The 230,686-nt window shown below is 40.0% G+C and carries 233 protein-coding genes, 2 tRNA genes and 3 pseudogenes; 107 read left to right on the forward strand and 131 right to left on the reverse strand.

Annotated features, from left to right (window positions below; all coding sequences use genetic code 11):
* Nucleotides 1-338 precede the first annotated feature (338 nt).
* Nucleotides 339-581, reverse strand: coding sequence for a hypothetical protein (locus tag E0H87_RS01295; protein ID WP_131321676.1), 243 nt, complete (start codon nt 579-581; stop codon nt 339-341).
* A 302-nt stretch (nt 582-883) separates the two neighbouring features.
* Between E0H87_RS01295 and E0H87_RS01300 the strand changes: the two genes are divergently transcribed.
* Nucleotides 884-1,075 (forward strand): hypothetical protein, encoded by a 192-nt coding sequence (locus E0H87_RS01300; RefSeq protein WP_171458324.1) that lies wholly within the window; start codon nt 884-886, stop codon nt 1,073-1,075.
* Here the strand turns inward: E0H87_RS01300 and E0H87_RS01305 are convergent.
* Both E0H87_RS01305 and E0H87_RS01310 read right to left on the reverse strand, forming a co-directional pair.
* The gene (locus E0H87_RS01305) at nt 1,059-1,691 is read right to left on the reverse strand and encodes a LysE family transporter (RefSeq protein ID WP_131321678.1); all 633 of its coding nucleotides are present in this window, start codon (nt 1,689-1,691) and stop codon (nt 1,059-1,061) included. The two genes, E0H87_RS01300 and E0H87_RS01305, sit on opposite strands and share 17 nt — an antisense overlap.
* A gap of 140 nt (nt 1,692-1,831) precedes the next feature.
* Nucleotides 1,832-2,410: an FxsA family protein gene (locus tag E0H87_RS01310; protein WP_131321680.1), complete on the reverse strand. Its 579-nt coding sequence runs from the start codon at nt 2,408-2,410 to the stop codon at nt 1,832-1,834.
* Between the two features lie 355 nt (nt 2,411-2,765).
* On the opposite strand from E0H87_RS01310, the gene E0H87_RS01315 reads away from it, so the two are divergent.
* Nucleotides 2,766-4,859: a TonB-dependent siderophore receptor gene (locus E0H87_RS01315; protein ID WP_131321682.1), complete on the forward strand. Its 2,094-nt coding sequence runs from the start codon at nt 2,766-2,768 to the stop codon at nt 4,857-4,859.
* A gap of 236 nt (nt 4,860-5,095) precedes the next feature.
* Nucleotides 5,096-5,641: a crossover junction endodeoxyribonuclease RuvC gene (ruvC, locus tag E0H87_RS01320; protein WP_131321690.1), complete on the forward strand. Its 546-nt coding sequence runs from the start codon at nt 5,096-5,098 to the stop codon at nt 5,639-5,641.
* 17 nt (nt 5,642-5,658) lie between these two features.
* Here the strand turns inward: ruvC and E0H87_RS01325 are convergent, their stop codons facing one another.
* Together E0H87_RS01325 and E0H87_RS01330 are read right to left on the reverse strand one after the other, a co-directional pair.
* Nucleotides 5,659-5,937, reverse strand: coding sequence for an acylphosphatase (locus E0H87_RS01325; protein WP_131321692.1), 279 nt, complete (start codon nt 5,935-5,937; stop codon nt 5,659-5,661).
* 1 nt (nt 5,938) lies between these two features.
* Nucleotides 5,939-7,429, reverse strand: coding sequence for an NAD(P)H-hydrate dehydratase (locus E0H87_RS01330; RefSeq protein WP_131321694.1), 1,491 nt, complete (start codon nt 7,427-7,429; stop codon nt 5,939-5,941).
* 21 nt (nt 7,430-7,450) lie between these two features.
* Between E0H87_RS01330 and queG the strand changes: the two genes are divergently transcribed.
* On the forward strand, nt 7,451-8,551 hold the full coding sequence (gene queG / locus E0H87_RS01335; protein ID WP_131321696.1) for a tRNA epoxyqueuosine(34) reductase QueG: 1,101 nt from the start codon (nt 7,451-7,453) through the stop codon (nt 8,549-8,551).
* Between the two features lie 299 nt (nt 8,552-8,850).
* Complete coding sequence (bioB, locus tag E0H87_RS01340) at nt 8,851-9,840, forward strand: biotin synthase BioB (protein WP_131321698.1); 990 nt, start codon at nt 8,851-8,853, stop codon at nt 9,838-9,840.
* Nucleotides 9,841-9,948: 108 nt separating this feature from the next.
* On the opposite strand, the gene E0H87_RS01345 is transcribed toward bioB, so the two are convergent.
* From E0H87_RS01345 to E0H87_RS01370, 6 genes are all read right to left on the reverse strand, one after another.
* Nucleotides 9,949-10,173: a hypothetical protein gene (locus E0H87_RS01345; protein ID WP_131321700.1), complete on the reverse strand. Its 225-nt coding sequence runs from the start codon at nt 10,171-10,173 to the stop codon at nt 9,949-9,951.
* 450 nt (nt 10,174-10,623) lie between these two features.
* Nucleotides 10,624-11,325: a VIT family protein gene (locus tag E0H87_RS01350; RefSeq protein WP_131321702.1), complete on the reverse strand. Its 702-nt coding sequence runs from the start codon at nt 11,323-11,325 to the stop codon at nt 10,624-10,626.
* A 198-nt stretch (nt 11,326-11,523) separates the two neighbouring features.
* The gene (locus E0H87_RS01355; protein ID WP_131321704.1) at nt 11,524-12,984 is read right to left on the reverse strand and encodes an OmpA family protein; all 1,461 of its coding nucleotides are present in this window, start codon (nt 12,982-12,984) and stop codon (nt 11,524-11,526) included.
* Between the two features lie 160 nt (nt 12,985-13,144).
* Nucleotides 13,145-14,380 (reverse strand): dihydroorotase, encoded by a 1,236-nt coding sequence (locus E0H87_RS01360; RefSeq protein WP_131321706.1) that lies wholly within the window; start codon nt 14,378-14,380, stop codon nt 13,145-13,147.
* A 9-nt stretch (nt 14,381-14,389) separates the two neighbouring features.
* On the reverse strand, nt 14,390-15,406 hold the full coding sequence (locus E0H87_RS01365; protein WP_131321708.1) for an aspartate carbamoyltransferase catalytic subunit: 1,017 nt from the start codon (nt 15,404-15,406) through the stop codon (nt 14,390-14,392).
* Between the two features lie 249 nt (nt 15,407-15,655).
* Nucleotides 15,656-16,018, reverse strand: a complete 363-nt coding sequence (locus E0H87_RS01370) for a hypothetical protein (protein ID WP_205677734.1) — start codon at nt 16,016-16,018, stop codon at nt 15,656-15,658.
* A 250-nt stretch (nt 16,019-16,268) separates the two neighbouring features.
* Here E0H87_RS01370 and rlmKL point away from each other — a divergent pair, with 250 nt between their 5' ends.
* Nucleotides 16,269-18,473, forward strand: coding sequence for a bifunctional 23S rRNA (guanine(2069)-N(7))-methyltransferase RlmK/23S rRNA (guanine(2445)-N(2))-methyltransferase RlmL (gene rlmKL / locus E0H87_RS01375; protein ID WP_131321712.1), 2,205 nt, complete (start codon nt 16,269-16,271; stop codon nt 18,471-18,473).
* Nucleotides 18,474-18,527: 54 nt separating this feature from the next.
* On the opposite strand, the gene E0H87_RS01380 is transcribed toward rlmKL, so the two are convergent.
* Entirely contained in the window at nt 18,528-19,811 is a 1,284-nt protein-coding gene (locus E0H87_RS01380) for a dicarboxylate/amino acid:cation symporter (protein ID WP_131321714.1), read from the reverse strand.
* 528 nt (nt 19,812-20,339) lie between these two features.
* On the opposite strand from E0H87_RS01380, the gene E0H87_RS01385 reads away from it, so the two are divergent.
* Nucleotides 20,340-21,242 carry a TauD/TfdA family dioxygenase gene (locus tag E0H87_RS01385; RefSeq protein WP_131321716.1) on the forward strand — a complete coding sequence of 301 codons (903 nt, stop codon included), beginning with the start codon at nt 20,340-20,342 and terminating at the stop codon, nt 21,240-21,242.
* An 11-nt stretch (nt 21,243-21,253) separates the two neighbouring features.
* Nucleotides 21,254-22,159 (forward strand): AEC family transporter, encoded by a 906-nt coding sequence (locus E0H87_RS01390; protein WP_131321718.1) that lies wholly within the window; start codon nt 21,254-21,256, stop codon nt 22,157-22,159.
* A 208-nt stretch (nt 22,160-22,367) separates the two neighbouring features.
* Here the strand turns inward: E0H87_RS01390 and E0H87_RS01395 are convergent, their stop codons facing one another.
* The 3 genes from E0H87_RS01395 to E0H87_RS01405 all read right to left on the reverse strand — a co-directional run bounded on the left by E0H87_RS01395 (nt 22,368) and on the right by E0H87_RS01405 (nt 27,177).
* On the reverse strand, nt 22,368-23,657 hold the full coding sequence (locus E0H87_RS01395; protein WP_131321720.1) for a DUF945 family protein: 1,290 nt from the start codon (nt 23,655-23,657) through the stop codon (nt 22,368-22,370).
* A gap of 209 nt (nt 23,658-23,866) precedes the next feature.
* Nucleotides 23,867-26,446, reverse strand: a complete 2,580-nt coding sequence (gene clpB, locus E0H87_RS01400; RefSeq protein WP_131321722.1) for an ATP-dependent chaperone ClpB — start codon at nt 26,444-26,446, stop codon at nt 23,867-23,869.
* 308 nt (nt 26,447-26,754) lie between these two features.
* Entirely contained in the window at nt 26,755-27,177 is a 423-nt protein-coding gene (locus E0H87_RS01405) for an OsmC family protein (protein ID WP_044738505.1), read from the reverse strand.
* Between the two features lie 148 nt (nt 27,178-27,325).
* Here E0H87_RS01405 and crp point away from each other — a divergent pair, with 148 nt between their 5' ends.
* Together crp and E0H87_RS01415 are read left to right on the forward strand one after the other, a co-directional pair.
* Nucleotides 27,326-28,033, forward strand: a complete 708-nt coding sequence (gene crp, locus E0H87_RS01410; protein WP_044738506.1) for a cAMP-activated global transcriptional regulator CRP — start codon at nt 27,326-27,328, stop codon at nt 28,031-28,033.
* Between the two features lie 157 nt (nt 28,034-28,190).
* Entirely contained in the window at nt 28,191-29,240 is a 1,050-nt protein-coding gene (locus E0H87_RS01415; protein ID WP_131321724.1) for an NADP(H)-dependent aldo-keto reductase, read from the forward strand.
* Nucleotides 29,241-29,424: 184 nt separating this feature from the next.
* On the opposite strand, the gene E0H87_RS01420 is transcribed toward E0H87_RS01415, so the two are convergent.
* The 5 genes from E0H87_RS01420 to E0H87_RS01440 all read right to left on the reverse strand — a co-directional run bounded on the left by E0H87_RS01420 (nt 29,425) and on the right by E0H87_RS01440 (nt 34,010).
* The gene (locus E0H87_RS01420) at nt 29,425-30,201 is read right to left on the reverse strand and encodes a M48 family metallopeptidase (protein ID WP_131321726.1); all 777 of its coding nucleotides are present in this window, start codon (nt 30,199-30,201) and stop codon (nt 29,425-29,427) included.
* Nucleotides 30,202-30,313: 112 nt separating this feature from the next.
* Nucleotides 30,314-30,622: a hypothetical protein gene (locus E0H87_RS01425; RefSeq protein ID WP_131321728.1), complete on the reverse strand. Its 309-nt coding sequence runs from the start codon at nt 30,620-30,622 to the stop codon at nt 30,314-30,316.
* A gap of 166 nt (nt 30,623-30,788) precedes the next feature.
* On the reverse strand, nt 30,789-32,108 hold the full coding sequence (locus tag E0H87_RS01430) for an adenylosuccinate synthase (protein WP_131321730.1): 1,320 nt from the start codon (nt 32,106-32,108) through the stop codon (nt 30,789-30,791).
* A gap of 69 nt (nt 32,109-32,177) precedes the next feature.
* Nucleotides 32,178-33,344: an ATP phosphoribosyltransferase regulatory subunit gene (locus E0H87_RS01435; RefSeq protein WP_131321732.1), complete on the reverse strand. Its 1,167-nt coding sequence runs from the start codon at nt 33,342-33,344 to the stop codon at nt 32,178-32,180.
* 213 nt (nt 33,345-33,557) lie between these two features.
* Nucleotides 33,558-34,010: an Lrp/AsnC family transcriptional regulator gene (locus E0H87_RS01440; protein WP_016166574.1), complete on the reverse strand. Its 453-nt coding sequence runs from the start codon at nt 34,008-34,010 to the stop codon at nt 33,558-33,560.
* Between the two features lie 141 nt (nt 34,011-34,151).
* On the opposite strand from E0H87_RS01440, the gene E0H87_RS01445 reads away from it, so the two are divergent.
* Entirely contained in the window at nt 34,152-34,904 is a 753-nt protein-coding gene (locus E0H87_RS01445) for an AzlC family ABC transporter permease (protein WP_131321735.1), read from the forward strand.
* Complete coding sequence (locus E0H87_RS01450) at nt 34,901-35,200, forward strand: AzlD family protein (RefSeq protein WP_131321737.1); 300 nt, start codon at nt 34,901-34,903, stop codon at nt 35,198-35,200. Before E0H87_RS01445 ends, E0H87_RS01450 begins: the two co-directional genes overlap by 4 nt.
* A 17-nt stretch (nt 35,201-35,217) precedes the next feature.
* On the opposite strand, the gene E0H87_RS01455 is transcribed toward E0H87_RS01450, so the two are convergent.
* Nucleotides 35,218-35,529 (reverse strand): hypothetical protein, encoded by a 312-nt coding sequence (locus E0H87_RS01455; RefSeq protein WP_131322485.1) that lies wholly within the window; start codon nt 35,527-35,529, stop codon nt 35,218-35,220.
* A gap of 261 nt (nt 35,530-35,790) precedes the next feature.
* Between E0H87_RS01455 and E0H87_RS01460 the strand changes: the two genes are divergently transcribed.
* Nucleotides 35,791-36,309, forward strand: coding sequence for a hypothetical protein (locus E0H87_RS01460; RefSeq protein WP_131321739.1), 519 nt, complete (start codon nt 35,791-35,793; stop codon nt 36,307-36,309).
* 46 nt (nt 36,310-36,355) lie between these two features.
* Here the strand turns inward: E0H87_RS01460 and E0H87_RS01465 are convergent, their stop codons facing one another.
* Entirely contained in the window at nt 36,356-37,378 is a 1,023-nt protein-coding gene (locus tag E0H87_RS01465; RefSeq protein ID WP_131321741.1) for a type I glyceraldehyde-3-phosphate dehydrogenase, read from the reverse strand.
* Nucleotides 37,379-37,769: 391 nt separating this feature from the next.
* Between E0H87_RS01465 and alaS the strand changes: the two genes are divergently transcribed.
* From alaS to csrA, 3 genes are all read left to right on the forward strand, one after another.
* Nucleotides 37,770-40,463 carry an alanine--tRNA ligase gene (alaS, locus tag E0H87_RS01470; protein WP_171458325.1) on the forward strand — a complete coding sequence of 898 codons (2,694 nt, stop codon included), beginning with the start codon at nt 37,770-37,772 and terminating at the stop codon, nt 40,461-40,463.
* 65 nt (nt 40,464-40,528) lie between these two features.
* Nucleotides 40,529-41,809 carry an aspartate kinase gene (locus E0H87_RS01475; RefSeq protein WP_131321743.1) on the forward strand — a complete coding sequence of 427 codons (1,281 nt, stop codon included), beginning with the start codon at nt 40,529-40,531 and terminating at the stop codon, nt 41,807-41,809.
* A 242-nt stretch (nt 41,810-42,051) separates the two neighbouring features.
* A complete protein-coding gene (csrA, locus tag E0H87_RS01480; protein WP_016166582.1) occupies nt 42,052-42,306 on the forward strand; it encodes a carbon storage regulator CsrA in 255 nt (84 codons plus the stop codon).
* Nucleotides 42,307-42,361: 55 nt separating this feature from the next.
* Here csrA and rnhB read toward each other — a convergent pair whose 3' ends face one another.
* From rnhB to E0H87_RS01495, 3 genes are all read right to left on the reverse strand, one after another.
* Entirely contained in the window at nt 42,362-42,934 is a 573-nt protein-coding gene (rnhB, locus tag E0H87_RS01485) for a ribonuclease HII (RefSeq protein WP_131321745.1), read from the reverse strand.
* A gap of 68 nt (nt 42,935-43,002) precedes the next feature.
* A complete protein-coding gene (locus E0H87_RS01490) occupies nt 43,003-43,368 on the reverse strand; it encodes a hypothetical protein (RefSeq protein WP_227547291.1) in 366 nt (121 codons plus the stop codon).
* 122 nt (nt 43,369-43,490) lie between these two features.
* Nucleotides 43,491-43,868 (reverse strand): hypothetical protein, encoded by a 378-nt coding sequence (locus tag E0H87_RS01495; protein WP_131321747.1) that lies wholly within the window; start codon nt 43,866-43,868, stop codon nt 43,491-43,493.
* Nucleotides 43,869-44,098: 230 nt separating this feature from the next.
* On the opposite strand from E0H87_RS01495, the gene E0H87_RS01500 reads away from it, so the two are divergent.
* Entirely contained in the window at nt 44,099-44,653 is a 555-nt protein-coding gene (locus E0H87_RS01500) for a cytochrome b (RefSeq protein ID WP_131321749.1), read from the forward strand.
* A gap of 64 nt (nt 44,654-44,717) precedes the next feature.
* On the opposite strand, the gene E0H87_RS01505 is transcribed toward E0H87_RS01500, so the two are convergent.
* From E0H87_RS01505 to E0H87_RS16090, 3 genes and pseudogenes are all read right to left on the reverse strand, one after another.
* Nucleotides 44,718-45,716: an adenosine deaminase gene (locus E0H87_RS01505; RefSeq protein WP_131321751.1), complete on the reverse strand. Its 999-nt coding sequence runs from the start codon at nt 45,714-45,716 to the stop codon at nt 44,718-44,720.
* 63 nt (nt 45,717-45,779) lie between these two features.
* Nucleotides 45,780-47,102, reverse strand: a complete 1,323-nt coding sequence (locus E0H87_RS01510; protein WP_131321753.1) for an NCS2 family permease — start codon at nt 47,100-47,102, stop codon at nt 45,780-45,782.
* A 930-nt stretch (nt 47,103-48,032) separates the two neighbouring features.
* Nucleotides 48,033-48,296 (reverse strand): annotated as a pseudogene (locus E0H87_RS16090) (hypothetical protein); the annotation flags it as partial.
* 265 nt (nt 48,297-48,561) lie between these two features.
* Here E0H87_RS16090 and E0H87_RS01520 point away from each other — a divergent pair.
* Both E0H87_RS01520 and E0H87_RS01525 read left to right on the forward strand, forming a co-directional pair.
* Nucleotides 48,562-49,272 (forward strand): transglutaminase-like domain-containing protein, encoded by a 711-nt coding sequence (locus tag E0H87_RS01520; protein WP_131321755.1) that lies wholly within the window; start codon nt 48,562-48,564, stop codon nt 49,270-49,272.
* 132 nt (nt 49,273-49,404) lie between these two features.
* Nucleotides 49,405-49,737, forward strand: coding sequence for an integrase (locus E0H87_RS01525; protein WP_227547292.1), 333 nt, complete (start codon nt 49,405-49,407; stop codon nt 49,735-49,737).
* Between the two features lie 1,546 nt (nt 49,738-51,283).
* On the opposite strand, the gene E0H87_RS01535 is transcribed toward E0H87_RS01525, so the two are convergent.
* From E0H87_RS01535 to E0H87_RS16230, 3 genes are read right to left on the reverse strand one after another with little or no spacing between them, the layout of a single operon-like run.
* Nucleotides 51,284-51,499, reverse strand: coding sequence for a hypothetical protein (locus tag E0H87_RS01535; RefSeq protein ID WP_131321759.1), 216 nt, complete (start codon nt 51,497-51,499; stop codon nt 51,284-51,286).
* On the reverse strand, nt 51,496-52,302 hold the full coding sequence (locus E0H87_RS01540) for a Rha family transcriptional regulator (RefSeq protein WP_131321761.1): 807 nt from the start codon (nt 52,300-52,302) through the stop codon (nt 51,496-51,498). Before E0H87_RS01540 ends, E0H87_RS01535 begins: the two co-directional genes overlap by 4 nt.
* Nucleotides 52,299-52,430: a hypothetical protein gene (locus tag E0H87_RS16230; RefSeq protein ID WP_264757379.1), complete on the reverse strand. Its 132-nt coding sequence runs from the start codon at nt 52,428-52,430 to the stop codon at nt 52,299-52,301. Before E0H87_RS16230 ends, E0H87_RS01540 begins: the two co-directional genes overlap by 4 nt.
* Before the next feature lie 306 nt (nt 52,431-52,736).
* Between E0H87_RS16230 and E0H87_RS01545 the strand changes: the two genes are divergently transcribed.
* Nucleotides 52,737-53,834, forward strand: coding sequence for a hypothetical protein (locus tag E0H87_RS01545; RefSeq protein WP_131321763.1), 1,098 nt, complete (start codon nt 52,737-52,739; stop codon nt 53,832-53,834).
* A gap of 79 nt (nt 53,835-53,913) precedes the next feature.
* Here the strand turns inward: E0H87_RS01545 and E0H87_RS01550 are convergent, their stop codons facing one another.
* From E0H87_RS01550 to E0H87_RS01575, 6 genes are all read right to left on the reverse strand, one after another.
* On the reverse strand, nt 53,914-54,915 hold the full coding sequence (locus tag E0H87_RS01550) for an RloB family protein (protein ID WP_165493924.1): 1,002 nt from the start codon (nt 54,913-54,915) through the stop codon (nt 53,914-53,916).
* 5 nt (nt 54,916-54,920) lie between these two features.
* On the reverse strand, nt 54,921-56,240 hold the full coding sequence (locus tag E0H87_RS01555; protein ID WP_131321767.1) for an AAA family ATPase: 1,320 nt from the start codon (nt 56,238-56,240) through the stop codon (nt 54,921-54,923).
* Between the two features lie 355 nt (nt 56,241-56,595).
* On the reverse strand, nt 56,596-57,624 hold the full coding sequence (locus E0H87_RS01560; protein WP_131321769.1) for a phage portal protein: 1,029 nt from the start codon (nt 57,622-57,624) through the stop codon (nt 56,596-56,598).
* Nucleotides 57,624-59,408: a terminase large subunit domain-containing protein gene (locus tag E0H87_RS01565; protein WP_131321771.1), complete on the reverse strand. Its 1,785-nt coding sequence runs from the start codon at nt 59,406-59,408 to the stop codon at nt 57,624-57,626. Before E0H87_RS01565 ends, E0H87_RS01560 begins: the two co-directional genes overlap by 1 nt.
* A 210-nt stretch (nt 59,409-59,618) precedes the next feature.
* Nucleotides 59,619-59,798 (reverse strand): hypothetical protein, encoded by a 180-nt coding sequence (locus E0H87_RS01570; protein WP_131321773.1) that lies wholly within the window; start codon nt 59,796-59,798, stop codon nt 59,619-59,621.
* Nucleotides 59,799-60,035: 237 nt separating this feature from the next.
* A complete protein-coding gene (locus E0H87_RS01575) occupies nt 60,036-60,275 on the reverse strand; it encodes a hypothetical protein (RefSeq protein ID WP_131321775.1) in 240 nt (79 codons plus the stop codon).
* 369 nt (nt 60,276-60,644) lie between these two features.
* Here E0H87_RS01575 and E0H87_RS01580 point away from each other — a divergent pair, with 369 nt between their 5' ends.
* The 26 genes from E0H87_RS01580 (at nt 60,645) to E0H87_RS16025 (ending at nt 80,045) form a co-directional block, all read left to right on the forward strand.
* Nucleotides 60,645-61,466, forward strand: coding sequence for a GPO family capsid scaffolding protein (locus E0H87_RS01580; protein WP_131321777.1), 822 nt, complete (start codon nt 60,645-60,647; stop codon nt 61,464-61,466).
* A gap of 17 nt (nt 61,467-61,483) precedes the next feature.
* Nucleotides 61,484-62,494, forward strand: coding sequence for a phage major capsid protein, P2 family (locus E0H87_RS01585; protein ID WP_131321779.1), 1,011 nt, complete (start codon nt 61,484-61,486; stop codon nt 62,492-62,494).
* A 7-nt stretch (nt 62,495-62,501) separates the two neighbouring features.
* Nucleotides 62,502-63,185, forward strand: a complete 684-nt coding sequence (gene gpM, locus E0H87_RS01590) for a phage terminase small subunit (protein WP_131321781.1) — start codon at nt 62,502-62,504, stop codon at nt 63,183-63,185.
* Nucleotides 63,186-63,280: 95 nt separating this feature from the next.
* Nucleotides 63,281-63,733 carry a head completion/stabilization protein gene (locus E0H87_RS01595; RefSeq protein WP_131321783.1) on the forward strand — a complete coding sequence of 151 codons (453 nt, stop codon included), beginning with the start codon at nt 63,281-63,283 and terminating at the stop codon, nt 63,731-63,733.
* Nucleotides 63,730-63,939, forward strand: a complete 210-nt coding sequence (locus tag E0H87_RS01600) for a tail protein X (RefSeq protein WP_131321785.1) — start codon at nt 63,730-63,732, stop codon at nt 63,937-63,939. The genes E0H87_RS01595 and E0H87_RS01600 overlap by 4 nt, the downstream gene beginning before the upstream one ends.
* 2 nt (nt 63,940-63,941) lie before the next feature.
* Complete coding sequence (locus E0H87_RS01605; RefSeq protein ID WP_044738534.1) at nt 63,942-64,301, forward strand: putative holin; 360 nt, start codon at nt 63,942-63,944, stop codon at nt 64,299-64,301.
* Complete coding sequence (locus E0H87_RS01610; protein WP_131321787.1) at nt 64,298-64,570, forward strand: phage holin family protein; 273 nt, start codon at nt 64,298-64,300, stop codon at nt 64,568-64,570. The genes E0H87_RS01605 and E0H87_RS01610 overlap by 4 nt, the downstream gene beginning before the upstream one ends.
* Nucleotides 64,567-65,421, forward strand: a complete 855-nt coding sequence (locus tag E0H87_RS01615; protein ID WP_131321789.1) for an N-acetylmuramidase domain-containing protein — start codon at nt 64,567-64,569, stop codon at nt 65,419-65,421. The genes E0H87_RS01610 and E0H87_RS01615 overlap by 4 nt, the downstream gene beginning before the upstream one ends.
* Complete coding sequence (locus E0H87_RS01620; RefSeq protein WP_131321791.1) at nt 65,418-65,948, forward strand: phage tail protein; 531 nt, start codon at nt 65,418-65,420, stop codon at nt 65,946-65,948. The genes E0H87_RS01615 and E0H87_RS01620 overlap by 4 nt, the downstream gene beginning before the upstream one ends.
* Nucleotides 65,949-65,956: 8 nt before the next feature.
* Nucleotides 65,957-66,397, forward strand: a complete 441-nt coding sequence (locus E0H87_RS01625; RefSeq protein WP_131321793.1) for a phage virion morphogenesis protein — start codon at nt 65,957-65,959, stop codon at nt 66,395-66,397.
* A 94-nt stretch (nt 66,398-66,491) separates the two neighbouring features.
* Nucleotides 66,492-67,121 (forward strand): phage baseplate assembly protein V, encoded by a 630-nt coding sequence (locus E0H87_RS01630; RefSeq protein ID WP_131321795.1) that lies wholly within the window; start codon nt 66,492-66,494, stop codon nt 67,119-67,121.
* Nucleotides 67,118-67,462, forward strand: a complete 345-nt coding sequence (locus E0H87_RS01635) for a GPW/gp25 family protein (RefSeq protein ID WP_044738540.1) — start codon at nt 67,118-67,120, stop codon at nt 67,460-67,462. The genes E0H87_RS01630 and E0H87_RS01635 overlap by 4 nt, the downstream gene beginning before the upstream one ends.
* Nucleotides 67,459-68,364 (forward strand): baseplate J/gp47 family protein, encoded by a 906-nt coding sequence (locus E0H87_RS01640; RefSeq protein WP_131321797.1) that lies wholly within the window; start codon nt 67,459-67,461, stop codon nt 68,362-68,364. Before E0H87_RS01635 ends, E0H87_RS01640 begins: the two co-directional genes overlap by 4 nt.
* Nucleotides 68,361-68,891, forward strand: coding sequence for a phage tail protein I (locus tag E0H87_RS01645; RefSeq protein ID WP_131321799.1), 531 nt, complete (start codon nt 68,361-68,363; stop codon nt 68,889-68,891). Before E0H87_RS01640 ends, E0H87_RS01645 begins: the two co-directional genes overlap by 4 nt.
* 3 nt (nt 68,892-68,894) lie before the next feature.
* Nucleotides 68,895-71,780 (forward strand): phage tail protein, encoded by a 2,886-nt coding sequence (locus E0H87_RS01650; protein ID WP_131321801.1) that lies wholly within the window; start codon nt 68,895-68,897, stop codon nt 71,778-71,780.
* Complete coding sequence (locus E0H87_RS01655; RefSeq protein WP_131321803.1) at nt 71,780-72,193, forward strand: hypothetical protein; 414 nt, start codon at nt 71,780-71,782, stop codon at nt 72,191-72,193. The genes E0H87_RS01650 and E0H87_RS01655 overlap by 1 nt, the downstream gene beginning before the upstream one ends.
* Nucleotides 72,194-72,296: 103 nt before the next feature.
* Complete coding sequence (locus tag E0H87_RS01660; RefSeq protein ID WP_131321805.1) at nt 72,297-73,472, forward strand: phage tail sheath protein; 1,176 nt, start codon at nt 72,297-72,299, stop codon at nt 73,470-73,472.
* Nucleotides 73,473-73,509: 37 nt separating this feature from the next.
* Entirely contained in the window at nt 73,510-74,025 is a 516-nt protein-coding gene (locus E0H87_RS01665) for a phage major tail tube protein (RefSeq protein WP_044738546.1), read from the forward strand.
* Between the two features lie 62 nt (nt 74,026-74,087).
* The gene (locus E0H87_RS01670; RefSeq protein ID WP_131321807.1) at nt 74,088-74,426 is read left to right on the forward strand and encodes a phage tail assembly protein; all 339 of its coding nucleotides are present in this window, start codon (nt 74,088-74,090) and stop codon (nt 74,424-74,426) included.
* 26 nt (nt 74,427-74,452) lie between these two features.
* Nucleotides 74,453-74,560, forward strand: a complete 108-nt coding sequence (locus E0H87_RS01675; RefSeq protein ID WP_264757380.1) for a GpE family phage tail protein — start codon at nt 74,453-74,455, stop codon at nt 74,558-74,560.
* A gap of 15 nt (nt 74,561-74,575) precedes the next feature.
* Nucleotides 74,576-77,527 (forward strand): phage tail tape measure protein, encoded by a 2,952-nt coding sequence (locus E0H87_RS01680; RefSeq protein WP_227547293.1) that lies wholly within the window; start codon nt 74,576-74,578, stop codon nt 77,525-77,527.
* A 5-nt stretch (nt 77,528-77,532) separates the two neighbouring features.
* Complete coding sequence (locus E0H87_RS01685; protein ID WP_131321809.1) at nt 77,533-77,973, forward strand: phage tail protein; 441 nt, start codon at nt 77,533-77,535, stop codon at nt 77,971-77,973.
* A complete protein-coding gene (locus E0H87_RS01690) occupies nt 77,970-79,277 on the forward strand; it encodes a contractile injection system protein, VgrG/Pvc8 family (RefSeq protein ID WP_131321811.1) in 1,308 nt (435 codons plus the stop codon). Before E0H87_RS01685 ends, E0H87_RS01690 begins: the two co-directional genes overlap by 4 nt.
* Before the next feature lie 141 nt (nt 79,278-79,418).
* Nucleotides 79,419-79,694, forward strand: a complete 276-nt coding sequence (locus E0H87_RS01695) for an ogr/Delta-like zinc finger family protein (protein WP_044738551.1) — start codon at nt 79,419-79,421, stop codon at nt 79,692-79,694.
* Complete coding sequence (locus E0H87_RS01700) at nt 79,687-79,887, forward strand: TraR/DksA C4-type zinc finger protein (RefSeq protein WP_131321813.1); 201 nt, start codon at nt 79,687-79,689, stop codon at nt 79,885-79,887. Before E0H87_RS01695 ends, E0H87_RS01700 begins: the two co-directional genes overlap by 8 nt.
* A complete protein-coding gene (locus E0H87_RS16025) occupies nt 79,884-80,045 on the forward strand; it encodes a hypothetical protein (protein ID WP_165493925.1) in 162 nt (53 codons plus the stop codon). The genes E0H87_RS01700 and E0H87_RS16025 overlap by 4 nt, the downstream gene beginning before the upstream one ends.
* 490 nt (nt 80,046-80,535) lie before the next feature.
* On the opposite strand, the gene E0H87_RS01705 is transcribed toward E0H87_RS16025, so the two are convergent.
* From E0H87_RS01705 to E0H87_RS01725, 5 genes are all read right to left on the reverse strand, one after another.
* Nucleotides 80,536-81,405 (reverse strand): BRCT domain-containing protein, encoded by an 870-nt coding sequence (locus E0H87_RS01705; protein WP_131321815.1) that lies wholly within the window; start codon nt 81,403-81,405, stop codon nt 80,536-80,538.
* 117 nt (nt 81,406-81,522) lie between these two features.
* Nucleotides 81,523-81,843 (reverse strand): hypothetical protein, encoded by a 321-nt coding sequence (locus E0H87_RS01710; RefSeq protein ID WP_131321817.1) that lies wholly within the window; start codon nt 81,841-81,843, stop codon nt 81,523-81,525.
* A gap of 42 nt (nt 81,844-81,885) precedes the next feature.
* Entirely contained in the window at nt 81,886-82,629 is a 744-nt protein-coding gene (locus E0H87_RS01715; RefSeq protein WP_131321819.1) for a hypothetical protein, read from the reverse strand.
* Between the two features lies 1 nt (nt 82,630).
* On the reverse strand, nt 82,631-83,617 hold the full coding sequence (locus tag E0H87_RS01720; protein ID WP_131321821.1) for a hypothetical protein: 987 nt from the start codon (nt 83,615-83,617) through the stop codon (nt 82,631-82,633).
* 59 nt (nt 83,618-83,676) lie between these two features.
* Nucleotides 83,677-84,735: a hypothetical protein gene (locus tag E0H87_RS01725; protein ID WP_131321823.1), complete on the reverse strand. Its 1,059-nt coding sequence runs from the start codon at nt 84,733-84,735 to the stop codon at nt 83,677-83,679.
* A gap of 513 nt (nt 84,736-85,248) precedes the next feature.
* On the opposite strand from E0H87_RS01725, the gene E0H87_RS01735 reads away from it, so the two are divergent.
* A complete protein-coding gene (locus tag E0H87_RS01735) occupies nt 85,249-86,073 on the forward strand; it encodes a Rha family transcriptional regulator (protein WP_131321827.1) in 825 nt (274 codons plus the stop codon).
* A gap of 107 nt (nt 86,074-86,180) precedes the next feature.
* Entirely contained in the window at nt 86,181-86,396 is a 216-nt protein-coding gene (locus E0H87_RS01740) for a hypothetical protein (protein WP_131321829.1), read from the forward strand.
* 14 nt (nt 86,397-86,410) lie between these two features.
* On the opposite strand, the gene E0H87_RS01745 is transcribed toward E0H87_RS01740, so the two are convergent.
* Nucleotides 86,411-87,469: a PspA/IM30 family protein gene (locus tag E0H87_RS01745; protein WP_131321831.1), complete on the reverse strand. Its 1,059-nt coding sequence runs from the start codon at nt 87,467-87,469 to the stop codon at nt 86,411-86,413.
* A gap of 30 nt (nt 87,470-87,499) precedes the next feature.
* Nucleotides 87,500-87,841 (reverse strand): helix-turn-helix domain-containing protein, encoded by a 342-nt coding sequence (locus tag E0H87_RS01750; RefSeq protein WP_044738560.1) that lies wholly within the window; start codon nt 87,839-87,841, stop codon nt 87,500-87,502.
* Nucleotides 87,842-87,933: 92 nt separating this feature from the next.
* Here E0H87_RS01750 and E0H87_RS01755 point away from each other — a divergent pair, with 92 nt between their 5' ends.
* From E0H87_RS01755 to E0H87_RS01765, 3 genes are all read left to right on the forward strand, one after another.
* Nucleotides 87,934-88,125 carry a hypothetical protein gene (locus tag E0H87_RS01755; protein WP_044738561.1) on the forward strand — a complete coding sequence of 64 codons (192 nt, stop codon included), beginning with the start codon at nt 87,934-87,936 and terminating at the stop codon, nt 88,123-88,125.
* Nucleotides 88,126-88,218: 93 nt separating this feature from the next.
* Nucleotides 88,219-90,939 (forward strand): toprim domain-containing protein, encoded by a 2,721-nt coding sequence (locus E0H87_RS01760; protein ID WP_131321832.1) that lies wholly within the window; start codon nt 88,219-88,221, stop codon nt 90,937-90,939.
* Between the two features lie 69 nt (nt 90,940-91,008).
* Entirely contained in the window at nt 91,009-91,287 is a 279-nt protein-coding gene (locus E0H87_RS01765; RefSeq protein WP_044738563.1) for an HTH domain-containing protein, read from the forward strand.
* Nucleotides 91,288-91,320: 33 nt separating this feature from the next.
* Here E0H87_RS01765 and E0H87_RS01770 read toward each other — a convergent pair whose 3' ends face one another.
* The 8 genes from E0H87_RS01770 to efp form a co-directional block, all read right to left on the reverse strand.
* The gene (locus E0H87_RS01770; protein WP_131321834.1) at nt 91,321-92,346 is read right to left on the reverse strand and encodes a tyrosine-type recombinase/integrase; all 1,026 of its coding nucleotides are present in this window, start codon (nt 92,344-92,346) and stop codon (nt 91,321-91,323) included.
* Nucleotides 92,347-92,490: 144 nt separating this feature from the next.
* A tRNA-Val gene (locus E0H87_RS01775) sits at nt 92,491-92,567 on the reverse strand.
* 28 nt (nt 92,568-92,595) lie between these two features.
* Nucleotides 92,596-94,626: a transglutaminaseTgpA domain-containing protein gene (locus tag E0H87_RS01780; RefSeq protein ID WP_131321836.1), complete on the reverse strand. Its 2,031-nt coding sequence runs from the start codon at nt 94,624-94,626 to the stop codon at nt 92,596-92,598.
* 3 nt (nt 94,627-94,629) lie between these two features.
* Nucleotides 94,630-95,535 (reverse strand): DUF58 domain-containing protein, encoded by a 906-nt coding sequence (locus tag E0H87_RS01785; RefSeq protein ID WP_227547304.1) that lies wholly within the window; start codon nt 95,533-95,535, stop codon nt 94,630-94,632.
* Between the two features lie 20 nt (nt 95,536-95,555).
* Entirely contained in the window at nt 95,556-96,515 is a 960-nt protein-coding gene (locus tag E0H87_RS01790; protein ID WP_131321840.1) for an AAA family ATPase, read from the reverse strand.
* Between the two features lie 88 nt (nt 96,516-96,603).
* On the reverse strand, nt 96,604-96,906 hold the full coding sequence (locus tag E0H87_RS01795) for a YbdD/YjiX family protein (protein ID WP_131321842.1): 303 nt from the start codon (nt 96,904-96,906) through the stop codon (nt 96,604-96,606).
* A gap of 46 nt (nt 96,907-96,952) precedes the next feature.
* Nucleotides 96,953-99,052 carry a carbon starvation CstA family protein gene (locus E0H87_RS01800; RefSeq protein WP_131321844.1) on the reverse strand — a complete coding sequence of 700 codons (2,100 nt, stop codon included), beginning with the start codon at nt 99,050-99,052 and terminating at the stop codon, nt 96,953-96,955.
* A gap of 167 nt (nt 99,053-99,219) precedes the next feature.
* Complete coding sequence (gene efp / locus E0H87_RS01805; RefSeq protein WP_116759278.1) at nt 99,220-99,789, reverse strand: elongation factor P; 570 nt, start codon at nt 99,787-99,789, stop codon at nt 99,220-99,222.
* A 90-nt stretch (nt 99,790-99,879) separates the two neighbouring features.
* Here efp and epmB point away from each other — a divergent pair, with 90 nt between their 5' ends.
* The 3 genes from epmB to E0H87_RS01820 are packed head-to-tail and all read left to right on the forward strand — an operon-like array spanning nt 99,880 to nt 104,755.
* Entirely contained in the window at nt 99,880-100,896 is a 1,017-nt protein-coding gene (epmB, locus tag E0H87_RS01810) for an EF-P beta-lysylation protein EpmB (protein ID WP_131321846.1), read from the forward strand.
* 14 nt (nt 100,897-100,910) lie between these two features.
* Nucleotides 100,911-102,656 (forward strand): GTPase, encoded by a 1,746-nt coding sequence (locus E0H87_RS01815; protein ID WP_131321848.1) that lies wholly within the window; start codon nt 100,911-100,913, stop codon nt 102,654-102,656.
* Nucleotides 102,638-104,755, forward strand: coding sequence for an EAL domain-containing protein (locus E0H87_RS01820; protein WP_131321850.1), 2,118 nt, complete (start codon nt 102,638-102,640; stop codon nt 104,753-104,755). The genes E0H87_RS01815 and E0H87_RS01820 overlap by 19 nt, the downstream gene beginning before the upstream one ends.
* A gap of 81 nt (nt 104,756-104,836) precedes the next feature.
* Here the strand turns inward: E0H87_RS01820 and rpmE are convergent, their stop codons facing one another.
* The 4 genes from rpmE to E0H87_RS01840 form a co-directional block, all read right to left on the reverse strand.
* Nucleotides 104,837-105,064, reverse strand: coding sequence for a 50S ribosomal protein L31 (gene rpmE, locus E0H87_RS01825; protein WP_116759274.1), 228 nt, complete (start codon nt 105,062-105,064; stop codon nt 104,837-104,839).
* Nucleotides 105,065-105,261: 197 nt separating this feature from the next.
* Nucleotides 105,262-106,248 (reverse strand): bile acid:sodium symporter family protein, encoded by a 987-nt coding sequence (locus E0H87_RS01830; protein ID WP_165493926.1) that lies wholly within the window; start codon nt 106,246-106,248, stop codon nt 105,262-105,264.
* A 159-nt stretch (nt 106,249-106,407) separates the two neighbouring features.
* The gene (gene gloA, locus E0H87_RS01835) at nt 106,408-106,809 is read right to left on the reverse strand and encodes a lactoylglutathione lyase (protein WP_131321852.1); all 402 of its coding nucleotides are present in this window, start codon (nt 106,807-106,809) and stop codon (nt 106,408-106,410) included.
* 1 nt (nt 106,810) lies between these two features.
* Nucleotides 106,811-108,970: an AmpG family muropeptide MFS transporter gene (locus tag E0H87_RS01840; protein ID WP_131321854.1), complete on the reverse strand. Its 2,160-nt coding sequence runs from the start codon at nt 108,968-108,970 to the stop codon at nt 106,811-106,813.
* A gap of 182 nt (nt 108,971-109,152) precedes the next feature.
* Here E0H87_RS01840 and E0H87_RS01845 point away from each other — a divergent pair, with 182 nt between their 5' ends.
* The 3 genes from E0H87_RS01845 (at nt 109,153) to E0H87_RS01855 (ending at nt 113,873) form a co-directional block, all read left to right on the forward strand.
* Complete coding sequence (locus E0H87_RS01845) at nt 109,153-111,801, forward strand: Lon protease family protein (protein WP_131321856.1); 2,649 nt, start codon at nt 109,153-109,155, stop codon at nt 111,799-111,801.
* 241 nt (nt 111,802-112,042) lie between these two features.
* The gene (locus E0H87_RS01850; protein WP_131321858.1) at nt 112,043-113,002 is read left to right on the forward strand and encodes a hypothetical protein; all 960 of its coding nucleotides are present in this window, start codon (nt 112,043-112,045) and stop codon (nt 113,000-113,002) included.
* A gap of 4 nt (nt 113,003-113,006) precedes the next feature.
* Nucleotides 113,007-113,873, forward strand: coding sequence for a histone deacetylase (locus E0H87_RS01855; RefSeq protein ID WP_131321860.1), 867 nt, complete (start codon nt 113,007-113,009; stop codon nt 113,871-113,873).
* Nucleotides 113,874-113,932: 59 nt separating this feature from the next.
* On the opposite strand, the gene E0H87_RS01860 is transcribed toward E0H87_RS01855, so the two are convergent.
* The 3 genes from E0H87_RS01860 to E0H87_RS01870 all read right to left on the reverse strand — a co-directional run bounded on the left by E0H87_RS01860 (nt 113,933) and on the right by E0H87_RS01870 (nt 116,124).
* The gene (locus E0H87_RS01860; protein ID WP_131321862.1) at nt 113,933-114,289 is read right to left on the reverse strand and encodes a roadblock/LC7 domain-containing protein; all 357 of its coding nucleotides are present in this window, start codon (nt 114,287-114,289) and stop codon (nt 113,933-113,935) included.
* Nucleotides 114,290-114,349: 60 nt separating this feature from the next.
* The gene (locus E0H87_RS01865) at nt 114,350-115,336 is read right to left on the reverse strand and encodes a hypothetical protein (protein WP_131321864.1); all 987 of its coding nucleotides are present in this window, start codon (nt 115,334-115,336) and stop codon (nt 114,350-114,352) included.
* A 245-nt stretch (nt 115,337-115,581) separates the two neighbouring features.
* The gene (locus E0H87_RS01870; RefSeq protein WP_131321866.1) at nt 115,582-116,124 is read right to left on the reverse strand and encodes a GTP-binding protein; all 543 of its coding nucleotides are present in this window, start codon (nt 116,122-116,124) and stop codon (nt 115,582-115,584) included.
* 523 nt (nt 116,125-116,647) lie between these two features.
* Between E0H87_RS01870 and E0H87_RS01875 the strand changes: the two genes are divergently transcribed.
* Both E0H87_RS01875 and E0H87_RS01880 read left to right on the forward strand, forming a co-directional pair.
* Nucleotides 116,648-116,992, forward strand: a complete 345-nt coding sequence (locus tag E0H87_RS01875) for a hypothetical protein (protein ID WP_131321868.1) — start codon at nt 116,648-116,650, stop codon at nt 116,990-116,992.
* 213 nt (nt 116,993-117,205) lie between these two features.
* Nucleotides 117,206-118,252 (forward strand): NAD(P)H-dependent flavin oxidoreductase, encoded by a 1,047-nt coding sequence (locus tag E0H87_RS01880; protein WP_131321870.1) that lies wholly within the window; start codon nt 117,206-117,208, stop codon nt 118,250-118,252.
* Between the two features lie 41 nt (nt 118,253-118,293).
* Here the strand turns inward: E0H87_RS01880 and dusB are convergent, their stop codons facing one another.
* Nucleotides 118,294-119,337, reverse strand: a complete 1,044-nt coding sequence (gene dusB, locus E0H87_RS01885; protein ID WP_131321872.1) for a tRNA dihydrouridine synthase DusB — start codon at nt 119,335-119,337, stop codon at nt 118,294-118,296.
* 764 nt (nt 119,338-120,101) lie between these two features.
* On the reverse strand, nt 120,102-121,079 hold the full coding sequence (locus tag E0H87_RS01890) for a tyrosine-protein phosphatase (RefSeq protein ID WP_131321874.1): 978 nt from the start codon (nt 121,077-121,079) through the stop codon (nt 120,102-120,104).
* 829 nt (nt 121,080-121,908) lie between these two features.
* Here E0H87_RS01890 and E0H87_RS01895 point away from each other — a divergent pair.
* Nucleotides 121,909-122,418: a cytochrome b gene (locus tag E0H87_RS01895; RefSeq protein ID WP_165493927.1), complete on the forward strand. Its 510-nt coding sequence runs from the start codon at nt 121,909-121,911 to the stop codon at nt 122,416-122,418.
* Between the two features lie 401 nt (nt 122,419-122,819).
* On the opposite strand, the gene E0H87_RS01900 is transcribed toward E0H87_RS01895, so the two are convergent.
* The 19 genes from E0H87_RS01900 to E0H87_RS01990 all read right to left on the reverse strand — a co-directional run bounded on the left by E0H87_RS01900 (nt 122,820) and on the right by E0H87_RS01990 (nt 139,524).
* Nucleotides 122,820-123,254: an excinuclease gene (locus E0H87_RS01900; RefSeq protein ID WP_131321878.1), complete on the reverse strand. Its 435-nt coding sequence runs from the start codon at nt 123,252-123,254 to the stop codon at nt 122,820-122,822.
* Nucleotides 123,255-123,272: 18 nt separating this feature from the next.
* A complete protein-coding gene (locus E0H87_RS01905) occupies nt 123,273-124,493 on the reverse strand; it encodes a beta-ketoacyl-ACP synthase (RefSeq protein WP_131321880.1) in 1,221 nt (406 codons plus the stop codon).
* Nucleotides 124,493-125,218, reverse strand: a complete 726-nt coding sequence (locus E0H87_RS01910) for a 3-ketoacyl-ACP reductase FabG2 (RefSeq protein WP_131321882.1) — start codon at nt 125,216-125,218, stop codon at nt 124,493-124,495. The genes E0H87_RS01905 and E0H87_RS01910 overlap by 1 nt, the downstream gene beginning before the upstream one ends.
* Complete coding sequence (locus E0H87_RS01915) at nt 125,215-125,652, reverse strand: 3-hydroxylacyl-ACP dehydratase (protein ID WP_131321884.1); 438 nt, start codon at nt 125,650-125,652, stop codon at nt 125,215-125,217. Before E0H87_RS01915 ends, E0H87_RS01910 begins: the two co-directional genes overlap by 4 nt.
* Nucleotides 125,649-126,845 carry a beta-ketoacyl-[acyl-carrier-protein] synthase family protein gene (locus E0H87_RS01920; protein WP_131321886.1) on the reverse strand — a complete coding sequence of 399 codons (1,197 nt, stop codon included), beginning with the start codon at nt 126,843-126,845 and terminating at the stop codon, nt 125,649-125,651. The genes E0H87_RS01915 and E0H87_RS01920 overlap by 4 nt, the downstream gene beginning before the upstream one ends.
* The gene (locus E0H87_RS01925; protein ID WP_131321888.1) at nt 126,838-127,395 is read right to left on the reverse strand and encodes a DUF3261 domain-containing protein; all 558 of its coding nucleotides are present in this window, start codon (nt 127,393-127,395) and stop codon (nt 126,838-126,840) included. The genes E0H87_RS01920 and E0H87_RS01925 overlap by 8 nt, the downstream gene beginning before the upstream one ends.
* On the reverse strand, nt 127,385-128,686 hold the full coding sequence (locus E0H87_RS01930; RefSeq protein ID WP_131321889.1) for an NAD(P)/FAD-dependent oxidoreductase: 1,302 nt from the start codon (nt 128,684-128,686) through the stop codon (nt 127,385-127,387). Before E0H87_RS01930 ends, E0H87_RS01925 begins: the two co-directional genes overlap by 11 nt.
* A gap of 18 nt (nt 128,687-128,704) precedes the next feature.
* Nucleotides 128,705-131,029, reverse strand: a complete 2,325-nt coding sequence (locus tag E0H87_RS01935) for an MMPL family transporter (protein WP_131321890.1) — start codon at nt 131,027-131,029, stop codon at nt 128,705-128,707.
* Nucleotides 131,004-131,591, reverse strand: coding sequence for an outer membrane lipoprotein carrier protein LolA (locus E0H87_RS01940; protein WP_227547305.1), 588 nt, complete (start codon nt 131,589-131,591; stop codon nt 131,004-131,006). The genes E0H87_RS01935 and E0H87_RS01940 overlap by 26 nt, the downstream gene beginning before the upstream one ends.
* Before the next feature lie 61 nt (nt 131,592-131,652).
* Nucleotides 131,653-132,072: an acyl-CoA thioesterase gene (locus tag E0H87_RS01945; protein WP_131321894.1), complete on the reverse strand. Its 420-nt coding sequence runs from the start codon at nt 132,070-132,072 to the stop codon at nt 131,653-131,655.
* Between the two features lie 9 nt (nt 132,073-132,081).
* Nucleotides 132,082-133,614 carry an HAL/PAL/TAL family ammonia-lyase gene (locus tag E0H87_RS01950; protein ID WP_131321896.1) on the reverse strand — a complete coding sequence of 511 codons (1,533 nt, stop codon included), beginning with the start codon at nt 133,612-133,614 and terminating at the stop codon, nt 132,082-132,084.
* A 5-nt stretch (nt 133,615-133,619) separates the two neighbouring features.
* On the reverse strand, nt 133,620-134,534 hold the full coding sequence (locus tag E0H87_RS01955) for an acyltransferase (RefSeq protein WP_131321898.1): 915 nt from the start codon (nt 134,532-134,534) through the stop codon (nt 133,620-133,622).
* Between the two features lie 17 nt (nt 134,535-134,551).
* On the reverse strand, nt 134,552-135,286 hold the full coding sequence (locus E0H87_RS01960) for a glycosyltransferase family 2 protein (RefSeq protein ID WP_131321900.1): 735 nt from the start codon (nt 135,284-135,286) through the stop codon (nt 134,552-134,554).
* A 13-nt stretch (nt 135,287-135,299) separates the two neighbouring features.
* Complete coding sequence (locus tag E0H87_RS01965; protein WP_131321902.1) at nt 135,300-136,964, reverse strand: AMP-binding protein; 1,665 nt, start codon at nt 136,962-136,964, stop codon at nt 135,300-135,302.
* A 77-nt stretch (nt 136,965-137,041) separates the two neighbouring features.
* On the reverse strand, nt 137,042-137,596 hold the full coding sequence (locus E0H87_RS01970; RefSeq protein ID WP_131321904.1) for a septation protein IspZ: 555 nt from the start codon (nt 137,594-137,596) through the stop codon (nt 137,042-137,044).
* The gene (locus E0H87_RS01975; protein ID WP_016166723.1) at nt 137,593-137,841 is read right to left on the reverse strand and encodes an acyl carrier protein; all 249 of its coding nucleotides are present in this window, start codon (nt 137,839-137,841) and stop codon (nt 137,593-137,595) included. Before E0H87_RS01975 ends, E0H87_RS01970 begins: the two co-directional genes overlap by 4 nt.
* A gap of 9 nt (nt 137,842-137,850) precedes the next feature.
* Nucleotides 137,851-138,111: a phosphopantetheine-binding protein gene (locus tag E0H87_RS01980; RefSeq protein ID WP_131321906.1), complete on the reverse strand. Its 261-nt coding sequence runs from the start codon at nt 138,109-138,111 to the stop codon at nt 137,851-137,853.
* A complete protein-coding gene (locus E0H87_RS01985) occupies nt 138,104-138,907 on the reverse strand; it encodes a lysophospholipid acyltransferase family protein (RefSeq protein WP_131321908.1) in 804 nt (267 codons plus the stop codon). The genes E0H87_RS01980 and E0H87_RS01985 overlap by 8 nt, the downstream gene beginning before the upstream one ends.
* The gene (locus E0H87_RS01990; RefSeq protein WP_131321910.1) at nt 138,901-139,524 is read right to left on the reverse strand and encodes a beta-ketoacyl synthase chain length factor; all 624 of its coding nucleotides are present in this window, start codon (nt 139,522-139,524) and stop codon (nt 138,901-138,903) included. Before E0H87_RS01990 ends, E0H87_RS01985 begins: the two co-directional genes overlap by 7 nt.
* Nucleotides 139,525-139,821: 297 nt before the next feature.
* Between E0H87_RS01990 and E0H87_RS01995 the strand changes: the two genes are divergently transcribed.
* Both E0H87_RS01995 and E0H87_RS02000 read left to right on the forward strand, forming a co-directional pair.
* A complete protein-coding gene (locus tag E0H87_RS01995; RefSeq protein WP_131321912.1) occupies nt 139,822-141,036 on the forward strand; it encodes a DUF1615 family protein in 1,215 nt (404 codons plus the stop codon).
* On the forward strand, nt 141,003-141,650 hold the full coding sequence (locus E0H87_RS02000) for an HAD family hydrolase (RefSeq protein WP_131321914.1): 648 nt from the start codon (nt 141,003-141,005) through the stop codon (nt 141,648-141,650). The genes E0H87_RS01995 and E0H87_RS02000 overlap by 34 nt, the downstream gene beginning before the upstream one ends.
* A 79-nt stretch (nt 141,651-141,729) precedes the next feature.
* On the opposite strand, the gene grxD is transcribed toward E0H87_RS02000, so the two are convergent.
* Complete coding sequence (gene grxD, locus E0H87_RS02005) at nt 141,730-142,071, reverse strand: Grx4 family monothiol glutaredoxin (protein WP_131321916.1); 342 nt, start codon at nt 142,069-142,071, stop codon at nt 141,730-141,732.
* A 238-nt stretch (nt 142,072-142,309) separates the two neighbouring features.
* Here grxD and E0H87_RS02010 point away from each other — a divergent pair, with 238 nt between their 5' ends.
* The gene (locus E0H87_RS02010; protein ID WP_131321918.1) at nt 142,310-143,521 is read left to right on the forward strand and encodes an aspartate aminotransferase family protein; all 1,212 of its coding nucleotides are present in this window, start codon (nt 142,310-142,312) and stop codon (nt 143,519-143,521) included.
* A gap of 74 nt (nt 143,522-143,595) precedes the next feature.
* Here the strand turns inward: E0H87_RS02010 and E0H87_RS02015 are convergent, their stop codons facing one another.
* From E0H87_RS02015 to surE, 3 genes are all read right to left on the reverse strand, one after another.
* Entirely contained in the window at nt 143,596-144,525 is a 930-nt protein-coding gene (locus E0H87_RS02015; protein WP_131321920.1) for a LysR family transcriptional regulator, read from the reverse strand.
* 95 nt (nt 144,526-144,620) lie between these two features.
* Nucleotides 144,621-145,430 carry a peptidoglycan DD-metalloendopeptidase family protein gene (locus E0H87_RS02020; protein ID WP_131321922.1) on the reverse strand — a complete coding sequence of 270 codons (810 nt, stop codon included), beginning with the start codon at nt 145,428-145,430 and terminating at the stop codon, nt 144,621-144,623.
* Between the two features lie 124 nt (nt 145,431-145,554).
* The gene (surE, locus tag E0H87_RS02025) at nt 145,555-146,322 is read right to left on the reverse strand and encodes a 5'/3'-nucleotidase SurE (protein ID WP_044740268.1); all 768 of its coding nucleotides are present in this window, start codon (nt 146,320-146,322) and stop codon (nt 145,555-145,557) included.
* 104 nt (nt 146,323-146,426) lie between these two features.
* Between surE and E0H87_RS02030 the strand changes: the two genes are divergently transcribed.
* The 4 genes from E0H87_RS02030 to E0H87_RS02045 all read left to right on the forward strand — a co-directional run bounded on the left by E0H87_RS02030 (nt 146,427) and on the right by E0H87_RS02045 (nt 149,270).
* Entirely contained in the window at nt 146,427-146,801 is a 375-nt protein-coding gene (locus tag E0H87_RS02030) for an MCR_0457 family protein (RefSeq protein WP_131321924.1), read from the forward strand.
* Between the two features lie 178 nt (nt 146,802-146,979).
* Nucleotides 146,980-147,363: an MCR_0457 family protein gene (locus E0H87_RS02035; protein ID WP_131321926.1), complete on the forward strand. Its 384-nt coding sequence runs from the start codon at nt 146,980-146,982 to the stop codon at nt 147,361-147,363.
* A gap of 118 nt (nt 147,364-147,481) precedes the next feature.
* On the forward strand, nt 147,482-148,630 hold the full coding sequence (gene dacC, locus E0H87_RS02040) for a D-alanyl-D-alanine carboxypeptidase PBP5/6 (protein WP_131321928.1): 1,149 nt from the start codon (nt 147,482-147,484) through the stop codon (nt 148,628-148,630).
* 100 nt (nt 148,631-148,730) lie between these two features.
* A complete protein-coding gene (locus E0H87_RS02045; RefSeq protein WP_131322490.1) occupies nt 148,731-149,270 on the forward strand; it encodes a gamma carbonic anhydrase family protein in 540 nt (179 codons plus the stop codon).
* A gap of 80 nt (nt 149,271-149,350) precedes the next feature.
* On the opposite strand, the pseudogene E0H87_RS02050 reads toward E0H87_RS02045, so the two are convergent.
* Both E0H87_RS02050 and E0H87_RS02055 read right to left on the reverse strand, forming a co-directional pair.
* Nucleotides 149,351-150,220: pseudogene (locus E0H87_RS02050) on the reverse strand (IS982 family transposase).
* 138 nt (nt 150,221-150,358) lie between these two features.
* Nucleotides 150,359-150,895: a cysteine hydrolase family protein gene (locus tag E0H87_RS02055; RefSeq protein ID WP_131321930.1), complete on the reverse strand. Its 537-nt coding sequence runs from the start codon at nt 150,893-150,895 to the stop codon at nt 150,359-150,361.
* 454 nt (nt 150,896-151,349) lie between these two features.
* Between E0H87_RS02055 and E0H87_RS02060 the strand changes: the two genes are divergently transcribed.
* The 5 genes from E0H87_RS02060 (at nt 151,350) to E0H87_RS02080 (ending at nt 155,878) form a co-directional block, all read left to right on the forward strand.
* Complete coding sequence (locus E0H87_RS02060) at nt 151,350-151,835, forward strand: NUDIX hydrolase (RefSeq protein WP_131321932.1); 486 nt, start codon at nt 151,350-151,352, stop codon at nt 151,833-151,835.
* Between the two features lie 4 nt (nt 151,836-151,839).
* Complete coding sequence (gene mnmA, locus E0H87_RS02065) at nt 151,840-152,976, forward strand: tRNA 2-thiouridine(34) synthase MnmA (protein WP_131321934.1); 1,137 nt, start codon at nt 151,840-151,842, stop codon at nt 152,974-152,976.
* 14 nt (nt 152,977-152,990) lie between these two features.
* The gene (hflD, locus tag E0H87_RS02070; RefSeq protein ID WP_131321936.1) at nt 152,991-153,722 is read left to right on the forward strand and encodes a high frequency lysogenization protein HflD; all 732 of its coding nucleotides are present in this window, start codon (nt 152,991-152,993) and stop codon (nt 153,720-153,722) included.
* Between the two features lie 57 nt (nt 153,723-153,779).
* Complete coding sequence (gene purB, locus E0H87_RS02075; protein ID WP_131321938.1) at nt 153,780-155,168, forward strand: adenylosuccinate lyase; 1,389 nt, start codon at nt 153,780-153,782, stop codon at nt 155,166-155,168.
* Between the two features lie 74 nt (nt 155,169-155,242).
* Nucleotides 155,243-155,878: a DUF2238 domain-containing protein gene (locus E0H87_RS02080; protein WP_131321940.1), complete on the forward strand. Its 636-nt coding sequence runs from the start codon at nt 155,243-155,245 to the stop codon at nt 155,876-155,878.
* Between the two features lie 62 nt (nt 155,879-155,940).
* Here E0H87_RS02080 and E0H87_RS02085 read toward each other — a convergent pair whose 3' ends face one another.
* From E0H87_RS02085 to E0H87_RS02120, 8 genes are all read right to left on the reverse strand, one after another.
* On the reverse strand, nt 155,941-156,357 hold the full coding sequence (locus tag E0H87_RS02085) for a hypothetical protein (protein ID WP_131321942.1): 417 nt from the start codon (nt 156,355-156,357) through the stop codon (nt 155,941-155,943).
* A 108-nt stretch (nt 156,358-156,465) separates the two neighbouring features.
* A complete protein-coding gene (sohB, locus tag E0H87_RS02090; protein ID WP_131321944.1) occupies nt 156,466-157,428 on the reverse strand; it encodes a protease SohB in 963 nt (320 codons plus the stop codon).
* 197 nt (nt 157,429-157,625) lie between these two features.
* A complete protein-coding gene (gene pstB / locus E0H87_RS02095; RefSeq protein ID WP_131321946.1) occupies nt 157,626-158,537 on the reverse strand; it encodes a phosphate ABC transporter ATP-binding protein PstB in 912 nt (303 codons plus the stop codon).
* A 13-nt stretch (nt 158,538-158,550) separates the two neighbouring features.
* Complete coding sequence (gene pstA / locus E0H87_RS02100; RefSeq protein WP_131321948.1) at nt 158,551-159,942, reverse strand: phosphate ABC transporter permease PstA; 1,392 nt, start codon at nt 159,940-159,942, stop codon at nt 158,551-158,553.
* Nucleotides 159,939-161,318 carry a phosphate ABC transporter permease subunit PstC gene (gene pstC, locus E0H87_RS02105; RefSeq protein ID WP_131321950.1) on the reverse strand — a complete coding sequence of 460 codons (1,380 nt, stop codon included), beginning with the start codon at nt 161,316-161,318 and terminating at the stop codon, nt 159,939-159,941. The genes pstA and pstC overlap by 4 nt, the downstream gene beginning before the upstream one ends.
* A gap of 99 nt (nt 161,319-161,417) precedes the next feature.
* Nucleotides 161,418-162,443 (reverse strand): substrate-binding domain-containing protein, encoded by a 1,026-nt coding sequence (locus tag E0H87_RS02110; RefSeq protein ID WP_131321952.1) that lies wholly within the window; start codon nt 162,441-162,443, stop codon nt 161,418-161,420.
* 466 nt (nt 162,444-162,909) lie between these two features.
* Nucleotides 162,910-164,292 (reverse strand): amino acid permease, encoded by a 1,383-nt coding sequence (locus E0H87_RS02115; RefSeq protein ID WP_131321954.1) that lies wholly within the window; start codon nt 164,290-164,292, stop codon nt 162,910-162,912.
* Between the two features lie 133 nt (nt 164,293-164,425).
* Nucleotides 164,426-166,150 (reverse strand): alpha-keto acid decarboxylase family protein, encoded by a 1,725-nt coding sequence (locus E0H87_RS02120; RefSeq protein WP_131321956.1) that lies wholly within the window; start codon nt 166,148-166,150, stop codon nt 164,426-164,428.
* 134 nt (nt 166,151-166,284) lie between these two features.
* Between E0H87_RS02120 and E0H87_RS02125 the strand changes: the two genes are divergently transcribed.
* Nucleotides 166,285-166,776: an Lrp/AsnC family transcriptional regulator gene (locus E0H87_RS02125; protein WP_131321958.1), complete on the forward strand. Its 492-nt coding sequence runs from the start codon at nt 166,285-166,287 to the stop codon at nt 166,774-166,776.
* A 75-nt stretch (nt 166,777-166,851) separates the two neighbouring features.
* Here the strand turns inward: E0H87_RS02125 and E0H87_RS02130 are convergent, their stop codons facing one another.
* Both E0H87_RS02130 and E0H87_RS02135 read right to left on the reverse strand, forming a co-directional pair.
* Nucleotides 166,852-168,384, reverse strand: a complete 1,533-nt coding sequence (locus E0H87_RS02130) for a pyridoxal phosphate-dependent decarboxylase family protein (protein WP_131321960.1) — start codon at nt 168,382-168,384, stop codon at nt 166,852-166,854.
* Complete coding sequence (locus E0H87_RS02135; RefSeq protein ID WP_131321962.1) at nt 168,384-169,760, reverse strand: diaminobutyrate--2-oxoglutarate transaminase; 1,377 nt, start codon at nt 169,758-169,760, stop codon at nt 168,384-168,386. Before E0H87_RS02135 ends, E0H87_RS02130 begins: the two co-directional genes overlap by 1 nt.
* Before the next feature lie 470 nt (nt 169,761-170,230).
* Here E0H87_RS02135 and E0H87_RS02140 point away from each other — a divergent pair, with 470 nt between their 5' ends.
* The 3 genes and pseudogenes from E0H87_RS02140 to E0H87_RS02145 all read left to right on the forward strand — a co-directional run bounded on the left by E0H87_RS02140 (nt 170,231) and on the right by E0H87_RS02145 (nt 171,783).
* Nucleotides 170,231-170,935, forward strand: a complete 705-nt coding sequence (locus tag E0H87_RS02140; protein ID WP_131321964.1) for an SIMPL domain-containing protein — start codon at nt 170,231-170,233, stop codon at nt 170,933-170,935.
* A gap of 15 nt (nt 170,936-170,950) precedes the next feature.
* Nucleotides 170,951-171,058, forward strand: a pseudogene (locus E0H87_RS16325) (hypothetical protein); the annotation flags it as partial.
* Between the two features lie 128 nt (nt 171,059-171,186).
* Nucleotides 171,187-171,783 carry a phosphatase PAP2 family protein gene (locus E0H87_RS02145; RefSeq protein WP_131321966.1) on the forward strand — a complete coding sequence of 199 codons (597 nt, stop codon included), beginning with the start codon at nt 171,187-171,189 and terminating at the stop codon, nt 171,781-171,783.
* 56 nt (nt 171,784-171,839) lie between these two features.
* On the opposite strand, the gene proB is transcribed toward E0H87_RS02145, so the two are convergent.
* The 9 genes from proB to uvrB form a co-directional block, all read right to left on the reverse strand.
* Nucleotides 171,840-172,973, reverse strand: coding sequence for a glutamate 5-kinase (gene proB / locus E0H87_RS02150; RefSeq protein WP_131321968.1), 1,134 nt, complete (start codon nt 172,971-172,973; stop codon nt 171,840-171,842).
* A gap of 33 nt (nt 172,974-173,006) precedes the next feature.
* Entirely contained in the window at nt 173,007-174,227 is a 1,221-nt protein-coding gene (cgtA, locus tag E0H87_RS02155; RefSeq protein ID WP_131321970.1) for an Obg family GTPase CgtA, read from the reverse strand.
* A gap of 263 nt (nt 174,228-174,490) precedes the next feature.
* Entirely contained in the window at nt 174,491-174,865 is a 375-nt protein-coding gene (locus E0H87_RS02160; RefSeq protein WP_131321972.1) for a winged helix-turn-helix transcriptional regulator, read from the reverse strand.
* A gap of 166 nt (nt 174,866-175,031) precedes the next feature.
* Complete coding sequence (locus E0H87_RS02165; protein WP_131321974.1) at nt 175,032-175,706, reverse strand: hypothetical protein; 675 nt, start codon at nt 175,704-175,706, stop codon at nt 175,032-175,034.
* Nucleotides 175,707-175,717: 11 nt separating this feature from the next.
* Nucleotides 175,718-176,437, reverse strand: a complete 720-nt coding sequence (locus E0H87_RS02170; RefSeq protein WP_131321976.1) for an MFS transporter — start codon at nt 176,435-176,437, stop codon at nt 175,718-175,720.
* A gap of 297 nt (nt 176,438-176,734) precedes the next feature.
* Nucleotides 176,735-178,192, reverse strand: a complete 1,458-nt coding sequence (locus E0H87_RS02175; protein ID WP_131321978.1) for a glyceraldehyde-3-phosphate dehydrogenase — start codon at nt 178,190-178,192, stop codon at nt 176,735-176,737.
* Between the two features lie 276 nt (nt 178,193-178,468).
* Nucleotides 178,469-179,398 (reverse strand): EamA family transporter RarD, encoded by a 930-nt coding sequence (gene rarD, locus E0H87_RS02180; protein ID WP_131321982.1) that lies wholly within the window; start codon nt 179,396-179,398, stop codon nt 178,469-178,471.
* 141 nt (nt 179,399-179,539) lie between these two features.
* Entirely contained in the window at nt 179,540-180,136 is a 597-nt protein-coding gene (locus tag E0H87_RS02185) for a lipocalin family protein (protein ID WP_131321986.1), read from the reverse strand.
* Nucleotides 180,137-180,259: 123 nt separating this feature from the next.
* Nucleotides 180,260-182,305, reverse strand: coding sequence for an excinuclease ABC subunit UvrB (uvrB, locus tag E0H87_RS02190; protein WP_131322491.1), 2,046 nt, complete (start codon nt 182,303-182,305; stop codon nt 180,260-180,262).
* 221 nt (nt 182,306-182,526) lie between these two features.
* Between uvrB and E0H87_RS02195 the strand changes: the two genes are divergently transcribed.
* Together E0H87_RS02195 and E0H87_RS02200 are read left to right on the forward strand one after the other, a co-directional pair.
* Nucleotides 182,527-183,318, forward strand: coding sequence for a hypothetical protein (locus tag E0H87_RS02195; protein WP_131321988.1), 792 nt, complete (start codon nt 182,527-182,529; stop codon nt 183,316-183,318).
* Between the two features lie 180 nt (nt 183,319-183,498).
* Complete coding sequence (locus E0H87_RS02200) at nt 183,499-184,941, forward strand: sensor domain-containing diguanylate cyclase (RefSeq protein WP_131321991.1); 1,443 nt, start codon at nt 183,499-183,501, stop codon at nt 184,939-184,941.
* Between the two features lie 39 nt (nt 184,942-184,980).
* Here the strand turns inward: E0H87_RS02200 and E0H87_RS02205 are convergent, their stop codons facing one another.
* The gene (locus tag E0H87_RS02205; RefSeq protein WP_131321993.1) at nt 184,981-185,163 is read right to left on the reverse strand and encodes a hypothetical protein; all 183 of its coding nucleotides are present in this window, start codon (nt 185,161-185,163) and stop codon (nt 184,981-184,983) included.
* 206 nt (nt 185,164-185,369) lie between these two features.
* On the opposite strand from E0H87_RS02205, the gene E0H87_RS02210 reads away from it, so the two are divergent.
* Entirely contained in the window at nt 185,370-186,605 is a 1,236-nt protein-coding gene (locus E0H87_RS02210) for a pyridoxal phosphate-dependent aminotransferase (RefSeq protein ID WP_131321995.1), read from the forward strand.
* 84 nt (nt 186,606-186,689) lie between these two features.
* Here E0H87_RS02210 and E0H87_RS02215 read toward each other — a convergent pair whose 3' ends face one another.
* Nucleotides 186,690-187,097: a GFA family protein gene (locus tag E0H87_RS02215; RefSeq protein WP_131322492.1), complete on the reverse strand. Its 408-nt coding sequence runs from the start codon at nt 187,095-187,097 to the stop codon at nt 186,690-186,692.
* A 215-nt stretch (nt 187,098-187,312) separates the two neighbouring features.
* Between E0H87_RS02215 and E0H87_RS02220 the strand changes: the two genes are divergently transcribed.
* A complete protein-coding gene (locus E0H87_RS02220) occupies nt 187,313-187,558 on the forward strand; it encodes a hypothetical protein (RefSeq protein WP_131321997.1) in 246 nt (81 codons plus the stop codon).
* 100 nt (nt 187,559-187,658) lie between these two features.
* Nucleotides 187,659-188,093, forward strand: a complete 435-nt coding sequence (locus E0H87_RS02225) for a PaaI family thioesterase (RefSeq protein WP_131321999.1) — start codon at nt 187,659-187,661, stop codon at nt 188,091-188,093.
* A gap of 48 nt (nt 188,094-188,141) precedes the next feature.
* Here the strand turns inward: E0H87_RS02225 and E0H87_RS02230 are convergent, their stop codons facing one another.
* Nucleotides 188,142-188,588, reverse strand: coding sequence for a hypothetical protein (locus tag E0H87_RS02230; RefSeq protein ID WP_131322001.1), 447 nt, complete (start codon nt 188,586-188,588; stop codon nt 188,142-188,144).
* Nucleotides 188,589-188,835: 247 nt separating this feature from the next.
* On the opposite strand from E0H87_RS02230, the gene E0H87_RS02235 reads away from it, so the two are divergent.
* The 3 genes from E0H87_RS02235 to E0H87_RS02245 all read left to right on the forward strand — a co-directional run bounded on the left by E0H87_RS02235 (nt 188,836) and on the right by E0H87_RS02245 (nt 190,063).
* Nucleotides 188,836-188,911 (forward strand) — tRNA-Asn (locus tag E0H87_RS02235).
* Between the two features lie 94 nt (nt 188,912-189,005).
* Nucleotides 189,006-189,233 carry a hypothetical protein gene (locus E0H87_RS02240; protein ID WP_131322003.1) on the forward strand — a complete coding sequence of 76 codons (228 nt, stop codon included), beginning with the start codon at nt 189,006-189,008 and terminating at the stop codon, nt 189,231-189,233.
* Nucleotides 189,194-190,063, forward strand: coding sequence for a hypothetical protein (locus E0H87_RS02245; RefSeq protein ID WP_131322005.1), 870 nt, complete (start codon nt 189,194-189,196; stop codon nt 190,061-190,063). The genes E0H87_RS02240 and E0H87_RS02245 overlap by 40 nt, the downstream gene beginning before the upstream one ends.
* A 41-nt stretch (nt 190,064-190,104) precedes the next feature.
* Here E0H87_RS02245 and E0H87_RS02250 read toward each other — a convergent pair whose 3' ends face one another.
* The 11 genes from E0H87_RS02250 to E0H87_RS02300 form a co-directional block, all read right to left on the reverse strand.
* Entirely contained in the window at nt 190,105-190,761 is a 657-nt protein-coding gene (locus tag E0H87_RS02250) for a tRNA-(ms[2]io[6]A)-hydroxylase (RefSeq protein WP_131322006.1), read from the reverse strand.
* 22 nt (nt 190,762-190,783) lie between these two features.
* A complete protein-coding gene (pdxJ, locus tag E0H87_RS02255; protein WP_131322007.1) occupies nt 190,784-191,509 on the reverse strand; it encodes a pyridoxine 5'-phosphate synthase in 726 nt (241 codons plus the stop codon).
* A gap of 13 nt (nt 191,510-191,522) precedes the next feature.
* Complete coding sequence (gene recO / locus E0H87_RS02260; protein WP_131322008.1) at nt 191,523-192,233, reverse strand: DNA repair protein RecO; 711 nt, start codon at nt 192,231-192,233, stop codon at nt 191,523-191,525.
* 10 nt (nt 192,234-192,243) lie between these two features.
* Nucleotides 192,244-192,441 carry an NF038104 family lipoprotein gene (locus E0H87_RS02265; RefSeq protein ID WP_131322009.1) on the reverse strand — a complete coding sequence of 66 codons (198 nt, stop codon included), beginning with the start codon at nt 192,439-192,441 and terminating at the stop codon, nt 192,244-192,246.
* 34 nt (nt 192,442-192,475) lie between these two features.
* Complete coding sequence (era, locus tag E0H87_RS02270; RefSeq protein ID WP_131322010.1) at nt 192,476-193,504, reverse strand: GTPase Era; 1,029 nt, start codon at nt 193,502-193,504, stop codon at nt 192,476-192,478.
* Between the two features lie 6 nt (nt 193,505-193,510).
* Nucleotides 193,511-194,203 carry a ribonuclease III gene (rnc, locus tag E0H87_RS02275; RefSeq protein WP_131322011.1) on the reverse strand — a complete coding sequence of 231 codons (693 nt, stop codon included), beginning with the start codon at nt 194,201-194,203 and terminating at the stop codon, nt 193,511-193,513.
* A complete protein-coding gene (locus E0H87_RS02280; RefSeq protein WP_131322012.1) occupies nt 194,175-194,549 on the reverse strand; it encodes a DUF4845 domain-containing protein in 375 nt (124 codons plus the stop codon). Before E0H87_RS02280 ends, rnc begins: the two co-directional genes overlap by 29 nt.
* A 23-nt stretch (nt 194,550-194,572) precedes the next feature.
* The gene (lepB, locus tag E0H87_RS02285; protein WP_131322013.1) at nt 194,573-195,400 is read right to left on the reverse strand and encodes a signal peptidase I; all 828 of its coding nucleotides are present in this window, start codon (nt 195,398-195,400) and stop codon (nt 194,573-194,575) included.
* Between the two features lie 21 nt (nt 195,401-195,421).
* Nucleotides 195,422-197,239, reverse strand: a complete 1,818-nt coding sequence (gene lepA / locus E0H87_RS02290) for a translation elongation factor 4 (protein WP_131322015.1) — start codon at nt 197,237-197,239, stop codon at nt 195,422-195,424.
* A gap of 172 nt (nt 197,240-197,411) precedes the next feature.
* Nucleotides 197,412-197,864, reverse strand: a complete 453-nt coding sequence (locus E0H87_RS02295) for an acyl-CoA thioesterase (protein WP_131322017.1) — start codon at nt 197,862-197,864, stop codon at nt 197,412-197,414.
* Between the two features lie 165 nt (nt 197,865-198,029).
* Nucleotides 198,030-199,409 carry a Do family serine endopeptidase gene (locus E0H87_RS02300; RefSeq protein WP_131322019.1) on the reverse strand — a complete coding sequence of 460 codons (1,380 nt, stop codon included), beginning with the start codon at nt 199,407-199,409 and terminating at the stop codon, nt 198,030-198,032.
* A 229-nt stretch (nt 199,410-199,638) separates the two neighbouring features.
* Between E0H87_RS02300 and nadB the strand changes: the two genes are divergently transcribed.
* Nucleotides 199,639-201,279 (forward strand): L-aspartate oxidase, encoded by a 1,641-nt coding sequence (nadB, locus tag E0H87_RS02305; RefSeq protein WP_165493928.1) that lies wholly within the window; start codon nt 199,639-199,641, stop codon nt 201,277-201,279.
* Between the two features lie 86 nt (nt 201,280-201,365).
* On the opposite strand, the gene E0H87_RS02310 is transcribed toward nadB, so the two are convergent.
* From E0H87_RS02310 to pabC, 4 genes are all read right to left on the reverse strand, one after another.
* Nucleotides 201,366-201,791, reverse strand: a complete 426-nt coding sequence (locus tag E0H87_RS02310) for a PaaI family thioesterase (protein ID WP_131322493.1) — start codon at nt 201,789-201,791, stop codon at nt 201,366-201,368.
* Nucleotides 201,792-201,880: 89 nt separating this feature from the next.
* A complete protein-coding gene (gene tmk, locus E0H87_RS02315; RefSeq protein ID WP_131322023.1) occupies nt 201,881-202,480 on the reverse strand; it encodes a dTMP kinase in 600 nt (199 codons plus the stop codon).
* A gap of 3 nt (nt 202,481-202,483) precedes the next feature.
* Nucleotides 202,484-203,548, reverse strand: coding sequence for an endolytic transglycosylase MltG (mltG, locus tag E0H87_RS02320; protein WP_131322025.1), 1,065 nt, complete (start codon nt 203,546-203,548; stop codon nt 202,484-202,486).
* Between the two features lie 7 nt (nt 203,549-203,555).
* Nucleotides 203,556-204,368, reverse strand: a complete 813-nt coding sequence (gene pabC / locus E0H87_RS02325; RefSeq protein ID WP_131322027.1) for an aminodeoxychorismate lyase — start codon at nt 204,366-204,368, stop codon at nt 203,556-203,558.
* Nucleotides 204,369-204,529: 161 nt separating this feature from the next.
* Here pabC and E0H87_RS02330 point away from each other — a divergent pair, with 161 nt between their 5' ends.
* From E0H87_RS02330 to E0H87_RS02360, 7 genes are all read left to right on the forward strand, one after another.
* The gene (locus E0H87_RS02330; RefSeq protein ID WP_131322029.1) at nt 204,530-205,537 is read left to right on the forward strand and encodes a sulfate ABC transporter substrate-binding protein; all 1,008 of its coding nucleotides are present in this window, start codon (nt 204,530-204,532) and stop codon (nt 205,535-205,537) included.
* Nucleotides 205,538-205,567: 30 nt separating this feature from the next.
* Nucleotides 205,568-206,173: an alpha/beta hydrolase gene (locus E0H87_RS02335; protein ID WP_131322031.1), complete on the forward strand. Its 606-nt coding sequence runs from the start codon at nt 205,568-205,570 to the stop codon at nt 206,171-206,173.
* A 75-nt stretch (nt 206,174-206,248) separates the two neighbouring features.
* Nucleotides 206,249-207,082, forward strand: a complete 834-nt coding sequence (cysT, locus tag E0H87_RS02340; protein WP_131322033.1) for a sulfate ABC transporter permease subunit CysT — start codon at nt 206,249-206,251, stop codon at nt 207,080-207,082.
* Nucleotides 207,079-207,969 carry a sulfate ABC transporter permease subunit CysW gene (gene cysW, locus E0H87_RS02345; RefSeq protein ID WP_131322035.1) on the forward strand — a complete coding sequence of 297 codons (891 nt, stop codon included), beginning with the start codon at nt 207,079-207,081 and terminating at the stop codon, nt 207,967-207,969. The genes cysT and cysW overlap by 4 nt, the downstream gene beginning before the upstream one ends.
* Nucleotides 207,970-207,983: 14 nt before the next feature.
* Complete coding sequence (locus E0H87_RS02350; RefSeq protein WP_131322037.1) at nt 207,984-209,045, forward strand: sulfate/molybdate ABC transporter ATP-binding protein; 1,062 nt, start codon at nt 207,984-207,986, stop codon at nt 209,043-209,045.
* A gap of 50 nt (nt 209,046-209,095) precedes the next feature.
* Nucleotides 209,096-210,019 (forward strand): CysB family HTH-type transcriptional regulator, encoded by a 924-nt coding sequence (locus E0H87_RS02355; protein WP_131322039.1) that lies wholly within the window; start codon nt 209,096-209,098, stop codon nt 210,017-210,019.
* Between the two features lie 192 nt (nt 210,020-210,211).
* Nucleotides 210,212-211,420 (forward strand): OmpP1/FadL family transporter, encoded by a 1,209-nt coding sequence (locus E0H87_RS02360; protein WP_131322041.1) that lies wholly within the window; start codon nt 210,212-210,214, stop codon nt 211,418-211,420.
* A gap of 64 nt (nt 211,421-211,484) precedes the next feature.
* Here E0H87_RS02360 and carO read toward each other — a convergent pair whose 3' ends face one another.
* On the reverse strand, nt 211,485-212,210 hold the full coding sequence (carO, locus tag E0H87_RS02365) for an ornithine uptake porin CarO (RefSeq protein WP_131322044.1): 726 nt from the start codon (nt 212,208-212,210) through the stop codon (nt 211,485-211,487).
* A 291-nt stretch (nt 212,211-212,501) separates the two neighbouring features.
* Between carO and dapD the strand changes: the two genes are divergently transcribed.
* The 6 genes from dapD to E0H87_RS02395 all read left to right on the forward strand — a co-directional run bounded on the left by dapD (nt 212,502) and on the right by E0H87_RS02395 (nt 216,486).
* Complete coding sequence (dapD, locus tag E0H87_RS02370) at nt 212,502-213,323, forward strand: 2,3,4,5-tetrahydropyridine-2,6-dicarboxylate N-succinyltransferase (protein WP_131322046.1); 822 nt, start codon at nt 212,502-212,504, stop codon at nt 213,321-213,323.
* 82 nt (nt 213,324-213,405) lie between these two features.
* Nucleotides 213,406-214,116: a 7-carboxy-7-deazaguanine synthase QueE gene (gene queE / locus E0H87_RS02375; protein WP_131322048.1), complete on the forward strand. Its 711-nt coding sequence runs from the start codon at nt 213,406-213,408 to the stop codon at nt 214,114-214,116.
* Between the two features lie 41 nt (nt 214,117-214,157).
* Nucleotides 214,158-214,826, forward strand: coding sequence for a 7-cyano-7-deazaguanine synthase QueC (gene queC / locus E0H87_RS02380; protein WP_116759179.1), 669 nt, complete (start codon nt 214,158-214,160; stop codon nt 214,824-214,826).
* A gap of 16 nt (nt 214,827-214,842) precedes the next feature.
* Complete coding sequence (locus tag E0H87_RS02385; protein WP_131322050.1) at nt 214,843-215,253, forward strand: hypothetical protein; 411 nt, start codon at nt 214,843-214,845, stop codon at nt 215,251-215,253.
* 72 nt (nt 215,254-215,325) lie between these two features.
* Nucleotides 215,326-216,024: a diphthine--ammonia ligase gene (locus tag E0H87_RS02390; RefSeq protein ID WP_131322052.1), complete on the forward strand. Its 699-nt coding sequence runs from the start codon at nt 215,326-215,328 to the stop codon at nt 216,022-216,024.
* Nucleotides 216,025-216,027: 3 nt separating this feature from the next.
* Entirely contained in the window at nt 216,028-216,486 is a 459-nt protein-coding gene (locus E0H87_RS02395) for a peroxiredoxin (RefSeq protein ID WP_131322054.1), read from the forward strand.
* 55 nt (nt 216,487-216,541) lie between these two features.
* Here E0H87_RS02395 and E0H87_RS02400 read toward each other — a convergent pair whose 3' ends face one another.
* Nucleotides 216,542-217,147, reverse strand: coding sequence for a LysE/ArgO family amino acid transporter (locus E0H87_RS02400; protein ID WP_131322056.1), 606 nt, complete (start codon nt 217,145-217,147; stop codon nt 216,542-216,544).
* 138 nt (nt 217,148-217,285) lie between these two features.
* On the opposite strand from E0H87_RS02400, the gene E0H87_RS02405 reads away from it, so the two are divergent.
* Nucleotides 217,286-218,197 carry a LysR family transcriptional regulator ArgP gene (locus E0H87_RS02405; protein ID WP_131322058.1) on the forward strand — a complete coding sequence of 304 codons (912 nt, stop codon included), beginning with the start codon at nt 217,286-217,288 and terminating at the stop codon, nt 218,195-218,197.
* Between the two features lie 39 nt (nt 218,198-218,236).
* On the opposite strand, the gene E0H87_RS02410 is transcribed toward E0H87_RS02405, so the two are convergent.
* Both E0H87_RS02410 and E0H87_RS02415 read right to left on the reverse strand, forming a co-directional pair.
* Complete coding sequence (locus tag E0H87_RS02410; protein ID WP_413773104.1) at nt 218,237-218,758, reverse strand: YceI family protein; 522 nt, start codon at nt 218,756-218,758, stop codon at nt 218,237-218,239.
* Between the two features lie 107 nt (nt 218,759-218,865).
* Entirely contained in the window at nt 218,866-219,435 is a 570-nt protein-coding gene (locus E0H87_RS02415; RefSeq protein ID WP_131322062.1) for a nicotinate-nicotinamide nucleotide adenylyltransferase, read from the reverse strand.
* Between the two features lie 104 nt (nt 219,436-219,539).
* Here E0H87_RS02415 and E0H87_RS02420 point away from each other — a divergent pair, with 104 nt between their 5' ends.
* Together E0H87_RS02420 and E0H87_RS02425 are read left to right on the forward strand one after the other, a co-directional pair.
* A complete protein-coding gene (locus tag E0H87_RS02420) occupies nt 219,540-220,340 on the forward strand; it encodes an enoyl-CoA hydratase-related protein (protein ID WP_131322064.1) in 801 nt (266 codons plus the stop codon).
* Between the two features lie 114 nt (nt 220,341-220,454).
* Nucleotides 220,455-221,237 carry a nitroreductase family protein gene (locus E0H87_RS02425; RefSeq protein ID WP_131322066.1) on the forward strand — a complete coding sequence of 261 codons (783 nt, stop codon included), beginning with the start codon at nt 220,455-220,457 and terminating at the stop codon, nt 221,235-221,237.
* Between the two features lie 288 nt (nt 221,238-221,525).
* Here E0H87_RS02425 and E0H87_RS02430 read toward each other — a convergent pair whose 3' ends face one another.
* Nucleotides 221,526-221,837 carry an NGG1p interacting factor NIF3 gene (locus E0H87_RS02430; protein WP_131322068.1) on the reverse strand — a complete coding sequence of 104 codons (312 nt, stop codon included), beginning with the start codon at nt 221,835-221,837 and terminating at the stop codon, nt 221,526-221,528.
* Between the two features lie 270 nt (nt 221,838-222,107).
* Here E0H87_RS02430 and E0H87_RS02435 point away from each other — a divergent pair, with 270 nt between their 5' ends.
* The 4 genes from E0H87_RS02435 to E0H87_RS02450 all read left to right on the forward strand — a co-directional run bounded on the left by E0H87_RS02435 (nt 222,108) and on the right by E0H87_RS02450 (nt 225,178).
* The gene (locus E0H87_RS02435; protein WP_131322070.1) at nt 222,108-222,452 is read left to right on the forward strand and encodes a hypothetical protein; all 345 of its coding nucleotides are present in this window, start codon (nt 222,108-222,110) and stop codon (nt 222,450-222,452) included.
* A gap of 1 nt (nt 222,453) precedes the next feature.
* Nucleotides 222,454-224,244, forward strand: coding sequence for a PepSY-associated TM helix domain-containing protein (locus tag E0H87_RS02440; RefSeq protein ID WP_131322072.1), 1,791 nt, complete (start codon nt 222,454-222,456; stop codon nt 224,242-224,244).
* Entirely contained in the window at nt 224,241-224,579 is a 339-nt protein-coding gene (locus tag E0H87_RS02445) for a DUF3325 domain-containing protein (protein ID WP_131322074.1), read from the forward strand. Before E0H87_RS02440 ends, E0H87_RS02445 begins: the two co-directional genes overlap by 4 nt.
* Before the next feature lie 86 nt (nt 224,580-224,665).
* Complete coding sequence (locus E0H87_RS02450) at nt 224,666-225,178, forward strand: tetratricopeptide repeat protein (RefSeq protein WP_131322076.1); 513 nt, start codon at nt 224,666-224,668, stop codon at nt 225,176-225,178.
* A 61-nt stretch (nt 225,179-225,239) separates the two neighbouring features.
* Here E0H87_RS02450 and E0H87_RS02455 read toward each other — a convergent pair whose 3' ends face one another.
* The 3 genes from E0H87_RS02455 to E0H87_RS02465 all read right to left on the reverse strand — a co-directional run bounded on the left by E0H87_RS02455 (nt 225,240) and on the right by E0H87_RS02465 (nt 227,995).
* Nucleotides 225,240-226,196, reverse strand: coding sequence for a DUF4424 family protein (locus E0H87_RS02455; protein WP_131322078.1), 957 nt, complete (start codon nt 226,194-226,196; stop codon nt 225,240-225,242).
* A 169-nt stretch (nt 226,197-226,365) separates the two neighbouring features.
* On the reverse strand, nt 226,366-226,905 hold the full coding sequence (locus E0H87_RS02460) for a cysteine peptidase family C39 domain-containing protein (RefSeq protein ID WP_131322494.1): 540 nt from the start codon (nt 226,903-226,905) through the stop codon (nt 226,366-226,368).
* A 52-nt stretch (nt 226,906-226,957) separates the two neighbouring features.
* Nucleotides 226,958-227,995: a DUF4917 family protein gene (locus E0H87_RS02465; RefSeq protein ID WP_227547295.1), complete on the reverse strand. Its 1,038-nt coding sequence runs from the start codon at nt 227,993-227,995 to the stop codon at nt 226,958-226,960.
* A 229-nt stretch (nt 227,996-228,224) separates the two neighbouring features.
* On the opposite strand from E0H87_RS02465, the gene ahcY reads away from it, so the two are divergent.
* A complete protein-coding gene (gene ahcY / locus E0H87_RS02470; RefSeq protein WP_087526897.1) occupies nt 228,225-229,607 on the forward strand; it encodes an adenosylhomocysteinase in 1,383 nt (460 codons plus the stop codon).
* A 205-nt stretch (nt 229,608-229,812) separates the two neighbouring features.
* Entirely contained in the window at nt 229,813-230,649 is an 837-nt protein-coding gene (gene metF / locus E0H87_RS02475; RefSeq protein ID WP_131322080.1) for a methylenetetrahydrofolate reductase [NAD(P)H], read from the forward strand.
* Nucleotides 230,650-230,686 lie beyond the last annotated feature (37 nt).

A 230,686-nucleotide genomic window follows, 5' to 3' on the forward strand; every position in this document is an offset into this window, starting at 1 on the left:
CATTTCTACTCGGCTTTGTTAAACCAAGCACGGCGTCAATTTTCTTAACATTAGACTTTTTCGGCAGAAATAACAAAAACATTCGCCTGACATGCAAACCTATTTATCAAGAGACAGGATTTATTTGGAAAATTTAAACAGAAAATAAAGGCCCTTAAAAAACTGACAGGTTCTATTTTTTAACTATAAATAAACTTCCACCAACCAATTCACCATGCATTCCGCACGTTAAAAAAAAGTTTCGCTGTCATCAATATTCGCAGCAAAAATTTTCAGGTGAATATTGATCTTTCAAGAATCGATCATGCACCACTTTAAAATAATAAGTCCTGAATGCCTCAGGACTTATTATTACTTAAATGCAAAGTTTCAAATAAGGTTGGCTGCACAGGTGCTTCGACTTGATTATGAAGATAAACTTGTGCGACTTTAAAGACAATCACAACCGCTAAACACGTCGCTATACAAAAAATCCAGAAACCAAATGGACTTCGAATATTATGTGAGCCGCAATTCGGACATTCTTTAACATCCGAGTCGACCACTAAATCACAGCAAGCACAATGGTATTGGTACAGCATAGGTATACTCCTATTTGACTGTAGTGATTGTTTTATTTTCACACTCCCAAGTACATGGCAATGTAAGCTTTCTTCATGTTATGTGAGTATTTGTAAATGCACAAGTCAAGGTCACAAAGAAAAGTCGACTGAACCGTTCAAAATTAATCAATGTACCACTAGCCTACTGTTTTGATTTTTCTTTTATAAAAATTATGATTTAGATGAATATGTAACGAGGTTTGCATTTCATAAAATTCAACTCCTTCCATAATTCAAGTACTATATCCATTCGAATTCAGTTTTTTATGTGGATTTTAGCAATGGTACAATTGATTAAAAAAGGTGGTCTACGTGAGCGTGCAAACCGTAGCCGAAAATTTCAAGGCTCAGAGAATACTGAGACCACACTCAAACCCAATAGTTATGCAGACACTAGCAAAAATGCTGAAAGCCTAAACTCAACTTCGGCACCCATTCAAGCGACCAATACTCAATCTAAAACATCTGAATAGCGTCATACCAAAGCCAAATGGCAAATACCAGAAATAAAGCCCCTGATAGAATATCAATAGAGTGCCCTGCGCGTTGATACAAGGCTTTAATTTTTGGCGTAGACATGATGAACATAAATAAACTAAACACCAAAAACGTTTGCAGTGGAATGATGAATGCCAATTGCGATTTTAAATTGGCATTTGCAGACGACCCGAGCGCTAAGGAAAAAACACTACTAAAATAAATCAAGGTCTTTGGGTTAGACAAATTCGTGAATAACCCCAACAGAAAATACTTTTGCTGACCATTTTGCAGAGTTAAAGTCCCTTCTAATTGAGGACTTTGTGCAGAAGTGAGTCCCTCCTTCAACATTCCCCAACCCATGCGAGCCAAGAAGAATCCCCCAATGAGCATCAAAATTTGCTGAATCCAAGGGAATTGTTCAACCAATACGGTAAAGCCCAATAAGGTTAATACCACCCAAACGACAATCCCTGCCGATATCCCTAGAATAATTTTTAAGGTATTTAAACGTGTTGTAGACGCTGAGCTTTTTGCAATCAATAAAACATCAGGTCCAGGGGTTAATTGTGCGACAAAATGTAAAGCGCAGATGGTCAACAATAGAGACATATTTTTATAAAGCGATCAATTTTTCAGTAGATGAATTATAACGCTTGTTTAAATTTTTACTGCATTAATCACGTATTAAGAATAAAAAAACCGAAGTACTTTTAGTCACTTCGGTTTAGATCTAACGATAATCGGCTTGATTATTTATTTACATCTTTCATTTCAATTTTCTTGGCTTCAGGTGTTACTTCACGTGCTTCACCATCAATAACACTTGAATCTCGGTATTGACTACCACCTTGCTGATTTTGCATGTCTTGCATCTGACGCATTAAATCTGCAAATGGGTTCTGCCCTTGAGCATCGCCAGCACCATTCATATCGCCCATCATGCCACCCATCATTTTATTCATCATGGCTTGTTGGCGCTTCATCATGGTTTTCATAAATGCAGCTTGCAACGCTTTTTGAACAGCAGGAATTAACAATAGAACGGCAAATACATCACTGATTAAACCTGGAATCAGCAATAAAAAACCAGCAAAGATTTTAGGCAAATTGCCTGTAAATGCTGGGTCTGAACTTACCTGACCTGATTGCATTTGTTGCATCTGCGGCATAATCCCCGCCGAATATTTACGGATAATATTTAATCCAATAAAGAAGGCAGCCACAAACCAGAAAAACACGTACCACATACTACCAACGAGGTCACCCACGCCAATCCAGACGAATACTTCTAGAATTAAGCCAGCAAGTACAATCAGAAATAATTTCATGAAAATTAATCAAATCTCTAAAATAATAAAAATGACCATATTCTATAGCTGTCACAGTGTTCAGCATTTTTCTATGGTTAAGAATATCTATAAGGGCAGTTTTTTATTTTTAAAGTCTTTGGTTAAAAATTTGTACAAACTATTCAAGTCTGATGCTTCTTTGGACGCTGTTCTTAACATCCAATTGTTTAAACGCATCTTAAAATTGCATGTATCTCAATCAGTTCAAATTAAATTGGAAAAATCATAAGAATTACTCATTTTTGTTATTTGTATTTCAAATAGAAATTACGCTAGCATTCTAAGCATAAAAATATAGAATGTTATAACATTACATTAAATTCATTAATTACTTATGAAACAACCATTTCATCTCTTTTATTCTAGCCTTAGCTTATCTCTCTTCGCACCATTCTGTTGGGCTGAAAGTACACCGGAAGTCCTTAAAACCATACAATTACAGGCCGAAACGTTAAAAGAAAGTTCTAGGCAAACCACGGCATTAACTAAATTTTCACACGATATCCTCGATATCCCTTTTAGTCGTAGCCTACTGTCCAAAGACTTTATCCAACAGCAAGATGTACAACGTATAGACGATGCACTGGCTCAGGTCAGTGGTGTATATCATCAAACCAACTACGGAGGTGGTTTTTGGGACAACTATTCATTTCGAGGTTTTAGTACCGACCCCAATATCGGTGCTCAAATGATTAGAAATGGTCTCAGCGTCAATCGTGGACTCAGTGCCCCCCGGGATATGGTCAATATCGAATCACTTGACTTTTTAAAGGGTCCTGCGGCCGCACTCTATGGTCGTGGTGAAACAGGTGGGCTTTTGAATATCAACACCAAGCAGCCCAAATGGGAATCTCAAAGTGAAATTAACCTACGCGCCAATAGCCTAGAAAAATATCGTGCGAGCTTTGAGCATACAGGCCCCATCAATAATGACATTGCCTATCGATTTGCGATTGCACATGAAGATAATCAAAGCTTCCGTGACTATGTATCCAGTGAACGTTGGTTTTTTTCACCTCAATTAAGCTGGAAAATTTCTGATCAAACTCAATTCAATTTTGATAGCGAGTTTACGCAACAGAGAGGAACTTTCGACCGTGGAATCAGCAGTTATCAAAAACAATTTGTCATGAAACCTGAAACCTTTTCAGGCGAACTCAAGGATGGTCAGCATCTTCAAAAGGACAATTTTTACCAGCTTCGTCTCTCACATCAATATAATGACGCATGGAAAATCAATAATGCCTTGAGCTTTAAAGATGCTCAATTAAGAGGTTTTTCTAGTGAGCCGCGTAAAATTCAAAGTGATGGTCAAACCCTAGAACGACAACGTCGTTATCGTGACAATAAAAGTGATGATGCACTTTTTCAAACGGAATTACTGGGCATCATTCAACAAGATTGGGCCAGACACGAAGTTCTAGTTAGCGGTGAAATTGGCCACTTGAATTATCGCCAACTTCAATTGCGGCGTAATCATAGTACGAGTGTCCCCAATACGATCGATATCTATAACCCCGTGTATGGACAATATCTTCCTGAACTTCCGTTGTTCATTAATACTGAAGAACAACAGAGCTATTTTGCTCTGAATCTTCAAGATCAAGTTTTTCTAAATGATCAATGGAGCGTCCTACTTGGCGCACGCTTTGACCATATCACGCAAGATTTTCAAAATAAACTGATTGATAGCTCGAGTAAAAGAGACCTACAACAAACTAGCCCACGATTAGGGGTAAATTATCGGCTGAATGATGATTGGTCATGGTATGCAAATTATGGGCATTCTTTTGCACTGAACAGTGGTATAGACCGTCATAACCAAGTTTTTAGTCCAGAAAAAGGCGTAAGTTACGAGCTTGGGAGCAAATATCAAATCAACCCTCAAAGTCTGCTTAGCCTCGCCTTATTTAAAATGAAAAAAGAAAATGTCTTAACCACCGATCCCACAGACGCAAATTATCAAGTTGCGGCAGGTGAAGTCTCTAGTCAAGGCATTGAACTTGATCTAGAAATACAGCCCAATGATCAACTCTCTGTACGTACCAATTATAGCTATACCGATGCAAAAGTTGAAAAAGACCAAACCCTTATAAAAGGTTCCAGATTAAGTAATGTGCCAAAGCACAGTGGCTCAATCAATGGAAATTACGAATGGTCGTTGGCAAACGCCAGTAAAATGGGCATCGGTGCGACCACAATATATGTCGGAGACCGTAGTGGGCATAGCAGTGATAATGGATTTACGCTACCTGCATACACTTTAGTCAATTTACATGCCTATTACGCGCCATCAGAGCAACTCCACTATCAATTCAATATCAATAATTTATTGGACGAAACCTATTATGTTGCAAGTTATAGTGAGCTTTGGATTCAACCCGGTGATCCATTAAATGCTTCGCTTGCATTGCAGTGGAAATTTTAAACTTCTCCAAAAACCCGTTAATTGTAAAATTTTCGGGTTTTCCCTTAGGATGATCACGCTCTTAACGATCACTCAAAATCATCATCAACAAATACGCCTGTGAAAATTTAGTCGAATTGCTAAACAACACCTTGATTAAAACGAAATAACTGTTCTTTCATGTCTATAAAATCATATACTTCACAAATCGATTGCAATCTCTGCATCATTTTTTCAGATCTTACCAAGTTTTTACTATGTCATTAATTATTGGGATTGACCCAGGTTCACGCCTTACAGGCTATGGAATTATAGAAAAAGACGGTCAAAAATTACGCTTTGTCGATGCGGGCACCATCCGTACTGAAAGCAAAGACATGCCAGAACGCCTAAAACGTATTTTTGCGGGTGTTGAACGGATTGTGAAATTTCATGGTCCAACTGAAGCAGCAGTTGAACAAGTATTTATGGCTCAAAACCCTGATTCCGCATTAAAATTAGGACAAGCTCGTGGTGCAGCCATTGCTGCGCTTGTCAATTTAGATTTACAAGTTGCTGAATATACCGCACGTCAAATTAAACAGTCGGTGGTTGGCTATGGTGCTGCGGATAAAGAACAAGTACAAATGATGGTGGTCAAACTCCTGAATTTAAGTGTGACCCCACAAGCCGATGCTGCCGATGCACTGGCAGCTGCCATCTGTCATGCACATGCTTCAGGCAGCATGAGTAAATTGGCTGTACTGAATGCTTTAGGAGGCATGGCTCGTGGGCGAAGTCGCTCAAGTAGCCGACGTCGTTAATTATTCAACAATTTGGTTTATTCACGAATAATCTGGAAGTCCGTCACGTCGAGAGCTTGTGAAACCTCACAACTTCTCACCTGCTGCACTTCTGCATGAGCTGGCCCTAAATAAGCCAGTTCGATCACGCGAGATAGATTTTCCGCCTCGGTAATCACCAAAGCCTCTACTTCACCTGTAGCTAGATTTTTGACATAGCCTTTTAATGTTAGCGTTAGGGCTTGTTGTTGAAACCATCGACGATAGCCTACTCCCTGAACCTGTCCTGAAATGATGAGCCGAAATGCTTTTTGCATCTTAATCTCCATTCACAACAGAATAAATTGCTCGTCCCATATCATATGCCTGTAAACCACGCATCCCTGATTCAGCCAATACATCACCAGCTTGAGCATGCAAACTCACAATTTGATGTAAGGCAATTTGATCATGAAATTGAGCTTTTAAACTCGCCACCATCCCCGCGAGCACATCCCCCATACCGCCAGTTCCCATGCCCGCATTACCCTGAGTACAAATATACAATTTATCTTCCAAGACCAAACTACCCGAACCTTTCAACACCCATTGTCCAGCAAAGGTCTCGCGTAATCGATGAATCGCGGCAATACGATCGTGTTCTATGTTCGCTGCTGTACAACCCAACAACGTTGCAGCTTCTCCTGAATGCGGCGTTGCATAGATATGATCATTCAACTTTTGCTTTTCTTTCGCTAAAAACCAAAGTCCATCTGCATCCAACACGACTTCTAAATGTGTACTTTGATTGAGTAGTTGGAACCATTGCTGAAAAATCTGTGCGGCCCATTCATCTCGACCAAGCCCCATGCCAAAACAAACCGCATCGACATGGCTTAATAACTGTTGAATTGCTTCAGAATCTAAAGCATTAATATCGCGTAGCATCATATTTGGAGCACGCGCCAAAATTGATGAATGATGCTTGACATGACAGACCACACTGACTTTACCCGCCCCTGCATGAAAAGCGGCTTCTGCCGCCATAATGACTGCTCCCCCCATATCAGCATGACCACCCACTACCAGTACGTGACCATAACTACCTTTATGTCCGAAGGCTTGTCGTTGCGGTAAAGTAATATTCTTAGGCGATAACTGAGCAATTGGATGTAATTTTTCATCTGAGGGAATAAGGCTAACTAAATGTAACTGACCGACAAATTGTTTGCCTTGCCCTGTAAATAAGCCTGCTTTATAGCCCAGTAAAGTAAAGGTTTGATCGGCTTGAATGGCACAAGGTAAAGCCTGACCCGTATTCGCCTGCAAGCCACTCGGAATATCAACCGCAATTTTTAATCCAGTTTGCGCATTAAATAAGTGAATAATCCTTTGCCAATCTCCACCCAACTCACGGTTTAAGCCAATGCCAAATAAAGCATCTACATGACATTCAAAATATTCTAATTGTTGTTGTGCCTTAGACTCTGCAAATCCTGTTTCGATCGCTATAAAAGACACATTCTGCGACTGAGCAAATAAATATGCCTGATGTAAATCGGGTGATGGTCCACGTTCTGTGGTTAAAACGGTAACCTGAAAACCTGCCTGTTTTAAATAGCCTGCAATAAAATAACCATCTCCCGCATTATTGCCTTGCCCACACCACACCGCTATTTTTTTAATCTGCTTTTGTTCAAATTGTGGTAATAACTGCTGCACAATTGTCCAAGCGGCTTGCTGCATTAAACCTAATGATGAATTTTTCTGAGCAAACCAACGTTGCTCCCATGCTTGAATTTCGCTGCTATGGTAAACTGAACGTTGCATGATTTCCCCTATTATTGGTTTATGGCTTCGACCTCTTCTCCCTCAAACATCTCACTGCAACAGCTTGATCTTCAAGAGCTAAAAACATGGATCAAAGCTCAGGCTTTAGACTTGGGTTTTGCTGATTGTGTCATTGCCAAACCAGATGCTCAAGCAGAATTAGAACGTTTTAAAGAATATTTAAAGCGTGGTTATCATGCAGATATGACTTATCTTGAGGAAAATTTAGATAAGCGTGCTGACCCCACCCTACTGGTTCCAGGCACACGTAGCATTATTTGTGTACGGATGAACTATTTGGTCGAAACCCCCAAACCACGTTATGTTCCCAATGAGCCGAATGCCGCCATTATTGCGCGTTATGCACGTGGACGGGACTATCATAAAATTATGCGCGGTCGTCTTAAAACATTAGCGACTCGCATTCGAGAACGTGCGGGTGATTTCGAATCTCGTCCTTTTGCAGATTCCGCACCGATCTTTGAAAAGTCTTTGGCGGAAAATGCAGGGATGGGTTGGACAGGCAAACATACTTTACTCATTCATAAAAAATCAGGTTCATTTTTTGTTTTAGGTGAATTGTTTACTTCCCTTGATTTACCTTTTGATGGGCCAACCACGAAACATTGTGGCTCCTGTACTGCTTGTATTGATATCTGCCCGACACAAGCCATTGTCGAACCCTATATGCTCGATGCACGAAAATGTATTGCTTATTTGACCATTGAATATAAAGGCGTTATTCCAGAAGAACTCAGACGTGGAATCGGCAATCGGGTTTTTGGCTGCGATGACTGTCAACTGATTTGCCCTTGGAACAGCTTTGCACAAAAAGCCAGTATCGAAGATTTTAATCCACGCCATGATCTAGATCGGGTCACTTTATTAGATTTATGGCACTGGGATGAAGCAACTTTTTTAAGCAGTACCGAAGGCAGCCCAATACGGCGCACAGGCTATCAAAGCTTTATGCGTAATATTGCGATTGGTCTAGGAAATGCACCATTTTCTAGCTTAATTCTGCAAACTTTGCACGAAACGCGTCACTTGCATGATGATATTGTGCAAGTCCATATTGATTGGGCCATTCAAGAACAATTGATTAAATCACAATCAGTTTAAAATCATGAATCTGTTGTAAATATTGGAACATTGTATTTACAGTTCTTTGCAAAGTTATTGTTTTATAAAAAGGATAGCTACGTGTTTGGCACAAAATTTATTGGATCAAACAAAAACTTTGCATGGAATATTCAGTAAAAATAGCCGACTTTGTGACTAAATCTTGTATCTAATCATTCATTACATCGACCCATTTTAATCGTCAGATACTATAAGTTTTGGTTTTTTTTGCCTTTGGTTTTGGCACGAAATCTGTATGATAAAAGCCAATAAAGAATACAGATGATGGACTTCCTAGAATGACTGTACGTAATGATTGGACGCGTGAAGAAATTCAAGCTTTATACGAACAACCTTTTTTAGACTTGGTCTTCCAAGCACAAAAAGTTCATCGTGAGCATTTCGATGCCAACACCATTCAAGTCAGCACTTTATTATCAATTAAAACAGGTAAATGCCCTGAAGATTGCAAATACTGCTCTCAATCTGCTCGTTATGATTCAAAACTAGAAGCAGAAAAGCGTATTGCAGTAGAAAAGGTGATTAGCGAAGCGAAAGAAGCATTAGAGTCAGGTTCTTCTCGCTTCTGTATGGGTGCAGCGTGGCGTAACCCGCATGAGCGTGATATGCCTTATGTGCTTGAAATGGTTCGTGAAGTAAAAGCTTTAGGTTTAGAAACTTGCATGACTTTAGGCATGTTAAACCAGTCTCAGGCTGAACGTTTAAAAGATGCTGGACTCGATTACTACAATCACAACCTTGATACTTCGCGTGAGTATTATTCAAATATCATCAGTACCCGCACTTTCGATGATCGTTTAAATACGCTTGAATATGTACGTGGCGCAGGCATGAAAGTGTGTAGCGGTGGTATTGTTGGTTTGGGTGAAGACACTGCTGATCGTATTGGTCTATTACTTGAACTTGCGACTTTGCCTATTCAGCCAGAATCTGTGCCTATTAACATGTTGGTTCCAATTGAAGGCACACCTTTAGCAGATGTTGAAAAACTTGATGTGACTGAATGGATTCGTACCATTGCTGTTGCACGTATCATTATGCCAGAAAGCTATATTCGTCTTTCTGCCGGTCGTGAATCTTTATCTGATTCAGACCAAGCCTTGGCATTTATGGCTGGTGCAAACTCACTGTTCTCGGGTGAAAAATTACTGACTACACCAAATGCAGGTGAAGGTCGCGACAAACAATTATTTAATAAATTAGGCTTAGTTGCTGAAAAAGCAAAACCGACTGTTTCTGAACTTTCAGTCGATGCAATGGCAGGCTAATAGAACTTCTAGTTCTTAAGCTCAATAAAAAAGCCAGTTCTATGAATTGGCTTTTTTATTTGAATTTGATTTAAGATTTTTATATTCACTGAATCAATGATCAGCAGCTTAACCTGCAAAATTATGCGCGGTAATCAGAATGCCATATTGTGCAGTTAGATAATCACCCTTTCGAATAATATCAGCACCATTCGCATGATAAACAGTTAACTGCTCACTCATAGCATTATATTCAAAGCGTTCATAACAATCTTGATGATGACATAGCCATGTGAGTGTATCTACCAACTGCTCATCGACAATATAACTTTCTTTGTGAAAATCTTTAGACATGTTTGGTCGAAAAATAAGGTTAATGCCGTGCATTGTATCGGGATTTAATAAAATTAGAGAAATAATACAAAAAAATTATCTAAAAATTCACTGCTCCAGAATGTACAAAATCCGAAATGATAGACTCACTTCGGATTTAGTTAGAATAATTCCACGACTAAGAAGTCTTATTCTCACCACATTTTCGACATTCCAGATGTTCACCTATTTCCTCCATTTGCTCATATTCATAAATGTGGAAACAAAGTAACTTTCTGAGTAATTGAAACATTTTAAACTCCTTGTTTAATTTTTTTGTCTCGTGCTTGTTTCGATCCTGAAACATCAATGTATCCAAACCATCTGATACATTGCATTATAATTATCACATTTTTATCGAATGGCAAATAATTAACACGAGCTTCAACTGCATTTCGTCGGAAAGTAAATTCACATCATAGACTTTAGTCGTTACGCGACATTCACATTAAACAATGAGCCGATGGCACTGGTAATCAGCATGGCAAAGCATCCCCAAAACAAGACTCTTAAAGCCCCTTTCCAGATGGATGATCCTGCGGTATAGCTGGCTAATGCACCCAAGCCCACTAAAGCTAAAATAGACACAATCACAATAACATTGGCTAAATAATGTTGTGGTGCCAGAAGCACAGCCAACAAAGGAATCGCTGCCCCAACCGAAAATGATGAAGCCGAAGATAAAGCAGCTTGCACTGGTTTTGCTGCCGTCATTTCAATAATGCCAATTTCATCGCGGGCATGTGCTGCCAAAGAATCGTGTGCGGTTAACTGAATCGCCACCTCATGGGCTAATTTTTCATCTAAACCACGATGGATATAAATTTGGGTTAGTTCTCTTAATTCTTGTTCTGGATTATTTTCTAATTCACGTTTCTCTAATGCTAAGTCAGCTTCTTCAATATCAGCTTGTGACTTGACCGAAATGTATTCCCCCGCAGCCATTGATATCGCCCCTGAAATCAAGCCTGCTAAACAAGTAATCAGAATGGTCTGCTGCCCTGCTCCACTTGCTACCACCCCAATAACCAGACTGGTGACAGAAATAATGCCATCATTCGCTCCCAAAACTGCTGCACGTAACCAACCTGTTTTCTCTAAATTATGCTTTTCTAAATGTATAGATCTTCTCATCAACGCTCTCGTCTTGATTTTTTATTCATACTGCATAAATCCATATATTAGACCAATATCCTTAATCTTCACTTAACCCCAATATTCGGTTTACAAAACTTTTTTGAACCTACTTTTCTAGTGAGCACTATGTACTTAAAATTAAGCGCATAACCATCAACGGGACTATGCGCCCTCTATTCAAATTAGATTCTTGTCTTAATAACTCCCAGTACTCACGCCTTGCTCGTTCACTTGACGTGCTTTACCCGTTTCAGTATTCAGCACAGTAAATTCAATTCTACGATTTTTAAACTGTCCCTCTGGCGTACTATTGTCTGCAATCGGTTTTTCAGCCCCTATGCCCACAGCCTGTAACTTAGCAGGGTCAACACCTTGTTGAATTAAATACTTCATAACCGCTTGTGCGCGTTTCACTGAAAGTTCTTTATTGTCTTGTGCGGTACCTACATTATCGGTATGCCCCTCTATCACCAAATTGACTTGTGGTGCACGTCTAATTAACGCTGCTGCTTGATCCAAAATAGATTTATTAATTTCAGGAATTTCGCTGGAATAAGGTTCAAAATTGATGATTTGTAAATTCAGTGCCGTGGCAACATCTAAGGCACGAATATGCTCTGGTTTTAAGCTCGCCAACGCTTTTTCTGCATTGCTGACACTGCTGCCCACAGCCTGATTTACATCTAAAGGTTGCTGCGTCACAATTTGCATATTTTTAACTAGCGGTTGGATTTTCTGGGCAAGCTCGGTTGCAACTGTATTACTTTGAGCTTGAATCGACAATTGGTTGCCCATCCAAGTAATCGAAACATTCGGTATACCTTTTATAATTTTCAACACACTCGGAATTGCATCCTGATCAATCAAGTTTTTGTGAAATTGAGCATTATCATCAACTCCACATCCCACAGGATGAGTAAAAATCTGTTTCACTTCCGTTTGCAAAATATCAATATATGACTTGTCAGAGGTTAAGATTTGACAGGTGACCAGCATCCCATCCTGTCCAGTGGTTAACTGGAATTTAGCAGGTTTACTGGCAATACTCGTATTCTCTACCATCGAGTTCGGTTGTTCATTGCGGCTACACATTTTAAAAAGTAAGGCACAGATCAACCCTAATACGACAATAAATAAAACTGGTACCCACCAGCGATTTTGCTTTTTGGCTCCTATGTAAGAAGTACTGGTTGGACTTTGATGTATGGTTTGACCAACCAATGTATTCACACCCAATGCTGCAAGTAAGGGTTTAGCCCATAAAGGTAAAGCCACTGCAATATCTGTACTATGATTAAGTAAAAAATGCTCTATGGCGTGCTGGTTATTCGAACCCGCCTGTGTCTCTAAAACCCCCAAAGTCGGTGCAATTGCATTATTCAAAGTTTCTTCAATTTCTGAAGGTGGTGCTGTCGCACCAATTGCCTCGATAAACTTTTCTTTCAGTGATTGATGTGTCGCAAAAATGTCACTTAATCTGGGATTTAAATGATTCTGTAACGCTGTAATATAATCTGGTTTTTCTTTTAATAAACTGAGTAAAATTGGATAAAAATTATCTAATGCATGCTTCTTTTCCAGTAAATGCTCCACCTCGGATTGTAAAACAATGGGTGTGACCTGTTGCTGTAATAATTCAATAATATTTGTCAGCATTTCCTGCCCTCTTATTTTCTTTTGTTGTTTTATTAAGTTAGTTTATATGTTCAATTTTTATACAATGTAAATTATTGTATTTGCATCCGCACTTTCACTCCAGCTCAAATTTCATGCATAAAAAAGCCAGCGATTGCTGGCTTTTTATTACACTCAAAAATTAAGCATGAAAAGTTTGCAGAACTTTACCTGTTAAAGTTTGATTAATTAATGGCGTATTTTTACCTTGTGAAAGAATGCTTTCTTTGGTTAAGGTCCACTCCAACTCAGGATCAACCAACACCCATCCAGCTTCTTGTGCCCAACGCTCTTGCATACTTGCAACTTTGGCTGGTGCTAAAGTCACTTTCTCCACCCATTCTAAAGGTGTAAATAAACCTTCTTTCACCAATTGCACCCCTAAAGATACATAGGTGTCGAATGCGGTAAAACCGGGCTCAGTTTCTGCAAATGGCGCCATTTTAGCCGAGCTGCTTAATGGTTCATGATGAGTACAAATTGCATCAATCACACCATCTTTTACAGCTTGGCGTAAACGCTCTTGGTCTTTTTCAGAACGTAGTGGCGGACGCACGTGCGCTAACGCATTAAAACCATCAATCAAGCGATCCGTTAAGTGCAATTGATGCATAGCCACATCAGCCGTAACGGGTAACCCTTTTTCTTTGGCAATCTTGATTAATTCAACCGACGCACCACATGACAGCAAACTAAAGTGTGCATTTACACCTGTCGCTTCAATCATGAGTAAATATTTAGCAATCGCTACCGTTTCAGCCAAAGCTGGAATCATTGGCAAACCTTGACGCGACGCAATAAAACCTTCGTGTACACAACCATCTTTAGCAATTTGTGGTTCTTCTGCATAGAACACAACGGTCAAACCAAGACCTGCTGCGTATTCTAAGGTACGAATGACCACATCATCATTGGCAAAAGATGCATTGGCATTTGAAACAGCGGTACAACCACCTTTTTTCAAAGCTGCCATGTTCGCAGGTTGTTGCCCTTTTAAACCTTGGGTTTGTGCACCAATCACCTGAAGGTAAATACCTCCATCTAACATGGCTTTTTCAACTAAACCATGAATTAAAGCCCCATTGTCTTGCACAATTGGCTTTGAATCTGGTGGCGTAAACACATGCAGAATACCATTCTCACGTGCTGCACGACCTTCCGACTTTAAGGTACCATGTTGTTGCTGACCTGGCTCACGTAAACGTGCGCACAAATCTACCATGGTTGGCATAAGCCATTTGCCTTGCCCATCCAAAGTTGTTTCAACCTGTTCAGAAGCAGCCACCAATTTACCCTGCTCTAAATAAACAGTTTGCACCAAATCGGTTTGCTGAATTGGGTCTAAGACACGGACATTTTCAATTTTTACAATACTCATGACTTTCTCTTATCCCGCAATTGCTTCTAATAAACCTTGTTCTTGCAACTGACCTTGCATTGAAAGTGCCAAGACAGCCATACGCACCGCAATACCATTCGTGACCTGATTTAAAATCACTGATTGCGGACCATCTGCAATACTAGAATCGATTTCTACACCACGGTTCATCGGACCTGGATGCATCACGATACAATCAGGTTTGGCTAAAGCTAAACGCTCTTTATTCAAGCCAAACATTTTGTAAAACTCAGCCTGTGAAGACAATGCTGGCGAATCAATCCGTTCATTTTGAATGCGAAGAGTAATAATCACATCGCAGTCTGTAACTCCTTCATCCATTTTGTTAAATAGACGAACGCCTGCACCATATTCTTCAAAACCATATGGTAATAATGTATTCGGAGCAATCACGCGGATATCTTTACAACCCAAAGTTTGTAACGCGGCGACATCTGAACGTGCCACACGTGAATGTTTAATATCGCCAATAATCGCGACACTCATATCTTCAAATGGCTTTTTAGTTTCACGGCGAATGGTCAACATGTCCAACATGGCTTGTGTAGGATGCGCGTGACGCCCGTCACCTGCATTGATAATTGCAACATGCGGACAAACAGTATTGGCAATAAAATGTGCAGCGCCTGAAGATGAATGACGAACCACAAAAATGTCCGCCGCCATTGCCTCCAAATTCCAAAGCGTATCGCGCAAAGTTTCACCTTTAGACGTACTTGAACGGGCAATATCAATATTTAGGACATTGGCTGATAAACGCTTCGCTGCTGCTTCAAATGTGGTACGGGTACGCGTTGAATTTTCAAAAAACAGGTTCATTACCGTACGACCTTCAAGCAGGTTGTTGGTAATCAGCTGATTTTGGTCATTAAAAAAGGACTGCGCAGTGTCCAATATTTTAGTGAGCGTGGCTTTCGATAGCCCTTCGATGGTCAGGAAATGTTTTAAATTTCCATCTTTATTGAGTTGAATCTGACTCGGAGTATGCAATGCTGCCAAGTGCATGAGAGATTCCTTATACGTTAAGTTAACGTATTATACAGAGATTCCCCTCATTTGGCAGTTGAAGTTTTCATCACTCAAAGAGAATTACTCAAATTTTTAAAATGAATTCCCTATTTCCTATGCGTTATTTCAATAAGATAATTTAAACAAAATTTAGCGCTGTAAATGAGTACACCAATCATCACACATTGAGCATTGTAAGATGATTGGCTTGAATTACCTGACCAGCAATTTATTTTGCGACATGATTTAACGTAATGCACCAATATAGTGATGATGAACCTGAGCACGATAAATCTCTTCCTCGGTCACTTCTTCTTCATGATAATGCGTATTCTCAGGTACTTTCTCAACGACAACTTCTGGTTCAATTGCCTCAATTTCAGTATCCAAATCCATAAAACTGCGTAAACGCTCAGCTTGGCGTACCAATTCTGCATCGCCCGTCGCCAATGCCAAATCAACCACATGTCTTGCGTAGACCTTATTTTCTGCAAGATACATGGCATCAACGACGCGCCCAGAAACACGACGTAATCGTGTATAAATCAAAGTTGCAGCAGAAAAAGCCTCAGGATGAGCAACAAATCCATGATTAGACATCTCTTTCAATCCCCCAGTTTTATTTAATTTAATACGAATAATTCATTCATAGCAGATTTAAGGAATGAAGTTCTGCTTCATTCACATTGCTATTGATGCTCTTGGATTAGCAAAATACATACCACTTTTTGAGAACCAAGTCGTTAAAAGTGTATTTTTTTATGATCTGATTATGCAAACGAGCAATTTAAAAAGCTTTCAAAGCCAAAATCAGTTAAACTTTGCAAAGTATTTTTTAAAATCTTGGTCTATCTAATTTATGAATAGCTCTTCACGTTTAAGCAACTATTGGGTCACATGTGCAGATGGGCTAGAAACCTTACTCCAAGAAGAATTAGAAGGTTTAGGCATTGCACAAATTGAACGCTTTCCAGGGCGTTTAATTTTTAAAGGCACATTAGAACAAGCCTATCGTATTTGCATGTGGTCACGTTTGGCTTCACGTGTTCTACTCCCTATTCATACCCATGAACTCGAACGCAGCCATGATGCACGTGACGTTGCTGAAGAACTGTATGAAGGTGCAATCAGCTTTGACTGGTCACTCATTTTTGCACCACAAAGTACGTTTGCCATTCGTTTACACATTGAACGTGAAATTATGGTGAATTCACAATTCGCAACTTTACGTGTTAAAGATGGTGTTGTGGATTCATTTATGGAAGCTGTTGGGCGCCGACCAAGCATTGATACCAAGCAACCTGAAATTACCCTTTATGTCCTTGCGGGCAAAACTGAACATACCTATTGCTTAGACTTATCAGGTGATTCTTTACATAAACGTGGTTATCGTCGTTATATGACAGATGCCCCGATTAAAGAAAACTTGGCTGCTGCAATTTTGCAAAAAGCGAAATTACAACAACTTAATCCAGACAACATTTTAGACCCGATGTGTGGTTCAGGTACCTTCATTATTGAATCATTAATGTTGTTAACTGACCGTGCTCCTGGTTTAGTGCGCCGTTTTGGTTTTAATGGCTGGAATGGTCATAACCACGAGTTATGGATGTCGATTAAGACAGAAGCAGCAGAACGTCATCAGCAGGCAATGGCACAACCTCTACCTCAGTTTTATGCCTTTGATGCAGACTGGGAAGCGGTTAAAGCAACCAAGCAAAATATTATCGCGGCTGGCTTTGAAAGCTTGTTGGATAAAATTCAAATTGAAGAACGCACACTTTCTGACTGGCCAGATTTTGAAGTTGGCAACAAAACTGCCTTTATTGTCACCAACCCACCTTATGGTGAGCGTTTAGGGGATAAAGCTTCGAACCGTGCTTTATATTTAGGCTTGTCGGCATTATTCCAAAAACACTTCCCAAATCAAACCGCAGCAGTGATTGCAGCAGCAGTAGAACAAGCTGACGTGATGGCATTTAGCGACCCGCAAACCATGCGTTTGATGAATGGTAAATTACCAATTTATGTTCGCTTAGGCAAAATCAAACCTGCAACTGTAGTCAAACCATTCCTTGAAACTTGGCAACCGCTACAATTCGAACCAATTGAAGGTGCCGAAGATTTTGCCAACCGTTTGCAGAAAAATATGCAAGCCTTAAAGAAATGGGCTGTGAAAGACGGCGTATTCTGCTTGCGTTTGTATGATGCCGATTTACCCGACTTTAACCTTGCAGTCGATTTATATGGTGATCGTTTGCATGTACAAGAATATGCACCACCGAAAACCATCGATCCTGAAAAAGCTAAAAAACGTTTTAACTTAGGTTTAGCTGCAATTCGTGCAGTTACAGGTTTAAATCGAGATGCGATTTTTATTAAAACCCGTGCACGTCAAGAAGGTAAAAATCAGTACACCAAACAAAGTACCGCTTCAAAACGCTTTATTGTGCAAGAAGGTCAAGCAAAAATTCTAGTCAATATGACGGACTATTTAGATACAGGGTTATTCCTCGATCACCGTCAAATGCGTTTACGTATTGCGAAAGAAGCTCGTGGTAAGCATTTCCTTAACCTGTACAGCTATACATCAACTGCCAGCCTTCATGCGGCTTTAGGTGGCGCTGCAAGTACCACCAGTGTGGATTTGTCAAATACTTACCTAAACTGGTCAAAAGAAAACTTCGTATTAAATGGCTTAACTGTCGATCATGCCGATGAACAACATCAGTTCTTTGCTAGTGACTGTTTTGAATGGCTTAAAGAGGGTCATGAGCAATATGATCTTATTTTTATCGACCCACCAACCTTCTCGAATTCTAAAAAATTCCACGGTACTTTTGATGTGCAACGTGACCATTTATCACTACTTAAACGTGCGATGAACCGTCTAACTACTGAAGGGACTTTATACTTCTCAAACAACTACCGCGGTTTTGAAATGGATGAAGAAATTTTGGCATTCTTTGATGTCGAAGAAATTACCAGTGAAACCATTGGACCAGATTTCAAACGTAACCAAAAAATCCACCGTGCTTGGAAAATTAGCCATCCCAAAAATTAATCCCGACATTAAAAAAGACCGCTAATGCGGTCTTTTTTTGATTAGAAGTTCATACTAAAACTTTTCGTTCTGTGGCGCATCTACAGCAATCAGGCTTGGAACTTCTTCTTCATCCAACTGCGTTGTCTTCGCAATAACAGCTGTTGCTACACTATTACCAATAATATTGGTCGCTGTACGCCCCATATCAAGGAAGTGATCAACTGCAAGGATAAGTAATAGCCCTGCCTCTGGAAGTTTAAACATTGACAATGTCGCAGCAATAACAACCAGTGAAGCACGAGAAACGCCAGCAATGCCCTTACTGGTGATCATTAGCGTTAAAAGCATTAATAATTGTTGAGAAAGGCTAAGGTCGATGTTGTATGCATGTGCAATAAATAAGACCGCAAATGTCATGTAGATCATCGAACCATCAAGGTTGAACGAATAACCCAACGGTAAAACAAAGCTGGTAATACGCTTAGGAACACCAAACTTTTCTAAAGATTCCATCAGTTTTGGATATGCTGACTCACTACTCGCTGTAGCAAAGCCTAGAACAACAGGCTCACGGATTGTTTTTAACAATCTGAACACATCCTTTTTCAAAAAGATAAATCCAGCCGAGATAATAACTGCCCAAAGGATAAATAAGCTGGCATAAAACTCAGCCATGAACGAGCCATAATCAAGAATAATCTTTGGTCCTTTTACCGTAATTGCTCCTGCGACAGCAGCAAAAACAGCAATTGGGGCAAACGTCATTACGTAGTCCGTGATCTTGAACATCACTAGGCTTAATTCATCAATCATCTTGCCAATAATCGAGCCATTTTTTTGGAGATGACTGACGTAAGCTAAAGCTGAACCGAAAAATATAGAAAAGATAAGAATCTGAAGAATCTCATTATTCGCCATCGCTTCAGCAAAGCTTTTTGGGAATATATGAGTAATAAAAGTTTGCAAACTCAGGTTTGTAGCACTAACCCCTACATCGACTGGAGCCGTCGGAATCGGTAGATTCATTCCAACGCCTGTTTGGAAAAAGTTAGCGAGTCCTAAACCCAATAAAAGAGAGATGAAAGATGCACCAATAAACCAACTCATTGCCTTTAAGGTGATTTTACCTAAAGCGGAAGATTTACCCATTGAGATAATGCCTGAAACGATTGTTGCAAACACCAATGGGGCGATAATCATTTTAATTAATCTTAAAAATATATCAGTTAAAATTTTAAAATATGACGCAATATTTTCTGCTTGAACAGGTGTTAAATAATAATGGAAGATGCAACCAATAACTATGCCTAGAACCATGGCAATAAGGATAAACTTCAATAGTTTTTTTTGATTCATATCAAATTTCCTTTTTAAACCCAAAGTATCATTAACTCAAACTATTGAATAATAATGATTTTAAATAATTCCAAGTAAATCAAATCCAATTTGATATAGGAATATTGAATGGAATTTAAACAGAAAATAAATTAAATAATAATGAAAAAAAGTATAAATCCATGCAAATTATGCATAGCAAATCACAATGTATTAAATAAAATGCCAATGACTTAATTGATTAATAAAACTTAAATATTGCGTGCAAACTATTGATTCATTCATGTTATCTGTAGTGATTTTACTACTTGGTAAAATATCCCACTTCATTGAGTAGTTTTTTGATTTCTATTTATTTTACTTATATATATGAATTAAAAAATTAAATTTTCTCCCTTTTAAATCATTAGGACTTAAATCCACAAACACTTTAAAGCTCGTAATTAAATATAGATGAGTTTAAGAAATGATTCTCTCGCTTCTGCTCTAAATTTTAAAATAGTAAATATCTGAAACTTTATAATAAATAAGTTATGTAATAGGAACATCATGCGAATTAAGATCAATAAACATTGTGCTAATTCTTGGAAAGATGAGTTAAAAGCATTACCAAAATCCAATGAGTACCTTACATCTGCAATGATCGAACATAGTGCGAATTTGGCAAAAAAATATCTTAACTTAAGAGACATTCATTTAAATGAACTTCGTGCAGGTGGTGGTGTCATTGAATTTTCAAATCTGCCTATTGACGATCAATTATGCTCTCCACCAACTAGTGCTGCACGACCCTATACCAAAGAATATATTTCAGAACTGGTTCTTTTGGGTGTGACAAAGGCTTGTGGTTTGACCCCCTTTACCTTCAAAGAAGAAAAACAAGCTGCTTTAGTACATGAAATTATCCCACTTGATGGTGCCCACCATAAAAGCCTTTCAAGTCAAGGCATGGCAGAATTTGATTTTCATACTGATGGAGCCTATTTATCGAGAAATATTAGACCGCATTCTTTGTCGTTAATGTGCCGAATGGATGAGAAACAGACCACGACCAATTTGGTAAAAATTTCTGATGTAATCAATAAATTAAGCCTTAAATCAAAAAATGTGTTGGTTGAATCAAGGTTCGTTCATACAGCACCTAAAACCTTTAAAGTACAAAATAAGAGAATAAGGAATTCAATTTTTGACTTAGTGGATGGGCATTATGAAATTAAAGCAGCTTTACATAACGTCAATGCAACGGATGAAGAAAGCGAATGTGCTTTATTTGAATTAAAAGCTGCGGTCTCAGATTGCCAATTTCAAAAGTCTTTGAATGCTGGGGATCTGATCATTTTTAATAACCTGCGCTGCTTACATAGGCATTGTAAAATTACAGGGATGCGACGGTTACAGGGATGTTATGGCACATACACATCCCCATTAGCCACAGTTTCAGACATTGAATAGGTGGTTATCAGATGATTTTTGAAGTTGTACTAAGGGTTTTTTTGCTCATCGCAATTTCTATTGTTGGCTGGGGTGTGGGTAAAAAATTTAAACTAGACTCTAAAGATATTTCAACCTTGCTGGTTTATGTTATTTCCCCTTTTGTAATCTTTTATTCAATTGTGGAATCCCCTGCAAATTGGACCTATCTTAAATTTTCTTTGGGTGCATTTTTGTTGGCATCCTTCATGGCTGCTGTGGGTTTACTCTTTGCAAGGTGCTTTTGGAAAGACAGTCGAGTAAATCTATTTGGCTTTGCGGCAGGTACTGGGAACACTGGTTATTTTGCATTACCACTGGTACTTGCAATCTTTGATAAGACACAAATAGCCATCGCTATTTTTATCATCATAGGGATTAACCTATACGAGTTTACAGTGGGTTATTTCATTACAGCTAAAGGCTCATTGGACATTAAGGAAAGTATTTTAAAAGTCATTAAAATGCCTATTCTTTATGCAGCGTGTTTAGGCATGATGTTTAAATATCTCGATATTCAATTCGATGAAGTATCCCTTTCATTCTTGGCCAATTTTAAAGGTGCGTATAGCGTTTTAGGAATGATGACCATCGGTATTACAATCGCAAAATTTTCAAAAATTGAGGTAGATTGGCTTTTCTCAGCATTGGCTCTGACATGGAAACATTTTATTTATCCTGTCGTTGGTATTTTGATTTTCATGTTTATCATTCCTGTAGATAAACAAATACTGCAAATTGTGGCGCTCATGGTTGCTACACCTATGGCTGGTAATGTCGTCGTTATTTCTAATACATTGGGACTCCATCCCGAAAAAGCAGCTACATCAGTGATGTTGAGTACAATGTTGGCTTTAATCACAGTACCAATCGCCTTGTATTTTGTGATGAATTTCTAAACCAAATCCACGTCTTCATCTAGTGTAGCGGGAGGCTTAAACTTCTGATTGAGTCATCGTCAATGAACTGACTGGTATTTCTCATTCAGAAATTTACTCGTTCTCAAAAATTTACTGCTGATTAATGTCTCTATGTAAAAACAAACTCTATCTAACTTAATACAGACCAAAGTTAGATAGAGTGTTCGTTCCAAAATCTGGTATCAAATTATTCCGTTAAGAATTTCTTCTCGCCATATTTATATTCCATCACCATTTTCATCACATCACCATCTCGTTTCAATTGCCCCGATTGCTGCATGCTGCTGAGCATCGTTTCAATATCTTGATCCGACATTGACTGGCCTCCCTTACCTGGAATGCTATTCATGATTGAAGCGACCATGTTCTTATCAAATTGCACATCTGCCTTATATTCAACCAGACTCGGCACCATGGCAACCATGCCTTTTAAGGTCTTTTGATGACTTGGCATAAAACGACCTACTAGGTTGGCTTTGGCTTCACCAGTCCCAATCTTGATTTGATTATCACTAGAATCAAACTTAAAACCTTCATTAATGACTGCAAGTAAAGCTGGTTCCAAATCTTGTAATAATTTCTCTTGGGCTAAACAGCTATTCTCACTCTTTTCAATAATGTCGAACAACGCTTGAAGTTTGGCACGGTTTACATCCTGTACGTTAAAGTTAAACTTCACATTTTGCATGACAGGTGAAAATGTCATTTTCATTTCACCAACTTGAACTGCCATTTTTGTATTTAAAACTCGATCTGTAAGATCACTTTCCGCTTCAATTCGATAATTTTTTAATTCAGCACTTATTGGGTTATTCAAACCACGATCTGCCATTTTCAGCAAATCCATTTGAACCGTGGTTTTCCCTGCTTCCAAATAATTACCATTCAAACCCTGATTGGTTTCAATTTTCAAACCTGTCATTTGGAAGTGAGTTTCTGCATCCATCACTGTTAAATTAGGAATATCTAATTTCAAATCCTGCATTTGCAATTGATCATTCACAGGCCTCGCATGATATTCCAAAGTGACTGGATCTAAACGCGTTTGTATTTTAGCTTCGTTTCGCACAATCACGGGAGTCGTCAGGGTTGATTTCATTGTCCCTAACCAATTCACATGCGTTTTGAGCTTTAACGGTTGATTCACTAAAGATTTCAAAGCACTATCTGCTTGTACAACTTTAACATCTGACTGAATTTGGTAACCATTCCAACTACGTTGAATTTGATCTCGCCCTGTGAGTTTAATCACTTCTTTCGGCTTACATGGATCAATAATCAACTCAGCTGTCCAGTCGGCACTGCCTTGCAAAGCCCCCATCTGGAAGTTTTGATAGTTCAAGCTTAGATTTTTACTTGGTTGTTTCGCTTCTTGCTGATAGTAAGTTTGCAAGCTTTTATCTGCATATAAATTTCCACCCACCGCTAATGTAGCAACTGCAACGATGCCACCAACACCCCATTTTATTTTCGACATGAATATATCTCATATTGTGTGTTTCTTATGTTCACGCAGTATAATCAAAAACATCATATAAAGATAATTATTTTACATATAAGGGACTTACAAGTGATTACCATCACATTATTATGCATTGAATTGTCACTTTATGACTCAAAATATCAGACCAAAACCAATCTTGTGACATAAAAAAACCAGCCGAAGCTGGTTTTTTATACTTAAAATTAACTTAGTTTCAATTTATCAAATAGCAAATGCCCATGATCCGATTTAACTAAAATAGTATCTCCAGCTTGAAACTCTCCAGCCAGAATTTTCTGGGCCAGTGGATTTTCAATCTGTTGCTGAATAGCACGTTTCAATGGACGCGCACCGTATATTGGATCAAAACCTGCATCAATCAATAAGTCGAAAGCGGTATCTTCAACAGATAAACTCAAGTCACGTTCAGCTAAACGACTGCGTAAACGATCTAACTGAATATCCGCAATGCCTCGAATTTGTGATTTCTTCAATGAATGGAAAATCACAACTTCATCAATACGGTTAATGAACTCTGGACGGAAGTGTTGAGATACTGCACCCATCACCACTGCACGTACTTCATCTTCCGTAGCCTTCTCACCCAATTCACGGACATCTTGTGAACCAAGGTTAGAGGTCATCACAATCACCGTATTCTTAAAGTCGACCACGCGACCTTGTGAATCTGTCAGACGACCATCATCCAATACCTGTAGCAAGATATTGAATACGTCTGGATGCGCTTTCTCAACCTCATCAAACAGCACTACGCTATATGGTTTACGGCGTACGGCTTCAGTCAACACACCACCTTCTTCGTAGCCCACATAACCTGGAGGGGCACCAACCAAACGACTGACCGAATGTTTTTCCATGAACTCACTCATATCAATACGAATCATGGCGTCATCACTGTCAAACAAGAAGTTTGCCAATGCCTTGGTCAGTTCAGTTTTACCCACACCTGTTGGCCCTAGGAACAAGAACGAACCACTTGGACGGTTTGGATCAGACAACCCGGCTCTCGAACGGCGAACAGCATTCGACACTGCTACAACCGCTTCATTTTGCCCTACTACGCGGTTATGTAAGAACTCTTCCATCTGTAACAGTTTTTCACGTTCACCTTGTAACATTTTAGCAACTGGAATTCCCGTTGCAGCACTCACTACTTCGGCAATCTCATTGTCTGTAACTTTGTTACGTAGCAGTTTTGGTGCTTCGTTTTCTTCAGCGACCTCATTACGCTCTAATTGCTTTTGTAGCTCAGGAATCACCCCATATTGCAGACGTCCAGCCTCAGCCAAATCACCTTCACGCTGCGCTTTTTCTAAAGCAATACGCGCCTGATCCAACTTGATTTGAATATCTTTGTTGCCTTCCACCAAAGCTTTATCGGCACGCCAGATTTCTTCAAGATCGTTATATTCTTTCTCTACCGTTGCAATCTGCTCTTCAAGATGTTTGATCTCGCCTTTCGCACCTGCATCCTCATCTTTCTTCACGGCTTCAAGCTGCATCTTTAACTGAATGAGACGACGGTCAAGTTTATCCAATGCCTCTGGCTTAGAGTCCAGCTCCATTTTAATGCGAGATGCTGCCTCATCTATCAAGTCAATCGCTTTATCTGGCAATTGACGGTCTGTGATATAGCGATGCGACATTTTGGCAGCAGCAATAATAGCCGAGTCCAAAATTTGTACGCCGTGATGCGTTGCATATTTCTCTTTTAAACCACGTAAAATTGCAATGGTATCTTCCACACTTGGTTCATCCACCAAGACTTTCTGGAAACGACGTTCTAGCGCAGCATCTTTTTCAATGTACTGGCGATATTCATCCAGTGTTGTCGCACCAACACAGCGTAATTCACCACGTGCCAAAGCAGGTTTCAACATATTCCCTGCATCCATTGCCCCATCACCTTTCCCTGCCCCTACAAGAGTATGCAGTTCGTCAATAAACAGGATAATGTCACCTTCGTGTTTGGCTAAATCTTTCAGAACAGCTTTTAAACGCTCCTCAAACTCACCACGATATTTCGCACCCGCAAGTAAAGAGCCTAAATCTAAAGACAAGACACGCTTACCTTTCAAACTTTCAGGTACTTCACCATTGACGATACGCTGCGCCAAACCTTCCACAATCGCTGTTTTACCTACCCCCGGCTCACCAATCAATACAGGGTTATTTTTGGTACGACGAGACAACACCTGAATCGTACGACGAATTTCATCATCACGCCCAATAACAGGGTCAAGTTTGCCTGCTAAAGCACGCTCTGTCAGGTCTACGGTGTATTTATTCAATGAGTCTCGTTGATCTTCATGATTATTACTCATGACCTTTTCATCCCCTCGAATTTTATGAACCACTTTACGTAAGCTATCACTGGTTACACCTACGCTATTTAATAAAGACTTGGTTGCACCAACTTCAGCAAGACTAAGCAGCACCCAATCAGTCGATAGAAACTCATCACCCGCTTTTTGAGCATAACTATCTGCCAAATTCAGTGCTTTGACTGCTTCTGGACTGAGGTTTATCTCACCAGTTGGGTTTGTTAACGTAGGAGCATCTTTCAGTGCTTGCTGCAATTTCGTTTGCAATTCACGCAGATTTGCACCTGCCTGTTGCAACAGACTGGCATTCGAAGCTTCTTCCAATAAAGTCGACAGCACATGAATCCCTTCAATGGAGGTATGATCTTTCCCCATTGCTAAGGATTGAGCATCAGAAAGGGCTTGCTGTAGGCGGTTTGTAAATTTTTCAAAACGCATTCTTGTTATTCCTCACAACAATTTTTTAACTTGTAAGATATATGGGAACTTATTTTTAGATTTCAAATTAATTTTCACATATTTTTCAATATCTTAAATTAAAAAATACAATGGATCTTAGTTATAATATTGGTCTGACTATTTTTATTTTCAAGAGTGTTGATGTAATTTTTCTCTATCAGAGCGATTCACTCGTTAAAAACCACATTCAAAGATTGTTTTATTGCCATACTCATATGGAGGCTAGCAGCTTTTAAATGCAAATTGAGGAATAAAAAAAAGCTGGTGAATCACCAGCTTTTCCACATTTATACAGCTTCTATAATTTCAAAATCGTGGGTGATTTCCACACCACCATCAGACAGCATTTTACTTGCTGAACAGTACTTTTCTGCAGAGAGTTCTACAGCCTTCGCAACCTGTTTTTCCTTCACTGCAGTACCCGTTACCACGAAGTGCAAGTGGATTTTGGTAAATACTGCAGGGATGCTATCGGCACGTTCTGCCTTAAGCTGACATACAACATTTGTCACATCTTGACGAGATTTTTTCAAAATTGTCACAATATCGAAGGAAGCACACCCACCAAGTCCCATTAATATAAGCTCCATGGGACGTGGTCCACGGTTTTCACCACCATACTCTGGGGATCCATCCATCACCACACTATGGCCACTTTCTGATTTCGCTTCAAAAGCAACATTCTCTAGCCAATGTACACTTGTTTGCATTGCAACTACCTAAAAAAAGCTATAAATTTACCGTGTACCTGTACACTAACATAATTTGAGTTGATAAGGAATTTCACCTCTTCAGTGTGACAAGTTCATTTTAGGTCTTGTGCGATCTATTATTTATCCATTTTCGGAAACCAAAAGCATGACTTCAAACTTTTCACAGCTGAGCACTGATGCGCTATCGCCAGGTCAATTACCTGAATCAGTCAAAGCATTATTAAAACGAGCATATATAAACCGTTACCCTAAACGTACAACTATTGTTGATGCGGGAACGGAATCGAAATCACTTTATTTGATTTTAAAAGGGTCAGTATCTATTATTTTACGTGAAGACGATGAGCGTGAAATTGTAGTCGCATATTTAAATCCGGGCGACTTCTTTGGGGAAATGGGGCTATTCGAATCAAATCCACAACGTACTGCTGAAGTGCGTACACGTGATGTTTGTGAAATTGCTGAAATTACCTATGAAAACTTTCATGAATTAAGTAAACAATACCCAGATTTGAGCTATGCAGTATTTGCTCAATTGGTTCGTCGCTTAAAAAACACCACACGTAAAGTCACTGACCTTGCCTTCATTGATGTTTCTGGTCGTATTGCGCGCTGCTTGATTGATCTTTCAGGACAGCCAGAAGCCATGATTTTACCAAATGGTCGCCAAATCCGTATTACACGTCAAGAAATTGGTCGTATTGTAGGTTGTTCACGCGAAATGGTGGGTCGTGTACTTAAAACCCTCGAAGATCAAGGCATGATTCAAACTGACGGTAAAGCAATTCTTATTTTTGATGTGTCTTTAGAACAGCCAAACACTGATGATGACTATGAAGATGATGAAGAGTAATTCTTCTAATTATCTTAGAAAAGCAAATCGAATGATTTGCTTTTTTTATGCTAACTAATTCAATTTTTTCACAAAACAATATACAAGTATTCATTAACAAACTTGCCTGTTTACGTTAGCCTGAAGAAATTGTTCAGCTCTTATTCAGGATCGTTTTATGCAATTCAAACCTTTAGGCGATAGCGGTATTCTTGTTCCAGAAATTTGTTTAGGCACCATGACCTTTGGTGAACAAAACACACAGCAAGAAGCCTTTCTACAGCTGAATTATGCTCTAGAGCATGGACTCAACTTCTGGGATACCGCAGAAATGTATCCTGTGCCACCAAAACCTGAAACACAAGGTCGCACGGAAACCATTATTGGGAATTGGCTTGCACAACATGGCGGTCGTGATCAATTATTGATTGCCTCTAAAATTGCGGGTCCTTCACAAGGAGGAAGCCATATTCGTGATGGACAAACTCGTTTTACTGCAAATGAAATTGCTTCTGCGTTGGATGACTCACTCAAACGCTTACAAACAGACTACATTGATCTATATCAACTGCACTGGCCGCAGCGCAACACCAATTTCTTTGGAAAATTGGGTTATGGCAATGCAGAAGCCTTAGACGAAAAGCCTGTGACAGCCCTCGCTGAGACTTTAATAGCACTTGCCAAGGAAGTTGAGAAAGGACGTATTCGCCACATTGGACTGTCTAATGAAACCCCTTGGGGAACCATGAAGTTTTTGCATCTTGCAGAACAGCTAGGACTTGAAAAAATCGTCAGTGTGCAAAACCCCTATAATTTACTGAATCGTAGTTATGAAATTGGGATGGCTGAAATTGCAAAATACGAAGGTGTAGGATTACTCGCTTATTCCCCACTGGCGTTTGGTTATCTGACAGGGAAATTCCGTCATGGTGCCCGCCCTGCCAATGCTCGTATTAGCTTATTTTCACGCTTTAGCCGTTATAGCAATCCAGAAAGTGAATGGGCAACGGAACAATATGCACTGCTTGCAGAACAACATGGCTTAAGCCTAACACAAATGGCACTTGCTTATATTAAGCAACAGTTTTTTGTGACCAGTACCATTATTGGTGCTACCAATCTAGATCAACTCAAAGAAAATATCGCCGCCTTTGAACTCGATCTATCTCCTGAAGTGATTCAAGGCATTGAAGCAATTCATCGCCAACAGCCTAACCCAGCACCCTAAGCAGCACAAAACACGATCCAATTTGTTTTGGATGATAAGACTTTAATATACCTATGCACGGTATAGTTAAATTCCGACCTTACAATTCAGGTGTATCTACCACAAATGCCCCCCGATTTTAATGTTGTCACACCAAAATCAAAAAAGGATGCCGAAGCATCCTTTTTTTCACGCAAAAAAACGATTAACGTTTGTTGTATACCGCTTGCGCTGCTGGTAGATTTTTACGCATTGCCTCAATACGCTGGCTATTCGATGGGTGAGTTGATAAGAAAGCTGAACCACCCGCGCCATCAAGCTTGTTCATTTTTTCCCAAAGCGTAATTGCAGCTTGAGGGTTATAGCCTGCCTTTGCCATCAACATCAATCCGCCTTGGTCAGCACGGCTTTCTAGGCTCCGTGAGTATGGCAAGCCCACACCAACTTGTGTCCCCAACTGTGCAGCCGCAGCACCCAATTGACCCACATTGTCACCGGCGTAACCCAAACCAATATTCAGCGCCAAATCAGTTAAAGCTTGCGCACCGATTTTGTTTTTTGCATGTTCTTCCAAGGCATGAATCATTTCATGTCCCATCACCGCGGCAATTTCAGCATCGGTCAGGTTAAGTTTGTTTACAATACCCGTGTAGAACACGACCTTACCACCTGGAGCAACATAGGCATTGACTTGGTCAGATTTTAATACTGCCAATTGCCAATCAAATTTAGTGCCTGTTTGGTTCATTTGGTCAGCATAAGGTTTCAAACGCGTGAATACAGCATAAATTCGTTTATACGTTGAAGAAGATGTATCAAGCGTATTGTTACCACGAGCTTCCTGAACAGTTTTATTAAAGCCTTGGGTTGCAGCAACATTTAAAGATGCCGTATCTGCACCCGCCATGTCAGCGACTGTTGTGCAACCAGAAAGTGTAACAGCTCCTGCCACACACAAACTCAACATCAGCTTGTTCTTCATTCTTTTAATCTCCACCATTCTTGGATCACGTCAATATATGCGCATTATAAGCAATCAGTGTGGAGCTTTGAATGAATAACAACTTCATAAACATAGTATTTATGTAATTGACTTAATGCATAAACTGGTAACTTAACCAATAAATTAAACACACCACATTCAATACCAAATAAACCTGCCCTACAGGTTTAATTTTTTCTGCCAATTTCTCATCATTGCGTTTAAACCATAAATAGGCATTTTGAATCAGAACAATGGGCACCAAAACACAAGCAATAATCACAGACAATCCAATTAAGGCATTATAAATCACATTTGGATCGGCGGTTTGCCCTTCAATAATCATCATCGCGATAGTTGGCGCACCGCCCATAGCAAAAATTAAAGAATATAAAATAGTATTTGAAATATTTTTGTGCATCCTGCCTAAATCCAGATTTACTGTTAAGTTATTGTATCAAGGCTATTTTGAAAAAGCGCACAAGCAAATGCAACTTTAGTCTGGATTTCAAAACCGTAAAATTTTGCAGGGTAGATGCACAAGAAAAAGCCCCGCATAAGCGAGGCTTTTTAATATGAACTATCGATTAAGCATCAAATGGATGACGTAATACGATGGTTTCTGCACGATCCGGACCCGTTGAAATAATATCAATTGGACACTCGATTAACTGCTCAATGCGCTTAATGTAGTTAATCGCATTTTGTGGAAGCTGTTCTACAGTAGTCGCGCCAACTGTTGATTCAGTCCAACCCGGCATCGTTTCATAGATTGGTTTTAAGTTTTCGTATGCAAGCGCATCCGAAGAACCTACACAACCTGAATCTGTGTTTTCATAACCCACACAGATTTTCACTTCTTCTAAACCATCTAATACATCAAGTTTAGTTAAGCAAATGCCTGAAAGTGAGTTTACATCTACAGAACGACGAAGAATTTCTGCATCGAACCAACCACAACGGCGTTGACGGCCTGTAGAAGCACCAAATTCATGGCCTACAGTACCTAAGTGACGACCAATTGCATCACCAGTATCTGTCGCAGCATCGTAATGCAACTCAGTTGGGAATGGACCAGCACCTACACGTGTTGTGTACGCTTTAGTAATACCCAATACATAATCTAAATGTAATGGGCCCAAACCTGAACCAGAGCTTACGCCACCAGCTGTCGTGTTTGAAGAAGTTACAAATGGGTATGTACCATGATCAACGTCAAGTAATGAACCTTGAGCGCCTTCAAACATAATGTTGTCACCATTTTTACGGTAGTTGTGCAACTCTGTAGTTACATCAACCACTAACGGAGCAACAACTTCACGCCATTGATCGCAAAGCGCAATCACATCTTCCAACTTAACTGCTTCAACACCGTAGTATTGAGTTAATTGGAAGTTATGATAATCCAACACTTCAGCCAATTGAGCTTTTAATGCTTCACCGCCACGCACCAAGTCTGCGACACGTACTGCACGGCGCGCAACTTTGTCTTCATACGCTGGACCAATACCACGGCCCGTTGTACCAATTTTTGCATTGCCACGCTTTTTCTCACGTGCTTGGTCAAGTGCAATATGGTTTGGAAGAATTAATGGACAGTTTGGAGAAATACGCAAACGCTCTTTAACAGGTACGCCTTGCTCTTCAAGAATGGTCATCTCTTTGATTAAAGCTTCTGGTGAAAGCACAACACCGTTACCAATTAAGCACAATACGTTTTCACGTAAAATACCAGATGGAATGAGGTGTAATACAGTTTTCTTACCACCAACCACGAGAGTATGACCTGCGTTATGTCCGCCTTGATAACGAACTACCGCAGCCGCTTGATCTGTGAGCAGGTCGACGATCTTACCTTTACCTTCGTCGCCCCATTGGGTACCAAGTACCACAACATTTTTGCCCATAATAGCCTCATTACATCATGCTGTTAAAATTAAAACTCCAAGTAGTGACATGAACACTACTCGCAGTGGTTAAATTGGTTTAACTTGCCACTCACCAGCAACATCAACCAATTGATGTGTTGCATTTGGAATAGAGTTTAAATCATCATTACCCAATAACTGAATTACACTTAAGCCTTGTGCTCTTACAGATGCAATTGCTTGCTGTAAATCAGCGTTCGTGCCCTTAGGCGCAACAACCACAGAGATTGCATTAAACTGCCCTGCACTGAGTGCATATAAGTCACAACTAAAACCTGTTGCAGGACGCGCACGACCAAAATGTTCACCAATGCCATCATAACGGCCACCTTGTGCCAAAGAGGCAGCTCGGTTTGGTGCATACACGGCATACATTAAACCTGTGTGGTAGTGATATGAGCGTAACTCTACAACATCAACGCCAATCAGTAGATTTGGCCAACGTGCCTGAATTGCCGACTGCGTGGTTTTTAATTCATCCAAAGCATGTTTGAATGCTGTGTCTGCTAAAATTTCTGCACTAAGATGAGTTTGTAATGCATCAAGATCACTTGCATAGCGACCTAATGCATAAAAATCTGCACCGAAGTTTAAATCTTGAGTAAATTCCGCCAACTCAGGCAGTGCTTTACGTTGATAAAGGTCAGACAGTTCATGCTCAGTGTTTTTATTTAAACCCGCACGCTTCACTAAGCTACGGAATAAACCCACATGCCCTAAATCCAGATGGATGCCTTCCACCAAGCCTGCTTTTTCGATCAGACCCAGCATTACATCGACCATTTCAACATCAGCGTCAATGCTGTCTGAACCAAACAATTCAGCACCCAATTGTAATGGCGCACGTGTGGTGTTAAAGCCTTGCGGCTTAGTATGTAACACAGTGCCCGCATAACAATAACGAGCCACACCTTCTACAGGATGAACGTGTGCATCTATACGCGCCACCTGTGGCGTCATATCCGCACGCACCCCAAGTAAACGTCCTGATAATTGGTCGATTACTTTAAAAGTTGCAAGGTCTAAATCGTGATTTGATTCGGATAAAGAGGAAAGAGATTCTATGTATTCAATAAACGGCGTGTACACCAACTGATAACCTCGAGATGCGAGGAAATCCAAGGCGTCACGGCGCAAGTTTTCAATTACTTGCGCTTGCTCTGGTAATACATCAGCTACACCATCAGGTAATAACCATGTCTCTGAAATGGGCATGTTGTAAACCTAAATTCTTGTCAGCGCGGAAGTAATCCGCATAAAAAAATCGGGAGCACACCCGATTTCTCCTAGTTTAGCACGATAGTTCACACCATGCACTGAGATTTTTACATTTAATCCCATTACCCTGCACAATTTGATCCTGACCAAATAATGCACTAAGTTAACGATTGTTATCAAAAAATTAAGCTTTTGTCCGTGCCATTACATTTACAACGGTAGTTCAGTCGTCTGCTTAATGCTCTGGAGTGGAATTTCAGTTTTCACATTTTGAATCCCTGTAATTTTATTTAAATGCTGAATTTGAAATTTACGATACGCATCTAAATCAGACACCACGATTCTTAAGAAGAAATCACAATCACCCGCCATCAATTGGCATTCTACTATTTCAGGAATTTCTCGGACAGAATCAATAAAATGATTAACGGTTTTCGCATCTTGCCCCTTTAGCCAAATGCGCGCAAATACGGTCAAACCCAAATTGACTTTTTGAGGATTCACCAAAGCCACATACTTTTCAATAATCCCCGCATCTTCAAGTTGTTTTACCCTGCGCAGACACGGCGAAGCCGAAAGCCCTACTCGCTGTGCAAGCTCATTATTCGCCAATTTTCCATCTTGCTGCAATGTTTGTAAGATTCTTCTATCAATTTTATCCATATCGCCCCCTTAGCATTAAACACTCTTTATCTTAATTTCAGCGCAATTTTATGCTCAATTTTTAATAAATACTGCTTAATTTGGCGTCAAATATCACAACAATATTCTTAAAATAGTTGACCACTTTGTGAGGTTCCGTCCATGTCCACTTTAAAAAGCAGCTCATCTCCCTCCTTGATTTTGAACAATCAAGACCAAGCTGAATTTTTTCGTGGCATTAAAACAACGCTTCCCATGCTGCTTGGTTTTGTTCCTTTGGCATTAGTACTCGGAACCCAAGCCGCTCAAAAGGGTTTTTCCATTGTAGAAGTATCCTTCTTAACGGGTTTAAATTTTGCGGGTGGCTCGGAATTTGCCATTCTGGAAATGTGGACCAATCCACCACAATTCCTACTACTGATGTTCATTACCTTTTTAATCAATAGCCGACATTTGCTTATGGGAGCAAGCCTCGTCCCTTATTTAAAACATTTACCTGACCGTCAAGTTTACCCTGCACTTTTTTTCCTTTGTGATGAAAGCTGGGCCTTAGGATTATCTAATGCACAAAAAAGGATTCACCAAGTTGGGCTAAGGCATGCATTTAATATGCCTTACTATGCAGGGGTATGTTTAGCGCTATATGTGATGTGGGTATCAGTCACGACCCTAGGTGCTGTACTTGGCCCAGTTCTGGGCGATATTCATCCTTATGGTTTTGATATGGCATTCCCAGCCATCATTTTGGTACTACTGCGTGGAATGTGGACAGGATTTGCTGCCGCACGACCATGGTTAGTCAGTTTAATGGTTGCCGCAATTGCCTATTTGTATTTACCTGCGGGTTGGCATGTGCCTTTAGGTGCAATCAGTGGCATCGCATCTGCATTTTTCTTGATAGGAGAAGACGAATGATTCATAGCAGTACATTTATTGCGATTCTCTTGGTTGCTTTCACCACGTATTTAACCCGTTTATTGGGCTATGCCTTATTAAAAAATAAAACCTTGTCGGCTAAACACAAAAAGATTTTAGAAGTTGTACCGGGCTGTGTCCTGATTTCCGTTATTGCACCTTATTTTGTCAAAGATAACCCTGCCGACTTAATTGCAATCGCAATTACGTTACTAGCAGCATCTCGGCTACCACTACTTTCGACCGTGGTCATCAGTATGTTAAGCGCAGCATTATTACGCCAAATTTTAATTTAAAATTTGGCGTAATCCACTCAGAATGGTCGGTCTGTTTGCCCAACTGACTTGCTTAATAAACTGACCAATTCAGCATTTTGCAATTCCAATTGATGCGTTCTTTTTACTGTTTTATCAATGACTTCTTGTTGCACATGCATTTTTTTAGCAAGGTCTTGCATAATTTCGAGTGTTTTCTTTAAATTTTCTTCAAGGTGTACCACCTTCTGCTCCAGATGTTGCTGATACTCCGTATCACCTGTGCTCTCACCTTGCTGTTTAAATTGAAACCACACCAGAAAAATAACTGCAACTGCCAATAACAGGATAAATCCCCAGATTAACATCATCATATGTTTCTCATTGTCATTATGTCTTTCTTTTATAATATGCCAAGATGGCTCTAATTTTTATAAAAAATAAAAGATAAACTCGATATTTTTCAATCGCTCACTCATCATGCCTGTTATTTGCATCAACTGAAACGACCAAATCCAAGTTTATGATATTTTGATACATGTTTTCTGTTTCAGAAATACACATCAACCGATATATTCAATTCGCTAACAATTATTCAACTTTAGAAAAAACTGTTTATTGAGATCATCACTATGGAATTACATAGCAATCTTTACTATCACCATCCTGATAGCGCCATCATGGATCAACTCGATCATTTGTTTCAACAACATCAAGGTAACCCTGTTACTTTTTTGCAATTGGCTAGCACAATCAATGCTGAATATGGCGCCGAACTTGCACAAGATCTTATCGATCAAGTGGATCAAGTCGAATATGACCTTGCGCCAGAAACAGTCTATCGACTTGCAGGATTTAGTATTCTGCACTTTGTCCATGGTTCAGAGGGCGATGACCTTATGGAAGCCATCCTGTTTTTCTTAAAAGCCCTAGTTCCTACGTTACATATACAAGCATGGGGTTGTGGCGATGATGACCCTTGGGAATTCTGGTTTAAATTTGAAGGTGATGAGCTCGTTCGTGAGGATGATGAACCATTTAATGATCCAGATGAAGATCTCAACATCAAAGCTGAAATCTACACTTGGTGGCATCAAGATATGCCTAAAGAAATTCAAGAAGGCTTTTTGAACGAGACTGAAGAAGAATAACAGTTCAAGCACCTTATTTGCAGAACGAAATAAGGTGCTTGATTACTTATACAAAAGATTCACATAAATCCAGTAAACGGTTGGCATAACCCCATTCATTATCATACCAAGCAAATACTTTCGCCTGATGCCCCACCACCATGGTCTGACTTAAGTCCACAATCAGTGAATAAGGTGAATGGTTAAAATCACTAGAGACTAACGCTTCATCGGTCACTTGCATGATTTCAGCATAGTCACTTTCTGCTGCACCAATCAACACTTCGTTTAGTCTGTGTACGGTAACTGGCGATTGCGACACAAAGCTCAAATCAATTGCAGCAACATTAATGGTTGGAACACGAATGGAATAACCATCAATGCGGTTTTCCATTTTCGGCATCACTTGCTTTAATGCTCCTAATGCCGAAGATGTCGTTGGAATAATATTTTGCCCAGATGCACGGGCACGACGTAAATCTCGATGTGCATGATCTAAAACCGATTGATCAGCGGTTACCGCATGAATTTCAGTCATAAGCGCTGTTTGAATACCAAAAGCATCATCAATAATTTTGACTAACGGAACCAATGCTTGCGTCGTACAAGACACACTTGAAATAATTTGATCTGAAGCTTTCACTTCATGATGGTTCACGCCATAAACAATTGCTGCATCGACTGTATCAAAAGGCGCAGCACCAATAATCACACGCTTTGTCCCTGCATGAATATGGCGTGTGGCTGCTTCACGTGAACGGAATAAACCCGTACATTCCAATACCACGTCGACATTTAACTGTTGCCACGGCAACTGAGCAGGTTCAGCCTCACACAAAACTCGAACTTTTAGGCTGGCAAGCCCCGCATGAATATGCAAATAGATTTGCTCATTTTCATGTTCAAGCTCGACTTTACCCTTAAAGCGACCATGCGTCGTGTCGTACTTAAACAAATGCATTAAGGTTTCAACATCGGCAATATCATTAATTGCCACAATCTCAAAATGGAAATCTTTAGGATTTTCGAACCAAGCCCGTAAAACGTTACGACCAATTCGACCAAATCCGTTAATCGCCACCTTTTGCATGACTTTTCCTTTGTATGAAACCTTAATTTAAGCTGCCTGTATGTTAATGGATTTTGCACTTTAGCCAAGATGTTTTCTTGCAAATCCAGCATAAAATTAAAAAAATGATGGTCCTGATGAAAAAACTTCAGCCAAATTCAACCTGAACAGTGCCTTCTACTGTATTGACTTGAATTTAGAAAATTTTATTTACGTAAAATAAATACAGACTAAAGGATGACTTACAATTCCATAGTTTTGTCATTAATTCATAGTAAAGTGATTGTGCATGGGGCTTTTTCCGTTATAATTTGGCGTTTTAAAAAATTAAGCCTGTATTTTATAGAATGTGCTAAAACCACCTATAAACAATACATTTAGCCAAATTCAAGATTTATGGAGTGACTTGGTTGTGAGTACTCGTTTTATGACATCCGCTGAAATTCGCGAAGCTTTTTTAAGCTATTTTGAATCGCAAGGGCATACACGTGTCGCGTCGAGTTCTCTAGTTCCCGCCAACGACCCAACTTTGTTGTTTACCAACGCGGGTATGAACCAATTTAAAGATTGCTTCTTAGGCTTAGAAAAACGTGATTATATCCGTGCCGTATCTTCACAAAAATGTGTCCGCGCAGGTGGTAAACATAACGACTTAGATAATGTCGGTTATACCGCACGTCACCATACTTTCTTTGAAATGTTAGGTAACTTCTCATTTGGCGACTACTTCAAACGTGATGCGATCAAATTTGCATGGGATTTTCTAACAGGTGAAGCTTGGTTAGCACTTCCTAAAGACAAACTCTATGCCACGGTTTACCACACTGACGACGAAGCATTTGACATCTGGAACAAAGAAATTGGTTTAGATGCTTCTCGCATTATTCGTATTGGCGACAACAAAGGTGGTCAATACGCATCAGACAACTTCTGGGCAATGGGCGATACAGGTCCTTGTGGTCCTTGTTCTGAAATCTTCTTTGACCATGGCGACCATATTTGGGGTGGCTTACCGGGCACACCTGAAGAAGATGGCGACCGTTTCATTGAAATTTGGAACAACGTATTCATGCAGTTTAACCGCACTGCGGATGGCGTGCTTCACCCTCTTCCAGCGCCTTCTGTTGATACAGGTATGGGCTTGGAACGCATTTCTGCTGTTTTACAACACGTAAATTCAAACTACGAAATCGACTTATTCCAACACTTACTCAAAGCTGCAGCAGAAATTATTGGTTTAGATACCTCTGCGCTTGAAGCTGAAGCCACTGAAAAAGGTACGCCTGTTCAGTACCCTGCTTCACTTAAAGTGGTTGCTGACCATGCACGTTCTTGCTGCTTCTTGATTGCAGACGGTGTAAACCCTTCTAACGAAGGTCGTGGTTATGTACTGCGTCGTATTATCCGTCGTGCAGTACGTCATGGTAATAAATTGGGTGCAACAGGTTCATTCTTCCACAAAATGTTGCAACCTTTAATTGAAGTAATGGGTGCTGCATATCCAGAACTTGAAGCGCAGAAAACGCGTATTGAAGCGCAATTACTGAAAGAAGAAGAACAATTTGCAAAAACTTTAGAGCAAGGTTTGAAATTGCTTGAAGGTGAATTAGCGCAACTGAAAGGTTCTGTAATTCCTGGTGAAGTGGTCTTCAAACTTTACGACACTTATGGCTTCCCTACTGACTTAACAGCTGACATTGCACGTGAACGTGATTTAACCATTGACGAAGCTGGCTTTGAAGTTGAAATGACAGCACAACGTCAACGTGCACGTGATGCAGGTAAATTCGCTATTGACTACAACAGCGTTGTAAAAGTTGAAGGTGAAACTCAGTTTGACGGTTACGACGCAACGGTTGGCGAAGGTCAAATTATCGCAATTTATAAAGATGGCGAGCAAGTTGATGAAGTGGTTGAAGGTGACGAAGCCCTCATCGTACTAAACCAAACCCCGTTCTATGCAGAAAGTGGCGGTCAAATTGGTGACACAGGTATTTTCAAAAATGACACAGGTATTTTTGAAGTCCAAGACACCAAGAAATCGGGTGGCGCTTTTGTACACCAAGGGATCGTGACTGTAGGTAGCATTAAGGTTACTCAAAATGTTGAGGCAACAGTCAAAGCAGACATCCGCGCTGCAACTGCACGCAACCACTCTGCAACTCACCTTTTGCATGCTGCGTTACGTCAAATTTTAGGTGAGCACGTACAACAAAAAGGCTCATTGGTTGCATCAGACATCTTACGTTTTGACTTTGCCAACGATCAACCTGTTTCATTTGAACAACTTCAAGAAATTGAGCGTTTGGTCAATGCTGAAGTGATTGCAAACAGCGCTGTCACTACTGAACTTCTCGACATTGAATCTGCAAAAGCCAAAGGCGCGATGATGTTGTTTGGTGAGAAATATGGCGATGAAGTTCGTGTTCTTTCAATGGGTTCAATTATTGAAGAGAAGAACTTCTCAATCGAGCTGTGCGGTGGTATTCATGTTAAACGTACAGGCGACATCGGCTTATTTAAAATCACTTCTGAAGGTGGTGTAGCTGCGGGTGTACGTCGTATTGAAGCAGTGACAGGTACTAAAGCTTTAGACGTTGTACAAAAAGCTGAAGCAGACATTGTGCATATCAATGGATTATTAAAAGCACAGAAAGATCAAACTGTAGAGAAAGTTGAAGCGATTGTTGAAACTTCATCCGCATTGCAAAAACAGATTGAACAACTCAATCAGAAATTAGCAAGCTTACAAGCCGCTGAACTTTTAAGCCAAGTTCAAACGCTTGCAGGTCGCACAACTTTAATCACAACTGTTCAAGGCATGGATGCAAAAGCACTTCGCAACCTACATGACGGTGTGAAATCAAAATTAGAAAATGCAGTAATCGTTCTTGCAGGTGTAGAGGGTGACAAGGTTAGCTTGATTGCATCTGTAGCAAAAGAATTTACTGCTTCTATAAAGGCGGGTGACATCATCAAACACTTGGCAAATGAGCTTGGTGGTAAAGGTGGTGGTAAACCTGACTTGGCACAAGGTGGCGCGCCACTAAACGAGAAGTTTGCACCAGTGATGGCAGATTTAACTGCTTGGCTTGAAGCAAAATAAAACTTCACCTTTTGTGTAACTGACCCTGATTGGCACTTCAGGGTCATGGCTTATATGGAACAACTATGGCATTAATCGTTCAAAAATATGGCGGTACTTCTATGGGTACCCCCGAGCGCATTTTAAATGTTGCTCGTCGTGTGAAGCGCTGGCATGACCACGGCCACAAGGTAGTGGTTGTAGTATCAGCAATGAGTGGTGAAACAAACCGCTTATTAGCTCTCGCGAAAGCCATTACGGACACCCCTGACCCACGCGAACTTGACCAAATGGTTTCAACGGGTGAACAGGTAACGATTTCCATGTTAGCGATGGCGCTCAATTCAATTGGCGTTGAAGCTAAGTCACTCACGGGTCGCCAAGTTGGTATTAAAACGGACAGCGCGTTTACCAAAGCACGTATTGAATCGATTGATACCGACGTAATGACTGAGCATTTAGATGCAGGTCGTGTCATTGTCGTTGCTGGTTTCCAAGGCTTTGATGCCAATGGTAATACCACAACTTTAGGCCGTGGTGGCTCAGATACTTCTGGGGTAGCACTGGCTGCTGCACTCAAAGCAGATGAATGCCAAATCTATACCGATGTAGATGGTGTTTATACTACTGACCCACGCGTTGCACCGAAAGCGAAAAAAGTTGACCGTATCTCTTTTGAAGAAATGCTAGAAATGGCATCTTTAGGCTCAAAAGTTTTACAAATTCGCTCTGTTGAATTCGCAGGTAAATATCAAGTTCCACTGCGCGTATTATCAAGCTTTGATAATGATGATGATGGTGCATTTGATGAAGATTTCAAACAAAACGTAGGCACACTAATTACGACTGAGGCAGAAGACGATATGGAACAACCAATCATTGCAGGTATTGCATTTAACCGCGACGAAGCAAAACTCACTATCTTGGGTGTTCCTGATGAACCAGGAATTGCATCTAAAATCTTATCGCCGATCAGCAATGCCAATATCGAAGTGGATATGATTATCCAAAACGTAGAAGAAGACGGTACTACAGATTTTACTTTTACTGTAAATCGTACTGACTTAGCAAAAGCAAAAGCAATTTTAGAGCAAACAGCGAGCAGCATTGAAGGATGCGAAGTTGTTACTCGTGATGATATCGTTAAAGTTTCAATCGTTGGTGTAGGCATGCGTTCGCATGCGGGTGTTGCGAGTAAAATGTTCACAGCATTGGCAGATGAAAGCATTAATATTTTAATGATTTCAACTTCAGAAATTAAAATTTCTGTACTGATTGAAGAAAATTATTTAGAGCTTGCTGTTCGTTGTTTACACACAGCATTTGGCTTAGACCGCGAACATGGTGAATCAAGCGCACGCGCTTAAAAGATAATTGTCTTTTGTAAGACAATTTCTTTAAAATCCCATAAAAAAACAGAGCCACTATAGTTTTTTCTATAGTGGCTCTGTTATATTAGCCCAGAGGCGTTTTAGTAAATTTCAACAGAATTCTATAAATATCTACCTATTTGTCTTTATAACTTCTGTTAAAATTTTCTTTATAACCAAGGTTGTGTTTTTTTAACTTTTTAATCAATGCAGGTTTAGCATTTTGCAAGGAGATAAACATGCTGATTCTGACCCGACGTGTCGGAGAAACATTAATGATTGGAGATCAAGTCAGTGTTACTGTACTTGGCGTTAAAGGCAATCAAGTTCGTATTGGCGTAAATGCTCCAAAAGAAGTATCAGTTCATCGCGAAGAAATTTATCAACGCATTCAACATGAACGTGCGATGCACGAACACCTTCAACATCTCGATCAAGATTATCAGCCTTCTTTTGAAGAAGATAATTACTCCCAGAATAACTTTAATCGTTAAAATTAAACGTTATCTCCTAAAGCGGCTTTTCTAAGCCGCTTTAAATTTTTCTGGCTTAGTCAAATTGTGCTAATGCGTTTTTTACTGGAGCATAACTACGACGATGTTCCGCAATAACCCCATGTGTCGCAATTGCTTCAAAATGTGCTTTGGTTGGATAGCCTTTATGCTTAGCAAAACCGTACTGCGGATATTGCGCATCTAAAGTCACCATATCGCGATCACGTGTAACTTTGGCTAAGATACTGGCCGCAGAAATTTCTGCATGTAATGCATCCCCTCCAACTACAGCTTCACAACTCATACTCAAGCCTTGCAGAATTTTATTTCCATCGACCAAAACATGCCCGGGTTGTATCTGTAATGCTTCTACCGCACGACGCATGGCCAAAAGTGAAGCCTGCAAAATATTGATTTGGTCAATTTCTTCATGGCTTGCTTCCGCAATTGCCCATGCCAATGCTTTTTCTTGAATCTCTACAAACAGTTTTTCGCGCTTTTTCTCGGTAAGTTTCTTGGAATCATTAAGACCCTCTATCGGATTATTCGGGTCAAGAATGACCGCCGCAGCCACAACCGAACCAACCAGAGGGCCACGCCCTGCTTCATCTACACCCGCTACTTGCATGTCTTACTCTCAAAAAAAATGACTGAATCACCAGCCATTTCTCAAATTTAACTTAATTTCAATTCTGCTTAGTGTAACATTTCAGGGATACACGTTGCTGTTGTTTTTGCGGTTGCTAATGCAGTATAAGTTGCCTTTGCCTTCGGATCTATAACAGCCAAAGCCAGTTGTTCTTTAGAGAGTACTTTAGGCGAATTGTCACTTACACAGTTACATACCTCATGTTTTTTCTTTTTCTTTTGGTCTTCAGATAAAAGCTTACTACTTAAAATCCACGTTGGGTTATTTTCGATTTCATTCATACATTTCTGGTTCGATGCCATTCGAATAATAGAAACACCGTCAGATTGTGAACCCGATAAGGGTGATGAGGTACATGCAGATAACATTAATGTTCCAGCTAAACACATCAAGAGCTTATTTTTTTTCATCATTATTCAACCTTAATTTGGAGTGAATCAGTGTCGGTTATTTATTGTTCTGACCAATATAAAATAAAATAAGAAAAAGCACAAAAAGTATTGAAAAAAAGCTAGGGAACTCCTAGCTTTTCAAATTATTTATTTACCGCTTCGTTCACACAACTTTGAATGGTTTTAGTCACCACATTGCTCACTATCGTCGCGCGTGCCGCAGGATCTAGAGCAGCAGTTGCTAAATCTACAGTTGTCACATTTTGTGGTGCTTTTTCGCTAACACAGCCACAAATATCTGTTTGAATATTTTGCTTTTGTTCAGCAGTCATAAGCTGTGTAGACTTTTTCCAAGCAGGGGTATTATTTAATTCTGTCACACATTTTGAATTAATTGCAATTTTGATTGCTGCCATACCCACCTGCTGGGTTGTGGTTGCAGTGGTTGTTGCTGTTTCCGTACTCACACAAGCTGTCAGCACTAAAATAATAGGTGCCAATGCGGCTAATCCTTTTTTCACAATATCACCTTGATGATCAATTTAAAGTAGCGCTATTGTGCCGTAACACCCGTAAATATAAAGCCCTGATTTGACAGTTCATCAATTGTTTGTGCAATTTACCAACAAGAAACTCAGCCAATAAAATCAGCGTTGCAACAAATATACGCATCGTTGCAGAATCTAGGTTTTTTTATATTTTAAATTTCATTAAGATCAACAGAATTATTCAACCTATTTATTCATACTTTATGAAAAATACAACACCCTATTACACGCGTACCGCGCAGGTTTTACACTGGATCATGGCAATTATTTTTATTGTCGCTTGGATCATTGGTTTTTATAGTGGAAACTTTTTAAGCTATGAAACTGATGGAAGCTTTAAAGGTGACATCATCACACTACATAAAAATATTGCCACAACCATTATCTTTTTGGTCATGATCCGTATTTTTTGGCGTTATACACATCCAGCTCCCTCACTACCTGATAGCATGTCGCCAACAATGAAAGTATTGGCGCATCTTGGGCATTTGGCTTTATATCTGATGTTACTTGCCTTACCAATCACAGGATGTTTATTCAGTTGGAGCGCAGGACACCCTGCCCCTGTCCTTTATCTCTTTAATCTACCAACACTGATTGAAGAGAATTATGATGTACTTGAGATTGTAAAACCACTACACATCTATCTATCTTGGGCTGCAGGTTTATTAGTTGTAGGTCATATTGCGGCTGCATTAAAGCACCACTTTATTGATAAAGATAGCGTGCTCACGAGCATGACCCGTCAACCGAAATAAAACCTATAAATTCTTTATCCAAAAAAACCGCATCATTTTGTGCGGTTTTTTATATTTTCACGAATTACAAACTTTGAATTTCTGCAATCCATTTTTGCTTTTCAGCATCGCTAATGAATGATGCTTCAAAGGAATTTTGAGCCAACTTTTTCAACTCATCATTTGATAAAGATAATGCTTCAGTAATCGCAATAAAATTGTCATTCATATAACCACCAAAATAAGATGGATCATCTGAATTTACCGTGACATGCACGCCCTGTTGTAATAAACGACGGATATTGTGCTGTGCCATATCATCAACCACGCATAACTTTAAATTACTGAGTGGACAAACAGTTAACGGCATTTTTTCAGTAATTAAGCGTTGCATTAAAGCTGGATCTTCTTCAGAACGTACACCATGATCAATGCGGTTCACTTTAAGTAAGTCTAAAGCTTCCCACACGTATTCTGCTGGACCTTCTTCACCCGCATGAGCAACCACCAAGAAACCTGCTTCACGCGCTTGCGCAAAAACACGTTCAAATTTTGAAGGCGGATGTCCAACTTCACTTGAATCAAGACCAACACCAATAATTTGATCTTTAAATGGTATCGCTTGAGCCAATGTTTCAAAAGCAGCTTCTTCACTTAAATGGCGTAAGAAACACATGATTAAACGTGAACTAATGCCGTATTTTGCTTGAGCATCATCACAAGCGCGCTGTAACCCATTGATGACCGTTTCAAAAGCTACACCACGATCTGTATGTGTTTGCGGATCAAAGAACATTTCTGTATGCATGACACGATCTTCATGACATTTTTCAAAATATGCCCAAGCCAAATCATAGAAATCCTGCTCATGCACCAAGACATTCGCACCCGCATAATAGATATCGAGGAAAGATTGCAGGTTATGAAAATTATACGCTTGTTTGACTTCTTCGACTGACTTGTAAGGAATTTCAATCTGATTACGTTGTGCAATTGCAAACATCAGTTCAGGCTCAAAAGTCCCTTCAATATGGACATGTAATTCCGCTTTTGGCAAAGCACGGATGAGCTCAAGTTGATTCATACCTTATCCTCAAAAAGAAAAAAGGGTGTAAACAAGTTTACACCCTTAAAATTGGTGTGGATATTAACCACCAAAAAATGCAAATTTAATTGCCCAAAGCACTGCAACAATCCAAACCATATAAGGAACAGTTGAAGCTTTGCCAGTACATAATTTAATTAACGCATAGCTAATAAAGCCCATCGCGATACCATCTGCAATAGAATAAGCAAATGGCATAAATACGATGGTTAAGAATGCTGGTACAGCCTCAGTAATATCATCCCATTCAATATGAGTAATACCCTGAATCATCAACACACCCACAAATAACAATGCAGGAGCTGTTGCAAAACTAGGCACAGATTGCGCCAAAGGTGCTAAGAATAAACACAAGATAAATAAAACACCAACTACAACTGCAGTAAGACCTGTACGACCACCCGCTGCAACACCTGCTGAAGATTCAATATATGGCGTTGTTGATGATGTACCTAATGCAGCACCCGCAACAATAGCGGTTGAGTCTGCAAAGAGTGCTTTTTTCAAACGAGGTAATTTACCATCTTGCAGCAAACCTGCGCGATGCGCGACGCCCACCAAAGTACCTGTCGAGTCAAATAAGTCCACCAAGAAGAAGACAAAAATGACGCCCACTAAACTCGCGGTAAATAAACCTTCAAAGTCCATCTGTAAGAATGTTGGTGCAATTGAAGGAATTTGCCCTACAACACCTTTGAATTCGCTTAGACCCATCATGGTAGAAATTGCAGTAAGTGTCAAAATACTGATGATAATCGCACCACGTACTTTAAAATGATGTAATACCACAATCATTAAGAAGCCAAACAACGTCAACAGTACTGTGGGTTGCTTAAGATCACCCAAGCCAACAAGTGTTGCTGGATTATCAACAATAATGCCTGAGTTCTTTAAAGCGATAAGTGCTAGGAATAAGCCAATACCACCGCCAATTGCAAGCTTAAGCGACATTGGGATTGCATTCACAATCGCTTCGCGGATTTTAAACATGCTAATAGCAATAAAGATTAAACCCGAAACAAATACTGCTGCCAAAGCGGTTTGCCAAGGTACCCCCATACCCATGCACACCGAATAAGTGAAATAAGCATTCAAGCCCATTCCTGGTGCTAAAGCAATTGGATAATTCGCAATAATCCCCATCACTAAACAGCCAATCGCTGCAGCGAGACATGTTGCGACAAAGACAGCTCCATGATCCATCCCTGTTTCGGATAAAATCATTGGGTTAACAATAATGATGTAGCACATCGTTAAAAATGTGGTTACACCTGCAAGAACTTCAGTACGAAAAGTCGTCTTGTTTTCACTCAGTTTAAATAAGCGTTCAAGTACATTTTCTGAAGATGGATTAGGAGTCGTCATGACCTAGCCCCTGTAAAAAAACATTATGCCAAAATTCCGAATTGGGCCAAAAATTAAACTTTTTGCCATTTGATTCTCGAAATTTAAAGCAATGGGTATGCCAAATATCTGATGCTTTTTTCTAAGCTAAACAAGGAAGCTATTGTTTCGAAACAAAAAACATCCTCAATCAAGTAAACGAAAAAAGCTGCATATATTATGCAGCCTTCAAACTCATACTATAAAAATCAATAGCTTAAATAAAAAACATAAACATTTCTTTAAATTCGGCGTGGATTATAACATATTGATTTTCACGTTGTTTCTAGAATTTATGCACGACATAGACTACGCCCAAAAAATTACTATGTAAGTAAATTTAAATCTTTAATTACAAAAATGAATTCATGCCGCTATTGATCTTTTTTTATCAAAATATTTTTTGACTGAGCATCCACTTCAATTTTCTGTAGTGAACTGTGCGCTTCATTTACCAAACGATCAATTTTCTGCTTTTGCCTGATCTCAGATTCGTGATACACACTCAAACCCAAGATACAGATCATCAATAGAAACATTGGTAGAAGTAACTTTTTCATTATAATAAAGTACAATTTTTAATTATTGGTAAAATATACACCATAATTTTTTCTAGTTCACTTTGTTTAAGGAAATAGGAATTATTTGATAAAAATCTAATTTTTGAATTACTTGATCGTCTATTTGTGGAGTTTCCTGCATCTGCCTACATAATTTATTGAGCAATCAATGTCTCTAATTCCTTAACCGTAACAGGTTGATTGCCTACAGCAAAAATGTTCACTTGAGCAAAATGAGCATTACTTATAAATTTATAGTTAGAGATACCTGACCAACTCAAACTCTTAAACGATACAGGACATTATTATAAATCCGACAAATATCTGTGGTTATTATGCCCACAGTATCTCTGGAAAATTTAAACCACAATTTAAATATTTTTAATAGCTTATTGTCTTTAGAGCAGTGAGTGAATCGTTTAAGATCGTGTTAGATTGACCAAAAGATGCGGGTAAATCACACCATAGATATCCAGTTCTAATTCTATAAAACTTCTTAGATTATGTTTGAGATAAAAACCGAAATTGTGGAAATAGATTTCAACTTTAACCAGTCAGCATTGGTTGATGCATAGCGAAAAGTAGATTTGGCTTGGTAGTTGAATTTTACGTTTATGCTATTTTTGGGACAGTAAATACCAACAGATCCTAATGACAAAAAACGGTAGATAATAGTAAATATTTCAGGATTATTTCAATCAATACAAATACTTAAAAATTTCAGTATACTCGTGTAGAACCTTGAAAATTTTTAGGTCTTAAATAGCTTCATATTTAAACATATCTAAATCATCAATAAATATTTTCTAACTTAATCTTGACTCTAGTCTTACTCCATAGTTTTTAATCCAATCACTGACTTCAGATTAAGAATATAAATTATGAAACAATATCTTAAAGAAACATCGTTACTAGATTATAACCATCAATTAATCAAAAATTTAATTCAAGAAAAAGAATGGTCTAAATTGGACAATGTTGAAAAAGTGAAACAAATTTATCACTTTGTTAGAGATGAGATTCAATTTGGCTATAATTCAAGTGACTCAATTCCAGCATCAGCTGTTTTAGAGGATGGCTATGGTCAATGCAACACCAAAGCAACTTTATTAATGGCTTTATTAAGAGCAGTCGGTGTTCCAACCCGATTACATGGTTTCACGATCAATAAAAGCTTACAAAAAGGGGCTATTGATGGCATTTGGTACAAGCTATCTCCACAAAATATTCTGCATAGTTGGGTGGAAGTTTATGTAAATGAGAACTGGTTTATTTTAGAAGGGGTAATTCTAGATAAACTATACTTAACAAATCTCCAAAAAATGTATAAAAGCACCTCAAACACTTTTTGTGGATTTGGGGTCTTTACAGAAAATTTTGATAATCCTCCAATAGACTGGAATTTAAATAATACCTATATTCAGGATAAAGGAATTAATCAAGATTTTGGACTATTTGATAGCCCAGATGTTTTTTATAGTCAGCATCAGCAACAACTTGGTTTTATTCAAGGAATAATGTTCAAAAATATAGTCAGACAATTAATGAATAAGAATGTTGATAAGATTAGAAATGCCAAGATTGCTGAGTAGCTGAATTGGATTTGTATATATAGATAGTTGACTCGATAAAATTATGGTTATTGGAAAGTTAGTATTACTCTTATAGGGGTGACTCATAGACCTGAGCTATAAGAAGTTGTGTTGCTGTGTATAGAGCATTCTATGAAGCTGCGCTGCCCTTACCTCATTGCAACTCGACCAGAGCACTTTAACGAGCAAATCCGTAATGCGAAACTGCATCCGTTTGCAGTAACGGAAGATCACATTACCAAGCAGTTTAAAAAGTATCGGGACTTGTCTGGTGCGTATGATCATTTGGAACCCAACCAACGACCATCGCTGCATGACTTACGTGCTTTGGGTATTTATAACATTACACAGAAGTATGGGAAGAAGTATGCTCAAGCACTGGCGGGACACGCAAATGTGAAGATGACCGACCACTATTTAGAAGGACATGAAGCGCTAAAACCTGAGCGGATTAGCTATCGTTAGTCATACCAAAGCTGATGCTTTCATTACATGGATCATCAGCTTTTGATTTCATATATTCGCCAGAATGCTAAATGGATGAATCAAAATTCCTTATGAGAATCAGTATAATGGCAATATTTATTGAATAAAAAGAGAATTAAGTTCATGAAATATTCAAAAGAAAGAATAGTAAAAGGCCTCTTACTTGCTCCTATACCATTACTTTTTTGGCACTTCTTTTTTAAATTTATGAAATATAAAATTGAATATAGCTTAGATTCAACTTTCTTTTTTCATCTTTTCCTCGGCTTAGTAGGTTACATTGTTCTTTATTCAACTTATTGCATTTTGATAGTACCTTTCAGCTTTATACTTTCTATTCTTTTAAATCATTATAATTTTCTCAATTTATTAAGTATCTGTATTAGCTCTTTAATTATTACTACGGCATTAAACCTTTTTCTGGGATGGGGTTTTACAGAAGAACATTCAGGAGAAATACCTCAAGAATGGTGGAAAATATATACCGATATATTTTTCCTTATTACTGTCATATTCATTGACCTATGTTATTGGTTGTTTTTGATTATTTTTAAAGAAAAAAATGTCCAGATGAAGTAAGAATAGATGTCCAAATAGTTATTTATTTAACTACTGTTAGTAATCGTTTTTAAATTTAAATGGGCAAGTTATTAACAGTAGGAAAATATTTCATACCTCGAAAACTTAAAGCCCACTTTTGAAGTGGGCTTTAAGTTGCTGAATTAACAGCTATATTTGGTAGGCATATCCAGACTCGAACTGGAGACCTCTACGATGTCAAATTCAGCGCATCTTATTCAAAAATAATGGCTTATATCAGGCTGGGGAAAATTTGGGGAATTTTCGCGATATATAGACAATGAAATAAAGTCCCATAAATGATGATTGATCATTTAAAATACAATTTTAGGCAAATCTTAGAATAATTCTTAACTTTTGGGTATGGTTCAAAAGCTGTAACTAGAGTAACGATTTTTAAAAGTAGTACTTAATATATTGAAATAAATATAAATATTACCTTTAGAGATACTGTAACGATTGCGTGACGATTCTGTAACGAGTTACGGTGTTTTACTGTAACCCTCGGTTTCAAAATATATTATTTATTATCAATAGTTTACTTAATTTTAAAGGTTGGGGGTTTCGCTAAGTTACTCACCTTGAGTAACCGCGTAAGTTATTGTTTATACATTAATAAAATCGTGAATTTAGCGTTTTTTGGACGGGGTTACAGAATTCGGGAAAGTCATTTTGACCCGTAAATTGCCCTACTTTTCCCTTGCTGTCTTATGGTCAATTTTTCTTGGGTGCAGGGTTTTGCAGATTTGTCGGGATTTTTGCAGAACTACCCTTTCCTCTGTTTTTTCTATGCCAAGCCCAGTCTATATAAGGCGTTGGGGAGAACTTTTTGTCCCGAAATTTTAAAGTGATTCCGAGACAAAAAGCCCATAGGTGACGTGGGGGGTCAACCGCCCGCGTGAATCCTGAATGTGCAGGTGGCTGCACATTCGTAGGATGGTTTTGTTTATGGTTTTACTGCGAGTTGCTGTTGGATCTCGTGGACTTGGAGGTGAAGGCTGCACATGATGGCATTGAACTCGTCACTTGGTATGCCATCGTCATAGTGCATGCGGGACATGGCAGAGATGAAAAGCTCTAGCTTTTCTATGGAGTCACCTACAGTTTCCAGTAGGTCTTCTAAGTCTGCTGGTGGGTTGCCTGCTTTAAGATGTGGAATCATGCTGCACCTCCCAACTGTACTGCGGCTTGCTTGAACACTATGCAGCGATGGGTTTTGTCATCTATCACGCTACGCACGGCATGACCGTGTTGTATGTAGTGCGGGTATGGATAGGTACTGGCTGCTAGTTCTTGTATGAGTGCTTTGCTGTCTGGCAATCCATGAATGGCTGCGCAGACTTGCGGCAGGTTCAGTGCAATGTGGTTTGGCTTGTGGCTATGGTTGAGTAAGTGCAAGCCGTACTGGTGGATGGCTTCCCAAAAATGTTGCAGGACTGCATTGTTCCGTGCGATCACTGGGACGACTGCATGTATAGACAGTGTGGTTTTGTGCAGTCGGTTGCTGAACCATGTGACTTCGACTTGGTCGAGTATGCCTTCTGCATTAGTCATGAGTTTGTTTACGGTAAGTTCTGGACTGCCTGAGTTTAGGCGTACTTTTGTGCCGACTTGTATGCCCTGCTGCTCGATGAGTTGTTGGTTTTGGAGTAGCGTTGCCATAGCATTAAAGGCATTGATGAATGCGATTTTGATTTGTGCGGCTTTCTCTCCAGTAAAGCCCATGACCAAGAACATCCAACCGTCTTTGCTCATTTCGTACATAGGACGAGATTCGCCTTTCGCATCAATATATTCAACCAGCCCAAAATTGGGCTCGTTAAATTCTTTTGGACAATCTAAGGATTCAATAGCTCGTAAAACATGAGTGTGCCTTTTACCAAATGCATCGGCAACTTTGAGGCTATCGGTTTTGATTTGTTGGTCTTGAATGAAGACAGCTTGGCTGAGGTCGAGTGCATTCATTTTGCACCGCCTTTCACCCAATGGATGATGCGTGATTTAAAACTTAGTTTTTGTGCAAAGTCTGGAGAAGTTAGACGCTTAATACAGATTTTGTCTAGACGAGTTTGTGCCTGAAAATTATTTCTCATGACGAAATTCCTAATTATTCTTTAGGTTTTCATCACACTACGACGCCAATCATAGGGTGATGGGTTGCACGGAGTTGGCGTACCGATGATCTAATCAATCCGGCGCAACCGAAGTTGCCACCGTACAACCCACCATAACAAATCTTACGCTAAAAATTAGGCATAAGAAGTACAGGCGTAAAAAAACCGCTTACGCGGGTTCACGCGATTAGATCAATAACGAGACGCCAATCTCGACCACCATGTGGGTGGTCTTTTTAGAGTAGCTTAGATACTATTGCTGGGTCAAGTGGGGACAAGCGTATAATGAAAACTTTCTTAGCGATATTAACAATTCTTAATTTTATATTTATCATTGATCTTATATTCTTTAATTCATATTGTATAAAAAAAGTACGTTATTTAAAAAAATTCATTCCGAATATAATCAAAAAATTAATAGATAGTTTCAAAGATTTAGTTTATAGAAAGCTTTTCAATGAAGAAGAGAAAAAAGAAAAATTTAATAATGACAGGTTTAAACTTGCTAAACCTGAGCCAAGCTTAATAGAGTCTGCAGAGAACTTAAAAATCGAGATATTAAGTTATATAAATAAGAAACCGAATTTTTTATTAGAAAATTACCCGCCACATCAAACTATTTATAGTCTTAAACATAGAATCGAGAATCTCACTACAAATGAAGTCTATCTACTTGAAACTATTAAAAATGGACTAATAAAAATTAATTACGATCAAGTAGAAGACAGAGAACTTGCCACACATTATATAGAGATTATTACACTGTTGGAAAGTTACGATTCTATACATTCTAGTTATAAAAATGGAATGAAAAATTTTTATGATTCTGTTTGGCAAGAACTTAATAGTGAAATCAATAAGTTTAGAAGATTAAATGAAGTGCTAAAAAATGCAAAAACAAGTCATGTATACCAAAAATCTGAAAGACAGTCCTCACTCGCTTTTTATATATATTTAGGTTTAGCTCTTATTACAATCGTACTTACAGTTTTATTCTCAATATTTATTTTAGAACAAAAAAAATATTTTAAAACTATTTTAGAAATAGATAACTATGATTATTGGGCTTTAAAATTAACAGGTATATTCATTTCAATTACTCTAATCACTTTTCTTATCAAGCAAGCTGTACACTATCAGAAGAAAAAAGATCAAGCACAACGTATACGTTTAGAACTCGATGCGCTACCAACATATATATTTGATTTGGAGGAAAAAGATAAAAAGAATATTCGTAAGGAACTTATTCCAAAATATTTCGGAAACAATAGTGATCTAACAACATTAAATGAAATTGGTAATATTGTAACTGAACAGCTTAAAACATCATCTGATGTCGCCAAGTCATCCGCTGAAGTCATCAAGGCACTAACACCCAAATAAGTGGTAGAAATTATTTTGGAATTAAAAAAGGTGAGTCCTGACAGAAACTCACCTTTTTTTAAATGGAAACTAGCGAAATTTAAGAGTTAGCACATTTTTTTTGTTCTTCCTCATTAATTTGTTCATCTAATATTTCTTCCATTCCCAATATTAGACGGTTCTGCAACTCATTTAAATACTGTCTCATAAACTTAATTCTGAAAATATTCACTTTAGTCAACTTGTTACTATTAGAAAGTAAAGTTGCTAACTGAGGTTCATATTCTTTATTAATACTATCCAGAAAAGATTGGAGCTTTCCTAGTTTTTTCTCAAAATTATCATTGATAGGAAGATAACGTTCCACAGTAATAGAAAATTCAAAAATTGGATCTAAAACAGACTTGACCTGCAACCCAACCTCTTTAACATTTAATAGATATGAAACAAGAAAATGAGCTTCTGTAGAAGGATTATTTTCGGCTGTAGAATCAGCATCTTTTAGTGCTCTTTCCGCATGAATCATTGCCGTATCTAACAACTTCTTTCCATCAAAAATAGAATAGACTTTGTCTTTACCTTTCCCGTAGCTTCCTTCGAGTTTTTCTTTCCAATGTTGTTGTAATAAGTCATAGCAAAGATCACCTGAACTTTTCCGTTGGGTTTCAACAAATGGAGCTCGAGTATAGGTTAAATGACATAAATACCAATATTCAAATGAAGGATAAGATTTTATGGGTATAAGAATCATTTTATTTGACTTCTTATTATACTCATCTATCATTTGAAGTGCTGGATAGAAGTTAGGATGCTTATCTCTATCAACAATACAAAATGCTATATCAAAAAGCTTACTCTGATTTTTTTCTGCAACTGATTCTTCATATAGCTTTATTGCATGCTTTACTACTGATACAGGATCAGACCCACAATCACCTGTGATTTCAACATTTGTAGATGAAAGTTTTTCTTTAGACCGTAAATCTTTGAAATAAAGTGGTTCTGTTTTTTCACCTTCAGTAACAATAAGGATTAAATCAAATGGATCTCTTCTTACACCATTTCTTGCTAAATTAATATTTTTTCTTCGACTTTGTATCACTTCGATTATTCCTCAAATTCAATTACAAGATCTTCTGGGAATTTAAATTTATTGATAATTGGTTTACCACCATATCTACCAGATAAATAACTCTCTTCAATATCTTCTCTATTCTTATGAGGACTAAAATCGGTTAATGGGTAAAGTGTTGTTGATTTATCTTTATTCTTCTCACAAAACCAGATTTGATCTCTACGTAATAAATCTTTACGCAATGCTGATGTTTCATGTGTTGTTATAATTAACTGTGCATTTTTTTTATTTTCACTAGAATTAAAAATACTAATAAGGTATCGAACTAAGTCTGGATGTAAACTTTTATTCAATTCATCAATTACTAATATATATCCTTTTAATAAGGCAATAAATATTAATACAGAAAATTCAAATAATTTTTGAGTTCCATCAGATTCATCATCAAGTTCAATTCTAATACTTTTTCCATTTTCATCTGTATGAATAAAATATGCCATTAAATGATCTTCAAAATCTTCTTTGATTTTTTCTTTCAGCTCATCTGGAAATTCATCTGGAAAATTCTCGAAACTAATATTATGTTTTTTAATAACAATATCATCTACATCAATATCAGCATGTTTTAAAAAATCAATAACTAAGTTTTTCAGTATTTCATTTTCTTTACAAAAGCTAATAGCTGGTTGATTGTTTAATCTATCACTAGTAATAACTTTTAGACTCTCTGAAAACCATTCATAAATAGGTTTTAATTGTTCACTATTAAGCTGCACTGCAATTGATAAAAATAACTGATCTATTCTTGTACTTTTTTTCCAAGTATTCTTCTCACCTTTTAGAAAATTAGATTCTTTAAGCCAAACATACTCCTCTGTATCCTCATCAAAAACTCTATGAAACCATGCTTGTTCACGTTTCTTGGGATAAATACTTAACCACTCTTCTATAATTTGTTTTTTATTTGCAGAAAAACCATAATCTGCACGAACTGGTCTTAATTCTCCAGTTTCTTCATCAGGTAAATTCACTACAAAACTTACACTGAAAGTTGTAGGTTGCTCCGAAAAGACCGAATCTAATAAAAATGGTTCTACAGGAAGATTCTTATTGATTTTTTTATGAGCTGAATTTTCAACAATTGATGCCATGCACTTTAATGCTTTCAATACATTAGACTTACCTGATGCATTTGCTCCATAAATAACAGAACTTCTCAATAACATAGGTACTAATGGTGCTTCTGTTTCAAAATAATTTTCAGACATCTCATTTGAAGAGTCTTTAACTATTGAAAGCGTCTGTTCTCCCTTGATAGATCTAAAATTTTCAACAGAAAATTGTATTAACATTAATTTCAACCCTTTTATAAATCATTTTTTGGTAATTTTTACCAAAAATAGCAGTTTAATTATATTATTTCTATACTTTAAGTCTAGTTTTTTTAGCGTTTCTACACATAGAAGCTAATAACAGTCACGTTAAACTACTGATTGATCGGATTCACAATCCTAGCACGAGTAGGACCCTATCTTTTACCTGTAGACCTCAGATGCCTCCATACATTGCGATCTCACTTATCTTCCAAAACTATAAGCCAGCGCGCAAATAAATGGACTTACTGCAATCAAAAGAATTGCTGTCCCAATACAAAATCTTAAATATGGCGATAACTTTATTTCCATTTTTATTCTCCTTACGACTTCTTCATTTTTCATTTAAAAGCTTGCCTCTTACTTCAGCATAAGACTTAAACGTAATGAGCTTCTGCCCTGCCCATTCATTCACCTGATCTGCTATACGGTGCTGAAGCGGAATAATTTCCGAGTTCCAATGTACCTGCTCTGCTTCCGTAATCGACCCAAAACCACCCGTATTATTGGGAATAATGCCAAGTAACTGAGGCGGTGTACGCATAGCCGCCAAAATGTCATCCCGCGTAATGGACTTAATATGTGCAAACTCATCCTTGGCTGCCACTTCCGACACAGGTATCAACTTAATACCATCGGGCTTCCCACTCGGTGAATACAAAAACAGATTTCTAAAGTTCCCTGGTCCTTTACTGTCTTTGAGTGCCTGACGTAAATTGTTTACATCGTCTTCATTCTGCTGCGGATCGGTCAGGTACAAAATAAACCCAACATGAGAACCATTGTTATAGTATTTACGACGGAACAAAGTCGCGGATTCATTCAACCAAGCAGACTGCAAAGCCGCCAAATATTCAGGTGTGCCATACACTTCCTGATTAATATCGCACTCACGTACCTGAAAAACTGAATCTCGCTCAAAATGGTGATACTTCCAGTTTTCCGTAATCATTAAAAATTCTTTCGGGTCTTGTTTACGTCGCATGTATTTGGCTAAAGGCGTGGTTACCTGCACCACTTGGTTAGAGCGACTTTTTATGGCTTCTACATAGCCCATTCCAAACACCAAAAAGTCCATAACCAATTGTTCGAATGATTTAGAAGACATCAACTTGTTAGGCTTAAAAGCAGAAACCAACTGATTACGCTTATAAATAATGGCGGTCGACAAATAAGGCGTAGAACGGAAAGACTTTGCCAAACCCTCTAAACTCACTGGCGGTTCATAGTAAGTACCATTCCAGTACACCTGAAACATGCTCATGTAGTCATGCGTATTTAAAACAGGTTCAGGGTCACCGAAGGTAAAGGCTTGAATGCCATTGTTTTGTGCCACAACAGGCAAGTTTTGAGTCTCAGACATTAGAATATTTCCATTGCAGCAGTATTGTGGACGTTACGCCCTTCCAGTGGTTCATTGGCAAAGACATGCATACACGCCCAAGCAAGGTCGGCATGCCCGACTTCTTCCGAACGTGTGGCTTCAAAAGTGAATTGACGACCTGATCCAGTCATGGTCTTTTTAATTGCCATAAAGCTTTGTGCAACATCAGTCCAGCCTGCATCAAACTCAAAACGACCTTGATGCACCACATCCATCGCTTTCAGTACCAGCATGGTTTTAACTTCGACCGAATAGCTAAAGGTGGTCAGTGCCGGGAAGAACTGGCGTACCAGTTGGGCAACGCCTGTTCCCATGCCTGTAATGTCTAAACCAATGTAGGTCACACGGTAGTTTTCACAGATTTTTTTGATGTAAGCCGCTTGTGCCTGAAAGTCCATCCCTTTGAATTGATGACGTTCAAGTAGGCGGAATTTTGAATAATTGATAGATGGCGGTGCAATCACCACTAAACCCGCGGTGTCGCCCGATTCGGCAGGGTCATAACCGACCCATACTTCCTGATAGCCAAATGGACGAAGGGCTAATGGTTTAAAGTCTCTATCCCACAGTACCCATGAGTCCACCATGCACGGTTGCATGACTGATAGTGGAAAGACTGAATGCCCATCATCCATGAACATACACATGAGCAAGTTGGCAAAACTTTCTGCCGAATACTCAAAGCGTAATTCATCAATATCGAACAGGTCACAGCCACCGCGCTCGGCATCTAAAATAGTGACAATTTGTCGCCAAATTTTGTCTTCACAGAGTCGACCATCTTTTAAGGCTTCATGGCTGACATCAATATTCAGCCGTTTGTCTTTGGCTCTACCTTTGTTAAAGATTTCCCCTGTCCAGAAGTTATAGGCTTCGTGGCTTTTTGAAGATGGTGTGGAGAAATAGGTTTTGCGCCAACGTTTATGCATAGCCATACCAGAGGCAACTTTCTGTAAAGTCTGGAAGCCATGCACCCAAAAGTATTCATCGAAATAAAAATTGCCGTGGAAGCCCTGAGCAGTTTTGGCGTTGGTGCCTAAGAATATAAGTTCTGAAGGTGGACCTTCTTCAAAGTTCAGTACGATTGGATCGCCTTGTAAATCGAGATCAATCGACTCTGCGGCAAAAGACTTAATGTAGGATTTGAAAACGTGTGCCTGTGCTTTGGAAGCAGAAAGGAAAATCTGATTGCCCCCGCCTGTAATGGCATCGACAAAGGCTTCACGCCCGAAGTAATAGGTTGCCCCAATTTGGCGGCTTTTTAAGATATTACGTGAACGCTGATTTTTGGCTTTGAACCATGTGCGTTGGTAATCGAACAGCCCTTCTTCAAAATCTGCCTGAACCTTTTCAATCATTGCCTGAGTAATGAGATTACGCTTCGGCATTTTTTTCGGTTTGGCATTACGGTTTTGAATTTTTGGGTTAATGTCGGCTTCATTACCGCCATCGGTCAGGTATTTTTCGCGTCGTGCGTATTTGTCTTTTTGACGTTCTAACAGGTCGATTTCTTTAAAATCGCCTGGTGTTTTCTTATCTAATAAATACAAGGTACACAAACGGGCTTCGAGTGCCTGTGCTGCAATTCCTTCAGGTGCATCTTTGTCCCATTCGTCACGGGCTTTCCATGAGTGAACGGTCTTTTCATTTTCCTGTAGGTATTCCGCAATACTGCTAATACGCCAACCCATCCAGTAAAGGAACTTTGCCTTTACTCGGTTGTCGAAAGTTAGCTCGAAGCGTTCGGTGTCAAATGTATTCATGCGCCAATTAAAGCAACGCACTTTGCACAATGCTTGATTTCGCTTTTGTAGCATCCCCTCTTACAAAGAGGATTTATTTAAGAGTTTGGATAACGTTGGCAATAGCTGTAAGGATTGGAGCAAGTTGGGTAATTAAAATGCCAAGTAAAATGTAGGCAAACTGGATATACGTCCAAATACGTAATTCCTTATTTTTAGCTAGTTTTTCCATCATTGTGGAAGCCCTACATAAAATAAAACTATCGTTAAAAGTGTTTTCGTCACCATCAGGGCTATTGCGATAAAAGCGAGATTCCAGAATATTTTCACAAAACTTTCTGGTTTTAAGTTCATGGCTTCCATTGTCGCTCCTAGAAACTTAACTAAAAATTTAGTATTGTTATGACTCATATTTTTGATCCTTACTTGAACTAAGGGTTGGAAATAAAAAAGCCAAGAATTGCCGTTCTTGGCTTTTTGCTTTTGTGCTTATTATTCAGTTTTTATCGCACCGATCATTCTTTGTATTTTGTAGCATCCCCTCTTACAAAAGGATTTCTTAAAGAACATCTTGTGAAAATTCCAAAAAAAAATAATGCTCAGATAATTTTCATCATCTGAGCATTATGGACAGTTTTAATAAGTAATTTAATTCAGTTTTGAAACATAAATCTCGTAATGAGGAGGTTCATTCGTATTTGAAATTACTTCATCGACTAGGTACTTTTCAACAATTCCATCGGGCAATGAATGGTGAAGAAAATCCCCCTCTTCTACAAGTGTATTTATATCTTTACTGGTGATCAGTATTGACTCAACGATACAACTTTTTAAAACAAACTCTTCTTCCGTACCGTTTTTTATTAACTTTAAATCTATTCTATTCATCACTTTAGGTCTCCTTTAAGTGATTTATTTATTCTAAAGTAAATCATTATGATTATTAGCATTCTGATATTAGGCTGTAAAGTAGAACTGATCACAGTTTGTATATGAGATTGTTTCAATTTATTTTTAAATTTAACTATTTGGTCTATTTTTTCTTATAAAAAAACTGGGATCATTTTGTAATTCATACCTCTAGAGTGACGTGTTAATTTTTCTACATCATTTGTGTGAATTTTCCTTAATCCATTCCCTCAAATCATACTTCCTTTTTGTAGCATCCCCTCTTACAAATCCAATTTATTTACTAATGCCGTCGGACTTTTAATGATGCTCATTATTTGATGAGTAAATTCCAGAACGGTTAAACACATGACAAATAAATCTAAGTTCTTTCGTGTTGCAGTCGAAGGAGAAACTATTGATAAGCGCGTGATTGAACGCTCTTGGATTGAACAAGCTGCAAAAAATTACAACCAGTCTGTATATGGCGCTCGTATTTGGGTTGAACACTTACGTGGTGTCATGCCCGATTCTTCCTTCCGTGCTTATGGTGATGTACTTGCTGCAAAAGCCGAAGAAGTCGACATTAACGGTGAAAAGAAGCTGGCATTGTTTGCACAAATTGATGCAACTGCTGACTTAGTGGAAATGAATAAAAAGCGCCAGAAGATTTTCACCAGTATTGAAATTGATCCGAACTTCCAAGGCAAAGGCGAGGCCTATTTGGTGGGCTTGGCTGTGACCGATTCCCCTGCCTCTATCGGCACTGAAAAATTGAGCTTTTCTAGCATGGTTGCCAAGTTTGGTGAAAATGCAGAAAAAAATGCCTTCTCAATTGCTGAAGAAGCTCAAATTGAATTTGAAGATGACAGCAAAGGCTTATTTGCTGGAATGGTTCAGAAGTTCAGTGACCTGTTTTCTCCTCAAATTGAACAGCAAGGCGCAGAAGCCAAACTGAACTTTACCGAAGTCAAAAAAGTACTCGAGCAAATTGCAGAAACTTTTGGCAAACAAAGTACGGCTTTCTCAAAAATGCAGCAGGAACTCAACGAGCTGCAAACCAAGTACAGCGAACTTGAACAAAAGCACAACGCCCTTTCAGATTCATTCAATCATCAACCTGACCCAAATCATCACAAGCGACCTGAAAGCACTGGGCATTCGGGCAGTAATGCTGCTGTTGTTTATTAACACGGAATTCTTTAATCATGCGTAACGATACACGTAAAAAGTTTAATCACTACATGGGCGAAGTTGCCCGCATTAACGAAGTGGACAGTGCAGCGGTTCAGTTCACTGTTGCCCCGACACCTGCACAAAAGCTGGAAGAAAAGATTCAACTCTCTAGCGAATTTCTGGGTCGTATCAATGTCATTGAAGTGGTTGAAGCGACAGGTCAAGCCATTGGTCTTTCTGTAAATAGCACCATTGCAGGTCGTACCGATACCACAGGTGATGCCAAACGTAATCCATCCGATCCGACAGGTTTATCGGCAAATACCTATGCTTGTCAAAAAACAGACTTTGACATTGCCTTGCTCTATTCAAAAATTGATGCCTGGGCAAAGTTTGCCGACTTCCCTGAAAAATGGGCGGGTGCCTGTGCCAAAGCCATTGGTTTAGACCGCATCATGATTGGCTGGAATGGGACAAGCATTGCAGCAACCACCAACCGCAACACCAATCCATTGCTGCAAGATGTCAACGAAGGCTGGCTACATAAAATTCGTACCCGTAGCCCTGAACGCAACATGACTGAAGTTGTAGTGGGTTCAGGAAAAATCACCATTGGTTCTTCTGGTGACTATAAAAACTTGGATGCCTTGGTCAAACAGTCAGTTGATAGCTTGATAGATGAAGTTCATCAAGATGCAACTGACCTTGTGGTGATTTGTGGTCGTTCATTATTGAACGATAAAAACTTTGCCATTTTGAACCAAGACCAAGACAACCAGAACACGCTTGCAGGTCAGGTTTTGGTAGGTCAAAAACAGATTGGTGGCTTACCTGCTGTTCGCGTTCCCTTCTTCCCAGACAATGCTTTCTTGATCACTTCTCTCGATAACCTGTCTATTTACTACCAAGAAGGTGGTAAACGTCGCTTTATTCGTGAAGAACCTGAGAAAAACCGTGTTGCAGACTATCAGTCAAGCAACGAAGACTATGTGATTGAAGCCTATGAAAAAGTGGCTTTGGTTGAAAACATTGAAGTTCTGTAGGTGATCTATGAACCATGCACGTAATCACTACCTTCGCGTATTAGCAGAAAAATCTGCAAAGGCGGATGCCTTTGGAGCAACCCGCCAAGATGCTTCCGTTTACCTGCTTCAACTGGCCGAACTGAAAAACGATAAATCACTGCTTTCACACATTAAATCGGATGAAAGCCGTGCTGAAGCAAAAGCCAAATTGATTCCCAAATACCTGCCTTATGTCGAAGGTATTTTGGCTGCCAATCAAAAGGTGGAAGATGAAATTGTCACCACCATCATGCTGTGGTGTTTAGATGCTGGCATGTTTGACTTGGGCTTAAAAATTGCCGTGTTTGCTTTAGCACATGGTTTAGATATGCCTGATTCATTCAGTCGTGACACCCCAAGCATTGTGGCAGAAGAAATTGCCAATGCGGCTTTGAGCAAACTAAAAGCGGGCGATGTGTTTGATTTGAACATATTGCTTCAAGCGGAACAGCTCACTGAAAGCTATGACCTGCACGACCCAATTCGCGCCAAGTTGTATTGCGCGATTGGCAAGATTTTCTTGTCTGTAGAGAACTATGTACCTGCGATTGAGTACATGAAAAAAGCCATTGCCAAGAAAGACAATGTCGGCTGTAAGCAAGACCTTGATCGTGCTGAAAAGCTCTTGGCCAAACAATTAGAGGAACAGCAAGCTGCTGCGTCTTCTTAACCTGTGCCCCCCGCACCTGGTCGGCATGATGGGGATGACAGAACTTTTAAGTTGTTGTTCTGAACCATCATCCACCGACCACCTAGGATATGACGATGACTGGTTTTAGCTTTAATGCCCCAACCACCACACCAGATGAGCTGATTGTGAATGATAGCTTCTTTCCCAATCTGAAATTGAACCTGATCCGCGAATCCGTGCGCTTAGATGGCAGTGTTTCTAATGCTCGCCTGAAAGATGCAGCAATTGCAGCCATATTGGAAATTAATGACCAACTACGCTCACTAAAATTGAAAGCAGCAACTTTAAATGAACTTGCTACGTCCAATATCGATGGTAAACCCAACACAGAACTGTTGTATTTACGGGCAGTTCATTCAGCGATTGCCGCAGACATTAACGAAAAATATCGAAGCTATGACAGCACCAGTGATGGTCAGAAGCGGGCTGAACAATTAGCACCGACCATTGATGACCATCGACGAAACTTACGCTGGGCTATTCGGGACTTGTTGGGGACAAGTCGCTGTACTGTGGAATTGATATGAAAAAAGTGAAGTCTGTTCAGGGGGACACGATTGATCTGATCTGCTGGCGTTATTACGGTCGGACTGCTGGTGTCACAGAAACTGTATTGGAATATAACCCTACTCTGGCTGAACAAGGACCAATACTCACGCTGGGCACAGAAGTGATTTTGCCTGATATCCCTACGCAACAGCAGACAACAAAAACAATTAACTTATGGGATTAAGCATGCCTGAACCAACTGCTACAACCACCACCGCAACAGCCCTCAGTCTAAGTGCTGTTTCCATTCTACCCTTTATTAACGGTAATGCCTTGCTGGGCGCTGTATTGGGTGCTGCATTTATTGCGACTTATGAAAAAGACTTATCGGCATGGCAACGTTTACGCACCATGCTGCTTTCGACAGGTATTGGCTACTTACTTGCCCCTGAAATTACCAGTCGAACCTTTATCACCAGTGATGCCACTGCTGCCTTGATTGCATCGACCTTCTCTCTGTTCATTTTGGTGAAGGCCGTAGATTGGGTAAAGGCATCCAAACTTTCTGACATTTGGAAAACTTTTCGAGGTGGAGGTGCCTCATGATCGAACTCTTATTTCAAACCATTGCTGTTTTAGCTTATCTCTTTTCTGGTGTTCGGATTATCTGCTTTAGTCGTGAAGAAACACCTTTTCACCGTGGCTATTCTTGGCTCGCAGCATTGTTGATTGCCTCATTCCTTGGGCAGTCTGTTCACATTCTTTTCTTTAAAGATCCTGTCACCCTATGGGATGCCATCTTCGCCATATTACTTGCCATGATTGTGCTACGTAGTCGCGGTAATGTTGCCAAACTGATCTGGAGTACATCATGAAATTATTAAAGTTTGGAAGTAAAGGTTCAGCCGTTTCTGAGCTACAGAGACTCCTGATTAAACAAGGTATGAGGGGAAAAAATAACAAGTCGCTATCTGTAGATGGTGATTTTGGTGAAAGCACTGAATATGCCGTGATTCAATTTCAGAAAAAAATCGGCATAAAAGTGGATGGTATTGTTGGGAATGCAACATTGAATGCGCTCAAAGGGCTAGACCTTTCTAAACATCTAAAAGATGCAGACTTAACGGCTGGTGCAAAACGTCTAGATATCCCTGAAATTGTCATTCGCGCAATTGCCGAAGTTGAAACACTTGGTGATGGTTACTTGCCTGATGGTCGACCAAAGATTCTGTTTGAACGTCACCGTATGTATTTTTACCTCAACCAGAAATGTGGAAAAGACTTTGCTGACCAAATGATGAAGCAGTACCCCAATATCGTGAACACTCAGACTGGTGGCTATCATGGTAATGCGGCTGAATACACCCGTTTGGCTTTGGCCAAACAAATTGATGAAGACTGTGCCTTGATGTCTGCTTCTTGGGGACGTTTCCAATTGATGGGTGAAAACTGGAAAGACCTTGGCTATTCATCTGTACAAGAATTTATCAAACAGCACTATCAAAGTGAAAGCCTACAGTTTGAAGCTTTTCTACGTTTCTGCGAGTTCAAGTCAGGTACGGTCGCTGGCAAAAAGTGGACTTTACTGGAGGCATTACGCCAGGAGAACTGGGATGCTGTATTTAGTCTGTATAACGGTCGCAATTATAAAAAACTCGGCTATGACACCAAGTTTCTTCGCGTTATGAACCGCCTGGATCCTAGCTATCAGAGCAATGCAGCATGAAAAAGCCCAATAACCTTCGAGAGTATTTGGTGAGCCATCTGAAGTTTCTTCAGGATAATCCAGACAAACTCAGCATGCATATTGAAAGCGGTCGCTATCGTTCTATCCTTGCCAACGGCTACGGCATGGAAAGCATTTCACCAGTGAAGTTCATTATTCAGGACTTCACGGGGGATCCCGACTTGATTGCCTTTTTACTATTTCAATGGCTGCGGGTGAATCAGTCTGAATTGCTCGCCAATTTAGAGAAGAACAAGAATGCTGTGAAGTTTGAAGCTGAATTTCTGGACAATGACAAAGCCGATGTGATGTTTGAATTTGAGCTGACAGAACGTGTGATTATTAAAAAACAAGACAACGGCAGCTTCAATTTTTCTTATCCTGATGAACCTCAATATTCACCAGCATTGCCAGCGACCGAGTGTGAACTTGCCGATGAGCAAGGCAATATTTTAGCAACATGGACCAGTATTGACCCTTCTAATACTGTTGCACTTGAAATGCCTTTGGCAAAAAAACCTCAGTGAGTTAAACCATGCGTGAAAACTTAGATGATTTGGTTAAATACCTGACACCATTACTGAATAAACTCAGTGATGGTGAGATGTCTAAACTGAATAAAAAAGTCGGTGCAGATTTGAGACAGAGCCAACAACAACGGATTGCGGCTCAACTTAATCCCGATGGTTCTAGCTATACTCCAAGACGGTTACGAGACGGTAAACGGATCCGTCGCAAGATGTTTACTAAATTACGTGCCCAACGATATTTTAGAAACTTTTCTAATGCCGAAAAGGTCAGTGTTGGTTTTTTAAGTAATGTGGTTTTTGTGGCTCGTATTCACCAAGAAGGTTTACGTGCTCGCGTCAGCCAAAATGGTCCATCAATTACCTACCCCAAACGTGAACTGTTGGGATTCACAGCAAGCGATATTCAGTTAATTGAAGACGCTGTGATGCGACATTTAAAGACTTAACTTTGTCGCTAAAATGAAGAAGTTCTCTTTGTAGTATCCCCTCTTACAAAATGCCATTAATGCAAGACACGCAGCCTTAACGCAAAGTAGGCACATGAGTGCTGAAATCCATCGTCGCTTAGAAAATTTGATCCGTTTAGGTCGAATTAAAAGCGTTACCCCTGCTAAACCTTTTCATACAGTCACTGTCGATCTAGGCGACATCGTGACTGATGAATTACGTCTATTCAATCTGCGTGCAGGTGCAGACCTTAGCCATGACTTACCCAGTATCAATGAAGAATGTGTGGTCTTTAGCCCTACGGGTGAGCTGACGCTCGGCATTGTTTTGGTGGGTTTAAATAATGAAGCTTTTCCCACTCCGTCATTGAATCCCAACATCAAATTAAGAGTTTATGAAGATGGTGCCATGATCAGCTATGACACAGCCAACCATTCCTTACAGGCAATTCTTCCCAATGGCGGTACTGCCATTCTCACCGCAACTGGGGGCATCACCGTGAATGGTGACACCACCATCAATGGAAATCTGCAAGTGAATGGCAGCACCGCAATGACTGGCAATAACACCGTAGGCGGTAGCCAGCTCGTTCAAGGCAGCAGTCATTCTTCAGGTAACTTTAGTACCGAAGCCGATGTGAAAGCTGGAAGCATTAGCCTGAAAAATCATAAACATGGCGGGGTTCAAGCGGGTGGCTCTGATACAGGAGTATCCAAAGCATGATGTCGCGTGAAACTGGTCAAAGCCTTGATGTGATTCCCCACATCAAACAATCTATTCAGGACATTCTATTCACCCCAATTGGGAGTCGGGTTATGCGTCGTGAATATGGCTCCATGATTTTTAAACTGATTGACCAACCCTTTAATGATGCTGTCCGTCTGCAAGTCATGGCAGCCAGTGCTACAGCCATTATGACTTGGGAAGACCGAGTCAAACTGACCAGTGCCAAGTTTTCCAAAGCCGAAGATAGTCGCTTCCAGATTGACCTAGAAATGCAGCTCGTCGGTACAGATCAAACCAAGAAACTCTCTATTCCTTTAAATTACGGGTCTTCGCTATGAGTGTTGATTTTTCGCAATTGATTCAACCAGATATCATCGAAGAAATTGACTTTGAAGCTCTATATACCGAGCGTAAAGAAGCACTTATTCAGCTCTGGCCAAGCGAAGAGCAACCCTCTATTCGCCAAACACTGACACGTGAAAGTGAACCTCTGGTTAAACTGGTTCAAGAAAACTGTTATCGGGAAATGATTTTACGGAATCGGATTAATCAGGCCGCTCGTGCCCTGTTATTGGCTTATGCAACAAAAAATGATTTAGACCAACTCGGCGCTAACTTCAATGTTAAACGTCTAGTTGTTTCTCCAGCCGATAATTCCACTACACCACCAACTGAAGCTGTCATGGAATCAGACGATGCTTTCCGTGAACGGATTCAACTGGCTTTTGATACCTTATCCGTTGCAGGTCCTGAAGCTGCTTATAAAAAATTTGCGCGTGATGCCGATGGTCGTGTGGGTGATGTTTCAGTGGTTTCACCTCAACCTGCCTATGTCACTTTAACCATTTTACAAGCGGACTCTTTAACTGGAGCTGCTTCTCCAGAACTGATTCAAATTGTCACAAATGCGGTGACCGCAGAAGATGTCCGTCCTATTGGAGATCGGGTCACCGTTCAGTCGGCATCGATTGTTAACTATGCCATTAATGCCAAACTCTACATTGGTAAAGACCCAGAAGCGGCGACGCTGTTGCAACAAGCAATGGCTAATGTGACTGCCTATGCCACCAAACAAAAACGGCTCGGTCGTTCTATTCGTATATCTGCAATTTATGCAGCTTTACATATTAATGGAGTAAATCGAGTCGAGTTAATTAGTCCCCTTACCGATGTGGTATTAACGCCAGAACAAGCCTCTTATTGCACTAATATTTCAGTAACGATCGGAGGGGTTGAATGAGCCAATTACTTCCTCCGAATAGCACTCAATTTGAGCGAAATGTCACAGCAGTCACATCACAAAATAGTGCATTACCCGTAGCAATCAAAACGCTGACATCAATTGATGACGCACCAGATTCATTCCTGTCTTTCCTTGCTTGGCAATATTCAGTCGACTCATGGGATACCAGTTGGCAACCCTCTTTACAGCGTCAACTGATTAAAAAATCCTTTCGCCAACATCAAATCAAAGGTACTCGTCAGGCAGTTCGTGAAGTACTGGCACAGTTTGGCTATCAGTGCATTTTTAAAGAATGGTTTGAAGCCATACCGATGGGTACACCAGGAACTTTCACCTTAGAACTAGATCTCAATGGTCTGGAACTTACAGAAGATACCTATGCCGAAGTGAATCGACTTGTAAAAGATGCAAAGCCTGCTAGTCGGCACCTCACCAATTTAGTTATTAACGTTCAACCCATCTGTATTCCGCGAGTTGCTGTCGGCACTCATGGCGCGGAAACAGTCACAATTTATGTCGAGTAGAATATGGCAGCAACCTACAAAGGTATTTTAACCAACAACGGTAAAGCACTGATTGCAAGTGCAACCCTCAACAATAAAATCAACTATTCTCACATTGCGGTTGGCGATGGCAATGGCTCAGTGCCTACGCCTTCAGAAACGCGAACTGCATTAGTGAATGAAAAAGCTCGTATTGCTCTTAATGTCGTTGAGATCAATCCAAACAATACCAATCAAATTGTCTGTGAAGCTATCATTCCTACAACTACAGGGGGGTTTTACATACGTGAACTAGGGCTTTATGCAGGTTCAACCTTAGTGGTCAATGCAAGTTATCCGCCTACGTACAAACCATTAGCTGACGAAGGTGGTGCACGGGAAATTGCCCTTAAACTTGTTATTAATATTCAAAATGCTGAAGTTATAGCTCTTTATCTCGATGATTCATTGATATATGCAACTCGTGATTGGGTAAATAAAAACTATATTCGACGTAATGAGATAGTCGATAATCTAACGACAGATGATCCAGCAAGACCGTTATCGGCAAAACAGGGAAAAAGTTTACAAGATTATAAAGTACAGATTGGTAGTTCATTTAAAGATGCTCATTCCCGAGATGTAGACTATTATCAAGATATTTCTAGTCAACAATTCTTTACTTCATTCGATGAATTGCCATTAGGCTCTCGTTGTTTAATTCAATCATCCTTAAATCTTACGAAGGCTCCATTATTTGCAGGAGAAACTTTTATTTATGTTGAAACAAAAGCAACATATAAAAAAGATATGCCCGGTAAACTTCAGGTAGCCTATGGATATGGAAGTGGGAAGTTTGCTATAAGATCAGCACCCACTGATGGGGTTTATACAGCATGGTTTTACTATGCTGATATCAATAGTAATGTCGCTTCAGCATCAAAGCTTGTAACCGCGCGAACAGTAAGTTTTTCAGGTGGAGCAACTGGCTCATTTAATTATGATGGCTCTGGTAACTCATCATGTATTTTAACTTTGGCAAATTCAGGTGTGATTGCTGGATCTTATGCTTCAACAATTCAGATTCCGCAGATTTCAGTAAATGCTGCTGGTCAAATTACCGCAATTTCTCAACAGTCAATACGTTCAGCCTCGGTAAACCAAACCGGTATTGTGCAGCTTATAGATGATCTAGTAAGTGACGATCCAACAAAAGCTTTAACAGCAAAACAGGGTAGAAATTTACAACTTAATAAACTTGAAAAAGATGCAACTGCGGCTGCTGCAAAAAAACTTGAAGTTTCACAGTCTTCTTATAATAACGATAATGATTTTATCTCATTTTATGCAGATAAAACGGTGGGTTTTTTTGATAATGAACAAGGTAAATTCTTCCCCCAATTTTCAGTAGGATTTGTTTCCTCCATGAAAACAGGGGGAACTTTTATAATTGGTAATGATGTCACAACAGGAAAAACAAGAATTATTAGTTGTGTAGTTCGTGAAAATGGAACTATTGATTTTTTAAATAAAAAAGAGCTGGCGTATACAGATTCTGATATTTCTGGAAATGCTGCGACTTCCACTAAATTAAAAAATGCTCGTAAAATTAATACCATTGATTTTGATGGTACCCAAGACATCAGTATTGAAGCACCACTTCGATATCTGGGCAACATTTCTTCCGCAGCACAACTTGATTTGGCCTTAAGTGATGGGAAATATACAGTTTCTGAATACAGTGTAGCTGGATTATATAGCTATGGTGTTTTAGTTGTCTTAAGAAGTGGTGGCACATGTTGCCAAATTTATTACCCGCATCTAGCTTCAGGTGCTAACGGTGGAACACTAGCGATTCGTCAGAGCTGGAATGTTAATGGAAATAGCGCATCTTGGTCTGAATGGCGAGTGATTGGAACACGAGATGACTCAAAGTTGCCATTATCTGGCGGTTCGCTAACTGGAGATCTAACCGTTCCTGCTGTGATTACAGATAAAATTTGGGGCAATGAAGATGTTTCATTTGCGTCATTAAATGATGCAAAAGCACGTCGTATTCGAGTTGGCGGAATACTTGTTTCAAATGTTTGGGCTGACGCAACTAAAATCCCAGAAAATGGTATTTATGCTAAGGGTGCTATTCATACAAGTAATTCGATTTATGCAGATAATTTTTATGGATATGCTGCCCAAGCTCTATTTCATGGCATCTTTGATGGTCGATTACAGAATCCGCGTATGATCAATGGCGTGGCTTTTGATGCGAGTTTAGATATTGATATTCCTCCTGTAAGTTTTTACATCCCTGCTGAAGCAAATTTAAATAACTATCAAACAACAGGATTTTTTTATCAACCTGCTGATGCGGTTGCAAATCAAATATCCAATGTTCCTCAGCAAAATGCATTTTCGCTGAGAGTAGAAAAAAGTGCAGGGTGTTCACAATGGTTTACACCATACGATAGCAATGGAATCACTTATTATCGTCGTTTTTATGGAGGAGAATGGTCAGCATGGATCAAAATAGATCCAGCGAATGTGAGTGGAAATGCCGGTACTGCAACTAGACTTAAAACTTCACGAAACATCGCACTCTCAGGTGCAGTGTCAGGTAATGCCGATTTCGATGGCTCTGGAAATATCACAATTTCGACGACAGCAAATAATGCAATCGGTGTAAGTCAAAGTTGGCAAGATGTAAAATTAAATAGAGCGGTAAGAACAACATATACAAATACAATAGGTCGACCAATCCAGCTTTTTATTAATGCAAATTTTGATGATGGCTACATTACATTAAATGGAACTAAACATTTTATCGCTGATGCTGCTGCATGGGGTTGGATTAACTTGATTATTCCTAATGGTGATACATACATGATTGAAGGTAGTGGTGATCAAAGAATTTTAACCTGGTTGGAGTTACGTTAATGAAATACTTTAAAAACCCTACAGGTGAAGTCTATGCATTCGAAGCAGATGGTTCACAAGATGATTTAATTACTGATGAATTTGTAGCAATGACTTCAGATGAAATTGACCGCCATCTCAATCCGCAAAACTATCTCAGTGATGTAGAAAAAGAACAGCTTCGACTGGCTCAATTTCACTCCCTGACTCGTCGACAGTTTAAATTGGCATTATTGGAAAATAACCTACTCGAAACCGTCGAGCAGACTATCAATACAATTGAAGACCCAACGCTTAAGACCCGTATTCAAATTGAATACAACGAATCAGAACGGTTCGAACGTAGTAATCAATCTGTTCAATATATGCTTGGATTTCTGAATTTAACTGCTGAGCAAGTCGATGAAATGTGGTTTTATGCCTCTACTCTCTAAATTCGAATTTGTAGCATACCCTCTTACAAAACCCCACGCTTAAAACGTGGGGTTTTATATGCAAGCCTTTTGTTGAACTAGAACATCAACAAAAGGTTGCCCTATGGCATTAGATGAATATCACCACGGTGTCCGAGTTGCAGAAGTCAATAACGGTACACGTTCCATCCGAACGGTGGCTACCAGTATTATCGGCTTAATTGCAATTGCTTCAGATGCCGACGCTACGCTGTTTCCACTAAATACACCTGTGCTTGTCACCAATATCCAAAGTGTAATTGGTAAAGCTGGCGTACTTGGTACATTAAAATCTTCACTACAAGCAATTGTCGATCAGACTAACACCACCGTGGTGGTAGTCCGTGTAGATAGTGCACAAGCCGAAGCAGAACAAAGCTCGCTTGTCATTGGCACCACCACGGCATCAGGTCGATACACAGGCTTAAAAGCTTTGCTTACAGCCAAAGCAAAACTTGGTGTCACCCCTCGCCTCATTGGTGCACCAGGACTTGATACCCAAGCTGTGACCACTGCACTTGTGAGCACTGCACAAAAGCTACGCGCATTTGCTTATGCATACGCCTATGGCTGCGAAACAAAAGAAGAAGTGGTGGCTTATCGTGAATCCTTTGCTGCCCGCGAGCTTATGCTCATCTGGCCGCAGTTCATTCGCTTCAACACTGAAACATCCAAAAACGAAGCCATTTCCCCTGTGGCTTATGCGCTAGGTCTACGTGCCAAAATCGACAACCTGACAGGTTGGCACAAAGTCATTTCCAATGTTGCAGTTAATGGCGTGGTGGGTATCAGCAAAGACGTCTGGTGGGACTTACAACAAACAGGAACCGATGCCGACTACCTCAACTCAAATGGCATCACCACACTGATCCGTGAAGATGGCTTCCGCTTCTGGGGCTCACGTACCTGCGACACTGATGGTCTATTTCCATTCGAGAACTATACCCGTACCGCGCAGATTATTGCCGACACAATTGCCGAAGCACACATGTGGGCTGTCGATAAACCATTGCATCCTTCATTAGCAAGTGACCTGATAGAAGGCATTCGCGCCAAACTCAGTGACCTAACGACAAACGGCTATCTCATGGGTGGTGAGGCCTGGTATGACGAAACCAAGAACCCTGTTGAAAACCTCAAAGTAGGCAAATTCCGTCTGTCTTATGACTACGGTCCTGTTCCACCTCTCGAAGATCTAGGTTTTTACCAAATGATCACAGACGACTACCTCGCAGATTTTGGCGCACGGATCACGGCATAACGCTGTGATTTGTCCGCCCCTTATTTGAGTAAAACACATGGGACTACCAAACAAACTTAAAAACCTGAACCTGTTTAATGATGCTGAATCATTAGTGGGTGAAATCGCTGAATGTACCCTACCCACCCTAGGACGTAACTTTGAGAATTGGCGTGGTGGTGGCATGAATGCTCCAGTCGCGATCGATCAAGGTATGTCTGAAGACTCTATCGACTTTGAATGGAAAGTTGGTGGACTCAATCTGACCTCAATTCGTCAATACGGCATTACCTCTGTCTCTGGTGTCTTGCTACGCTTCGCTGGTGCTTACCAACAAGATGACACGGGTGCTGTCACTCCTGTCGAAGTGGTACTTCGCGGTCGACATGAAGAAATCAACATGGGCACACAAAAGCCTGGTGATGACACCGAACAAACCATCAAAACCAAATGGACCTATTACAAGCTCACAGTCGACGGCAAGAAAGAAATCGAAATTGATATTTTGGCGATGAAAGAATTCGTCAATGGTGTCGACCGTTTAGAAGCGCAGCGCAAAGCCTGCGGACTGTAATGCCTTACCTACTGCATCGCATCATGCAGTAGGACTCTTTTCATATTCAGGAAATTATCAACATGACCACGCAACAACAAGCTGAAAATCTCGCTGCTATTCAAAACCCAAATGAAGCCAAATACACCCTTGAAACTCCTATTCAAGTCGGTGGGCAAACCATTACCGAAGTCATCATTCGTAAACCAGGCACAGTGGCACTTGCGGGATTATCCCTACAAGACATTTACCGTTCTGATGTAAATGCCCTTTGCCAAGTCATTCCCAAATGTGTTTGGCCACAAATCCCTCGTGAAGCCATGCCACTGATTGACCCTGTCGATCTGGGACAAATTGCAGGACACATCATCTATTTTTTGATGCCGAAGTCGCAGCGTGCAGCGACCGATATCCAGTTATAGACAGCATTCCAGATGTCATCGCAAACATCGCTCTGATCTTTCATTGGTCGCCACGTGACTTCGCAGATATGAGTTTAAACGATTTATTTATGTGGCACCAAAAGGCTTTAGAGCGCAACCAAACCCACGAGTAAAGGTAACACCCACCAATGTCGACCTTAAATTTACAAGTTCTTTTTGATGCAAAAGACAGAATCACAGGACCTATGAAGGCGATTATTGGGGGTTCACATGACCTCAGCAGCGCCTTCAAACAAACCCGTACCGAACTTAAAGCCTTGCAAGATCAGCAAGGCAATATCAACCGTTATAAAGAAACCCAAACGGCATTAGAAGCTACAGCCAATAAAGCAAAAGAATACCGTAGCGAGTTAAAACAACTGCAAACTTTGCAGAAAAGTGGAAATACACTGACAGAAACTCAGCTCAACAAAATCAAGAATCTTGAACAAGGCATTCGTCGACTTAAATCCACCGAAGCCACTCAACGCAGTGAATTACAGTCACATATCCAAGCCCTACAAAAGTCAGGAATGAATGTCGATAAGCTGTCCAAAGGTGTAGATCGTTTAAGTGATGAAGAAAGTGCCCTGAAAGACAAAATTCACCAAACCACCATGGAGTTAAATAAACATCGCAATGAACTAGACAAAAATAGTGAGGCTCAAAAGCGTTTTGCCAAAACCCAAGCCATCCTGCAAAAAGGTTCAGACTTCGCCAAAAAAGGCTTAATGGTTGCAGGTGTTGCAACTGCAACCATGACCGTACCTGTCAAACTGGCGATCGACTATGAATCATCCTTGGCCGATGTCAAAAAGGTTTTTAACGGCACGGCAGCCGAGTTCAAAACCATTAACAATGAAATTGTCGAAATGTCGACACGCTTGCCCATGGCAGCCAAAGACATTGCGGCTATTGTCGCAGCAGGTGCACAGTCAGGCATTGCCAGTAAGGAATTGACCACCTTTGCTGAAACAGCCGTGAAAATGGGTGTCGCTTTCGATATTTCAGCACAAGAGTCAGGTCAATCCATGGCAGAGCTACGTACGGCCTTTCGTATGTCACAAGCTCAAGTCACCACCCTTGCCGACCAGATTAACTATCTTGGTAATAACACACCTGCCGCAGCCAAAGGCATTTTGGAAATTGTGCAACGTATTGGACCTTTAGGTGAAGTGGGTGGCTATGCTGCTTCCAGTATTGCTGCTCTTGGTGCAACTTTGCGAGGCATGGGCATTCAAGAAGAAATTGCAGCAACAGGGATTAAAAACACCATGCTGGCTTTAGTCGCGGGTGAGTCTGCAACGAAAGGACAAATCGCAGCCTATAAAGAACTTGGTCTAGATTACGGTAAAGTCGCAAAAGACATGCAGCAAGATGCTAATGGCACAACCCTCATGGTACTCAAGAAAATTGCGACCTTAGAAAAATACAAACAAGCTGCTGTACTTTCCGATCTCTTCGGCAAAGAGTCCTTAAGTGCCATCGCTCCGCTACTCACCAACATGAGTGCATTGGAAAAGAATCTTGGTTTAGTCGCTGACAAAACCCAATATGCAGGCTCTATGGAGAAAGAATATGCTGCTCGAGCAGCCACCTCTGCCAATAATATTCAGTTGCTCAAAAACAGTGTCGCTGCTTTAGGTATCGATATTGGCAATGTCTTACTTCCTCCACTGAACAGTGTCATCACCAAAGCCCGTTTATTCACCAATACCATTACAAATTGGGCAAAAGAAAACCCAATACTCGCAGCGAGCTTAACCAAGGTAGCCGTTGGAGGTGTCATCCTTCTAGGTGCAGTATCAGCATTAGCTTTAGGCGTACTCACACTGGTCGGTCCTCTGGCTATGTTAAAACTATCCATTGCCACTGTTGGCACTGGAGCTGGTATTGCAGCTACAGCACTCAAACTCATGTTGTTACCCATAAAAATGATTGGACTCGCCTTCCTAACAACGGGACGTATGCTACTTGCCAACCCAATGATTTTGGCGATCACGGCCCTTGTAGCTGTAGTAGCAGGTGCTGCCTACCTTATTTACAAAAACTGGACACCAATAACCCAAATGTTTAACCAAGTTTGGACAGGTGTAAAAAATGCTTTTAGCTCAGGCATTAATTACATCAAAGGTGTTATTCAAAGTGTAGATACCACTTTTGCAAATAACCCTTTGCTGAATCTTCTTGTTCCGATCATCGGTATTCCTCGTACCATAATTGCAAACTGGTCTGTTATCTCAGGATTTTTCAGTGATATTTGGCAACAAATTACGAGTACTGTTTCGACGGGTGTAAATACGTTATCAAACTATGTGAGTAGTGGGTTTTCAACTGTAAGTCAGATCATTTCTACAGCCTGGAATAACGTTAAAAATACAGCATCTGCCGTATGGAGTGGCATCAAAAACATTGTATCTACCGCGTGGAATGCACTTTGTACTATTTTCCTTACCGTCACCCCATTGGGTTATATCATTCGCAATTTCAATGCCATTGTGGCCTTTCTGACGAGTTTAGGTTCCCGTATGGTCGGTATTGGTAAAAATATTGTCGATGGTTTAATTAACGGGATCGTATCTGGCTTTAATCGGCTTAAAGGCGTATGGGAAAAAATTAATAACTACATGCCCGACTTTATGCGCAAGAAAATGGACATTCACTCCCCCAGCCGTGTCATGGCAGGTATGGGTGGTCATATTGTCGATGGCATTGGAGTTGGACTAAATAACCGTACTCCAGCACTGCAAACCCAGTTCAAACAAACCCTCGGCATTTTCGATACCTCCATGCCTACTGTCGGCTCAGCCATGAAACGCCCCTTTCTAGACACCGTTGGACTCACTGAAAAACCTGTGCCTGCAAAGCACCTAAATGGACAAAGTGACCGCAGCCAACAAGCCCCAAAATTCCAACGTGTTGCTGCCATTCAAAGCCCAAGAAGTATCAGCATTACCAACAGTGACAGCATTCAAATCCACATCAATACCAGTGGACAAGGACCACTGCACAATGCAGCCAATGAAGTACGTCAAGCCTTAGAGCAGCGTGATCGGCAGCGCAATGCTCAACTTCGTCGTATGTTGACCGATCGGGAGTAATACACATGATGATGGCTTTAGGTTTATTCGTATTTAAACTTTCTACCGCTGCTTATCAAGAGCTTCAACGTACAACTGCATGGCGGCACCCAAGCAATAACCGTGTCGGGAATACCCCTGCGTATCAGTTCACAGGGAAAGATGAAGAAACCATTAACTTATCTGGAGTCATCTATCCTGAAATTACGGGCTATCAAAACTCGTTGGATATGCTGCGTAATATGGGCGACACAGGCAAGCAATACATTCTGATTGAAGGCACAGGCAAAATTTACGGTCTGGTGGTCATTAAAGAAGTTCAGGAAACTCGTTCCAACTTTTTCCATAATGGCGGTACCCGAAAAATCACCTTCAGTGTTTCTCTAACCATCACAGAAGATACCACCAAAAAATTGATTGGTCCTACAGGTCAGGCATTGTTGAGTTTAGGAGGCTTATTCCTATGAGCTTCCTTCCATCAAATACACCGCCCTATTCAAACCTCAGCAACTACCCGCATGCCATTTACCGCATTACTGTAAATGACATTGATATTTCATCCACCCTTGCTTCACGGCTGATTGGACTAACCTTGCAAGACAACCGAGGCATGGTGGCCGACAGTGTTGATCTGACTTTAGATGACAGTGACCATGCGTTAGAGATTCCTTCTGTTGGTGCCGAAATGAAAGTCTGGCTCGGTTGGTCAGATACAGGTCTAGTCTATAAAGGTTCTTATCTGGTCACAGGTGGTTCACACTCTGGCGCACCCGATGTTCTTAGAATTTCGGCAGAAAGTACTGACCTTGCCGAAGCCTTTAGACAAAAGCGAGAACGTTCTTTCCATCAACAAACAGTCGGTGAAATATTCCAGGCATTGTCGTTTGAATATGGTCTAAAGGTATTGGTGCATGCCAGTTTAAGCAGCCGTTTGGTATCACACATCGACCAGAACGATTCCGATGCCAACATCATGACCCGCATAGCCGATGAACACGATGCCATTGCCACAGTCAAAAATAACACCCTGCTTCTACTGCCGATTGGTGAAGCTCAAACCAGTTCAGGATTAAGTCTGCCCGCAGTTGAATTGGTCAGAACTGATGGTGACCAGCACAGCTACGCTTACGGTCAAAGTCACGACAAAGTGGAATGTGTGAAAGCTTATTATCACAACCCTCAAAAGGGTGAAAAACTCTATGTCGTTGTTGGCAGCCATACCGACAACCCCAAAGAGATCCGCTTTATTCATCGGGATAAAAAAACCGCTGAACTAGCAGCTTTGGCAGAGTTAAAACGCTGTAAACGTGCAGAGCTTTCGCTGTCTTATACCTTGGCAAAAGGTCGACCAGATTTACTCCCGGAACAAGAGTTTTCTTTTGTGGGTTTAAAGGCACAAATTGATGAAATTGTTTGGCTCGGCAAAACCATTACCCATGATTTAAATGAGTCTTCTGGCTATACCACTCGCATAGAGCTTGAGGTGCAATTGCCCAATGCAGATGATGTGTCTGTGTTATTTGATGACACCACTAAAATTGAGCAAGAGAAAAAGGCCAAGACTAATTCAGGACAAAGAAAGGCGAAAAACTATAAGACCTATACAGGCGTGAAAACCTGGTATTCGGCAAAACCTAAACCACAGGTGTTAACCGAGGGAGATCAAAGCCAGCCCTTAATTTTGGTACGTACTTATAAATCTAAAAAAACCGCGCAAGTGGCAGTGAAACGTGAATGGGCACGTATTCAAAAAGCCAAAGGCACGGCATAAAAAAAGCTGCCAGTGGTTCACAGGCAGCTATAAAGAGGGTCTATTTAAAATAACGCTATTTAGTACATTTATCAATATAAAAGCACTATATTTAATACTTTTATTATACAATTAAAAATATAAACCTATAAAAGGTACTTCATGGCAAATACAAGAAATCAGAACACCTGTCCGCATTGCGGTTCTAAAGTCATCATCCGTCATTCTCACATTGAAAATGCTCTTTTAAAAACCCTGTACGGTCAGTGTCAAAACCTAGAGTGTGGTTGGACTGGTCGGGCGCATATGGAGTGGGCTGCCACTATTTCTCCTTCTGCTATGCCTAACCCTGAAGTCATGCTTCCCCTTGCCCCATGTGCTATTGCTAAATCAGTCGTTAGCCATGATCCACGTCAACTTCGGAGTCGTCATGGCTGACATTATTGATATCGCGCAACAACGCCAGTTAGAACAAGTTCAAATTCAACCTAAAGATTATTCAAAGCCTTCTCTTACCGAGTGTGAAGAATGTGGCAATGACATTCCACCAGAGCGTCAGAAGTATGGTGCTGTGACTTTGTGTGTGGCTTGCCAGAGTAATTTAGAACTGAAACGGAGTTTATACCGATGATTTCTTTTGCAGTGCTGTTCATTGTTTTGTTTGTGGTGGCTTTGCTGGTTTTATGGATGATGCTGGATTACCAATACATTCGTATGCAAAGCATGTTGAAACAGGAATATAGCGTAATTGAGCGTTTGACAGTAAAGGTTAAAGTCAAGGAGGTGTAAATGTGGCTTTATCCTTTTTTAATGGGGACGTTAATCGGCTGTATTTCTGTCAGTATTTTTTTCTTATATTTCATGAGTTAAATCTTGTTTTACTTAGCAAATCATATTCAAAAATAAAAAAGTTCAATTTGTAGCATCCCCTCTTACAAATTGAAGTCCGTGAAAAATGCTTCTTTCAAAAATAGACTCACCAGACAAAGCAAAACCCCAAAGATTCACAGTCTTTGAGGTTTCTGTATTCAATCCCTACAGCACTAAGGATCAAATCATGTCTGAAAGTATAGCATTAATCATCAAAAGTTTTGAGGTCATCATGGAAAAATATGGCTACTGGAAAATAAGTATTCTCATTGTAGTGTGTATGATCATCTGGCGGTGTTCGTATATTATTGCAGCACTAAGATGGTGGTGACTTTAGAATTATCTACCCCAGAATTATTCCTGCATATATAAAACTAAAAGCTCGTTTCCGAGCTTTTTCCATATAATCTTAACTTTCTAAAATTTTCACAAAATCGTCTTCAGTCAAAATTTTAATTCCAACTCCATCTTGTTGCCATTTCAGAGCCTGTTCAAATTTTCGACCATAGCTCATATGTGCCCAATGTGGATTACCTTTATTGCAAATCACCAAATAATCCACTGATTTTGTCATGTCATCTTTAAATATGCCATTTTTAGCTTCAATTGCATTTTTCCATTCAGCTTTTGTGTAACGAGTTGATGCCCCAGTCAAGCAAATCGTAAAACCTTGAATAGCAAATGCTCCATGATAGAAATCTGGGTTCTGATTTTCTTGGCTACTCGATACAGCCACTTTCGGTATGCCATAATTGTCGTAATTTACATAGCGGTTAATAGTTGAAAGCACCACATTTATTGTCTTTTCATCTACCGCTTTATTTACTCGAACTGGTTTGAGTTTTGAATAAACCTCTGTATAGATCGGGTCTTCTTCTAGATGATCATTGTCTTTGAGCCATTGATTTAACGCAAAAACCTCATCTTGATTCAAGGTTTGGTCGCAAACAATTCCTGCCATAAGTCCATGCAAGCGCTGAACATCACATGTATTTTTAATGAAATAATCCGAACGCTTAAATTTGACCATAATTTCGGAAATTTCTTTATGTTTTTGGAGCAGAAACTCTGGGTCCTCTGCTGCTTTTAATAACAAGTTGTATAGCGTTTCAAAGTGAGGTAGGTCTACACATTCAGGATAGTGCTCTACCCATTTAATCAATGCTTCAATTTCCTTTATATGAACACGACCATCAATAAAAAGACCTTCAAAAAAACCTAAAAATAGATTACCCAATTTATTCTGATTTGCTCTAGCATTGAACACATCTAAGCTCATACTTTCCCCCATTTTTCTTATAAAGTATTTCGTCATAGTATCTAAGCTACTAACTTTTATCTACCAAAACAAAGAATGTTTGGCTTTCTTTAGTCTTACCCAAATTCAAGTCACATTTTAATGACTCGACACCCTCTTCATATCCCCCAAATTTATCTTGTGACGTGCAAAATAAATGCAGAATACATTGGTCAAAAGAATACCTAAGTAAAACATGAGGTGGGCATTCGAACCTTCCGTTAGCTCTAGTTCAACACCCAAACCAACAATCATAAACAGCAGTAGAAAAGCCAAGAAATGATGCGTAAAAATCGAAATTCGGGACGGAATTTCACCGTTAAAAGTCAGGAAATAGCTATTCGGCTTAATTAAGTACCAGATCACTAGAACTGGAATCATTACTACTACACCTAAAACAAACACTAAAGCGTAAATCATGTTTTGTACCTTTGTTCTTATAAAGTATGAATAAATCGTGTTTTAAGCAGCTTCATCTAAAGCGTCAGTTTCGCTTTTATCTTTACAAATTTTTTCCATTTCTAAGAAGTTCTTAGCAGCGGTTGGTCGCATGGACTTCCAAAGAACTAGCAATGAAACAACAAAGAATGCAATAAAGAAAATTAGGATACTTATATACAGACTATCGGGAATTGTGAACGTTTCATGTCTGTATTTAAACTTGAAGTAATTCAGGTAAATGAATGGACTAGCACCAAAAAGATTGATTAAGCCATATAAAGTAGTACCCACCCAAAAATGAATCTTAACTCTCTTTTCAGTATATTTTGGCTGTAATCTATATATTCCTGCCGCCTCGTCCTTATCCAAATAGTCTTGACCTATTTTATATAGTCTTACAGCCCTTTCTTTGTTTCGACAAGACAAAATATAAGTCAGTAAATCTAAATCTTTATTTTTTACATTCAAATAGTTAGAAAGTTTTGATGCCTTTATATGGTATTCAAGTTCGTTAGAATATTCTTTTAAAAATTCGTCTGTTAACAGTTTTTCTTGTTCTGCTATTTGCTTATTACGCTGCCTTCTTCTGTGCTCAGAATATTTAATAAAATTGGTAATAATTCCTGATTTCAAAAGCAATGAGAGTACATAACCAGTAACTACAATAAAAATTAAAATACTTAAGAACACAGTTCCGTTAGTAATCTCAATAAGTTTCAAAGCAATAGCTGTAATATCAAAAGTGCCGTTCAAATTAGCTGCCATCTTAAGCTTTATCCTTCACTTTCAACACATCAGTCGCAGCTTTCACCATTTCCGTTGTGCTTTTCATTTGGTCAGAGATCAGGTTACTCATGTCTTTATGAGCAGTTCCATCTATTTCACGTCCAAAATATTTGAGAGCCAATTCCTTTCTAATTTCTGCTTCAGTTTCTTTAGAAGAACCAGAAATAAAGCTAGGAAATGCTTTAATTTCAAGGCTAGTTTGATTAGCTTGGTCTCCTAATCTTTGGTAATGAGTAGATTGTTTGAGAAAATATGTAATTAAAGTAATAGATACCAAAATATATGAAATTTTTAAGAACCAATAGTCAAATGCATCCATAAAAAATCTAGGTTCTGCTACAACTGATGTTATTGCAACACCCAAAGCAACAACTATTAATCCAATAAAAATATTTCTATTATTCTTTGCCTTATTAAAAAAAGCTATTGATTCTTTCTCATAATAATCTTGTGTACGAATATTCTGTAAAATATTTTTAGTAAGTCTAAACTCCTCTAAATCCTTTTTTGCATCATCCAAAATCTCAACTATTCTAGAGCTTAGAATTTTATTATAACGCTCACCATCTACTCTATAAGAATCAATAAAACCGTAAATAGCCTTTAATATCCCCATAGTGTTATATAAATCATCTTGAATTTCATTTATATTTTTAGAATTATATTCTTTTTTTATCACCTCCAAGGGAAAACTAACTGATTGCATATAAGAAATATTACATTGATTCGTATCAATATTCTGAATTAATAAAATAAGATTTTTCGCGCTTTTGATGGTTTCATCTAATACAAAACCAAGAAGCTCGTTATATTTTTTAAAAGTTTCTATTGCATCATCTGAAACTAATTCACCATTTTTTAGTTTATTTAGATAATCGTATACTCCATGTGCTTCATTGAATAATTTATTTAGTATTTCATCATTATTGTCTTTTACTGTTCTTACACCTATAGCAAGATCACTCACCCCAAAACCCTCTCAAAAACTTATAAAACTTAAAAACCAAATCTATTAAAATTGACCAATCAAGCCGCATCTTTCGGAGCTTTATCGTCCTTTACTGCTTCCGCCTTCGGCACTTCCACCTTTGGCGTCAAATCCTTCACAGCTTTTATAAAGTCGGTATTCGCCTTAATGTTTTCATGCATAAGGTTTTCACCACCTGTATAGCTTTCATGGTGAATGCCATTACCAAAATACTTATATGCAAGATCGAAATGAACTTTATCTTGCATATCCTGAGGAAGTTCTTTGATAAATCGCGGCAATGCTATCAATTCTTTAGAAGTACGGTAAGCATCATCAGCTAAACGACGGTACATAAAGGATCGTTTTAATAAAAATGCTAATAATGTTGTAGAAAGAATCAATAAAGATATCTTTTGAATATAAAATTCTGTTAATAAATCCCCATGAATTTTATTTGTAAAACTTACTTTTAAAGAGAATATATTTACTTCAGGAATATAAACTTTAGCTCCTAAAAAATACAAAATTAAAATTAAAATTAAAACATAGAATGCTTTCTCATATCTTTTTGATATTTTATCGAATTTAACAGCATCATTCTCATATATTTTTTGAGCTTCTCTATGTTTATAATCATCACTCATTAATTCCAATCTTTCATATTCTTCATTTATTTTACTTCGAGTATTTTCAATATCTTCAAAAACTTGCTTTTGCTCTTCACTTACATCTCTATCTCTATTTTTTTTGAGTTCACCATCCAGTTTCATATCAACATTTTGAAGAAGATCAAACACACTAAACAAAGGTATTGATTGTTTTCCTTCTGAATCCAAACGGATAACCAAACTATTTAATTCATTTATTTTATTATCTAAATATAAAAAAATAGACTCATGGCTATCTTTATCATCTTTAATTATCCCTATTTTATGAAGAATCTCATCGAAATAATTTATACAATAATCTTTTATTTTATTATTATCCTTGTTAAGACTATCTACATTTCTCCCTGGGAATAAATGCTCTAGACTAATAGGGTGGATATTATAATGATCAATAAATGATGTTTTTGTTTCTTCTAAAAGCTCTAACATTTGATCTACTTCACCCATCCCCAAAACCCCACCCAATTCACAATTTTTTATAAAGTATTGACGCGCATATAGTATCTAAGCTACTCTAAATTTACCACCCTACATCGGTGGGTTAGGCGTGAGAACCTAAAATACTAACAGGCGTAAAAAAGTCCGCCCATGCGGCTATTTTTTTGCGTAAAATTCGGCTATGCCTTTTTTGGTAGGCTGGATAGGGCAGCTTCGCGCTGGCCGTTACCTGTTAGGACGGTATTCTCACCCCTGTTCAGTCTGCCACCATTACCGTGAGAAGTGATGGCGTCAGGCTTAAAAACTTGACTAACAGGACAAGCCAATGAAAACATTCGCTTCTACGCATTCGTGCACGCAAAATAAAGTACAAGAACACACCCCCATCTACGATCTAAGCGCGTACCTCCTACGCCAAAGAAAACTCAAACACCAAAAGCTGCTCAAAAACTTTGTCGAAGCCACAGTATTTATAAGCATGGCTGCTATGACCTTCTCCATTCTATTTTGGGGAGCATAGTCATGAATGAAATCATCGACATCGAACATGCCGTCTATATACAGAATGACCTCATCAAAACCGACAGCTTAAAAGTTGCCGAATACTTTGATAAACGACATACACACGTTCTAGAAAAGATCGCAAATCTAGATTGTTCACTTGAATTTACGTCAGCCAACTTTTCGGCTCACGTGCAACCTATTCAGGCTGGAGCTGTCACCCGCGAATCCAAATACTATGAAATGACCAAAGACGGCTTTATCTTTTTGGTCATGGGTTTTACTGGTGCAAAAGCAGCCCAAATCAAAGAAGCTTACATCCAAGCCTTTAACCACATGGCAACCCAACTGCAAAACCAAAACATTTGTGGGGATGACCTTAAAACAGGTGCCATCGTCCAACTGGTGTCGGGCGGTCCACAACTCAGCGTCAGCCAACTCCTGACAAATGCTCAAGGTATTATCGAAACTGCCGAAGTCCTTTGGTTTCATCAACACAAACTACAAAAGGAAATTGTACCTATCGCCTGCCTATGTCCTTTGGGTGCATCGCCAGTACTGCAAAACATCTGGTCGCTCATTTACGACTACGGCATAGACCAACTCAACCACAGTGCAAAGCCCAACACCATTGCGCTAAACATCAGCCAACTGCTTGCCTGTATTCCAATTTTGCCACCCAAAAAGCAACTTATGCAGCAGTTAAAAACCAGTACTGCACCATTCCCCCAGTGTATAGACCACTCTGTCGCTGTGCGTAGCACCATTGACCGTTCACTGTACCGATGCTTCGTATTCCAAGACAGCGCAAAGCCACACAGCGCCTTGCATCTATCGTATACTTGAATTGGTTACAAATTCATGTTGTAGTGCGACATTACAGGTCGCACTACCCTATATTTCGGTACAGATTTTTTAGAAAATAAACCCATGATCAATAGACAGGGGGAGCAATGCATTCAACAATCGAAATTAACAGCCATAAAGATATGACTGCAGAACAAATACTGGAAGAAATTCAATATCCACTTGAAAACTTAGAACTTATGCTTTCAGCACTTACAAAAATGCATTTAGACCACCCTCTTACGGGTGAAGAGTTAACAGCTCTTTTTAACACGCTGCACTATCAAGTCGAGCGGATCTCCAAAGCGGTACAGAACAAATAAAGAGAAACCCCAGCTTAGGCTGGGGTTTCATTAAAAATATTCGCCCAATTTTCTGTCGAGAAAAAATCTTTATTATAAAATCTTAGAGCATACGGAATAGCACTATCATGAAAAAATTGACCAAAAATATAACTACTTTCTAATCCTTCATGAAGCAAAATATAAGTAGGAGCTAACCAAAACAAAGTAATTTGCTCATCTAAGTTCATTGAATTTTTTAATATATTTTCAAAAAAGTTTATATCTTCCACATTCTGCAATGTACTAATTAGAGCAATCAAATTAACGTAAATAGAAAAATAACTACGAAAATCATTAAATTCCTGATTATTATTACATTCCTTATGAAAAGATTCGGTTAGGTTACGAATATCATCATCCGAATATTTATCTAAATCTTTCCATTCGTTTTCAACCAAATGTTTAAACTTTTGCGAATAAAGTAAAAAAACATTGTAAGAACTATATTTTTTCCCTTGGTATTCTAGTTCAAATCTTTTAATTACTTCATTCTTATAATTCAGTAAACCATAAAATTTTGTCGTAAAAATTGCATTTCTAGATTCTTGAATTTGAGCATTATGCATTGATTCTGATAATGATAGCTGTTGTGCTGCTGTCTGTTCAGATTGTTTTAGTTGAATATCAGACAATTCTTTCGCATTAGCAATCTGTTGCTCAGTATCATCTCTCGCTTGCTTTAATTGTGCCTCAAGTGCTTTATTAGCCTGATCTAACTGCTGATTTAATGCCTGCCTTGCCTGTCTTAATTGTTTTGCAGTGGCATCTCTAGCTTGCTGTAATTGATTAGCCATAGCATCACGTGCATCTTTGTTTGCCTGTCGCTGTAGTAAAGTTGCATAAACTACGAAAGCTAAAGTAGCTGAAGTAAATAAGGTGTTTAAACTTCCGTAAATATCACCCAAAGTTCCAAAATCTTCTAATTTTGTTTTTTCAGAACCTATTTCTATCATTAACCATTTAAAAAATAAGGGAAACATCCCCCATCCAATGATTAATAAAATAAATGCAACTAAACCTAGTACAAATTTTTGGAGGGTTGTTAATCCCATTATTTTTACTCTTATAAATGTTTAAAAAATTTATTTAAATTGATTCGCATAAGTCTCAACAAGTGAAACCAATCCCCCACGCATTTCTTCACGCGTCTGTCTGTATAGCTCTAGCAGCTTTACTTCTTCATCAGAAAGCTCACCGCTTTTTACAGGTTGTTTGCCCCACAAAATAAACGGAATGTTAAAGCCGTGGTCTTCCAGCTTGTCCAAATAGTCCGTGTTCAAAGGCTCGTTATGCTTCTCAAAACGCCCAACCGAGTTCTTTTTTACCCCAAGTATTTCTGCAAGTTCGTCCTGAGTCTGTATCCCCAAACGCTTCCGTTCTGCTTTTAAACGACCACCACGAGTCAATAAATCATCATTTTTCATACTTTTTCCTAAAAAAGCACTTGTAAAACACCATATTTAGTACTAAATTTAGAAACTCTAAGTATCTAAGTACGATTAATGGTGATTTTCGCATGACTTCAACAAACATTCAAACAAAACCAAAGCACACAGAACTAACCCAAGTACGTTGGACTAAAAAACAGCTCAAAGCCCTCAAGAAAATCGCATTCGAGAAAGACACCAAAATTGCCATCTATATCCGTGATTTTATGGTCAAGCACCATCCCGAACTGCAAGACACCCCAAGCGACACGCAATTGTAATCAAAGCAGTTTTTATACACATCGCATTGCTACAAAAAAGCAAAAAAGTACACAAACTCATACAGTTAAGTCGTTAAATTTTAGTGGGTCTACATGTCAAATATTAACGTTCTCATCGACGAAAAAATAAATCAGCTCTTCAGCTTTAAGCGGGTTGGCGACTGGTATCGTCAGGGAATCTGCCCAAACTGTGGTAAGAAAGAACTCTACACACATGCAATCAATCCGCGTGTGGTCAAATGCGCCCGTCTTAACAAATGCGGCTATGAAGAGCACGTCAAAGAAATCTGTGAAGACCTATTCAAAGACTGGTCGAAAGACTTTCCACGCACCAAAGAAAACCCACATGCCGCAGCAGATGCTTACCTGCTTCATGCGCGTGGTTTGGACCCCAACCTGCTCAGAGGTTTATACACCCAAGAACTATTCAGAAACGACCTCAAATACCCAAACGAAGTCACCGCAACCGTCCGCTTTAAACTGGCAGATGGCATTTATTGGGAACGCTTTATTGACCGTCCAGAGCGTTTTGGTCGCCAAAAAGCAAACTTCATAGGCAAATACGAGGGTCATGCATGGACTCTAGACAAGCTCGATGCCCTCTGTAATGCACCTTCTATCTGGATTACTGAAGGTATTTTTAACGCTATTGCGCTTAGTTTTAGCAAACAGCCCAGCATTGCTACCCTTTCAACCTCTAACTATCCAAGCATCATCCTTAAGCAAATTGCCGACCGTTGTATCGAACTCAAAAAAGACCGTCCGCGTCTACGTTGGGCATTCGATAACGACAAAGCAGGCAAAAAAGCGATCAAGAAGTTTCACCTTCGTGCCTTACAGGAAAAATGGGATTCTACCGCAGCCCTGCCATCAGGTACTTTGGACTGGAATGACCTTTACCAACGCGACCAACTGCATTCCGAATACCGCGACCAGTACAAACACTATGGCGAACTGCTTATCGCAGAGTCTCCAGAGCAAGCAGGTTTACTCATTTACAACTACAAAGATGCGCGCAGAAAAACCTTCTGGTTTAACCACAACTTTCGCTTGTACTGGTTCAACCTCGATATGGACAAATACACCAAAGAACTGGAACGCATCGAAGCAGATCCAGAGCGTGATTTACTACTCGATAACCAAAAGCGAGAACTGGCTTTACAGCAATGTGCTGCCGTTTCCGAAATCTGTAATCGTCAGCTCAACCCACTGTATTTTCAGCGCAATGAAATTACCGATGAGTCCTGGTACTACTTCCAAATTTTAGACTCAGAAAAGGAAATGAAAGCCACCTTTACTGCGGACCAAATTTCGGCAAAAGGTAAGTTTGGTCCACGCCTGTTGTCGGTTCAGGTCGGTGCATGGTGGACGGGCAATGACCATCAACTCTTAACCTTCATGAAAAACCAAACCGAGCGTTTACGTGAAGTTAAAACCATCGACTTTATTGGCTATAGCAAAGAATTTAAGGCGTACATTTTCAACCAACATGCTGTCTACAAAGGACAAGTGATTGAGATTAACGACCATGACTTCTACAAAGTCGGTCGTATTGAATTAAAGACCTTGGCAAACAGCCCAAATGTTCAGCTCAATCCAAAATCTACCTTTCAACCGACATGGTGGAAAGACTTTTACCGTGTCCGTGGCGCAAAAGGACTCATCGCTCTGGCGTGGTGGACAGGCTCATACTTTGCAGAGCAAATTCGCGCTATGCACAGCTCTTTCCCTTTTATCGAAATTGTCGGAGAAGCAGGTGCAGGTAAATCCCGCCTCATCGAATTTATGTGGAAGCTCTCAGGTCGACCAGACTACGAAGGTTTCGATGCCAACAAATCCACCAATGTCGCGGTGTACCGTAATTTCGCCCAAATCTCAAACTTGCCAGTGGTGCTGATTGAGGGCGACCGCAATGACCAAAACGGTAATGCCGTCGGTAAGCCCAAGTTTTCATGGGATGAACTGAAAGATGCCTACAACGGTCGTGCCATTCGCTCTAAAGGTTTAAAAACCGCAGGCAATGAAACCTATGAGCCGCCTTTCCGTGGTGCCATCATGATTAGTCAAAATACCGCTATTCAGGCATCCGAGGCGATTTTGACCCGTACTTTACACCTCTACTTCGACCGTAAAGGACAGTCCCTCGAAACCAAACGCATCGTCGATGAACTCGACCGCATGAACATTGAAGATGCCTGCATCTACATGACCCATTGCCTTCGTCATGAAACAGCTTTTCTTCAAACCTATGCAGAGAAGCTCGATCAAATAGAAAAAGAGTTCCATAACAACGGTATTACCCATACCCGTATTGCGCTATGCCACGCCCAAGTTTCAGCCCTGATTGATGCCTTGGCAAAGCACGTTTTGCACGATGTTTTAGACCTTGAAGATGTCTGTGCCGCCAAAGACATGCTGTTCGACATGGCACACGAACGCGTCAAACAGCTCAATGGAGATCACCCATTGGTTGAACAGTTCTGGGACGTTTATGAATACCTCAATTCAAGCCGTTCTAGCGACTTCTCAATTAACCATTTCGAGCATGATGCGCACCAAATTGCCATCAATCTAAACGAAGTCTACAAAGTTGCTGCCAAAAACTATCAGCAGGTCCCAGACATCAAAGAAATGAAGAACCTTTTGACCTCCAGCCGACGCTATAAGTTTGTCGATAAAAGCCGAGTCGTTAAAAGCCACCGCTACCCTGCGGACGAAGTAAAAAACGCACTGGAAGACCGAACCCTACGTGAACACACCGTTCGCTGTTGGATATTCCAAAATCCTGCCATTTCAGGAACACCCAACTCATGAAAATACAAAACAACAGTAGAAACTTAACTCATGCACAATTCAAAACAGTGGTACACAAGGGAGGCGTAAATGGCTGAGTACGTGATTACGGTTGAAGCAGACCGAGCACCTGAAATTTTACTGGGTCAAAAACTCTTTGGTGGCAAAGTCACAGCCCTAAATTTAGGTAAACGTAAACTCGTATCTGCCTCAGAACTTGCCGAAAAATATGGTTTATCCAATACCACAGTCCGAACCAAACTGGCAACCATTAACCAGGGAACCTGTGGTAAACATTTATATGACCCTGAACTGGCAGATGCCATGCTGTCCAAAACCTCTCGCACCCATAGACGCAGAAAGGAATAAGAAAAACCAATTAATCACCCGCCTTGCGCGGGTTTAATTATGCCTGTTAAACGCTTCAACCAAATCATCTGCATTTGGGTTGTAGTAAGTATTTACCAACACATCAATTTTCTTGTGTCCGGTTATCTTGGCCAACACCTCTACAGGCAATTTTCTAACCCGAACCATCCGCGTAATGGCTTCGTGTCGGGTGTCGTGAAAATGCAGACCACTCAAACCCACAGCTTCCTTTCGTCTTTCCCACATCAACCGAAACGCATTTTCAGACTGTGGAATCACCTTTTTACCATCATGCTTAATCAAATCCAGCAAAGCCCGTGCTTCTTCGGTCAAAGGTACATTACGAGGCTCACCATTCTTGGTTTTCGGCAGGTGAATATGATGCTCATGCACATCTTTTTTCTGAAGCGTAATTAATTCACCCCGACGCACAGCCGTTTCCAAAGCAAATAAAAATCCCCATGCCACATAATGCTGCGGTAAAACTGGCGTATTCCCCACTTCATAATCCAAAGCTTTCAGCATTAACTCAATTTCAGACTTATGAATACGACGCGATCGTGCTTTTGGCTTCTTCGGCTTGGTAATCAGCATCCACGGGTTTTCATCTATCAAAAACAGCTCTTTTTGCGCATACGTAAAAACAGCACTATAAAAAGAGATCTCTTTTAAAACCGTATTCGCCCCAACCTCTCCAGATCTGCGGTTGCGCCAGTTGGTTAGTTGCTTTGGCGTAATGTCATGCACAGACGTACCCGACAGAAAACCAAATTTTTCATCAAATATACTAATCTGACCTTTAATCCAACTACGGGAACTTTTAGATTCTTTATATTGGCCAACATGCTCGTAGTAGTGATCAACCAACTCTCGAAAGGAAAATTTAGGTTTAATCCCTTGCTCTTCTTCTCTGACAGCTATTTTGGATTCTAATATTTTTTTTGCAGCCCACTGTTCACATTCTCGACTGGTGTCACGGGTGCAAGATACACGTTTTCCATCAATTTGAAGTTGAATACGGTAAACATCGCCTCTTTTAACGGGCTTTGGCATTTTCATTGGTGTAATTCTTGGTGCATTTCTGGGGAAGTTTATTAATTATTTCTACTATTTTTTAAAATATCTAGGCAAAACAACAAAACTCAAACCATAAAAAAAGGGCTTACAAGTCGTTGAAATTGCTTGTAAACCCTTTATTTGTCTTGGTAGGCATATCCAGACTCGAACTGGAGACCTCTACGATGTCAACGTAGCGCTCTAACCAACTGAGCTATACGCCTATATGCCACGCATAATATTCAGTTTTTTTCACTTAGACAAGATCTTTCTTTTATTTTTCAATACAAACGTGCAAGTTTTAAGCATTTCAGCAAATTGTTCCTTCTCTTGCTCACTATGCTTCGGTGCATACATAATCTTTCGGTGTAAATGCGCGATATTTTCCAAGATCTGGATATCATCCACTTCTTCTATTTGATCACTAAGACGGCGCATCCAAACAGTGATTGTTTCAAATTCCTGCTTACGTAAATTATGTTGTAATTTTTTAGAAAACCGCCAAAGTAAGCGGTCAATTTCAGAGGTATTTTTCCATTTTATATAAAAGATAAAAAGAAAATACCCTGCTAAAAGAGATAAAACACTCAAGACTAATAACATAACCATGGCATAAGTTGAACGAACACCCAACTTAGTTAACCAACTTTGCTGTGATTCAGTATTATAACCAACAACCTTACTTTGCCACTGATAACTTGCGTAATCACTCCAAATTCGCATTTTTTTTAGTAAAGCATACTGCTGATAACTCACATTAGATCGTTCAGTTCCCCATACATTTTGTTCAGCGTCCATATAGTTTTGCATTCCGGTATCTATGCGCTGTGGTGCAATAATCGCGGTCGGATCAATCCTCATCCATTTACCATGCAACTTCACCTCTGTCCACGCATGAGCATCGAGCTGCCTTAACTCCCAGCTTTTGCCATCGGGTGCTAATTCTCCCCCTTGGTAACCCACAACAATACGTGCTGGTAGCCTCACATATCGCATCAATAAAGCAAAACTCGATGCATAATGTTCACAGAAACCTTGCTTAGACTGAAACAGAAAATCATCAATCCGGTTCTGTCCTAGTAATCCAGGTTGTAGGGTATATGCAAAATGTTGGTGCTTATACCAGTCAATAACATGATGGATATATCGTTCTGGATCACGGCCTGCTTGTTCAAATAATTGCTGTGCTAATTTTTGTGCGCGAAGATCCAAATCCGCTGGGTATTTAGTGGTACTTTTTCTAAAGGTTGGATCCTCTTGAACAAAATCAGCAAGAGCACTTTTTCCCAACCACTGTAAATCTATAGGTTCATTCAACTGTACAGCGCGATTTGGCACGATACTGCCATCATTTTTTAAAAAATATTGAGGGTTATTCGGGATAGATTGATCCAGCCCCATTACCCAACTGCTCTGCGGATCCGCTGCTAAATATCGATATGTAAACTGCGTGTGCTGAACCAATCGTGTCTGATTTTCAGAGTTATAATTTTGCTGATTAAATGGGCTACTGGTCCACGTTTGACCATCATAGTGATCGAGCACCATCGCTCGCCAATACAACTCTGAACGTGGGGGTAGCTTCGAGATATCACCCAAAATACGAAAAGCTAAAGCACTGGACTGAGATAATTTCGCAATATCCCCTGGTGACATGCGATCACTCATGCCTGTAACCGCTTTATTTTCAGGAATTGGGATATGCCATAACGGTGGTAAGCGTGGAAAAAATAAGAACAACAACACAAAAAAAGGAAACGCAAGCCCTATGAACTTTGCAACATGTTTTAAATCCTGCTTAAACCCAGCTGCTATGCTATCTTGATGCTGAAAACCTGAGGTTTGAAGCCGATATAGCCCGATAAAACTACTCACTAAACAGGCAAGTACAATACTGGCCATCCAGATAGACTGGCTAAATAAAAATGAACTCGCAGCTACAAATAAAGCAAAATTAAAAATAATAATGACATCACGCGTATTTTTAATTTCTAAGGCTTTTGCAAAAAGAAACGTAGTTAATATCGCAACCCCAGCTTCGATACCAATAAAAGTGCGATAGCTAAAATAGATACTAGCAAGTGCTGTGAGTACCCCCAAACCTGTCCATAATTTTGAAAAAGCATGTAATTCGGTTTGCCTAAAATGAATATATAGCGTTGCTATCGTCATCAGTAGAAGTACCGAAAGCATTATTGGCAAATACACAGCTTGCGCTATCAAGATTAAACTTAAGCTTAATAAAATGGTTAATTTGACAGATGAGTTGACTGTATTTTTCATTATTTAAGCCTGTGCCAGCAACCGTTTAGCTTGCAACATTTGTTGCTCCCCAACACCCTTGACCAGTTCAGCATGTGGTAGAAGCAAGCGATAAGCGTATTGCTGCTGCTCACATTGCTCGACTAATCCCATCATCAGACTCAACTTTTCTTCATGATCTGTACTCGGCATATGTAGATAATCAATATCTATGCTCTGTAAATCATCATGTTGCTCAAAAACTTTCACATAAAGCCCTTGTCCTCGCGCCACCTGCTTCCAAGAAACAGCTTGGATAGAATCACCTTGTCGAAAATCACGTAACTCTCGAAATTCGTCCAAATCTAATTCCTGCGCTTGTCGCGAAAACTGCTGTTGCGTGACTGAATACTTCGCATATGGTGCAATCCAAGACTGTCCCTTCAAATACATATAAGTCCATGCACGAACCAATCCAAAAGGATAGACTGAAAAAAGCTGTATGGTCGGATATTCAAATACCCCTCGTATGTTGGGATTCAATTCGACCGCATGACGATGTTGAAGGTCTGTAAACATAATTTGATGCATCTGTGCATCGACTTTAATCCACAAGTATCGCGCTTGAGGTTGAGGCTGTTTGAAATAGAGTTCTAAAATTAAAGGCTGTCCCACTTGTCCAAGTTCAGTATAAGAAACGTCTATCTGCAAACCGTGTAACTGCTTAAAGGTGATGTAAAAACTAATACATAAAATGGCACTAATCAGAAAACAAAAACCAAGAATTAAGTTATTGGCATAATTCACACCCGCAATAAAGGTAATTAAAATCAACACTAGATATAAGTAACCCTGCTGATACATAAAAACCAACACATCTTTTTGCGTCAATGTTTTCTGTCGCGTAAAACTAAACCTTTTTTTCGTCCATTTTAACCATAATGACTGAATCAACTTAAATTTCCTTACCATTAACTGATTGGAATCTGTCGCATCAGTTGTGCAGTTTCAATTTCACTGAGACCTATTCGATGAGCCGTAACCGCAACAAAAACGGCTTGCACATCATCCGCTGTAACAAAACTACGTTGTTCAATTAAAGCATGTGCTTGTGCTGCTTTTTTTAATGCCAATAGCCCGCGTGTTGATAACCCGTGACGCCCTTTACGGCTTTCTTGTGCCAAATCTAGAAGATAATCCATAACAACATCACCCACATAAACCTGCTGCACCAAATGTTGTAATTGCAATATTTCATCTTGCTGAAACACTTGCGCCAAAGTAGAAATTAAAACTTGTCGTGAATCTTGCTGTAATAACAACTTCTCTGCTGAACGTGAAGGATAGCCCAGAGACAACCGCATTAAGAAGCGATCTAGCTGCGATTCAGGTAAGGCGTATGTTCCACTCTGAAATAGCGGGTTTTGTGTTGCAATCACCCAAAACGGTTGCGGTAAGGCATAACGAATCCCATCGACAGTAACCGCACCCTCCTCCATCGCCTCTAATAAAGCACTTTGCGTTTTCGGGCTACAGCGATTGATTTCATCAGCCAAGAGGATTTGAGTAAAAATTGGGCCTTGTTTAAACTCAAACAGATGCTCTTTTTGATTAAACATATTGATGCCAATTACATCGCTCGCCAACATATCATTGGTAAACTGAATACGTTGAAACTTGAGTCCTGCAATATGCGCCAAAGCACTAGAGAGTGTGGTTTTGCCTAAACCAGGTAAATCTTCAAAAAGTACATGCCCACCTGCCAACAAACAGCTCAGCGCTAATTTAGTTTGTTGCTCTTTATCTAAAATAATTCGATTGATCTGAGTCAAAAAAGTCTGAACTTTACTGGCATAGGCTTGAATTTTGGCATCTATTTTTCGTGTGTCTTCTGCTAAGTGCTGCTCTTCTTTCTGTTTTGCCCAAATCACCAATATTCCCCAATAAAAAAACGGCGCATGATTAACATACACCGTTTTTGACTTTTTCCAAAGGAATCAGTGGCTTTCTAGATGTCCATTAACACGGACATTTCTTTAAATTGCCACCTGCCGTTGGATAACGAGCATCTACACAATGACGGTAAAAGGTTTTCGCATCCATTGGAGCTAAATCTGGATGATGCTTTTTCATGTGTTCCACATAATTTTCATAATCTGGAACACCGACCATTAACCGAAAGCTTTGTTGTAAACCCTGCCACAATGTTGCAATTCTGGACCAATTTTTTGGCGAAAAAATTAAGTCTTTCTGCGACATGATGGTCATCTTGATGATTTTATAAATCACCGTTTTACCACCTTTAGCAAATCTAAGATTCATCTTACTCACCTCAGCTTATTTACTTGCAAAGTCATATCACAAAACATTAATGTGACTTAGAAATAGTCACTTCTTCAGGATCTGCATACACAGCTGGCGCTTCATGGACTGTTGGCACTGGGCTTGCCAATGCACGGCGAATCACGCCAATCGCAGCAAAGATCATCACCACCGCCACAATCATAAAGAATGCACAAAGTGCAGCATTAATTTGATTCGATAACACAATCGTTTGCATTTCTTCAAATGTTTTTGCTGGTTTTAAAATCTCACCTTTGGCAATAGCAGCTGAGAATCTATCCGCTTGTGCTAAGAAACCAATTTTTGGATTTTCATGGAAGATTTTTTGCCAGCCTGCCGTCATACAGGTAATGATTAAGAAAACTGTCGGGATAATGGTGACCCAAACATATTTCTCTTTCTTCATTTTAAACAGAATGACAGTACCCAATATCAACGCCATAGCCGCCAACATCTGGTTACCAATACCAAATAACGGCCATAAACTATTAATACCACCGAGCGGATCAACAACGCCTTGATAAACGAAGAAACCCCATCCTGCAACAGCAACTGCTGTACCGACCATGTTTCCAAAGAAATTGTGTGTGTTTTTAAGTGAAGGAACCACAATCCCTACTGTATCTTGCACCATAAAACGACATGCACGTGTACCCGCATCTACCGCAGTTAAAATAAACAGGGCTTCAAATAGAATCGCAAAGTGATACCAGAAAGCCATCATCGAACGGTTATTAAAGATTTCCGTAATGATGTGTGCCATACCAATCGCAAAAGTCGGCGCACCGCCCGTACGCGAAAGAATCGTCGTTTCGCCCACTTCTTTTGCAAGTAAACTTAAGGTTTCAGGTGTTACCACAAAGCCTAAATTTCGTACTGCCTCTGCTGCGGATTCTACCGTCGTACCCAGTACAGCAGCAGGTGCATTAATTGCAAAATACACTCCAGGTTCTAGCACAGTCGCACAAATCATTGCCATAATGGCAACAAATGATTCCATCAACATGCCGCCATAACCAATCACACGAATATTTACTTCGTTATCGATCAATTTAGGCGTAGTTCCTGATGAAACTAAAGCATGGAAACCTGAGATTGCACCACAAGCAATGGTAATGAAGAGAAATGGGAACATTGAACCCGCGAATACTGGACCAGTACCATCAACAAAATGCGTCACTGAAGGCATTTTTAACATCGGCATTGCAACCATAATACCGACTGCAAGTCCTGCAATTACCCCGATTTTCAAGAACGTAGATAAATAATCACGCGGCGCTAACAATAACCACACAGGTAAAACAGAAGCGACAAAACCGTAAATAATCAAACACCACGTTAACTGTATGCCTGTTAACGTAAAGAATGGTCCCCAGTATGGATCTGCAGCAACATTACCGCCATAAACAATTGCCGCCATCATCAATACAAAACCAATGATTGAAACCTCTGCAATCTTGCCTGGGCGCAAGTAACGCATGTAAATACCCATGAACAACGCAATCGGTATTGTTGCAGCAATAGTGAATACACCCCAAGGACTATGCGCAAGTGCTTTTACCACCACCAAAGCCAATACAGCCAAAATAATGATCATTACGCCAAGCGCACCAAGCATGACCACAATACCTGCAAATGAACCTAACTCCTGCTTGGCCATTTCACCCAGTGATCGTCCATCGCGACGGGTTGAAATAAACAAAACCAAGAAGTCTTGAACAGCTCCTGCAAGAACAACACCCACTAACAGCCAAATAGTACCAGGCAAGTACCCCATTTGTGCCGCTAAAATAGGTCCAACTAAAGGACCTGCACCTGCAATTGCAGCGAAATGATGACCAAAAAGAACATATTTATTGGTTGGGACGTAGTCCAAACCATCATTTAAACGATGGGCTGGGGTTAACCGTCTTGGGTTAAGTTCAAAAACTTTGGTTGCAATAAATAAGCTATAAAAACGATAAGCAATGCTGTATACACAGATAGCTGCTAAAACTAGCCAAACTGCATTAACATGCTCACCGCGACTAACCGCTAATATTCCAAAAGATACCGCGCCTATAATCGCGACTAAACTCCAGATAAGTTTGGAGGGGAGCGTAGATTTTCGTTGAATCGTATCCATTCATGACCTCATTTAAGATTATTATGCAGTTTGGTTTCTTATTCGCGTTATCTCTGCCGAATTCCTTGTCGACTTTACTCCTTATACTTTAGTCTGCCACTACGACTTTGGCATAAAAAAAGGGATGATTTTCATCATCCCTTCGATAATAGTCTATTTTTAAACCATTATGCACGTTCTAAATAATCACCCGTACGAGTATCTACACGAACGCTTTCTTCTTGCTGTACGAATAATGGAACACGTACTACAGCACCAGTTTCCAATTTCGCTGGTTTACCACCACCGCCAGAAGTATCACCACGTACACCTGGATCAGTTTCAACGATTTTCAAAACCACGAAATTCGGCGCATTTACATTTAATGGCACGCCATTGAACAACATAATTGTGCAAAGTTCATTTGAATCGTCTTTTAACCATTTTGCAGCATCGCCCATTGCTGTTTTATCAGCAGCGATTTGCTCAAAAGTTACAGGATCCATGAAGTTCCATAGTTCGCCATCGTTGTATAAGTAGTTCATTTCTACTTCAACAATGTCTGCACCTTCAAGAGAATCACCTGACTTAAAGGTTTTTTCTAAGACTTTACCTGTTTTAAGGTTACGTAATTTAACACGGTTAAACGCTTGGCCCTTACCAGGTTTTACGTATTCGTTCTCCATGATTGAACATGGGTTACCATCAAGCATAACCTTAAGGCCCTGCTTGAAATCATTTGTAGAATAATTGGCCATGACTGGCACACTCCAAACTTGCTAACTTAAAATCTGTTCATGCTAGAATAGTCTATTAATGCTAGACTAGCACTATTTTTAACACGTGGCATGATAAACTATTTGTATCAAGAGCAAAACTGGCAAACTCAACTGAGTGACTTAATAACAGATCCTTTAGAGTTGCTAGAGACGCTCCAGTTATCACCAGACCAATTATTATCAGGGGCAATCTTGGCTTCTGAACAGTTCAAATTACGTGTTCCGCGTGCGTTCGTCGGAAAAATGAACACTGGTGATGTCCTCGACCCACTTTTACTGCAAGTCCTCCCTCATCATTTAGAATTAAATGATCATCCCGAATTTGTAACCGATCCACTGGGTGAAGAACAAGCCAACCAGCAGCCAGGCGTATTACATAAATATAAATCGCGTTTTTTGCTTACCTTAACAGGTGCATGTGCAGTCCATTGCCGCTATTGTTTTCGCCGACATTTTCCATATCAAGAAAATCTGCCTAAAAATGATGATTGGATCAATATTCGTGATTATATCGAAAGCCAACCAGATGTGAATGAAGTCATTTTAAGTGGTGGTGACCCGCTGACTTTATCAAATCGTAAATTAAAACTATGGTTGGAACGTCTAGAATCTGTTCCGCAAATTAAATTTTTGAGAATTCATTCACGAGTTCCTATTGTAATCCCCAACCGTGTCGACGAAGAGCTTGTTTCTTTATTAAAAAACAGTAGGCTACGCATAATTCTGGTGATACACTCAAATCATGCAGCAGAATTAGATGATTTTACTTGTGCCAAACTTGCAACTTTGGTTCAGAATCAAATCACTGTTTTAAATCAGTCAGTGTTATTAAATGGGGTTAATAATTCTGCACAGATTCTAGTTGAATTAAGCTACAGGCTATTTAATGCTGGGGTCATGCCTTACTATTTACACGTTTTAGATAAAGTCAAAGGGGCACAGCATTTTGACTTAGAATCAAACGAAATTGATGAAATTTACAAAGAGGTTTTAGCAAGCTTACCAGGCTATTTGGTACCTAAACTTGTCAGGGAAATTGCGGGCGAAAAAAACAAAACACCGCTTTTTGGAGTTTCAACTTTCTGAGTTAAATAACAATTATGAATATGAGCACCGCAGAAATGTTTCAAACACCAACTGAATTAAAGTTGGATAAATTGAGTTTTTGCCAAAGCACGGTGACGGACATTCAGGATTGGGTGTCCAATTTATCTATTTTACAATTAGGTGACTCTTCTCGTGCGCTATTTAATGCCCTACTTGAAATTTCTGAACTTCAATGTAGCGAAACTCTGCGTTTTGATTTAATTCATGCTATTCATCCTACGATTGAAAATGTATTAACCAGTTTAGAAAAACATTTTTTTAATCAAGGTCTAATCACTACAGATCGGAATGACCATATTATTGAATTGGCCATGCTATTACGTAGTTGTTTCGCAAAGACATATATTGATATTGCGAAACGCTGTGACCAACAACTGAATCAGCAAAAGTTCTCCCTTTTTGCGTTTAGTCAAAAGAAAAATTTACAAACTGCACGTATTCTCTCAAGTTATTATGGTTTACAGCAGCTTGCTCAACTCCTGTATCAACAACAAATTCTGTATACCAATCCACTGTCTGGTCAATGGTTAGTGACCCACCAGTTAATGGAAAGTGCCATTCAACATAATTTTAATCAAACCAACATTAATCAATTGCAAGGTACACAGCACCAACTACAAACGATTGGTCAAATCTATGCACAAATTATTCTTTTAGATATCTTAAACCCGCATCAGATTCGACCATCTGAAATTCAGGGGTTATTCTTATGCAGTTACGATTGGGCAAAGTTAATACAGGTTTTACCTAAAGAAACCACCTTATCACGCTATATTGTAGATACTTCATTAGACCACCCACCTGTATTTAATGCGCATCAAAATAGTAGTTTTAATCCAACGATTTATATTTCTACTCAAAATTTATTAGACCACCTTACAGAAGCTCAAGGTAAGCATGGTGAATATCTATCTCGGAATGAGAAAATTTTCCTCACCCCTGCTTTACACTTCCATATTCATAGCTTACTTACAGGGAATGCTGAGCGCCGCCATGAGCGTTATGAATATTCTGCTCAATTGCATATCTGCTTCGGCTTAAATGTTGCCCATTTCTATTTATCGAAGGGCAAAAACTTTAATGAAACACTGGATCTAGATGCGCATTACGGCTTGCAATCTGAAAGTAATATTTTTAGCTCTATGAATGATAATAATCTATTAAGTACGAGCAATATTAAAACTTTAGATCGCGAAGCGAAGCAAATTTACCCTGCCGAAGTGCTTGATATTAGTGTCAATGGCTACCGTATTAAGTGGTCTGGAAATACTCCAAAAAATTTAAAAACAGGTGAATTTATTCTTGTGCAGGAAAATGCACAAAGTGAATGGCGCGGTGGCGTTGTGCGCTGGATTAAACAGTCTACCGAGAAAAGTCTTGAACTCGGACTTGAAATGCTCGCTCAAGATATTTTCCCTTGTGCAGTCTATGTGAAGAGTGATCGTAATACGGGCAATTACTATCCGGCCTTATTGGTTCAAACAGCCGAATTGAATGAAGTATCAACCACCCTTATTTTGCCTGGTTCACACTTATTCAGAGAAAAACAAACGATTCATTTACGCTTAGAACAAGATGAACTGAAAGTCTATTTGCTAAAAGCACATTTAATTACGCAAAGTTTTATGCGGTTCGATTTTGAATTACTGAATGATCAGCAAGAACATTTGATCGAAAATTTTATTCAAAAACAAACCAATGAAATAAAGAATCATGATTTATGGGAAGCATTGAAGTGAGAAATCCACTATTGTCTAAAAAGTTAAAACGTACGGAAACTCGTTTACTCATAATCGATGATAACCAGATTCGTTTTAATAAAATTTGTGATTTATTAACGACAAGTGAACATCAGGTACATGCTTTTTTATTGGATGACTTACAAACTTTTGAAAAACAACTTCATTTAAACTGGGATATTGTTATTTTTGGTCGTGCATACGATTTGAAATATGAACAAGCATTAAGCCTTATCCGCCTATCTAAGCAACCTGAATTACCGCTCATTTTGCTTAAACCTGATGATTATGAACCGAATCAATATGTCACTTATATTCGAAAAGGTGTCTACGATGTCGCCAATCTTGATTATCCTGATCGATTCTACTTGTCTTTATTGCGCGCACTCTCGTTTAGTCGCCTGAATCAAGGCCAGCAGCATCTCATGCAAGAACTTGAAAATGTGCAAACCCAGGCACAGGCATGGGTGAGCGAAAGCAATAAAGCTGTTGCAATTATTCAAGAAGGGATTCATATAGAGGCCAATCAGGAATACCTTCATCTCTTTGGTTTAAAAAGTGAAGACGAAATTATTGGCTTACCTTTATTAGATGTCTTGCAGCCTCAAGATCTGAATGATTTTAAACTCCGTTTTAAGAAAATCTCGCAAGGGCAATTAGATCAAGGTCGTTTCGAGCTCACTACGCTCAATAGTCATGCCCAAACAAATCCTTTAAAAATTGAGTTCTTAGCAGCAACTGAAGATGATGCACTACAAATCACGATTGAGTTAAATCAAAGTGAAAACATTACAACTGCTCAGCCTATTATCACTCAAGTTGAAGCTCCTGCCGCAAAACCTAATACATATCAACTCATTAATAGAACCATTGCCAAGCAACCTGCTGATTTCAATGCACTGGTGCTTTTTGCACTTGCATCTTATCCTGAATCTATATTCCAGCAAGACTGGGCAACCTCAAATGGCTATTTTTCAAATATTCATGCCTTCTTAAAAGAACAGACCAATGTTCCATTATTTAAAATTAACCCTGCCTTATATGCAGGATTGTTTCAAGGTTCTAGTGAAAATATTTTAGAATCTAAACTGATTGGATTAGGTGCTTTATCTAAGCCACAATTATTAGGCGTAAACCAACAAACCTTTCCATTAAATTTAAGAATGGGATACTCGCTCATTAAACAGAATATAAAAGATGAGCAACAATTCCAACAATTAGTAGAACAGGCGTACAACACTGCTCTACCTTCAGGACAACAACAAAATAATATTGAACTTAACCCAATAGCCAATAGCCATATTGAATTAATTGATTCTAGTCTTAATTTGAATCCGCAAGAGCACTCTAGCTTATTAAAAGCACTGCAAAAGAGTTTAGAGCGTGGTGAAATTCACCTTAAATATCAGCAACTCTATGACAAACAAGACAGTAATCTATACACCTATGAAGTCACTAGCGGCTTCATTTACAACAATGCTTGGCAAGATATCACATCAATTCGTGAACTCGCTGATGACCCAGAATTCTCGATTAAACTGGATCGCTGGATTTTGGTTGAAGCGTGTAAACAATTACATAACTTTATTACCCAATACCCTGATGCCAAAATCATCGTCAATTTAAACAAAGAAGTTCTATTCTCTGACCGCACATTCCCTGCATTTATTGCTAAATTGATTACGATTGTGGGCAGTAAACAAAGCCATCCTCTCATTTTACAATTCGCTGAAGAAGATATTGCCAAGAACTTGAATGATGCGCAGAAATATACAGCTCAGTTAATTCAGAGTGGTGCAGACATCTCATTACGTGAATTTGGTAACTCGATTTATAGTGAATCTATTTTGAATCAGATGAGTATTAATCATGTCACATTGCATCCTCAGCTAGCGAAAATGCTCGATTCAGACAAATCTACAGAAGATTTACAAGAACGCCTTAACCATTTCCATGAAATTAAAGCAACGCAAATGTTATTACGCGAGCTGAATAATATGACGATGTTCGCCAATGCATGGAATGTTGAAGCTCGCTATTTGCAAGGTGATTACTTCCAGAAAAAACTGGATCATTTAATTGATGTACAAGACCAATAGGTCTTGTACTTTTGTAGAATTTTTAAGATTTCTACAGACATAAAAAAACGAGCCAATGGCTCGTTTTTTTCAACTGGGATATTAGTCGCGTTTGATAGAACGAGACATACCAGAAAAACGTTGCTTGAATTTGTCGATACGACCACCAGTGTCAACGTTCTTTTGCTTACCAGTGTAGAATGGGTGGCATGCAGAACATACGTCTAGGTAAAGAGCTTCTTTACCAACAGCTGAACGAGTTTCAATTACGTTACCGCAAGAACAAGTTGCTACTAATTTTTCATATTTTGGGTGAATATCGGCGCGCATGGTCGATTACTCCTAAGTGTAAGAAAGGCTTATGCTGTCATCGCAATTGACCGCTCTTGCATATTGCAAGGAAAGCTTTAAATTAAAGCAGGTCAATACCACAACAGACCATTCTCTTGGCCCACCGAGACGGATACCGTCAGAGCTAAGCACAACAAGTGGACGGTATTATACGCCAAATAAATTTAGATAGCGAACTATTCTCCGCTTTCATCAGGATTTTGTTTAGACCAACGATTCGCGATAATGCCACACACCATCAACTGTATTTGGTGAAAGATCATAATGGGTAGAACAATCATCCCTAAAGGCTGACCAATAAATAGAATTTGCGCCATTGGAACACCGCTCGCTAAAGTCTTTTTTGAACTACAAAAGAAAATCGCAATTTGGTCTTTACGGTTAAAACCGAATAATTTCGGCAAATAATACGCCAATAACATAATTACCGTTAAAAACACCGAACATGCCAAAACTAAAATCAACATGGTTTGCCAGCTGACTTCGTTCCACAGCCCCGCAACGACTGCACTACTGAAAGCACCATAAACCACCATCAAAATAGTACCTTGATCAAAACTTTTAACCAAGCGCGGTACTTTCATCATATGAGGGTAAACGAGTGGCCGAAACAGTTGTCCCAATACAAACGGCAGCAACAACAATAAAGTAATTTGAATGATGGATGCTGTAGGATCAAATTCATGTTCCGATTTGCCCAAAATAAACACACTCACCAATACAGGGGTAATAAACATCCCAATGATATTGGAAAATGAAGCACTACACACCGCACTGGCAACGTTACCTTTGGCAACTGAAGTAAATGCGATAGAAGATTGTACCGTCGAAGGGAGGAAACACATGAACAAGAAACCCCAATACAGTTCTTGCCCCAGCATTGGCAACAGTACAGGTTTTGCAATTAAGCCTAGAATTGGAAATACCGCAAAGGTGAATACAAACACCAATACATGAAACTTCCAGTGCATAAGCCCTTGAACAATGGCTTCACGGGAAAGTTTCGCACCGTGAAAGAAGAATAAAATTGCAATTGCGATTGTAGTAATCACACTGAAAAAATGAGCGGCCGAACCAGAAACAGGAAGAAAAGATGCCAGTATAACCATGGCAACTAAGAGTAAAGTGAATCGATCCAAGGCAAGAAGCTTGAGCATGTTCATTGCTTAACGTCCTGTTATATATATTTTAAAAAGTAAAGATGAAATAAAACCCAGTAGACAAATTTTACCCGTAGGTCAACTTCATCTTACTGGGCTATTTAAATATTGCTAGCTTTTCAACTGCTATATTCAATATTTAGTTAATCAATAACACGATGCTTAGTTATTACGTGCATTTGAATCTTGCTGAATCAACTCAATTTTATAACCGTCTGGATCTTCAACAAAAGCGATCACGGTAACGCCACCTTTCATTGGGCCTGCTTCACGTACAACTTTACCGCCACGTGCTTTAATCTCTTCACATGCTTTATAGGCATCTTCAACCCCAATTGCAATGTGACCATAAGCATTACCTAAATCGTACTGATCGGTATCCCAATTATGTGTCAATTCAAGCACTGTGTTATTGGCTTCATCGCCATAACCAACAAATGCCAGTGTGAAACGACCTTCTTCATAATCACGTTTACGGAGCAAAGTCATACCTAGCACTTCGGTATAGAACTTTAATGACTGTTCTAAATTGCCTACACGTAGCATAGTATGGAGCATTCGCATATTATTCATCCTTCAGTTGAAGTTGTTTGTTTTGATGGTCCCGAAGTAACTTCGCAACCCAAACCACCAGAATTAAAATTGGAATTCCAATTAAAGTGGTCATCAGGAAAAATTTTGGATAACCAATGTTTGTTACTATAGTACCCGAATACCCTCCTAAAATTTTAGGCGTAAGAGTCATCAGTGAACTAAAAATAGCGTATTGAACGGCTGTAAAAGAAACACTCGTCAAACTAGAAAGAAAAGCAATAAATGCCGCTCCTGCCAATCCAGAAGCCAAATTGTCGACAATAATGGCAAAATAGAGCCATAACGTACTATACGACTTAATCACCTTACCTGTAATTTTCACATCTTGCTTTGAATCTGCTGAAGCAAGTATCGGGTCTATCGTCAACTCCAAAGCAGATTGTTGGCTAGATACTTGATAAGGATGATTGACCTTGACTGATGCAGAAGCATCTAGCGTATTTAATTGAGCTGTCACCTGTTTGTTTTTGGCATGTTCTAATAACTTGCCATCAATGGCCCCACTAAAAATACCTTGAGCATCTAGTTTTGCAGGATATTGCTGACCATCTAACCACAAGCTGACAGGTTGCTCTGGCTGTAACTGAGCAGCATCAACACCTTGAATTTGACCTTTCACCACAACGGATTGCTGAACCTCTTTCGGGCTTAAAGCATTATCCGCAGTTAACGGAAATAAGATAATGGCTTTAGCCGCTGAACCCATTAAATAAGGCATCTCTACAGATGATTTTTCATCAGATTTATCAGCAAATGCAACTGAAGCATGAATTTGATTAGATTGATTCAACACTTGAGCTGGAACATTCAGCTTCCAATAACCCACTTCATCTGCCTGCACTTGATAATGCTGTGCACCAATCGAAACGTCGACTTGCTGCAAAGGTTGACCTGATTTGACCAAGCCAATAAAAATGAGATTGGTTGAACTTGCAAGAATGGCACCAACGAACATCAGTTTCATGATATTCATCCGCTGCGCCAATAAACCGCCTAAGAAACCACCCAAAAGGCTAAAAATGACACCGTAAATTTTCACGGCTTCAGCAATTTGCTCTTTGGTGAAATTCAGATCTTGATAAAAGACATTGGAAATCACACCAGCAATAATATCGGAAATACGATAAAAACCAATCAATAACAATAGAACTAAAGCAAGCTTCACCCCATAACGTTTGAAGAAATCCGCAATCGGATTGACCCACGTTTCAAATGCCATTTGCTTATTGACTGCACCCATTTTGACTAACACTGCACCGACAATCAGCGCTATAGCCCCTGAAGCCAGAAAACGTAATGCCTCAAAACAAAACAGTAGAAATGAATCTTTGATCGCCAAAGATGCAACCAAAGTTTCAATTAAAGTCCCTGAATAAATATAGGACAAGACAAAACTAATCACAGCAATAAAGAACACCATGACCAAACGATAATAATCTGAACGTTGATATTCTTTATAAACACGATGGACCTGAGGTTCTCGAATAATCAAGGTAGTCAGAATACCCACCAACATCACCGCTGCCATGGCGAGATAAGTTGTTTTCCACGCAGTGTAAATATAATTGCCCTTCGCCGTACCTAAAGAGGCTGCTAGAAACAACGCTCCAGCACCCGCCACAATCATCCCGATGCGATAACCTGCATTATAGGTCGATGCCAAAACCGTCTGCATTTCGGTTTCTGCCAACTCAATACGGTAGGCATCAATGACAATATCTTGTGTTGCCGCAGAGAAACCTAACAAGACTGCGCCAGCTGCCATTTGATACAAATAGCTTTGCCCTAAAGCAGGATCTGAAAATGCCATAACACAAATGGCACAAATAATGAGACATTGCGCTATCAACAGCCATGCACGGCGACGCCCCAAACGTTTGGTTAAAAATGGAACAGGAAGTTCATCAATTAAGGGAGCCCAAACAAACTTAAAAGAATAGCCCAGAGCCGCCCAACTAAAAAAAGTCACGGCACTTTTTTCAATACCTGCTTCACCAAGCCATAAAGACAGACTAGAGAAGATCAGTAAGATTGGAATACCTGCTGAAAAACCAAGGAACAACATAATTGCTGCTCGCCGATCGAGAAATGCCTGAAATGCAGCTTTCCATCCATTTGCTTGAGTTGTCATTCGGTTATTATTTTCTACAAAAAATCATGTGTGCTATTCAACCGTTTAAGTGCTCGGGTTTCAACAGTATTTATGAAATGATTGCGGTATTTTGATGAGAAAAACAGCGGCTTTGCTTGAATTTTTCCACTAAACCTGTATACCTTAAACCTCTACCGCAATATTTTGTTTTGGATTTCACAGTGACCCAAAAACTTGAACAGATGAATTCTTCTTTATCCACCAACCTTTCAAATAATAAAGCACGAGATCCGCAAAACCACCTGATTACCGCCTTCGAGCAAACCGAAATTCAAAACACGCTCAATCAAACACGTTTAAAATCAGAACAACTCACGCATATTCCGAATTTAACCAATATCCCGACTTCAACAAAACGTATTAAACCGCTCAATAATTTTCTTGGACAAGACCGTGCACGTGCTTCTGTAGAGGCTGGTATTGCCTTACCCTATTCTGGCTATAACATTTTTGCTGTAGGTACTGCGGGTTTAGGTAAACGCACCATGGTTAAACGCCTGTTGCAACAACACGCTAAAACCATGCCGACACCTAATGATTGGATTTATGTCAATAATTTCAAGTCATCTCGCCAACCGATTGCACTTCAACTTCCTGCGGGGCAAGCACCGAAATTTCAGGCTCTACTGCACCAAACATGGCAAACCATTTTAAAGCAACTTGAACGTCGTTTTACAACTGAAACCTATCACAATCGTATTGAACTGATTCGCCAACAAACAGGTGATGAGCAACAACAAGCCTTGGTTGAATTGACCAAAGAAGGCGAAGAACTCAGCTTAAAATTAGTCACACGCCATGATGAGCACTGCTTTATCCCTGTGCAATTTAAAGACGATCAATTACAAGAGATGTCGCAAAAGGATCTGGATGCATTAAATAGCAAGCAACGCGCAGAAATTGTCTCAAACATGCGCTATATGGATAAAAAGCTCGAGCGTTTAGGTCTGCACTTAGGCGATTTGGAAGATGACGCGCGTGACAAAGTTCAAGAACTGAATCGTGAGATTGCCAATCAAGTGGTCATACCGCGTATTGATCTATTACTCAACAAATTTTCTAAAGTTGAGGGTTTAGCCGAATACTTAAAGCTTTATGCAGAAGACATTATTAACAATGTCGAAATTGTACTTGAGCAAGAAGAAGATGACTTTACACCAGGGCTATTTAGCAGAGTACCTGCGCGCTACCAAGCCAATATTATTGTCACCTATAAGCCCAATAGTGGTGCACCAGTCATTTTTGAAGACTTCCCAACCCATTACAACTTACTGGGTCATGTCGAACAGCTCACGCAACATGGTACCATCACCACTGATTTCACGTTAATTCGCCCAGGCGCATTGCATAAAGCCAATGGGGGATTCCTCATGCTTGAAGCAGAACAATTACTGGAACAACCTTATGCATGGCAAGGTTTAAAGCGTGCGCTCAAATCTGGGAAATTAAAGCTTTCCTCGCTAGAGCATATGTTAACGCTTACGGGCAGCATTTCAATTGAACCTGAAGCAATACCGCTGAATATCAAAGTTATTTTGTTGGCAGAACCCGAAGTCTATTACGAAATTTTGGAACTCGAACCTGAACTCGGTAGTGTATTTAAAATTCGTGCCGATTTTACCGACACACTGCAACGTAATGACGCCAATGAACAAGCTTATATGCAGTTGATTGCAGATTATGTGCAAGCTGATAAATTATTACCTTTTGATCGCTCAGCCTTGGCTGCTTTGCTCACAGATTCGAGCCGCCAAGCCGAAGACCAAAGCTCCCTCTCGCTCCATGCGTTGACTTTGGGTGACCTAATTCGTGAAGCTCACCATCATGCTGTACAAGCAGGCGATAAAATTGTAGCTGACAAACATATTAATACTGCCTTACAACATCGTCAGTATCGCTTAGGCTATTTGCGTGAACTGTATTGGCAAGATCTCTCCCGTGGGACACAACTGATCGAAACACGTGGGCATCGTCTTGGTCAAATTAATGCTTTATCCGTCATTCACTATGCAGATGTTGAATTTGGCTTGCCTTCTCGCCTAACAGCCTCCGTATATCAAGGCGGTGGCGATATTCTTGACATTGAACGCAGTGTCGAACTGGGTGGTTCATTACATGCCAAAGGCGTGCTCTTAATGTCGAGCTTCTTAAAAGCACATTTTGGGCGTGAACAAATACTCCATTTCTCTGCTGCCCTCGCCTTTGAACAAAGTTATGGTCAGGTTGATGGCGACAGCGCGACTGTTGCTGAACTGTCTGCACTCATTTCTGCAATTAGCCAATTACCAATTGATCAGTCATGGGCAATTACTGGCTCTATGAACCAATTAGGTCAAGTACAACCTATTGGCGGCGTCAATGCCAAAATTGAAGGCTTCTTCGATGCCTGTAAACTACAAGGGCTCACGGGTAAACAAGGGGTCATTATTCCGCGTCAAAACATGCAGCATTTAATGTTACGTCTTGATGTCCGTGAAGCCGTTGAACAAGGTCAGTTCCATATTCATGCAATTGAAACCATTGATCAAGCTCTTGAAATTTTAATGGCTCGACCAGTAGGCACACTCGACAAAAAAAGTCGTTATAGCAAAGGTTCAATCTACGCAGCGGTCATGGAACAATTGGAATATTGGCAAGCCATTGAAGATGGTGCAGAAATTGAAGAAGCGCCAAAGAAAAAAAAGAAAAAAGACAAGGACAAAAAAGATAAGAAAAAAGCCAAAGCTCCTGAGCAATTGACGGATGAATTGCTTAAAGAAGGGAGTGAAGCAGTCGAAGTGTCTGCAAGTCAGCCAAATCTTAAGAGTTAATTCAATATTAACTCATACAAACAGCCAGCCTTTCGAGGCTGGTTTTTTATACCATATCAGTAACGAAGGGATAAAAATCACCCAATATAACGAATAAAAAATACTATAAGCCATTTTATTTAAACATTTTTTTGATATTGTATAACACTATAAATCTCTAATAAGACTTGAGAATAAATCGGACATTTCATTTAAACAGATGTCCATCAAAATGACTTTTATCCATAAAAATGAGGCAAGGATGAGCGAAACAGATCACGAAATTATTCAATTATTCAAACAACATATTCATCCGCTATCCTCTAAACTTACCGAAATGCTCAACGAGCATTTTTCACATCAAACCGAACGTAGAGGTTGTGGTTATACACAAGCCACCCGTGTATTGGCTGAATACATTAATACCACTCGATTGCCTCAAGATTTTTCTGATTTAAAACTGTTTAACCAATTTGAAACCAAGGCGCTCAAAACGCTGCTTGAACAGTCACAGTTTTCAATCTCTGATTGGCATAATTTAGATCAAAATCATGCGGTACATTCGCTCCCAGACTCAACGCCTGAAGAGCTTAAGCTTGAAATACAGCAACAAATTAAACTGCAACAAAAACTCCGTGAGATTTCGTCCTACGCAAAACTTGAGGAAAGCAAACTTCTTTGCGAGCTAATTGCTGATATTATTTTACCCAGAAGTTCTATTCAGACAGGTCTGGTGGAATTAAAAGCTTTAGAAGAAAAACCTAAAGTCGGTTCATGCCCCATGGCGGAAAATTTCTTCCTTAAAATCGCGCATGGTCGCATGCTTAGACAAGGTGAAATCAATATTTTTATCGATGATCAACAACAACCCATTTTATTAGAAAAATTAAACATGGGAGATAATCATTCCTGTATTAGCTTGAAACCCGTCTTAATGAACGGCGTTTGCTTACCCGCGGGATCATTATTTTCTGTGAATTATGACCGCACGCTCATTCAAGAAAAATCACCTAATCAGAAATTCAAGGGTTACATTATGCCTTATTCTGCAATCAATGGTTTTTGGTTTTTACGTCTCACAACCCTAGCTGTTTCACCAGAAAATCGTGAACGAGCTTTTACAACACATTATAAACAGCAAGTTGATAATGGCTTATTTAGTCCAGGAACGACACAACTCCAACAGTTACGTGATATTGCTTTAATGCAGATTCAAGGTTAATCCCATGCTTCAGGTTTGTTACTCTCCGCAGTACTTCGCACAAACTCATACCAATAGTATGGAGAAATTAACTGCGGTGGCTGAGGCATTAAAACCCTTGGGCATAGCAAATTTTCATGAGCCTCATCCTCTATCAATAGAGAGTTTAAAGCAATTACATGCTCCTGAATATGTTGATGCCTTTCATACGGGTACACCTGAAAAAATGGCGACATTTCAAGGTTTTAAACCATGGAATACCCAACTTCGTGATGCTGTATATCAAATTAATGCAGGTCAAATTCTTGCGGCTGAATTGGCGTGGAAACATCAAATTTCTGCCAATATTGCCCAAGGATTCCACCATGCAATTTATGACTTCGGCAGCTCATTTTGTACGTTTAATGGCTTAGCACTCATCGCCCAAAAATTTCCCAATAAGCGGATTTTTGTACTTGATTGTGATCAACACGGGGGAAATGGAACAGCTGAATTTACCAAGCGATACGAAAATTTATTTAATTATAGTATTTATGGTCTTGCGTTTGGCTGCCCAACCTACGAACGCTCTGAAACCTGTCATATACATAAGCATAATGGTAACTTTAGCCAATATATTCTTGCCATTCACCAAGCCTTTAAAAGAGCAATTGAATGGAATGCCGATCTAATTATTTATCAGGCTGGTATGGACTGTCATCAAGATGACCCTTGTGGCTCTTCTTGGTTTACTACAGAGTTGATCGAAAAACGGGATGAGATGATTTTTCGACTGGCTAAAAAGCATCAAATTCCACTGATGTTTGTCTTGGCTGGAGGATATCAAGCTCTACCTGAATTAGTGCAACTTCATTTAAGTACCTTCAAAACGGCACATCAAATTTATTATTAAAATAAGAACCAAAAAATGCCAATGTGAGTTACATTGGCATTTGAATCGCTTTGATTTTATTAAGAAAAATCAAGACCTTTTTCAAAGCCTTTTAATTCATAACGCGCCATTGCCAAGTTTGATTTAGAACGGTCGAGTACCAAGTACAAAAATAATGTTTCGTTGGTATCTAATGGACGAATTAAGTGATACTGCTTACCCAAAGAAATAAGAATATCTTCAATATTATCATTTAGTTGCAATGCTTTTGCCACTTTACGTTTAGAGCGAATAACTTCTGTATTCCCCGCAGCCGCAAGCTCTAAATCTACACCACTTCCTTGAGTCGCTAATGCTAAACCACTGTCGCTATCAACTAATGCTGCTGCGACAAAACCATCTAAACTTGTTAAAGCATCTAGACTAATACGTGCCATTTATTGTTTCCTCTTGATATGGGAATTACCCCGTTAAAATAATGATTAGGTGCAGATTATTTATAAGCCAAGTTTTTTACGTAATTTACCAATAAAACTACGGAGTTTATGTCCTTGGCCAGATTCTACTTGTTTTGTATCTTCCTGAAATTTCACTTCATTTTGATTTACAAAACGCCCCAATTGCAGTAAAACAGCACAAGATACAAAATTCAATATCCGATCATGACTTAAACTCAAAAAATGACTCACATCGCTTATTTTTGCACCATGTGAGAAACATGCTGCCATTTTTAAAAACTCATTTCGCTTCAAATCACGTTCAAATTGTGGCCAAATTTCGAGTTTAAAATTCTGATTAAGATCAACCATCGGTAATTTCAAATCTGTTGATGCATTTACTACTTTCCACAACCATACGCGTAAATCATAAACCTCTTTATTCTTTGTCATTTCTTGCACAAATTGGGCGGTTGCATAGGTTTGATTTAAGGTTGAATTGAGCTGAATGGTTTTACCTGCTTCTACCCACACCCTTTCTGTACGTGTATCAATCAATGCTAAAAAACCACTGGCATCAAATAATTGAATAAAACCATTTCTAGGAGTAAATATTTCTGTAAAAACCTGCTCCGTTGATATTTCAACCTGAGGAATAATTGATGGCAATATAGAGATCGCTTTGGCTTCTCTTACTGGCAATGAAAAAGGCATAGTTGTGACTTGAACCAATTTTTCAGACAACCATTCATGTAAATGCTCTAAATCTGAAAATGGATAAAACAGTTGATCACCAATAATATGGCCAGCATGTTCAACTTTTTTAACTAAACGCAAATAGGCAATTTGAGAATTACTCAAAACTTTCTGAATACCTGGTGCATTAAAGAACGCATCATTAACAAGCAACAGATCAATTTTCTTCTCTGCCAAATTTACCCATTTCACCTGAGTGGAAGATGGCAGCGCAAGTAAAACCTGCGTTTTAATATGATCTAAGGTGTTTAAACTTAATCCAAATACTGCAATATTTAAAATGCTCTTCATTCAAAATTAACCATAATTTCAAGATTTAAAACACATCCTTACACTGACAATTCCATCAATCATTCAGTGATTCCCACAATAAACCCACGCTTAACTTTAATGAATCCAAACCCGTTGTTCATGTAATTCTTAAAAGTGATAGCGTATTTCATCCAGTCAAATATCTTTATCGGCGATAGCCTTTAAAACTATTGGTTCATTTAATATTGTTCATAAAATCATATAATTGCGTATGACTAAAGTCTTTAACTAGCAATCAGATTTTGACTTTCAAGCATTGCTATTAGTGTCTCAGTTAAAAGTAACACGTCATCTTTTTCACGTGCATCTACAGCAAATATAGGATAATTTTTTTGGTGGATTCGCATCCAATCTCTGTAATTTTTTAGCTTTAATTCATGTTCTACATCTATATGTGTTATACCCACCACAATATTAGAACCATAGTTTTCAAATGCATTTAAGTAGAATTCTAAATCAAGCAATCGTTCAGAGCTGCTATGATCGATCAGCAACACAATTCCTATCGCCCCTTTACAGACAATTGACCACATAAAATCAAACCGGTCTTGCCCTGGCGTTCCATATAAGCCTATTTGTGTACCGTCATCTAGCCTAATCTCACCGTAATCAATACCCACAGTGGTCAAAAGTTTAGAATGCGCTTGAGTATCTGTATTCACAGCTTCTGTGCTGATGACTGCTACATCTGAGAGTGTTTTAATTGCAGCAGATTTACCTGCCCCCATGGTCCCGCCAAAAACAATTTTGTATTGTTGTAAAATCATGACTTAATCCAAACAACAAAAGTGTGACTTATTTCACATTATAGGTTATTTAATTGACATTAAACATCATTTTTTAACATTTAATAAAAAAACAGATGATAAAATCCCTTAATATTTTTATGTATTTAATGCTCAAAATCTCATTAAATCATTGTTTTAAAAGATGATTAAATAATGAACTTAAATATGTATTCATATAAATTCGATTGGCATTTTTGTTCAAAACAATACCTTATAGTCAAACTAAGATTTTTAGACTCATTAAAGATAAAACAAGTCATGCAAAAAGTAGCTCTTCATAATCACTTTATACTATAAAGTATATCTTAATAATTTAACATTTTTATTGGTTCAAAAGGCATCATTGACGACTTACATGACACCAGCACTATGTTTCACATCCACTTCTGACTATTAATAATAATTACAAATGCTTAACATTTTTTGATCATACTTTCAGCAAATTTACTTTATATTTTGTCTATCCCTTATGCGGATAAAACCAATAAAAAGGAAACTTCTTATGAATAAAATGCTTATTGCTTTAGGTCTTGCTGCTGCTGTGACTTTGGTTGGATGTAGTAAAGAAAAAGCCCCTGAAACAGGTGCTACAACAGGCGAACATTTGGAAAATGCAGCTACACAAGCTGGCCATGATATGGAAAATGCAGCAAGTGAAGCTGCTGCCAAAACTGAAGCTGCTGCTGATCATGCAGCAAGCCAAATCGATGCTGCAACAGACAAGGCTGCTGCTAAAACTGAAGCTGCTGCAAATGATGTGAAAGATGCCGCTAAAGATGCTACAGCGCATGTTGCAGGTGCTGTGGAAAAAGGTGCTGGCGATGTAAAAGAAAAAACACAACAGTAATATTTTTTGAAAAAAAACACCCTGTTATAGGGTGTTTTTTATTGTCTGTAAAACGTGTTGATTCACTGCAATGCTTAAAAAACACCAACTCCAAGCATAAATTAGGGCTCACCTTCAGTATTTCTCAAAACATATTTCTAGATTAAATAGTGAATATTATTTGCTTATTTTATTGAGCTTGGGCACAGTTAAGTAAATACATGGAGCCTAATTATGTCTTTATTAGAACAACTAGAAATTAAACATCCTATTTTTCTAGCCCCTATGGCAGGTGTTTCAACCCCCACCTTGGCAGCAGAGGTTTCTAATCAAGGCGGATTGGGTTCACTAGGTTTAGGCGCAAGCTCCGTAAATTCAGCGCGTGACCAAATTCTTGCAACTCAAGCCTTAACAGATCGTTCATTTCAAGTGAATTTTTTCTGCCACCAAAGCCACGCTTTAGATCCAGCAATTGCAGCACAATGGATCGAATATCTAAGCCCTCAATTTTCGCGCTTAAATGTCGCTGCTCCGCAACAGCTCGAATGTATTTATCCAAGCTTTTTAGACAATGATGATTTTTTAAATCTTGTGCTTGAAACACGCCCTAAAGCCGTCAGCTTTCACTTTGGTATTCCGCACCCACATCAAATCACAGCATTAAAAGCTGCGGGTATTCTTACTATGGTTTCTGCGACGAACTTGCCAGAAGCATTTGCAATTGAAGCAGCAGGCATTGATATTGTTATTGCTCAAGGAATTGAAGCAGGTGGGCATCGTGGCATTTTTAATCAAAGTATTGATGGTGCGATCAAAACCTCCGATTTGGTGCAACTGTTAAGCCAACACTGCCATATTCCAGTGATTGCAGCAGGTGGAATTATGACGGGTCAACAAGCATATCTGATGCTACAGCTTGGTGCTCAAGCCGTGCAGCTCGGCACTGCATTTGTTCAGTGTAAAAGTTCAAATGCGAATGCTGCTTACCGTAAAGCATTATTAAATACACCTGTTACACAAATTACAGACAGTATTTCTGGTCGTCCTGCGCGTGGATTGGTGAATGCTTGGCATACTGAAATTGATCAGCCGAACCGTCCTGCTGTACCCGCTTATCCATACACTTATGATTTAGCCAAACAATTACATACCGCAGCAAGTCAGCAAGGTAACCATGGTTATGGAGCATTTTGGGCAGGCTCGAATGTAGCGCAAATTCGTGAATTGGAAGCTGCTGATCTGATTAATCAACTGCTATTAGAACTAAGTCAAGTACAATAAATACTAAGCCCAGCAATCGCTGGGCTTTTAATATCTGACTTTTAAACATCTAGCAAATTAATTTGCTCAACTTGAACATCAAGCATGGTTTGACCCTCGCTTAATAGTAGATTGAAATAGTTTTCAACTACTTGGGCCTGTTCTGCTGTACTTTCAACTTTGTACATATTCTGACGAAATTCATTACTTGCGCGTAGTCCTTTGGTATACCAAGCAATATGCTTACGTGCAATGCGGCAGCCCGAATATTCACCATAAAATTGATATAGTTCAATAAGATGTCCCAGTAATACTTCTTTAACCTCAGCAATGTCTGGTGCTGCCAAGTGCTGGCCAGTTGTTAAATAATGCGCAATTTCTCTAAAAATCCAAGGTCGACCCTGTGCCGCGCGTCCAATCATAATTGCATCTGCACCAGTATAATCCAATACGTATTTGGCTTTTTCAGGACTATCAATATCACCATTGGCAATCACTGGAATATTCAGCAACTGTTTGACTTCTTTGATTAAATCATAGCGTGCGGTATTTAAATACATGTCCTCACGAGTACGCCCATGCAATGCCAAAGCAGCAACACCTGCTTGCTCGGCTCTTTGCGCCACACGTAATATATTTTCATGACCATTTAAAAAGCCCAAACGCGTTTTGAGCGTGACTGGTACATCCACTGCAGCAACCACTTCATCTAAAATTCGTGCGACCAAATCTTCATCTTGTAATAAAGCAGAACCAGCCAACTTATTACAAACTTTCTTGGCAGGACACCCCATATTAATATCGACGATTTGTGCCCCATTTGCGACTTGGTAACGTGCCGCCTCTGCCAAATCTTTTGGATCTGAACCCGCGATTTGTGCTGAAATTGGGGCTAGTTCTCCATCAAAATTAGCTCGATATAAGCTTTTTTTGCTCATACGCAAGGTTTTATCCGCAGTCATCATTTCACTGACTGCATGCCCTGCACCAAAGTATTTACAAAGTGTACGAAATGGGCGATCGGTCACACCTGCCATAGGAGCGACCCAAAGTTTTTTATCTATTGATTTATCAAACAATTCCTGAATAGTGTTGTTTTGACTCAATTTCTTAAACCTCATTTAACTTTGTTTAATCGCTTCTAGTTGACGGTCAATAAACCTTTGTTTCACCCTATTGCACCTTATAAAAGTTATGGAGCAATAAGGGTAAGCACTAAACTTCAACTTATGAATGGTACAGGACGCTCTAGAACTCGGTTCAGCGCAAAACCTACCCACGCTTAGACATCAAGAACTTTCAGTAAAAAAATCACTAGCAGATGAGTGGATACAATGAACTGAAATAGAAATTGAATTAAATTCAGAAAAAAATGATTAACCTAGAGGCTAGGTTTACACACAAAAATTTCAGAATTAATTGATCAATACTTGGATGAGACAGATAGTTTGGCTAGAACAAAAACAGGCGCTTTAAAATTCAGTACTAGTTTAGAGATTTCAGAGAAAAATATCTATTCATTAACGTGACAAGATTTTTAAGCGCTTGTTATCGCATAGCATAAAAGTGATCCTGTGACATGTTATCAAACCCCTTGATGAATTTGAGACAATCACATGTATTTATGAGGAACCCAAAGCCCCAATCTGGTGAACCTGTTTCTAAAAAAGAGACTCACGCTCGCATGTTAGAACCTGCTTAGTTAAATTAACCGCTTGTTTCAGTGGAAAATTAAAACTATCTATGGATTTAACCAGACCTTGTCCACTATTGCTATTCATGATTTTGGACATGGAATATTCCAAATACAGCAAAAATCTACCAATCACAAAAGATGAAGATTAACTTCACTTTACATACAACTTTCAAATTATTTATTAGCGGTATAACCAATCAAAATTTTAACTTTTAAGTTTTCAATATCTTCTTTTGATAAACCTAAACCTTTGGTCGCGTACTGATCAATACTGCCATAAACCTTAATTACTTCATCATATTGAGCTTTGAAGAACTCTTCACGAACATCTAGTGCAGGTCGGAAGATATTTGCCGCGGCTTCACCCTGAGTGCTCACCATATATTGATACATCGCATTAACACGATCAGCCGTGTATTCATTGGTTAATAAATAATCTTTGATGGCATCATTATAACTCATCCCCAGAAGTAACTGAATCGTTGCAGTCAACCAACCCGTTCTGTCCTTACCAGCAGTACAATGAAAAACCTGTACCCCATCTGTATAAATCAAGCTATTGATTGCAGCACCATAACGTTGTTGAGCACCTTCATCATGGGCAGCCATGTTTGCTACTGAACTACCGAATATATTGATCATATCTTCTGGTGTATTAATCCCTGGAGGTAATGCGCTATCTGAAGTACCTGCAATGTTAATCATGACGATATTGGTCTCTGGACTTAAAATATCTGGACTTTTTTCTCGCTCTGAATTCGTCCTTAAGTCATACACAGTTTGAATTTTTAATGATTTTAAGGTCTCTAAATCTGTTTCATTGAGAGGCAAATAGTTAGAGCGATAGATAAGACCTCGTCTTAATTTTAAACCATCAGTATTGACATAGTTTGTTGAAATACTATTGCCAGAAATATCTCGAAAATTATCAGCCATCATAATTTTGGGCGTATCAGCCAAATATAAGCTCGGATCATTCGTCTTACTACCCAAATTATCAACAGCAGTATTATTCGAATTATTTGAACCATTCGATGTATTTGAACTCTCACCATCACACCCTGTAAGCAATACAGCGCCTACAATAATTGGAATGAATAAACTTCTTTTAATACATGTTAATAATAGATTTGATTTTAACGATTCATTCATGAGCTTTCGTATTCGAGTCAGTTGAATTTAGGAAAGCCGTATTGTTCTGAATGAACATTACATTTAAATGAATACGCCAATAAAATTATAAATTTTAGTTATTAATTTTTAACGATTTTTTTAAATTATGCGACATAATTAGCTATTATTTTAAAAGAAAGTAAAATGGTACAAAATTCGATCTACTTCTAATTCTGTAAAATATTCGGGCTATAAAAGATAATTTTATCAATAATTTCTAAAACCAAATAGAATGATAGAAGCACAAGAATTATTCCGTGAACTATCGGTTTCCATTTTTCTATTTTAAATATTAATTTTGTAATATTTCCCAACTATTATCCGCATCATACAAGATAAATACGGCTTTCAGATGTTTATTAAAGTATATGATATTGTTATAAATATTAATTTAATTCAATATATTGAAATTAAAAATTAAGCACCTCTAAGTGTTGTCATTCATTTCAATATAGGGAGTGTGAAAAGAATCAAGTTTAAAAATATTGATAGTTTGAATGAGTTTTTGGAACGGTTTGAGTTAAAAGACTAATTTATTATTCAAGTTATATACCGACATTGCTTTACTACCCAAAGTGGGCTTTTAAACATGCAGAGTTATATATAGTTTCTAAGTACTTGCTCCATTTAAATAAGACATAAAGCTGATAAACAGGTCAAGTCAATAAAAATGATGTTAAAGCATCTGAAATAACAATTCAATTTCTACAGATATTTATTTCAAATCAAACAATTAAATAAACTGTGTTATATCAACCGAATAGAAAGTATATAATACTCCTAATAAAAGTAATACATGAGAAATTCTATGATTACATCAAAACCCAAATTTCCTCAACCCGTCATATTTATGCATTGGATAACTTTATGTTTTGTATTAATTGCATACTTTACTAGTAAGAGCCCTATTCAGGATCAGCTACTTGGTCAAACACATGTTATCGCTGGTATTGCCGTTTTTATTTTTTTCTTTATCCGTATTTTTTTATATATCCGCTTTAAAACTCAATTTCCTGAAACTCCCTTTATATCTACAGTACAAGAAAAAGCCTTTAAATTAATGAAGCTATGTTTATATTTATGCTTATTTATTGTGCCTTTTTTAGGCTGGTTGACGTTGTCAGCAACTCAAACACATTTCAGTTTATTTGGCGTGGATTTACCTCTAATACAATTGCCAAAAAACTTTGGTCTTGGCGAAATTCATCAAGTTATTGCTAATATTTTTATTACTTTGATTGGACTACACGCCTTGGCAGCTCTATTTCATCATTTTATTTTAAAGGATGATGTTTTAAAAAGTATGCGATTAAAATAGAAGCTAAGCGTAAAAAAATTTAACGTACAAACCGCCTGAACAACATTCATTTCAATAACTTTACGAAAGTACCTTTAGCTCAGGAAAGAATTCAATAGCTTGAAGCAAAGATTGATATGCATCAGCGCGGCTATCGTAAATCTAGAAAACCACATGATGTCAAAAAATGGGGAAATGCATGATTCTAAATTTTAAAGATCCATGCTGAGTGAGATAGACGATTACTGATGCTATAACAGCTCTCATCGCGGAATGTGTGTGACCGATATACAATGTTGTTAACAATCTAATAGGTTCAAATTTAAACTCGGATTTACGCAAATCCGAGTTTAAACAATCTAAAAAACTAATTTTCTATACGTGATGTTTTCTATACGTGACGGTCAACGTTCCGTATTACTCTAGAATTTCACCAAGTCCCCTTTTAATGCTACACCTGCGAGCGCTGTACCTTTAGCGCATTGGTAAGTCGTCGTACTACGCGTTTCATTCGATTTATAGAAACTCACCAAATTGGTCACAGCATTTGCACCATTGGCTTTGGCTGTATTTTGGAATTGGATCAGTGCTGAACGCAGTACATGATCGCATGACGTTTCCGCAGACTTGGCAAAACCATTGGTCTTTTTATTGGTCACTAAACCTTTTTCAATCACTTTACCGCCCGACTTAGTTCCTGCCAAATAAAACTTCACAGAACCATCAAGTGCACCATCTGCAACAGCGCGATTCACTGCTTCTTGAAACTTAAAATCATACATTTTATCGGCAGCTTGAGCTGATGCAATCGCACTTAAAGACAATACAGCGACTGCACAGATTTTTTTAAATAACATTGTTCTACCCTTATCTTATTAGACACGTTTAAAAATCAAGGAGGTATTAATCCCCCCAAAAGCAAAATTGTTGCTCATCATAATTTGCGTTTCTGCTGAACGCATACCTGAAACAATATAATCTAAATCACCACAAGCACTGTCAATCTGATCTAAATTTAACGTAGGGACCAACTGATTGCGATGCATCATCTCAATACTCAGCCACGCCTCAATAGCACCACAAGCCCCAAGTGTATGCCCAAAATAACTTTTTAATGAGCTGATTGGTTTTTTACCCAAGATACGTGCAGTCGCTTGTGATTCAGCAATATCGCCCTGATCAGTCGAGGTACCGTGCGCATTGACATAATCAATATCCGCGGCAGTAAGCTGTGCGTCTTTCAGTGCAAACTGCATACAACGTCCCATCATTTCAGAATCAGGTCGCGTCACATGCTGACCATCGGTATTGCTCCCATAACCAACGATCTCGGCATAAATGGTCGCACCACGTGCTTGAGCATGTTCATATTCTTCTAAAATGAGGCAACCTGCACCTTCTCCCACGACCAAACCATCTCGGTTCGCATCAAACGGACGCGGAGTTGTCTCTGGACGTTCATTTTGCACACTGGTCGCTAACAGTACATCGAACACGGCTGAACCTGCGGCACTCAATTCTTCTGCACCACCTGCAATCATTACGGTTTGCTTACCATATTTAATGGCTTCATAGGCCTGCCCAATGGCCATAGAACCTGAGGTACAGGCACTTGAAGTTGGCAACGTTAAACCTTTCAAACCAAAATAGATGGTCATATTCACTGCACTGGTATGCGACATCATCCGAATATAAGTCGTCGCATTCATTTGGTTCATATTATTATCAATCAACATTGAACCAAATTCACGTACAGCATCTACACTTCCCGCAGATGAACCAAACGCGACACCAGTTTCACCATTTTTTAAAATGTCATTATTTAACAAACCTGCATCTTCTAATGCTTTTTCAGCACAGACCACAGACATTAAAGCAACGCGCCCCATACCTCGAGTCACTTTGCGGTTAAAATGCTTAGGTACGGTAAAAGACTCGACTGGGCCGCCCAATTTACTGCGTAAATCGGGATAAATTTCCCAATCAGGCATATAACGAATGCCACTTTTGCCGTTTGCAAATTGTTCAAAAATTTGGTCCGCGGTTTCGCCTAAAGAGGTAATTCCAGACATTCCTGTCACAACAACACGTTTCATTAGATCAGTCCCCCATTGACTGAAATCACTTGGCGGGTGATATAACTGGCATCATCACTACATAAAAACTTCACGGCTTTAGCCACTTCTTCCACTTGCCCCATGCGTTGCATTGGAATCATTTTTAAAGCATGTTCCTTCACTTCTTCAGTCACCATTTCAGTTTCAATCAAGCCGGGAGCTACACAGTTCACTGTGATTTTACGTTTTGCTAACTCTAGTGCCAGTGCTTTAGTCGCACCAATCAGCCCTGCTTTGGCAGCACTATAGTTCACCTGACCACGGTTACCCATGATTCCAGACACTGAAGACAAGGTCACAATACGTCCGCCCTTTTTCAAGCGGATCATCGGCATCATCAGGGGTTTCAGCACATTATAAAAACCGTTCAGAGAGGTCGAAACCACGTCATCCCAGTCTTCATCGGTCAATGCTGGGAAAGCACCATCACGGGTCAGCCCTGCATTCAGCACCACTCCATAAAAAGCACCATGCTCTGCCATATCTTGCTCCAAAATGACGGCAATATTTTCACGCTCATTCACATCAAACATCAATACATGGCTCGCTTGTCCAAGCGCTTGAATCTCCTGAGCCACTGCTTCGGCCTCAGACTGTCTTGAGCGGGCATGGATCGTGACATCAAAGCCTGCCTTTGCCAACTCTAGAGCAATCGCTTTGCCTATTCCACGACTCGAACCCGTGACTAAAATTCTTCTGTTCACACTAATTTTCCAATAATTTCATTCATATTTTCAGGCTCAAAGACACTCAACATGGCACTGAACCGATGTTCTTGATATTCAATTTCACAATGAAACTGCCCTAAACCTTCGTGTAGATAACTTTGTTCGACCCGAATCCGCACGGTTGTGCCCAAACTAAAATAGGCACAAGGCAACTGCATTTTACGCGTTCCCAATAAAAAACCAATTTTCGGTGGCAATCCTTGAGTTTGTCCTTTATAGCCTGCATAGACACTGATGGTCTGAGCCATCAGCTCAATGCTGCTCCATGTGGGCAAGCCTTCTGGCTCACAAAACATCAAATCCGGTGTGATGTGAAGTTCTGCAATAGCAAACTCATCATTCGCTTCAATGAGATGGCTCACGAAAACCATGGGTTTTTCGTGCGGAATAAACTGTACTGCATCCATCATGGCAAAGCTGTTCCCAAAATTAGACTAATATTGCTACCGCCAAACGCAAATGAATTACTCATGACATAACGTATTGGCGCTGTTAAATTAGGATCGAGCACATAATTTTGCTTAGCCAAAGTTTCATCCAATTCACCGGCATGATGTAGCGGTAACCATGATTGATCTAATAAAACCTGTTGGCAAATAAAGGCTTCGATTGCACCCGCCGCCCCTAGACAATGTCCTGTTTTATGTTTGGTACTACTGAGTGCCACTGTGTTGTCTGAAAACACTGTCTGTACCGCCTTAATCTCCATCGCATCATTTTGCGGCGTAGAAGTCCCATGTAAATTTAAATAGCCGATATCATGGGCTTTAAGCTGTGCCATATCTAATGCTTTTTGCATCGCGTCAGCAGCGCCTTGCCCTTCTGGATGGGGTGCTGAAATATGCCATGCATCCATTGACTCACCACTCGATAGTAACATCACAGGTGCAGGTGCTTTCGACAATAAGAAGAGTCCTGCGGCTTCACCAATATTGATGCCATCACGATTAGCACCACAAGGCTGACAAATCCCGCTCGATAAGCTTTCTAAACTATCAAAACCATTTAAGGTAAGTTTACATAGCGTATCCACGCCTCCAACCAACACAGCATCGGCCAAATCGGCATTCAGCAGACGTTGCCCCGCCGCCATCGCTTTGGCTACCGAGGAACAGGCGGTAGAAATGGTATAGGCAGGCCCTTCCCAGCCCAAATACTGTTGTAAGGCTTTCGCCAAACTGCCCATTTCCTGTTTCTGATGCTGTACAGACTGCGGCACTGGCTGTTGAAACTGGTCTTTTAAGACAGACTCATTATCCGCAATTCCTGACGTTGACGTGCCTATGATTACTGCAAGACGATGTTTCGAAAACTGTGCAGTATAGGCACGAATCTCTGTTTCAATTTGTGCCAAAGCCGTCAAGGCAAAACGTAAATTACGCGAATCGGTAATGCTCAAAACTTCAGGAATGTCTTGAATCAAGGTTTGATCAGCAGCACCTACCCATACCGTACGCCTAGCAATCAGATCCTCTCGTTGCGACAAGGTATTTTCGGTGCTTGTTAATGCATGTTGAAGCTCAGCGGGATTTTGCCCCAAAGCCGACAGCGCCGCACTGAACTGAATACCAACGGCTGAAGCATTCTGTACATTTTTAGTCATGATGGTCGCCTTGATCATCTTCTAAAGTATTGCTCACCGCGCTGATCACCATTTGATACGGCACTTGCAAATTATCCAGCTCAATTGCCCCCTCTTTTTGTTGAATTTTCAACACGGGCTGTTGCTGTATATAAATGGTATCATCTTTCTGTACTACAGCATTTTGAGCAGCATGTAATCCAGCAAAATTGGGATAGGTCGCATACAGAATATCGCGTACCACATAATCAAAAGGCAACAACTTCATCGGCTCAATACGCTGTTCAACTTTAACCTTTTGACCATCAAAACTGAGCTTAAACAACTGCTGCCCCGTAAGGCTGAGCGCCAACATATCAAGCGACTGTCCCCGTTGCTGTTGGTACAGTAAAAAACTAAAACTCTGGGTTTTCCACTGTACTTCTATTTGATCTTGGCGCTGGTAATTTTGTGCCGCCCACTGTGGAGTCGCCAATCCTTGTGCTTTAGGGATCCAACTTTGGCAGGCACTACAGAGCAAAGCACTGGCTAAAACCCAACTGATGGTCTTTAAACACAGCTTAAGTTTCATCAGTCAGCAACTCTTTCTGTTGTTGTGCTTCGCGGCAATATTCTGCCAAGGTACTCAAGCGTTGCTTGGCATTACGATGAATCGGGTTAGTCGTATCCCATGCATAACCTGCCAGTAAAGATGCAATCATACGGCGGATTTTTTCATCCTGCTGAGTCGAAAACACCACATCCTGAAACTCTCCTGAATACCATGACTCAACATAGGCACGGAACACTTGAATACCTTTACGCAGTGGCTTCTCGTATTGCTCCATCCAGTCTACAGTCTGACCTTGCAACACCTGTTCGACCAACGGCACCGCTAAGCTAGAAGATTTCAAGGCAATGGTGACACCTGAAGAAAAGACAGGATCTAGGAACTCACCCGCATTGCCGAGCAAAGCGTAGTTTTCAGATGCCAAATGTTTCACATCGGCAGAGTAGCCGACCAAAGTACGTACAGGAGTATCGTGTTTAGCATGACGCAGCACATGCGACAAGCTGGCATCATCAGCCAAAATACGCTTCTGCAAAGCTTCTAAGTCGTAATCTGCACTGCCGTCATAACCGTATTTTTCAAAGAAATCTTGCTCCGCAACAATACCAAATGAAGAACGCCCATCGGCAAAGGGAATCAGCCAATACCATGCACGGTGGTCTTTTTCATGCACGGTAATTAAAATTTTCTCGCGGTCAAACTCAGGGTCATCCAATAAACCATCTTCAATATGGGTAAAAACCGCACGACGCACCGGAAAGTCCGACGGGCTTTCTAAGTCGAGAAACTTCGGCAAAATGCGGCCAAAACCGCTGGCATCCAAAAGGAACTTGCCTTGAATTTGGTAGCTGTTGCCTTGCGCATCTTTCACCGTCAAAATCGGCTGTGTAGATGCCACATCGACCGCCAACACTTCATGACCAAAACGGATATCTGCACCCATTTTTTCAGCTTGCTGCGCCAAAAGTTGGTCAAAGTTGGCACGTCGTACTTGCCATGTAGTGCCCGGGCCTTCGCTAAACTTTTGAGTAAAGTCATAAAAACTGCGCTGCGTGCCTCTTAAAAAAGCCGCACCATTTTTAAACTGAAAGGCATATTCATCGGCATGTGCGCGAACCGTCTCCAACAAACCTGCTTCTTCTAAAAACACCATACACTGTGGCAATAAAGACTCACCGATGGAAAAACGCGGAAAATATTGCTTTTCGATGACCGTGACTTGATGGCCTTTTTGACGCAGTAAAGCCGCGGCTGAACTGCCTGATGGCCCCGCCCCAATAATTAAAACATCTGTCTGTTGCATGGTGCTCATTGCACTGTACCCTTTAACTCAGCTCTTTGGCTGATATTGTTGAACCACAACATGTTTTACATCGGAAGAGGTAAAAAGTGTGGCATAAAGAAATGAAAAAATAACGCCTAATAAAACTGTTAAACCGAAACTGTGAATGGCGTAGGTATGGCTGAAAGACAGCAAGCCAAAACTAAAGAAAGTCGACATCATACACAGAAACAAAGCCATACCCACCACTTGTGGATGATCATGTCCGTGACGGTAGAAAATCGCATAATCCACCCCAATTCCAATGATCAGGAAGGTGCCCATAATGCTGAATAAATTAATCTCGACACCCAGCCAGGCTTGAATCGCAAAAGTGGTCATTAAAGCCATACTGACGGGCAGTACCAAAGGCAAAATGGATTTTTTGCCATAAAGTGCCCCTAAGCCAATCGCTAAAATCACCAAAGCACTCAGCAATAGCCACTGCGCCTGTTCACGATGCTGTTTAAATAACTCAGACAGTTGTTGAACAGGACGTAACAGTTGTACATCAGCATTTTCAAGCTGCTGCACAGCGCGTACATCATGCACATTTTGCAGCATCACCAAACGCTGTGTCGGACTCATCTGCAAAAAATGCAGGGGATGATCTTTAAAGACTACTTCAGTCAATAACGGTTGGTCTTTTAAATGGGCTTGCCAATTTAAAACATCGGCGGTATTGAGCTGTAACGCTTGTGCATATTCCACTAAAGCGTGCTGAGGAATCGCCTGTAACATCGCAATATTCTGTTTTTGCTGCTCAAGCGAGGGAATCCACTGCCCTAAAGCTTGCACTGCATCCAACTTTCCAGCCTGCTGTAAGGGAGCAAGTTTTGCCAGCAGTTGCTGTTCGTGCTGTTCTAATTCTGCAGGTGTTCGGCCCTGTACCACAAAATATTCGCTGCTTTGCTGTTGCATAAAGCGCGAGCGAATATATTGATCTTCCTGCTTTAAGGTGGCATCCATACTTTGTAAATTGCGGATGTCATCATTACTTTTCAGAAAGGCGAGGCTACTGCCTGTCACCAGTACAATCAGTGAAATCATGCCATAGCGCAGCGTGTTACGGCTCTGCACATAACTGCGTGCTTTGCCAATAAAACCCAGTGTACGTATCGCAGGTTCCGCATTCAGCGCAGGTAGACGTGGCAGTAGTAAAATACTGGTCACCCATGCGGCACTCAGTCCAACCATAGAAAAGACTGCAATCTGTTTAAAGCCCGGAAATGGGGTAAAACTCAGCACCACATAGGCCAATAGCGTGGTCATCAACCCCACAAATAGACTCGGCAATAATGGTTTTAAAACTGCAAATCCATCGATCTGTCGATGCTGAGACTGCATGGCCATAAAGTAAAATGAAAAATCGACACAGACCCCAATCAGACTGGCACCAAAGACCAGTGTCATCAGGTGAATTTCACCGAAAACCCAATAGGTCACAGCAAAGGCCACCAGACTGCCTGTACCGACTGCAACCATTTCCGTCAGCATGGGCCGTATCGAACGGAAGCCAAACCAGACCAGCAGTAGAATCCCAATAGTCGAACCCACGCCAATGGTGGAAATTTCCTCTTTGGCAGAATTGGTGCCAAATTGTGCAAACAGCAGCGTACCTGTCCAGTGCGGTTTAACTTGCAACTGACCGAAACGCTGATTGATATTGTGAATAAACGCAGCAGTCTGCTCTTGGTAAGCAATGTTATAAGGGCTATTGTTGAGCTGAAGCACTATCAGGCGCGAGATGCCTTGTTCATCACGAAGCGTCGCAAAGCCCTGCTCTAAATTGATATCGGCATTGCTTTGTAAGGTACTTAAACCTACTGCATAACGAGGGAACAACAGCAAAGGATCTTGCTTGAGCATTTCAGCCGTGATCGGCATGCCTGGACTCATCAGCTGTAATAAGCCCTGCTCCATCAACGCTGCAGCATCCTGCCCTTGCACCATCTGCTGATCTGACTTGGATAATAGCCCTGCTTTGTGCTGATACAGCGCTTGGGCAAATTGATCAGGGTCAAGCTGCGGACGAACAGGTAAAAACAGCTGACTTTGGTCGGCTTGGGTTTTGAGTGCTTGCGTCGCCTGTTCTAATTGCTGATCTGTTTTTACATCCAACACCACAAAAACTTTGTCATTTAACTGCTGACTCACATATTGCTGTGCTTGTTCCAGATGAGCATCTTGATGTGCCTCAGGCAGCAAAGCAAAAATATTGGTCTCAATCTTAATGCCTTTATTCAGCCAAGCCGCGCCCAGTGCCAAAGCAATGACACACAAAATCAGTAGCCAAAGGGCGCTAAACTTATTTTGCCAATTGGAAAAGCGCATTTTCCGCAGCCGTTAAAGTTTGAGGTTGAGCCGTTTGCTGGCTAAAACGAATGATGGTGCGATTATTGGCTTGTTCCAAAATCGTAATACGGTCCACATAGCGCTGACCTTGTGCATCGACTTGGACAAAAAGCTTTTTAAACAGGCTGCTTTTCGGCGTTAAGCTGACATTCCACTGCGTCGGACTGTAATTGGCAGACACCACATTAAAGTTTTTAGCGAGCGCCGCTTCATTGCCCGACATCAACTGTAAAAACATCGTTGCTACAGAGCCATACGGGGTTTTATCGACTTCAATTTGACTGGATGTACGCTGCGTCTTTTGTACCAACTTACGCGGTGTCACCACCAAATCGGCTTTTACTGGACTTTGAATCTGCCACAGCACGCCTTGGTTTTTACTGAACAGCACAGTGCCTTTGGACACATAGGTTTTATTCAATGCTGCCAGTTTTTTCTGCTGCTCAAATTGGGCACGCACCACAGGCGTTGCACCAAGCTGAGCAAACACCTGCTTCAATTCAGTATTTTGTGCATTCACCGCGGGAGCAAGCAAAGTCATTGCACTGGCTACACACGCAACGACAATCGGCTGAGGGAATTTGTATCGAATCATGCTTGTATTACTCCGCTTTAAACTCAGGCCATGCATTTAAACAGTCCAATAACACTTGTGGGGATTGAAAACACATTTCACGTTTTTCAATATGAACTGCCACTTGCGAAGTAAAGCCCTTGGTCAACTTTCTACCCGAGACCGCATCAAAAATCAGATATTCAATTTTCAAGCGATTTTCCCACTCTTTCAAAACGGCGCGCACACGAATTTTCTGCTCAAACTCGATGCCTTGTACATAGCGCACATAGCTTTCAATGACAGGCCATGCATAGCCCGAGTCACGCATTTGGTTATAGTTATAGTGAAATTGATCCAGCAGTTTGCAACGTGCAATTTCAAAATATTTTAAATAATGCCCGTGCCACACCACATGCATGGTATCGACATCATGAAAGGGCACTTCAATTATTACATCAGCATGCATGCGCATTTCCTATGAATATTGAACAGCAATGCTGTCTAACAGTTCTAAATGCTCAAAGCGATTAACCAGCGCCTGAAGCTCTTGTTGCAAAGGACGATCTTCCGCTACATAGGTGAAGTTCTGAAGCACCCAGTGTTGAAATGCTGTTAAAACAGGGCTGAGTTCTGTATCTACCCCTTTGAGTTTGACCGCCTGAACTGCTGCACAACTGAGTGCTGCAATCACTTGTTCGGTCAGAGTAATGACACGGCTAGCATCACGTGCGGCAATGGTGCCCATGCTGACTTTGTCTTGATTATGACATTCGGTTGAGCGTGAGAAAATTGATGCAGCGAGCGTCTGTTTTAAGGCTTCTGCCGTCCATGCCGAAACCCCAATTTGCACCGCTTTAAAGCCATGATTCAGCGGCAAACGCTCAGGACTAGAACCGGTTAAATTACGCGGTAAACCATTGTTCATTTTATAGTCCACCAACTGCGCCAACTGACGATCCATCAAATCAGCAATATTCGCGATCATAATTTTCAGGCTGTCCATGGCTTGGGCAATATGTCCGCCATAGAAATGTCCGCCATGCAGTACCCGCAGGTTCATTGGGTCAATCAATGGATTGTCATTACTTGAATTCAGCTCATTTTCAATAAACTGACGAAGCCATACTTTGGAGTCTTCAAACACCCCAATCACATGCGGTGCACAGCGCAGTGAATAACGGTCTTGCAAACGTGAACTTTGGTGTTCAGTTTGCACTTCGCTATTCAGCCAGTCACGTAATTGGGCTGCAATATGTTGCTGTCCCGGATGCGGTTTTTGCGCAAACAAGACTTCATCAAAATGGCTTGGATTGCCCTCTAAGGCCAAAACATTTAGTGCGGTAATCAAGGTACTGGCAAAAGAAATCTGTTCTGCTTTTTTATAGTTGAGGCAAGCAATCGCGGTCATGACCGCTGTACCATTCATCAGGGCTAAGCCTTCTTTAGGACGCATCACCAAAGGCTGCAAGCCTTTTTCGGCATACACTTGCGCAATCGGTACAATCTGGCCTTGATAGTACACATCGCGCTCACCGACCAATGCCCCAGCGATATAAGATAAAGGCGTCAAATCCCCACTGGCACCCACCGAACCTTCCGAGGGAATCACAGGAATCACATCTTCATTCAGCATCCAAACCAAACGCTGCAACAAGGCATGCGAAACACCCGAATAGCCGCGTGCCAAAGAACATAAACGCACGACCACAACAGCACGTGCGGTAATTACGTCTAAGTTTTGCCCCATGCCACAGCCATGAAAACGCGACAAATGTAGCGGCAGCTCATGCACTTGGTGGGCTGGAATTTCAACCAAGCACGAGTCTCCATAACCCGTGGTCACGCCATAAATGACGCCTTCGTCTTGCAACAGCTGATCGAGGAAATCTGCGCCGCGTTGAATCAATGCTGTCCATTCAGCAGAGGTCGGCAATGCCACCTGTTTTTCTTTACGTGCTACAGCCACAACATCTTCAATACTGAGCGGAGTTTCCCCAACAATTAACACAAGACTTATCCTTTATTCCAAAAATTATAAAAATTAAACCATTGATAGGGCGCGCGTATGCAATGCTGTTCCAACAGTTCCACATACTGTCGTGTGGTCTGTTGCATAGCCTGTAAACGCTCTTTACGTGGCCAATTTAACTGCTCCGCCACTGGGTGAATATGCACTTCAAAGTGTCTATCTACTCGATAGCAAAACACCGCCAACACAGGAGCTTTTAATAAACTGGCCAAAATCCAAGCACCTTGCGGCCACAGCGCTTGCTCGCCTAAAAAAGCAACCGATTGTACCCGATCCGACTGCACGGGTACGCGGTCTGCTGCCACAATCACCCATTCACCCTGATCCAATTTATCCTGCAAAATTAGTGCTGTTTCGATTCCCAACTCATCCACCGATACCAAATTGACATCGGCATGTTCATTCAGCTTTTTTAAAAACTCATTGAACTTGGTGGCATGTTTTTGATAAACCAACACATTAATTTTCTGCGAATGCTCTGCTTTGATGGCACGTAGCAATTCAATATTGCCAAAGTGTGACACCACAATCACTGCACCTTTTTGATAGTGCGAACGAAAGTGTACATGACCATGCAATTTTAAGTTCTGCTCAGGAATATGCCCAAGCCAGCCTTCAATTTTATCTAAAATACATTCGCCAAATTGCATTAAATGCGCATAGCTGTGCCAAAGCTGCGGTTCAACCTGAAACGGTGACTGTGCACTGGCAAAATGATGCAGTTTTTTTAAGTACAACAGAGAAGCCTGACGCGCGGTATTGGAAAAGAGCCAGTACCATAAAATCACAAAGTACAAGATGACTCTGCACAGCCAACGCCCACCTAAACGGTAGAAACCCAACATTAGCATCAGCGGTAACATCCCGCCCCGCTCTTTTACGGCGCTCCATTTCTGCATAAGCTTCTTTGACCGCCTTAGCCTTTGACTTTCTGATAAATCAGCTTGGGGAACCGCAGCAACATGCCACCCAATAAGCGACTATGCGCGCGTGCCATGCCTAGATTGTCACGCCAAACATCAAAATGTGAAATGCCGCCTTCGGGATAAATCACATGCGTGGGCAGATTGATAAACGGTACATTGTCCCATTTCAAACGCACCAAAATTTCCGAGTCAAAGCCCATCCGCGGTTGAAACTTGGCTATGTTTAGAATGTTCACTGTCTGCGCCAAAGGATAAACGCGGAAGCCACACATGCTGTCTTTAATGTCAAAAGACAGACTGTTAATCCACACCCAAATGTGCGTTGCATAACGGCCATAGAGACGTTTTTTTGGCACAGTCGCATCAAAGATCGGCTGACCAATAATCATGGTATCGGGGTGCAGGATAGATGTGTCTAAAAAGCGTTGCACATCCTGCCAGTCATGTTGTCCATCGGCATCCAGTTGCAAGGCATGGCTATAACCGCATTGAAAGGCATGCTTGAGACCTGTGATCACCGCCTGCCCCTTACCCTGATTATGGGTATGTTCAACCAAATCAACCATTGCGTAGTCATGCGCGAGTTGATGTAACACCGCCGTACAAGCAGCATCACTGCCATCGTTCACCATAATAATCGGTAACTCAAAAAAGCTTAAATGTGACAATAACTCGGCCAAATAATGCGGATGGTTATACACAGGAATCACAAAGCAGTGTTTCATTTTGTCTCTCGGCTTAAACGTCTGTAGGGACAGCAAACAGCAAACGTCCTGATGCCAATATTTTGTCATGATTTTTCAGCTCAAAACTGACCTTATGCGCTTTACGGCTGAGTAACAATTCCACGGTTTGATAGGGTTGGATCAACCCCTGAAATTTTAACTGCTCAAAACCATTACACCATAGTAAATCTGCCCAGTTCTGTTTAGCAAAATGCTGAATAAAACCAATTTGCCCTACGCCCGGATAAATCGGAAAGTTAGGGAAATGTCCTTTAAAGCATTCCAATTCAGGAATAAATTCCAAAGCATAACTGATCTGCGCATCCTGAGATTGCTGCGTCAATACCACAGGCAAGCTCATCGGTTGAAAGAGTGATTTTAAATACTGTTGATTCAGCTTCGATTGTGCATTTTGTGGCATTTGCGTTAAGAACCGCCACTGCCGCGGAATCGCAATGCTTTCCAGCTTCTGTTGTAATTGTTTTTTCAGTTGTGCGGTAAAGGCGGCTTTGCCCTTTTTGATGAGAACCGCCCGAGCATCCTCAGTCAACACTGCCACCACCGCCAAAATCTGACGCTGTTCTTTTTCATGAATTAGGACATGGCACTGGCGTATTTCATCCAACTCAGCGATTTTTATTTCAATCGCATCGAGACTTAAGCGTTTTTCTTCGAGTTTGACAATGCGGTCCAAACGTCCCAATAACTGAAACGGACTTTTGGGATTGTCTGCATCTACGACCTGCACTTTATCTCCGGTCAAAATCCAATCCGCGCTAAAGGCATGGTTGGTTTTGACGGCTAACTCTTGCTGATCGGCACATTTAATTTCGACATTGGCAAAGGGTGTCCATAGCGCATCATCCGCCTGACGGTGGGCGATCCCGCCTGTTTCAGAACTGCCAAACACTTCGGTAATCGGGCGGTTCAGCAAGGGACGCACGCCGGCATCCAACTTTCCGCCAGAGGAATAGACCCGATGGCAGTCATTTAACACCACATCTGTGGTCCAGCGCTTCAGCAATGCAGGACTAGAAATCACATAATTGGGCAGTTGCAGATGGGCAATTTTCTTTTGAAGATCAACCACATCTTCAGGGAAAGCCAGTTGTTTTTGGTAGAAACTGCGCCCACTGGCTAAGGGCCACAACAACTTAAACAATAAACCATAAATATGCTGATGGCTCACCGTAGCAATCGCAACGGCCTGCTCAGGCAAATCAAAACTGGCTTCTAAACCGTAGACTTCATTGAACAACTGCTGTAAGGTGCGCGGAATCTTTTTCGGCTGCCCAGTTGAACCCGAAGTATAAAAATACAGCTGAGCCCGATTAAGAAAAGCATCATCAAATTGAAGCTCGAAGTTTGGCGTTACTGTTGACGACGGCAAACGTTTTAAAAAATAAATCTGCTGTTCAGCCAATTCTTTTTCTAAGTCGCTAACCCGATGCGGCGGCAATAGCACTTGCTTGCCTGCTTGCAGGGCAGCAAACAACAATACTAAAAATTCATAACTGTCTTGTTCCCAAAGCGCCCATACAGTTTGATTCAAGTGTTGAATTTGTTCAGCTTGCTCAGCCACATCCGACCAAAAGGCTTGAAAAGAAATCAGGCTTAAGTCCGCCTGAACACACAAGGGACGAGATGAATGTATATGGTGTTGAAAATGACAAGACATAAAATTTATTTTTAAAACCGTATTTCTAATCGCTATAGTTCGACGTCACTGTTCAAGTTACCCTGACCGAAACGCTGTTATTTCTGTGCCTGATGCAGCCGTTGCTGGCGCTTGCGCAAGATGAACTCACCCAGTAACAAACCACCCATCAAGACATAGGAAATCAGACCGTTATACAACACCCAAATCTTCATCGGTGCAAAAAAAACGGTGATCAGCGCGATGAATGCATTAATGCAGAAAAATCCACACCAAACTTTGGTGACTTGACGAGTCCACTCTACCCCTTCTTTGGGCAAATCAGGCTCCACCAAACGTGCAAAACGTTCAATCATCGAAGGTGGTCGGATCAAGGTACTGGCAAAAATAAACAATGCCCCAAGACTCATAAAGACAGGGTAAAGCTTAAGCCATGCATGATCTTTTAAAATCAAACTGAGCCCACCACATAAAATGGCAAAACCCGTTAATGGCCACAGCAACGCATTACCCTTGCTCAATAGACGAAGAACACCCAGTGCAATCAATAAGGCGCTAACCCAAACATACTGTCCATGTGCTAAAGCATAAGCCACAAAAAAAGGATAGAGGATCAATCCGACCACTGCTACCCCTTTAAAAATATTGTTCATGCAGCAGACATGTTCTGAATAACAGTCACAACATCTTGCACTGTACGAACGTTCTTAAAATCTTCAGGATTGACTTGCTTACCTGTCAATTCTTTAATTTTTACCACCAAATCGATGGCATCAATACTATCTACATCTAAATCAGATGCAAGATTTGAATTTAACTGAACATCGTCTTGTTCAATCTCAAAAAGTTCATCCATCCATTCACGTAACTTTTCGAGTACTTGTTCTTGAGTTAGCATTACAACCTCTTATGCCGTTTGTTGCATTTCAACCAAAGCCACTAAGCTTTGAATTGATTTAAAATGTTCTTTAGTTTCAGTCGACTCTGCATTCAAATGTATGCCATAGCGCTTTTTCAAAGCTAAACCTAATTCTAAAGCATCAATTGAATCCAAACCCAAACCATCACCAAATAAAGGTGCGTCTGTATCAATGTCTTCAATACTGATGTCTTCAAGGGCGAGGACATCAATAATCATTTGCTTTAATTCATCAGCAAGATTACTCATTTACGGATAACTCTTGGTTAAAAAACCACTGTAATTGTTGATTTAATTGACGCACATTTTTGGGATTAACTGTTACATCATCCAATACGTCTTCCACTCGAATCGCATCCAGTACTTTCACTTGAATATGAAAGGGACGATCTGGAATATGATACCATTTTTCGTTTTTCGTGAGTGTTGATGGTGTACACGTAATCAGCACAGGACGAATTGGAACTCCAGCACGCAACGCAATATTGGCTGCCCCTCGTTGAAAATCATTCAACAGTTCGCCCTTTGCAGTCCGTGTTCCTTCAGGAAAAATCAGCAAAGATGCTGCGCGATCTTGTTGTAATTTTGACACGCAATCCTGAATAAATTGCTCAGAACCCGCATTTAAAATATAACCTGCATTTTGTACAGGGCCTTTAGTAAATGGGTTTGACCATAGAGCCTGTTTTACAACACAGTTCGCCTGCTCCATTAAACCAATTAAAACCACCACGTCAATCAGTGTCGGATGATTGGCAATGACCAACTCCTGCTGGCTGTGTTGCAGTTTGTCTAAGCCTTCAACCTCATAGGTCATGATGCCGAGTTTCACCATCATTTCGGTAAAACCTTTAAAACTATGCTTAATGACTTTCTGCGTTCGCTGTGTACGGAGTTCTAAGTTTTGCGAACTCACCTTCACCATTGGCGCAATCACAGCACCAATCGCTACACCACCAAGACCAAAACTGGCAAAACTAAATCCAGTTGCAGCAACACGCCATATATAATTGGCTTTTTGTTTGACTTGCCTCATTTTTAGCATTTGGTCCACGCTTCGTATTGACTCTGGTCAGTGTTTTGCCAGAAATCATAAAATCTCAAAGCCTGTTTAAAATGTGCTTGTGCTTCAATCATGATATTGGGATTGACCGTTAAATTGGCTGGCTGCAATGAAACTAAAGCTGCCATAGAAAAAGCAGAAAATGACTGATGCTCTACATAAATATCGGGTAATGATGCTTCATAATAAATCACTAATACTTGGCGTGCATTGGGGACTGTTTTTAGCCATGCATAAGCCTCAACCAAACCATCATTCCATGAACCAGCCAAACTGGTCGCTGGGGTCGCATCCTGACATAAAATGGAATATAAACCAGAAATTGCATTATGTACTGAAGTGGAAAATTGGGTCGGCGATGGCGTTTGATCCTTCAGCACATCTTCTAAGATATTCAGTGTTTTTGCTTCATCGCCATATTGCGACACCCAGACAATATAATCAGCTTTTCCAAGATCTAAAACATGTATGGCATTATTTAATGCAAGTTTTGCAAGTGATGATAACCGTCGACGTTGCATCGCAGGTACTTTCGCTATAGCGAATAGCTCCTGACCAGCCAAGCTCATCGTTAGGTTGGATACGTGTAGTTGCATCATGAAAAGCAGTTTTTAAAAAAATTATTATCAATGCTAAAATTATAGCATTTACACAAAAAGAACACAAAAACAACGAAAGCCTAAAATTAACAAACCGCTTCACATCATGTTCTGTTTAAAATTTACCAGCAATTCAATAGAGATTTTTAAAACATTCATCTCTCTCATCTAAGCTAAGAAGAACAATTAAATTATTTGACAGTTGATAGGGAGCAATATACATATATTCATAACTTTTAATCAGCAACATAGTATACTGCATTTGCTCATCCCTTACCTATTATTGCCCCAGAGACTATGAGAAAAACTGCTTTTTCTGTATCCCTAATTCAATCACTAAAGCCATTAAGTGTATTAGCACTCTCATTTAGTCTTGTTGCCTGTGGCGATCACTCATGGTGGAAGGATGACGAGCCTACTTTAAATAGTGATCAAATTAAACGTCTTATTCCTACACGTGCGAATGACCGTAGTACTTGGGCCAAAGATATTTTTGACATTACCGAACAGTTGGGTATTCCACAAACCAAAGAGAATATTTGCAGTATTGTGGCTGTAGTCGATCAAGAATCTAACTTTGTTGCCGATCCAAAAGTGCCAGGTTTGGGTGAAAAAGCAGTAAAAGAAGTACAAGATCGTCTCACTGAAAAATTTACCGATAAATTAGGCGAAACTATTGGTGGCACAGTTGCTGGTTATTTTGAAGAAGTCTTAAAAACGCAGCCTAGCCCTGAAGATAATTACTTAAGTCAAATGCGTCGCGTACAAACCGAGCGCCAATTAGACGAACTTTATCGTGAAATTTTCGACTATATGTCAAAACATTATCATGTTAGTGCGCTTACTGGTGCTGCCAAGTTGGTTGGGCAAGATGTTGGCGAAAAAATGAATCCAATTACCACATTGGGTTCTATGCAAGTCCATATTGGCTATGCCAAAGCGCATAAACGCCAAGGTGGCAATATTGCTGAGTTGCGTACCGATTTATACAGCCAATACGGCGGATTGTATTACGGTATTCACCGTTTGATGATGTATCCTGCTGATTATGACAAAGCGATTTACCGTTTTGCCGATTACAACTCAGGCATGTATTCAAGTCGTAATGCGGCCTTCCAAAGCATGTTAAATGACCTAACTGAAGCCGAACTCAGCCTTGACGGTGACCTATTACTCTATAATAAAGATGGCTCTGTACGTTCAGCAAACAGCGAGTCAGAACGCGAGTTAATCAATGTATTTGCCCAAAATAATGTTTTGGTTACACCACGCCAAATTCGCAGTGATTTGAAAAAAGAAAAAGAGAAAGATTTTGAAGAGACCGCGACGTATCGCGCCGTAACAAAACTCTATGAAGAAAAAACAGGGAAAAAGGCATTTTATGCCATGATGCCTCAAGTGGTCATTTCAGGACCAAAATTAAGTCGTGATTATAATACCAACTGGTTTGCCAGCCGTGTGAATGGACGTTATGAAACATGTATGCAACGGGCGAAACGCATAAAAATCTAGCATTATTCGATTTTGATGGAACTTTGTGCAAAAAAGACAGCTTTACGGGCTTTATTTTTTATGCACTCTCCAAACGACATATCGTCAAACAAGGCTTGAAACTCCTACCATGGATTCAAGCCTACTATTTAAATGTCTACCCTGCTCACGCCATGCGACCAAAACTGTTTTATAGCATGTTTAAGGATGCTGATTATGCTGAAATTCAACAAATTGCTGAAGAATATGCACATCAACTGATGCACGAATTAGACCCTAAATTTATTGAGCAATTGCGACAACATCAGGCACTTGGACATGATGTGGTTTTGGTTTCAGCATCAGTCGATTTATATTTAAAACCATTATGCCAATTATTGTCGATTGATCTTATCTGCACCGAAACTGAAATTATTGCGGGTCGTTTAACGGGACATTATCAATCTGCCGACTGTAGCCGAATACAAAAAAAGATTCGCATCACTGAACAATACCCTATCGCAGATTATACAAATATTTATGCTTATGGGAATAGCGAAGAAGATTTGGAAATGTTTAGCCTAGCGCAATATACCCATATGGTAGGACACGACCAAGACCTCCCCTTATTACGACCACATTTAAAAATGGCGTAGCTAAATCTTCAACTTCAATATTTCTACCCATAAAAAAAGCCAACGATCTGTTGGCTTTTTACTACATCAGCAAAATTACTTATGCTTCTGGTGCAGGGCTGTATTGCTCAACCAAAGACTTTAATTCGCCTTTTTGGAACATATCAAGCATGATATCGCTACCACCAATTAACTCACCGTTAATCCACAATTGTGGGAATGTTGGCCAGTTTGCAATACGTGGTAATGTTGCACGAATATCTGGATTTTCTAGAATATTAACGTAAGCAAACGGACGACCAATTTGACTGAGAGCTTCTACCGCACGTGCAGAAAAACCACACTGTGGAAATTGCGGAGTGCCTTTCATGTAAAGAAGAACTGCGTGTTTGGCAATCTGGTCACGAATTAACGCTTCGGTATCGCGTGTTTGTTCAGTCATTGATGAATCCTCAACTAATCTGCCTTGCATTATACCCAAAACACAACAAAACAATATGCTTAAAGCAATATTTCCAGTTTTATTTGCATTCAGGCTTTAATTCTAGATGAGATTTTGCTTATATAGGCATTGTTTTCTAGTTCTGATCGAATTGGAAAATCAACCCACTATCATCTCCATACTTTTCGTATGCCAATGCTAGTGAAGCTTTTAATTTCTTATCAAATACGAGTTAGTTATGAATACCTTTACTCAAGCCCCTATACAAACTGATCAACCATCTCATTTGATGCCAGTATTTGGCCGTCAACCGATCAGCTTTGTCCGAGGTCGAGGAACGTATTTATATACCGCAGATGGAACTGAGTATTTAGATGCCTTAACAGGGATTGCGGTCTGTGGTTTAGGGCACTCTCATCCCGAAGTGACCCAAGCGATTGCTGAACAAGCAGGTACGCTTATTCATACCAGCAACTTATTTGAAGTCCCTTGGCAAACTGCCGCTGCGCAAAAACTTGCACAAGTTGCTGGCATGGAAGAAGTATTCTTCTCAAATAGTGGTGCAGAATCGAATGAAGGCGCAATCAAAATTGCACGCAAATTCGGACACTTACAAGGTATTGCAATACCTAAAATTATTGTCGCAGATCATTCTTTTCATGGCCGTACCTTAGCAACATTATCAGCTACAGGAAATAAGAAGGTTCAAGAAGGTTTTGCCCCATTAGTTGAAGGTTTTATTCGTGTACCATTTGGTGACATCGAAGCTATTGAAGAAGCTGCAATTCAACATCCAGATATCGTGGCGATTTTAGTTGAACCGATTCAAGGTGAAGGTGGCGTAAATACTGCACCGCAAGGCTTTAGTTATTTAGAAGATATTCGTCGCATCTGTAATCAACATAATTGGTTAATGATGCTTGATGAAGTTCAAACTGGGAATGGTCGTACTGGTAAATATTTTGCTTATCAACACACCAATATTGTGCCAGATGTACTGACTACAGCCAAAGGTTTAGGCAATGGCTTCCCTATTGGCGCTGTCATGACCCAAGGTCGTGGTGTAGGCGTGCTCACTGCTGGAAACCATGGCTCAACCTACAGCGGTACTGCTTTAGGTTCACGTGTTGTTTACACCGTACTTGATGTGATTGAGAAAGAAAACTTACTTGAAAATGCCGCAAATATGGGGAGCTATATTGTTCAGCAATTGGCTCAACAGCTTTCTGATCAAAAAGTCTCTGTGCGCGGTTTTGGATTAATGATTGGTATTGATTTACCAAAACCATGTGCAGAATTGGTTCATATTGCACGGGATGAATACCAAATGATTATTAATGTCACTGCGGGCTCAGTGGTACGCTTATTGCCACCATTAAATATCACTCAAGAGCAAGCAGATCAATTAATTCAGCGCTTAGTGAATATGATTCAAGCTTACCTTGCTTAATCATACAGCGATGTAAAATACATTGCATCGCCCAACAAAAAAAGCCGCGTTTAGCGGCTTTTTTATTTCAGCTTTTATGAAGCTTCTTGATAAATTCTGCCACCGGGTAATTGGCTAAAATATTGTTTCAATGCATCTAAACAACGGTGAATTTTCATAGGCTGTTGTTCACGTTTAGATGTAATTGCATATAAGTAAAAATTAGGTAATTTCCACTCTGGTAATACCTCTACCAATGTACCATTGACTAAATCTTTTTGAACATCAAGATATAAAATTCGAGAAATTCCATGTCCTTGCAAACATAAAGACTTGGCAACCAACACATTATTGGTGGTTAAACGCGAATTCATTTCAATACTCGCAGTCTCACCAGAAATACCATGCTGGAATGCAAAACTTTCATAGTTTTTCATTAAGTTAACGGGAATCAGATCATGATTCTTTAAATCTTCTGGACGCGAAATAGGCGCCGTCTGATTTAAATAACTCGGTGAAGCAACTAACACTTGTTCAACGCGGGCCAGTGGAACCGCATTTAAACTCTGATCTTCAATTTTCGGACTCATACGTAACGCAATATCAATTCGACCTTCTATCAAATCAATATAATGATTGTCCGCTTCCAAATGAACAGCTAAACCTCGATGGGCCGACATCCAATGTGATAATGCAGGAATAACGTGATTTGCGCCTAACTCTGGAGTTGTTGCAATACGCAACTCCCCAACTAGGTCATCACGTAATTCGTTAATACGAATTTTCCCACGCTCTGCAGCAGCTAGCATCTCTTGGCAGCTATGAAAAAAAGCTTGTCCAGCTTCAGTCAAACTCAATTTCCGTGTCGAACGATGTAGAAGGATCACTTCCATCTCGTGTTCTAAAGAACGAATCTGTTGGCTTACAGCACTTGTAGTAATTCCTAACTCTCGTGCGGCTCCGCTAAACGAACATTTTTCCACAACACAAGCAAACACTCCCATTGCTCGAAGTTGATCTAACATAAATTTCCCTCTAAACTTATGAGATGCTCCTACCTTTCAATAAAAGCAACTCATTGGATTATACGGTGAAATTTAAAAGTTGTAATGATCTTAATTTAATTTATTGGTAAAACATTGGTCGGATTGATTGGTTTACCATTTAAGCGTACCTGAAACTCAAGCATAGTACGGCTTGCACCAGAAGAACCCATCTCTGCAATTTTTTGACCAGCCGTTATATTTTCTCCGCTTTTCACAATCATCTTGCTGTTATGCGCATACGCCGTGATATAACCATCAATATGCTTAATTAAGATTAAGTTGCCATATTCTTTAAGCCCATCAGCTGCATAGACCACTTGACCATTTGCAGAGGCATACACTGGATCACCCACATTGCCACTATAACGAATACCTTTCACATTATTGGTTAAATTGAAGTTTTCAATAACTGCACCATTTGATGGTTTAACCCAACGCAAAGAACTCGCTTGCGTAGGCGTCACAGGTACTGTGCTGGTCGAAGATGTTGCCGTGACCGGCGGAGTAGTTGGTAATGTAATTGCCTGACGTTGAATCGGAGTAGTTGGTGTAACAGCTTGCGTCGTAGTAGTACGACGATTATTGCCAGAACCTCTCAACTTGAGCGACTGGCCTACATAAATTCGATAAGGCGGCGCAACATCATTCATATCGGCAATGCTGATATAACTTAGTCCATAACGCGCCGCAATTCCACTTAAAGTATCGCCAGAGCGAACGGTATAATAGTCTGGAGCCGTCGCGTAACGGGTCGGGTTATTAATCTGAGGTTTGGATGCACACCCACTTAAAATAGCAGTGGTCACAATAGCAGTTGAGATTACTAGGGTTTTCAACAATGCTGTTGGCGTAGCAAAGATCCGATTTTGCGACATCGCAGGCATTTATCTTCCTCTCTATATGTCTTTATTGGTTTTCATGCGCGTAAGAGTAGCAAAAATATTTTGAAAAAATCCGCATTCACGGACTTTTTCACAAAGTTACAACATTTACAAGACTTTTGATGTTTTAGCGATACTGTTCATGCAAGTTCTGTAAAATTTCATAATTGGTCGCATCCATTTGAATAGGCGTAATACTGACAAAACCATTTGCAACAGCAAAAAAATCCGACTCAATCCCCGCAATCCCTTGTTTTGGTTCAGCCACTGCTTCACCAGACAAGCCAATCCAGTACACTTGGCGACCACGTGGATCGACATGACTGGTAATCGGTTTAGATTGATAACGGCGACCTTGATAGGTAATTTTCTGACCTTGCAGCTCAGCAACATCAGGAATATTAATGTTCAAAATATGACGCGGTGGTAATTCTGGTAAACCAGCCTGAATAAAGTCATGTACCCATTGCGCCGCAACTGCATAATCTTCTGGATGCTCATAACCACGTACATTGCTTCCTGCCAAAGAGACTGCAATTGCAGGTTGTTTCATTAAGCGCCCTTCAAATGCCGCACCAACCGTACCTGAATACAGCACATCATCACCAAGATTGGCACCACTATTAATACCACTGACCACCAAATCGAACTCAAAATCGAAGAGCCCATTCATGGAGAGATACACACAATCTGCGGGTGTCCCATTCACCGCCCAAACATCTGGCGCAATTGAAATGGGACGCAATGGTCGATCTAAAGTTAAAGCACTGGAAAAACCACTTCGTTCACTTTCGGGTGCCACAATCACCACTCGTCCTAATGGTTTTAGCGCATGTGCTAAAGCTTGTATCCCTGGCGCAAAGACACCATCATCGTTAGCAATAAGAATATTCACAAAAAACTCGCTTAAAAAAGTGACTGACTAGAACATTTCATTGAATTATATGTGAAATTATATATATTAGCGCTCAATATCTATCACTAAATGAGAACCTTACAATGATTAGAACTTTATCATTTTGTCGTGTTTTAGGCTTAGGTTTTTCCATCCTATTTGCTCAAGCTGTCAGTGCCAATAACGAAGGCTTAAGCCCAGAAGAAGCCAATAGCATGGTAAAAGAAGATGTTGCATCGGCTCAAATTATGGCTGAAGTTTGCCCTGCAATTATTGGTAAAAATGCTAAATTAGATGCAAACATACAAATACTGACACAAGAGTATTTAAAAGATTACTCTAGCCCAATGTCTTTAGGTCAACTCCAGTCTGACCCTGAGTACAAATCTATTTTGCAAGAAACCCGCAAAGCTGCGCAAGAAACCAGCAAAGAAGAACAACAAGCTGTTTGTATGGATGTTGTTGAATATCAAGCTTAATTGCTTAAATTGCTTACGAATGACTTCAAGTCAAGTTGTTCGTAAGTTTAAAACTTCCTTAGCCCAAATCCACAACTTCTTCACCATTTCAACCATTTATATACATTTCCCCTCTTCCATTTCTACATAATCTGTTTAACCTTAGCTCAAATAGATTGACCTTTTGAGTTTATTGTTTATGAAATTTGCTGCTTTAAAAACAACATCATTAGCCCTGCTTACCGCTTTTACTTTTTCTCTTACTCATGCTGAAGAAAGCAAAGACGAAAATATTGAAGTCACACCAAATCAAGCTGTGACTCAACAAGAACTCGCTGCCATTTATGTACTTTCAGAAATTTGCCCAAAATTAGTCGATAACAAAGATAGTTTTGAACAAGGTTATGCCAAGCTCGCACATGAACATCTTCCAGAAGAAAAAGATGCTGTTTCTGCACTGGCTAAATTAAGTAAAAGTAAAAGTTTTAAGCCGATTTTAGCTGAAGCAAAATCCGATGCAAAAAGTGCAGGCGACGATAAAAACAAAGAAATCTGTCAAGAATTGACCACCTATAGCAATTGAAACAAATTGGTTACAATACTTTTGAAATAAGCCGATTTCACAGGTAGAAGTCGGCTATGCTTTGTCCTAGAATGCTAAGTTCTTTGTGCTTACATCAAGATATTGGAACCCGCTAGAAATGATCCGTAAAAGCGCCCTTGCTGCCACATTACTATTACCAAGTTTCTCTTTCGCAGCAACTGTCTTATCTACGCCGCCAGAACTCAATAATAAATCTTATGTTTTGATGGACTATGAGACGGGGCAAATCCTCGCAGCAAAAAATGAAAATGAAAAGTTAGCACCTGCTTCAATGACAAAAATGATGACCAGCTACATCATTGAACAAAAACTGTTGAAGGGCGAGCTGACTGAAGATGAAAAAGTTCGTATGAACGAATCTGCATGGTGTCGTGGTAGTAGCACAGAATCATGTATGTATGTTCCTTTAAATGGTACTGCAACTGCTTTAGAAATGTTGCGCGGTATTATTATCCAATCGGGTAATGATGCGTCTAAAGCAATGGCTGAACACATTGCTGGAAATGAAGGTACTTTTGCTTACATGATGAATGAAGAAGCAAAACGTATGGGCATGACCAATACTCACTTCATCAACTCGACAGGTATGCCTGCGGATGGTCATTATTCCACTGCAAAAGATATGGCAACCTTAGCGCAACATATCATTCATGACAGTTCAAAATACTACCCAATCTATTCTGAAAAAGAATTTGCATTTAATGGTATTAAACAAGGCAACCGTAATGCCTTACTTTATACCGACCCAAGTGTAGATGGTTTAAAAACGGGTCATACTGAAGAAGCAGGTTACTGCGTAACCACTTCATCAAAACGCGGTCCAATGCGTTTGATCTCTGTTGTATTTGGTACGCCAACCATCCAAGAGCGTGCGACTCAAACTCGTAGCTTATTGGCTTGGGGCTTTGCAAACTTTGAAACTGTAAAAGTGCAGCCTGCAAACCAAGTTTTAGCTAAAGCAAAAGTTTACTTTGGTAAAGAAAACGAAGTTCAAATTGGCTTAGCAGAAAACTTCAACGTAACCATGCCTAAAGGCAAAGCAGATGCGATTAAAACGCAACTCGTGGTTCAGCCTAAACTGACTGCTCCATTACAAAAAGGTCAAGTGGTTGGTAAGTACGTTGCTAGCTTAGATGGCAAAGTAATTTCAGAAAAACCTTTGGTTGCATTACAAGCGGTTGAAGAAGCTGGATTCTTCGCACGTTTAATCGATCATATCAAACAATTCTTCGCAAACTTATTTTAAGATTTAATAACTTAAACTAAAGTTGAGGCATTCGTATGTAAATACGGATGCCTTTTTATTTTATACTCTGATGTAAATTGCTGAATGACGTTGTATGAACATGAAAAAAAATATCCGTCCTTATCTAGATAGCAAACCGAAGATTGATGCAAGTTGCTATGTTGATGATGCCTCTATTGTGATTGGAGATGTCGTACTGGCTGACCATGTTTCTGTTTGGCCTTTCGCGGTGATTCGTGGTGATGTAAATAGTATTCGCATTGGTAAATACAGTAATGTACAAGACCACTGTATGCTGCATGTTAGCCATAAAAATGATGCTAAACCGAACGGTTCTCCCCTGATTATTGGTGAAGATGTCACGATTGGACATCATGTCACTTTACATGGCTGTACTATTGGTAATCGTGTCTTGGTCGGAATCAACAGTATTGTATTGGACGATGTGATTATCGAAGATGACGTGATGATTGGTGCGGGTAGCTTAGTTCCACCACGTAAGCGTTTAGAAAGTGGATTTCTTTATGTCGGTAGTCCCGTACAAAAATCACGTCCTTTAACCGATAAAGAAAAAGAGTTTTTAACTTACTCTGCACGACACTATGTGAAAGTGGCAAACAATTACCGAGAACAAGATTGATTTCGTAGCAGATATTTTAATAGCCTCATTGTTTGAGGCTATTTTTTAATGTCTCATTTATTAAGTAACCTGAATCCTGTTTAAGCTAATGACTCCATAATTTGAATTTTTGGCTTATTTCGTTGGGTTAATTGATATGCGCATAACGATGCGTAAATCCCACTTAGAAATCCATGAATACTACGTGCTTTACTCGTCACTAAATTGTATTGACCTTTCAATAAGCTGAATAACGTTTCTATTTTATTGCGCTGTTTTAAGTGATATTCATCTGATACACAGAGTTGAACAGACTGCATATTCTTTCGATGATAGGTAATCAAATCAATACCTTGACTTTTTAATCTGCTTTTTAAGTCTTGGCTGATATAGCCACGATCTGCATAAAGCTTTGCTTCTAAGCCTTCAACTAAATGCTCAACCATTTTTATGTCAGCCACATGTCCATTAGATAAAGCAGAACATGCTATTTCACCCAATTGATTCATCCCGATATGTAATTTACAGCCATAAAACCAGCCCATCGAGCTTTTACCACGTGATGCAATTCTGGCTAATGATTTATGGTGTTGAATCCGTTGATTTTTACAGACAGGTAAAGTGGTTGAATCAACCCATAAATATTGGCTGCGTTGGTCTTTCATTAAGGCGACATGTAATGCATGTAGTGCCAATTGATGCATATTGATGAGGTGAATCATCCGTTGGTAGCAGGGTAAGCTTTTAAATAAATGATTTTTATCCTGTTTCAACCATGAAAAGAATGCTTTGAAATTGTTGATATGAGAACACTTATATCAAATGGCGATAAAATTGATTTCTGAGAGACTCAATTGAGCTGGGCGAATTCTTACGGAGTGACGACTTTGTTTGAGAAACTTCCAATAAGTTGCTTCAAATTTAAGAAAGAAATCATCAATTACGCAGAATAATTCGGTGCTATTGAACATTAGGACTAGAGCTTTAGGTTTGGTGTGGTAACTCAACTGATGGCTCTAGTTTTTTTATTTTTCAAGTCAATTTCTTATCCGCGATTCGGGTTAAGTAATGTTACGTGACCATACGTGGTATAGATTCGCTTCCTAAGCTTAGAAATTAAACTCAGCACTTGTAGTAAGTTTAGCGAAAGCTCCATTTAACGTTGAGTTATGGTGCCTTATAATTTGCTGAGCTGAGAGTTGCTCAGAATCAAAAGTTGTATGTGCATCCGAGATAAGGCTTACATTAAAACCTAAATCAGCCGCAGCTCGTACAGTTGTATCAATACAATACTCTGTTTTCATTCCGACAATTACCAACTCTTCGACCTTAAGCTCAGTCAAAATTTTATGTAAGTTTGTTTCTCTAAAACAATTTGGGTACTGCTTTTCTAAAATATGGTAATAATTGCCCATTTTAAGTTCACTAATTAACTGAGTCATTGGGCTTTCTGGACTTAAAGGCGTGTGAGCTAAGCCAACATGACGCATATAAATTACAGGCACCTGAGATAGGTCTGCTTTTTCTATCAGAAGATTAATATTATTCAGTACATGATTATTATTGAATGGTGCAACAGCTTGTTTGAATAAACCGTTTTGCATATCAACTATAATTAGTGCTTTACGTGCAATTAAATTAGACATTTAGAGCTCCATTCTTACCAATAATGAACAGAGCATTACCCTAGCCATTATTGGCTGAGGGTTAGATTATAGAATTGTAAGGGACGTTCTAAAATTTACACACAGCCTTGCAAGAAGGTTGTGGTCATCGTGAATGAGATATTAGGAAAAGCTTTTTTCATTTTTGATGTGATTAAAATTAGAACTAAACCAACATATCATAAATTTCTCAGTAGAACAGCAGATCTAAACAAAAACGGTCAATTCAAAGCGTAATTAGGCTTGATATATCGTTAGATCTTTTGAAAATAACACAATACCCTAATACCATTTCACGAGTTAGTGGGAGCTTAAGAAATAAAACTTAATGACCAAAACAACAGCGGATTGATTCTCCCGAAGAAAACTGCCTGTCAACATAGCCACCGCCTTCTAAATTTTGTAGAATACTCCTTTTATTCCATGGTACTTTTTTATGACCGCTTGGGCAGCTCATGTCACTGTAGCTACTGTCGTTGAAAAAGACGGAAAGTTTCTGTTTGTCGAAGAACACAGCGAAGGCATTACACATACGGTGTTTAACCAACCCGCTGGGCATGTTGAATGCGGTGAAAGCATTATTCAAGCGGCTGTTCGTGAAACCATGGAAGAAACAGGTCATGCGGTTGAAATAGATGCTCTATTAGGCATTTATACTTACACTCCGCCTATGTTCCCTGACCGTACTTATTTTAGATTTTGTTTTTTAGCGCATGTTTTAGAGTATTTTCCTGAAGCTGAACTTGATCAAGGGATTGTCGGTCCAAAATGGATGACCTTGGACGAACTTCAAGAAACTGCTCGCGCCCGTAGTCCTTTAGTGATTAAAGCGGTCAAAGATGCCTTAGCTGGACAGCAATACCCTTTATCGCTCGTTTATGAGCACCAAAACTCTCCTCTTATTTCAAATCTGGATGCTTAATCCTATGCAACAACGTGTCATCGTCGGTATGTCTGGTGGTGTAGATTCTTCTGTATCTGCAGCGCTTCTTCTTCAACAAGGATATCAAGTTGAAGGACTTTTCATGAAGAACTGGGAAGAAGATGATGGCACGGAATACTGCACCGCAATGGAAGACCTTGCCGATGCACAAGCCGTTTGCGATAAAATTGGGATTAAATTACATACTGCCAATTTCGCAATGGAATATTGGGATCGTGTATTTGAACACTTCCTTGCTGAATATGCTGCAGGTCGAACGCCAAACCCAGATATCTTGTGTAATAAAGAAATTAAATTCCGCGCCTTCTTAGATCATGCGGTGAATTTAGGCGCCGACTTTATTGCCACAGGTCATTATTGCCGTCGTGGTGAAACCATGACCAACTCTCGTGGTGAAGAATACGCTCCTTTATTGCGTGGTTTAGATCAAAATAAAGATCAGACTTATTTCTTACATGCCGTACATGGTCGTGAAATTAATAAGACCTTGTTCCCTGTGGGTGAAATTGAAAAACCTGAAGTCCGTCGTATTGCCGAAGAACTTGGTTTAATCACTGCGAAGAAAAAAGATTCAACAGGTATTTGTTTTATTGGTGAACGTCGATTTAATGACTTCTTGAAACAATACTTACCCGCTCAACCCGGAAAAATTGTATTGGATAACGGGAAAGAGGTTGGTGATCATCACGGCTTAATGTACTATACGCTCGGTCAGCGTGGCGGTATTGGCATTGGTGGTATGAAAGGTGCTGATGAAGGTGCTTGGTTCGTCTTACATAAAGATATTGAACATAATCGCCTTGTCGTCGGTCAAGGTCATGATCATCCATTAATGCAAAGTACAATGCTTTGGAGTGAATCCATTGACTGGGTTGCAGGTGAACAAGATATCCCTGCTACAGGTTTCCGCTGTACAGCAAAAACCCGTTATCGCCAACCCGACCAAGCTTGCGTATTATATAAAGATGACACGATGCCAAATGGTGTTCGCGTTGAATTTGATGAATCGCAACGTGCTGTTACCCCAGGTCAAAGTGTTGTGTTTTATCTAGATGATATTTGTTTAGGCGGTGGTGTCATTCATCACACCAATGCACCTAAGCCAGATTTTATTGAATAAAAGGATTGTTCGGTATGGTTGAGTTACCGTTTCAACAGCCTCAAACTTTAAGCCAACGCCAAAATCGCGCATTGGCACTTGCAGCTGTGTTTCAGGCAACGCAACTCACCCATATGACTGCTATTTCTGGGCGACAGAGCATTGGAGATAGCGGGAATTTTTATTTAGAACAGCTGATTAAAGCCAGTCTAAATATTCGCCCGACCTCCAATCAATCCTGTCAAACCTTAGATTTTTTTAATCAACTCGCTGATATTTCTCTGGGATTAAAAACCCTAGAAAGCAGTATTACTCAACCATTTAATCCTGCACCAAAATCCCGCTTACCCAAACTTTCAAATGCTAAGCTTCCGATGTCCTATGCTATGGCATTATTACAATTAGAAAAGAAGGTCTATAGCAATCCAAAGTTTGTAGAAATTATTGAAAAATCACAGCAAAAAATTCTAAAGCAACTTTCTTTTTTCGACAATAACTATACGCATCCAAGCATTCTTGCTAACTTAGCCCAAACCTATGTCGATACCGCAGGACAAATTAATCCTCGCATTATGGTACGTGGCAATGCAGAAGCATTTAAGGATACAGCACATACCAACCGAATTCGTGCTGCCCTCTTTACTGGTCTACAAATGGCACATTTGTGGCGTCAGCTTGGAGGAAGCTCTTGGGGCATGATTTTTAGCAAACGTAAATTGCTCCAAGACATTCAAGATCTCGCTCGTTTACAGTATCAGGTGGTCTAACCCAATGCTGTACGAAACTTTCGTTTTACGTTTTATTCCAAAGTTTAAGGAATCACCATGAACGCTTTAACTGCACTTTCTCCATTAGATGGACGTTACGCTAGCAAATGTGATGCTTTGCGTCCTTTCCTCTCTGAGTTTGGTTTAATCCATGCTCGTGTGACTGTTGAAGTGCGCTGGTTGCAAGCGCTTGCGAACCACCCTGAAATTGTTGAAGTTCCAGCATTTACGGCTGAAACAAATGCAGCTTTAGATGCTATCGTTGCTCAATTTTCTGAAGATGATGCCAACCGTATTAAAGAAATTGAACGCACAACCAACCATGATGTAAAAGCGGTTGAATATTTCTTAAAAGAAAAAATTGCCAATATTGATGAACTTAAAAATGCGGGTGAATTTATTCACTTTGCATGTACCTCTGAAGACATCAATAACTTGTCTCACGCACTCATGCTGAAAAGTGGTCGTGATGTATTGGTTGCATCTATGCAGCAAATTATTGATGCCATTGCAGCATTGGCTGAAAAGCATGCTGAACAGCCAATGCTTTCTCGTACACACGGTCAAACTGCTAGCCCAACAACTTTGGGTAAAGAAATGGCAAACGTAGCTTACCGTTTAGCACGCCAAATTAAACAATTCCAAAATGTAGAATTACTGGGCAAAATCAATGGTGCTGTAGGTAACTACAATGCACATTTATCTGCATACCCAGACATCAACTGGCCTGCGCACTCGCAAGCGTTTGTTGAATCTTTAGGTTTAGACTTTAACCCGTACACGACACAAATTGAACCACATGACTACATGGCGGAACTTTTTGATGCATTGCGTCGTTTCAACACCATTTTGGTTGATTTTAACCGTGATGTATGGGGCTATATTTCTTTAGGTTTCTTCAAACAAAAACTTAAAGATGGCGAAGTGGGTTCTTCAACTATGCCACACAAAGTGAATCCAATTGACTTCGAAAACTCTGAAGGTAACTTAGGTCTTGCGAATGCTGTATTAGCGCACTTAGGTGAGAAATTACCTATCTCTCGCTGGCAGCGTGACTTAACTGACTCAACTGTTCTGCGTAACATGGGTGTTGGTTTTGCACAAAGCTTAATCGCTTTTGAAGCGTGCTTAAAAGGTATTGGTAAACTTGAACTGAATGCAGCCCGTATTCTTGAAGATTTAGACAACGCTCAAGAAGTACTTGCTGAACCAATTCAAACAGTGATGCGTCGTTATAACGTTGAAAAACCATATGAAAAGTTAAAAGCGCTTACTCGTGGTCAAGCTATGACTCGCGACATGATGCTAGACTTCGTCAATGGTACTGAACTTGAAGCTGTACCAGCAGCAGATCGCGCACGTTTAGCGGAAATGACGCCTGCAAGCTACACAGGTAATGCTGCTGAACAAGCAAAACAAATTAAAGATTTAATTGCTAAAATCTAATTTGCTGTTAATTTAAAAAGCGAAGCTTAGGCTTCGCTTTTTTTATGCTTAATTATTTATATGAATAAAATTCAATGATCGAATACCAACTTACTTTTAAACACTGGGCTTGTTTAGCAATTGTTGCTGCTACAATTTTAATTGCCAGTATTCATCCATTAGAATTCGAAGCGTATCTACTTCATCAAGCAGGAACCATTGTTATGCTGCTTGTGCTATATATTACCTTGAAAAAAATAGGCTTAAGCTTTGTCAATTTTATCCTGTATTTAACTTTTCTTGTAATCCATATTTTAGCAGCACATTATTTATATTCTTACGTGCCTTATAACGAATGGATCCTGCAACTTTTTCATTTTGATTTAAATCAAACTATGGGTTGGACACGCAACATGTATGATCGTTGGGTGCATTTGACTTATGGTCTCCTGCTTTACCCTTTTTTCTATCGTATATTTCAAGTATGGCTACCTAGCCTTAAACCTTATGTACTTTTCCTATTGGTGATTCAATTTGTAATGGCAACCAGCCTGATTTATGAATGGATTGAATGGTTAATTGCCATTCAGCTTTCCCCCGAAGATGCTGAAAATTACAATGGCCAACAAGGCGACATCTGGGACGCACATATGGATATGCTGCTTGCAACTGTAGGTGCCACAATCACAGGCGGTATTTATTTGCTAAAACAAACTAAAGCTAAGAACTAATTTATCTGACTAATGAAAATCAATGAGTATGAAACTTAAATAAAACATTTAAATACCATTCGCTACTCATCAATCCATCTTAGAATTTTAGACTCAGCCAAATCGGTATTTTTAAACTTATCCAGATATTCAAAACAAACGTATTCTCCTTTTGATTTTTTGAGCAGTTTTTCATCAAATCGTAGATGTCGATTATATTTCGAATGCACAAATTGAATGGCTATTCGTTCAAAATGGTCATGTTTAATTGCATATGTTTTATAGAACTTGACCACCCCACAGGCTTGTGATGTTTCAATCGGTTGATCAGCTTTCAAATAGGCAGCCAAAATCAAAACAAGGATGCCTGGAATAAACGCGATAAAAAATGTCATCTTTTTCTGATCTTCTTTCTTCTTGGTTGCTTCCATATACATAGCACAATATATCGGACAAATAATCAAAATTAGAAAACCGAGAAATCCTAAAAATGTACTCATAACAGTTTAAATTGTAATGTATTTTTATTGATTGAAAGTACTATAGCATTTCTCAGCCATAAAAAAGCCCACCGAAGTGAGCTTATAAATCATGATCTTAATAAAATCTTATAATTTAGGATCACGCATTTGCACCAAATTCGCATTTGCATTGCTTAAACTTTCCATCACTTTGTGCATTACGGTTGGAACCAATTGGTCTGCAATTTGTGCTGCCTGTAAGCCAATTTTTTCACCCAAAGTCGGTTTACGACGTGTTTGAATTACATACACATCATGTTGTGGCAATAAATTAAGCAAGTATTCGTCTGAAGTCTCAAGTTTATCAACCAAGTTCAAACCTAGAGCATCACGACCATACCAATGTTCCCCTGTCGCAACTTTTTCAACATTTAATTGCGGGCGGTATTTCTCTACAAAGTGCTTAAATAACTCATGGGTTTGTTGCAATTCTTCTTCAAATTTTGCTTTACCTTCAGGTGTATTTTCACCAAACATGGTGACTGTACGTTTAAATTGACCTGCTGTGTACAATTCAAAATCTACATGATGTTCTTTGAGTAAACGATTAAAGTTTGGCACTTGTGCCACAACACCAATAGAACCAACAACGGCAAAAGGCGCAGCAATAATTTCACTGGCAATACATGCCATCATGTAACCACCGCTCGCAGCCACCTTATCTACACAAATGGTCAAATGAAAGCCCGCATCACGCAAACGCACCAACTGCGCAGCAGCTAGACCATAGCCATGCACCATGCCACCTGGACTTTCAAGTCTTACAACAACACGATCACGCCCTGCTTTTGCCGTGGCTAAAATAAGGGTGATTTCTTCACGAATATTGTCTACAGCCGATGCTGCGGTATCTCCTTTAAAGTCTAATACATAGACTTTTTGATTGTTCTTTTTACGTGCACGGGCTTCTTTCGCCAATTGTTGTGTCAGTTGTAGAAACTCAAATTTTGAAGCAGTGGTTTGCGCAATTTTTTTTCTTTGTTCATTTACGCGTGCGTTTAAGTGACTCACTCGTATTTCCGCAGGCAACTTCGGCAATTGAAATAACATATGTAAGTAATTCTCAATTTTGTTTGGATTGACTATAAGATGGGGCTTTTATGGCAAAAATTCAATATCGTTTTTGCAAGAATATAAAGATAAAAAATTGCCTAGTAATCATTCACTTTCTTAATTTAAATCAAGAAAAATTTTACAGACAAAAAAAACCGCAAATAAAATTTGCGGTTGGATTACAGAACACTTTATTAACCGAAGCGACCTGTAATATAAGCTTCTGTTAATTGGTGATCAGGCTGCGTGAAGACTTTTTCAGTCGAGTTCACCTCAATCAAATCGCCTAAATGAAAATATGCTGTGCGATCTGATACACGCGCAGCTTGTTGCATCGAGTGTGTCACAATAGCAATCGTATACTGCGTTGAAAGTTCAGAAATGAGTTCTTCCACTTTTGCAGTTGCAATTGGGTCAAGTGCTGAACATGGTTCATCCATCAGAATCACTTCTGGACTCACAGCAATGGTACGTGCAATACATAAACGTTGTTGCTGACCACCGGACAATCCTGTCCCCGGTTGATTCAAACGATCTTTAACTTCATCCCAAAGACCTGCTTTATGCAAACTATTTTCAACAATTTCTTCTAGGTCGTATTTATCACGTGCTAAACCATGCAATTTTGGTCCGTAAGCAACGTTGTCAAAAATAGACTTCGGGAATGGGTTTGGCTTTTGGAACACCATACCCACTTGTGCACGAAGTAAAACGACATCTAAATTTGGATCATAGATATCTTGATTATCAAGTAGCACTTTACCTGTCACGCGACATGAATCAATGGTGTCATTCATACGGTTTAAGGTACGTAAAAAGGTCGATTTACCGCAACCCGAAGGACCAATGAAGGCGATGACCTCATTCTGATAAATCTGCAAATCAATGCCTTTAATGGCTTCAGCATCACCATAATAAACATGTACATCAGACGTACTGAGCTTTACTTTTGCAGTTTCATTTTCTTTTTTTGCAGATGCTTGCGTATCAAACTGTGAAATAAACGACGTTTGACGCTTTGAATCAGCTTCAGGAGATGTAAATTGAGTCTGTTGTGGATTCACTGACTTGTCCTGCTCTAAAGAGTTATTTACAACGGTATTCATATATTGCCCTCAATTACCAGCGGACTTCAAATTTCTTACGTAACCAAATTGCAAGACTGTTTAATCCAATCATTAATGCAAGGAGTACGATAATGGCTGCCGCAGTACGTCCTTCAAAGAAGTTACGCAACTCATTACCCTGCCATAAATAGACTTGTACAGGTAATGCTGTGGCTTGATCTAACGGTGTGCTTGGGATACTTGCAACAAAGGCACTCATCCCAATAAGTAATAATGGTGCAGTTTCACCTAATGCATGCGCGACCCCAATAATTGAACCAGTCATGATCCCCGGGAGTGCTAAAGGTAAAACATGATGGAATACGGTTTGGATACGCGATGCACCTAAACCTAATGCCGCTTGGCGAATAGATGGTGGTACTGCTTTTAAAGATGCACGTGTGGTAATAATCACGGTTGGTAAAGTCATTAAACTTAACACCAAACCACCGACCAATGGTGCAGATAGTGGTAACTGCATCCAACCAATAAAGATTGCAGCACCTAACAAACCAAATACAATCGAAGGAACAGCCGCAAGGTTATTAATATTCACTTCAATAATATCGGTGATGATATTTTTGGGTGCAAATTCTTCAAGATAGATTGCTGATGCCACACCAATTGGAATAGAAACAAAGATTACAATCAACATCATGAACAGCGATCCCATAAATGCGCCCGCTAAACCTGAAGTTGCTGGTGCACTACGTGAATCTGGATTGGTGAAAATATTGGTGTTAAAGGTATTCTCAATAACCCCTTTGGCTTTCATCGAATCTGCAAGCTGACGTACCTCTGGACTTAATTGTTGCTGGTCATCTGGAAGACTGCGGTCAATATTGCCCGCCAACCACACATCAACATTGGCGTCAGTTAACAGCTTAATGTCTTCGGTTTTACCAATCAAAGATGGATTAGCCAACACCATATCACGTAAACGGTATGATTCTGAATCGGTATAGATACTCGGCAGCTCATCACGCTGTGCTGCAAGTGATGGATCCTTTTTAATCAGACTATTCACCAGTAAAGCATCCCAATCCACCATACCGACTTCAGTTTGCCAAGCCACGTAACGCTCTTGGAACTGGGCTGGAGACTCACCAGTACGTTGTACAGGCTTAGCACCCACATTCACAATGGTTGGGTCAAAATAGACTGGAACTGAAATACTGGTTTGCCAGAATGCAGGTAAACCTTTGGCTAAAATACTACCAAACAGTAAAACCACAAAAAATAAGCCAGAGATGACTGCCGCCAAGCCAAATCTACGGAAGAGTTTTTCTTTGCGGTGACGTTTAGACAAAGAACTTTCAATCATTCTTTTACGTTTTTCGCGCAATTCGGCAGCCGATTGTGAATCAAATGATTGATCCAGAGGAGAAGAATTCGATGTGCTCATTCGTATTGCTCGCGATATTTACGCACGATGTAGAGTGCAATAATGTTCAGACCCAAAGTAATGACAAACAAAGTCAGACCCAATGCAAAGGCAACCAATGCTTGAGGACTGGCAAAATCTGTATCCCCTGTCAATTGCTTTACAATCGTCACTGTCACCGTAGAAACCGCTTCGAGTGGATTTGCATGAAGTAATGGACTATTTCCTGCTGCGAGAACAACAATCATGGTTTCTCCCACCGCACGGGAAACAGCCAGTAAGAAAGCCCCTGTAATCCCGGGTAAAGCTGCTGGCAAAACCACTTTTCGGATTGTTTCAGACTTGGTTGCACCTAAGCCTAAAGAACCATCACGCAATGCACGAGGCACCTGAGTAATAATATCATCTGAAAGTGAAGATACGAATGGAATAATCATGATGCCCATCACGAAACCCGCCGTCAGCGCACTGGTCGCATTGATGTTCACGCCAACTTGCTCACCGAGCATTCTAAAAAATGGACCAATGACCATCATCGCAAATACACCATAAACAATGGTCGGAATACCTGCGAGTACTTCAATGGCTGGTTTTGCCCAAGAACGAAAACCTGAAGAAGCATATTCTGCCAAGTAAATCGCAATCATAAGACCTAAAGGCACAGCAACCAGTAGTGCAATACCACTGACCATGAGTGTGCCCCAAATCAATGGAAGTAAACCGTAGCTGCCTTCTGCATTACCAGAAGTACTAAAACCTGGATTCCATTCGGTGCCGAAGAAGAAGTCCATTGGACTCACAAAACGGAAGAAATGCATCGCTTCAGTGAACATGGACATCACAATACCGACTGTAGTCAGAATCGCGACACCAGAACACAAAGCCAAGCCAATATTAATGATTTTTTCAACTTGGTTACGTGCGCGGTACTGCCCTTGTACGTGTTTTTTCGCCCAAACTAAACCAACTAAAGCTGCACAAATCACCACAGCCAATTTCGCAAAAGAGCCAATACTTTCCACTTTTGCCAATTGTTGTGCTGCTGCGATTTCGTATGGTGCTGCTTGGTCACTCACCCCAAAGCCTGTTGCAATTGCTTGCACACGATCTAGGAGTACTTCAACACCCGCAGCATCTAAACCATTCAGTACATTTGCAGGCACATTGTTCATCACAATATGACGCAAAATATTTGGCTCAACGATATTCCAAACAATCAAAATTAAAAAAGCAGGGATACCACACCACAACGCAACCAATGCCCCATAATATCCTGGGCGCGAATGCAACATTGCTGAGTTATTTCCCTTACCTGCTAAGTTACGACTTTTTGCGAGACCAATTTGGTAAGCGATCGCAATCAAAGCCAGTAACACGCCTATAAGTAGCAGATTCATGTATTCTCCACCGTTTTTTCAATTTTCATTCTTTGAAAAAACTCACTAAGTACAAAAAGCCAATGGTGGGAGATCCCACCATTAGCCTATTTCACCGAATTACTTAACCGCTTTGCCTGCTTTAAAGTCAGCAAGGATTTTTGCACGCTCTTTGTCTGACATAGAGATCAAGCCTGCTTTTTCTAACTTAGAACCTTTACCTGAAACTTTCTTGTTTAAGAAATATTCTGTGTATTGTTGTAAGCCTTTGATTGATTGAAGGTGCTCACCTTTCACGTAGAAGAACAATGGACGTGAAACAGGGTAAGAACCATTCAAAATCGTCTTCTCAGAAGGTGCAACGTTATTTACTGTCGCTACACGTAACTTGTCACGGTTTTGATCGTAGAAACCTAAACCAAACACACCTACTGCACTTGGAGAAGTTTTCAAGCGAGCCAATGTTTCAGTGTAGTCGCCTGCAATTTCAATGACTTTGCCGTCTTTACGGAAAGCTGAACATGCTTTCTTTTGAGCATCTTTGTCTAACTTTTTGAAGTAATCGTAAGATTCGCAACCCGCTTCAACCATTTTCTCTTGGAACACTTCACGTGTACCGTGGTTAGATGCAGGAATCACAAGAGTGATTGGTTCGTTTGGAAGTGTTTTGTCAATTTGGTTCCAACGTGTATATGGGTTTGGAACTAACTTGCCATTTGATGGTAATTTTTCAGCCAATGCAGCAAATACATGGTAAGGCTTTAACTTATATGCTGCTTTGTGTGAGTTTGACGCAAAAACAATACCGTCATAACCAATTTTGATTTCTTGAATTTTATTTACGCCTGCTTTTTTACAAGCATCTAATTCTGTATCTTTAATTTTACGAGATGCATTTGCTACATCAATCGTATTGTCACCTACACCTGCACAGAACTGTTTTAGACCGCCTGAAGTACCACCAGAACCCACAACAGGAGTTTTGAATTGCGGGAACGTATTACCAAACTCTTCAGCCACAATACTTGCATAAGGCAATACTGTTGAAGAACCAGCGATTTGAATTGTGTCACGTGCTGCATTTGCAGTTGTTGCTACAGCTGCCCCTGTTACTGCTAATGCAAGTGCGATGTGGTTTAAGCGCATGCTCATCTCTCTTAATTTGTATGCAATTTGGAGTACGCCACTTTTTTATTCAGTTTTGTACTTTTTTCGATATGTGCATTTTGATTTTAAAATATGACAAATAAGTTACAGCAATATGACGCTTTTATGATAATTACAGCTTGATGAATGATTTATTTAAAATTCTTTCATATTCAATATGTAACACAAGTTATATTCTTATTTTTATGATTTCATTCTGATCAGTGAAATGTAACAATTCATCTTAATGTCATTCAAGCATGCTGCTTTATGCACAATAAAACTCAAATATACGATCTAAAAATTTAAAAAAATGCATTTTAGTGTCCATAAAGCACTCAAAATCACGAAGCCATGAAATACCAACTCGGTTTAATCCATTCACTTAAATCATTAAAAAAAGCGGGCAAAAAAAATGGGTTCGCTAATTTTCATTAACCAACCCACATAATTTTAAAAATTTGAGTTATGGACTTGATTGCACTTCAGGTAATACCGCCGCTTTGCTTCTATATTTAACGACGTACAGAATTGCCAAAGCAAGCATCCAAATTGGACCTAAAATAACAGCCAGTCTCATGTCAGGTGTAAACGCCATAATCAACAAAATGAAACATACGAAACCAATGGTTAAATAATTAGTCCACGGGCTAAGAATGCTTTGGAACTTGGTTTGACGCCCCTGCAACTTCATGACTTTGCTGAATTTTAAATGTGTAACAGAAATCATCAGCCAGTTAATCACCAATGCAGCCACCACCAACATCATAAAGAGCTGAAAAGCTTGACCTGGAATCAGATAATTCACCAAAACACAGAGTGCTGTAATTGATGCTGATACCATTGCAGCGGCTACTGGAATACCGCGACTGTTAATTTTTTTCAATATTGCAGGCGCATTTCCTTGCTCTGCCAAACCATGCAGCATACGAGTATTACAGTAAATACAACTGTTATAGACAGAAATTGCGGCAATCAGCACAACAAAGTTCAGAACATTAGCGACCCCATTACTGTTGAGTGACTGAAAAATTAAGACAAATGGACTCCCCCCTTCTGCCACCATATTCCACGGGTAAAGACACAGTAAAATACCAATTGCACCGATATAAAAAATCAAAATGCGATAGACAATTTGATTGACTGCTTTAGGAATGGTTGTTTCTGGCTGCTTGGTTTCTGCTGCCGCAATTCCGATCAACTCCAACCCACCAAAAGCAAACATAATGACCGCCAAAGCCATAACAAAACCACTGATACCATGTGGGAAAAATCCACCATGCTGCCATAAATTGGCAATACCGGCTTGTGGCCCTGCCGAACCAGATAAAAGTAAATAAATACCAAATCCAATCATGCTCAAAATCGCAATGATCTTAATGAAAGAAAATATAAATTCTGATTCGCCAAAAAAGCGAACATTCACCAAGTTAATGCCATTCATTAAAATAAAGAAAAATAAAGCAGTTAACCATGTTGGAATCTCAGGCCACCAAAACTGAATAAAAGTCCCGATTGCACTTAATTCCGCCATGCTCACCAGTACATAGAGCACCCAATAATTCCAGCCAGACATAAAGCCAGCCATCTTGCCCCAATATTTATTGGCAAAGTGACTAAATGAACCACTCACAGGCTCTTCAACGACCATTTCCCCTAGCTGACGCATAATTAAAAAAGCAATGATGCCTGCGATGGCATAACCCAATAAAATAGAAGGGCCTGCCAGTTTAATGGTTTGTGAAAGTCCTAAAAATAGCCCTGTACCGATTGCTCCGCCTAAGGCAATTAATTGAATATGCCGATTCGACAAGCCTTGTTTCAAGGCATGCTGATTATTTTCATCCATACATTTTCTCCATTGTAGGTGTCACGTCCTGTACACCTTTATTCAGCAGTAGACCGAAGATCTATCATTGATCTTCGGACTTAATATGCTTTAATTTAATTCCATTTTTTAAAAAGACGCTGCGGTCTCCAGCTTAGAACGAGCTTACATTTTTACATTCCAGCGTATTTGAACGCTGAGTTAAAATTTCATAGCCACGATCACCATAGTCAAATCGTGCAATCACGTTGGCAAATTTTTTCAAACTTAAAGGAGCATCCATGGCAGGGAGTTTTAATTCCACAAAAGTCAGTCCATCCTGTTGCTGCACGTTATCCAAAACCTGTTGCAGTTGCCCAATTGTTTCAACCACATGTGATTGATAAGCCTTACTTCCATTAAACACTGCTGGAATTTGTGCATAGTTCCAGTTTTGAATATCGTTATAAGCCGCATTTTCACCCATAATTAAACGCTCGATGGTATAGCCACCATTGTTCAACAAGAAAATTATTGGCTTGAGACCATAACGAATAATGGTCGAGAGTTCTTGTACTGTTAATTGAAATGAACCGTCTCCAATAAACAGAATTTGTCGGCGTTCTGGGGCAGCCAACAAACTCCCCAGTAAAGCGGGCAAGGTATAGCCTATAGAACCCCAAAGTGGCTGAGAAATATATTTTGCTGTAGCAGGCAGCTTTAAACCCGATAGTGCAGAGTTTGAAGTTCCAACCTCTCCAATAATGACATCATCATCCTTAAAGAAACCTGAGATGGCGTTCCAAAGCAGTTCTTGACTCAGCTTTTGCTGTTTAGCAACATCATGGGTTTTTTGTGCTGGCTGCTGAGTCACAACAGGTTGCGGTGCTTTACGCGGTGCTACTTTTTTATTTAATTCAACCAGCAATTGCCCTATTTCTATACCCGGAACATCCTGTCCAAAAATGTTCAAGCCATAAGGTTTAATTTCAATATAATTTTTAGTGGCTATTTGATGGGTAAAAACTGCTGAACCTACATCAGTAAAGCGGACCCCAACACCGATTAAACAGTCCGACTGTTCAATGATGCTTTTGACATGCGGTTGGCTTGCCCCGCCCACATAAGTTCCAATATAGCGTGGTGAGCCTTCATCCATAATATTTTTTGCTGTATTCATACTGGCAAATGGAATCGCACATTTGTTAGATAAATCATGCAATAGAGAAGTTACGCCAAAAACTGCAGCCTCATTGTCAATCAAAAGCGCTGGACTCTTGGCTTTTGCCAGAATGCCACACAGTTGATCGACCACACTATGTAATAAATCAGGTTCAACCGATGGATAGCGTAAATCGAGTGGACGCTCATCGACCTCAATTTTTACATGGGTAATATCAGATGCTAACTGAATATGTACTGGACGACGGTCTAAAAAACACTGACGTAAGACACGATCAATTTCAAAAGCAGCATTAGCAGGCGTTAAACGTGTCTGTGCAACGGTAAACTCCTTCATACAGTTCATAATATTGTCATAGTTACCATCGACCAAGGTATGGTGAACCAAAATACCTTTTTGAACCACATGCAAAGGAGGAATACCTGAAATATGTACCATCGGCACATTTTCCGCATAGGCGCCTGCAATGCCATTAATCGCGCTTAAATCTCCTACACCATATGTGGTGGCCAATGCTGCGAAACCGTTAATTCGTGCGTAACCATCTGCCGCATAAGCCGCATTTAACTCATTACAATTGCCAATAAATTCTAGCTGAGCATCTGCTTCCACTTGCTCCAGATAAGAAAGATTGAAATCACCGGGTACACCAAAAAGATGCTGTATACCCATTTGTTTTAAACGAAGATTTAAAAATTCACCAATTTCTATGAACATTGCTCTATATCCTTTGAGACCAACTTTTTATTCCATAGAAAAATAATATTTCATCTAGCCCGTAAATTTCGTGCATAATGAAACCGAATTTTAATAAAAATACAAGATTTGTGTATCACAAAGGAATTTTATGCATGGATAAGTTCGACTGGCAAATCATTCAAGCACTACAAAAAAATGGACGGCTCACCAATCAGGAAATTGGCGATTTAATTGGTTTATCGGCATCGCAATGTTCGAGAAGACGACAACTTCTGGAGCAAAAAGGCATAATATTAGGCTATACCGCTCGCATACAGCAGCAAGCTCTAGGTATGGAAGTAACTGCTATGATTCATATTAACTTAAGAACACATGAAGCATCTTCCCAACAAGCCTTTCAAGAACTCATCGAAGCAGAAGACAATATTCAGGATGCTTTTTCAATCAGTGGTGATGCAGATTTTATTCTAAAGGTAGTCGCTGAAAACTTAGAACAACTTTCTCATTTTGTGACAGAACGCTTACTGACCTATTCTTTTATTGGTCATATTAAATCTTACATTGTTTTGAAAAAAATTAAGGAACAGAATCACTTTTTGCTGAAATCAAAAAGTCACAACTACCATCACGTACATTCAGCTTAACTATTTTCCCTTTTATTACATCTGAAAAAATAAAAAAGCCTGGAAAATTCCAGGCTTTTTTGAACAACATGACAATTAGTCAATCGCTGGTGTATATGTACCTGCTTGAATAGGACCCTTAATACGATCCGCTTCAGCAAGAACTAGTGACAGCAAGTTCTGTACGTTTTCTAATGTTGCAACAGGGCTCAGTGTCGTCATTTTCAATGATTGCACCTGACCTACTTTAGTTACCCCAATATTCGCTTCACCACGCGCAAACAGTTCGTCAGCAACGTTTTGGTTCAATGTATCCAACAACTCTACAGGATAGTTTGCTGGTACCACACGGAACAATACAGAAGCAAATTGTGGCTCAATCAAAAGCTCAAGACCATCTGTTGCTTTAATATAATCTGCAACATCACGTGTCAATTTAACACCGTGATCGATCATAGAACCATAAAGCTCTTCACCTAAAGCTTCTACAGTCATCCACAATTTCAACGCATCAAAACGACGCGTTGTTTGTAAAGATTTCGATACCAGGTTTGGAACACCATGTTCTTCATCGTATGCTGAGTTTAAATATTCAGCTTCGTAGTGCATGAAACGATAGTTCGCTTCATCTTTAAGCAAGAATGCGCCACAAGAAATGGTTTGGAAATAGTGCTTATGGAAATCAAGCGTAATCGAGTCGGACAACTCAATCCCATCCAACATCGAACGATAGTCATTCGATAAAATCAGTGCACCACCCCATGCCGCATCGATGTGCATCCACGCGCCAAATTTGTTGGTAATTTCACGAATTTTCTTCAGTGGGTCAATTGCACCCGCATCGGTTGTGCCCGCAGTTGCAACCACACACGCCACGATTTTGCCTTCTGACTGTAAATGCGCCATCGTTTTTTCTAGGGCATCAACATCCATTTGAGCATTTTCGTTTACAGGAACCGTAACCACTGACTGGAAGCCCATGCCCATCATTGCCATGTTCTTTTGCACAGAGAAATGTGCATTTTCAGAACAAATGACTTTAACGTTTTTCATAGCTTCTGCTGGAATACCATCGCGCTGTACAGACCACGGATTACCGTTTTCGTCTTTCCAGTTTTTCGAGATGCAAGCATCACGCGCAAGGAGCACACCCATCAAGTTAGACTGTGTACCACCAGAAGTGAATACACCTGCTTGACCTGCACCATAACCGACTTTTTGACGAAGCCAATCAATCAATTGAACTTCCATCAAAGAACCCGCTGGGCTTTGATCCCATGAGTCCATAGATTGGTTGGTTGCATTAATCAAAACTTCTGCAATTTGGCTTGCAACCATGGTTGGGCAATGCAAATGTGCTAAAGAATGAGGGTGATGTACTTTTAAACTTTTGTTCAAGAAAAGCTCAACCATACGATCTAATGACTTTTGTACACCCAAACCTTCTGGAGTTGGATTAAAAGCAATTGCTTTACGCAATTCTTTAATGCTTCCGCCTGTGTACATCTTGTCATTTTGCAACCATGCCGCTACCGCTTTGGTAGCTTGCTCCATTGCTGACTCATAGTCAGCAATGGATTGGGCATCATTGCAGAGTAACGCTTTACGGTGTTCTGCAAAATCAACCATTATTGAGCGCCTCGCACCGCAACAAGCGCTTCAGCAATTGCTTTTTTAAAGCGAGCAATCACTTCTACACATTCTTCTTGCGTAATGATTAATGGGCAAAGTAAACGAATCACGGTACCGTTACGACCACCTTTTTCTAACAATAGTTTGTTATCAAAACATGCCGCTTGAATTGCTGCTGCCAATTGACCATCTGCTGGTAAAGAACCCATATGGTCAGCTGGTTTACGCTCATCCACAATTTCGACACCGATCATTAAACCACGGCCGCGAACATTACCAATACATGGGAATTCTTGTGCTAATTTTTTAAATTCAGCTTGTAAGAAATCGCCACGCTCTTGTGCATTTTGCGCTAAGTTCTGTTCAGTTATGGTTTTTAATACCACTAAACCAGTACCCATTGCCAACTGGTTACCACGGAAAGTACCCGTGTGACCTGCTGGTTGCCATGCATCAAACTTACGTTTAATACCGAGCACTGCAAGTGGTAATCCACCACCAACAGCTTTTGACATTACAACTACATCTGGCTCAATGCCTGCATGTTCATAGGCAAACATTTTACCTGAACGTGCAAAGCCTGCTTGAACTTCGTCAAGAATTAATACGATGTTGTGCTTTTCAGTCACTTCACGGATTTTCTTCAACCATTTGGTTGGAGCCGTAACAACACCGCCTTCACCTTGAATCGCTTCAAGAATGACTGCTGCTGGCTTAGTGACACCGCTTTCTACATCTTCAATGAAGTTTTCGAAGAAATACGTTAACGCATCAACGCCTGCTTCACCACCTAAACCCAGTGGGCAGCGGTATTCATGCGGATATGGCATAAACTGTACGCCTGGCATTAAACCATTCACAGCATTTTTAGCAGACAAGTTACCTGTCATGGCTAAAGAACCGTGGGTCATACCATGATAACCACCAGAGAAGCTGATTACTGAGCTACGACCTGTATAAGTCTTCGCTAGTTTAATTGCTGCTTCCGTCGCATCTGCACCAGATGGACCACAGAACTGTAAACAGTACTCTTCTTTACCGCCTGGAAGATACGAAAGCAACGCTTCCGTGAAAGCATCTTTCAACGGTGTAGTTAAATCTAAAGTATGTAATGGAATACCACTTGTCAGTGTATCTTGAATACTTTGAACGACCGCAGGATGATTATGGCCTAATGCCAATGTTCCTGCCCCAGCTAAACAATCAAGGTACTCTGTACCTTCAACATCGGTAACCCAGCAACCTAATGCTTTTGCTATCGCTAACGGTAATTTACGTGGATAGCTACGAACATTGGATTCCATCTGACTTTGGCGAGTCAAATAGTATTCGTTAGTAGAATTAGTGGCAGGGTTTACAGAAGAAACGCTCATATCGAATTACCATCTCTGATATGGGTTGAAAGAAATAAGTCTGGTGACTTGCGGTCCTTTGACTCGGTGCTTTATAGAATCTAGTTAGACAGTATTTAAATAAATAACTAGGAGCGGCATGATACCGAATTTTTCAGGAAAATAAACAACTTTTAGCAAATATCCGCCCTAATTTTTCGAAATAAACTGTACACCTAACCAGTCCTTTCATTATCATCTTACATTGTGACAAGTGAAAGAAAATATGAGTTTTTTTACTTTTTATGAATTTCATTATTTTATCATTTTATTTATTGCTCTTTAGAAAATTAAGCCATTGATTTAATAATGTTTAATTTAAGTATTTCTAACTTGATTTTAATGCAAAAATTTACAAACTCACCACAATTCCTGCAAAAGTTCCCCATGAACTGCCTTTACCATTGAGCTAATCAAATAAGTTTGAAAAATTCAAATAAAGGTTACTTCTTATGCGCCATTTTGTACTTTCTTCCCTCCTATTAGGTGGCTTATTCAGCAGCACTGCTTTTGCGCAGCAAACAGAAGCTTTGAATTACAATTTAGTTAATGTGCAAGCCGAAGCATCACGTCAAGTTTCTAATGATGAAATGCATGCTGTACTTTATATTGAAAAGAGCAATAAACAGCCTGCTGAACTGGCAAGTCAAATCACGCAACTCATGAATCAGGCGATTGCGACTTCGCGCAAGTACCCAAATGTAAAAGTTGAAACTGGGTCTCAAACCACCTATCCAATTTATGACAATGATAGTCGTAAATTAAAAGAATGGCGTGGTCGTGCTGAAATTCAAATTGAAAGCACCGACTTTAAAGCTGCGAGTCAGTTAGTGAATGAGTTACAGCAAAACTTCCAAACTCAATCGATCAACTTTATTGTTTCAGATGCTCAACGTAAAAAAGTTGAAAATGAACTTATGGTTGAAGCCTCTAAAAACTTCCAACAACGCGCACAGTTATTGAGTCAGTCATGGAATAAGTCGGGCTACAATTTAGTCAATTTAAATTTAAACACCAGCAACAATTACCCTCAACCCATCATGATGCGCAGCAGTATGGCAAAATTTTCTGATGCAGAAGCAGCACCAATGCCTGAAGTTGCAGCAGGTGAATCTAAAATTACAGTGAATGCGAACGGTACAGTTCAATTTAAATAATATCGGGTTAAATAAAAAACCGTGTTCGATAAACAATATTTCACACGCTCAACCGACTCAACTGGTGGAAAATATGTAGGTCAGCCACGCACCTTCTACCTACAAACGTCATTTGATTTCTAAAATTGATTGTGCCTAACTCAGGCATCCCGCAACATTTAAAAAAGACTACAATTCTGTGGTCTTTTTTATTTTAACAATATGACAAAATTATGACTCTCTTCCGTACTTTATAAACACCGTCCACTTTCATGACTCTTTCTGAACTTAATTTATCGCTTTTTTCATGGATTAATGCATCTCCTGAAGCCAGTAATACCAGCATTAATTTTGCCATTTTCATCGCCAATGACTTGCTCTATTGCATGATTGCACTTTTTGCTTGGTTTTGGTTACGCGGCAACTATGACACTAAAAAGCAGATATTGAAGGCGTTTATTTTTACCAGTATTGCCATTTTCATCAGTCAGTGTATTTCGCACATCTACTATCACCCACGCCCTTTTGTGATGGATGTTGGACGGACTTTGATTTATCACTCACCGAATGGCTCTTTCCCTAGCGATCATATGCTGATTTTTAGCAGTATTGCCTTTTCTTATTTCTTTTCAGCTTACCGCAAACTCGGCATTTTCTTAATTATGATGGCTTGGCTAGTTGCATGGTCACGGATTTATGTAGGAGTACATTTCCCTTTAGATATGCTCGGTGCCTTTGTACTGGCTTTTGCACTGAATTTATTGGGTCTAACGCTTTGGAATCGCTATAAAGAAAAGCTGATGGAATGGGTACTGACGCTTCATTTTTATGTATTTAAGCCTCTAATTCAAAAAGGCTATATTAAATAATTGGGTCTTAAAATAAAAAATCCCGCCATCATGATGGCGGGATTTTTGTAAATCATTTAGTAAATTGCCATATGATCACGATGGATCATCTCAAGTGAACGTGCTTCACCCAGAACTTGATAGACTTTATCTGAAGACAAGCCTTTGACTAATTCAGCCGAACGTGAACTAAAATTAACACGCCCAACCGCCACGCGGTAACCAGAAGGATCAACACACTCCACGACATCACCACGGTCAAAATGACCTTCTACCGCTTTCACGCCTACAGGTAGCAAACTACGGTGATTATCTTTAATGGCTTTAACAGCGCCATCATCTAAAATCAAACGTCCTGCCGTTTGCAAATGTGCAGCCAACCATTGCTGATGCGCTGCAATACGATCATTATCGGTAATAAACAAAGTACCCAACATCTCACCAGCCATTAAACGGGCAAGCACTTGATCACTTTCACCACTCGCAATCAGGGTTGGACAACCAGACTTCGCAGCCAGTCGTGCAGCACGAACTTTGGTCAGCATACCGCCACGCCCAAACTTGCCTCCACCACCTGCCATATCAAACAGACTTTCATCTAAAGCCCGTACGGTATGGAACAGTTTCGCATCTGGATTCGAACGTGGGTCAGAATCAAACATACCCTGTTGATCTGTCAAAATAATCAACAAATCTGCATGGACTTGACCTGCAACCATTGCTGCAAGCGTATCATTATCACCAAAACGAATTTCATCAGTTGAAACTGTGTCATTCTCATTGATGACCGGAATTACACGCCAATCAATTAAATTTTGCAAAGCATCACAAGAGTTTAGGTAACGACGACGATCGGCTAGATCATCATGCGTTAAAAGTACTTGTGCAGTTTGAATGCTGTGCTGTTCGAGTACACTCGACCACGTGTGGATTAAACCCATTTGACCAATGGCGGCACATGCCTGAAGACTGGGTAGATCGGTGGGTCGATGCTCTAGCTTCATTCGAACCATACCTTCAGCCACAGCACCTGAGGAGACAAGAATAATTTCGTGTCCTGCTTGATGTAGATCTGCAATTTGTTTCGCCCAATGCGAAATTGCATCTAAATCTAAGCCTTGCCCATTTGCTGTGAGTAAAGATGATCCGATTTTAACAACGATACGTTTTAAAGCCTTGAGCTGACGTTGCCCATCTACCACTTCTATCATCTTGTCCTCAGTTACATGTTGTTCGCTTGGAAATTAGCGAACGTAAAACACTTCCATATCGCTATCGTCGTCGCCATCCTCATCGTCTTCATCATCATCGCCCAATAGGCCAGCAAGACGCTGTTGACGACGCATTTCACGGTAAGCTTCTTTAGCGGCAATGGTTTGTTCACGTGTTTCAGCTTCTAGCTGATCACGGAATGCTTTCACTTCTGCTGCGTACTCAGGATCTTCAAGTTCGCGTTCGCGTTGTTGCTCAATCTGATCCATGAGATAGTACACAACTGGTTTTGTCCCTTCAGACATTAAACCTGAAGTTTTAAATACAGGGCCATCCCACTGCATTTCATCTAGGATATGCTGACACCATTCGTCACGCGTATCTTCTGCGAGTTGGTCGATTTTGTTTAAAACCAGCACAATAGGTAGCTTTGAAAGTGTCGGAGAGAATTTTGCCAACTCAGCCAAGATCGCTTTCGCATTATATACAGGATCTGAACCATCAATTGGTTGCACATCTACAATATGTAATAAGATACGCGTACGTGCCAAATGTTTTAAGAAACGAATACCAAGACCCGCACCTTCCGAAGCACCTTCGATTAACCCAGGAATATCCGCCATAACAAATGAACGGTGGCTGTCCGCATCGACGACGCCAAGGTTTGGTACCATTGTGGTAAACGGATAGTCAGCAACTTTTGGTTTTGCTGCTGAAACCGCGCGAATAAAGGTTGATTTACCCGCATTTGGCATACCTAAGAGACCAACGTCTGCCAATACTTTAAGTTCTAGACGAATTTCGCGGAATTCACCTTTAAAACCATGGGTACATTTACGTGGTGTACGGTTAGTTGATGATTTAAAGTGAGTATTACCTAAACCACCATCACCACCAGCAGCCACAAGCACGCGCTGACCACTTTCAATCAAGTCACCAATAATGTCGCCAGAGTCAGTATCAACAATGGTTGTGCCCACTGGAACCAATAATACGGTGTCTTCACCACCACGGCCTGCACAGTTTGCACCACGACCATTTTTTGCACGTTCCGCACGGAAACGGCGGGTATAACGGAAGTCTACAAGGGTACTGGTATTATCATCAGCTTGAATATAAACGCTGCCACCACGACCACCATCACCACCGTCTGGACCACCAAAAGGAACGAATTTTTCACGGCGAAAACTGGCTACGCCATTGCCACCGTCGCCAGCCTCTACGGTAATGACTGCTTCATCAACAAAGCGCATACTGCCAATCCTCTAAAATCTTTAAAACCGCTTATTCTGCCACATTTTAAAGCATTTCTCGAATAGTATTATTCAACTAAATATGAATTTCCCTGATTATTTTTATAGACCTGCTTTTTTTATGTTTGTTTTACATTGATTTATTGAAAATGCGCTTAAAATAGCCGAACTATTAAATTTTAGTTAAATCAATACCCTCAACGCCCAAACCACTTAGAACTCTACATGACTCTCAAGGATCCACCGCCGGGCAAACCCTAAATTTATATATTTATTTTAGGTTTTTGTTCTAAAATTTCAGGTAAATTTCGTTCTATCCAATGAATGAATTCATTCACCTTTTCGGCGACCTGCGAGCCTATAATCGTCAATTGATATTCCACTTTCGGCGGTACAATTGGATAAACCGTACGTAAAATAAAACCATCTTGCTCTAATGTTTTAAGGGTCTGTGACAGCATTTTTTCACTAATCCCCTCAATTTTTACTTTTAATTCACTGAAGCGATGCACCCCTTCACTTAAACAATGCAGTACCAACAGTGACCATTTACTGGAAAGATGCTCAAGTATTTCGCGGGAAGGACAAGCTGTCGACAAAACCTGACCCAATAAATGACTGGTTACATACGTACTCATAAATTCCCCTTAGTGCAGTAGCTGCTTACTTTTTTATCTATACTTTCATTCGGTAAGCTATCAGATTAATCTTTAACCAGCAAGGCAGCAATTGACTCTTTTCCAAGCTCAACCTGACTAAATCACATCTAAAATGTCCATTAAAATTATAGATATTGCACTTTATTTAAGGATGAATATTACGTACAGGCAGATGCATCTTGAGTTCTAAATTGACTAAGGTTTTTCGTACAGCATTGTACATCGTGGCATCAAAACTTGCGATTTGATCCATTTTCATTGGATCATTCAGATTCAGCTGTGGTGTAAAGTGGTGGACGACGTGTAAACCAACGCGTTCATCAAACTCGAAGTACACAGGCCCATCAAATTGAATCTTTACAGGGATGGTGTACGCACGTTTAAGCTGAAATGGCACATCCAACTGAACAGGAATATCCAGTTTTAAAGGGAACTTGGGTAATAATTGATTTTGATAAATTAAATCAGTCGTCGTTTCTACAGGCATCAACTGATCAATTCGTATCATGGTTTGATAGTCAATATTCACGGTAATCGGTGTTTCTATGTCAAATTTTAAATCTGCGAGATATTTCCCTTTTAAAGGTAGATTCAGTTGACGATCAATATCTATTTGCGTATTCAACTTACCTTGAGAGTGAATATCTAAATAGTGACCCACATGAATTTTGGTTGCTAAAGCCTCTGGCAACATGATTTCCGAACGATGTGTCGAAATTTGCATAGAGGCAATCACATTCAGATACAACCAGAATAAAATGGCTATTGCGACCACTAGACCAATAAAGTTCAAACACCAAAAACGATAGGACGAAAACATCGACTTCCCTCCTATTCAGCTCGAACCAACTGCGGCTGTTCAAACTGTGCTGATGAGAGCTTTAAAGTATTTAAAGGAACTTTAAGTTCCCCCTTTTGAATTTTCACAGGCAAAGTATTTTGAACATCTACTGTGGCATTTAAAGCCGTCTTGATCGGGACATTTAATTGTCCTTGTACGGGTATTTCGGTCTTTAATGTGGTATTTAAGGGAATATGTAGCTTCTCTTTCAGTACCGTTCGCACAGGCGCATCAAATTTTAAGTGTACATTTTGTTCTAATGGCACATTAATATGAATCGGTACATCTAAATTGATTGGAATTGAGCCTTTTAACGGCAGACTGATATTTTTCCCCATGACCACCACATTCACACGCGTATCGATGGGTAGATTTTGCTGTACCTTTAAGGTTTCCTGCACAGGAATCGTGGTTTTAATGGGGACTTGGCTGTCAAAATAAACTCGTGGAGTCAACGTTTGTGCTAAAGGAATGTCTAACTGTTCTTTAATTGGAATTTCAGCACGAATTTTCCCTAAGACATTCACATCCAAAGCATCGTGTATTTTAACTTTGGCTTGTAGTGGCTCTTGCAGATCAATATTCACATCTTGATTGTTCAGCGGAATATAAATATTGAAATGTTGAAAGACCCAAATTGCGAGTAAGACACCGCTGAGGGTTGCTAAGCCCAAAAATGCCATACCAGCAAGCACTCTTTTTATTTGCAATGACTTAATCCTTTAAGTTCGTTTTTTAATGGACCCAATTCATTTGAGTCACGCTGTAGATCATCACTTTACTTCGCTCAGATCAAGCGTTGATCACATCTATTTTGATATAGCAAATCAGCACCAGCATAGTGCAATAAATTTAATACTACTCATTTTGTCGGAATTATGACATTGACCCGATTTGAATGCATATGGTTATTTAGGTCAACTGAAAGCACTTTATTTGGAGACTTAATCATTTTAAAGACAAAAAAAGAGCTTCATTACTGAAGCTCTTTTTCTTAACCGAACAAATTATGCATTTGTTTCAGCAGGAACTTTTGGATAGCTTACGCCGCCCATTTGTTCAGCAATACGTAATACTTGGCAGCTATAACCAACTTCATTGTCATACCATACATATGCAGTTAAGCGGTTGCCTGAAGTGATTGTTGCTTGCGCGTCAAATACACCTGCAGTACGCGAACCAATGAAGTCAGAAGATACAACTTCAGTTGAGTTGGTATAACCAATCTGACCTTGAAGGCTAGAGCTGATTGAGATTTTACGAATGTATTCATTCACTTCATCACGATCAACTTCTTTATCTAAAGTTAAGTTCAAAATCGCAAGTGAAACGTTTGGTGTTGGAACACGTACAGAGTTACCTGTAAGTTTACCTTGAAGTGCTGGAAGTGCTTTAGCAACCGCTTTAGCCGCACCAGTTTCAGTAATTACCATGTTCAAAGTAGCAGCACGACCACGACGATCCGCTTTATGGTAGTTGTCGATTAAGTTCTGGTCGTTTGTGAACGAGTGAACTGTTTCAACATGACCATTTAACACTGTGTATTTGTCATGTAATACTTTCAATGTTGGTGTGATTGCATTGGTTGTACAGCTTGCAGCAGAAATGATTTGATCTTCATCAAGAATGTCTGCTTGGTTAACACCGAACACCACATTTTTCATGTCACCTTTACCAGGTGCAGTTAAAATTACGCGTGCAGCGCCTGGGCACTTAAGGTGTTGAGCAAGACCTTCTGAATCACGCCATTTACCCGTGTTGTCAATCACCAACGCATTGCTAATACCATAATCGGTATAATCAACTTCCGTTGGATTAGACGCATAGATCACTTTGATGAATTGTCCGTTTGCAATGATTGCTTCGTTTTCTTCATCTACAGAAATCGTACCAGAGAATGGACCATGAATTGAGTCACGGCGTAATAAAGACGCACGTTTCTCTAAATCACCATCAGATGACTTACGAACCACAATCGCTTTAAGGTTTAAACCACGACCAAGACCAGATTGACCAATCATTAAACGTGCAAGAATACGACCAATACGACCAAAACCGTAAAGGACAACGTCACGGCCTTCTACTGAAGTCGCACGACCTTCTACAGACTTAACAGCTGCTGCAACAAATGCATCAACATCGCCACCTTGCTCTTTGTATTCAACAGCAAGTTTACCTAGATCAATTTCAGCAGTACCGATATTCTGGATTTTTGCCAATGCTTGAAGAATTGGGAAAGTATTTACGACTGAAAGCTCTACATCCATCATACGAGTACGACGGTGCGCTTTCAAAATCTGAATAACAGAACGGTTAACTAAAGAACGACCATAAACTGAAGTTACGATATTTTGCTCACGGTAAAGTTTACCGATTAAAGCAATCATTTGTTCCGCGATTTCTTCACGGTTTTTCCAGCGACCTTGGTGCTCTGCATGTAGGGCGATAATAGTCTCTTTGCTCACAGATACGTCCTCTAATTAAATTGTATATCTAGGCATAAATTTCAAAACGCGACAATTGTAAAGGAATTGTCAGCAAGATTGAATCAAAAGCTGGTGTAGCCGCTGCTATTTTCCTACATATTCATTATAAATTTACAAAATAGTTGTAATTTTTGATGTGATTTTACTTAAGTCGCTAAATTTAAGAAAAATTGACACAAATAAAAAAAGAGAAGGAACAGAAAAAACTAGGCATTTCCCCGACGAAAGCACATCAGGCACAGCTAGTTTTTAGGATTAATCCTTTATACGTGCATCCGCATTTTCAATATTACGTCCGAGATTTTGCTTGAGACGCTGCTGCTTGTACAAATGTAAGCACCCTTCAATCACCAAGACCAATACAGCGCACCAAATTGGGATATAAGTCATCCATTCTTCTGGGGCAACTTGCTCACCCAAAGCAATGGATGCAGCGGCCAACAGCACAGGCTCTAAGTAACTAAGCAGACCAAATAAAACAAAAGGCAGAAAACGGCTTGCCAGAATATAACTTCCCAAGCCAAGCGCACTTAAAAAACCTAAACCCATAATTGCCCAGATTAAATGAGGATAGTGTTCAACAACGCTTAAAGCCCCCACATCGGACAATAGATAAAAAGCGATGGGGAGAATTAAAAATAAATCCCACCAAAAACCACCTAAGTGGTCTGATTTGAATAATCGGCGTAAATAAAAATATAAAGGATATGCCAAAGCAACATACAGAGTTTCCCAAGCAATACTACCTATGCGCCAAATCTCATGTATAACGCCTAATGCTGCCAAAATGACAGCAAATAACTGCCAACGGGAAAGTTTCTCTTTATGCAATACACAACCAATCAGCACCATAACCAAAGGCAATAAAAAATATCCTAAAGATACTTCTAAACCACGCCCATTGATTGGCCCCCAAAGGAATAACCATAACTGTGATGTACACAATAAAGAGCTAATGAATAACCAAAGCAGATAAATTGGATTTTGAAGTACTTTTTTGAATAATTCAGCAATCAGTTTCAGCTCGCCTGACCACCACATAAAGAGGGTTAAAAAAGGCAAAGTCGACAACATACGCCAAGCAAAAGTCTGTTCGCTATCTAAGGGTTTTAAAAATTCTGTATAGCCGTAAAGCACGCCAAAAGTCACGGATGCCAATACCGACAGCGCTACGCCTTTATACATTTTTTCACCCAAACTATTTGCTGGGCTTAGTATAGCGATAAGTTAAATAAAATACGTCATGATTAAAATAACTTTCACACAAGTCATAGCTTTAAGTTTTGTCGAATCGTTGATCCTTAAAACCTGCTTTAAGCCTTAAAATTATTCTGGTTTGACTTTACTGTGCGTAGTTCGGATTAAATCACTCAAATCATAGCCCAGTGTTTTGGCATATTCTAAATATTCATTAATGACTTCAGGTTTCACTTCTGGTGTCCGTGACAGTACCCACATGTATTTTCGGCGTGGCTCACCGACTAAAACAGTTTGATAGTCATCATCCAGTTTTAAAATCCAATAATCCCCTCGTGCAACAGGAATCCAACGTGCTACTTCTGGGAGGAAACTAACCTGTAGCTTAGAATTAAACGGTGGATTCTTAACAAAAGCCTCGCCTATCGCCTGCTGTAAGATGCCATCTTTGGAATAACACCGATTATCAACACTCACGTTCCCATTTTCATTTAGGGTATAGATTGCAGAAACATCTCTTGCACACTTATTTTGAAAAAACATAGGTTTACGTGCAACCTCATACCACACACCTAAATAACGATCCAATTCAACTTTTTCTACCACTGGCATGGGTTTAGTTTGCGCATAAGCCAAAGTCGCCGCGCCCAACCCGACCAAAATCGCTCCCCCAATAACAATTTTTGTAATCTGCCAACTTGCTTTAGGAATATTATTTTTACGCATAACTACATCCTTTAAAAAGATTGATTTAGTCAAAGCCCAAATTTAATTTCTTAAAAAATAACGGGCTTTGACTCAACACACTGTAGCGTTATGTAATGATTTCGAAGCGAAAAGTGTGTGAACTCATCGCAACAATTGGGCTTTAAGGCGCACAATTTCATCTCGCAAACGCGCTGCTTGTTCAAACTGTAACTCTTTCGATGCTTTTAACATCTCTTTTTCCAGCTTAGCCATGTGTTTACTAAACAACTTCGGATTCGACAAAATATGCTGTTCATCCGCAGACAAGGCTTGAGCCTGATCTGTAATCTTGGCATCAATCTGATCATCATTGAGTACTTCACCTGTGTCAATTTCCTTGACAACCTGACGTACAGCGCTGCGCGGAGTAATGCCATGTTCCAAATTAAATTCAATTTGTTTGGCACGGCGACGGTCGGTTTCATCAATCGCCTTTTGCATAGAGTCGGTTATACGATCGGCATACAGAATCGCTTTACCTTTTAAATTACGTGCAGCACGACCAATGGTTTGAATTAAAGAACGTTCTGAACGTAAAAAGCCTTCTTTATCAGCATCCAAAATCGCCACCAAAGACACTTCAGGCATATCTAAGCCTTCACGTAACAAGTTAATACCCACCAAGACATCATGGATACCAGAACGTAATTCGTGAATAATTTTCACTCGCTCAACCGTATCAATATCTGAATGTAAATATGCGACTTTCACACCATATTCTTTTAAATATGAGGTCAAATCTTCTGCCATACGCTTGGTTAAGGTTGTAATCAACACGCGTTCATTGAGTTCTTTACGAATATTAATTTCCGACAGTACATCATCGACTTGAGTTAATACTGGACGGATTTCGATTTCAGGATCAACCAATCCTGTCGGTCGTACCACCTGTTCAACCACTTGTTCCGATTTCTCCAATTCATACTTTGCTGGAGTTGCACTCACATAAATGGTACTCGGAACAATACGCTCCCATTCCTCAAATTTCATTGGACGGTTATCTAGCGCACTTGGCAAACGAAAACCATAATTCACCAGATTTTCTTTACGCGAGCGGTCACCTTTATACATGGCGCCAATCTGCGGCACCGTCACATGCGATTCATCAATAATTAATAAGGCATCATCAGGGATATAATCAAACAAGGTAGGCGGTGCTTCCCCTGATGGCCGTCCAGATAAATGACGTGAATAGTTTTCAATACCATTGGTATAACCCAACTGCTGCATCATTTCCAAATCATAACGGGTACGTTGTTCAATTCGCTGCGCTTCCAGCAATTTGTCGTGTTCACGGAAAAACACCAATCGCTCTTTCAGTTCTTCACGAATAGTGCCAATCGCACGTTCAAGATTATCTTTGGGTGTTACATAATGGCTTTTTGGATAAATGGTGACTCGCGGGACTTTTCTAATCATTTTCCCTGTTAATGGATCAAACCAACGGATCGAATCGACCTCATCATCAAACAGTTCAATTCGAATCGCATGTTGATCCGATTCAGCAGGAAAAATATCAATGATTTCACCACGGATACGATAGGTCGCACGTAAAAATTCTAATTCGTTACGGCTATATTGCATTTCAACCAGACGACGAATGATCTCATCTCGGTTCATTCGATCGCCCTGTACAATATGCAACAACATACTCATATAGGCATTCGGATCGCCCAAACCATAAATAGCAGAAACCGAAGCTACAATAATGGCATCCCGACGTTCCAACAAAGCCCGCGTTGCAGACAAACGCATCTGATCAATATGATCATTAATTGCTGAATCTTTTTCAATAAATGTATCAGAAGAAGGGACATAAGCTTCTGGTTGGTAGTAATCGTAATAACTGACGAAATACTCAACCGCATTGTTCGGGAAAAATGCTTTAAATTCACCATAAAGCTGGGCTGCAAGTGTCTTGTTATGCGCCATGATAATGGTGGGCCGTTGTGTCTGAGCGATCACATTCGCCATGGTGTAGGTCTTACCAGACCCCGTCACCCCAAGTAACAATTGATTGCGATAACCTTGCTCCACACCATGTACCAGTTTTTCAATCGCCTGCGGCTGATCCCCAGCAGGTTGAAACTGAGTCACCAAATCAAAAGGTTGTGGGTTATCTTGCACAGGTTTTTGACGCTCTTGCATGGTTTCCATCTTCGGCACACTTATGACTTAACATAGTATGGGGGCTGTTGAGCAACATGCAATAAGCATTGTTGGACTTTTACATGAAGCAGACTGAATATTTAACGTCTCGCTTAAATGAACCCTACAAATAATCTGTTTAAAAAAGCATAGCCTGCTACTTGACCCATGCCCTATTCAGTTGCAACATGAATGAATAATGATGATTAGATAAAATACTTATGCGCTACCATTACCACGATGAAACAATAGTCAAAAGTTTACCTGAAGATACCATTTTTGTTTTTGGCAGTAATATGGCGGGTACGCATGCGGGTGGTGCTGCCAAAATCGCTTTATTACATTTTGGTGCCATGAAAGGTGCAGGACGTGGCTGGGCAGGTCAAAGCTATGCCATTCCCACCATGAATGAGCATTTACAACAAATGCCACTTTCACAAATTCAACATTATATTGATGATTTTAAAATTTATACCCAGCATCATCCTAAAACCAAATACTTCATTACTTCAGTCGGTTGTGGTGTTGCTGGTTACAAAGTTGAAGAAATCGCACCGATGTTTAAAGGCATTTCTCATAATGTCATTTTCCCTGTCTCATTCCGTCCTTTTGTGGAACAAACCTTACCTAAATTACGTCAAGCATTCTTAAAAGCCGTCTTGCAAGACCAAGTCATTTTCCCAAGTGAACCCCTTGATCAAGTGATTGAACAGCTCCCTTTGGCAGACAATGAAAAAAGTCTGGCACAAATTATTTTGAATACTCCAATGTATCCAACTGATAGTAACGGACGAGATCGTATTTTTGAAATTGAAGATATTTTGCACAACCTAGATGAAAAAGAATTTCGTATCGACTCCCCTTTAGAAAGCCGTATGGTTATTGGCGGTGTCGTGCTTGCATTACTTGAGCTTTACAACATCAATGAACAAGATTTCCTCGATGTTTGGAATCATCAACGCGAAATAACCGCCCCCAAACCAGAAAACAAAGCCCGAAAATCCGCTCACTAATTCAGCACCATCAACATGGGGCTGCGCTGAAAATAAAGTTCAGACAACCCCATTTTATGGCAATTTTAATGCCAAAATCATCACAAAATACGATTTAAGGCTTTTATTAATCACATGATTTAAAAATGAAAAAATTATCCCTATACTAAGCTCAACTTAAATAATAAATATGAGCAATTCATGGAATTACTCGATTCCTCAATTTTTGAATTATCCCCCATCGCCATGTGGCTAGAAGACTTTAGCGAGGTCAGAAAACAATTTGATCTTTGGCGAACGCAAGGCATCCAAGACCTCCAACAATTTTTACTCGAAGATGAATCACGCGTTTTAGAGTGCGCACGTAAAATTAAGATTCTGAAAGTCAATGCAAAAACTTTGGCGCTATTTCAAGCCCATGACTTAACGCACTTACAACAAAATCTGGATCTTATATTTAAGCAAGATATGGCCAAAACCCATATTCAAGAACTCCTGAGTTTATGGGACGGACAGACTGAATTTATCAGTAGTACAGTCAATTACACCATTTCAGGACAACGCTTAGATATTCAACTACGCGGTACAGTGATTCCAGGCCATGAACATGATTTATCCCTGTTATTAATCACCACTGAAGATATCACCCCATATAAAACCGCCTGTCGATTAGAAGAAAAAAATCGATTACTGGCTGAATCAAGATTTAAGTATTCTCCCACGTCTTTGTGGGTCGAAGACTTTAGCCGAATCAAATATCGGCTTGATCAATTGAGAAACATGGGCATTCAAGACTTTCAAACCTTCTTGGATGTACATCATGATTTTATTCTGCAATGTATTCAGGACATTATTATCATTGATGTTAACCAAGCAACGCTTGATTTATTTGGCGCGGCCGACAAAGACATTTTGTTTAAAAGTACCCATAAAATTTTTGCGAAAGAAATGGTGCAAACCTTTCGAGAGCAATTGATTGAATTATGGAATGGTAATATTCATCATCAACGGGAAGCCGTGAATTATGCCCTTGATGGCAGTATCCGACATGTCTTACTACAATTTACCGTTTTTCCTGACTACAAAGATGATTGGAGCATGGTGCAGGTTGCACTGACCGATATTACAGCACGAAAAAAAGCTGAAAATTATCTGGAATATTTAGGCAAACATGATGTCTTGACCAAACTCTACAACCGCTCATTTTATACCGAAGAAATGAACCGTTTAGAACGCAGTCCCATACGCCCTGCCTCGTGTATTTTTCTGGACATGAATGGCTTAAAAGAAGTCAACGACAGCTTAGGACATGATGTTGGTGATGGACTGCTTCGGCGCATGGGCGGAATATTAAATCAACTCATTCAAAACACCTTATATTCCGCTTCCCGAATAGGTGGTGATGAATTAGTGGTGCTTTTACCAGGTGCAGATGAAGCCGCATTACAAAACTGCCTGCAAAGTTTGCAAGAGCTGTTACATGTCGACAATCAATTTTATGCCAGTCAGCCGATTAGCCTCGCAATAGGTCATGCAACAGTCAAAGCACATGAACGTATTGAAGACATGCTTAAACGCGCAGATCAAATGATGTATCAGCACAAACAACACTATTATGAGGACAATGAACGTCGAGCACGTTAATTTCCCCATAAAAAAAGAAGTGCATATGCACTTCTTTTTTTAACGCTTACCCATCGAACGTCGTGTACCACGTGGTGGCATCCAAGTTCGATCTGCATATTGCTCAGGTTTTGGGCGCACCTGATTATGTGCGACATCATCGTCAGTACCTTGCTCAGCATTTGGCATTGGGAATGGGAGATTCACCAAAGGTTTTTTAGAAGTAGGCTGTTGCTTACTCATGACCATCACTCTCATCAAATTGGGCTTATTTTAAAGTTTTTTTCATAAAGATGCGAGAAACTTCCTAATTCTGTACATTTTTGAAGATGATACTTCGAAATTGAATTTTTTTATGTGTTTGAGCTTATTTTAAACGACGTAGTCATTGTTTTTAGGCTAAGATAATGTGCTTTTTATTTTTTACCCCCTTAAGAAGGAATAACGCCGTGGACGTACGTCTATCTGATCGTGTAAATGCCATCAAACCGTCCCCTACACTAGCTGTGACTAACAAAGCTGCTGAACTTAAAGCTGCTGGTAAAAATGTCATTGGTTTGGGAGCTGGTGAACCAGATTTTGACACCCCGCAACACATCAAAGATGCTGCTATTGCAGCAATTAACAACGGTTTTACTAAATATACCGCTGTAGATGGTACGCCAGGCCTTAAAAAAGCAATTATTGCAAAACTTAAACGCGACAATAACCTTGACTATGCAGCAAACCAAATTTTGGTTTCTTGTGGTGGTAAACAATCTTTCTTTAACTTGGCATTGGCTTTGTTAAACAAAGGTGACGAAGTAATTATTCCTGCGCCATTTTGGGTAAGCTATCCAGACATGGTAATTATTGCTGAAGGCACACCTGTCATTGTGAAATGCGGTGAAGAACAGCGCTTCAAAATCACACCAGAACAATTAGAAGCGGCAATCACTGAAAAAACACGTTTAGTGGTACTGAATAGCCCATCTAACCCAACAGGCATGATTTATACTAAAGCTGAACTTGAAGCTTTGGCAGATGTATTACGTCGTCACCCACAAGTATTTGTTGCATCTGATGACATGTACGAACCAATCCGTTGGGATGATGAGTTCTACAACATTGCAACTGTTGCCCTAGACTTATATGACCGCACAATTGTATTAAACGGTGTCTCTAAAGCCTATGCAATGACTGGCTGGCGTATTGGCTATGCAGCGGGTCCTGCAAAAATCATTGGCGCAATGAAAAAAATCCAATCTCAATCAACTTCTAACCCAACTTCAATTTCGCAAGTTGCGGCTGAAGCTGCATTGAATGGTTCTCAAGATGTACTTAAGCCAATGATTGAAGCTTTCAAACGTCGTCATGACTTAGTCGTGAATGGCTTAAATGAAATCAATGGTATTTCTTGCTTACCTGCTGATGGCGCATTCTATGCATATGCCAACATTCGTCCGTTAATTCGCGCAAAAGGCTTAAAATCTTGCACAGAATTCTCTGAATGGTTATTGGAAGAAACTGGCGTAGCTGTAGTGCCTGGTGATGCATTCGGTCTTGGCGGTTTCATGCGCATTTCTTATGCAACTGCTGATGAAGTGCTTGTAGATGCGCTTGCACGTATCAAGAAAGCTGCTGATTCAATTGAAGGCGTAGACGCTGCAATTGCATCGATTGAAGCTGAAAAAGCAGCAAAATAATCTCACTCATTATTTTGTAAAAAAAGAGCTCTACAATAGTTGAGCTCTTTTTTATTTCTATATCTTGTCACTATCGACAGATATTTAGGGGTTAAACATTGCAACAACTTCCGCCTCTGTTAGTTTTTTAGTTGGCTGACTCAGTGAATAAAAATCAGGTTTATTATCAATATAAATTTCCATGTCTAAACTCAGCTCTTTAGGCAATTCATCCAGTGCAAACACATTAATATTACAATAACCATGATCTTGCATCCGCCAAAATAATGTTGTTCCACATTGCTTGCAAAAACCACGCTCACCCCATTCCGATGATTTAAAGATTCCCAATTGATCTTGATTTTGAAAAACCAAACTGCTTGGTTCAACATCAATGGTCATGAGCAAACCACTACTTTGTCGACGACAAAGTGAACAATGGCACACATGAACCTGAAAATTCATTAGATCCACAGTAAATTGCGTTGCACCACATAAACACTGCGCCTGCATTTTCTTCACGTTTATATCTTCCTTAGTATTGTTTTAGTTTTGATCAATTGATATTAAACAATAACTTTTATCATTTCACTGTTTAAACTTTATAAATGAATGTAAATCTTATTTATTTTTATGAATCAAACATTTCGCAACATATTAGGCATAGTAACTCATGATCCGATCTTCTAAGATACGCTCACACACAGCTAAACGCCTATGAGTTCATCATGCGCTATAAGATTATCGATGTATACCGACAACAGAATATTAAACGTTACATTGCTAAATGCTTAAAAGCCCGCTCTCCTCAATTTATTGTCATCGAAAGTGCGCTCACCCTTTGTCGTGACATCGACATCGTAGATGTTGACCTCAACTCTGATCAAGCTACATGGGCAACAGGTGAACGTATTTCATTGCATATTTTAACAGGTGCAGACAGCCTAGATAAAATTTATGAATTAGATGCTTAAAGCGGTTTTTCCAATTTTTTCTTGACTTGATTTTCCTTAGGGGATTATCTTTACCATTAAGTTCCTTTTTAGAACTAAATAAAATAAGTAAGGATTTCCAATGAATATTCAAGAAATGACAGGGTTACAGTTACTTGAAGCCATGTGTACTGGGAAGGTTCCCGCACCGAGTATCAGTGAAACCATTCCAATGGCACCCTACAAAGTCACACTAGGCAGCATTCACTTTAAAGCCAAAGCTGATCATCGTCATTTAAACCCTTTAGGTGGCGTGCATGGTGGTTTTGCAGCAACCGTACTCGATTCCGTTACAGGTTGTGCTATTCACTCCATGCTAGAAGCGGGTGTTGGCTACGGTACAATTGATCTGAATATTAAAATGTGTCGCCCAATTCCTCAAAATAAAGACCTAATTGCAATTGGTACGGTCATCAACATGAGTAAAAACTTAGGCATGTCTGAAGGAAAAATCGTGGATGAAGAAGGTAAACTTTATGCCCACGCCACAGCAACCTGCATGATTATTCGCGCTTAAAATGAAATGATTGCACAACACCACTCTGTGTTGTGCAAATGCACGTGTTTAAGCATGATGATAATTTTTTTGCACAGGTTTCAATTTAAACTGCGGTGCAGATAACGCTTTGTAGTAGCAATAATATTTCAAGGTATGCTCTAACTGAATAGTGCATGAAGCATGCTGTGGTTTCGACCAAGCTTGGGCCTGTAATGGTTTTGACCAAAGCTGCCCTTCTAAAGCATAAATATAGACACGCTCTTGCGCTTCAGTCTGAGTCGAAAAGTATGATTCAATCCAAGTTTGGCGTGTAGACTCGACCAACCACTTTTCAGAAAACCATAATTGAAGTAAATCACCCAAATACAATTGTACTGTAGCAAATGGACGAACAGATACAAATGCACCTTCCACAGCCGTGTAATACAGCTCTGGTTGCTGAATCAAAGATAGATAATTTTCTTGATAATATGAGAATTGAGAAAAAATTTCAGGGATGCTGAGCGTATTCATTCGCTTACTCCGATTTAGCCATTTTAGTGCTGGCAAGTTGGTTTAAATCCACACAGTTGAGGCTTATACCCCAACAACTTTCTTTAATTAATCTAACAATGCTTTTTTTAAAGTACAAGCCAAAAGTTAATTTTCTCTTTAAATTCTCGCTGTTTGCTCAAATATAAAACATACAACTATAAAATCCATATTTTTATATCACTAATGCTTGACCTACTTTAAAATCTGCTTATAATCGCATTCAGATTCTCCAATAGCTCAGTCGGTAGAGCGACGGACTGTTAATCCGCAGGTCCCTGGTTCGAGCCCAGGTTGGAGAGCCAAATACAAAGAAGCCCGCGGCATAAAAGCGGGCTTTTTTATGTCTAAATAATGAAAAACAAAACATCTCATATCTTTATAAAAAAAGCACGATATATGAATGCAAAAAATCAACAAGCCGTACTCAGGCTCAAAATTGTGATCGTTGTACTCCTCAGTTTTCTTATTCTGATCAGTCTTGTCTTAATCAGTTGTCATCCGCAAGGTAAAGTCGAAAAACTCAGCACCACCCCTCCTGTCTTGTATGATGCTCTTACCAATCAACCCATTCCCACCACACAACAATGGCTGATCCCCGCTCAAACACGATTGAAACCAATTTAAAACTGACTGAATTAGCCAAAAGTTTAGGGGAGCACGCTTGGCTTAGCCCCTCATTCACATTTAATAATCAAAGTAGCCAACTCCATTTTTATTTGGATTTTGGTGGACAACAAAGCTCTCGCAAAGATGCTGAATTCTATGTGCTGCCAATCTGTACCAATGGAACATTAACGCAAGCCTGTATATCCCTATCATCTCAATCCACTTCCACTCCAATTTTTAATTTCAACACGGCTAATAACACTGACTATCAAGCAATCCAAACCAATAAAGCTTGGTATTTTTATGGACATAGTGATGCCTATGTACTTCCAATTACATACTCGCAACAATTACAATTTTTAGTGAATGCCCAAATTCCAACAGGTTATCAAAACGGTTGGCTTAGATTAAGCTTTAATGAAAACGCAATTACACCCAAACTGGCGAATTTCTTCTTGAGACGTAACAAGCTAGCTTATTTTCCATTTTTATTACTTTTAATTCCCTTACTCGCTGCCTATCTCTATCGTATAGACAAAGGATTTCAAAGCTATCGGAATCTTTCTATTGGGTTATTGGTCTGTGGCTTGTTTGCCATTCATAGTGTCATTTGGGATTTGCACTACATGGTTTTCGGCTGTTTTATAATTAGTTTATCGGGTGTGCTTTATGCTTTCTCTAGAGCCTTATACACGCTTTTTTATGGGGTTGGAGCACTAATGATTGCAGTCTATGCACAACAATTTTATGCTGGATTTAATACAGCCTTTTTCATGCAAACTGGTCTCATTTTCTTGATTGGTCTTGGACTTTTTTTTCCGCTCACCGGATTAAATACAATCCAATAAAATCATGGTGCTTCATATTATTGAAACACCATGATTACACATTACGCTGCTGTTACGACTGGAATACCGCTATGAAAACGGAAAGTTTCATCTGGCGATAAAATCAGATTTTTTTCAACTTCACGGATATGTTCAATGCGTTGCTGAATATCCTCTTGCGGATTTTTTAGCTTTCCTGTTTCTGCAACCTCTAAAGCCAAAGCCAAGTAGTCTTCAAAATGCCGTGATTCGGATTTGAGTAAGTAACGGTAATAACGCCCTAACTCATCATCCACACATGGAGCAAGAGCATAGAAACGCTCACACGAACGTGCCTCAACAAAAGCCCCAATAATCAAAATATCAATTAAAGCTTCTGGCTCATAAGTACGCACTTCCTTACGCAAACCACCTGCATAGCGCCCCGCACTTAAGTTTGACCACTCTTGGCCACGCTTCTTCATAAACTCAAGCACTTGCTCATAATGCAGCATTTCTTCACGCACCAATTGAGCCAGTTTCACCTGTAAATCTGTAAAGAAGCTATAACGGAACATCAGGTTCATTGCTGTACCTGCTGCTTTTTTTTCACAATTGGCATGGTCTTGCATTAAAATATCAAGATGATCCAATGCTTCGTCCAACCAAGCTTGTGGCGTAGTACAACCCAAAAAGCCAATGACTGGCTTCATGAGTTCTTCATAATTTATATTCGACATATTTGAATCTTAAAATAGATAATCAACGCGCAGCTTTAATCACTGCTTTCATTTCTTGAACTGCTTGCGCCAACCCGACAAATACGGCATCTGCAATCAAAGAATGACCAATATTCAATTCATGAATCTCAGGAATTTGCGCAATCGGAGTAACATTTTCCAGATTCAAACCATGACCCGCATTTACCACCAAACCCTTTTCAGCAGCATAGCGTGAAGCTTTCACAATACGCTCCAACTCGTGTTGCTGTGCTTCAGGCGTTTCAGCATCCGCATAAGCCCCTGTGTGAATTTCAATGGTGGGTGCACCGCAAGCAACAGCAGCATCAATTTGAGCAAAGTCAGCATCAATAAAGAGTGAAACATCACACCCTATCGCAATAAGTTCTTGTGTCGCTGCTTTGACATCATCAAAATGACCAACCACATCCAACCCACCTTCTGTGGTTACTTCTTGGCGCTTTTCTGGTACAAAACATACATGCTGTGGCTGAATCTCTTTCGCAAATGCAATCATTTCAGGCGTTACAGCAAGCTCTAAATTCATGCGGGTTTTTAACACTGGACGCATACGACGTACATCATCATCTTGAATATGACGACGATCTTCACGCAAATGCAGTGTAATCCCTTCAGCACCCGCTTGCTCACAAATTAAAGCAGCATTAACTGGGTCTGGATACGTTGTTCCACGTGCTTGTCGCAAAGTTGCAACATGGTCAATATTTACACCAAGCAAAGCAGCCATCATTTTTTCCTAATCACGTTTTAGATTGAGTGTTTTGAATCCAGAGTTGGCGACTTTTCAACGGTCGATCTCCCAACAAGGATGTAATCATTTGCCTATAGAGCTTCGACAACAATTGTAACTGTTCTAGGCTAAATTCCCTACCACTTTCATAATCCCGCATACTCAGAATTTGCTGCCCCAATAGCGTAGAAGATGAAGCACGAACAGTTGGAATAAAGCCATCATTTAACTGAAAAGCATAATTTTGATGTGATTGAATTTCAGCCTGATTTGCATCTATTGTAAAATCAAGTGGATAACCCAACTCTTCCAATAATGCATGCTCAAATTGTCGAAGGATTTGTTTTAAAAACAATGCTGGATTAGCTTGATGACTGAGTGTTTGTAAATGCTGAATAGTCAAGGAATATTGACGAAAAGTCTCAGGCATTTCGACTTCAAGCGGGCATAAACGCAATAAAATTTCATTTAGATAAAAACCAGAAAAAAAGGCATCGCCAAAAAAGAAAATGGGATGGTGCATAATTTCAAGTTTACTGAAATTTTTGAGTTCAGACTTTCCCGACGCTTGCAAACGCAATGGCTGGTATTGTGGTGGCGGGGTTTGTCTTAAAATACCATCAACTCGCCCGTGCTCTTGAGTAAATAAATGCACAATATGACTACGTTCACGGTATTTTCTATGGTGAATTAAATAACCATGCAGTACTTCATTGCGCATGAGGAATTAACTAATCTTTTTTATCTTTATCATTCTGTTCGCTGTTCTCATCATCCCCATCTGGGATAACAGCACCTACCACTGCTGCGGTTCCTTTCACCACACCTTTTGTGGTTTTATACGCAATCTTTACAGGGACAGTGACGATCTTGTAGATACAACCTTGCAAAAATAACATACAAGCTATAACTGCAAATACTTTGACCATCACACGATCCCTATAAAATTTGTTTTATCAAAACTTAGATATCGCTATAACCCAAGCTTTTCAGTGCTCGCTCATCGTCTGACCAGCCACCTTTCACTTTCACCCAAAGGGTAAGCATGATCTTTTGTTCAAACATTTTTTCCATATCAATACGGGCATCCATACCGATTTTCTTGAGCTTAGCGCCTTTTTCACCAATCACAATCGCTTTTTGGCCGGGACGGTCTACAAAAATCGTTGCATCAATATATGTACACGCTGGCTTTGGACGACCTGTTTTTTCATTCACCGTTGCTTCTTCAGTCTTAAATGACTCAATTTGCACAGTTAAATCATAAGGTAGTTCCTCACCCAACTGACGCATAATCTTTTCACGGATAATTTCTGACGCCAAGAAACGCTCAGAACGATCTGTAAGTTGATCCAATGAATACATTGGCGGTTGGAAAGGTAAATATTTCTCAATCGTATCGCGTAAATGCTCCAAGTTTGCCCCACGTAGTGCAGAAACTGGAACAATCTCAGCAAAATTCATCAATTTTGCGCGTTCTTGAATTAAGGGTAGTGCATGGTTTTTATTTTCGAGTGTATCAATTTTATTGATCACCAAAATCACTGGCATCTCTGCATTTTTAAGTTTTTCCAAAACGAGCTCATCGTTTTGAGTCCACTTATCTGCATCCAGAACAAACATAACTAAATTTACATCACGCAATGCAGAAGACGCAGCACGGTTCATCATTTTATTGATGGCACGTACTTCTTTTTTATGCATCCCTGGCGTATCAACGAATACCGCCTGAGATTTTTCACGCGAGTCAATACCGACAATTTTATGACGCGTGGTTTGCGGCTTACGTGAAGTAATCGAAAGTTTTTGTCCCAGCAAGTGATTCATCAATGTTGATTTACCCACATTCGGGCGACCAACAATTGCAACAAAACCACTTCTGAAATCAGAAGGAATCGTGGTGCCTTGTTCACTAAAAAACTGGCCAATTAAATCATTAGTGTCGCTTTGCGACTCGTGATCAGCATCGATGTGATCGGAAGAATTTGACATGGCAGATTACTGCTCCAAAAGTTTTAAAATATCCGCCGCTGCAGCTTGTTCTGCAAAACGACGACTTGAACCTTCACCCTTAAATAGTGGTAAACCTTCGACCGTACAGTTCACCTTGAAATGTTGGTTAGGCGCATCCCCTTGTATATCAACCACTTCATAAATAGGAAGTGGTTTCTTACGTGCTTGCAAATACTCTTGCAAGCGTGATTTAGGGTCTTTCAGTTGGTCTGTCGGTTCGATATGGTCTAAATAAGGTTCGTACCATTTTAGCACGATACGCTCTAATACCGTTAAGTCGGCACAATCAACATAAATTGCTCCAATAATGGCTTCAACAGTATCTGCCAAGATCGATTCACGATGATGTCCACCCGACTTTAACTCACCTGTACTTAAAATTAGGCTGGTACTGAGTTTTAAATCATTTGCGATTTTACCCAATGCTTCCTGTCGAACCAAAGTCGCACGCATACGCGTTAAACGCCCTTCATTTTCATATGGATAAGCATGGTACAAATAATTGGCGATGATCATTCCTAACAACGAGTCACCTAGAAATTCTAAGCGCTCGTAATTATATTTATGGCTTACCGAACGGTGCGTCAAAGCAAGCTGAAGTAGCTCCGCTTGCTTAAACTGATAACCTATCCGACTTACCAAGCGAATATCACTTAGTTTGGGCTGACCTTTGATCAAAACTTTTCTCAAACTTTAACACTAAATCAATATTCAGTAAGAAAGGCTTTCTTACCTCATAACTCTTTTTCACTTGTAAACCATCAACATTTGTCACTTGAGCAATATCCTCGAATTTTATATCGCGAACATTGTTCATATCTAAACGCTGCCCCATTTGACTTGAAAATTTCGACGGACTGATATCAGCAGGACTACTTTGCAGTAATTCTGTAATCTGACTATCAATCACACGATCATCCCAATAGGGTCCCCAAACTGCAATTGCGACCTTTGCTAAAAAAGCAAAGCCAATAATTGCAATTAAAATACCAATATATGATGCACCCTTTTGATTTCGACGCATTTTTTATTTTCCATTTTGGTCAATTAATCAATTTTGCCATTACGGCTAAATGACGGCAGTTTAAAACCTGGCTCTTTATGCATCCAAACATAAAATGCTCGCCCAGTTAAGTTCTCTTCAGGCACAAATCCCCAAAAACGACTGTCAGCACTTTGATCACGATTGTCCCCCATCGCAAAGTAGTGCCCTTTAGGAACTTTCACTTCCCAATATAAACCATTTTCAGTTGAGTATTTACCATTTTCAATATAATTAATAAATGGTGCTTGACGAGCAACATTCACCCCTTCCAACTCACGCATGGTAAAGGTGTGTTCACCCAAAGTTTCTTTATGATAAATTGAAGTCGGTGTATCTAAAGCATCTTTTTCACGACTAAACTCAACAGGAACTTTCGCAACTTTTTTCCCATTAATCGTGAGTTGACCATGATCATAAACAATATGATCACCAGGTAAACCCACAACGCGCTTGATATAGCTAATCGTCGGTTGAGGTGGATAACGGAAAACAATGACATCACCACGTGATGGCTCACCCACATCGAGAATTTTCTTATTCACAATCGGCAAACGCACACCGTAGTCAAACTTATTCACCAGAATAAAGTCACCTGTTTCTAACGTCGGCACCATAGAGTCCGATGGAATATTAAATGGCTCATATAGGAATGAACGTAGAACCAAAACCACCGCCAATACAGGCCAGAAATCATAAGCCCATGTAATAATGAAATTTTCATTACCCCTACCCTTGGTTTGTCTTTGTTTAAATACAAACTTATCCAGCAACCACACCAAGAAAAAAATCAGTGTGGCAGGCACGAGTATTAAATTAAAATCAAAATCCATGAGCTAAACGACCTCTAATTCTTATCTTTCTACTTTCAACACAGCCAAGAACGCTTCTTGCGGGATTTCTACACTACCCACTTGCTTCATGCGTTTCTTACCTTCTTTCTGTTTAGAGAGAAGTTTCTTCTTACGCGAAACATCACCACCATAACATTTAGCCAATACGTTTTTACGCATCGCTTTTACAGTTGAACGGGCAATAATCTGCGCACCAATTGCAGCCTGAATGGCCACATCGTACATTTGACGTGGAATCAAATCTTTCATTTTTTCAACGAGTGCAATACCGCGATGGCGTGCATCTTGACGGTGACAAATCATGGCCAAAGCATCAACTTTTTCACCATTAATTAAGACATCAACCTTAACCAAAGCTGAACTCTCAAAGCGCACAAAGTTATAGTCTAGCGAAGCAAAACCACGTGAACATGATTTCAACTTATCAAAGAAGTCCATAACAACTTCCGCCATTGGGATTTCAAAGGTAATCGAAACTTGGTTCCCCAAGAATTTCATATCTTTTTGTATACCGCGACGCTCAATACATAAGGTCATCACGTTACCCAAGTATTCTTGCGGAACAAGGATATGACATTCAGCAATTGGCTCACGTAAATCTTCTACCGTAGATCCATCAGGCATTTTTGATGGGCTGTCGATATAAATCGTTTCGCCTTTTTTGGTTAACGCTTCATAAATTACGGTTGGCGCAGAACTAATCAGGTCAAGGTCATATTCACGTTCAAGACGCTCTTGAACGATTTCCATATGTAACATGCCCAAGAAACCACAACGGAAACCAAAACCTAAAGCATCTGAACTTTCTGGTTCAAAGAACAATGCCGAGTCATTGATTTGTAATTTTTGCAACGCTTCACGGAATGGTTCAAAATCACTTGAATCAATTGGGAAAAGACCCGCATACACCTGTGGTTTAACCTTTTTGAAACCCGGTAAGATAGCGACTTCTGGCGTTGCTGCAAGTGTGATGGTATCACCTACTGGTGCACCAAAAATATCTTTAATCCCGGCAATTACAAAGCCTACTTCACCCGCTTCAAGCATGTCGGTATCAGTATGTTTAGGATTAAACACACCTACTGAAGTCACAGGATGTGTTTGTCCTGTCGATTTCACCAACATTTTGTCGCCCTTACGGATACGACCTTGTTTAATACGAACGAGGGATACAACGCCTAAATAGTTATCAAACCAAGAGTCAATAATTAAGGCTTGCAATGGCGCTTCACGATCACCTACTGGTGGAGGAATCACATCGACTAAACGCTCAAGTACACCCTCGACACCCAAACCAGTTTTTGCAGAACAGGTAGGAGCATCTGTCGCTTCAATGCCGATAATTTCTTCAATTTCGTGAATAACGCGCTCTGGTTCTGCTTGCGGTAAATCAATTTTGTTCAAAATTGGCAAAACTTCTAGGCCTTGCTCAATTGCGGTATAGCAGTTTGCAACCGATTGTGCTTCAACACCTTGTGCAGCATCTACAACCAATAACGCGCCTTCACAAGCCGCTAAAGAACGAGACACTTCATAAGAAAAGTCGACGTGCCCAGGCGTATCAATGAAGTTCAATTGATATTCTTGCCCGTTTGGATGTGTGTAATACAAGGTTACAGACGCCGCTTTAATGGTAATCCCACGTTCGCGTTCTAACTCCATTGAGTCCAAAACTTGGGCTTGCATTTCACGATCTTGTAAACCACCACACATTTGAATAAAACGGTCAGCCAAAGTCGACTTACCATGGTCAATGTGAGCAATAATCGAAAAATTTCGGATGTTATTGATATCAACGGATTTTTTAGCTTGCGCCATGAGTTACCTTAAGAAAAAAATAGTGCCAAGTACAAAGCAGAGGTACTAAGCGTAAGCGGTTAAACAAATTGCTGCCGATTATAGCAGATTGCAAAAATGAAAAAGTGATAAATTCGTTTAAACGTTCAGGTTTTTAAGTCTGTACATTTTTCAAACATGCGCGCATAGGCTTTTAAACCGTAAAGCGCTGTGAAAAATCTAATGGATTTATCTGATCATTTAAGGGTTGATACGCTTGCGAAAATGTCGGCGAAATACGTTTAGGTCGTCCTGTTGCAATTTCCACACAAGCCCATTTGGTCTGACCCATAAATAGCACAGCTTGATCGGCTGGTCGGTAAAAAACATACTGACGAAATAAATACATACTATTGATGTCGCTTAGCCATGTCCGCAATACAATTTCGTCATTCAATAAAGCTGCTTTGCGATATTGCACATGATGCTCAACTGCGACCATGGCATGTTTGAGTTCTAAATACTGCTGAATACCCAAACCTAACTGGTCAATATGTGCCGTTGCGATATCCTGCATCCACTGCACATAAACCACATTATTGACATGTCCCAACGCATCAATATGCTCTGGTTTTACCGTCAAATTTAAATCAAAAATCGCGCTCATTAATTTGTTTGTCCTGTCCATGGTTACGTTAAAGTTTAAAAAACCATGTTGATGCTTTTCACACTTAAGTTGATTCGGCTGCGTGAACACCAGCCAAAAAAAAGTCAGTCTAAACTGAATAGACTGACTTTTTCCAGTTCATGTCATGATTTCACATCAAGATGCTTAAATACGCATCCCTAAAATAGCCCGCTGTCCTTCACGAATCAGTGAAACACGCACAATGCTCTCTTTCTTTAAACCTGAAACGGTTTTGATGAAATCTTTCGAATTATTGATGGTTGTATTGTTTAACTGTGTAATGACATCACCCGGTAAAATCCGTGCTTGAGATGCCACCCCACCGCGCATCACGTCTTGAATCAATATGCCACCTTTAATATTCAGTTGCGCTAATTCGGCTGGCGATAAATCACGAATTGCCACACCAATTTTTGGTCCAGCACTTTCTGCGCCCTGATCCACTTTAGCAGGCGTATCATCTGGGGCAGTGGTTAAGGTTGCAGAAATATTACGGGTTTTATCATCACGTAATACTCCAAGTTGAATGGTTTGATTTGGTACAGAACGGTTTAAATAATTAAGGAGTTCTGAAGTGCGTGAAATCGCTGCACCATTGTACTTCAACACAATATCACCTGTTTTTAGACCTGCTTTTGCTGCGGGTGAATTTGGTGTTACGTCGGTAATTAAAGCACCTTCTGGTTTCGGTAAATTGTAAGATTCTGCCAAGTTACGATCAATATCTTGCATCATAACGCCCAGATAAGAACGAGTCACTTTACCATTCTTCTTCAACTGGTCTGCAATATCCATAGCAACATCAATTGGAATGGAGAAAGACAAGCCCATGTAGCCGCCCGTTCCACTAAAAATACGCGAGTTCACCCCAACCACTTCGCCCCCTTGGTTAAACAGGGGGCCGCCTGAGTTACCCGGGTTTAATGCAACATCGGTTTGAATAAATGGAACTGATGTTTCACCCATCATATTCCGCATTTTGGCACTGACAATCCCTGCCGAAGCCGAATAATCAAAACCAAATGGAGAACCGATGGCCAATACAGGTTCACCCACTCTTAGTTGATCGACATTACCCGTTTTGAGAGCAGGAAATTGATCCCCTTTCACTTTAAGCAATGCCACATCGGTACGTTCATCACTACCAATGACTGTTGCATCTAACTCACGACGATCATTCATCATAATGGTGACTTTAGAGGCATTTTCGACTACATGATGATTCGTCAGTAAATAGCCATCTTTACTGATAAAAAATGCACTGCCATAAGCCGTTTTTTCTTGTGGGGCTTGCTGCTGCGGAATAATGACCTGATTACCAAAAAAACGACGCAAAATTTCTGGTACTTGTTGTTGCATAATTTCTTCTTGGGTCATTTTTTTGACCACATTCACGCTCACCACCGCAGGACTGACTTGCTCAACTAAATTAGAAAAATCCACTGCTGGCGCGGCTTGAGTTTGTACTGCCACCATTGTAAAAACCGCAGCATACATTCCTTTTTGTAAATAGCCACTTTTCATAAAACTCATTCACTCAATTATTGTTACGTATTAGACAAAAAATTTTTATCATAAAACTTGTGATTCTTGCGTAATAATATGTTCAATTATGTTTTAGCAAAACAAGTACTTATTTTTAGATGAAGTTATAGCAACTTGATTGCTTTTTCTGATAAGCACTCGACTATTTTACACTTGCCTTTTATCTCAAAAAGCGTTGTCATTACCAAACTTTTTTTAAAATTAGCTGATGGAAATGTCTAATTTAAGCTCAACGCATCAATTTGATGTGATTATTGTGGGCAGTGGTGGCGCAGGTTTAAGTTTAGCACTGTCATTACCTCATCATTTCAATATTGCAGTTTTAGCAAAATCGACCCTAACCGATGCCAGCACTTATTATGCACAAGGCGGGGTTGCCGCTGTTCTGGATGAAACGGATTCCATTCAACAGCATATTGATGACACCATGATTGCAGGCGCGCAGTTATGTGAACTTGATGCGGTCAAACAAACTGTTGAAGGGGGAAAACCCTCTGTTGATTTCCTGCTTAATAACGGCGTGCAGTTTACTTTAGATGAACAATCACAGTTACATTTAACCCGTGAAGGCGGTCATTCACAGCGCCGCATTATTCACGCAGCCGATGCAACTGGGCGTGCGATTTCGACCACGCTGGTACAACGTGCACAAGAAAAAAACAATATTACGATATTTGAAAACTTTATTGCGATTGATTTAATTACTTCGCAAAAACTTGGTTTAGATGAATATCACAATCGTGCGCTAGGTCTATATGCACTCGATGAAAAAACTGAATTAGTTCATACGTTCTTAGCACCTTTTACCGCATTGGCGTGTGGCGGTGCAATGAAAGCCTATCTGTATACCTCAAACCCTGACATCGCGACTGGTGATGGGATTGCCATGGCGTATCGAGCAGGTTGCCGCGTGGCAAACATGGAATTTAACCAGTTCCATCCTACTTGTTTATACCATCCGCAAGCTCGCTCATTCCTCATCACCGAAGCCATGCGTGGTGAAGGTGCTTATTTAAGATTGCCTGATGGTGAACGCTTCATGTTGCGTTTTGATGAACGTGCTGAACTGGCACCACGCGATATTGTTGCCCGTGCCATTGACTATGAAATTAAACGTTTAGGTATCCGTCATGTCTGGTTAGACATTACCCATAAACCAGAAGCCTTCGTCAAAGAACATTTCCCGACGTTGTATGCTCGATTACTCGAATTAGGCATTGATATCACTAAGGAAATGATTCCTGTTGTTCCTGCTGCACACTACACTTGTGGTGGCGTGGTGGTCGATGAACATAGCCAAACCGACATTCAAGGTTTATATGCGATTGGTGAAACCTCTTATACGGGTCTGCATGGTGCCAACCGTATGGCAAGTAACTCTCTACTGGAGTGTTTCGTCTATGGCATGAGTGCTGCTGAACATATTGAATCGCATTATGTTGAAAATTATAGTTCGCCTCAAATTCCAGAATGGGATGATTCCCAAGTCATGAATCCAGATGAAGATGTAGTCATTTTGCAGAACTGGGATGAATTGCGTCAAACCATGTGGAACTATGTGGGCATTGTCCGTACCACCAAACGCTTACAACGTGCTTTACACCGTATTGAAATGCTCAAGCGTGAAATCACTGAATATTATGAAGATTATCAGGTCAGTAAAAATCTGATTGAACTGCGTAACTTGGTGTTGGTTTCAGAAATGATTGTACGTTGTGCTATGGAACGTAAAGAATCTCGCGGGCTACATTTCACTTTAGACTATCCTGAACTGGCGTCTGAATTACGAAAAACAGTACTCACGCCTCCAAACTTCCAAATTGAAACACCTTTGGTGAATGCTGAATAAAATACGGCAGGTACAGTTATTTTGAACTGTACCTGCCCATTAAAATGTTCTAGTTATCACTCAATTTTAACAGTAATTATTCAATCTTATGATGGCATTCGCTGTGGCGGTACTGAATATGTTCCTGTCACATGTGCCACAGGTTCATCTTCATCAACCGAATAAATCCAAACTTCTCCCACAATAAGGGCTTTGCCAACTTTCATCAGTTTACATACTCCGCGCAAGTCTTGCGAAGCTGCGGGTTTACGCAAAAAGTTAATGTTTAAATTGGTGGTCACGGTTAGCCCAACAATGCCAATTTCCCCAAGGATTGCAATATACAAAGCATAATCTGCAACCGTCATCATGGTCGGTCCTGAAACCGTACCACCGGGACGCAAATCTCGATCATCAATATGATAAATGACCGTTGCACCCCGATCAGTAATCGATTCAATCTCGCATTTTTCTAAACTTTGCGGAAAATGTTGCATCAAAAACTGAATAATTTGAGCTTGTTTACTTTGCATATTCATTGCGTATTCTTGTCCTACTTCCCTATTCGATCATCACTATAAAAGATTATTCAGTGTTCGACACTAGGAAAATTGATCAACAATTACACCAAATATGACAAAGCTTGTGCAAAAACTTGTTCTGGTGTCTGTGTCGCATCTAAACGTTTCATACGTTCAGGTTGCTGCTCCCAAAGCGTTTGGTAACCCGCACGAACTTTATCAAAAAAGCTGACTTTCTCTTGCTCAAAACGATCTAAAGCACCACGTTCACGCGCACGCGCCATACCAGTTTCGATTGGAGCATCTAACCAGAAAGTAATATTTGGCATATGTGAAACAAAATGATCGTTTAATAAATTTAATTTGGTTTGATCCAAGCCACGTCCCGAACATTGATAAGCAAAACTTGCATCGGTAAAACGGTCGCATAAAACAGTTTTACCCACTTGCAAGGCAGGTACAATGACTTGCTGTAAATGCTGTGCGCGTGCGGCATAAATCAATAATAACTCGGTATCATTGGACATTGATTCATCATGATTCACTGCCAATAGTAGGCTGCGAATCTGCTCAGCCATTGGTGTTCCACCCGGCTCACGCGTTAAAACAACTTCTATGCCTTGCTGTTGAAAATGCTCATGAATTTTACGAATGAGAGTGGTTTTCCCGACACCTTCTGTGCCTTCAAAACTAATAAACATGTTTCACTCCTGCTTCGATTTTAAAACGGATAAATATTCTTTGACGGCACGATTATGCTCTTCCAAAGTTGCACTGAATTTATGTCCACCATTGCCTGTGGCAACAAAATAAATCGTGTTGGAATCATCTGGATGCATTGCTGCCTCAATCGCTTTTTTACTTGGTAAAGCAATAGGCGTTGGAGGCAAGCCACTCATGGTATAGGTATTATAAGCGGTCGGTGTTCTTAAATCTTGACGGGTGATATTGCCTTTATATCGATCTCCCATTCCGTAAATAACCGTTGGGTCGGTTTGCAAACGCATGCCTTTTTGCAAACGACGTACAAAGACACCTGAAACTTGCTGTAACTCACTGTCCAAACTGGTCTCTTTTTCAATAATCGACGCCATAATCAGCGCTTCATATTTATTGTTATAGGGTAGATTAGGAGCACGATTTTCCCAAGCCTGATCCAGATTTTTCATTTGACGACGGTACAAGTCTGTCAAAATTTTCTTATCAGATTCACCTTTGTTAAAGAAATAGGTATCTGGTGCAAATAAACCTTCAGGGTGCGAAAATGGAATATTTAAAGCTTGTAGCATCTCTGCTTGCGGTAGATTTGAAACCTCTTTTTTTACCAATGGATTCTGTTGTAATTGCTCTACCAATTGTTTAAAGGTGGTGCCTTCAATCACTAAAACACGATTCATCTGCGCATTTTCAGCATTAGAAATAAACTCTAAAACCTGACGTACACTCATACCCTGATCAATTTCATAAACACCCGCTTTTAAGCTCTCGTGAATCATGATTTTTTGATAAAGCTTTAAAATCAAAGGGAAATGAATCTTATTTTCTTTTGATAGTCGATCAATCAAACCCGAATAGCTATCCCCCTGACCAATCGCTAAAAGTTGTTTTTTACCTTCTACTGGATAAGTCTTAAATAAACTCGACCAAAGAATACCGATGACAACGACTAGAAATAGCCCAATAAAAATTCCCCATTTTTTAGCGGAGAATTTTGCTGTTGGCGTGCCTTTTTTCGCAGGCTTTTTTTTCGGTTTTGGTTTACTGCTCATAATAAAATTAGGCTATCTGATTCAATTCTAGGATATTAAAAAGTTCAATACAGGGTTCAACCATTAATGTTTGCTGATCTAACACTGTGGCAATTTTCATGGGCTGCAAGGCATTACAGAAAAATAGACTTTGTATATCTACTATCTCTTCCGAGTTAACCAAACGCTGTTCGCATGGAATATCTTGCTGCTGCATACGACGTAAAATTTCTGCGCGCATGACGCCATGCACGCCATTATAACGAAGTTCAGGCGTAATCCATGTGTCATTTATGCGAAAGAAACAATTACTGCTTATCCCTTCAACAACTGAGCCCTGTACATCCAATACCAACGCCTCTAGCCACCCGTGTTGATCGGCTTCTTGTTTAAGCATGACCTGTTCTAAACGGTTTAAACTTTTTATGCCAACCAAGTTTGGCATACTTAACCCCATAACACCCTGCAAGACGCCAGACTGAATTTTCTGGTAATGAAATATTTCGATAGTTTGGGGATAGAAAAACACCCAGACGTCGGCAACATGGTCGGGCAGACTATAGCCGCGTTGTCCATCTCCGCGGCTAATGACAACTTTTAAAGTCCCATTTAGACACCCAAAATCTTGCTGCATTTTCACTAAAGTTTCAGCAATCAAAGCTAAGTTTGCATTAAGCAATAAACGCTCACACGCCAACTGTAAACGCGCGTAATGTAAGCTTTCTAGCCCAATTTGATTATTCACAATTCGCGCAGTCGTAAAGCAGCCATCGCCATAATGAAAAGCACGATCAAGTAAGGTAACGTTCGTAACTTCCTGCGCATTCTTAAAACAAAGCATAACTACTCCCCCAAAGATCCTGCTGTAGTTTAGGGACTAGATTATCTAACTTATTTCTTTTTTATTCATATCAAATTCGTTTTTTATTATTTTTTTTGCAAAAAACACGGCGCTATTCTTTGCTCATGTTAACGAACATTTAGAATTATTGAGGTCTGAAAATGCGCTTTTCTACACTTAAACTCGGGGTGGTTGCTGCACTCATTTCAATTACAGCAGTACATGCTTCAGCAAAGGATTTCCTAAACGTGTCTTATGATCCGACACGTGAACTCTATGAAGACTTTAACAAACAGTTTGGACAATACTGGAAAAGTCGTACAGGTCAGGATGTTAATTTCAAACAATCACATGGCGGTTCAGGCAAACAAGCACGTGCTGTAATTGATGGTTTAGATGCCGACGTGGTTACTTTGGCTTTGGCAGCCGATATTGATGCGATTGCAGACAAAACCAACCTGCTCCCAAAAGACTGGCAAAAGAAATTCCCACAAAACTCGACTCCTTACACTTCAACTATCGTGTTTTTAGTCCGCAAGGGCAACCCGAAAGGAATCAAAGATTGGGGCGATTTGGTTAAACCGGGTGTAGATATTATTACACCGAACCCAAAAACTTCAGGCGGTGCACGTTGGAACTATTTGGGTGCTTGGGCTTGGGCTAAACACCAATATGGTTCTGATGCCAAAGCACAAGAGTTTGTTCGTCAAATTTATAAACAAACCAAAGTACTCGACTCTGGCGCACGTGGTGCAACCACAACTTTTGCTGAACGCGGTATTGGTGACGTATTACTGGCTTGGGAAAATGAAGCCTACCTCGCTGTACGTGAGCAACCAGGTAAATTCGAAATTATCACCCCATCTTTATCTATTTTAGCTGAACCACCTGTTGCGATTGTTGAAAAGAATGCACAAAAAGATGGCAATTTAAATCTTGCTAAAGGTTATCTGAACTTCCTGTATTCACCTCAGGGACAAGAGATTGCGGCGAAAAACTATTACCGTCCACGTAATGCAACTGTACTGAAAAAATATTCAACCACCTTTAAGCCATTGAAACTGGTCACAATTGATAAAGAGTTTGGGGGTTGGACCAAAGTTCAGAAACAGCATTTTGACAACGGTGGCATTTTCGATCAGATCGTGAAAACCAATAGCGCGAAATAAGCAGTTATTCAATTACACAGGAGCAACGTCATGATTCATACCGTAATCGTACCTGGGGTAGGTGGTAGTGAAGCTCAACACTGGCAATCATGGTTGCAGCGTAACCTCATGTCTAGCTCCCGTGTACATCAGACCGATTGGAACCAACCTATCCTTAAAAACTGGGTAGACCAATTTACAAAAACACTGCGCCCCCTTCAAAGTGATGTACAAATCGTCGCGCATAGCTTTGGCTGTTTAACGACAGTGGCTGCATTAGCATTGCATCCTGAGCTCAACAAACATGTGAAAAAGTTGATTTTAGTTGCACCTGCCAATCCTGCCCGATTTGGCGAAGCAGGTTTCGCACGTGACAGTAAAACTGATTATCAAGCTTTCTTTCAGCAATTGAAGCTTCATGTGCCAACCACCTTGTTGATTAGTGAAAATGATCCGTGGCTAAACTTTGAAGATGCACAGCAGTTGGCTCGTAACTGGAAACTACAACCCGTGAATTTAGGTCAAGTGGGACATATTAATGTGGCATCAGGTTTTGGTCCATTTCCTGAAATCTATGACTACATTATTCCTGAATACACCATGTCTCGAATGCGTCTGTCTGATGATTATCCGAATTTTCTAAACTATGCACTCTAGAGTCTGCATAATTTAATTTACTGATTATTTTACTGATTTTATTTGATCAGTATTCTCACATTTTGAGGAATTGTCATGTCGCAGCGATCCCGAGTGCTGCCAGGGTTTGGACTTTCGCTAGGTTTTACCCTCGCCTATTTATCTTTAATTGTACTGATTCCACTTTCAGCCGTTTTTATTCGATCTTTAGATATTGGTTGGTCCGGTTTATGGGAAATTTTAAGTTCTGAACGTATCTTAAAAGCCCTACAACTCAGTTTTAGTACCGCACTCTTAGCGGCGGTCATTAATGTCATTTTTGGCTTATTACTGGCGTGGTGCTTGGTTCGTTATCGTTTTCCAGGTAAACGTATTGTCGATGCCTTGGTCGATTTACCTTTTGCCTTACCCACTGCGGTGGCAGGTATCGCGTTAACTTCACTTTATGCACCTACAGGTTGGGTTGGACAATATCTCGATCCTTTAGGGATTCAAGTGGCATACACCCCGATCGGGATCACGCTTGCGCTGATTTTTATTGGTATTCCTTTTGTGGTGCGTACTGTTCAACCTGTATTAAGCGATTTAGAAACAGAACTCGAAGAGGCCGCTTCGGCTTTGGGTGCGAACCGTCTGCAAATTGTGACTAAAATTATTTTACCCATTTTATTTCCTGCACTGCTCACAGGTTTTGCTTTGGCATTTGCTCGTGGTGTCGGTGAATATGGCTCTGTCATTTTTATTGCAGGCAATCAACCATTCAAAACTGAAATTGCACCCCTCATGATTATCTCTCGTTTAGAGGAATATGATTATGCAGGTGCAACCACCATTGCCGTAGTCATGCTGTTAATTTCATTCGCATTGTTATTTTTAATTAACTTATTACAAGCATGGGCAAGTCGTCGTACGGGGAGAACTGCAATATGAGCTTAGTTACCAACAGCAATGCCTTTGCTGAACGCTTACAGTCCCGTGATGCCACCCGTGAACCCGCTTGGGTCCGCTACACTTTATTGAGCATTGCCTTACTTTTTTTCTTAAGCTGCTTAATTCTTCCACTTATTCTGGTTTTTGCAGAAGCCTTTAAGCAAGGGGTTGCGGTTTATATTCAAGCACTGATCGATCCAGATACATTGTCTGCGGTCAAACTCACCTTACTCACCGCTGTAATTGCAGTTCCATTGAATGTAGTGTTTGGCGTAGCAGCAGCATGGTCGGTGGCAAAGTTTAATTTCCGTGGTAAATCACTCCTCACCACCCTAATTGATCTGCCATTTTCTGTTTCACCTGTCATTGCAGGTTTAATGTTGGTACTGATTTTTGGTACCCAAGGCTGGATGGGGAATTGGTTACAGGATCATGACATTAAAATTCTGTATGCCGTACCTGCGATTGTGCTTGCTACTGTCTTTATTACCGTTCCTTTTGTGGCTCGTGAACTTATTCCACTTATGGAAGCTCAAGGTACTGAAGAAGAAGAAGCTGCAATGGTTCTTGGCGCTTCAGGCTGGCAAACCTTCTGGAAAGTTACACTCCCAAATATTAAATGGGGTCTGATTTACGGTGTAATCCTATGTAATGCACGGGCTATGGGTGAGTTTGGCGCGGTATCTGTAGTTTCAGGACATATTCGCGGCGAAACCAATACCTTACCGCTACATGTCGAAATTCTTTATAACGAGTACACCTTTAGCGCGGCTTTTGCAGTGTCCTCCTTACTGGCTTTACTGGCGATTGTCACCTTAATTTTGAAAACTTGGGTTGAATATCGTCAGGAAAAGCAAAACAAAAGTAACAGCAGTTCAGGTCTTTAAATAGGAATGTCCCCATGAGTATTCAAGTCAAAAACATTGAAAAAAACTTTGGTGCATTCCATGCACTTAAAAACATTTCTTTAGATTTCCCTGAAGGTCAATTGGTAGCTTTGCTTGGTCCTTCAGGTTGCGGTAAAACCACCCTGCTCCGTATTATTGCGGGTTTAGAATCCGCTGACGGTGGACAGGTGATTTTAGAAGGTCAAGATGCCACTGATGTACATGTACGGGAGCGCCAAGTTGGCTTTGTATTCCAACACTATGCCCTATTCCGTCACATGACCGTCTTTGACAATATTGCCTTTGGTTTACGTGTTCGTCCGCGTGCAACACGTCCTTCAGAAGCAGAAATTAAAAAACGCGTTACCCGTTTACTGGATTTGGTTCAGTTGGGTTTCTTATCAGACCGTTATCCTGCGCAACTTTCAGGTGGACAACGTCAACGTATTGCCTTGGCACGTGCTTTAGCGGTTGAGCCAAGAGTCTTGTTGCTTGATGAACCTTTTGGCGCACTCGATGCCAAAGTACGTAAAGAACTGCGTCGTTGGTTACGTACCTTACATGACGAATTGCACATTACTTCAATTTTCGTGACGCACGATCAGGAAGAAGCGCTAGAAGTTGCCGATCAAATTGTGGTGATGAACAAAGGCAATGTCGAACAGATTGGTTCGCCTCGTGAAGTCTATGAAAAACCAGCCACACCGTTTGTGTTTGACTTTTTAGGGCAAGCCAACCGCTTTGAAGGACACAATCATCAAGGCATTATTCAACTGGGCGAAGACCGTATTCAGTTAGAAGCAGCACAACATGCACCACATGGCAATGTGGTTGCCTTTGCGCGTCCAAATGAATTACGCATTCATACTCAGCCCCAAGACAATGCAATTCAAGCCACGTTCTTACGTGAAATTTGGATTGCAGGCAAAGTCTTGGCTGAGTTACAAGACCGCCAAGGCAACCTGATTGAAATCACACTCAGCCCAGAAGAGTCAAAATTACATCAATTTAGACCAAATCAAACTGTTTGGTTGAGTGCAACTGCATTACACTTATTCGAAAATCAAGTCGCATAGAGACATAGAGGTGAGGCATAACCACCTCACCCGCTTTAAGGTATAGAGAAATGAATTTCCAACAACTCAGAATTATTCGAGAAACAGTGCGACAGAACTTCAACTTGACCGAAGCATCTGCAGCTTTATATACCTCTCAATCTGGGGTAAGTAAACATATTAAAGACTTAGAAGATGAATTAGGGGTTCAACTATTTATTCGTAAAGGTAAACGTCTACTTGGCTTAACAGAACCAGGACAAGCTTTACTCGGCATTGTAGAGCGTATGTTGGTTGATGCCGACAATATTAAACGTTTAGCCGACGATTTTAATAAAGTGGATGAAGGGACTTTAACCATTGCGACCACGCATACCCAAGCACGATATGTCTTACCACCTATCGTAAACTTATTTAAAAAAGAATTTCCTAAAGTTCATCTGATCCTGCAACAAGCCAGCCCTGTTGAAATTACAGAAATGTTGTTACAGGGTGAAGCCGATATTGGCATAGCCACTGAATCTTTGACTACAGAAGATAATTTAGCCAGTGTGCCATTTTATAACTGGCAACACTGCATTATCACCCCGCAGCAACATGAGTTGGCAAAAAAAGAAACTATTGAATTGACCGATTTAGCGCATTACCCATTAATCACTTATCACGGTGGTTTCACGGGTCGTTCTAAAATTGATAAAGCATTTGAAGATGCACATATCGATGTTGATATTGTGATGTCTGCACTGGATGCCGATGTCATTAAAACCTATGTGGAACTTGGTATGGGCGTGGGTATTGTCAATAATGTGGCGTACGATGCTGAACGTGACTATCGCTTAAAGCAAATTCAAACGGATATTTTTGGCGTTAACACCACTTGGCTTGCAGTACGCAAAGGGCATTTACTTCGCGGTTATGGTTATGAGTTTATTTCACTTTGCTCACCAGAAACAGATATCAAAGCTTTGAAAAAAGTCGCATATCCTGATGAATAAGTATTAAGCTTTGAGGCAATTTTATGAATTGCCTCTTTGTCTTTTCATCGCACTTCGCAACACTAAAATTTACTCTTCAGTAAAATGTAAATCACATAAATCTCTTGCTTCACTCTCTAGAATTCCACACAATAACAATCGCTCGCACACCAAAATAAAGCATCTCATTATAATAATTCAGGATATTTAAATATGTGGGTGATCAGAACCTTTACCACTATGCTTATTTTTATTCCCCCCACATTGCAGGCGGGCGGCATGGAATTCTCTGGACAAGCCATTGGACCTTTCTTTGAGCAAGGTCATTATACTGAAATAACACTAGCTCACTTAAATGCAGATATTTCAGGTCAAGTACAAAACCAAGCTGAATTGGCTGAAATCGGGATCACTGACTTTTCTACAGGAAACTTTGTAGAAGACCGTAACTTTATTCAAGCCGCATTGAAATTCCAGCCTCATCCTAAAATTTCCACTGCGCTTATTTTCGATCAGCCTTTTGGTGTCGATATTCAATACCACTACCGTCCAAATACTGCTCTTGGTCCAATAGACATAGAATCTACAGACATTCATTTTGACAGTCAGAACATTACTACCTTATTTGGCTATCAACTCAACCCTAATTGGCAAATTTATGCAGGTCTGGGTGTGCAAAGCTTTCAAGGTGACTTACAGGTTTTTGGACAAAGTTTCTATTTTTTAAATGGATACCACGCAGAGTTTGAAAAGGATCATGCTCTAGGTTGGCTTGCGGGTTTAAGTTATCAAATTCCAGAATACGCCTTACGCAGTAGTCTCACCTATCGCTCTGCGATTAAACATCAAGTGCATGTAAATGAATCGATTCAGAACCAACCCATTCACTTAACGAGTACACATAAAACTAAGATTGCAACACCTGCTTCAGTCAATCTTGATTTTCAAACAGGGATTTCTCAGAAAAATTTGCTGTATGCTTCACTGCGTTGGGTCAATTGGAGCGACTATATCATTCAACCCATACAGTTTGCCGCCATCATTGACAGTGCTGCGCAATATGCCCCTGAAATTGCCTCATTTAAAATGATTCAATATCAAGATGATCAATGGTCTGGGAAAATTGGAATCGCACATCAATATAACCAGCGTTGGGTTTCAACCTTTGATTTTGGCTGGGATGTAGGTAGTGGCAATACCGCTTCCACCTTAAGCCCCGTAGATGGTTACTACAGCGTAGGACTTGGTGGGCTTTATTACTGGCAACCCCAGTCTTTTTTTGCTTTAGGCACACAATATTTGCGCTTCAATAAAGCCAAAACAGTACAAAGCTCAGCAGTAAATACTAAACTCGCCACCTTATATGCAGTCAATCAAAATGATGCATGGGTCTTTGGTGCCAAAATCGGACATCACTTTTGATTCATACAGGCTTTGGGCATAAAAAAACGGGCTTAATGCCCGTTTTTTGATGAGTAGATGTCACTTAGAAGTGATAGCTTACGCCCAGTTTCGCCACTGGCATCCACGCATATTTATCATCATTACGGATTTTGCTTTCTTCAGCACGTAAATCTTGCTCAGCATTGCCGCCTGCTGCGTTCACAAAGGTACCTTGTTTATCCAACTCTACGGTTGGGTTTCCTGTGTAATAAGCACCGACTTCACCAAATACGCCAATACGATCGGTCACTTTAGGAGAGAAGCCTACACCAACATAAGGAGCAATGGTATTTTTAAAGGACATCTGACCATTTACTGAACCATTATAAGAATAATTGGTTCCGTTAATTTTGATCGTACCGTCTTGAGAACGTTTAGTTAAATCATAGTCATTGTCAATGTATGCGGCACCTGCAGCAACATAGACAGCTTTAGCATACTTACTTTCACTTGTTCCCCAAGGACGAATCTCGGCATTCAAATAAGTCGTATTATTTTTCATGTCTAGATCATATTTGGTGCCATCAACCGAGATATCATCAGTTGTAGAAACATCACCGCCATTGTAACCCAAGCTTACGCCCACATAAGGGTTGGCTGTCCAAGTGACTGCACCACCATAGCCTGTTGTTCCCGCTTCAGCACGTACAGAAGTCGGCATTAGCTGATTAGAAACACGACCATCATTAATTACAGGTTCTTCTGCCATTGCAGTCCCTGCAAAAGCGGTCATTGTTGTTGCAATCGCAATTAAACTTAATTTTTTCATTACTGGTCTCCTCAGAAAATTAAACTTTTAATCGTGAAGCTGTTTTGATGAACTCATGCTAGACCAGAACATCGGTGCTTTTTATGAACGATTTGCTTGGTTTTTGTTAACTTTTGATACATATTTCATGAAATATAGTTTGCAAACACTTATTTGCTTAAAAACTTATACAATTTAACATAAGTTTTTACTGAACTGCCTTAATTATAAATTCCGATGCTAAGACGATTTTTCATCTATTTTTGGGCAAATATAGTGTAAAATCTTCAAAATTTTTTTGGAAGGAAGATCATGTCTCAGCTTTCGACAATTATCGAACAAGCCTTTGAAGACCGTGCCAATTTCACAGCAGCGGACTGTTCTGCTGAAATTCGTGACGCTGTAGAACAAGCTATTGCAGGTTTAGACAATGGCTCATTACGCGTTGCAGAAAAAATCGACGGTGAGTGGGTAGTTCACCAATGGCTTAAAAAAGCGGTATTGTTATCGTTCAAATTAAATGACAACAAACCAATTGAGTCATGCGATCTTCGTTTCTACGACAAAGTTGACACTAAATTCACAGGTTGGACTGAAGAACAGTTCAAAGCGGCAGGTGTTCGCGTAGTACCTCCAGCAGTTGCACGTAAAGGCAGCTTCCAAGCGAAAAATGTAGTATTGATGCCATCATACGTAAACATTGGTGCTTATGTAGATGAAGGCACAATGGTTGATACATGGGCAACTGTAGGTTCATGTGCACAAATCGGTAAAAACGTACACTTGTCTGGTGGCGTAGGTATCGGTGGTGTACTCGAGCCATTACAAGCAAACCCAACCATTATTGAAGACAACTGCTTCATCGGTGCGCGTTCTGAAATCGTTGAAGGCGTGATTGTTGAAGAAGGTTCTGTTATTTCAATGGGCGTATTCATTGGTCAATCAACTAAGATTTTTGACCGTGCAACTGGTGAAGTTCACTATGGTCGCGTACCAGCGGGTTCTGTAGTTGTTGCAGGTAGCCTTCCTTCTAAATGCGGTACTTACAGCTTATATGCTGCCATTATCGTGAAAAAAGTTGATGCGAAAACTCGAGCTAAAACAAGCTTGAACGAATTACTTCGCGAAGACTAATTTTTCAAAATGCTTTTCGGTCTCTACGGTCAGTCATGGTCGTAGAGATTTTTATTTTTCTATTTTGTGGTTATTTTGTACTATGAATACTCTCAGATCTTCGGCTATTCCTGTTTCTGATCCGGCTGCGGGCTTACGCATCACGGAGATTTTCTATTCATTACAAGGTGAAGCAAATGCAGCAGGTCTACCTACGGTGTTTATTCGCCTAACAGGCTGTCCGCTACGCTGTACCTATTGTGATACCACCTACTCCTTTGAAGGTGGCGAGCGCCAATCGCTTGAACACATTATTCAAACCACACTTGATTTTAAAACCCCCTATGTCTGCGTGACAGGTGGTGAACCCCTCGCACAGCCCAATGCTTTACCGTTAATGCAACGTCTTGCAGATCTTGGCTGTGAAGTGTCGTTAGAAACCAGTGGTGCCTTAGATGTTTCTAAAGTTGACCCTCGTATTTCTAAAGTTTTAGACCTTAAAACCCCAACTTCGGGTGAAGAGCATCGTAATTTACTCAGCAATCTTGATTATTTGACGCCACACGACCAAATTAAATTCGTGATTTGCAACCGTGAAGATTATGAGTGGTCAAAGCTACAGGTTGCACAATACCAACTACAGGATAAAGTCAGTACCGTTTGGTTCTCCCCTGCTTTTGCTGTAGAAAAAGGTGCTGTACGCTTACCACAGCTTGCGCGTGACTTAGCGCAATGGATTTTAGAAGACCATCTCCCTGTTCGCTTCCAATTACAGTTACATAAACTGTTATGGAATGATGAAACTGGTCGTTAATTTAGTTCTGTTCTTAAATACATCTATTTGGAGATTTTAATATGCGCCCTCGTGCCATAGTTTTGTTATCTGGCGGCTTAGACTCAACGACTTGTTTGGCTTGGGCGCAAGCACGTTATGAATGTATTGCTATCAGTTTTATGTATGGTCAACGTTCGACCACTGAACTTGATGCTGCTCGTGCATTAACTCAACGTGCTGGTGTAGAACATCGTGTCATTAATATTGATTTAGGTAACTTAGGTGGTTCTGCTTTAACAGATCATAGCATTGATGTACCTGAACAGTTGCAAGAAGGTATTCCTGTAACTTATGTTCCAGCACGTAACACTATTTTTCTTTCCTACGCGCTCGCTGCCGCGGAAGTTTTTGGTGCAGAAGCCATTGTGATTGGCATCAATGCCGTTGATTATTCAGGTTATCCAGACTGCCGTCCCGAATTTATTGATGCTTTTGCCAACATGGCTCGCTTGGCCACCAAAGTCGGTGTTGAAGGAAAACCTCTTAAATTTGAAACACCTCTGTTACATTTATCCAAAGCAAATATCATTCGCTTAGGTATAGAACATGGCGTAGACTATAGTCAAACGGTGTCTTGCTACCAAGCAGATGACCAAGGACGTGCTTGTGGTAAATGCGACAGCTGCCGCTTACGCAAACAAGGCTTTGAAGATGCAGGTGTAGCAGATCCAACACGTTACATACCGTAATTACAGGGTACAGTTTATGAAAAATTTAAAATCAAACATTATTCTTTCTACATTGGTTTCAGCAGCTGCATTGTTCGCAACAGCTTCACATGCTGCTGAATCAAACAAACTACAAGAAGCGTATAAAAGCACCAATGTAAAAGCTGCGTTAATTAATGTTTGTAAAGAAGAAACAGCTAAAGGTAATAAATTATCGAGTGCTGAAGTAAGCAAATACTGTACTTGTGCAGTTGAAGCAGATGGTAAATTAACCAATGCTCAAAAATGGGAAATTCAAAGCGCCATTAACCAAAAGAAAAGCCCTAGCACAATCGCTTTTGTTCAAAAGCAAAATAAAGACTTACAAGCCTGCTTTGGTCCTCAGTTAACGACAAAATTAAAGTCATTATCAGAAGCGGCAATGAAAAACGCACAAGCGAATAAATAATTCGCTCATTGTGAATGAAGCCTGCTTTATGCAGGCTTTTTCTATGTCAAAAAATGAATAGAACTTGAAATTATGTGCAATGAATGGAATACAAACGCTCAAGGTCAAAAATTTGTTGCGTCTTATAGCGGTGGTAAAGACAGCAGTCTTGCCCTCTACCAAGCTATGCAAATGGGTGAAGCCGTTGCACTCATTGTGATGCTTGAAGAACAAGGCTTAAAGTCACGCTCACATGGGATGTCACTCGACATTATTCACGCACAAGCCAATGCGATTGGATTACCTATTTTTACAGCTTCCGCCACTTGGCAAGATTATGAAAGCCATTTTATTCAATTGCTGCAAAAAGCCCAAGCTTTAGGTGCGGAAACGTTGGTCACAGGTGATATTGATTTAATGGTTCATGCTGAATGGAATCAATCTGTTTGCGATAAAAGCCAGCTCAGTTTATGTATGCCACTTTGGCAACGCCCCCGTTTAGACATTGTGCAGGAATTTATTTCACTAGGGTTTCAAAGCATTATTGTGACGGTTAATCTGAACTTAGGTATGAAAATTGAAGATTTAGGACAAATCCTCACGCTTGAATATATTCAGCAACTTGTAGAAAGAGGCATCGACCCGTGTGGTGAAGCGGGTGAATTCCACACTACAGTGATTGATGGACCTATTTTCAAACATGCACTTGGCATTGTGAAAGGTGATATTCTTTATCACGAAAATTACGCCTTTCTACCCCTTGAACTAGAACAACAGCAAATTGAAGGATAAACCATGACGGATACAATTCAACTTCCAAATCAGACTTTCCCTACCACTACAGGTGAAATCAACTTAACTGAAGTACCCACTGAATGGTTAATTGTTTATTTCTACCCGAAAGATTCAACACCAGGCTGTACCACACAAGCCGTTGGTTTTTCATGTTTAAAAGACCAGTTTGATGCCCTGCAAACTACGATCATTGGTGTTTCACGTGATTCAGTGAAAGCCCATCAAAACTTTACTGAAAAGCAGGCTTTAACCATTAATTTAATCAGTGATAAAGAAGAAGTCCTGTGCAAGCACTTCGATGTCATTAAGCAAAAAAATATGTATGGCAAACAAGTCATGGGCATTGAGCGCTCAACCTTTATTTTCCATCAAGGCAAACTGGTTAAAGAATATCGTAAAGTTAAAGCTGCGGGTCATGCAGAACAAGTCCTTGCAGATCTAAAAGCTTTACAAGCCTAAGACTCAAAGCCGCTGTAGTGATCATTCAACTCAGCGGCTTTTATCATTATTAAAATTAAACATTTAAAATTAAAGACAATGCGATACCCCACATAATCAAAGCAATTAACCCATCCAAAACTTTCCATGCTTTAGGATTTTCAAAAACTGGCGTTAATAGTCGTGCCCCATAACCTAAACTGAAAAAGAATAACCATGATGCAGTCATGGTGCCCAGTGCAAAATAGAGTTTGCTCTGCTCAAATTGAGTTGAGATAGAACCAATCAGTACCACTGTATCCAAGTAGACATGCGGGTTTAGCCAAGTTAATGCCAAACACACCATCAAGATTTGACCTAAATTGGTTTCATTTTGCTGTGCTGCATGCAACCCCTGATTCGATTTGAAAGCAGCACGCAAATGTTGCAAGCCATACCAAAATAAAAATAACGCCCCTGCCCATTTCGCCATGCCCAGAACTTCAGGGTAATGCTGAAGCACCACAGAAAAACCTGTGATTCCCAACAAAATTAAAATTGAATCGGACAGCGCACAAACAAAACAGACCCAAAATACAGATTGTTGTTTTAAGCCCTGTTTTAAAACAAAAGCATTTTGCGCCCCAATCGCCACAATCAGACTAAAACCAATCGCGATGCCCTGTAAATACGTTTGTAACATGACTTTTTCAACTCTATTTTTTGCTCCATCGCATTATCAAGGATTTTTTCTTAAACTAAATAAAACTAAAAAAATATCAATTTAACTCAATTTATCTTAGATTAGACCCATAACTTATAATGAGAGCTGAGCTTCGGCATGCTGAATAGTAAACAATGTGACGCATTTTTAGCGGTTGCAGAAACAGGCAGTTTTGATTTGGCCGCCGAACGCTTATGCATTACAGCTTCGGCAGTCACCATGCGTGTACAGAGTTTAGAAAAATCCTTGGGGCATTTGTTGATTGTGCGTGAGCGCCCTTGCCGCACCACTCAGGCAGGCTTATCGTTATTGCACTATTTACAGCACACTCGGCGATTAGAACAGAATCTGTTACAGGACTTAACGGGGCAAACACCTGAATCGCCCTTCTATCAACTCAATATTGCCACCAATGATGATTCCCTTGCCACTTGGTTACTGCGAGCAATACGGGAAACCTTGCTACGTGAAAAAATTGTGGTGCATTTAAAAGTCGATGATCAAAGCCAAACTCACCATTTACTCGAAGCAGGATTAGTCAGTGCCTGTATCACGACTGCACAGCACGCGATGAAAGGCTGCGTAGCTACTCGTTTAGGCAGTATGAATTATCGAATGGTGGCAACCCCTGAATTTACCCGACGTTGGTTTGCCCAAGGCTTAAACCGACAGAACTTAAGAATGGCGCCAGCGGTGATCTATAATGATAAAGACCATCTGCATACCGATATGATTCTGGAAAAATTTGGCTTAAATATTGAGAGCTATCCACACCACTTTATTCCTTCTTCGACGGCTTTTGTAGAGGCGATTGAATATGGGCTAGGATTTGGAATGGTACCAGACTATCAAATTGGGCAACGCTTATATACGGGAGAATGGGTTGAATTATTACCCGATGCTCATATCAATATTCAATTATACTGGCACCACTGGAAGCAACAATCTCCTCCGTTGGCACAACTCACGCGAGATATGATCGACAAAGCGCCAAGCTATATGAATCAGCAAATGAACACTTCTTTTTAATCAGACACCCTGCACGTGAACTAAACACATTCGGTTTAGTCACTCTTTTTTCCATTTTCCAATGACTTGAATATTTACTTTTTCACCAATTCCACCCATGGCTTTTTTCATACCAAAATCGCTACGGCGAATTATAGTATACGCCTCGACATCTAACACATCAGGATTATTCGAATTTGGAACTAATGTGGCATTAAACGAAATGGGATGAGTCACGCCTCTTAAAGTCAAATTGCCGAGAATTTGATAATGATGATCTCCAAGCGCTTTAAATTGAGTGCTGGTAAATATCACTGTTTTATATTTTTCTACATAAAATAAGTCTGGGCCCAAAACCATCTGTTTGAAAGACGGTCTATTCAAGCGGATACTGGTGATATCGAGTATCACCTCGGCTGTGGCTTGTTCAGGTTGTTGCAAATCAAACTGAAGACTGGATTGGACTTTTTCAAACTGACCTTTCACAAAAGTCACGCCAAAAGAGTCAATATGAAAACCAACTTCAGAATCAGCAGTTAAATACCACGGGCTAGCCAATGCAGTTTGAATAGACATAATCATAGCAAACGCATAAATATACCCAGAAACCCGAAGTGGAAATGAAGCCCCATAAGCTCCAACATGGCATGGCATATCCATTCCCTCAAACGAGGTGATGAATCCATAGTTTACTCAAGATTGGTTTTATCTTGGGTCTGGTATTTGTGTTGTAATTGTTGATAAAGCACGCTTTGCTTGAAGTTTTGTAAAAATGCAATTGTGCCTTGCGGAAAGGTATTTTCCCAAATCTCCCCACGATAATAAGCTTCACGCATGGGTGTCGCAGACATCGCACCTTCTAAACTATCAATTTCAACCATTTCCCATTCTGGAAAAAGTTCTAAATAATAAGAAGATTCATCTTTAAAATGTCCAATCAACCCTACTTTATGTTCAGGCTGTACTACATTTGCAACTAAAGTTTTGACCAAATTGACCCATTTTTTATCATTATAAACATCGATAACATGTACAAAATGAATACGTGCAGCATCTTCCACAGAAAAATTCGACAAAATCATCTGTTCGCGTTCTTGAGCGGTAAATGGGTTTTTAATATTACGTTCCATCTGTGCCGAACCTAATGCCAAAATAACATGGTCACTCAGTTCCAGCGCAATTTGGATGGTTCTCATATGCGCCAAATGAAAGGGCTGAAAACGACCAATAAATACCAGATAATCAAATGTATGTTTCATAGAGAATGAACTTTTTTATGAACTCATCAGTAGCAGCGTTATTGTTTAAGATACGACATAATGACTCATAAAATTTAACTAAATTTTAAAGCAAGGATAGTACGATGACGCTCAGTTGTATTCAACAACCACATGAACATTTAAATGCAAATTTAGACAACGGTATTTTGACGTTAGCCATTAACCGCCCAAAAGCAAAAAATGCCTTGTACGGTGAATTGTATTTATGGATTGCTCAAGCCCTAGATGAAGCGGATCAATCTAAAGATGTACGCGTAGTGATTTTACGGGGTGAAGATGCCGATTTCACTGCGGGAAATGATATGCAAGACTTTATGCAATTCATTCAATCCCCACTACAAGGCAAATCTGGCGATGCACCTCCGTTTGTCGTGTTAAAAGCAGCGGCACGTTTTTCTAAACCTTTAATTGCTGCGGTTCGCGGTGTGGCAATTGGCATTGGCGTGACTATTTTGCTGCATGCCGACCTTGTTTATAGTGACCAAACTGCCTTATTCCAAATTCCATTTGTGAGCCTTGGACTTTCACCAGAAGGTGCAGCAAGCCAATTACTGATTCAACAAGCGGGTTACCACAAAGCGGCTGAATTGTTGTTTACTGCACAGAAATTTAACAGTGAAAAAGCAGTTGCAGCAGGTCTAGTCAACAGCATTGAAGAAGATGTCTATGTAGCAGCACTCAAACAAGCACAAATTTTAGCGGCATTGCCATTGGCATCGTTACGTCAAACCAAAGCGCTCATGAAGCATAACCTAGACAGCATCGTGGACTGTATTGATCATGAGGCTGAAATTTTCATGCAGCGTGTTTCTTCACCAGAAATGGCTGAAGCCGTTGCAGCATTTATGCAAAAACGTAAACCCGATTTTGCTCAATTTAACTAATTGAACGTCAAAAGGGGCATTAAGCCCCTTTTGTTTTAGCTCACCCAAATACAACACCTGTTCAACAGCACCCGATATATTCTAAAACAACAACTTTTAAAATTTATAAATCCCATGACAGACACCAATCAATCGAATTTCATTGCAGATGACTCAGGCAAACCCCGTTACTACGAGCCTGCCCCGCAAGATATTGATGTTGCTAATTTCCGTAAAGTGATTGAAAGCCGTCGTTCAGTACGTAAATTTACTGATCGTACAATTCCTAGCGACGTTTTGGATGCCTGTTTAGATTTAGCACTGCTCGCGCCTAACTCATCTAATTTACAACCGTGGACTTTTTATGTCGTACAAAGTCCAAGCAAAAAAAAACAATTGGTAAAAGCCTGTCTAAACCAATTGGCAGCCAAAACCGCGGCTGAACTGATTGTCTGTATTGCACGTACGGACCGTTTAGATGATATGGCAAAACGCAACATCAGCGAATTTCCATTTCCTGAAACACCACCTGCGGTGCAAAAATATTATCGCGTCATTCCCTACAACTACAAAACAGGCTATTTCAATGCGTTAGGCAACGTCAAAAAAGTCGCGTTTAAGTTGGTACGAACCTTTGATAAGCAATTGCCTGTTACGGCTTTTAACTCTGCCGATGCCAAATTATGGGCAAGCAAAACTACAGCGCTGGCGTGTGAAAATCTAGTTTTGGCTTTGCGTGCCTATGGTTTTGATAGCTGCATGATGGAAGGTTTTGATGAACCAATGGTTCGAAAAATCTTAAAACTGAATGACCAGCAATATCCTGTCATGGTCATTGCAGCAGGCGAACGTGCAAAAGACGGTGTGTTTTTCCCACAATACCGTTTTGATCGTGAGTTATTTATTCAGAAGGTTTAATTTCAAACTCAATTTAATTCATCACCAAAGTTGGATACACGTTCGCGTCATCAGCAACTGTTCGAGGTAAGATCATTATGTTTCGTATAGTTTCTGCGATCCACTAAATCAAATGATCATTTCTGCCGAGTTTTGCTGATGACAATGGTTTTGCCTACTTTTCCCGAAAGAAAAGTAGGTCGAACCTGAACAAGATTGAAATATATTTCAATCGTAGTGCAAGACGAAGTGGGTTAAACCCGAAATTACAACATCAACCTTAAAGACACTGCTAAGCTTTCTTTAATATTAAATATCTAGTATTTGAATAAACTCAAAAGCAGGCTCTTCATAAGGATGGCTTGCTTTGAGTGCCTGAGCCACTGCTTTGGCATGGGTTTCTGGCACAATCGTTTCTACTCGCCATTCAGGCACTTGCTCTAAACTGTCTAACTCACCAATGAATGGATTTGCCCCTTGCACAGGTTTAAACTGTCCTGTCCCCAAAACCTGCCAAGCACAGTGTTCATAATTGCCAATCCCCCCAGCCCCTACTGAAAAAATTGCCTGTTTAGTCGACTCTAGGTGACTCTCTGGAACGTAATAAATTAATTTCAGCATAAGTTTCCTTTTTTCAAATCTATGCATGTGCTTATTGTTGAGTTATTTTTCCTTAAAATACAAGCAACCGCTATTACTTCAAAAATGTATATGAACTTCACTCCAGCAAAGTTGACCGAACATTCAACCATTCTGCTTTAATCCATCGTAAATAAAAAATAGGGATTTCTTCGTTTAACCAACATTTTCAACAAAGTACATTTATTTATTAAATAATAATTGTTATCATTCGTATTAATATTTAAATAACTTATATCTCCCGATAATCTCATGAATAATTCAAGTGTGCCAGACCAGCTGATAGCAGCCCCTATCATCAAAATCAAACCACAATCCGATTCCGCCTTGCTCAAATATCGTGGCATGGTGTTGTATCGTTTTGTTTTGGCAATTTTTGGTGGCTATCTACTTTCTGCCCTAACTGCAATTGTGGTTGCAAAAGCCTTTATAGACTATCGAGCTAGTGCTGCAATCGCCGCAACGCTATTGGCTTTTAGCATTCATTGCGCAGCTTTTATTTGGGTATTTATGGTGCATAAAACGTTAAAAGCCAGCCTTGGCATTTTTATTCCATGCTTTGTTCTTTGGCTAACTTCGCAATTTTTAGGGGCTTGATATGCGTCCAGATGACAAAGTTGAAGGTCCTCGTCAGTCCATGTCCTGGTTACACACGTGGGCAAGTCTGATTTTAGGTTGGTTACTATATGCAATTTTTGTAACAGGCACGCTCAGTTTTTTCCAGAACGAAATTACCATATGGATGAAACCAGAACTACATCAATCCGTCGCCAATAATACCCAAATCCAACAAACTCAAATTGCATTAAATTATCTGCAAAAGAACCATCCTCAGGCAGGCAGTTGGATGATTTCTCTGCCAAATTCTCGTCAAACTACTACTGAAATTATGGTGCGTAAACAAGGCGAAGATCCGCGTGCTCGACGTGGTGGCGAACGTATTAGCCTAGACAGCCAAACGGGAGAAGTTCTACAAGCACGTGATACGCGAGGCGGCAGTTTTCTCTATCGTTTTCATTTTGAACTGTATGGCTTACCACGACTTTGGACACGTTGGTTAGTGGGATTAGCCACCATGCTCATGCTGGTTGCAATTGTGAGTGGCATCATTACTCACAAAAAAATCTTCAAAGACTTTTTTACGTTCCGTTCGGGCAAGGGACAACGTTCTTGGTTAGATGCGCATAATGCAACCGCGGTCTTTGCACTGCCCTTTCATATCATGATCACCTTCAGTGGTTTATTACTGCTCATGTTTATGTTCATGCCTTGGGGAATTAATCAGGTTTATTCAGATCGTCAAGAATTTCTCAGAGATTTACGTCCGCAGACCAATGCTCAGCCATCCAAGCCGCCATCTGAAACACTTAACCCAGAGCATTCCGCACGAAAAGCTGAAATGCCGCAACATGCTCACACTCCATCAGGTTTATCTGAAAATCAGCAGAATATTCAAGTAGGTTCGGGTGAGCACTCTTCTAAACATGGCGAACAAGGTCGTGGAGAGCATGGGCAGCGCGAAAGAAATGAAAGACCAAGTCAAGCCGCCCCACTGACTGATCTCACCCCAATGTTGAACTATGCAGCATCTCAGTGGCAAAACAATCCCATTGGTTCAATTCAAATCATTGCCCCAAATACCACGGCGGCGAATGTCGCAATTAAAGCACTGTATGCAGAAAGTGTCATTGCACGAAATATTATGCCCACATTTACCTTTAATGGAACGGGTATCAACACCACAGCGCAAAATTCACCTTATCGGGCTTCAGCTCCAATGGGGATTTATAATGTCGTGACTGTTTTACATGAAGCACGTGGCTTAGATTTAACCCTGCGTTGGTTATTATTCAGTTCGGGGATTCTGGGCACTTTAATGGTCGCAACAGGATTGATTTTATGGTGTGTCAAACGTGCGCCACAACAACAAAAACAAGGTTACAAATCTTTTGGTTATCGCGTGGTTGAAGTCACCAATATTACGGCAATTATTGGTTTACCTTTGGCTTGTGCAGGTTATTTTTATGCAAACCGATTATTACCAGTACAACTCGAAACACGTTTAGATTGGGAGATTAATGTTTTCTTGATTACGTGGTTATGCTGCCTCATTTATGCCATTTTCCGCACCCATCGTCAGGCTTGGTTGGAATTACTCGGGTTCGCAACCATCATGTTTGCTTTGCTGCCTGTTTTAAATGCACTGACAGGTGGTCATCCGTTATGGCTCAGTATTGCAGAAGGACAATGGATGATTGCCAGCTTCGACCTCATGGCATGGGCTTTGGCATTCCTCTTTGGTATGGCTTATCTTAAAGTCAAAAATCATAAAGGTTTAACTGGCAAAAAAACCAAAGCAGCTCCTCGAACAAAGGAGCTAACACCATGATGTTCTTTTTATTAATTTACTCATTATGTAGTTTAGCCTTTATTGCCTTAGCCAGTTCAATGTCGAAACATCAAAAACAGATTTTTGGCAATCAACTCAATGCCAAACAAACGCGCTACGCCACAATCATAGGATGGCTACTACTCACCTTCAGTCTAGTGATATGTATTCTGTCAGGAAAACTCAGCAATATGCTCAGTTTCTGGGTGGGTGTCCTCAGTTTTGCTGCTTTATTTGTGGGTGTCTCTCTAAGTTATTTTGAGCAGAAAATCAAAACCTTTGCTCTTGCACTGTGTATTATTTGTCTGATGAGTGCAACAATGCTGTGGTTTTAATGCTGCACTCCGCCAAAGCTTTTAGGCTATAATCACTCGGCCAATCTTCAGATTGGCTTTTTTAATTGACTGCCTTTGGAATTTCTATGTCTCAACTTCCTTCTATTTCAGCAGAACTCATTAATCGTGCAATTGCTGGTAATGCAGCAGCACAGTTCGAGGTTGCCACTTTATACATGGAAAGTGAAGATGAACAGCACATTGAACTTGCCGAAGAATGGGCGTTAAAAGCTGCTGCAAATGGTAATGTCGAAGCCATGTACTGGCTCGGTGAAGGCTATACCGTTTATGCAAAAGAACTGCTAGAAGAAGATCCTAAAGAAGCAAAATATTATTTTGAACAAGCCTTCCATTGGCTCAAGCAAGCCAGTAGCGTCAAACATGCAGCTTCTATTTTAGAACTTGCAGGTTTCTACCGTCGTGGCGATGTGGTCGAAAAAGATGTTGTAAAATCTGTCGCCTTGGTACAACAAGCCGCAGAGCTGGGTGACGTACAAGCCATGCGCGACTTGGCTTGTATTTATGCACATGGTTTAGGCGTTGAAATTGACGAAGCCAAAGCAGATGAATGGAACGACAAAGCGCAACAAGCTAGTTAAGCTCGAGTAATAAAAAACAGAAACTCTTTTTGAAACGGGTTTCTGTTTTAATACCTTCTATTTACGAGCGGACATGAACAAAAATAAGGTCTAAATCGCGTTTTGGTAGAAAATTCTTTTTCCTCATTTCAAAACGTGTTGGGCTAATTTTTTTGACTTCTCCATCCCAACAAAATGACACCAACTCCCCCGCATCTCGTTCTACAGTCAGTTTAAAATCTGCTATCGGTTTTGCCCAGTTTGCTCCTGTTGTTAAAATATAACTTAATGCTTGATAGGGCGCGTGCTGAGCCTTGGCTTTGGCAAGTCCCGCTTTAAAGTGCTTATCCATACAGTAAGTTTTTTCATCTTCTTCTGGATACAGTGACACTGAACCGCCGACCAATGGTGCATATTGATGCTGAATACGCGTAGTACTGTTGGCTTTAAAATTTTGCTGCCAACTATAAATAATCTGCGCTTCCCAATAGATTTCATCACCTGCTTGATAAGGTTTTAACAATTGCTGCACTTGAGGCTCTTTACAGGCAAACATCCGAGCACTGTAATCAACGTCTTGCTGCATACTCCACGGATACATCAAATCGTGTTCAGTAAATCCACATTTCTTTAAAGCACTGGTGACATCAACAGGATCGGCTTCCCAATTCACTTCACCTTGCTTGGTCAAAGTTGGTAAAAAAGCGCGTACATGCTGCTGGGGTTGAATGCTCTTGCCATTCGCTTGTATTTTAAAACTTTGCAGCAAATGTTCGGTATGTGCAAAATCGCTTTCACGTGAACTGCCCACACGCGGTAAAGGAAATAACACCGTTTCTTGAATATCTTGATCAGTCAGATTCTTAAATTGATAGTCCACACGAATCTGCTTTTTACTCACAAATAAATCTTCACTGTGCATGGAAATTTTAGGATTTTTCAGATATTGCACACCACCTGTCGCCACAAAGCCCGTGCTGTCATTGGCATTGACCCAACCGCACAGACACAATAGCCCTAAACCATAGCCCCATTTCATCTTATTCGTCCTTCTTCTATTTCTTAATTATTCAATATCTTACAAGTCAACCGATGATTTAAAGTCAGATCAATATGACACTTCAGTCTTGATATTCAACTCTACTCGACAGCATGACTTTATCTATTCTACCTTTTAACAAAATAGATAAAGTCGACGTTCGAATCATTTAGTTCAGCATGGTCGAATGAATTTTTGCGTCATGGTCATCAATGATAATAATCTGTCGGCAAATGCCTTCTGCTTTACGTTGCTGTTCAAATACCAGTGCAGGCATTGGTTCAAAATTATCAAAGAAACAAATTTCCCGATCATCTATTGAATACACCAAAGACTGGTTGCCCACTTCATCTAATGTGTCATAGTACACAATCGCCATTTTGCCATTTTCAATTGCAGCTTGAATTTGGGCGTAGCTCAATGCGGACTCAATCGGGATACGTAAAGCTTTTGCCTCGGCATAGCTTTGTCGTTCGGTACGGTCGATATTCGGGTCAGGGTCGGTATGAAAAGAAACTTTAAATCCAATCTTCTTTAAAGCAACCGCTAGTGCAATGGTAAATGTGCCATCTTGATGATCATGTCGGCACAACTTGATCAACTCATTCATGTCGACATGGGCACCATGATGTTGCAGCAACATCCAAACGGCAAATACACCACAATTCGCTTCTAGATTCAGCAAAGAATCAGGAATCTCTAAAGCCATACGTTCACTCTCAAGATATATTGGGCGGATGATAATGCTTATAGATTTAAACTCAAGGATTATTCCAACAACCTGAGCTTTGACTATCAAAAAATTCCACCTCAACTTGTGGAGCTAGCTTCTTTATTTCAGTATAAATACGATGACACTCTTTTTGATCTTTTGAATACGTCGAAATTGCAACTTTAGCCTTTGATTGATACTTAAAAATTTGCTTAACCAAGTGTGATTCTTGTTGCTCCATTCCCCATCCATAAATCACCAAATTATGATCTTTATCCTTACCGATTAAACTCGGTAAAACTTCATAATAAATTGTACTCAGGTATGGACTTGTCTTGATGGATTCTTGTTTCTTTTCTCCTGTTCCTTCAGCGATAAATAAAGGAATTTTATCATCTGTCCAATATTGAGTGATCATTGGTAATAGTTTTAAATCTTCTGAAGTTTTTAATTTTTTCTCAGCATTAAAAATATCTCTAAAAATCGCTAAATTACCATGTTGGTAAAATGTCAAAGTGATAGATTTTTCTTGTCGATAAGACTGTCTAAATTTTTCCCAATCATGGTCAAATAGACCACCTTTCTTAAAGCAATCTTTAAACACATGTCCATCATCATTGATTGTGGTGTCGTTGCCATACATTCTGATCCAGTACATCAGCAAATCATAATTTAAAGACACAATGGTGCTAAAGCTTTTAGTAAATTTATATAATTGTGGTAATTGATCTTCAATATGCGTTCGAGGACAATGCACTGCTCGTACAACTTTGATCAATGCATTTTTAATATTTTGATACGCCTCATCTGTTTTTTGATCCTTAATTTTCAGTTTTTCATTGACTAATTTCGCATGCCAAACCAATCGAAGAATCAGCTCAAAATCCGAGGTGTTAAACTCTTTAAAAAGCGTCGCAACATCTTCATCAAAAAGTTGCAATTCTTCTGCTTTTTTCTTTAGCGACCTAAAATCAAATTCTTGATGTAAAGCTATACTTGCACCATTACCAATAATTAAACTTGCCCCTAAATAATCATCTTTTATATCGTTCCACTGCTTTACTTCATAAGAAAAGCTTTTGTTCATTTTGTTCACTATTAAAATTTTCTTGTTAGACAGATATTAACCAATTACAGATTGGAACAAAATCAATTTCCAAGTACAATAGCCCGCAGTCGAGGGATGCTGCGACTTTCTTACAGGTACATAAATGTAAGATCGCTAGGCTCGACGATTCGGTTAGACATTCGTGCTAATCAACAACGGCATCCGCGAACATAATGATCAATTTTTATTTTTAATTAAGGAGATCGTAATGAACGCGGTTAATGCTTCATTTACAGATTACAAAGTTGCTGACATCACTCTAGCTGACTACGGTCGTAAAGAAATCAAACTTGCTGAAGCAGAAATGCCGGCATTGATGGGCCTACGTAAACGCTATGCTGCTGCAAAACCACTTGCTGGCGCAAAAATCCTTGGTTGTATCCACATGACCATTCAAACTGCTGTTCTTATTGAAACATTGGTTGAATTGGGCGCGGAAGTTCGTTGGACTTCTTGTAACATCTTCTCTACTCAAGACCATGCTGCTGCAGCAATTGCGGCTTCTGGTGTACCTGTATTTGCTTGGAAAGGCGAAACAGAAGAAGAATACATGTGGTGTTTAGAACAACAAATCAATGTAAATGGCACACCTTGGGATGCCAACATGATTTTGGATGATGGTGGTGATTTAACCCTGCTTGTTCATGAAAAATACCCTGAAGTGATTGCAAAAATCCACGGCGTAACTGAAGAAACGACTACAGGTGTTCAACGTCTGTATGAAATGCTTCGTGACGGTACTTTGAAAGTTCCTGCAATCAACGTAAATGATTCAGTGACTAAGTCTAAAAACGACAACAAATATGGTTGCCGCCACTCACTCAATGATGCCATCAAGCGCGGTACAGATATGCTTTTATCTGGTCGTCGTGCGCTTGTGATTGGTTACGGTGACGTAGGTAAAGGTTCTGCTCAATCACTTCGTCAAGAAGGCATGATTGTACGTGTTACTGAAGTAGATCCAATCTGTGCTATGCAAGCATGCATGGATGGTTATGAAGTTGTATCTCCATACAAAAACGGCGTTCAAACTGGTAAAAAAGAAGATGTAAATGCGGATCTTCTTCAAAATACTGACCTCATCGTAACGACGACTGGTAACTACCACGTTTGTGACGCTGCGATGCTTGACTCATTAAAAGCAGGCGCTGTGGTGTGTAACATTGGTCACTTTGACACTGAAATCGACACCAACTACTTACGTGGTTATAAATGGGTTGAAGTTAAGCCACAAGTACACCAAGTCTATCGTTCAGAAAATGACAGCGATTATTTAATCCTTCTTTCTGAAGGTCGTCTTGTAAACTTGGGGAATGCAACAGGTCACCCATCACGTATTATGGATGGTTCTTTTGCCAACCAAGTCTTAGGTCAAATGCACTTATTCGCTGAAAAATTTGCGGATCTTGCTGAAGATCAAAAGCAAGCTGCTATTCGCGTAGAACTTCTACCTAAGAAATTAGATGAAGAAGTTGCAGCGGCAATGGTTGCTGGTTTTGGTGGTGTCTTGACTCAATTGACTCAAGAACAAGCAGACTACTTAGGTGTAGCGGTTGAAGGTCCATTCAAATCGGACGCTTATAAATACTAAGTTTCAAGCCTCTCCTAACCTCTCTTGCACTGAGCTTTAAAACAGTGCTTAAAGCACGTTCAGGAGAGGGACTTTGATTACAGAATGATGTTAGCAATGAAATCTTGTTATCTCTATTCAATGTAATGCATCTCCTTCTCCCTCTGGGAGAAGGATGGGATGAGGGTAAACACAAAAAATAGCATTTATAAAAAAGGATTTGAACATGTCGAAACACATTCCTATTTCTTTTGAGTTTTTCCCGACCAAAACGGATGCGGGCGCAGAAAAACTGAAAGTCGTACACCAAGAATTACAACTCCTAAACCCTGAGTTCTTCTCCATTACCTATGGTGCAGGCGGTTCAACCCGTGAGCGTACCTTAGCAGCGATTGCAGAGTTTAATGGTAAAGGCACACCTGTTGCCCCTCACCTGTCTTGTATTGGTGATGACAAAGCACGTATTGCTGAATTACTCGATATCTATAAAGATCAAGGCATTGACCGTATTGTGGCTTTGCGTGGGGATTTACCTTCTGGTCAGGTCGGTTTAGGTGAATTGCCTTATGCAACGGATTTGGTTCGCTTTATTCGTGAACATTCAGGTGATCACTTCCATATTGAAGTTGCTGCGTATCCAGAAATGCATCCTCAAGCCGATAGTTTTGACCTAGACATCCAACATTTTTGCGACAAAGCCAATGCAGGTGCTAACGCAGGTTTAACTCAGTTCTTCTTTAATCCAGATGCCTACTTCTATTTTGTCGAGCGCATTCAAAAAGAAGGTGTGAACATTCCTATCGCACCAGGCATTATGCCAATCACCAATGCTAGCAACTTAATTCGCTTTGCGGACGGAACAGGCGCTGAGATTCCGCGTTGGATTCGTAAGCAACTGGCAACCTATGGTGATGATACAGCAAGCATTAAAGCTTTCGGTCATGAAGTGATTGTGAAACTTTGCGAACGCCTGATTGCTGGTGGTGCACCGAGCTTGCATTTTTACACCATGAACACGACTGATCCAACACGTCAGCTTGTACTAGACCTCGGTTTAGCATAAGTATTTAAACACGATTCACCCTATTTGAGAGTAAAAC

The sequence above is a fragment of the Acinetobacter sp. ANC 4178 genome (genome assembly GCF_004331175.1).
Lineage (GTDB): Bacteria > Pseudomonadota > Gammaproteobacteria > Pseudomonadales > Moraxellaceae > Acinetobacter.

Coding starts and splice junctions, on each gene's coding strand:
- E0H87_RS01295 (WP_131321676.1), bottom strand. CDS start 581: ATGCTGTACCAATACCATTGTGCTTGCTGTGATTTAGTGGTCGACTCG.
- E0H87_RS01300 (WP_171458324.1), top strand. CDS start 884: ATGGTACAATTGATTAAAAAAGGTGGTCTACGTGAGCGTGCAAACCGT.
- E0H87_RS01305 (WP_131321678.1), bottom strand. CDS start 1,691: ATGTCTCTATTGTTGACCATCTGCGCTTTACATTTTGTCGCACAATTA.
- E0H87_RS01310 (WP_131321680.1), bottom strand. CDS start 2,410: ATGAAATTATTTCTGATTGTACTTGCTGGCTTAATTCTAGAAGTATTC.
- E0H87_RS01315 (WP_131321682.1), top strand. CDS start 2,766: ATGAAACAACCATTTCATCTCTTTTATTCTAGCCTTAGCTTATCTCTC.
- ruvC (WP_131321690.1), top strand. CDS start 5,096: ATGTCATTAATTATTGGGATTGACCCAGGTTCACGCCTTACAGGCTAT.
- E0H87_RS01325 (WP_131321692.1), bottom strand. CDS start 5,937: ATGCAAAAAGCATTTCGGCTCATCATTTCAGGACAGGTTCAGGGAGTA.
- E0H87_RS01330 (WP_131321694.1), bottom strand. CDS start 7,429: ATGCAACGTTCAGTTTACCATAGCAGCGAAATTCAAGCATGGGAGCAA.
- queG (WP_131321696.1), top strand. CDS start 7,451: ATGGCTTCGACCTCTTCTCCCTCAAACATCTCACTGCAACAGCTTGAT.
- bioB (WP_131321698.1), top strand. CDS start 8,851: ATGACTGTACGTAATGATTGGACGCGTGAAGAAATTCAAGCTTTATAC.
- E0H87_RS01345 (WP_131321700.1), bottom strand. CDS start 10,173: ATGTCTAAAGATTTTCACAAAGAAAGTTATATTGTCGATGAGCAGTTG.
- E0H87_RS01350 (WP_131321702.1), bottom strand. CDS start 11,325: ATGAGAAGATCTATACATTTAGAAAAGCATAATTTAGAGAAAACAGGT.
- E0H87_RS01355 (WP_131321704.1), bottom strand. CDS start 12,984: ATGCTGACAAATATTATTGAATTATTACAGCAACAGGTCACACCCATT.
- E0H87_RS01360 (WP_131321706.1), bottom strand. CDS start 14,380: ATGAGTATTGTAAAAATTGAAAATGTCCGTGTCTTAGACCCAATTCAG.
- E0H87_RS01365 (WP_131321708.1), bottom strand. CDS start 15,406: ATGCACTTGGCAGCATTGCATACTCCGAGTCAGATTCAACTCAATAAA.
- rlmKL (WP_131321712.1), top strand. CDS start 16,269: ATGAATAGCTCTTCACGTTTAAGCAACTATTGGGTCACATGTGCAGAT.
- E0H87_RS01380 (WP_131321714.1), bottom strand. CDS start 19,811: ATGAATCAAAAAAAACTATTGAAGTTTATCCTTATTGCCATGGTTCTA.
- E0H87_RS01385 (WP_131321716.1), top strand. CDS start 20,340: ATGCGAATTAAGATCAATAAACATTGTGCTAATTCTTGGAAAGATGAG.
- E0H87_RS01390 (WP_131321718.1), top strand. CDS start 21,254: ATGATTTTTGAAGTTGTACTAAGGGTTTTTTTGCTCATCGCAATTTCT.
- E0H87_RS01395 (WP_131321720.1), bottom strand. CDS start 23,657: ATGTCGAAAATAAAATGGGGTGTTGGTGGCATCGTTGCAGTTGCTACA.
- clpB (WP_131321722.1), bottom strand. CDS start 26,446: ATGCGTTTTGAAAAATTTACAAACCGCCTACAGCAAGCCCTTTCTGAT.
- E0H87_RS01405 (WP_044738505.1), bottom strand. CDS start 27,177: ATGCAAACAAGTGTACATTGGCTAGAGAATGTTGCTTTTGAAGCGAAA.
- crp (WP_044738506.1), top strand. CDS start 27,326: ATGACTTCAAACTTTTCACAGCTGAGCACTGATGCGCTATCGCCAGGT.
- E0H87_RS01415 (WP_131321724.1), top strand. CDS start 28,191: ATGCAATTCAAACCTTTAGGCGATAGCGGTATTCTTGTTCCAGAAATT.
- E0H87_RS01420 (WP_131321726.1), bottom strand. CDS start 30,201: ATGAAGAACAAGCTGATGTTGAGTTTGTGTGTGGCAGGAGCTGTTACA.
- E0H87_RS01425 (WP_131321728.1), bottom strand. CDS start 30,622: ATGCACAAAAATATTTCAAATACTATTTTATATTCTTTAATTTTTGCT.
- E0H87_RS01430 (WP_131321730.1), bottom strand. CDS start 32,108: ATGGGCAAAAATGTTGTGGTACTTGGTACCCAATGGGGCGACGAAGGT.
- E0H87_RS01435 (WP_131321732.1), bottom strand. CDS start 33,344: ATGCCCATTTCAGAGACATGGTTATTACCTGATGGTGTAGCTGATGTA.
- E0H87_RS01440 (WP_016166574.1), bottom strand. CDS start 34,010: ATGGATAAAATTGATAGAAGAATCTTACAAACATTGCAGCAAGATGGA.
- E0H87_RS01445 (WP_131321735.1), top strand. CDS start 34,152: ATGTCCACTTTAAAAAGCAGCTCATCTCCCTCCTTGATTTTGAACAAT.
- E0H87_RS01450 (WP_131321737.1), top strand. CDS start 34,901: ATGATTCATAGCAGTACATTTATTGCGATTCTCTTGGTTGCTTTCACC.
- E0H87_RS01455 (WP_131322485.1), bottom strand. CDS start 35,529: ATGATGTTAATCTGGGGATTTATCCTGTTATTGGCAGTTGCAGTTATT.
- E0H87_RS01460 (WP_131321739.1), top strand. CDS start 35,791: ATGGAATTACATAGCAATCTTTACTATCACCATCCTGATAGCGCCATC.
- E0H87_RS01465 (WP_131321741.1), bottom strand. CDS start 37,378: ATGCAAAAGGTGGCGATTAACGGATTTGGTCGAATTGGTCGTAACGTT.
- E0H87_RS01475 (WP_131321743.1), top strand. CDS start 40,529: ATGGCATTAATCGTTCAAAAATATGGCGGTACTTCTATGGGTACCCCC.
- csrA (WP_016166582.1), top strand. CDS start 42,052: ATGCTGATTCTGACCCGACGTGTCGGAGAAACATTAATGATTGGAGAT.
- rnhB (WP_131321745.1), bottom strand. CDS start 42,934: ATGCAAGTAGCGGGTGTAGATGAAGCAGGGCGTGGCCCTCTGGTTGGT.
- E0H87_RS01490 (WP_227547291.1), bottom strand. CDS start 43,368: ATGATGAAAAAAAATAAGCTCTTGATGTGTTTAGCTGGAACATTAATG.
- E0H87_RS01500 (WP_131321749.1), top strand. CDS start 44,099: ATGAAAAATACAACACCCTATTACACGCGTACCGCGCAGGTTTTACAC.
- E0H87_RS01505 (WP_131321751.1), bottom strand. CDS start 45,716: ATGAATCAACTTGAGCTCATCCGTGCTTTGCCAAAAGCGGAATTACAT.
- E0H87_RS01510 (WP_131321753.1), bottom strand. CDS start 47,102: ATGACGACTCCTAATCCATCTTCAGAAAATGTACTTGAACGCTTATTT.
- E0H87_RS01520 (WP_131321755.1), top strand. CDS start 48,562: ATGAAACAATATCTTAAAGAAACATCGTTACTAGATTATAACCATCAA.
- E0H87_RS01525 (WP_227547292.1), top strand. CDS start 49,405: ATGAAGCTGCGCTGCCCTTACCTCATTGCAACTCGACCAGAGCACTTT.
- E0H87_RS01535 (WP_131321759.1), bottom strand. CDS start 51,499: ATGATTCCACATCTTAAAGCAGGCAACCCACCAGCAGACTTAGAAGAC.
- E0H87_RS01540 (WP_131321761.1), bottom strand. CDS start 52,302: ATGAATGCACTCGACCTCAGCCAAGCTGTCTTCATTCAAGACCAACAA.
- E0H87_RS16230 (WP_264757379.1), bottom strand. CDS start 52,430: ATGAGAAATAATTTTCAGGCACAAACTCGTCTAGACAAAATCTGTATT.
- E0H87_RS01545 (WP_131321763.1), top strand. CDS start 52,737: ATGAAAACTTTCTTAGCGATATTAACAATTCTTAATTTTATATTTATC.
- E0H87_RS01555 (WP_131321767.1), bottom strand. CDS start 56,240: ATGTTAATACAATTTTCTGTTGAAAATTTTAGATCTATCAAGGGAGAA.
- E0H87_RS01560 (WP_131321769.1), bottom strand. CDS start 57,624: ATGTCTGAGACTCAAAACTTGCCTGTTGTGGCACAAAACAATGGCATT.
- E0H87_RS01565 (WP_131321771.1), bottom strand. CDS start 59,408: ATGAATACATTTGACACCGAACGCTTCGAGCTAACTTTCGACAACCGA.
- E0H87_RS01570 (WP_131321773.1), bottom strand. CDS start 59,798: ATGAGTCATAACAATACTAAATTTTTAGTTAAGTTTCTAGGAGCGACA.
- E0H87_RS01575 (WP_131321775.1), bottom strand. CDS start 60,275: ATGAATAGAATAGATTTAAAGTTAATAAAAAACGGTACGGAAGAAGAG.
- E0H87_RS01580 (WP_131321777.1), top strand. CDS start 60,645: ATGACAAATAAATCTAAGTTCTTTCGTGTTGCAGTCGAAGGAGAAACT.
- E0H87_RS01585 (WP_131321779.1), top strand. CDS start 61,484: ATGCGTAACGATACACGTAAAAAGTTTAATCACTACATGGGCGAAGTT.
- gpM (WP_131321781.1), top strand. CDS start 62,502: ATGAACCATGCACGTAATCACTACCTTCGCGTATTAGCAGAAAAATCT.
- E0H87_RS01595 (WP_131321783.1), top strand. CDS start 63,281: ATGACTGGTTTTAGCTTTAATGCCCCAACCACCACACCAGATGAGCTG.
- E0H87_RS01600 (WP_131321785.1), top strand. CDS start 63,730: ATGAAAAAAGTGAAGTCTGTTCAGGGGGACACGATTGATCTGATCTGC.
- E0H87_RS01605 (WP_044738534.1), top strand. CDS start 63,942: ATGCCTGAACCAACTGCTACAACCACCACCGCAACAGCCCTCAGTCTA.
- E0H87_RS01610 (WP_131321787.1), top strand. CDS start 64,298: ATGATCGAACTCTTATTTCAAACCATTGCTGTTTTAGCTTATCTCTTT.
- E0H87_RS01615 (WP_131321789.1), top strand. CDS start 64,567: ATGAAATTATTAAAGTTTGGAAGTAAAGGTTCAGCCGTTTCTGAGCTA.
- E0H87_RS01620 (WP_131321791.1), top strand. CDS start 65,418: ATGAAAAAGCCCAATAACCTTCGAGAGTATTTGGTGAGCCATCTGAAG.
- E0H87_RS01625 (WP_131321793.1), top strand. CDS start 65,957: ATGCGTGAAAACTTAGATGATTTGGTTAAATACCTGACACCATTACTG.
- E0H87_RS01630 (WP_131321795.1), top strand. CDS start 66,492: ATGAGTGCTGAAATCCATCGTCGCTTAGAAAATTTGATCCGTTTAGGT.
- E0H87_RS01635 (WP_044738540.1), top strand. CDS start 67,118: ATGATGTCGCGTGAAACTGGTCAAAGCCTTGATGTGATTCCCCACATC.
- E0H87_RS01640 (WP_131321797.1), top strand. CDS start 67,459: ATGAGTGTTGATTTTTCGCAATTGATTCAACCAGATATCATCGAAGAA.
- E0H87_RS01645 (WP_131321799.1), top strand. CDS start 68,361: ATGAGCCAATTACTTCCTCCGAATAGCACTCAATTTGAGCGAAATGTC.
- E0H87_RS01650 (WP_131321801.1), top strand. CDS start 68,895: ATGGCAGCAACCTACAAAGGTATTTTAACCAACAACGGTAAAGCACTG.
- E0H87_RS01655 (WP_131321803.1), top strand. CDS start 71,780: ATGAAATACTTTAAAAACCCTACAGGTGAAGTCTATGCATTCGAAGCA.
- E0H87_RS01660 (WP_131321805.1), top strand. CDS start 72,297: ATGGCATTAGATGAATATCACCACGGTGTCCGAGTTGCAGAAGTCAAT.
- E0H87_RS01665 (WP_044738546.1), top strand. CDS start 73,510: ATGGGACTACCAAACAAACTTAAAAACCTGAACCTGTTTAATGATGCT.
- E0H87_RS01670 (WP_131321807.1), top strand. CDS start 74,088: ATGACCACGCAACAACAAGCTGAAAATCTCGCTGCTATTCAAAACCCA.
- E0H87_RS01680 (WP_227547293.1), top strand. CDS start 74,576: ATGTCGACCTTAAATTTACAAGTTCTTTTTGATGCAAAAGACAGAATC.
- E0H87_RS01685 (WP_131321809.1), top strand. CDS start 77,533: ATGATGATGGCTTTAGGTTTATTCGTATTTAAACTTTCTACCGCTGCT.
- E0H87_RS01690 (WP_131321811.1), top strand. CDS start 77,970: ATGAGCTTCCTTCCATCAAATACACCGCCCTATTCAAACCTCAGCAAC.
- E0H87_RS01695 (WP_044738551.1), top strand. CDS start 79,419: ATGGCAAATACAAGAAATCAGAACACCTGTCCGCATTGCGGTTCTAAA.
- E0H87_RS01700 (WP_131321813.1), top strand. CDS start 79,687: ATGGCTGACATTATTGATATCGCGCAACAACGCCAGTTAGAACAAGTT.
- E0H87_RS16025 (WP_165493925.1), top strand. CDS start 79,884: ATGATTTCTTTTGCAGTGCTGTTCATTGTTTTGTTTGTGGTGGCTTTG.
- E0H87_RS01705 (WP_131321815.1), bottom strand. CDS start 81,405: ATGAGCTTAGATGTGTTCAATGCTAGAGCAAATCAGAATAAATTGGGT.
- E0H87_RS01710 (WP_131321817.1), bottom strand. CDS start 81,843: ATGATTTACGCTTTAGTGTTTGTTTTAGGTGTAGTAGTAATGATTCCA.
- E0H87_RS01715 (WP_131321819.1), bottom strand. CDS start 82,629: ATGGCAGCTAATTTGAACGGCACTTTTGATATTACAGCTATTGCTTTG.
- E0H87_RS01725 (WP_131321823.1), bottom strand. CDS start 84,735: ATGGGTGAAGTAGATCAAATGTTAGAGCTTTTAGAAGAAACAAAAACA.
- E0H87_RS01735 (WP_131321827.1), top strand. CDS start 85,249: ATGAATGAAATCATCGACATCGAACATGCCGTCTATATACAGAATGAC.
- E0H87_RS01740 (WP_131321829.1), top strand. CDS start 86,181: ATGCATTCAACAATCGAAATTAACAGCCATAAAGATATGACTGCAGAA.
- E0H87_RS01745 (WP_131321831.1), bottom strand. CDS start 87,469: ATGGGATTAACAACCCTCCAAAAATTTGTACTAGGTTTAGTTGCATTT.
- E0H87_RS01750 (WP_044738560.1), bottom strand. CDS start 87,841: ATGAAAAATGATGATTTATTGACTCGTGGTGGTCGTTTAAAAGCAGAA.
- E0H87_RS01755 (WP_044738561.1), top strand. CDS start 87,934: ATGACTTCAACAAACATTCAAACAAAACCAAAGCACACAGAACTAACC.
- E0H87_RS01760 (WP_131321832.1), top strand. CDS start 88,219: ATGTCAAATATTAACGTTCTCATCGACGAAAAAATAAATCAGCTCTTC.
- E0H87_RS01765 (WP_044738563.1), top strand. CDS start 91,009: ATGGCTGAGTACGTGATTACGGTTGAAGCAGACCGAGCACCTGAAATT.
- E0H87_RS01770 (WP_131321834.1), bottom strand. CDS start 92,346: ATGAAAATGCCAAAGCCCGTTAAAAGAGGCGATGTTTACCGTATTCAA.
- E0H87_RS01780 (WP_131321836.1), bottom strand. CDS start 94,626: ATGAAAAATACAGTCAACTCATCTGTCAAATTAACCATTTTATTAAGC.
- E0H87_RS01795 (WP_131321842.1), bottom strand. CDS start 96,906: ATGAATCTTAGATTTGCTAAAGGTGGTAAAACGGTGATTTATAAAATC.
- E0H87_RS01800 (WP_131321844.1), bottom strand. CDS start 99,052: ATGGATACGATTCAACGAAAATCTACGCTCCCCTCCAAACTTATCTGG.
- efp (WP_116759278.1), bottom strand. CDS start 99,789: ATGGCCAATTATTCTACAAATGATTTCAAGCAGGGCCTTAAGGTTATG.
- epmB (WP_131321846.1), top strand. CDS start 99,880: ATGATAAACTATTTGTATCAAGAGCAAAACTGGCAAACTCAACTGAGT.
- E0H87_RS01815 (WP_131321848.1), top strand. CDS start 100,911: ATGAATATGAGCACCGCAGAAATGTTTCAAACACCAACTGAATTAAAG.
- E0H87_RS01820 (WP_131321850.1), top strand. CDS start 102,638: ATGGGAAGCATTGAAGTGAGAAATCCACTATTGTCTAAAAAGTTAAAA.
- rpmE (WP_116759274.1), bottom strand. CDS start 105,064: ATGCGCGCCGATATTCACCCAAAATATGAAAAATTAGTAGCAACTTGT.
- E0H87_RS01830 (WP_165493926.1), bottom strand. CDS start 106,248: ATGAACATGCTCAAGCTTCTTGCCTTGGATCGATTCACTTTACTCTTA.
- gloA (WP_131321852.1), bottom strand. CDS start 106,809: ATGCGAATGCTCCATACTATGCTACGTGTAGGCAATTTAGAACAGTCA.
- E0H87_RS01840 (WP_131321854.1), bottom strand. CDS start 108,970: ATGACAACTCAAGCAAATGGATGGAAAGCTGCATTTCAGGCATTTCTC.
- E0H87_RS01850 (WP_131321858.1), top strand. CDS start 112,043: ATGAGCGAAACAGATCACGAAATTATTCAATTATTCAAACAACATATT.
- E0H87_RS01855 (WP_131321860.1), top strand. CDS start 113,007: ATGCTTCAGGTTTGTTACTCTCCGCAGTACTTCGCACAAACTCATACC.
- E0H87_RS01860 (WP_131321862.1), bottom strand. CDS start 114,289: ATGGCACGTATTAGTCTAGATGCTTTAACAAGTTTAGATGGTTTTGTC.
- E0H87_RS01865 (WP_131321864.1), bottom strand. CDS start 115,336: ATGAAGAGCATTTTAAATATTGCAGTATTTGGATTAAGTTTAAACACC.
- E0H87_RS01870 (WP_131321866.1), bottom strand. CDS start 116,124: ATGATTTTACAACAATACAAAATTGTTTTTGGCGGGACCATGGGGGCA.
- E0H87_RS01875 (WP_131321868.1), top strand. CDS start 116,648: ATGAATAAAATGCTTATTGCTTTAGGTCTTGCTGCTGCTGTGACTTTG.
- E0H87_RS01880 (WP_131321870.1), top strand. CDS start 117,206: ATGTCTTTATTAGAACAACTAGAAATTAAACATCCTATTTTTCTAGCC.
- E0H87_RS01890 (WP_131321874.1), bottom strand. CDS start 121,079: ATGAATGAATCGTTAAAATCAAATCTATTATTAACATGTATTAAAAGA.
- E0H87_RS01895 (WP_165493927.1), top strand. CDS start 121,909: ATGATTACATCAAAACCCAAATTTCCTCAACCCGTCATATTTATGCAT.
- E0H87_RS01900 (WP_131321878.1), bottom strand. CDS start 123,254: ATGTTATTTAAAAAAATCTGTGCAGTCGCTGTATTGTCTTTAAGTGCG.
- E0H87_RS01905 (WP_131321880.1), bottom strand. CDS start 124,493: ATGAAACGTGTTGTTGTGACAGGAATGTCTGGAATTACCTCTTTAGGC.
- E0H87_RS01915 (WP_131321884.1), bottom strand. CDS start 125,652: ATGATGGATGCAGTACAGTTTATTCCGCACGAAAAACCCATGGTTTTC.
- E0H87_RS01920 (WP_131321886.1), bottom strand. CDS start 126,845: ATGACTAAAAATGTACAGAATGCTTCAGCCGTTGGTATTCAGTTCAGT.
- E0H87_RS01925 (WP_131321888.1), bottom strand. CDS start 127,395: ATGAAACTTAAGCTGTGTTTAAAGACCATCAGTTGGGTTTTAGCCAGT.
- E0H87_RS01930 (WP_131321889.1), bottom strand. CDS start 128,686: ATGAGCACCATGCAACAGACAGATGTTTTAATTATTGGGGCGGGGCCA.
- E0H87_RS01935 (WP_131321890.1), bottom strand. CDS start 131,029: ATGCGCTTTTCCAATTGGCAAAATAAGTTTAGCGCCCTTTGGCTACTG.
- E0H87_RS01940 (WP_227547305.1), bottom strand. CDS start 131,591: ATGACTTTGCTTGCTCCCGCGGTGAATGCACAAAATACTGAATTGAAG.
- E0H87_RS01945 (WP_131321894.1), bottom strand. CDS start 132,072: ATGCATGCTGATGTAATAATTGAAGTGCCCTTTCATGATGTCGATACC.
- E0H87_RS01955 (WP_131321898.1), bottom strand. CDS start 134,534: ATGCAGAAATGGAGCGCCGTAAAAGAGCGGGGCGGGATGTTACCGCTG.
- E0H87_RS01960 (WP_131321900.1), bottom strand. CDS start 135,286: ATGAAACACTGCTTTGTGATTCCTGTGTATAACCATCCGCATTATTTG.
- E0H87_RS01965 (WP_131321902.1), bottom strand. CDS start 136,964: ATGTCTTGTCATTTTCAACACCATATACATTCATCTCGTCCCTTGTGT.
- E0H87_RS01970 (WP_131321904.1), bottom strand. CDS start 137,596: ATGAACAATATTTTTAAAGGGGTAGCAGTGGTCGGATTGATCCTCTAT.
- E0H87_RS01975 (WP_016166723.1), bottom strand. CDS start 137,841: ATGCTAACTCAAGAACAAGTACTCGAAAAGTTACGTGAATGGATGGAT.
- E0H87_RS01980 (WP_131321906.1), bottom strand. CDS start 138,111: ATGAGTAATCTTGCTGATGAATTAAAGCAAATGATTATTGATGTCCTC.
- E0H87_RS01985 (WP_131321908.1), bottom strand. CDS start 138,907: ATGCTAAAAATGAGGCAAGTCAAACAAAAAGCCAATTATATATGGCGT.
- E0H87_RS01990 (WP_131321910.1), bottom strand. CDS start 139,524: ATGATGCAACTACACGTATCCAACCTAACGATGAGCTTGGCTGGTCAG.
- E0H87_RS01995 (WP_131321912.1), top strand. CDS start 139,822: ATGAGAAAAACTGCTTTTTCTGTATCCCTAATTCAATCACTAAAGCCA.
- E0H87_RS02000 (WP_131321914.1), top strand. CDS start 141,003: ATGTATGCAACGGGCGAAACGCATAAAAATCTAGCATTATTCGATTTT.
- grxD (WP_131321916.1), bottom strand. CDS start 142,071: ATGACTGAACAAACACGCGATACCGAAGCGTTAATTCGTGACCAGATT.
- E0H87_RS02010 (WP_131321918.1), top strand. CDS start 142,310: ATGAATACCTTTACTCAAGCCCCTATACAAACTGATCAACCATCTCAT.
- E0H87_RS02015 (WP_131321920.1), bottom strand. CDS start 144,525: ATGTTAGATCAACTTCGAGCAATGGGAGTGTTTGCTTGTGTTGTGGAA.
- E0H87_RS02020 (WP_131321922.1), bottom strand. CDS start 145,430: ATGCCTGCGATGTCGCAAAATCGGATCTTTGCTACGCCAACAGCATTG.
- E0H87_RS02030 (WP_131321924.1), top strand. CDS start 146,427: ATGATTAGAACTTTATCATTTTGTCGTGTTTTAGGCTTAGGTTTTTCC.
- E0H87_RS02035 (WP_131321926.1), top strand. CDS start 146,980: ATGAAATTTGCTGCTTTAAAAACAACATCATTAGCCCTGCTTACCGCT.
- dacC (WP_131321928.1), top strand. CDS start 147,482: ATGATCCGTAAAAGCGCCCTTGCTGCCACATTACTATTACCAAGTTTC.
- E0H87_RS02045 (WP_131322490.1), top strand. CDS start 148,731: ATGAAAAAAAATATCCGTCCTTATCTAGATAGCAAACCGAAGATTGAT.
- E0H87_RS02055 (WP_131321930.1), bottom strand. CDS start 150,895: ATGTCTAATTTAATTGCACGTAAAGCACTAATTATAGTTGATATGCAA.
- E0H87_RS02060 (WP_131321932.1), top strand. CDS start 151,350: ATGACCGCTTGGGCAGCTCATGTCACTGTAGCTACTGTCGTTGAAAAA.
- mnmA (WP_131321934.1), top strand. CDS start 151,840: ATGCAACAACGTGTCATCGTCGGTATGTCTGGTGGTGTAGATTCTTCT.
- hflD (WP_131321936.1), top strand. CDS start 152,991: ATGGTTGAGTTACCGTTTCAACAGCCTCAAACTTTAAGCCAACGCCAA.
- purB (WP_131321938.1), top strand. CDS start 153,780: ATGAACGCTTTAACTGCACTTTCTCCATTAGATGGACGTTACGCTAGC.
- E0H87_RS02080 (WP_131321940.1), top strand. CDS start 155,243: ATGATCGAATACCAACTTACTTTTAAACACTGGGCTTGTTTAGCAATT.
- E0H87_RS02085 (WP_131321942.1), bottom strand. CDS start 156,357: ATGAGTACATTTTTAGGATTTCTCGGTTTTCTAATTTTGATTATTTGT.
- sohB (WP_131321944.1), bottom strand. CDS start 157,428: ATGTTATTTCAATTGCCGAAGTTGCCTGCGGAAATACGAGTGAGTCAC.
- pstB (WP_131321946.1), bottom strand. CDS start 158,537: ATGAATACCGTTGTAAATAACTCTTTAGAGCAGGACAAGTCAGTGAAT.
- pstA (WP_131321948.1), bottom strand. CDS start 159,942: ATGAGCACATCGAATTCTTCTCCTCTGGATCAATCATTTGATTCACAA.
- pstC (WP_131321950.1), bottom strand. CDS start 161,318: ATGAATCTGCTACTTATAGGCGTGTTACTGGCTTTGATTGCGATCGCT.
- E0H87_RS02110 (WP_131321952.1), bottom strand. CDS start 162,443: ATGCGCTTAAACCACATCGCACTTGCATTAGCAGTAACAGGGGCAGCT.
- E0H87_RS02115 (WP_131321954.1), bottom strand. CDS start 164,292: ATGGATGAAAATAATCAGCATGCCTTGAAACAAGGCTTGTCGAATCGG.
- E0H87_RS02120 (WP_131321956.1), bottom strand. CDS start 166,150: ATGTTCATAGAAATTGGTGAATTTTTAAATCTTCGTTTAAAACAAATG.
- E0H87_RS02125 (WP_131321958.1), top strand. CDS start 166,285: ATGGATAAGTTCGACTGGCAAATCATTCAAGCACTACAAAAAAATGGA.
- E0H87_RS02130 (WP_131321960.1), bottom strand. CDS start 168,384: ATGGTTGATTTTGCAGAACACCGTAAAGCGTTACTCTGCAATGATGCC.
- E0H87_RS02135 (WP_131321962.1), bottom strand. CDS start 169,760: ATGAGCGTTTCTTCTGTAAACCCTGCCACTAATTCTACTAACGAATAC.
- E0H87_RS02140 (WP_131321964.1), top strand. CDS start 170,231: ATGCGCCATTTTGTACTTTCTTCCCTCCTATTAGGTGGCTTATTCAGC.
- E0H87_RS02145 (WP_131321966.1), top strand. CDS start 171,187: ATGACTCTTTCTGAACTTAATTTATCGCTTTTTTCATGGATTAATGCA.
- proB (WP_131321968.1), bottom strand. CDS start 172,973: ATGATAGAAGTGGTAGATGGGCAACGTCAGCTCAAGGCTTTAAAACGT.
- cgtA (WP_131321970.1), bottom strand. CDS start 174,227: ATGCGCTTTGTTGATGAAGCAGTCATTACCGTAGAGGCTGGCGACGGT.
- E0H87_RS02160 (WP_131321972.1), bottom strand. CDS start 174,865: ATGAGTACGTATGTAACCAGTCATTTATTGGGTCAGGTTTTGTCGACA.
- E0H87_RS02165 (WP_131321974.1), bottom strand. CDS start 175,706: ATGTTTTCGTCCTATCGTTTTTGGTGTTTGAACTTTATTGGTCTAGTG.
- rarD (WP_131321982.1), bottom strand. CDS start 179,398: ATGTATAAAGGCGTAGCGCTGTCGGTATTGGCATCCGTGACTTTTGGC.
- E0H87_RS02185 (WP_131321986.1), bottom strand. CDS start 180,136: ATGCGTAAAAATAATATTCCTAAAGCAAGTTGGCAGATTACAAAAATT.
- uvrB (WP_131322491.1), bottom strand. CDS start 182,305: ATGCAAGAGCGTCAAAAACCTGTGCAAGATAACCCACAACCTTTTGAT.
- E0H87_RS02195 (WP_131321988.1), top strand. CDS start 182,527: ATGCGCTACCATTACCACGATGAAACAATAGTCAAAAGTTTACCTGAA.
- E0H87_RS02200 (WP_131321991.1), top strand. CDS start 183,499: ATGGAATTACTCGATTCCTCAATTTTTGAATTATCCCCCATCGCCATG.
- E0H87_RS02205 (WP_131321993.1), bottom strand. CDS start 185,163: ATGAGTAAGCAACAGCCTACTTCTAAAAAACCTTTGGTGAATCTCCCA.
- E0H87_RS02215 (WP_131322492.1), bottom strand. CDS start 187,097: ATGCAGGCGCAGTGTTTATGTGGTGCAACGCAATTTACTGTGGATCTA.
- E0H87_RS02220 (WP_131321997.1), top strand. CDS start 187,313: ATGCGCTATAAGATTATCGATGTATACCGACAACAGAATATTAAACGT.
- E0H87_RS02225 (WP_131321999.1), top strand. CDS start 187,659: ATGAATATTCAAGAAATGACAGGGTTACAGTTACTTGAAGCCATGTGT.
- E0H87_RS02230 (WP_131322001.1), bottom strand. CDS start 188,588: ATGAATACGCTCAGCATCCCTGAAATTTTTTCTCAATTCTCATATTAT.
- E0H87_RS02240 (WP_131322003.1), top strand. CDS start 189,006: ATGAATGCAAAAAATCAACAAGCCGTACTCAGGCTCAAAATTGTGATC.
- E0H87_RS02245 (WP_131322005.1), top strand. CDS start 189,194: ATGGCTGATCCCCGCTCAAACACGATTGAAACCAATTTAAAACTGACT.
- E0H87_RS02250 (WP_131322006.1), bottom strand. CDS start 190,761: ATGTCGAATATAAATTATGAAGAACTCATGAAGCCAGTCATTGGCTTT.
- pdxJ (WP_131322007.1), bottom strand. CDS start 191,509: ATGGCTGCTTTGCTTGGTGTAAATATTGACCATGTTGCAACTTTGCGA.
- recO (WP_131322008.1), bottom strand. CDS start 192,233: ATGCGCAATGAAGTACTGCATGGTTATTTAATTCACCATAGAAAATAC.
- E0H87_RS02265 (WP_131322009.1), bottom strand. CDS start 192,441: ATGGTCAAAGTATTTGCAGTTATAGCTTGTATGTTATTTTTGCAAGGT.
- era (WP_131322010.1), bottom strand. CDS start 193,504: ATGTCAAATTCTTCCGATCACATCGATGCTGATCACGAGTCGCAAAGC.
- E0H87_RS02280 (WP_131322012.1), bottom strand. CDS start 194,549: ATGCGTCGAAATCAAAAGGGTGCATCATATATTGGTATTTTAATTGCA.
- lepB (WP_131322013.1), bottom strand. CDS start 195,400: ATGGATTTTGATTTTAATTTAATACTCGTGCCTGCCACACTGATTTTT.
- lepA (WP_131322015.1), bottom strand. CDS start 197,239: ATGGCGCAAGCTAAAAAATCCGTTGATATCAATAACATCCGAAATTTT.
- E0H87_RS02295 (WP_131322017.1), bottom strand. CDS start 197,864: ATGAGCGCGATTTTTGATTTAAATTTGACGGTAAAACCAGAGCATATT.
- E0H87_RS02300 (WP_131322019.1), bottom strand. CDS start 199,409: ATGAAAAGTGGCTATTTACAAAAAGGAATGTATGCTGCGGTTTTTACA.
- nadB (WP_165493928.1), top strand. CDS start 199,639: ATGGAAATGTCTAATTTAAGCTCAACGCATCAATTTGATGTGATTATT.
- E0H87_RS02310 (WP_131322493.1), bottom strand. CDS start 201,791: ATGCAAAGTAAACAAGCTCAAATTATTCAGTTTTTGATGCAACATTTT.
- tmk (WP_131322023.1), bottom strand. CDS start 202,480: ATGTTTATTAGTTTTGAAGGCACAGAAGGTGTCGGGAAAACCACTCTC.
- mltG (WP_131322025.1), bottom strand. CDS start 203,548: ATGAGCAGTAAACCAAAACCGAAAAAAAAGCCTGCGAAAAAAGGCACG.
- pabC (WP_131322027.1), bottom strand. CDS start 204,368: ATGCTTTGTTTTAAGAATGCGCAGGAAGTTACGAACGTTACCTTACTT.
- E0H87_RS02330 (WP_131322029.1), top strand. CDS start 204,530: ATGCGCTTTTCTACACTTAAACTCGGGGTGGTTGCTGCACTCATTTCA.
- E0H87_RS02335 (WP_131322031.1), top strand. CDS start 205,568: ATGATTCATACCGTAATCGTACCTGGGGTAGGTGGTAGTGAAGCTCAA.
- cysT (WP_131322033.1), top strand. CDS start 206,249: ATGTCGCAGCGATCCCGAGTGCTGCCAGGGTTTGGACTTTCGCTAGGT.
- cysW (WP_131322035.1), top strand. CDS start 207,079: ATGAGCTTAGTTACCAACAGCAATGCCTTTGCTGAACGCTTACAGTCC.
- E0H87_RS02350 (WP_131322037.1), top strand. CDS start 207,984: ATGAGTATTCAAGTCAAAAACATTGAAAAAAACTTTGGTGCATTCCAT.
- E0H87_RS02355 (WP_131322039.1), top strand. CDS start 209,096: ATGAATTTCCAACAACTCAGAATTATTCGAGAAACAGTGCGACAGAAC.
- E0H87_RS02360 (WP_131322041.1), top strand. CDS start 210,212: ATGTGGGTGATCAGAACCTTTACCACTATGCTTATTTTTATTCCCCCC.
- carO (WP_131322044.1), bottom strand. CDS start 212,210: ATGAAAAAATTAAGTTTAATTGCGATTGCAACAACAATGACCGCTTTT.
- dapD (WP_131322046.1), top strand. CDS start 212,502: ATGTCTCAGCTTTCGACAATTATCGAACAAGCCTTTGAAGACCGTGCC.
- queE (WP_131322048.1), top strand. CDS start 213,406: ATGAATACTCTCAGATCTTCGGCTATTCCTGTTTCTGATCCGGCTGCG.
- queC (WP_116759179.1), top strand. CDS start 214,158: ATGCGCCCTCGTGCCATAGTTTTGTTATCTGGCGGCTTAGACTCAACG.
- E0H87_RS02385 (WP_131322050.1), top strand. CDS start 214,843: ATGAAAAATTTAAAATCAAACATTATTCTTTCTACATTGGTTTCAGCA.
- E0H87_RS02390 (WP_131322052.1), top strand. CDS start 215,326: ATGTGCAATGAATGGAATACAAACGCTCAAGGTCAAAAATTTGTTGCG.
- E0H87_RS02395 (WP_131322054.1), top strand. CDS start 216,028: ATGACGGATACAATTCAACTTCCAAATCAGACTTTCCCTACCACTACA.
- E0H87_RS02400 (WP_131322056.1), bottom strand. CDS start 217,147: ATGTTACAAACGTATTTACAGGGCATCGCGATTGGTTTTAGTCTGATT.
- E0H87_RS02405 (WP_131322058.1), top strand. CDS start 217,286: ATGCTGAATAGTAAACAATGTGACGCATTTTTAGCGGTTGCAGAAACA.
- E0H87_RS02410 (WP_413773104.1), bottom strand. CDS start 218,758: ATGATTATGTCTATTCAAACTGCATTGGCTAGCCCGTGGTATTTAACT.
- E0H87_RS02415 (WP_131322062.1), bottom strand. CDS start 219,435: ATGAAACATACATTTGATTATCTGGTATTTATTGGTCGTTTTCAGCCC.
- E0H87_RS02420 (WP_131322064.1), top strand. CDS start 219,540: ATGACGCTCAGTTGTATTCAACAACCACATGAACATTTAAATGCAAAT.
- E0H87_RS02425 (WP_131322066.1), top strand. CDS start 220,455: ATGACAGACACCAATCAATCGAATTTCATTGCAGATGACTCAGGCAAA.
- E0H87_RS02430 (WP_131322068.1), bottom strand. CDS start 221,837: ATGCTGAAATTAATTTATTACGTTCCAGAGAGTCACCTAGAGTCGACT.
- E0H87_RS02435 (WP_131322070.1), top strand. CDS start 222,108: ATGAATAATTCAAGTGTGCCAGACCAGCTGATAGCAGCCCCTATCATC.
- E0H87_RS02440 (WP_131322072.1), top strand. CDS start 222,454: ATGCGTCCAGATGACAAAGTTGAAGGTCCTCGTCAGTCCATGTCCTGG.
- E0H87_RS02445 (WP_131322074.1), top strand. CDS start 224,241: ATGATGTTCTTTTTATTAATTTACTCATTATGTAGTTTAGCCTTTATT.
- E0H87_RS02450 (WP_131322076.1), top strand. CDS start 224,666: ATGTCTCAACTTCCTTCTATTTCAGCAGAACTCATTAATCGTGCAATT.
- E0H87_RS02455 (WP_131322078.1), bottom strand. CDS start 226,196: ATGAAATGGGGCTATGGTTTAGGGCTATTGTGTCTGTGCGGTTGGGTC.
- E0H87_RS02460 (WP_131322494.1), bottom strand. CDS start 226,905: ATGGCTTTAGAGATTCCTGATTCTTTGCTGAATCTAGAAGCGAATTGT.
- E0H87_RS02465 (WP_227547295.1), bottom strand. CDS start 227,995: ATGAACAAAAGCTTTTCTTATGAAGTAAAGCAGTGGAACGATATAAAA.
- ahcY (WP_087526897.1), top strand. CDS start 228,225: ATGAACGCGGTTAATGCTTCATTTACAGATTACAAAGTTGCTGACATC.
- metF (WP_131322080.1), top strand. CDS start 229,813: ATGTCGAAACACATTCCTATTTCTTTTGAGTTTTTCCCGACCAAAACG.